Genomic DNA, 184,970 nt, shown 5'->3' with positions numbered 1-184,970 from the left:
CCTTCCCGAACTCAGAAGTGAAACCTCTTAGCGCTGATGGTAGTGTGGGGTTACCCATGTGAGAGTAAGTCATCGCCAGCTCATTATTCGAAACACCCCCTGATATGTCAGGGGGTGTTTTTTTATGTGTGGAGAAAAGGGGAAAAGAAGATAAGCAGAAGCATAAAACAGGGAGATGATAAAAATATTGATAGATTGTGGCTTGAATTATTTAAACATGGATGATTATTAGACAATAAACGCATTTAAAAATCATCAATTGAAGGAATTCTCAGCTTAAAAATGTCGGAAAACCTGAATGTAAGTCAGCTAAAACAACAGTTTAAATGCCTAATTATCGACTTAAGTGATGGCTGATGCCTTATGATTTAGAAATCTACGACCTAGATCGTAGAGTCTGGTTTTTTTCTATAAAATTTGAGTTTTATTCTGACAATTTTCATATCAAATAATCTATCGTCTGATTGTGATTTAGCTTCTAGTAACACATTGAAAATTAATCATTATAAAAACTAGACCCACAGTCCATCGACTTTTTTATGTATAAATATTTCAAAAATATCCGAGTTTTTATGACATTTTATTCCCAAACAACATGGATATATCTGAAAGGTATGGGTCTATACCTTTGTAATTTTGGACAATTTACAGTCAAAAACGGCATTGTAGCGAAAAATAAAACTCACAATTGGAGGTGAGGTTCAATGTCTACAAGCACAATGAATGTGAATAGCGTTGTCGATAACGCTAAGTTCACAAAATCGCATTTCAGCATCATGATGTGGTGTCTAATTCTTATTTTATTTGATGGTTACGACTTAGCGATCAATGGTGTTGCGCTGCCTTTATTGATGAAAGATTGGGGATTAACAGCTGTTCAGGCAGGTATGCTAGCGAGTACAGCACTTGCAGGGATGATGTTTGGTGCCATGATGTTTGGTACTTTGGCTGATAGGATTGGCCGTAAAAAAGTTATCATGATTTGTGTATTTTTATTCAGTACATTCACATTTTTAGGCGGTTTTGCATCAAATCCAACGGAATTTGGCGCGTTACGTTTTATTGCTGGACTTGGCATTGGTGGGGTATTACCGAACCTTGTGGCATTGACATCTGAATATGCACCTAAGCATCTACGCAGTACTTTAGTGACCACCATGTTCAGTGGTTATGCAATGGGTGGCATCATGGCGGCTCTCTTTGGTTCATGGTTTACTGCGGATTATGGTTGGCAAATCATGTTCTTCATTGCGGGTATTCCACTGTTACTGTTGCCATTTGCTTGGAAATTTTTACCTGAATCGCTCACATTTTTGGTGAAGGTGAATCGTCATGATGAAGCACGTCGTATGATTCAAACCATTGCACCTGAACAAACCGTGACTGCAAATACTCAACTGGAACTGACTGAAGTTGCGGTTCCGGGTGGAACGTCTGTTAAAGCGTTGTATAAGCAAGGTCGTGGCGTAAGTACGATGTTGTTTTGGCTGTGTTTCTTTATGTGTCTATTAACCCTTTATGCATTAGGCAGTTGGTTACCAAAACTAATGATGGCCGCAGGTTATTCATTAGGTAGCAGTTTGACGTTCCTATTGGCGATGAATATTGGTGCGGTGATTGGTACGATTGGCGGCGGTATTTTAGCTGACAAATTCCATTTAAAACCGGTGATCATTACATTATGTCTCGCAGGTGCTGTGGCACTATCGTTACTCGGCTTTAATTCACCACAGCCTGTGATCTATCTTTTGGTTGCAGTCGCAGGTGCATCGGCAATTGGTTCGCAAATCTTGCTGTATAGCTATGTTGCACAGTACTATCCGTTGTCTGTACGTTCGACAGGTATTGGTTGGGCTTCTGCAGTTGGTCGTACAGGTGCGATTGTTGGCCCTATTCTGATCGGCTATTTATTATCACAAGAATTGCCACATCAAATTAACTTTATGGCCGTAGGAATTCCAGTAGTCATCGCAGCGATTGCAGTGTTCTTTATTCGCAAAGCTCAAACGGATGAAGAAGTTGCTGCTTTAGAAAATGTGAATAAGGCTTCAGTGAAAACACAACGTTCATATAGCTAAATCATAGATTTAAAAAGCCCGTCATTTGATGGGCTTTTTTCATGTTGTATTCACATTTTTTATTATTAATTTAGTTTGGAAGAATTTATTAATATTATGATAAATAATGAGATTTTTTATTTTAAATAACTTTTCTAATTTAATGTCATTGTTATATAGAGACTCGATCATCATTTTTTCAGTGCAAGCATAGATCTGAAAATAGGGATGGTATTCAGGGCAATTAGGTAGCTGAGTTTGAGGCTTGTGGTTCATTTTGTTACTTAAATATAGTGAACTCTGTGTTCAGTCAGCGCATGATAGAGGGCATAGATTTATTCACATTTATCAATAATGTCTCAAGATCATGGAAATATCGTCATGTCCAAAGCCGTACAAGATATAAAAGACTATCCGCTCTATGTTGCAGGTAAAGCAGCGACTACCGATCAGTGGTTAGAAGTGGATCAAAAATATACCCAAGACGTATATGCACGCGTTGCACTCGCAGATGCTGCAACCATTGAAAAAGCCATTGATTCAGCGGTTAAATCTAGCGCTGCAATGGCGGCATTGGAACCTTTTCAAAAACAAAAAATCTTACTGCACTGTGTTAAACGTTTTAATGAAATGCGTGCAGAATTGACTGAAATTTTAATTGCGGAAGGTGGAAAACCGCGTAAAGCCGCAGCTGCTGAAGTTGAACGTTTAATTAATACCTTTCAAATTGCTGCCGATGCTGTCACACAGATGGATGATGGTCGCATGATCCCATTGGCGGTTACCGCAGCGGCATCTGGCTATCAAGGCATGGTCAAACATGTGCCAATTGGTCCTGTATCGTTGATCAGCCCGTTTAATTTTCCGATCAATCTGACTGCGCATAAAATTGCACCTGCCATTGCTGCAGGCTGTCCATTTGTTTTGAAGCCTGCAAGTTTGACGCCTATTTCAGCTTTAAAAATTGCGGAAGTTTTAGCAGAAACAGATTTACCTAAAGGTGCCTTTTCGGTTTTACCTTGTCCACGTGAACATGCAGATGTCTTGGTCACTGACGACCGATTTAAACTGCTCAGCTTTACCGGTTCCGATGTTGTCGGCTGGGATATGAAAGCGCGTGCGGGGCGTAAAAAAGTGACTTTGGAACTCGGTGGCAACGCTGCTGTATTGGTTGAGCCTGATACTGAAATTTCAGCGGCATTTATTGAACGCTTAGTCGGTGGGGCGTATAACCATGCAGGGCAGGTGTGTATCAGCGTACAACGCATCTTGGTGCATGCTGATATCTATGCCGATGTAAAGAAAAAACTCGTGGCCAGAATGAAGCAGCTTAAAGCGGCTGATCCACAGTTGGAAAGCACCATGGTCGGTCCCATGATTAAGGAAGCGGAAGCAACACGCGTGCATAAATGGGTCGATAAAGCAGTCAAAAAAGGAGCTAAAGCTTTGGTTCGTGGTGAACATCAGGGTGCTTTGCTCGATCCAATTTTATTGGAAAGTGTCGATGAATCACTGGAAGTGTATAAAGATGAAATCTTTGGTCCTGTAGCGATTTTAGAGAAATACAAAAATTTTGAAAAAGGCATCGCCAAAATTAATAGCAGCCGTTTTGGCTTACAGGCGGGCGTCTATACGCAAAATTTGAATAAAATGCTGTATGCGTGGAATCACTTAGAGGTCGGTGGAGTGATTATTAATGACATTCCATCTTTCCGTGTCGATAACATGCCATATGGTGGCGTAAAAGATTCTGGCTTAGGCCGTGAAGGGATTCAGTCTGCCATTCGAGATATGCAAGAAGAACGCGTATTGGCGATAAAATTGTAGCCATTTAAACATGGGCTTGGTTCAGCATGGATCTGTTCGAAGCCCAGTTTTTGAATCATTTCAAAAAATCTAAAGTGAATAAGAAAAATGAAACGAATTTTATTATTGGTCAGTTTGATGACCGTGATTATGGCTGTCTTTGCCTTTAACGCCACTCAAATGGTGACGGATGCACGCAGTCAAATTGGGAAAACCTTATATTATGATCCTGCGTATACTGCACTGCGTTATCCAATGGGAGATGTCCCTTTAATCAAGGGTGTTTGTACCGACGTGGTAATTCGTGCATTACGACAGCAAGGGATTGATTTACAACAAGCCATTCATGAAGATATGAAAGCCAATTTTAAGCAGTATCCACAAAAATGGGGCTTAAAAGGAACCGATAAAAATATTGATCATCGACGTGTTCCCAATATTCAAACTTGGATGCAACGTCAGGGCTATGTTGTCAAAGATAAGCAGTATTTGGCAGGAGATATTGTCACTTGGGACTTAGGGCGTGGTTTAGTGCATATTGGCGTGGTTTCAGATCGTAAAGTGAAAGCTAGCGATGTTCCGCTCATCATCCATAATATTGGAGAGGGCACACAGGAAGAAGATCTTTTGCATGCCTATAAAGTTACCGGACATTATCGAGTGAAATAACTTTAAAAATTTAATAGGAAATAAAACATTCCTAAAAGTTATATTATTGATAACTTAAATTGTATGAAAAATAAGCTGATTAAATGAACATTTAAACTTAAACATATTATAAAAATGGAATATTTGCCGTAGAAATTACAGAAAAACTTAAAAAAAGTGAGTATTGTTAATTCATACAAAGGGAAAGTTATTTGTGGTGTTTTTAACCAAAATGCGCATGTGATTTTTCTGTTTGCAATTTGGTATAGACGCTCATAAGGTATCTCACCAGATCAAACACCCAGAATTTTTATTTTTATGGTTCTTTTTTTGCTCGCGATATAATCATAACAAGCAGCAGTTAAAGATGCCTGAGGTTTAGGTGTTCTATGTCAGATAATCGTGAAAGCTGGTCTGCGCGATCAGGCTTTATTTTAGCGGCGATTGGATCAGCCGTGGGTTTGGGGAATATTTGGCGTTTCCCTTATGTTGCTTATGAAAATGGTGGTGGTGCATTTTTAGTACCGTATTTGATTGCAATTTTTGCAGCGGGTTTGCCTTTATTATTCTTAGATTATGCAGTGGGGCATAAATTCCGAAAAGCACCGCCTACTGCATATAAAAAACTTATGAACAGTGAGGCATTAGGCTGGTGGCAAGTGATGGTGACACTCATCATCGGGATCTACTATGCCAGCGTATTGTCATGGGCCGGTAGTTACATGTATTACGCCATTGGACAACAATGGGGCTCAGATACGGAAAGCTTTTTCTTTAAAACCTATCTACAAAATGGTGATGGCTTAACATTTGGTTTTGTTCCGACTTTATTTGTTGGTTTAGTCATTGTTTGGGCTGTGGTGATGTTCATTCTCTATGGCGGTGTACGTCGTGGTGTAGAACTTGCCAATAAAATTTTTATGCCGTTATTGATCGTGTTATTTAGCATTTTAGTCATTCAAGCATTGCGTCTACCGGGTGCGGCAGAAGGCTTAAATGCATTCTTTACGCCAAACTGGGAAGCGATGACCGACTATAAAGTATGGTTAGCAGCCTTTGGTCATATCTTCTTCTCGTTATCGATTGGTTTCGGGATCATGTTGACCTATGCGTCTTACTTAAAAGCAAAAACCAACTTAACCGGTTCAGGTGTAGTCGTTGCATTAGCCAACTCATCATTTGAAATCTTAGCGGGTATTGGCGTCTTTGCAGCACTTGGTTTCATGGCACAAAGTTCAGGTGTACCTGTAAAAGAAGTAGTATCTGGTGGTATTGGTTTAGCCTTTATTGCCTTCCCGAAAATCATTTCGAGTATGGGGGCAGGCGGTGATTTGTTTGGCTTCTTGTTCTTTGCTTCGTTGGTGGTTGCAGGGATTACCTCTATGGTGAGTATCTTGCAAGTGCCAATTGCAGCGTTTCAAGACAAATTGGGTTGGTCAAAAAATAAAGCTGTGAGCATTATTGGTGGCGGTTCAGCAATCGTATCTACACTTTTATTCTCTACACAAAGTGCCATTACTTTTGTTGATATCATTGACTACTTTGCCAATAACATTGGGATCGTGGGTGGTGGTTTACTCTCTATTATTTTGGTGTCGTGGTTCCATCGTCCATTGATGAAACAATTACAAGAGCATGCAAATCAATACTCAAGTATCAAGTTGGGTCAAGGTTGGAATTTCTTATTGACCGTGATCACCCCAATTTCATTATTGGTTGCACTTGTATTGACGATTAAGGCTGTCGCAACTGAAGGTTATGGCGGTTATCCTGCAACGACACTTTGGTTGGTGGGTGGTTCGGTATTGGCCTTCTTTGTATTGGGTTCTGTTCTATTAAGCTTGTGTAAAGACAAAGGTCCAGAGGAGAATTAATATGAATACATCTGCAATGATCATGATGATTTTATCAATTGTTTTGCTATGGGGTGGTTTACTTTTAGCGACGATTCATTTGGTGAAAAATCCTGACGAAGCTGAAGATTAAATTTAGAATGACGAAAAAAATGCCCGATGAAATCATCGGGCATTTTTTATGATTGTTTACATCTAAAAAGGTGTTTATTGATTTAGGCCGTTTTTACTATACGGCAATAATAGAAGCCATCGCCATAACCCACTTTCGGGAAAAGTTGACGACCATGGATTTGTTCAACACCCCAATCCGCTTCAATTTTAATTTCTTGGGCATCGGCATGATTGGCAAAGAACTCAACCATTTGCTGTTCATTTTCAGCTTTTAAAATCGAGCATGTGATATAAAGCAGCGTGCCGCCGACTTTAAGCTGCTTCCACATGTTTTCCAAAATTTGTTTTTGTAACACTACAGTTTTTGCAATGTCGCCCGATTGACGTAGTAAACGTATATCAGGATGACGACGCATTACACCGACAGCAGTACATGGGGCATCGAGCACGATACAATCAGCAAGTTCAGGAGCAGTATAGGTGATGGCATCGGCAGTCTGAATTTCAACATGTTTACCATCGAGATCCAAACGATCAAGGTTTTCAACCACACGTTTTAGACGCTTTTCATCTTGATCCAGTGCAATGAGTTTCTTCGGTTGGAAAGTCTCTAAAATATGTGCGGTTTTACCACCCGGCGCAGCACAAGCATCAATCACAAATTTACCATCGAGATTTGGTAATAGTGTTGCACACAGTTGAGCATGTTCATCTTGTACCGAAAAACCACCTGCTTCAAAGCCCGGTAAACTTGGAATATGTAGGCTTTCGTCCATCACAATACCGACATTAGAGAGTTCACAGCGATGTGCATCGATGCCTTCATCTTCCAAAATATCAAGGTATTCGTCACGGCTGACTTGGCGTGTATTAACACGTAAAGTCAGTGGTGCAATTTGCTTAAGCTCATAGCTGAGCTCGTCAAATTGTTCGCCCCAGTCTTTTTTCAGGCGTTTGGTTAACCAACTTGGTAGATTTGTGGCTTGTTCAAGCACGTCGTAGAACTGTTCTGTTTCACGTGTTGCACGGCGCAAAATTGCGTTGATTAAGCCACTTAGACTTCCCATACCCAATTGTTTTGCAGCTTCCACCGTTTCAGAAATTGCAGCGTGAGCCGCGACACGGGTACACAATAATTGGTACAAACCAAGGTATAAACAGGTTTCAACCACTTGGTTATCTACTGGTTTAGACAGTAATGGTAAAGTCAGTTGTTTCAATGCGTACCATTGACGTAAACAACCGAGCACCAATTCGTGGAATAACGCACGGTCTTTATCAGACACAATATTCATTTGCTGCGCGAGGACAGATTGCAGCGATTGACCATTTTGGACAGCCAATAACGTCTTCACTACCTGAGCACGTAAATTAAGGTCTCGGGTCGAGGCGTTGGGAGATTGCTTCATTATAAAATTTGTCCAATAGTCAATTTTTGGGTTTGTAAAATTTGTACAGGGTTGAGTGGTTTAGCACCTGGCCATTGTAAAGAGGTCAAAATAATCACGCTGCCATTGGCACAGGCAACGTGTATGCCTTTTTTATCGATAGCGATGATTTCACCTGCTTGAGCATTCGGTGCTGAATCAGCAGAAAGTTCAGAATGCCAAACGCGTAAATTATTTTGCTCATCCAACTGAATGAATGCTACCGGCCACGGATTAAAGGCGCGAATGTTACGATCGATTTGTACAGCATCGATGGACCAATCAATTTTTGCTTCAGCTTTTGAAAGCTTATGTGCATAAACTGTTAATGCTTCGTCTTGGACTTCACGGCTGTCTAAATATTGCTGCAATGTTTGTTCAGTGTCTAAAACGGCAGCAATTGCAGTTGCACCTTGCTCTGCAAGTTTGTCATGCAAAGTTGCAGAGGTATCCGTTGCTTCAATCGGGCAGATGGTTTTATACATCATGTCGCCTGTATCGAGTCCGGCTGCCATTTTCATAATGGTGACACCTGTTTCAATATCACCTGTTGCGATGGCACGTTGAATCGGTGCTGCACCACGCCAACGTGGCAGCAATGAGCCATGAATATTCAGGCAGCCATATTTCGGGGTATCTAGCACCACTTGCGGCAAGATCAAACCATAGGCTGCAACCACCATAACATCGGCATTTAAGGCCTTTAATTCCGCTTGTGCGGCTAAACCTTCTTCAGTCGATGATTTGAAATGAAGGGGTTGGTAAACAGGAATATGGTGCTCTAAAGCCAATTGCTTTACGGCAGAAGCTGTGAGTTTTTGTCCACGTCCAGCTTTGCGGTCAGGTTGAGTGTATACCGCAACAATTTCATGTTGTGTGTTGAGCAAAGCAGCTAGTGCTGTTGCGGCAAATTCTGGCGTACCGGCAAAGATGATTTTCAAAATGAATGAACCGAATCTGTGTTGAATATGTGGATTATAGCAAATGATTAATGCGTAATTTAGAACATTAGAAATTGATTTTTGCAACTTTGAAGCTGTCCAAGCTCAATGATTTCATAACCCAAAATCGCAAATTTGCAATTTTTAAATAAATTATATTTATATAAAATTTAAAAATTATTCATGAAATTTTTGTATTGTGCAGCCTTTGATGGCGGTATAGTAGATTTCAGTTAAAAGATTTTTGTCGTCAAATCACTCGGTTTTATTTATAGACCCATCTGCCCAAATCTCAGCTTAAAAAGCCATCTTTAAAAACAATGGCTTGGTGTATGATAGGTTTAAAATTCGACTGATTTTACATCATTGTCAGTATGATTTAGCCAGAGTGAATCTGCAGGGTTCATTTCAAGCTCAAACTTTGTTGGAAATATAAAATGCCTGACTATCGTTCAAAAACATCGACACACGGAAGAAATATGGCGGGTGCGCGCGGCTTATGGCGTGCAACTGGTATGAAAGATGAAGACTTTGGTAAACCAATTATTGCCGTCGTGAACTCATTTACTCAATTTGTACCGGGTCACGTTCATCTTAAAGACCTTGGTCAACTCGTGGCGCGTCAAATTGAGCAAGCAGGCGGTGTAGCCAAAGAGTTCAATACCATTGCGGTTGATGACGGTATTGCGATGGGTCATGACGGTATGCTGTATTCATTGCCTTCACGTGACTTGATTGCAGACTCTGTTGAATACATGGTGAGCGCACACTGTGCCGATGCCATGGTATGTATTTCCAACTGTGACAAAATTACTCCAGGGATGTTGATGGCGGCAATGCGTTTGAACATTCCAGTGGTATTTGTCTCTGGTGGTCCAATGGAAGCGGGTAAAGTTAAAATCCGTGGTAACGACAAAGCCATCGACTTAATTGATGCCATGATTGTGGCTGCAGATGACAACTATACCGATGAAGAAGTAGCAGAATACGAACGCTCTGCATGCCCAACTTGTGGTTCATGCTCAGGTATGTTCACCGCAAACTCAATGAACTGCTTAACAGAAGCATTGGGCCTGTCTTTACCGGGTAATGGTTCTACGCTTGCAACCCATGCCAACCGTAAAAAATTATTTGAAAAAGCTGGTCAATTGATCGTAGAAATTACCAAACGTCACTACGAACAAGATGATTACAGCGTATTGCCACGTGAAATGGTGACCAAAGCCTCGTATGAAAATGCAATGACTTTAGACATCGCGATGGGTGGTTCAACCAATACCGTTCTACACTTGTTGGCTGCAGCCAATGAAGCTGGCGTTGATTTCACGATGGACGACATTGACCGTTTATCTCGTAAAGTGCCTGTACTCTGTAAAGTTGCACCTGCGAAAAACGACGTACATATGGAAGATGTACACCGTGCTGGCGGTATCATGTCCATTCTCGGTGAATTAGACCGTGCAGGCTTGCTCGATACTTCGGTTGGTACCGTTCATGAAGCTTCACTAAAAGATGCTTTAGATAAATGGGACATTATCCGTACTGAAAATGAAGACGTTTACCAATTCTTCCGTTCAGCGCCGGGCGGTGTACCAACGCAAACTGCATTCTCACAAGATCGATATTACCAACGACTAGATGGTGACCGTGAAAATGGCGTGATCCGTAATGCTGAACATGCGTTCTCGAAAGACGGTGGCTTAGCTGTGCTTTACGGCAACATTGCGCTCGATGGTTGTATCGTAAAAACTGCGGGTGTAGATGATTCAATCTTGAAATTCAACGGTACTGCACGTGTGTTTGAAAGCCAAGATTCAGCAGTAGAGGCGATCTTGGGTAATGAAATCAAAGCCGGTGATGTGGTTGTGATTCGCTATGAAGGCCCACGTGGTGGTCCGGGTATGCAAGAAATGTTGTACCCAACCAGCTACTTAAAATCGAAAGGTCTAGGCAAAGAATGTGCGTTATTGACTGACGGTCGTTTCTCTGGCGGTTCATCAGGCCTTTCTATTGGTCACGTGTCTCCAGAAGCAGCAGAAGGCGGTGCAATTGGTTTGGTGGAAGATGGCGATTTAATCGAAATTGATATTCCAAACCGTACCATCAACCTTGCTGTTGATGAAGCAACCATGGCCGCTCGCCGTGCAGCGCAAGAAGCCAAAGGTTGGCATCCAGTTGAAGAGCGTCCACGCAAAATTTCGAAAGCATTGAAAGCGTATGCAATGCATACCACGAGTGCGGCGAAAGGCGCAGTACGTGAAATCTAAGCTTTAGATGTTTAATTAAAAAGCACTCCACATGGGGTGCTTTTTTAATTTACATCTACATAACTTGCATTGGATACGAGGAAATGTCATCCGCAACTGTCTGAGGCAAACGGTAATTTAAAAGTGAATGTTTCTGCGATCATTTTTTTAGTTGCAAACAGTTGCCGAGTTTTGCGGATGACAAATGGTTTTGGTTACTTTTGCCGAAACAAAAGTAACATACGAGCTCCGAAAATTTGCTTTGATAGAGATAAGACTCCGTTATAACCAGCTTTTTAATGAAATAATGAGCAATTATTATTTATTTTAAAACTCTTGATCTGATTGAAAATAGAACCAAAGATCACAGCCTTGGATAGTAGCTGTAAAATATATGGCTTTTTGTAGGCATTCCCTTACTTTTTAAAGGAGAGGGCTAGGGAGAGGATTCAAGTGAAAATCCTCCCTTTATTCAAATCTTCTCATACGCTTTATATAGCTTTGCCATGTGATTGAAAAGTGTTGAATACACTAAAAACTTTTTTTGAGATCTAATTTCTTTTACATGCTGAGCGCTTTCTATACAATAAATTTAAAAGAATCCGCCAAGGCTGAAGCCAAAATCAGCCATCGCCAAGGAAGAACAATGAGTAAAAATAATATTCGCGAACATTCCGCTCCTGTTTATGAAGGTATCGAAAATGCGCCTGCACGTTCCATGATGCGTGCAACAGGTTTCCAAGATGCAGACTTTAAGCGCCCATTTATAGGTATTGCCTCGACTTGGGCCAATGTCACGCCGTGTAATATGCATATTGATGGATTGGCGCGTGAAGCTGAAAACGGGGTCAATGCTGCAGGTGGAAAAGGTATTATTTTCAATACCATTACTATTTCTGACGGCATTTCCAACGGTACAGAAGGCATGAAATATTCTCTGCTGTCGCGGGAAATCATTGCCGACTCTATAGAAGCTGTGGTGGGCTGTCAGGCCTATGATGGGGTGATTGCTATAGGCGGCTGCGACAAGAACATGCCGGGCTGCATTATGGGCTTGGCACGTTTAAATCGTCCGGGCCTATTTATTTATGGCGGCACCATTAAACCCGGAGCAGGTCATACCGACATGATCTCGGTATTTGAGGCGGTAGGCCAGCATGCCAAAGGCGAGATTAATGAAATTCAAGTGAAGCAGATTGAAGAAGTCGCGCTGCCGGGGCCGGGTTCGTGCGGCGGTATGTATACGGCCAATTCGATGGCTTCAGCGATTGAAGCCTTAGGCATGAGCTTGCCAGGTTCATCGGCGCAGGAAGCAGTTTCAGCAGATAAAATTGAAGATTGCCAACGCGCAGGTGAAGCCGTGATGAACCTGCTGCGTCTCGATATTAAGCCGCGCGACATTATGACCAAAGCCGCTTTTGAAAACTCGATTAAAGTGCTGATTGCTTTAGGCGGGTCAACCAATGGCGTACTGCATTTGATTGCTATGGCGCATACCGCAGGCGTGGAACTGTCTTTGGATGATTTTGTGCGTATTGGCAAAGATATTCCTGTGGTGGCCGATGTGCGCCCATCGGGTCAATATTTAATGTCGGAACTGATTGCCATTGGCGGCATTCAGCCGCTCATGAAACGCATGCTGGATGCCGGCATGCTCGACGGTTCTTGCCTCACCGTTACGGGCAAAACTTTGGCGGAAAACTTAGCCGATGTAGAGGATTATCCTGAAGGACAGCAAATTATTTTGCCGTTTGATGCGCCAATTAAAAAGGATTCACATTTGGTGGTACTCAAAGGAAATTTGTCGCCGACGGGTGCAGTGGCTAAAATTACCGGTAAAGAAGGGCTGTATTTTGAGGGGCCTGCGCGGGTATTTGAGGGTGAGCAGGGTGCCATGCGCGGTATTTTAGATGGCGAAGTACAAGAAGGTGAAGTGGTGGTGATCCGCGGTGTTGGGCCGAAAGGCGGGCCGGGTATGCCGGAAATGTTAAAACCGACTTCAGCGATTATTGGTAAAGGTCTAGGCCAATCTGTTGCACTGTTGACTGATGGGCGTTTCTCGGGCGGCAGCCATGGTTTTGTGATTGGGCATGTGACACCAGAAGCCTATGAAGGAGGTCCAATTGGCTTGGTTAAAAACGGCGATAAAATTTCAATTAACGCTGAAACCCGTGAAATGACTTGGCATGTGGCTGAGGATGAAATTGCTGCACGTCGCGCGGCCTGGGTCAAACCGAAACCAAACTATACCCACGGCGCTTTGGCTAAATTTGCCAAGTTGACCTCTGGTGCGGAAAAAGGTGCGGTGACTGACCTAAATCTAGACGTCTAATCCATTGTTAAACATTGAACATTCAGCCCTGACTTGATATAAGTTTTGCACAAGGCTTATATCTCATTTAAAACAGCTTCATAATAGAAGTTGAATTTTAAGCATGTGCTGGCAGGTTCGGTACAATTCATCATTTTGAGGCAAAAAACGCATGTCACTGTTACGCCGTTGGTTCGATCCAATCCGATCGAGTTGGTTTTATCAGAAACCGACCCGACAAGCGGTGTTACCCACGGAACAAGGTCTGAGTGTTTATCTTCGACTGGATGATGTTTATAGCTATTTGGCTGCGCAGCAACTGCCTCAATTAGAAGAAATTCTCAGTGATGAAATTAAACCACTGAAAGTGATTATTTGTCGTCAGAGTGCTGAACCTCCTAATCAAATGTCATCGATAGAATGGCAACAATATTGTCTGAATGATGCCCAAATTTTAGCGCGGCAGCATCGTTTTAGTTTTCATGAAACACCTGAACAACCGACCGCCGAAGCTTTAGAACAAGCCGAAATTATTCTAAAAAATACGCCATTACGCGGCCAAGATTTTCTTTATTTACTTGAAGATGTGTTCCACATGCTGTGGCAAAAGCAGTATGGCAAGCTGAGAACACTGTATGCGATGGCCAGCCGTCATCATAAAGCTCAAGATTTTCCTGAACGTATCTTTACCGATACCCCGATTTTATCGGGCTATTTTGAGTTTGGTGAACGTAAGTACCATGCTGTAGATGATTTACTGCGTTTAACGCGCCGTTTAAAACAACAAAAACTCCTGACAGATAACCCGATCTTTATGATCAATCATATTGAATGGCGTGAGCACCTGATCAGTGATGCAGAAGAGTTGAATGAAATTCAGGGACTCGATCCTGAGCTTGATCTCTACATCGCGATGGAAGATCCGATATCATGGTTATTGCTAGCCTATATTCGTGAGGAATTGGCGGACTATTACAATATCCAGTTGAATGTGTATCCATTGTCGTATCACGGTCGAGATTTGTTTGACTGGAGTTTGGCAACACGTCTGTCTAAACGTACAGAAGTTAAGTTCACGCCATTTTGCCGACCTACAGAAGCTGCGACTTTAGCTATGTCACAGCTGTACTACAGTGCGCCTGAAGAGCAGCGTATTGATGTGATGTATCGCATTTTGGAAGCAGTATGGACCAAAGGGCGTGATTTATCCTTCAAAGCACATTTTCAGGCTTTACAGTATGAGTTAGAGATTTCTGAACTGAGCACTGAGGATATTGCTGAAAAATTAAAAGAAAATGATATGCACTGTGAGATGAAGTCACAGCCCGATTTTCCTGTTTTAGAATTACGTATTGCAGGTCAAAGCTATGTATTTAATAGTTTATATCGCGTTTGGATGATTGAAAGTATTTTCAGTAATGTGTTAGAAGAGAAGTATAAAAGTGAAAACACCGCTGAAAGTGAAGCCAGAGAAGATGAAGAAAGAAAAAGTTGAGTCATTAGAGCAAGCCCGCGCACAGATTGATGTGATTGATCAGGGAATTATTGAGCTCATTGCTGCACGTCAGTTTTATGTCGATCAAGCGGTGCGTTTTAAGCGTTCAGTACAGGATGTTCAATCACCAGAACGTGTCGAAGCGGTGATTAGTAAAATTCGTCTACAAGCCACAGAGCACGGTGTAAATGCAGATATTGTGGAACGTTTATACCGCGATATGATTCAGCATTTTATTCAACGTGAGTTGAAAGAGATTCGACCGTAATTTTTAGTTTTTGAGATTAGATCAAATTTATTAATGTTCTTTTTTAATATCACCAACTGAAAAATAATGATTTGATTTACATTTTGAAATTTTATTAATTTTTTTATTTGTTATTCTTTATCCAATTAGGCTTTGTTGCACAAAGATTTCATAACTATATGATTTTAAAGGTTTTGATTATTTTTTGATCCAAAATTAAATTTATTTAAATCAGATGCTTACATATTTATGCAACAAAGCCAGTTACCTCTAAAAAACAAATTAGGATATATTGGCGTAAATGGTATTCTTTCAGATCCTGATACTAAATTAGATGCGAATGGAAAATTCTTTATTCCTGCTAAAACTGAAAAATACTATTTAAAGAAACCTCCAGTAGATTATGCTAATAGTACAGGAGATTTATTTTTTTCATTCCCTAATTATCAAACAAAAAGAATTGAATATGCTGACCTCTATGTAGATCAAGTTGCCGAAGATAGGGCAGGCTTTGACCATCTTAATAAAATTGATGTGGGAATTATCTACTTAGATCCTGAATAAATAGATAGTCGTTTGATCCTAGACAAAATAATGGGCACATTTTCCCTCTAAAGATAAAGTAAGGTTAACTTTAGAGATATAAAAATAGCTAAACGCTGTAGTCTAAAAATATAAACAAGCTAATTATTATGCGCTTTCAAACTCACACGAGTCTGTAGTTTCAATCGCCCATAAATTAGGTGTAGGGTATCAACCTTAGATAACTGGATTTGCTAAGCTAATCCAGTTGGTTCAAGCAAACGTCAACTTCCAGCAAGACAACAGTGTATTCTAGACTTAGAAAAAGACGTCAAGCAGCTCAGGGAAGCTAATGCTTTCGTGTTTGAATATATTGAAATTTACTACAATTGAATCAGAAGGCATTCTGCAATTGGCAAGTTAAGTCCTGAAGCCTTTGAACAGAAATATTTTAAGAATTTAGAGGGATCTGTTGTCCACGATACTGTCTAGGATCATTTCTTAGCTTTAAAACTCATGTCTTAACCTTAAACTCTGTATCGAGAAAAGTTTGATGAAGCATTTTTTTATTTTCTTAACCATTTTGATATTCGGTAGTACTGCTTGTTCGTCTGAGAAAATTAGTTTGAATCAGAATGAAGTTAAAGAAGCTCAAAAAAAAGAATCAATTTCAACGCTGTCTAAAGAAGATACAGCTATAATAAATGATTATAAAAATACTATTAATAAACTTAATCTGAGAGATAAAGAAAACGCAGATAAAGTAATGAAAGATAGTTTGTCTGAAATAAAAAAGATCACGAATGATCAAGAACGACAAAAGATTGAAATGCAAATCTACTTAGCAACAGGCATGTATGAAGAGGCTTATAATCTTAATCATAAAATGTTAAATGACTCTTTCAGTCAGGAACTTTTAGTGACTCAGTGTGAGTTAAGCTATTATGCTAAAAGATCGAAAGATGAATATGAAAAATGTTATTCCGATTTAGCATTGATTTTAAAAGAAGAATTAAGGAAAGTATCAAAAAATGACCCTCAGTATATTTATGGTGAGTGGGGCTATTTGCTATCAATGTATAAATCTGGGAACGTTGAATATAAAAATAAAATAAAAAAATTTATTGATTCAATTCAAGATGAAACGGTGAAATATCAATTCGAAAGTTCTTATGAATTAGCTGAAGAGCAAAAGAGTAGTTATTACAGTAATTAAAATAAATAAGTTGTAATTCCTTTTTTATTGAATCCAACTACCTTGTCTATAGCTGATTTCAAGCACAGCCTCAATTTTTCATTGAGGCTCTATTCCAAAAACACTGATTTTTCAAAGCGCCTGAATTGCATAGCATAGAACCAATTCTTCAGCGAGTTTCGCCATGATTTGGTTTGTCATCACAGTTTTTGCAATCGCAGGTCTAATTAAAGGCACGATTGGGTTAGGCCTGCCTGCGGTATCGATGGGCTTACTCACCATGGTGATCAGTCCATTTCAGGCAGCCACGTTATTAATCATTCCATCTATGGTCACCAACTTTTGGCAACTATTTGCTGAAGGGCAGGTGCTGCGACTAATTCAACGCTTTTGGCCCTTGTTACTTGGGATTATCGTCGGTTCAATTTGGAGTATTTTTCCAACTTTAGGACATGGTGAATTTAAAAGTGAAGCTTTACTGGGGGGCATGTTGGCACTATACGGACTGTATGGGCTTTGTGCGAAAAGCTTGCCGAACTTTGCACCACATGAAAAATGGCTATCTCCAATGATCGGTTATCTCGGTGGAGCGCTGACTGTAGCCACAGGTGTGGTGGTGATCCCGGTAGTACCATATTTGCAAGGTTTGCAGCTCAAACGCGATGATCTTGTACAGTCACTCGGTTTGGCCTTTACCACATCAACCATTTGTTTGGCAGTGTTCTTACAGCAAAATCCTGTGGAAGATCTTCCGATTGATTATGCCATGTCAGCCATGGCACTGATTCCTGCGCTCATTGGTATGTGGGCAGGGAAAAAAATCCGTTACCGCATTCCAGAACAAAAATTCCGTAAGGTGTTTTTTATCGGGTTGATTGCCCTCGGTGGCTATATGATGCTGCACCAGTTTGGCGTGATTTAAAGCCTAGACTTGGCCATCTAAAGTAGATTTTTGTGACACTAGAAACCGACTAAAATGCTGATAATTTAAGGGTAAATCATCAAAATTACGTGCGGTAAGGAGCAGTTTTCGATTGGCCCAGTCACCGCTGAGCTCAACTTGTGCAAAGGCATACAAACTGATTAATCGTTGGGCCGCACGTTTTGGCATGATGGCAACGCCCACACCATTCGCTATCACTTGCGCGATCGCGGCAAAATTCGGCAAACGCAGCCGATACTGAATTTCACAGCCGAATAATTTGGCTTGTGCCTCAATCGATTGTTGCAAGGAATGATATTGCATCAAACCGACAAAGGGATAATTTAAAATCTCTGCGGGTTTGACGCTAGATATCGAGGCCAATTCATGAGTTATAGGACAAATCAGCACCAACGGATCATCTGCAAACTCAAGTGTTTGTAACTTTTCGGATTTAAAGAAACCCGAAATTAGACCTAGTTGTGCATTGCCTTGTTCAATCGCTGCAATGATGTCTTTAGACTCGGCTTCATGCAGCTCAATTTGTGTATTGGGATTTTCCAGCAAATAGCGTGGCAGCAAAACCGGCAAATATTCACTTTGTGCAGATGAATTACACCATAAGGTCATATTGGAACTCAGCCCATGGGCAAAGGACAGCATTGCGTGTTCTAATTGTTGCCCCTCATGCAAGATGCGCTGCGCATGTTCAACCAAGGTTTGACCGGCAAGGGTTAGTTTGACCCCTTTGGCATGGCGAGTGAACAGGGTCGTGCGGTAATGCTGTTCGAGTTTTTTAATTCGTTCACTGGCTGCTTGTAGCGAGATGGCAGAACGAGCAGCGCCTTTGGTCAGACTACCGCTGTCAACAATGTGCAGTACCAATTGAAGGTCGAACAAATCCAGTCGCATACGGTGTATTCCTTGGCTAATGCCTTATCTTACCGAAAGAGTAGCTATAAAAAAAAGCGACCTTTCGGCCGCTTTTCAAATGAATGTTGTATTCTTTTTTAAATGTCTTGGGGCTTATTCTGATTTGTCGCCCAAGCTAAAGAACCAGTTCAAAATCAACGCTGCAAATGTAGCAGTACCAATACCACCTAAGTTGAAGTTACCAAATTGAAGTGCAAAGTCACCTGTACCTAAAATAATCGTGACTGCTGCCACCATCAGGTTTTTATTTTTTGAGAAATCGACTTTGTTTTCAATCCAGATTTTCGCACCTGCAATGGTAATTAGACCAAATACAACAATCGATGCACCTGTCAAAATGGCTTGCGGAATAGTATGAATAATCGCACCAAACTTTGGAGAAAGACCAAGGAAGATGGCGAATACACCCGCAAATACAAATACGATGGTCGAGTAAACACGTGTTACCGCCATCACACCAATATTTTCGCCATAGGTTGTCATACCCGGACCGCCGACACCGCCTGAAAGTGTGGTTGCAACACCATCTGCAACGAAGGCTTTACCAATGTGCGGATCGAGATTTTCACCTGTCATCGCGCCCACAGCTTTAATGTGACCTAAGTTTTCAGCCACCAAAATCAAAGCAATCGGTGCAATGATCAGCATGGCATTGAAATCAAAAACAGGCGAATGGAATTGAGGAACACCAAACCAAGCTGCATCTTGTACTGGAACGAAGTTGATTGGTGTGCCATGACCCATGACATTGGAAATGATGTAATACACCAAGTAAGCGAGTAGAAGGCCAACTAAGAGTAATAGACGTTGTAATAAACCTTTGGTGAACACAGCAATTGAACCCATACATAGTACGGTTACTAAAGCCATCCACATATTAAAGTTATTACCGGCAACCCCTTTAATGGTCACTGGGGCAAGGTTGAGACCAATGATCATCACCACTGCACCTGTCACTACAGGTGGCATGAGTTTTTCAATCCAACGGGTACCCGTTGCCATCACGATAAAACCAAAAATGGCATATAAAATACCGCAGGCCATAATCCCGCCAGCAGCCATCGCGATATTGGCATTTGGCGCGCCAGTACCTGACGCTGCATAACCTGTTGCGGCAATGACCACACCAATAAAGGCAAAGCTTGAGCCCAGATAACTTGGTACACGACCACCAGTCATAAAGAAGAACAAGATGGTACAGATGCCCGACATTAAAATTGCAAGATTGGCATCAAAACCCATCAAGAATGGTGCAAGAACCGTTGCACCAAACATTGCAAAGGCATGCTGTATCCCCAATACAACACTTTGCACAGGCGGAAGATACTCATTGGTACCGACAGGACGTGCATCAATATTGCCTTCGTATGGGCGCCATTTGGGAAACCAATTGGACATAAAATGAGCACTCAAAAGATAAATTGTGCACATCATACTCTTGTTTTTTAGAAGATTTAATTACTTTTAAAAATATTTTGTTCAAATTAATTACCTGACTTTACATGTATTTTTACCAAGTGGTAAAAGTTTTTTATATGTAAAATTAATGTTAAATCATGTAATTAATCATTGTTGGTTTTTTATCTTAGTTCATAAATTTTTCTTATTTTATATATTCCTAAACAATTTAAAGCTAAAGTGATTGCTTAAAAAAAAGCACATCCATGGATGTGCTTCGTTTGGGGTTGGAAGTTTTAGCCAGTGTTACGCAAACCTGCCGCAATACCCGCGATACTGACCATCAACGCATGGTCGACTGGGGTATTTTCAGCCTGACGCTCGGCAAGGTAAGCACGGCGGCGTTTCATTAGCTCGGCTTGCAGTAAATGAAGCGGCAATAAATAAGGCTTACGCACTTTCATGGATTGGTCGAGCACATCGTTACTGCTGAGTAATTTCGATTCACCTTTGAGTGCTAATAGCGTTTGTACCGCATCACGTAAACGCTGACGTAACTCTTCGCCCAACTGTTTGAGGTCTGCATCATTCGTCAGATGAGACTCATAATACAGCGCCACATGACCATCAGCCTTAGACAAGACCATTTCCAACATATCAATCAGGGTTTGGAAATAAGGCCATTGCTCTAACATTTCTTCGAGTGTCTGCTTTTGACCTTGATCAATCACTTGATTAATCGCAGCACCAGTACCTAGCCAAGCAGGAAGCATCAAACGGATTTGCGTCCATGCGAACACCCAAGGAATCGCACGTAAAGACTCAATCCCACCGCTAACTTTACGTTTGGCTGGGCGTGAGCCGAGCGGTAACATTTGTAGTTCCAGTTCTGGCGTTACAGTCCGTAGGTATTTTACAAAATGCGGATTTTCACGCACGGTTTGACGATATACCTGTACCGACAGATCCGTCATGCTGTGCATGAGCTGACGCCATTCCTGTTTCGGTTCAGGCGGTGGTAATAAGGTCGCTTCTAAGGTCGCTGCGGTGTAAATTTCTAAGTTTTGTAAGGCAATGCCTTCTAATCCAAACTTGAAGCGAATCATTTCCCCTTGTTCTGTGACACGGATCGCCCCTGAAATGGAGCCTGGTGGCTGTGAAAATAGGGCTTGCTGTGTCGGCGCTCCACCACGGCTGATTGAACCGCCACGGCCATGGAATAATGTCAGTTGTACATCATGTTTTTTCGCAACCGCAGTTAATTCTTCCTGTGCACGATACTGCGCCCAGTTTGCCGACATAAAGCCCGCATCTTTGGCTGAGTCTGAATAGCCAATCATCACCTCGTGTTTACCCTGAATATGCTGCTTATACCAATGCATATTAAATAGGGTATTCATGGTACGGGCTGCACCATCCAAATCTTTTAGAGTTTCAAACAGTGGCACGACACGTAGCGCTTGTTTGATGCCGGCTTCTTTTTGCAATAACAATACGGCCAAGACATCGCTCGGATGTTCTGCCATGGAAATAATATAAGCCCCTAAACTTTCGGGTGGCTGTTCTGCCAAAGTGCGCATGGTTGCAAAGACTTCTTGTACATCTGGATGTTCAATCAGGCTTTGTTTCGGTTCATTTAAAAACTTCGGTAGCAGTGGTCGTTTGCTTTGCAGTTCCTGAATCAAGAAGTTTTGACGGGCTTGCTCCGTCCATGTTTCAAAATTGCCTAAACCTAAATATTCAGTAATGGCAGAAATCGCTTGGCGATGACGAGTCGACTCCTGACGAATATCGAGTTTGAGTAATTCGATACCGAAGCAATTCACTCGATGAATAAAGTCGAGTAACTGACCATTGGCAATTTCAGGTAAACCGCTGTCAATCAGTGAACGGTAGCAAACCAATAGTGGATCGAGCAGCTCATGGCGGCTTTTAATGACTTGGCTATCGTCAGCATCTTCACCACGGAGTTTCAGTGCCAACCAGTGACGAGTGGCTTTGAGGCGTTCACGCGCATCACGTAGATATTCACGATACGGTTCAGGGTGGAAATGACCCAAGGCATCACTAAGCTCTTTGCTGCATTCTTGAATCGAAAGTTCCCAACGCAGGTCTTCGATATCGCGTAAATACAGGTCGGCAGCTTTCCAACGTGAAAGCCACAGCACCTCTTGAGTAATATTATGGGTGACGTTTGGGTTACCATCACGGTCACCGCCCATCCATGACGCAAAGCGCACAGGGGCAACATTTAAAGGCAAGGTCTTGCCACAATGATCTTGAACCATGCCATCCAATTCACGCATGAATTTGGGTACAGCATTCCACAGGGTCTGTTCAATGGTCGTGAAGCCCCATTTAGCTTCGTCGACAGGCGTCGGGCGATGTTGACGAATTTCATCCGTTTGCCATGCCGAGCAAATCAGTTGTTTTAAATCATCCAGTACGGCTTTGCGTTCGCGTGGCGTAAGTTTTTGTTGATCCATTTTAAACAGGCAATCATTAATACCATCATATTTTTGGATCAAGGTACGGCGGCTGACTTCGGTTGGATGTGCAGTCAGGACCAATTCAATTTTTAATTCACAAATTTGTTGGAACAGTTGGTCCGAACTGATGTTATTGCTTTTAAATTTTTCAAATAAATGATCGAGTGGATTCGGTGAAGGTGCTTGCTCATCAAACTCACTTTGGCGACGGCTGCGCACCACATTGTACTGTTCGGCAATATTGGCAAAGTTGAGAAAGTGCGTAAATGCACGGGTCAGTGGCAGAATTTCTTCATCTTTTAAATTTAAAAATAATTGTTCTAACTGTTTTTCAGCTTTAACTTGTCCATCGCGCGCGCCTTTAGACAAAGCACGAATTTGCTCTACCTGATTAAACAAATCTTGTCCTGCATGCTGCTTTAGGGTTTCACCTAATAAATTGCCCAGTAAGCGCACGTCTTCACGTAATGGAGCATCAATTTGTTGAATCATTTGTTATTTCTCCGCGTATTCCTGTCTCGACTATACCCCGAAAGTGCTGTGGCAAAAGGGGGGTACAGACAAAAGTCGGATGACTTTTCTAGGTAAATGAGCAGTAGCTATGCCATTTGTTTCAGTTTAGCCTTGAAATATTTCAGAAAATGCTTAGCTCTGTGTGCCGAGTTGATATTTCAGCATAAAGATGTCGATGGCAGAGTGAATAATGGCCTGTCGCTCTGCTGTTTCAGGTACTGGGCGCATGCCCAATAAGACTTCTTGATGGCGTAGTCCCATCAGTAGCGACACAATCAGTTCAGTTTGTCGGGCAGGGTGATCCTGCTGAATGAAATTTAAAGCTGCTGCATCTTGAAAAAAGTTTTCCCAGACTTGGCGCATTTTTAAATGTGAGGCACGGAAAAACTGTTCCACCAAAGGACTGTGTTCGGCAGCCAACTCCAAAAGTAATAAATCCAGTTTAATGGCTTCAGGCAAATTCATGATGTTCAGCCCCAACTCACAAATTTCAACGAAAGCCTGCATAAAATGACTTTCGCTGTGCAGATGTCGCGGGCGGGTATTCAAAATATATTCACAGGTATCTTCAATTGCACTGGTAAATAAGGTGGCTTTGTCCTGAAAATGGTTATAGATGGTCAGTTTGGTGACTGCTGCATGTTGGGCAATCTGATTCATGCTGCAACCGTGATAGCCCATTTCTAAAAATAATTGTTTTGCAGACTCTAAAATCCGTTGTCGTTTTTCTAAGTCTTTCGGGCGGCCGACATTCATTTGCTGAAAAAATTCCAAAAAAGGCGAAAAGGTCATTGATTTAGGATAATTAATCTAATTAATGTACCGCATGGTTTATTAATTAAAAAATAACCAAATTAATTGAATAATATTCTGCCCTAAAAAAGACTTTTTATTAAGAGCGAACTTCATGAGTACGATTAAGACCACAGTTGTCAGCATGATTATCGTTTGCAGTGTGACCTTATGGGGATGCAGCAAGGATAAAGCCCAAACGGAACAGGAAGTGCCATTTGTGATGGTGACTCAGCCGGGCGCCACACATTTTGAACAAAAAAGTTATGCGGGCGATGTACAAGCACGCCAGCAAACAGCTTTAGCTTTTCGGGTTGGCGGCCAAATCACTGAGCGCTATGTCGATGTTGGAGACCAAGTCCGAGTCGGGCAAGTCTTGGCAAAATTAGACATCAAAGATGCACAGTTGCAACTGAATGCAGCACAAGCACAGCTTGAAAGTGCGCGTTCCGCTGCACAGATTGCTGAAGATGAACTAAAACGCTTTAAGCAATTATTGCCAGTCAATGCTGTGAGTCGTTCGCAGTACGATGCGGTGGAAAACCAATATAAAGCGGCACAGTCGAACTTAAAGCAAGCCCAATCAAATTATGATGTGAGTCGTAATCAGACCGGTTATAACCAATTAATTGCCAATAAAAATGGGGTCATTACTGAGCGTAATATTGAGATTGGTCAAGTGATTGCAGCAGGACAACCGGCATTTCAATTGGCGATTGCAGGTGAACGTGAAGTGGTCATTGGTGTGCCTGAACAAGCGGTTGCTGAAATTAAAACGGGGCAGGATGCATGGGTCACCTTGTGGTCGAAACCACAGGAAAAATTTGCAGGCTATGTACGTGAAATTAGTCCTGCTGCCGATCAGTCTCGTACTTATAGTGTCAAAGTGGCATTACGTGAAGGCAATAGTGCCATTCAACTGGGGCAAAGTGCACGGGTATTTTTAACCAAAGCACAGCAGAATGTTTTGCATGTGCCGTTATCGAGTGTGTCTGCGAGTGGTCAGCAGGCGTATGTGATGGTGGTCAATGCAGATAATACGGTACGTAAAGTTCCAGTAACTTTAGGCGAATACGGACGTGACAGCGTGCCCGTACTTAGTGGTCTGCAAGCAGGGGATTTTGTGGTGGTTGGCGGCGTGCATTTGCTCCGCGAAAAACAAAAAATACAACCTGTTGATCGTGAAAATCGAGCGGTACACATTCAGGCAGGAGTTAAATAATGAATTTTAACTTGTCTGAGTGGGCACTAAAAAATAAAGGCTTAATCCTTTATTTTATGATTCTACTGGGCATCGTTGGGATATTTTCTTATTCCAAATTGTCGCAGAGTGAAGACCCGCCATTTACCTTTAAAGTCATGGTGATTCAAACCTATTGGCCTGGTGCAACAGCCAAAGAAGTATCAATGCAGGTCACCGATCGAATTGAAAAAGAACTGATGACCACGGGGCAGTATGAACGCATCATGGCGTATTCACGTCCGGGTGAATCCATGGTGACCTTTGTGGCCAAGGACAGTTTACGTTCGCAGCAAGTCCCCGATGTTTGGTACACCGTGCGTAAAAAGGTCAATGATATTCGCCATCAATTGCCATCTGGGGTGCAAGGTCCTTTCTTTAATGATGAGTTTGGTGACACCTTTGGTAATATCTATGTGCTGACCGGCAAAGACTTTGACTATGCCATCATGAAGGAATATGCCGACCGTTTACAGCTCCAGTTACAACGGGTCAAAGACGTTGCGAAAGTGGATTTAATTGGTCTACAAGATCAAAAAGTTTGGATTGAAATTTCCAACACCAAAGCCACACAAATGGGCATACCCGTGACGGCGATTCAACAAGCCTTGCAGCAGCAAAACACAGTTGCCAGTGCCGGCTTTTTTGAAACCAATTCAGACCGGATTCAAGTGCGTGTCAGCGGCAATTTACAAAACATTGATGAACTGCGTCAGATGCCCTTATTGGTGAATGGTCGAACGATTCAATTGGGTGATGTGGCTGATGTACATCGTGGCTTTAGTGATCCACCACAGCCGCGTATGCGTTTTATGGGCGAAAATGGTTTAGGCATTGCCGTGTCGATGCGTAAAGGTGGCGACATTCTGGCTTTGGGTAAAAACCTAGAAACAGAATTTGCCCGCTTGCAAAAAACTTTGCCCTTGGGTATGGAACTGAAAAAAGTTTCTGATCAGCCTGTAGCCGTGAAGCGCAGCGTCAATGAGTTTATGAAAGTCCTCGCTGAGGCGGTGATTATCGTCCTATTGGTGAGCTTCTTCTCCTTGGGTTTCCGTACGGGATTGGTTGTGGCATTTTCCATTCCATTGGTCTTGGCCATGACTTTTGCTGGCATGCAGATGTTTGATGTTGGGTTGCACAAGATTTCTTTGGGGGCATTGATTCTCGCACTCGGTTTATTGGTGGATGATGCGATTATTGCCGTCGAAATGATGGCGATCAAAATGGAACAGGGCTATAGCCGGTTACAAGCCGCCGGACATGCATGGCGGACCACTGCATTTCCAATGCTGACAGGCACACTGATTACTGCGGCTGGCTTTTTGCCGATTGCCACAGCCGCATCGAGCACAGGCGAATATACCCGCTCGATTTTCCAAGTGGTCACCATTGCATTGGTGGTGTCATGGTTTGCAGCAGTACTGTTTGTTCCCTATCTAGGGGATAAATTACTACCCGATTTCAACAAAGACTTAGTACAAAAATCCCCGTGGTATCAGCGCCTGTGGGCACGTTTACGTAAGCAGCCCGAACCTCAGCCGATGGTACATCATGCCGGCGAACATCATGATCCTTATCCGTCTCCGTTTTATCAACGTTTCCGTGGTTGGGTCGACACTTGTGTGACCTATCGCAAGACGGTGATTGCCGCGACGGTTGGCATTTTTGTGTTATCGATTTTAATGTTTAAAACCGTACCACAGCAGTTCTTCCCACCGTCAAACCGTGCTGAAATTTTAGTGGATTTAAAGCTTGAGGAAGGCGCCTCACTGAAGGCCACAGAAGCGGCCGTAAAAAAAGTCGAAGCGTTCTTGTCGAAAAAACAAGGCATTGATAATTTTGTGGCTTATGTGGGGACAGGTTCGCCGCGGTTTTATTTACCTCTAGATCAACAGCTACCTCAAGCCAGTTTTGCTCAGTTTGTGGTATTGGCTTCATCTTTAGATGATCGCAATGAGATCCGCCAGTCATTAGCAGAAGAAATTCGTAAGCTTTTACCTGAAGTACGTACTCGGGTTTCACTTTTAGAAAATGGTCCACCCGTGGGTTATCCATTGCAGTTTCGCGTGTCGGGTGAAGATCTAAGCTTGGTGCGTGAGTGGGCACAACGGGTGTCTGCAAAAGTCAGTGAAAACCCGAACACCACCAATGTGCATTTGGATTGGGGTGAGCCAAGCAAAGTCATTAAACTGGACATCGACCAAGATCGCGCACGTCAAATGGGGGTTTCCAGTCTAGATCTGTCCAATTTCCTGAATAGTTCAATCAGTGGTGCAGTGATTAATCAGTATCGTGAGAAACGAGAGCTGATTGAAATTCGGATGCGTGGTGATCAAGCCGAGCGATTGGATGTCGGTTCGCTCAGCAGTTTGGCAGTACCGACCAGCAATGGTGGTTCAGTGCCATTGGCGCAGATTGCGAAAATTGAGTATAGCTTTGAAGAAGGTTTGATTTGGCATCGTAACCGTTTACCGACCATTACTGTGCGCGCGGATATTCGCAGTAAATTGCAACCTGCAACGGTGGTGGGTGAGTTAAAAGATTCATTTGATCAGTTACGTGCAGAGATGCCGAATGGATATCTACTCGAAGTAGGCGGCACTGTGGAAGAGTCAGCACGAGGCCAAACTTCTGTAAATGCAGGCATGCCATTATTTCTCGCAGTTGTCATGACTTTGTTGATGATTCAATTACGCAGCATGTCACGGGCGATGATCGTATTTTTAACAGCACCTTTGGGTATTATTGGCGTGGTGTTATTCCTGTTATTGTTCAATAAACCCTTTGGTTTTGTGGCAATGCTCGGCACGATTGCACTGTCAGGAATGATTATGCGCAATTCACTGATTTTGATTGATCAGATTGAACAAGATATTCAGTCCGGGGAGTCGGCTTGGGATGCGATTATCAATGCGACGGTACGTCGTTGCCGTCCCATTGTGTTGACTGCATTGGCCGCTGTATTGGCGATGATTCCACTTTCTCGCAGTATTTTCTTCGGTCCAATGGCCGTGGCGATTATGGGTGGATTGATCGTGGCGACCCTGCTGACCTTGTTCTTTTTACCTGCGCTATATGCACAGTGGTTTAAAGTGAAAAAAACTCAGCAGAATCCTTAAAAGTGTCATAATATTGGGTGCGAAATATTGAATTTTTCTCTATAGTAGCACCTGATCTACAAAGACATTTTTAAAAAGTAAAACTACCACAAGTGCAGCGCGGCATATTGTGGTGTACGGGGTTGAATCACAGATGACAGCAGAGAGTTTAGCTAAGTATCGCCGTTATATTGCGATTTCTTATGTCTTCATGTTTTTCGCTTTATTTACCCTGATTAGTGGTGTATTTGCCTACGGTTTTGCACGCAAAGTGACTCAAATCGATTCTACAGAAGTTTGGCTACAAGCCCAAGCGCTTTGGGTCATGCGCACCGTCGTGATTTATTCCATGATGGCCATTTTTGCCGCACTGTGGTTTATTCCTTTATTTTTCTATTATTGGGACACCTATCTTTGGGTGACTGCATGCACGGTAATTGGTGTGATCTTTTCTTCGATTGCCTTTTTGTATCTATTAAATGCATGGATCCAAGGTCTATCCAAATTCGTTAAAAATAAGGCTGTTTTCTAAGTCGATTTATTTTTTTCCTGCCTACCCCTTGAAAAAATGGTTTGATTCCCCAATTTCAGACCACAGTTAAGTATTAAATTAAATTCCGTGAGGAGCATCGCCAGACATGGCTAAACGTGATTATTATGAGGTTTTAGGTGTATCTAAAACCGCAAGTGATGATGAAATTAAAAAAGCCTACCGTAAGTTGGCGATGAAGTATCACCCTGACCGTAATCCAGATAACCCAGAAGCTGAAGAAAAATTCAAAGAAGCTGCAGAAGCATATGAAGTTTTATCGGACAGCGAAAAACGTAGTATGTATGACCGTATGGGACATCAAGCTTTTGAAGGCGGCATGGGCGGCGGCGGTGGCTTCGGTGGCGGTTTTAGCGCAGAAGATATCTTTAGTCAGTTTGGCGACATATTCGGTGGCGCATTTGGCGGTGGTGGCCGTGGTGGTCAGCAACGTGCACGCCGTGGTTCAGACTTACGCTATGTTATGGAGCTTACCCTTGAGGAAGCTGTGAAGGGCGTGAAAAAAACCATTACCTTTACTGCGCCAGCGCCATGTGATGCCTGTGATGGTAAAGGATCTAAAAATCCGAATGACGTTGAAACCTGTAAAACCTGTCATGGTGCCGGTCAAGTGCGTATGCAACAGGGCTTCTTCTCTGTGCAGCAAACCTGTAGCACCTGTCGTGGTCAAGGTAAAATCATTAAGAACCCATGTAATAAATGTCATGGTTCAGGGGTTTCTGACCGTCAGCAAACTTTAGAGGTGACCATTCCTGCAGGTGTGGACAATGGCGACCGCGTACGTTTAAGTGGCAAAGGCGAGGCGATCCGTGATGGCCAAGCAGGCGACTTATATGTAGAAGTGGTGGTACGTGAACACGAAATCTTCCAACGTGATGGCGCTGACCTATATATGGATGTGCCTGTAAGCATTGCAGATGCTGCATTGGGTAAAGAAATTCAAATTCCGACACTCGATGGTCGTGTGAGCTTGAAAGTACCTGAAGGGACTCAAACTGGTAAATTGTTCCGCTTACGTGGTAAAGGTGTGAAGCCTGTACGTACCAGCATGACCGGTGACTTACTCTGCCGTATCGTGGTGGAAACGCCTGTGAACTTAACGGCTCGTCAACGTGAATTGTTGAAAGAGTTACAAGACACGATGGATGGCGATGACAATAAATCATCTCCGAAGAAAAAATCATTCTTCGACCGTTTGTTTGATTAATTGAAATGATTTGCTTGAGTTCGCTGTGATGTGAACTCAGGTATAAAAAAGCCTGCATAATTGCAGGCTTTTTTATTGAGCGTTTTAAGGTTTCGGCTGTGCTGTAGGCGGTAATAAACTCTCATAGCTCATGTCGAGCCTATAGATATTTTTAAGACGCTGTAGCTGATGACGTGCTTCAGCCTCACGACCATTAAATGCCAATAAACGTGCATATTTAATGATGTGGTATTTCGCTGGATAGCTGCGAACCAATTTTTCAGTATCCTGAATGGTTTGTTCAGAAACGATGGAATATGGATTTAAACGAATAATCGCTACCCGATGTCTAAATTCCGTGAGTAAATAGATCGGCGCATGGTTGGTGATTTTCTCCGGTGTTTTTTCATATTTTGATGCCTGACCCAGCTGAATCGCTGCATTGGCATAATCACGATAAATCACCGTAATCAGCACAGCGCCAATCACGAAAACAATGCGGATAAACCACGGAGACAGACTCAATGTAGCCGTCTGTGATTTCGCAGCTTGAAGAATCCCGATAATAAAACCCACAGGCAGTAAGAAATATGCGTAGTTTTGCGGAAACTCCAACATGGCATGAATAACGAAGACACCGACCATCAATAGGCCAATCACAGATAATGCAGACTTGGCTAACTTCTGTAATTGGATGCCCCAATAGGCGAAATAGGCCAAGAACGGCACACCAATAATGGTGCCATTCCACAATAAGAAATCCAAAATAAAATTGTGTGAGCTACGAATCCATACAGGTCCTTGCACCGTGTCAGAGATCGAGACAAAAGCACTACTGGTTTGATGCCAACCATAGCCAAACCAAGGCTGTGCAGCCACGGCATGTGCCATTTGTTGCCAAATGGCTAACCGAGACATATCTCCACCAGCACGTTTGACTACGTCACGACTTTCTTGAATATTCATGTCGGACATTTGGCTCATGATTTGACTTAATTTTGGCATCAATACAATCAGTGCCACAAAGCCGATAAACCATGCCAAGCTGTAAAACCAGCGAAGACGGATATAATCTTTGTACTGTGCATAAGCCAAATAGATTAGGACGCAAATACTTGCTACCCAAGAGGTGCGAGATTGGCTGAGCGCGACCCCAATTAAAATAGGAATTGCACAAGCGACCAAATAGCGCGTTTTAACTTTTTGTTGTTCATAAACATATAAGCAGGCTAACAAGGACATGAGCAGAAACGTGGCCATGTTATTCGGCTGAGCAAAGTTTGCAAATGGGCGTGTAGTTCCACTAATTTTCATCATAAAAGGAAGAAACGAGTCGAAATCTAACCACTGACATATTGCGATGAGTCCAGTCATTACCCCAGAAGCAACAAAGGTATAGCTTAGGTATAGGAAGGTTTTTTCGCGTTTTTCTGTACCTTGCGAGAGACTAAAACCTAGATTGATACACAGCCAGAAGCTGAACACAAACAGCATACAGAGTAAGGCAATACTAAAATAATACACCTGCCCAAAAGCCAGTTGGATGAAGGGAATCAGCGCTAAGAGCAACAGGGGCAGGGAAATTTTTGCCACCATGAGCTTTTCTTTAAAGAACGTTGCCGCTAAGGCAAACAGGGCAAAGAAGGTATAAAGCTCACCGGTATACGTGGCCCAAGGTCGGTAATGAATCGGAATCAGCCATGCCAGTGCAATACAGACTGCCGCACAAAGATACAATAGGGTTTTCATGAATATTCAAGATCAATAGAACGCGCCTATCATACCGTGAAAATGCCTAGACTTGGTGAGGGAATAGTCAGCGTCTGTCGAAGAGCTTGATTTGCAAAAGTCCTTCGGAAAATGCAGGATTTTTTTGTTTGTAACTTAGCCTGCGCATGGAGTTTTGATATAGTAAGACCAATTTCGAATCAACATTAGGAAAATGTTATGTCAGCAGCTCCACGTATTGGTATCTTGGGCGCAGGCGGTCGTATGGGACGCATCTTAATTCAGGCGGTTCAGCAAGCTGGTTATCAATTGGCTGCTGCGGTAGAACGTCCTGAAAGTAGCTTAGTCGGTGCGGATGCCGGTGAACTTGCAGGGATTGGCGCGGTTGGCGTAAAGGTTGTCGGTAACCTAGCTGAAGTTTTAAAAGATTGTGATGTCGTGATCGACTTTACTGCACCTGCAGCAACGGCACAGCATCTTAAACTTTGCCGTGAAGCAGGCGTTGCGATTGTCATTGGTACCACAGGTATGAATGATGAGCAAAAAGCTTATCTCGATGAAACAGCAACAGAAACCCCAGTGGTCTATGCAGCGAACTATTCTGTCGGTGTAAACGTTTCAATCAAACTTCTTGAATTGGCATCAAAAGTATTTGGCGATACTGTAGATATTGAAGTGATTGAAGCCCATCATCGTCATAAAGTTGATGCACCATCAGGTACAGCGCTAATGTGGGGCGAAGCCATTGCCGGTGCTTTAGGACGTGACTTAAAACAAGATGCTGTGTATTGCCGTGAAGGGCATACGGGTCCACGTGAACGTCAAACCATTGGCTTCCAAACGATTCGTGGTGGTGACATTGTTGGTGAACATACTGCGATGTTTATTGCGGATGGCGAACGTGTTGAAATTACCCATAAAGCGACTAACCGTATGAACTTTGCCTCTGGTGCAGTACGTGCAGCTGCATGGGTAGTTGGTCGTGAAGCACGTAAGTACGATATGAAAGATGTACTGGGTTTTAACGATATTGACGTATAAAAGCGCGTTAAAATCCGTTATAACAACAGCATAAAATTAAAATAAGACGATCAATGGAATGAAAAAAGTCATCTTTATGGCCTGTGCTGTCGCATTCACTGCGGCAGTACAAGCGAAAACTATGGATAATGCCAAACTCACGATTAATAAAAATAATATTAAAGTTTGGACCTACCAAAATGCTCAAAATCCTGTCTTTCAATACAAAGCTGAAACCAGTTTTGATGTGCCCATCGAAAAAGCGGTTACCCTGATTTTAGATGTGGAAAATGCAGTGAATTGGGTCCCTTATATGGGCAGTGTCAAAGTCTTATCCCGCGATGACCAGAAAGGTGAATTCAGTTTATATATGGTGTTGGATTTTCCTTTTCCCTTAAAAGACCGTGATTTGGTGGTACAAGGCAAAATGCGTAAAGATGCACAGGGCATCATTAGCATCCAAAATAAAGCGGTGAAAAAAGGTTATCCGATCAATCCCAATTATGTACGCCTCACCGACTATGAGGGAGATTGGACCTTCCAGCGTTTAGGCAATCAAAAGGTCAAAGTTTCGACCTATGGCTACGCCAATCCGGAAGGTTCCATTCCGCTCAGTTTCGTGAATATGTTTGTGCAGCAACAGCCTTATCAAATGCTACAAAAAATGAAAGTGCAGTTGGGTAAAAGCAAAACTATTGCGACCTTTCCCGAAATTTTAAAATAAGCACCAGTAATGATTCAGTTCAATATGAACGATCAATGACTTTGCATCTCAGGCAGGCGAAAAGCAGTCAACTGCTGCATGTGCTGTGCTTCTGGAAGTTCGATACTGAGTAAGGTCTGTTCTGGAAATGGATGCGGATGTAACTTGATTTGAAATTGCCGCGCGGTCATTTGTTCACAGGCAAAGTGAAGTTTGGCTTGCTGCGGCATGATATTCATGCCGTTTTCAAACTTGGCTTTATAGATATATAGCTGCTGATGTAACCCACCATTAGTAATCGGTTGGATCTGCTCAAGTTCATATTGCGTCAGTTTTTGGGCACTTAAAAAGCCTTGAATTAAAGATTTACAGATAAAATTTTGCTGGCTTTGAGCTTGAGTGTGCTGTTCGGGTTGGCACGCCATAAGCGTGAGTGTGCTGAAGATGATTAGACCCGCTCGAAACTGCGTAAGGAATGCATAAATACAAACACCGTCTAATTTTGATGAGTGTATAAAGGGCAGAAGAAAGCCTGTATGCAGCAGGCTTTTGTTGTTTAAATTTTTACCGTTAAAAATCAGCTTTCAGCACAATTCGATAACGCACGTTTCCTGAATGCAAACGTTCAATCGCTTCATTCACCTGAGACATGGGATACATTTCAATTTGTGGTGCAATATTTTGACGTGCGGCGAATCGAAGTAATTCACGCAGTGCCGCAGGAGAACCTGTTGATGAGCCAGTGACGGATTTAGCACCACTGATCAGCATTCCTGCGGGGATTTGCATCGGCTCAAGCGCTAGGCCGAGCATGTGAACGCTTCCATTCGGTGCCAAAGTCGAAAGATAGGCTTGCCAATCCAACGTGACATTGACCGTGCTTAGAATCAAATTGAATTTACCACGCTGTGCTTTAATTGCGGCAAGATCACGACTATTCGCCACATGGTCAGCCCCCATGGCTTTAAGTTCATCAGTTTTATCTAAGTTTGAACTGAACGCGGTAATTTCACAGCCCCAAGCTTTGAGCAGTTTAATCGCCATATGACCTAATCCACCAATGCCGATTACGGCAACATGGTGAATGGCCTGAATTTGGTGCTGTAAAATGGGATCAAATACCGTAATCCCGCCGCAGAGCAGAGGGCCAGCACTGGTTGGGTCGAGATCATCTGGAAGCGGAATAACCCATTGCCAGCCTGCACGAACTTTGTCGGCAAAGCCACCTGCATGACCGACGATTGTCGCTGTCTTGGTTCCGGTACATTGCACTTGGCGACCATCGATACACGGGTCACAGTGTTGACAACTTTCTGCTGTCCAGCCAATGCCTACACGTTGTCCGACTTTGAGTCCTTTGGCTTCGCTGCCGAGTTGGATAATGGTTCCAATCACTTCATGCCCTGGGACCACAGGATAAACCGAAGATTTCCAATCATTTTGGATAATAGAAATATCTGAGTGACAAAGACCGCAATACTCGACTTTGACTTCGACCTGATGGGCTTGTAATTCACCTGCATCAAATTGGTAGGGAACAAGGGCTTCACCACTGTTCATTGCTGCATAGGCGTGGATTGTATTGTCACTCATTATTCTATCCTTTCTGTTTTTGAGGTCATTCTGCGTGCGTGTATTTAAAGGCACAGTGATTTTCATGATCATTGACCATGCCGATAGCTTGCATCAGAGCATAGCAAGTCGTCGGGCCGACAAATTTAAAACCAAGCTTTTTTAATGCTTTGGACATTGCCTGACTTTGAGCGGTTTGTGCAGGGGCGCTACGATATTCAACTACATCATTATTGGCAATTTGACCTTCGACAAAATTCCAAAGAAATTCCACCGGATGAATCCCTTGGGCTTTTAACTGTTGCCATGCTTTTGCATTATCTCGAATGGCAGTGAGTTTGCCGATATGACGAATCAAACCTGAATCTTGTAATTTTTCTTGTAATTGTAGGTCACTCAACGCTGCAATTTCGGCAATGGGATATTGAAAAAAATGCTGCTGATAGTAGGACCGCTTTTTCAGCATAGTGATCCAAGACAGCCCCGCTTGTTGTCCTTCCAGACAGAGTATTTCAAACAGATGCTGCTCATCAAAACTGGGTTTAGCCCATTCAGTGTCATGGTAGGCAATATATAAAGGATCTTCGGAGCACCAAGCACAGCGTTGTATCGTCATGTTGAATGCTCCTTTTTGACTTAAATTTTAAAAGCTGTCCATTGATCGTTTTTATTGTCCCAATACAACAGTTCCGCTTGATCGAGATCGGCAAATTGAATCCATACATCTTTACCTGATTTGTCTGCGTAGCCGGTGCTGATAAGTAATGCTTCTTCAGTGATCTCCATGATCCAGCCCTGATAAGACTGTCCATTGAGGCTGATTTTTTGTTGATTACCAGATTCTGCAAATTCCACCAGACGATTGATCAACGCTTCTGACATGTATGTTTCCTAAAATTAACGTAAATACGGATAGGGGTTAACGGCATTGCGACCTTTACCACCCAAGTAAATGCCATAATGCAAATGTGGTGCAGTATGTCGAGCATTGCCAGTATTACCTACATAGCCAATGACATCACCTTTTTTGACATAGTCGCCGACATTTAAGCCACGTTTATGACCATCAAGATGCGCATAATAATGCCAAGAACCTGCGGGCCCCATAATCCATATCACTTTACCACCCAAATTGTTATTACGTAAGTCAGCAACTAAACCTTCTGTAGCACTGAGAACTTTTGTTCCACGTGGAACAATAATATCAATGCCTTCATGGCTCCGTCCTTGGCTACGCGCTGCACCCCAGGTATCCTTGAGCGCACTTCGTTTGACTTGATGAACAGGAACAGGCAATTGATTGGGTAAACGCATGTTTTGTAATTTTTTCACTTCATGAGCAGGCAATGTACTGCCTGATGGTTTGGGTGGAGTCGACGTACAGGCGCTGAGTAAAAGCAAAATAAAACCAATACCGCCGAACAACCCTCTACGAAGCTGAAAAAATCCTTGAGTCACATTTGTCCCTATTCAATTGATGAGCAGTTCAAAACTATGGCATAGAATGGCTTTCGAGTTCTAGCGTAGAAATGAGTTTTTTCATGGCGGTTGGAATACCGAGTGCAGTGGCTTGTATCGGGGTATACCACTGTGCGTTGCATTCAATGGCTAAATGCTCTTTTTGATCGGCAGCAACGGTAAATACAGTAGCTTCTAAAAGCCAAGTGAAGTGGGTAAAGCTATGTGATATCTGTACTTGAGTGGTGGTAGGTTTCAGTCCAAGTTGCTGAGTGTGGGATTGAAACTCATGGGGTTGATCAAAAATAGGTAAACACCACAGACCGCCCCATAGACCGCTATTCGGACGTTGTATCCACAGCCATTCTCCTGCAGATTGAATCAGCATGACTTGAGCCTCTCTCACTGGAACAGGCTTTTTAGGCTTTTTATAAGGTAATTCAGTTTCTAAACCCTGAGCATGTGCTTTGCAGTGCTGTTGCATGGGACAATATAAACAGAGTGGTTTTTTCGGCGTGCATACCGTTGCACCAAGATCCATAATCGCTTGGGTATAATCGTGGTTGCGTTCAGTGGGGCAGAGCTCTGTCGCCAGTTGCCACATGGCCCGTTCATGTACAGGTTTCGATAAATCATCTTCTATAGCAAAGAAACGAGACAATACTCGCTTGACGTTGCCGTCCATAATCACGCCATATTGTCTTAAACCTAAAGACATCAGCGCACCTGCGGTAGACGGGCCGATGCCCGGTAGTTCCATCCACTGCTCAAGATTGCTTGGAAAATGTCCCTGACGTGCAACAATACCCGCGGCTTTGTGTAAGTTCCGAGCCCGTGCATAGTAGCCTAAGCCAGCCCAATAGGGCGCCACATCATCCCAAGAGGCATGGCCTAAATCTTCAACAGTCGGAAATCGTTGAATAAATCGATCAAAATATTGTAAGACAGTTTTGACTTGGGTTTGTTGCAGCATAATTTCTGAAACCCACACTTTGTAAGGGTCATCCTTCACTTGCCACGGTAAGTCATGACGACCATGGACATCAAACCAGTCGAGAAGGGCATCAGAAAAGTTAAACATGCAATACAGTCAAAATTGAAAAAAACTGGCCTAGTATACATCTTTCAATAGGCATTCTTTTTGTTCAAAACGAAATCTGTATATCAGGGGGAATGCAAAAATATTGGCTATCAAAAAAGGAGCCGAAGCTCCTTAGTGAGTGTGAATTTAAAGTTTAGCTTTTAAAGCCCCAGCGGGTATCGAGCGCCAATGTTTGGTTTTCATAACGTGGAATAATGTGAATATGCACATGTTCAGTGGCTTCGCCAAAAACTTGTCCATCATTAAACCCAATATGAAAGCCTGTAGGTTGATAGCGTAAATTTAATTCATTACGCGCTTGTTCAAGTAAGGACATTAAACTTTTACGTTCTTTATCAGTAATTTCAAAAAATGAACCAACGTGACGTAGTGGGACAATGACAGCATGTCCTTTAGACAGGGTATGTGGTTCAGGAAGTACAACACCAAAATCATTTTTTGCAATCACGTCATATTCGTCAAAATTGCAATATGGACAATTGAGTTCTGTCATTGTGCTCTCCTCATTTTTATAAATTAAATATTGGTAGTGGTTCTTATGGCTTTAAGAACTAAGCTGGCGTGCTAACAAGGCATACATGGCTGCTAAGCTTTGCTGTTCTGCAGCAGCGTTATAAGCTAAATCTACGCCGTTGGCTTTAGCACGTTCATCCGCCATTGGGTTGCTAAAGCCATGTTTTGCACCTTCAAAAATATTGATTTGATACTTCACTTGGGCAGCATCCATTTCATTTCTAAAGGTTGCAACATCTTCTAAGCTCACCATCGAGTCGAGCTCACCATGTTGCACTAAAATCTCTGCTTGGACTTGTCCTGCTTGTGCAGGAGTCGCTGTAGAAAGTGTTGCATGGAAGGTCACCACAGCTTTTAATGCAGCACCTGAACGAGCTAAATCCAGCACGACTTTTCCGCCATAGCAAAAGCCTATAGCTGCGAGTTTATCTGCATTTACTTCTTTTTGCTGTGCCAAAGTGTTTAATGCAGCAGACGCACGGGTCACGATGGTGTCAGCATGATCAAAAGTCTGCATCATCCATTCATAAGCTTGCTTGGCATCTGTGGTGACTTTTTTATCACCATACATATCCAAAGCGAAAGCAGCATAGCCTTGTTCTGCCAATTCACGCGCACGTTGTTCGGTATATTCATTGCGTCCCCACCATTCCGGGGCAACTAAAACACCTGCGACCGCAGTGTCTGACTCTGGTGCGGCAAAATAGCCAAAAAGTTGAGTTCCATCAGCTGCTGTATATTGAATTTCGCGAGTCTTAATTTTAACGGTCATGGTCAAATCCTTATGTGCGGCTACGCAGTTGATGAAGATTTAAAATAAAGGGAAATTGGTTTTTGTGAAATAAATATAAGATATCAATGTGAATTTTAAGTCAAATCAATCAAAAAAATTGTAAAAGAAAATAATGGAACGATGAAATATTGAGGAGCATCGAGATTTGTCGATGCTCCTGAAGGGAGTAGTTATTTCGGGAGAACTTCAATGAGCTCTACATCAAAAATCAGCGTGCTGTTTGGCTCAATGACGTCTGCTGAACCAATTTGACCATAGCCTAAATTTGCAGGAATGAAGAAGCGATATTTTGCACCTTCTTTCATCAACTGTAGACCTTCTGTCCAACCCTGAATGACTTGACTCACTTGGAACATCGCAGGTTGGTTACGTGCAATTGAACTATCAAAAACAGTGCCATCAATTAAGCGACCTTCATAGTGAACTTTCACTGTTGAATTGGCTTTAGGTGATTTACCTTTGCCGGCTTGAATGACTTGATACTGCAGGCCAGATTTCGTGACCAGAATGCTCGGTTTTTTGGCATTTTCAGCAAGGAAAGCTGAACCAATGGTGGCATTCGCATCCGCTTTTTGCTTCAGTTCAATCAGTTGTTTCGCTTCGGTTTGCTTTTTATATTGAGTTAAGGCACGGGTCATTTCTTCATCTGTTAGTGACGAAGCTTGACCTTTAGATGCTGCCTTTAAACCTGCAACAAATGCATCAATATCTAAGTCTTTAATGGATTCAGCATTACTGCGTCCCATTAAATAACCAAAACTATAACCGACTTGTTCTGCAGCACTACTTTTATTACTGACATCTTTGGCAAATACAATGCTTGAGCAGAGTGCCAAACACAACATACTGATCTGTAATTTCATGACCGAGTCTCAAAATAAAGCAGGAGAGCGAAAAGCTCTCCTGTACCGGTTTTATTATTTAACTTCAATGAGTTCTACATCAAAAATTAAAGTACTGTTCGGTGGAATCGTTCCTGGAACACCTTGAGCACCATAACCGAGGTTTGAAGGAATATACAAAGTGGCTTTGCCGCCTTCTTTCATTAACTGTAGACCTTCAGTCCAACCTGGAATCACTTGATTCAATGGGAATTCAATTGGCTCGCCGCGCTGTACTGAACTATCAAATACAGTGCCATCCACTAACTTACCTGTGTAGTGAACTTTAACAACTGATGTGGCTTGCGGTTGTTTACCTGTACCTTCTTTCGTTGTTAGGTACTGTAAACCAGAAGCAGTGGTTTTAACCCCAGCTTTACTTTTGTTTTCTGTTAAGAAATTATCGCTGCTACTTTGTGCTTGCTTATTGCTTTCGAGCTGCTTGTTTTGCATTTCTTGCTGGAACTCAGCATATGCTTTTTGTAATTCTTCTTCAGTATATGCAGGTTTTGCACGAGCATGACCCGCACGAACGCCAGTGACAAAGCTATCAATATCTAATTCTGGAGGCGTTTGATGGGCAACTTCATAACCAAGTGCATAACTGATTTTAGCGACAGCAGAAGCATTTGCAGCTGGTTGAGTTGATGTTGCTGATTGCGTAGCAGGTGTTTTAGTTGCATAGTAAACAGGAACAAGTGCGGCACCGCCGAGTAATACAGCGACAGCGATAGGTAGGGCCTTACTCATATATTTTCCCACAATTATTTTATATGTAAAAAGTTGCTGAAATTCTAGCAGACTTTTCCTGTTCAGCGCTTACCTATCTCTATGATCAGGTAAGGTGCAGGAAAGATCATCATAGTCATGTTCTTATTTTTATACTATAACGGTATGAATATATAAAACATTTTTTATACAGAATGATGCATGCAACATAAATTTCGAAAATAAAAAAAGCCACCGTATTCGGTGGCTTTTTTGAATAGGCTTGAATTAGTCTTGGTCTTTTGAAGCTTTATAACCATAAGAATAGTTATAGCCATAACCATAACCATAACCAGCTGAGCTACGTTGAATGTCGTTTAGAATAATACCATTGACCTTCACACCCACTTGTTCAAAGCGGTTCACGGTTAACTCTAGTTCTTTCAACTGAGTTTTCGCATAACGAGCAATCACCAAATTTACACCAGCATATTGCGAAATAATGATACCGTCTGTCACCGCAAGTACAGGAGGGGTATCAATGATCACATGATCAAACATTGGTGAAATCAAATCTAAGAATTCTTTGAATTTACCAGAACTTAAAAGCTCAGATGGATTAGAAGGGCTTTTACCACGAGTAATCACACTCAAATTTGGAATTTCAGTGGTTTTAATGATGCTGTCTAGATCACGCTGGCCATTTAAATACTCAGAAAGACCTGGTTGGTTGTCATGATTGAAGTATTTGTTCAAATAACCACGACGTAAATCGGCATCAATAATTAAAACACGTTTATCGCTCTGCGCAAGAATCGTAGCTAAATTGGTTGAAATAAACGATTTACCAACTTCTGGTGCTGGCCCCGAAATCATGATCAGGTTATTTTTTGCAGATGTCAGTGCAAAGTGAATGGCAGTACGCATACTGCGCAGGCTTTCAATTGCAATATCATCGCTATTTTTAACCGCAAGTACAGGAATGGTCTTTTTCTTCTTCAGTAACTTGATGCGACTTTCTTGAACAGGGGAACGTGGCACAGTGGCATAAACCGGAAGATCCAGATTATTTTCAATTTCTGAAGAATCTTTAATTCCTGAGCGAAGCATATTGCGAACAAGAGCAATTAATACACCAATAAAGCCACCGACAAATAGCGAGAGTATAAGGACAATTAACTTTTTAGGTTTAATAGGTTCAATTGGCTCTACTGCAGTATCAACGATGCGGACATTACCAATTTCCCCTGCTTTTGCAATACGGAGTTGTTGGTAAGAGTTGAGTAGAGCGGTATAGAGTTGCTGTTTCACTTCAACTTCACGATAGAGCTGTAAATAACGACGTTGTAAATCTGGAAGTTTTTTTAATGTGGCATTTAGTTCAGCAATTTTGCTATTAATTGCCCCCAATTGTGCATTCATTTGCTGCATCACTGGGTGTTCGCTGGTGTATTTTGCAGACGCCTCAGCTACTTTTTGTTCAAGCTGTGCTTTTTGGGTTTCGAGTGTAATACTTTGAGTTAAATACAACTCAGACTCTTTAGTGACATCTACCGTATTAAACTCTTGACGGAATTTGTTAAATTCGCGTTCCGCAACATCCAGTTGTTGTTTTAGTTCAGGTAGTTGCTCATCCAAAAACTTTAAGGTCTGCGCGCTTTCAGCTGAACGGCGTTCAATATTTTGATGACTGTAAGCTGCTAAAATGGCATTTAGAACCTGTGTAATATGTTCTTTATCTTGGCCTTGATAGTTAAGGCCAAGCACGCCCGTCATTTTACCTTTTTCAGCAACAGAATAATTTGCCAAAATACTATCAACTGCGGCAGGTAGAGACTGCTTTTGAATTAAATAGTGATCTTTGAATTGATCTTTACTATAAATTGAGATTTCCCAAAGGCCTTCTGCAGTACGTAAAGAATTTTTTTGGTTCAATGGTGCTGTTAAAATTGTTTGCTCAGTCTGAAGATCAATTAAAGAAAATTTATTTTCTTGAAACTGTACACTAAGGTTTTTGTCACGATATTGCGCAGGGATATCAAATTGGCGGATTTCAAAACTTTTTTCATTATCTTTAAAAGTTACTGATTTATTTTTATATTCTGTGACATATTCATGCGGGGAAAATAAGCGATCAGTGAAAGAATTTTCTGTACCGGAAATTTTTAGGTCGAGATGTAAACTCTGAATGACATTACCAAGAACTAAACGTGATTTAAGAATCTCAATTTCTGCTTGGGCAGGTTGTTTTTGATCAATCATGCTTGATAGATCACCCAAGAGTGCTGCTGAAGTTCCTTTACTTTCCTCAACCTGTACCAGTGCATTTACTGCGTAGGTATCAGGCGTGGTTCTTAAATAAAGCAGGGCACAAACGAGACTTAAAATTACACATAAAGCAATTAACTTCCATTGTGCAATCAGAGAGAAAAATAATTCTTTTAAATCAATTGTATCTTCTGTATTGGTATTTTGGCTCATAATCGTACATCAAAAGTTAAATATGTTTAGTCCAATCCGCAACGCAAGACTGGATCAATTGTGAAGTTTGGTCAAAAAAGGCCTGATCATGCTGGTATGGATCGGGAACATTTTTACCTTGCCAATGTCCTAAACGAAAGGTCTTTCCCTTTGCAAATGGCCATGTCTGTTCAATATGCTTTTGTTGATTTGAACTCATGACCAAAATTAAATCTGATTTTTTGATCAGTTCAGCATTTAATTTTTGGGCAATATGTCCACTCATATCGATGCCAATTTTTTGCATACAGTGTTGAGCTTTTTCATCTGCTGGATGTCCAACCATGCCTGAGATTCCAGCTGAATAAATATTCAGATCGGGATGATCTTTTTTTAGGACATACTCCGCCATAGGACTTCGGCAAATATTACCTACACAGACCACCAAAATATTTTTAAATAACATTATTGACCCAATCTGTCCAAGTTATAGATGATATTTGAGAAAGGAATCACTTGATTGATTACACGCTGCCAGCGAGCTAAACCAGATGCATCAACATACACAATATCATTGCTGCGCATTTTGAACTGGTTAGCGAGCCCAAAATCACCGATACTGGTTAAATCTAAATGGTAAATTTCAGTCATCGGGCTATTTACATCGCTACGCACTACGTAGATTTTACCTCGACTTGCTGAAAGTGAGTTAATACCTAGACTTTCACCTAGGACATCACTGAGGCTCATGCCTTGTTCACGCATGGGTAAAGATTGGTTTTTGCCAGACTCTCCCATCACATAAATTTTTTGGTTTTCACGTGAGTTGACATAAATTGTGTCATTCGGTTTGATAAGTAAGTTGTGTAAAGAATATCCAGCTTTTTCAAGTTCAATACTATTGAGTACATAACTTTGACCATTTCTAACTAAGGTTAAAGATGCATTGTCACCAAATTGACTATTTACTCCGCCCGCCATACCTAATGCAGTATAAATACTAGTTGGTTGGTCGGTTAGATTAAACTGACCACCTTTCATCACGTTACCTTGAACAGAAAAACGTTGGCCTTGGTAGGAAAGTACCCGAACAATCACATCTGGGGTTTTTAAGTAACGAGCAAGTTGACTGCGTAATTCCTGATTGACTTGTGTCAGCGATTTTCCTGCAGCTTTATATCGGCCAATAATAGGGAATTGGATATAGCCACTTTGATCAATTTGGTAACCATTTGATTTAATCGCTTCTGCATTGCTTATTGTATTTGTGGGTGGTGTAATTTCAGGATATGCCCATAAATAAATAGATAAAATATCACCCGGATTTAAACGATAACTTTTTTGTTGTTGATTGAATAGATGGGCAAAATTTTGCTGATTTACTTGGGCGGGTTGAACAGCAACTAAATTTTCTTGAGTTAGTTTAATAACATTGACTGTCGAGCCTAAATCAGTCTGAAATGTGCCTTCTTTAGGAAGGTCATAGGTTTGTAAGCCTGAAGTAATGGCACAACCCGTCATACTTAGACTCAAAGCTAACATACAGCTATAACGATAGTAACTCACTCGAATACAAATCCTATTTATAAAATATTTGAATCATTGAAATACGGGTTTAAGTACCCAAATTACTCATTTTAGAATGTTAAGTTTATACTATTCACCTTGTAGAATATAGCTTTACATTTGTTTTAAATCGTAAGTTTAATCAACACTTGTATGGATAAATATCTTTTTAAAGATCTTGTTGTTAGTTAAATTTTTTTAAATATACAAAGTTGGTTTTATAGGGGGAGTTGTTTAATCCAATAAATATTGTTGATTAAAATTACAGTCCTCATAGAACATCATTACACAATCGAAATTTGATTTTCTGATATAATTTAACGCTATTTACAACATAACGATGATTGATGATTCATCGATGACATAGGCTTCAGTATGTTACAACTCTCCGAATTAAAAATTGCCATAATCGGATTAGGTTATGTCGGTTTACCGCTAGCTGTTGAGTTTGGAAAAAAAGTTCCCGTGGTGGGCTTTGATATTCATCAGAAGCGTATTGATGAATTACGTAGCGGACGTGATCATACCTTAGAAGTTTCTCCTGAAGAATTAGCACAATCAGCTCAATTAAGTTACAGCGCAAATTTAGAAGACTTAAAAGACTGTAATTTCTTTATTGTTACTGTTCCAACTCCAATTGATGAATATAAACAGCCAGATCTAACGCCATTAGTGAAAGCCTCAGAAAGCATTGCAAAAGTGTTGAAAAAAGGCGATGTGGTTGTTTATGAATCGACCGTTTATCCGGGTGCAACAGAAGAAGTTTGTATTCCTGTTTTAGAGAAAAATTCAGGCTTAGTATTTAATCAGGATTTTTATGCAGGCTATAGCCCTGAGCGTATTAACCCGGGTGATAAACTGCACCGTGTCACCAATATTTTAAAAATCACCTCAGGTTCTACGCCTGAAGTCGCTGATTATGTTGATGTAGTTTATAACTTGATTATTGAGGCAGGTACACATAAAGCAGCAAGTATTAAAGTTGCAGAAGCAGCGAAGGTGATTGAAAACACACAGCGTGATGTGAATATAGCTTTAATTAATGAATTGGCGCTTATTTTTAATAAAATGGGCATTGATACGGAAGCGGTATTACAAGCGGCTGGTACTAAATGGAATTTCCTTCCATTCCGTCCAGGTTTGGTTGGTGGTCACTGTATCGGTGTTGACCCGTACTACTTGACTCATAAAGCGCAAGCGATTGGCTACAACCCAGAAATTATTTTAGCGGGCCGCCGTCTCAATGACGGTATGGGGGCTTATGTGGTAACGCAGTTGGTGAAAGCTATGCTGAAAAAACGCATTCAAGTAGAAGATGCCAAAGTCCTCATTTTAGGCTTAAGCTTTAAAGAAAATTGCCCAGATATCCGCAATACACGAATTATTGATATTGTGAATGAGCTGAAAGAATACCATATTGATGCTGATGTCTATGATCCTTGGGTCGATGGAGCTGAGGCGGAACATGAGTACGGTATTAGCCCTGTGCAGGCGCTGGAAAATGGCAAATATGATGCAGTAATTTTAGCGGTTGCACATCACCAGTTTAAAGACATGGGCGTAGATGCGATCCGTGCTTTGGGTAAAGCTGATCATGTGCTGTATGACTTGAAATACGTGTTATCTCAAGCCGAATCTGACCTTCGTCTATAAGAGGACATACCATAATGAATCAATATCAACAGGTATGTGACAACCTTAAAACAGCGCCTAAAACATGGTTAGTCACAGGTGTTGCGGGCTTTATTGGCTCGAATCTTCTCGAAACATTGCTCAAGCTCAACCAAACTGTGGTGGGTTTAGATAACTTTGCCACAGGGCATCAGCATAATTTGGATGAAGTAAAGGGCTTAGTCACTGCTGAGCAATGGGCAAAATTCAGTTTTATTGAAGGTGATATTCGCCAATTTTCCGACTGCCAAAAAGCCTGTGCAGGTGTGGATTATGTTTTGCATGAAGCTGCTTTAGGTTCTGTACCGCGTTCGATTGCCGATCCGATCACCACCAATGACACCAATATCAGCGGTTTCTTAAATATGCTTACTGCTGCGCGTGATGCAGGTGTTGCCAGCTTCACATACGCAGCCAGCAGTTCAACTTATGGTGATCATCCTGCATTGCCAAAAGTTGAAGAAAATATTGGCAATCCGCTTTCACCGTATGCTGTGACCAAGTACGTTAATGAGCTATATGCCGATGTCTTTGCACGTAGCTACGGTTTTAAAGCGATTGGCCTGCGTTACTTTAACGTGTTTGGTCAACGCCAAGATCCAAACGGTGCTTATGCGGCAGTGATCCCGAAATGGACGGCATCGATGATTGATGGTGAAGATGTCTTCATCAACGGTGACGGTGAAACCAGTCGTGACTTCTGTTTTATTGATAACACGGTTCAAGCCAATATTTTGGCGGCAACTGCATCTGATGACGCCAAAAACCAAGTGTATAACGTGGCTGTGGGTGACCGTACTACGTTGAATGAGTTATATCGTTCCATTCAGGTGGCACTTGCTGAAAATGCGGTGAACTTTGAGCGTGATCCTGTGTACCGTGAATTCCGTGCAGGCGATGTACGTCATTCACAAGCCAGCATTGCCAAAATTGAGCAAGGTTTGGGTTATGCACCGCAGTTTAAAATTGCCGAAGGCATTCAATTGGCCATGCGTTGGTACGTCAATAACTTAAAATGATCTTGAACCAATGATTGCGAAACTCTTCGCAAAATATCAGTCTATTGGACTGATTACACTCAGTTTACTGGCAGGTGCGATAATGACATTTATCGCACTTCCTGTTTTAACACGTCTATATTCTGTGGCAGACTTTGGTGCTTACGGTATCGCCTTAGCCATCGTCAGTGTACTTTCCACAGTAGCCAATTTGCGTTTGGATCAAGCGCTATTAGTTGCCGAAGAACAAGATAAAAAAAGCCTGATTTTTGAAGGGGCTGTATTCTCAACAGCAATCGCTGTGATGAGTGGCATTGTCATCAGCTTGATTTTAAATGTTGAAATGGCAGGTGCAGTTGCTACAGGTGTGCTCGCTAATACCCTCATTCAAAGCTTATACAATTACAAATTTTCAGCGCACAAAGAATATTTTTGTGCAGGTCTAAATGTTTTTAGAAGTGCGATTGTGGTTGTAGTGCAACTGAGTTTGCCACTGTTTATACAGATCAGTTTGGTGAATAGCTACAATGTCAGTTCGATCCTGATGATCGTGGCGGTGCTGATTTATTTACTAAAGAATCAACTGTATCAAGTGAGTTGGCAAGCATTTAAACATTACAAAGATTTTATTTATGCCAATACACCTCATGCCTTGCTGAATAGTTTTTCGCATAATTTGCCTTACTATGTGGTGTCGCATTTTGTCGGTGTGCAGGCGATGGGTTTTTATGCCATTGTCGAGCGGACTTTACGTGTCCCAATCAATTTGATTTCGCAGACTTTACGCCAGTTTTTTATCCGTAAGTTTAAAAGCACGGATTCAAATAAAAATGCGTTAAAGGCAAGTGTGCTTTTAAGTTTGATGTCACTGCCTCTTTTTGCAATTTTCTTTATCTTGCCTGAATCGGTATATCTTTGGATTTTCGGTTCTGAATGGGTTGGCATCTCAACTTATTTCCAAATTTTAGCGTTGGGCTATTGGGCGATTTTCTGTAATCCGCCAAGCTCGGCTTATTTAATTGCCAAGCGCAATAGCCAAGTATTATTTAAACTGCAAATCGTAGAGCTCATGATTAAGTTTGCTTTATTTGCAGGCTTATATGTTTTATGTGCCGATAAAATTTATATGCTCTTGGCGGTGCCTGTGGCGCTGATCATTTATAACTTTGCCATTTTATATGTGGTGTGGAGAAACAAAAGCTGATGTTTTTTAAACTGTTAAAACTGATGAATTGGTTCACTGCACAATGCCGTCAGCAATTTTATAACCTGGCTTTTGGCACCAAATTTCGTTATTTCGGCAAAGCCTGTACGGTCGAAATTAGTGGACAAGTGAAGATTGGTCAGAATGTTTATATTGGCGATCATGTCAGTTTAATTGTCGAGCAAGGTGCAAGCTTAGAAATCGCAGATAACAGTTTTATAGGTGAAAGTTGTTACATCAAATGCTTTGGTGGCAAGGTTTCGATTGGCAAAGACGTCAGCATTAACTCGAAGTCATTTATCAATGGTTGTGGCGGTGTGAGCATTGGCGATAACACCCGTATTGGCACGCAAAGCATCATCATTGCCAGTAATCATAAGTTTGGTGAGCCTGATCTTTTGGTGAAAGATGCGATTACCAAACTCGGTGTAAGCCTTGGTGAAAATATTTGGCTCGGTGCACGAGTGACGGTTTTGGATGGTGTCACCATTCCAAGCAATAGCGTGATTGGTGCGTGTAGCTTGGTGTCTAAACCGCTTGATGATGCGGGGGTCTATATTGGGAGTCCTGTGAAAAAAATTAAAGACCTATAAAATCAGGTCATCATGCTGACTTTGGCATTCATATCCTAAAGCGAATTTTCAGCGTAAAATATTCAGCGATTTTTCCTCCTTTTTAGAACCTGACATAGGTCATGTATATGGCATTTATTGTTTCTGCTTTTCGACAGCTGTTTGATTTGGCTTATTTTATGGCCAAAGGCAGTGTGGCATATGCACGTAAAAAAGGGGTCAAAGTGGGTGAAAACTGCCGAATTTATATTAAAAATTGGGGCTCAGAACCGTTTTTAGTCTCCATCGGTGATCATGTCACGGTCACTTCAGGCGTGAAGTTTATTACCCATGATGGCAGTACATGTTTGGTACATGATGAGCAAGGCAAGCGTTACCAACGCTTTGCCCCGATTCAGGTCGGCTCACACGTGTTTATTGGTGTAAATAGCATTATTATGCCGGGCGTGAGCATTGGCTCCAACGTGGTGATCGGCGCAGGTTCGGTGGTGACCAAAGATATTCCCGATAACGCCGTAGTAATTGGTGTGCCTGCCAAAGTAGTCTCAAACTTTGCCGATTATCAAGCCAAAATTCAAAATACCTGTGCCAGTGATAGCGACTTGATTGGCATCACCGATTACCGTGCCCGTGTGGAACGTGCCATGGTGATTCAAGCCTCAAAAACTCCGCATTAATATTCTCCCATTTTAAATTTTAGGTCTGATTATGTTGAATAAAGTCATGTTCTTTTTGCCAAGCTTAGGTGGTGGCGGTGCAGAGCGTACAGTCATTCAACTCGCCAATAGTTTTGCTGAACAAGGCCTGAAGATCCATTTGGGCGTGTGTGATCTAAATGGTGAAAAAGCCAAATTGTTGCCAGAAGTCAGTCCTAAAATTGAGTTGGTGAATTTCAATTGTGGTCGGGTGATGAATAGCATCACTCCCTTAAAAATTAAAATGAAAACCGAACGATATGATTGCTTAGTCGCCACCCAAACCCATACCAATATTGTGGCAGGCATTGCCAAAAAACTAGCAGGTGTTAACACGCGTTTGATCTTCCGTGAAGTGTCGACGCCGTCGAAAAATATCAAGTTGCAGGGCGTCGCCAAATTTGTATTGAAAACCTTGGTGAATTGGACGTATCCGATGGCACAGCAAGTGGTCTGTGTCTCTAAAGGTGTCGAAGCCGATTTTCGTGAATATTACGGCTATAAGAATAAAAATTTGAGCACCATTTATAATCCCGTACTCGATGATGCCTATTTCGAAAAGCTCAAAGCACCTGTGACACATCATTTTTTTAATGACAGCAACAAGGTGATTTTAGCCGTCGGGCGTTTGACTGAAGCCAAGAACTTTGGCTTTCTGATTCGTTCATTTAAAGCCTTACACGATCAGTATGCAGATACACGTCTGATTATTTTAGGTGAAGGCGAGTTACGTGCTGAGTTTGAAGCCTTGGTGGCTGAATTGGGTTTAAACGATGTGGTGGATTTACCTGGTTTTGATGCCAATCCCTATGCCTATTTTAAATATGCATCTTTGTTTGTTTTAAGTTCCAATTGGGAAGGTTTGCCAGGGGTGCTGATTCAGGCATTGGCATCGAAAGTCAAAGTGGTCAGTACCGATTGCCCAAGTGGTCCACGTGAAATTTTAGACCACGCCAAATTTGGCTTATTGGTCGAATGTAATGATCAAGCAGGTTTGACTCAAGCGATGCAAAAAGCAATTTTTGCGGATTATGTACACTATTCAGATCGTGACTTTAACGCGCATATTCAGCAGTTCCATAAACAAACCGTATTGAAGCAGTATTTGCGCATGATGGAGTCAGCATCATGAATAAACCGTTAATGGTGCATGTGATTACCAACTTTGCAGGCGTGGGTGGTGCCGAAATGATGTTGGCACGCTTAATTCAGCAAACTGAACATGACTATCAGCACGTGATCATTGCACTGATGAAAACTTCCAAGGTATATCAAAGTACTTTAGAGCGTTGTCAGTCGCATTATGCGCTCGGTTGGAATGGTTTAAATACGCTGAGTACGGTGAGTCAGCTGCGCGCATTACTCAAAAAGCTACAGCCCGCAACGGTGCAATGCTGGATGTACCATGCCAATGCATTGACCAGTCTCAGTGTTATTAGTTTAGCGAAAAAACCAAAGGTCGTATGGGGTATTCATCATTCTCTTGCTTCTCCTAAAGATGAATCAATCAGCACCAAGATTGCCTTGGGCATAAGCAAAATACTGTCACAGCAACCTAGTGCTATTATTTACTGTGCGCATTCATCGAAACAGCAACATACTGGTTTTGGTTTTAAAAATGCTCAACAGCATGTGATTGCAAATGGCGTATTTCTTGATAAATTTCAGCCGAATTTACAGCTCAATCAGCCAACGGTGATTGGGTTTGCTGGTAATTATCGACATGCCAAAGGTTATCCGTACTTGTTTGAAACTATGGGCTTGCTGAAAGATGAAAACATCATCTTTAAAATTGCGGGTGGTGGCGCAAGATTAGACAATCCAGACGTTAAAGCCTTATTTGAACAATATCAGTTAGATGCTAAAAAGGTTCATCTGCTTGATCAAATCTCCGATATGCCTGCCTTTTATCAATCGATTGATGCATTCTTGATGACCTCAATTACTGAAGGTTTCCCAAATGTCTTGGTCGAAGCGATGGCATCAGGTTTGCCGTGTATCAGTACCGATGTCGGTGATGCCAAATACATTGTGCAGGATTTAGGCAGTATTGTTCCGCCACGCAATGCCCAAGCGTTGGCAGATGCGATTTTACAATATGCACAAAAAACTGAAGCAGAAAAACAAGCCTTAAAACAAGCAACGCGTGAACGGGTCGAGCAGAATTTCAGTATTGCAACCGTCAGCCGTCAATATATGCAGGTGTGGAGCCAACAGGCATGAAATTTTTAATGATCAGTAGTTTTTTGCCGTCGGTACTGAATTTTCGTGGCAAATTATTAGAAGCTATTGCTGCCCACGGCTATGAAATTCACATCATGGCACCTGAGTTTGCAGACTTTCCTGAAGAACAGCAAAAACTGCAAGCACTCGGCTATCACTTGCATGAAATTCCGATGCAACGCACGGGTACCAATCCATTGGCGGACTTAAAACTGCTTAAAAACCTGTATCAGCAGATTCGTCATATTCAGCCCGATTATGTGCTGTCCTATACCATTAAACCGGTGATTTACGGCACACTCGCATCATGGCTTGCCAAAGTGCCACATCGTTTTGCTTTAATTACCGGTCTAGGTTATGCCTTTCAAAATGTGGAGTCGGGCAAGCACAGTCTGTTCCAAAAAATGGTACATGGTTTATATGCCCAAGCCTTAAAACATAGTGACAAAGTCTTTTTCCAAAATCCGGATGATTTAAAACTGTTCCAAGATATGCATTTACTTGAAGCTGATAAACCGGCTGTGGTGGTGAATGGTTCAGGCGTGAATGTACAAGATTTTGATGTCATGCCCTTGCCGAAAAATCAGCAGGGGCAGGTTAAAGCATCATTCTTGCTGATTGCACGATTGCTCGGTGATAAAGGTGTACGTGAATATGCGGAATCGGCACGCATTATCAAAGCCCAATATCCTGAAGCAGAATTTCATTTGGTCGGTTGGATTGACGATAACCCTTCTGCGATAGCACAAGCTGAACTCGATAGTTGGATTGCTGATGGTCGCCTCAAATATTGGGGTAAACTCAGTGATGTCCGTCCTGCAATTGCACAAAGTTCGGTCTATGTGTTGCCCTCTTATCGTGAAGGTACACCTCGCACGGTGTTAGAAGCCATGGCAATGGGACGTGCGATCATTACCACTGATGCACCGGGCTGTCGTGAAACCGTATCGCATGGTGTAAATGGCTATTTGGTCGAGGTAAAATCAGTCGATGATTTGGCACAGAGCATGCAATATTTTATTGAAGATCCAAAACTCATTGAGTTTATGGGACAACGTTCACGTGAAATTGCTCTCAATAAATATGATGTGCATCAGGTGAATAAACATATGCTTGCTGAAATGGGAATCATCGATATCAATTTAGAGTCTGGCGCATGTTGATTAAATACATCAAAAGCGATTTATATCGTTATACGGGAAAAGTCAGTTTTAAATTGTTTATTAAAAACTACCTATTTAATCGCGGCTTTAATTTTTCATTTTGGTTACGTATTGCCAGTTCAAAAACGTTTTTAGCAAAACTTGCTTATCCCATTTATTATTATAAAAGAAAGCAATATGGGATCGATATTCATACCACGACTAAAATTGGCTATGGCTTATATATTGGACATGGTGGACCTTTAGTCATTAATCCCACAGCAGAGCTTGGGCATAACGTCAATTTATCTCAATTCACAACGATTGGCGCCAATGGTGGTCGTCGTGCAGCCAAAATAGGTAATAATGTTTATATTGGACCTCATGTCTGTATCGTGGAATCAATTACGATTGGTGATAATTCAACGATTGGCGCGGGTAGTGTGGTGACGAAAGATATTCCTGAAAATGCCACGGCTGTAGGAAATTATGCCAAAGTCATTCACATGAATAATGCAGGTCAATCTGTAAATAGACGTTGGACAGATCTTGACTAAGGGGCAGAGGAATTCAATGTTAAAACGTATTATTGATATCACCATTGCTTCCACGGCTTTAATTTTGCTGTCACCTGTGTATTTGATCGTGGCACATAAGGTGAAAAAGAATTTAGGTTCGCCGGTGCTATTTCGTCAGGTGCGTCCGGGTTTACATGGTAAACCGTTTGAAATGATCAAGTTCCGTACCATGAAAGATACGCTGGATGCTGAGGGCAACCCATTACCCGACAGCGAACGCCTCACCCCATTTGGCAAAATGCTTCGTGCCACAAGTTTGGATGAAATGCCTGAATTGTGGAACGTGATTAAAGGTGACATGAGTATTGTGGGTCCACGACCACTGCTGATGGAATATTTACCTTTATATAATCAGGAACAAGCCAAACGCCATAACGTGCGTCCGGGCATCACGGGTTATGCACAAGTGAATGGTCGCAATGCCATTTCATGGGAAAAGAAATTCGAACTCGATACATGGTATGTGGAAAACCAATCACTGTGGCTCGACTTTAAAATCATGCTGAAAACAATAAAAAAAGTGCTTGCCAAAGACGATATCAGCGCCGAAGGCGAGGCAACCATGAGTAAATTTACCGGCACACCGGAAAAAAAATGACAACACTTTATGCAATTTATGGGGCATCAGGTTGTGGGCGTAGTTTGATGCCCGTCGCACGTCAGCAATTGGCGCGTGAACAAGATCAATCTGAAATTGTCTTTATTGATGATGCTTTAATAGAAATCGGTTCGGTGAATGGTCATCGTGCTATGAATTATTCAGCCTTTTTAAATGAATCAGCATCGACAAAATACGTGCAAATTGCGATTGCCAATAGTCGTGTACGAGAAAAGATTGCCAACCGTTTAGAAGCGGACGGTATTCAGCTTTGGTCAATCTGTGCTGACAACGTCATTTTCATGGATGAAGTACAAATTGCAGAAGGTTCAGCACTCAGTCCATTTGTCACCATTACCTCCAATATTAAAATCGGAAAATGCTTCCACGCCAATTTATATAGCTATGTCGAGCATGATTGTGTGATTGGGGATTTCGTTACTTTCGCGCCAGGCGTAAAATGCAACGGCAATATTCATATACATGCGCATGCCTATATTGGCGCGGGTGCGATGATTAAGCAGGGCACACCTGATCAGCCTTTAGTGATTGGTGCGGGTGCGATTGTGGGTATGGGTGCTGTCGTGACCAAAAGTGTACCCGCAGGCGTCACCGTGGTGGGTAATCCTGCCCGAATTGTGACTACAAAATAGATTTTTAAACTCGATTTTTAGACTGGGAAAATTCCATGTTAAACAGTGCATTTGAGCCTTGGCCAAGCTTTACCCAAGCAGAAGCCGATGCGGTGTCAAAAGTCCTATTATCCAATAAAGTGAATTATTGGACAGGTCAGGAATGCCGTGAATTCGAAAAGGAATTTGCACAGTTTGCAGGAACCAAGCATGCGGTTGCCGTTGCCAATGGTACTGTGGCACTTGATTTAGCCCTCAAAGCTTTGGGTATTGGTGCAGGTGATGACGTGATTGTCACCTCACGGACTTTCTTAGCTTCAGCAAGCTCAATTGTGACTGCGGGTGCCAATCCGATTTTTGCTGACGTTGAACTGGATTCACAAAATATCTCACGCCGTACTATTGAAGCGGTGATTACACCGAATACCAAAGCCATTATTTGTGTGCATTTGGCGGGTTGGATGTGTGATATGGATCCGATCATGCGGTTGGCTGAGGAAAAAGGCTTTTTTGTGATTGAGGATTGTGCCCAAGCGCATGGTGCAATGTACAAAGGAAAATCAGCTGGTTCCATCGGTCATATAGGCGCATGGTCTTTCTGCCAAGACAAAATCATGACCACGGGCGGTGAAGGTGGCATGGTCACTACCAATGACGAAAGTCTGTGGAAAAAAATGTGGTCATATAAAGATCACGGTAAAAACTTTGATAGCGTGTATAACAAGCAACATCCACCGGGCTTCCGCTGGCTGCATGACTCATTTGGCACCAACTGGCGCATGATGGAAATGCAGGCGGTGATTGGCCGTTTACAGCTCAAACAAATGCCAGAATGGACTGCAAAACGTAATGCCAATATGGTGCGTATCCAAGCGGCGTTTGATAATAGTCCGTATTTTACTGTAGCAAAACCATCTGTTGAATATGTGCATGCAGCCTATAAATGCTATGTTCACGTCAATGTCGATGCATTACCCAACGGCTGGTCGCGTGATCGAATCATGGCAGAAATCAATGCATTGAATGTGCCTTGTTTTAGCGGCTCGTGTTCAGAAGTGTATTTAGAAAAAGCATTTGATGGTACGCCTTGGCGTCCTGCGCAGTCTTTACCGCAAGCTAAACAGCTCGGTACAACAAGTTTAATGTTCCTTGTACACCCAACATTGTCTGAGCATAGCCTGCAAAAAACCGTGGATGCGATTCAAGCAGTGATCGCAAAAATCTTAACCTGAAAAGCGCGTATAATATTCGTTCTCATCCGCTTTATTGACCCCATTTGAGCATCTTGTGAAAGACATTATCCGTTCTATAGCATCATTACCGCGTCGCCAAAAACAAATCGTTTTGGTGCTGATGGATATCTGTGTTTTACCGTTAATGATGTGGCTGGCATATGCCATACGTTTGGCACGTCCTAATGTTCAGGTCATGCAAGGACTGGATGCTTGGTATATTTATGTCGGTGTAGTTGGCATTCTGATTTTTGCATTGCTCGGTATTTACCGTGCAATTGTGCGTTCATTTAATGAAGATTATTTGCTGCGAATTTTAGTTGGAACATTTATTCAAATCGTGGCGCTGTACACGATTAAAAAACTCAATGTCGCATTTATTCCCATGAGTATTCCGCTCATGTATGGCTTTATGCTGTTTTCATACATGTGGTGGAGCCGTGCAGTCATTCGCTACGCTACTCTTAAAACTTTTGCCAAAAAGCAAAGCCGTAAACGTGTGGCAATTTATGGCGCAGGGCTGGCAGGACAACAAATTGCAGCAGCTTTAAACCGCTCAGATGATTATTTGCCCGTGTGTTTTATTGACGATAAGCGCTCCTTACAAGGTCAGTCACTGAGTGGTTTAAAAATTTATTCACCCAAAAAAGCGCAAGCAAAACTTGGAAAATTTGGCATTGAAGAAGTTTTACTTGCCATGCCTTCCGTTGGTCGTGCACGGAAAAAAGAGATTATTGAGTCTTTTGATACGGCAGATGTCAAAATTATGGAACTGCCAGGGGTAACCCAACTGGTCGATGGTCAAGTCCAAGTTTCAGATATCCGTGAAGTGGATATTATTGACCTATTGGGGCGTGATCCTGTACCGCCGAAACCTGAACTGTTAGAAAAAAATATTAAAAATAAAGTGGTCATGGTGACAGGGGCGGGCGGTTCGATTGGTTCTGAGCTTTGTCGTCAGATTGTGAAGCATCAGCCGAAAATGCTAGTGCTGTTTGAAATGTCTGAATTTGCTTTGTATTCAATGGACCGTGAATTGCAGGCTTCTGATATACAAATTATTCCAGTGCTGGGTTCTGTCACCAATCAGCAAAAATTAGAACGTATTATTCAAGAGTACAAAGTGCAAACAGTTTATCATGCCGCAGCTTATAAACATGTACCACTTGTTGAAGCAAACCCATTTGAAGGTATTTATAATACCTCCATTGGTACACAGCGTAGTGTAGATGCAGCGGTAAACCAAAATGTTGAAACTTTTGTTTTAATTTCAACAGATAAAGCGGTACGTCCAACCAATGTGATGGGCGCGTCTAAACGCATGGCAGAATTGTATTGTCAGGGCCTAGCGTCGACGAATCCAAAAACGCAAATTAGTATTGTGCGCTTTGGTAATGTACTCGGTTCGTCAGGTTCTGTCGTCCCTTTGTTTAAAAAGCAGATTGCTCAAGGCGGGCCTGTTACAGTAACGCACCCAGAAGTCACGCGTTATTTTATGACCATTCCTGAAGCAGCTCAGCTCGTGATTCAGGCAGGTGCGATGGGGACAGGTGGTGATGTATTTCTGCTTGATATGGGCGAGCCAGTTAAAATAATAGACTTAGCTAAACAAATGATTCGTTTGAGTGGTTTTCGAGCTATAGATGAAAATGGTATAGGTGATATTGAAATACAATTTACAGGTTTACGTCCAGGTGAAAAGTTATATGAAGAGTTGTTAATTGATGCTGAAAATGTTGAAAAAACAGAGCATGAGCGGATATTAAAGTCTTATGAAAAATATTATGGATATTTAGAGGTTTCTGAAATATTTATACAGCTTAAAAATTACAAGCATCGTGATGATTTAAATGAATTATTTACGATACTAAAAAAATATGTGGATGGTTATTGTTCAGTATCTATAGATAAGTAATTTTAATATTTTAATAGTAGTATTAAAGTTAAATTTAATTTAACTGGATGATATAATTAAGGATAACAATATTAAAGCTATACCTTAATACAGTGAATTTTAAAATTTAGGATATTTATGAAAATTTTAGTTACAGGCGGCGCTGGTTTTATTGGTTCAGCCGTGATTCGCCATATTATTAATCATACTAATAATGAAGTTTTAAATGTTGATAAGTTGACCTATGCTGGCAATTTAGAGTCTTTAGAACTTATTTCTGACAGTGAACGTTATCAGTTTTCACAAACTGATATTTGCGATCGTATTGCATTAGATCAAATCTTTGAAAGTTTTCAACCAGATGCTGTGATGCATTTGGCAGCAGAGTCCCATGTAGATCGCTCAATTACAGGTTCGGCTGCGTTTATTGAAACCAATATTATTGGTACATATCAATTGTTGGAAGCTACCCGTCATTATTGGAACGGTTTAAATCAAAATAGAAAACAAGCATTTCGTTTTCACCATATTTCAACAGATGAGGTTTATGGTGACTTAGAAGGTACAGATGACTTGTTCCTAGAGACAACACCCTATGCTCCGAGTTCTCCATATTCGGCAAGTAAGGCCAGTTCAGATCATTTAGTTCGAGCTTGGCATCGAACTTATGGACTACCAACAATGATTACCAATTGTTCAAATAATTATGGTCCTTATCATTTCCCTGAAAAATTGATTCCATTAGTGATTTTGAATGCTTTAGAGGGTAAGGCTCTTCCAATTTATGGTAAAGGTGATCAAATTCGCGATTGGTTATATGTAGAAGACCACGCTAGAGCATTATATAAAGTGGTGACTGAAGGCATTGTGGGAGAGACGTATAACATTGGTGGACACAATGAAAAACAAAATATCGAAGTCGTGAAAACAATTTGTAAGATTTTAGATGAGTTGAGACCTCAAACGAATGCAGAGCCTTATGAAAGTTTAATTACTTTTGTGAAAGATCGTCCAGGGCATGATTTACGTTATGCGATTGATGCAACTAAAATCGGCAATGAGCTAGGTTGGAAGCCTGAAGAAACGTTTGATACAGGTATTCGAAAAACAGTTGAATGGTATTTGAATAATTTAGAGTGGTGTCGTCGTGTTCAAGATGGCAGTTACCAACGTGAAAGATTAGGTGTGAATGCATAATGAATACAAAAGGTATTATTCTTGCAGGTGGATCGGGTACACGTTTATACCCAATTACAAAGGGTGTATCCAAACAACTACTCCCAATTTACGACAAGCCAATGATTTACTATCCAATTTCTGTACTTATGTTGGCAGGAATTCAGGATATTCTGATTATTACGACACCTGAGGATAAAGAGAGCTTTGAACGCCTGCTTGGTGATGGTTCTCAGTTTGGTGTTCGTTTGCAGTATGCTATTCAGCCAAGTCCTGATGGTTTAGCACAGGCGTTTATTATCGGCGAAGAGTTTATTGGTGATAGTAATGTGTGCTTGGTACTTGGCGATAATATTTTCTATGGTCAGGGCTTTACACCAATGCTTAAGCAGGCCGTAGCTCGCCAAAAAGGCGCTACAGTTTTTGGCTATCAAGTAAAAGACCCTGAGCGTTTTGGTGTGGTTGAGTTTGATGAGCATAAACGCGCAATTTCATTAGAAGAAAAACCTAAGCAACCAAAATCAAATTTTGCAGTGACAGGTTTGTATTTTTATGACAATGATGTGATTCAAATTGCAAAAGAAGTTAAACCTTCTGACCGTGGCGAATTAGAAATCACGACAGTGAACCAAATGTATTTGGAGCGTGGTGATTTAAATGTTGAGCTATTGGGCCGAGGCTTTGCATGGCTCGATACAGGTACACATGCAAGTTTACTTGAAGCAGCACAATTTGTAGAAACCTTAGAAAAGCGTCAAGGCTATAAAGTAGCATGTCTGGAAGAAATTGCTTTTAATCAAGGTTGGTTGAGTAAAGAGCAAGTGTTAAAAATTGGGCAAAGCATGAGTAAGAATGACTATGGTCAATATTTGATTTCTTTGGTAACTGAATAAAATGGGTCTTGTAAAATTAATTGACTTGCCGAGTTTTGCTGATGACCGTGGTGGGTTAGTGGCTATTGAGTCCAATCAGTCCATTCCCTTTGATGTTAAGCGTTTATATTATATTTTTAATACAGTAGATAAGCCTCGTGGTTTTCACGCACATCTTAATTTAAAACAAGTGGCTATTTGTTTGAAAGGGAGTTGTCGCTTTATTTTAGATGATGGTCATGAAAAGGAAGAAATTGTATTAGATTCGCCTGCTCAGGGCTTACTTATTGAAGGTTTGATTTGGCGGGAAATGCATGATTTTTCGGAAGACTGTGTTCTACTTGTTTTGGCAAGTGAGCATTTTACTGAATCTGATTATATTCGTGATTATCAAGAATTTTTAAAAGAAGTACATAAGCCGTTTATTCATCCTTTGGCAGATGTGAAATCCCAAAAAATTGGTCAGAAAACCAAAATTTGGCAATTTAGTGTCGTTTTACAGAATGCAATGATTGGTGAGAATTGTAATATTTGTGCGCATACCCTCATTGAAAATGATGTCATCATTGGCAATAATGTCACCATAAAATCAGGTGTCTATGTATGGGATGGAATCACCTTAGAAGATAATGTCTTTATTGGGCCATGTGTGGCTTTTACCAATGACAAAAAGCCCCGCTCAAAACAGTATCCAGAAGAATTTCCTCAAACGATTGTTGAAATGGGAGCAAGTATTGGGGCCAATGCCACCATTTTGCCTGGAATTCGTATTGGTCAAAATGCACTGATTGGTGCTGGTGCAGTGGTGACTAAAGATGTGCCAGAAAATGCAATAGTCATTGGTAATCCAGCATTTATAAAAGGTTATATAGAATGATCCCTTTTCTTGATTTAAAAAGTATTAATCAGCAATATCGTGCTGAACTTGTAGAGGCTTGTAATCGTGTTATTGATTCAGGTTGGTATATTGGTGGTAAAGAGCTAGAGAGTTTTGAAAAAAACTTTGCTGAATATTGTGGTACACAGTTCGCTATTGGTGTTGCAAACGGCTTAGATGCATTGATTCTGACACTACGTGCATGGAAAGAGTTAGGCAAACTTAAAGATGGAGATGAAGTAATTGTTCCATCGAATACGTATATTGCTAGCATTCTTGCCATTACAGCAAATAACTTGACGCCAGTTTTAGTTGAGCCAAACATTTCTACCTACAATATTGATCTTATAAAAATAAAAGAAGCAATAACGGCTAAAACCAAAGTGATTTTACCTGTCCATTTATATGGTCAATTGGCTGCAATGCCAGAAATTATGCAAATTGCTAAACAACACAATTTATTGGTTTTAGAAGACTCTGCACAAAGCCACGGGGCACAAATACAAGGAAAAAAAGCAGGAAACTGGGGCGATGCTTCAGGTTTTAGTTTTTATCCTGGAAAAAATTTAGGTGCATTGGGTGATGCGGGTGCAGTTACAACTAATGATGCAGAATTAGCGACCATGTTAAAAGCATTACGTAACTATGGCTCGCATGAAAAGTATAAAAATTTAGTTCCGGGTGTGAATAGTCGATTAGATGAAATTCAAGCGGCGATGTTAGATGTTAAGCTCAAATACTTGGATCAAGAAACTCAGCATAGACGTCATATTGCGAGTTTATATTTGAATGGAATCAAAAATCCTTTAATTCAACTCCCATGGAATGGAATTAATGCTGAATCCTATGAGCAGCATGTTTGGCATTTATTTGTAATTCGCACCAATCAGCGTGAAGCACTACAAAAACATTTAAACAAGCAGGGTATACAAACGCTCATTCATTACCCGATACCACCGCATAAGCAGCAAGCATATAAGGAATGGAATGATCAAAGCTATCCATTGGCTGAAGTCATGCATCAAGAGGTGCTAAGTTTGCCTATTAGTCCTGTAATGCAGACTGAACAAGTCAAATTGGTGGTAGCAGCTATTAATTCTTTTGAGGGGTAAGCATGCTAGATTTTTTAAAGAAGCTATTGCCTACAACGTTTAAAGATTGGTTACGTCCGTTTAAGATGACGTTAGTGGATAATCCAAAAAAGAGAAAGTTGTTCTTGCATATGCAGAGAAAGCATCAAGAGCTTTTGCACCAAATAAAAGGTAAAGAGAAAATAAAAGTAGTTTTTCTAGCTATTCATAAGAGCGTTTGGAAAGTCGATCCAGTGTTTCAGAAAATGCTGAACGATCCTTTCTTTGAACCTGTAATACTTGTATGTCCTTATACAGTTTATGGGGAAGAACGTATGAAGCAGGATATGCAAGAATGTTATGAATATTTTAAAGAAAAAGGTTACCCGCTGCTTTCTTCTTATCATGCAGAAGAACAACGTTGGATCACACTTGAAGAAATACAGCCTGATATAGTGTTCTTTACCAATCCACATAATTTAACACGCAAAGAATATTATGAAGATGCGTATTTGAATTATTTGAGTTGTTATGCTGGTTATGGGATGCCTATTTCAAAATATGAAAATTATCAGGCCCAATTTAATCAGGTATTTCATAATGCGATTTGGAAAATTTTTGTCCAAACTGTTGAAATGGTCGAAAATTATAAAAATATTTCCCAGAGAGGTCGTGTTGGCATAGAGTTAGTAGGGGATTGTTTAGTTGAGCAATTAAGAGGAACAAGATTTGATCAATCAACTTGGAAGAATGCGAAGCAAAAAATAAAAATAATATATGCTCCACATCATACAATAGAGGATAATAAAATATTCTCTATTAGTACTTTTTTAGAAAATGCTTTTTTTATAAAAGAAATTGCACTTAAATATAAAGACGATATCTATTGGTCTTTTAAACCACATCCATTATTAAAAGAAAAGTTATTAATACATCCTGATTGGGGAAAGCAAAGAACTGAAGATTATTATGGTTTCTGGATAGAGTTTGAAAGTAGTCAAGTTGATGAAGGTGAGTACATAGATCTATTCAAAAATTCAGATGCTATGATTCTAGACTCTTCTTCATTCTTAGGTGAATATCTTTTTGTGGATAAGCCTATTCTATATTTATTGAAAAAAGATAGTTTAAATTACTTTAGTAGTTTTGGGCATAAGTGCTTAAGTGTAAGTAGTCAGGCATTAGGCAATAAGGAAATTGAAAACTTTATAGTTCAAATGCTAAATGATACAGATGTAAATCAGCATAAAAGATGTGTCCTGATTGATGATTATGATAGAAGTTTAGGTTATAAAATAGATACTTCTACTCGAATTTTGAAAATATTGAAGCAATAGGTAAATATAATGCAAGCTATTATTTTGGCAGCAGGTAAAGGCTCTAGACTTGGTAATTACACGAAAGAAAATACAAAGTGTATGCTAGAAGTCAATGGAGAAAAGCTTATTGATTTAAGTTTAAAAAACCTTGCGGCTATAGGTATCACAAAAGTTGTACTGGTTGTAGGATACCAAAAAGATAATTTAATAGCTTATCTTGGTAATAAAAAATTTGGTATCTCTATTACATATATAGATAATCCGATTTATGAAACTACTAATAATATTTATTCTTTATATTTAGCAAGAGAATATTTAAAGGCTGATGATACTTTATTACTTGAGAGTGATTTAATCTATGATGTCGCTATTCTTGAAGGGCTTACAGCCGATAAAAGACCATCTCTTGCAGTAGTAGATAAGTACCAAGCATGGATGGATGGTACTGTAGTTAAGTTAGACAAAAACTGTAAAATTACTAGTTTTGTTCCTAAAGCGTTTTTCGATTTTTCAGAAGTTAATCGATATTATAAAACAGTCAATATTTACAAGTTTTCAAAAGAATTTTCTGAACATACTTATGTACCATTTTTAGAAGCTTATAGCACTGCTTTAGGTAATAATGAGTATTATGAACAAGTACTTCGAGTTGTACTAGAGTTAGAAAATCAGGAGCTTGAAGCCTATCCATTAAGTACAGAGCGCTGGTATGAGATTGATGATGTACAAGACAAAGATAATGCAGAGGTGGTCTTTGCTAAAACACCAGAGTTGAAACTTGATCTTGTACAACGTCGTTACGGTGGCTATTGGAGATATCCACAGCTTGTAGATTTTTGTTATTTAGTAAATCCCTATTTCCCTGATGAAGTTTTTATAAATGAGTGTAAAGCTTACTTTCAACCTCTCATAAGTCAGTATCCTTCTGGCTCTGCAGTACAAAGTTTGTTAGCAAGTAAACTCTTTAATATTGAACCTAGTCAAATAGTAGTGACAAACGGTGCTGCAGAAACGATTAAAGTTTTAAGTACGGTATTTAAAGGTAAATTTGGTATTTTAGAGCCAACTTTTTATGAGTATATCGATGCTATTGGTCATGATCGAGTGATTAGAAAGTTAGTTAACTCAACTGATTTTAGCTATGGAATTGATCCCTTATTTGAGCTGGCAAAAGAAGTTGAAAATATAATCCTGATAAATCCTGATAATCCTAGTGGAAATTTTATCGCTAAAGCCGACGTAATCAGCCTGTTGGATTATCTTAAGGAAGAGGGTAAAAATTTAATACTCGATGAGTCGTTTATAGATTTTGCAGAGGATGGTTTTAAAGAATCCTTATTTACTCCAGATCTCATTAATAATTACAATAATTTATTTTTAATTAAATCGATTAGTAAGAGTTACGGTGTGCCAGGTGCAAGGCTTGGTGTTACAGCAAGTAGTAACACAGAAGTGATCCGTAAGATTGATAGGGAAACTAGTATTTGGAATATTAATTCATTTGGTGAGTTCTTCTTACAAATTATTGGCAAGTATACTTCAAAGTATAAAAAATCCTGTCAGAGGATCGTTGTTGAGCGTTCACGTTTTATGTCTGAAATAAAAAATATTAGTTTCCTTAAGGTATATCCATCACAGGCGAATTATTTTTTGTGTGAAGTAGTAGATAAATATACAGCTACTGAGTTGGCACAAAAATTACTTTTTGAGAGTGAGTTATTTGTTAAGGATTTAAGTGGGAAGAGAGGTTTTGAGGACAGACAGTTTTTAAGAATAGCTGTACGTGATGAGATAGATAATGATAAGCTACTTAGCGCTTTGAAGGTAATGCAATGAAAGTGATTGCAAGAAATGATATAGAAAGTTTAAATATTAATGATTTTGAAATTCTGACATGGGTAAAAGAGGCATTTGGGGTAAAAGAAGAAAGCATGTTACCTCATAAAATTAGTCAGACTTTTAATCAGGGAAGAAATTTTTATAATACTATGCCAGCAATTATTCCTAGTATTGATGCGGCAGGAGTAAAGATTGTTTCTAGGTATTCTGAACGTACACCATCCATTATGGGGGAGCTTTTATTATATAGGTATTCTAATGGTGAGCCTCTAGCTTTATTGGATGGTACTTGGATAACAGCAAAGAGAACAGGAGCAGTTGCTGCTTTGGCCGTTGAGACTTTGGCGAAAAAAAACTTTGAGACAGTCGCTATTTTGGGTTTGGGACAAACGGGGATGAGTTTTTTGGAAATGTTTTTAACTAATCCTTTAAATATTACTAAAAAAATCAAGCTTAGAAATTATAAAGATCATGCTCAGAGAGCAAAAGAAATACTACTAAGTAGAGGTGTAAAAAATATAGAAATATGTAATACCAATGAAGCCTTGATTAGGGACTCAGATGTAATAGTTTCTGCAATTACTGTTGCAGAAGAACAATTGGGAAGAGATGAATGGTTTAAAGAAGGTTGCTTAGTTGTGCCTATACATACACGTGGCTTTCAAAATTGTGATTTATTTTTTGATAAAGTTTTTGCGGATGATAAAGCACATGTTGAAGGCTTCAAGTACTTTAACAATTTCAAAAGTTTTGATGAGATAAGTTCAGTTTTGTTAGGTCTTGCAAGTGGACGAACCAACAATCATGAAAGAATTCTATCTTATAACATTGGTATTGCATTACATGACATTTATTGTGCTAAAAAGATTTACGATAGATTGTTATAAGTTATGTTACTGAAACAAAAAGCGATTAGGGGTTTTGCTTGGAGCCTTGCTGATAAGATGATTAATCAGCTTGGCTATTTAGCTGTAACTATATATCTAGCACGGCTGATTGGTCCAGAAAGTTTTGGACTTATTGGTATGCTTACAATTTTTATGCTGTTAGCGGAAAGTGTTATTAGCAATGGATTTTCTGCTGCTCTCGTACAGCGTAGTAATCAGGTGACACCAGAAGACGAAAGCACAGTGTTTTATATAAACATGGCGTGGGGTGTGGCCATGTATATTTTACTTTATTTTAGTGCCCCATTCATAGCAGATTTTTATAAGGCACCTCAACTAATCGATATATCACGGCTCCTCTTTGTGGTGATAATTATCAATTCTTTAGTTGTAGTAGTACGTGCGAAATTAACAATAAATATAGATTTTAAGAGTCAAACTATTGCTAGTACGATAGCGACTCTGCTTTCAGCAGTAGTGGGTGTTTACTTAGCACAGCGAGGCTATGACTACTGGGCATTTGTATGGATGTTGGTTATTAAATCAGCATTGAATGCGTTGTTAATTTGGTTGTTTTGTCGTTGGTTGCCGCAATTTATATTTAGTGTTGAGTCATTTAAGCGTTTATTTAAATTTGGTTCAAATTTAATGATAGCAGGATTTGTAGCGACCTTTGTGAACAATCTTTATATTGCATTGATAGGGCGTTATTTTAATGCTACGCAAGTGGGTTATTTCACTCAAGCAAATAATCTAAGTAATAACCTATACTTGATGCTTTCCTCTACTTTGCAAGGGGTTACTTATCCGATATTAACCTCTATAAAAGATGAAAGAGAGCGGCTAGTTAGTATATATAAACAGTTAATATCTATTACCCTATTGGTATCTCTTCCATTATTGGTAGGTTTGGCGGCGGTATCTGATGAGGTTGTGTTGCTGTTTTTGGGCGAGGAGTGGCTTTCAGTAGCTCCTGTGCTAAGCATACTTTGTTTTGCGCGTGCAATTACCCCTATCAGTGCGATTAATATGAATATATTGAATGCGATAGGTCGGTCAGACTTATTTTTAAAGGTGGATTTATCTAAACTCCCTATGACTCTCGCTGCCTTATTGATATCTGTCCCTTATGGTATAGAAGCAGTGGCTTGGGCTATGGTTAGTACTACAGTTATTGCCTTTTTTATTAATGCCTATTTCCCGGGAAAGCTATTTGGTTTCGGTGGTTGGTCACAACTTAAAGCTGCTGTTAAGTACATTGTTGCTGCTGCAATTATGTATGTTGCGGTGAGTTGGCTAGAGTTGGAGGTTGTACTTTGGTTAGAATTAATTGCCAAGATTTTGCTAGGATTGCTTCTTTACCCTTTGTTGCTTGTTATAATGCGTGATCAGTTTGTGATGCAATATGTAAATTTACTTATTAGCAAAGTAAGGGTTTAACGGTTAAAAATATCATTATGAATGTCAATCCATTAGTATCTATAGTTATCCCTTGCTATAACCATGAAAGTTTTGTGCAAGATAGCATTCAAAGTGTGATAGATCAAACTTATGAAAATATTGAGCTCATTATTATTGATGATGGTTCAAAAGATAGTTCAGTAGAAAAAATACAAGAAATGATTCCTGCTTGCAAACAGAGATTTGTTAGATTTGAGTTTCGATACAGACCTAATAAAGGGTTAAGTGCAACTTTGAATGAAGCTATCGAGTGGTGTCGGGGTAAGTATTACTCTGCAATTGCTTCAGATGATATGATGTGTGTAAAAAAAACACATGTGCAAGTTCAGTATCTTGAAAATAATAAAAATTGCATTGCAGTGTTTGGTGGTGTAGAACTCATCGATGAAAATAGCCAAACACTTGGAGAGCGTGTTGAAGAATCAGAATGCTATACATTTGAAGAAATCATTTTAAATAAACATGATCTTCCCGCATCAACACAATTAGCACGACTAAATATGATTAAAGAAATAGGTGGATATAATGAAAATATAAAAATTGAAGATTGGTACATGTTGCTTAAAATGACAGAAAAAAATGATGTTGAGGTCTGCTATTTGAAAGAAATATTATGTAAATATAGATTTCATGATGAAAATTTCTCAAAAAATATGAAAATTATGACAGATCAAATGGAATTAATACTAGAAGACTACCGTGAGCATGAGTTATATAAGGCTGCTTTAATTAGATTATATCGCTTAAATTTTTCTCACTATAAAATTAAAAAACAATATTTTAATTCTTTTCTTGTTTTATTGAAATTAATTAAGATTAAACTATTAGGGAAGTAGTATATTGTGAAAATTATACTAGTTGTACCTGATTTAGTGGTAGGTGGTGTGACAACTGTTGTTTTAAACATTATTAATGGATTAAAAAAACGAAACATTCAAGTGAAATTGGTTTCATTATTTGATCATTGTGAAGTGGATATTGAAAATATTGATTATCAAACGTTGGGATTACAATCTGTATTTGATATTCCTAAGTCAATAATAAAAATGAGGAAAATAATAGATTCTTTTAAGCCTGATTTAGTACATTCTCATACTTTATATAGCCATCTACTAATCTTCTTTTGTAGTTATATTAAAAAAAATTATAAACTAATTGCGAGTGATCATGGGACGTATACAGCTAAATTAAAATTTTATAAGAGAATGTATTTATTTAAATTAATGAATCCTATTGCAGACTTATTGACGAATGTTAGTAATGCTAGCTGTGAAAGCTATATTAATCAAAATATTGTCTCTCCAGATAAAATAAGAACAATATACAATGGTGTTGATATTAAGAAATATAAATACTCTGCTCAAGATAGAATAAATATACGTAGCGAATTAAAAATTAACGATCATACTAAAGTTATTGGTTTTGTTGGTAGAATATCAATAGAAAAAAATTTACCGAATTTAATTAATGCTGTTGAGTTACTGAATTTAGATTATAAATTGGTGATTATAGGTGATGGTCCGGAGTTAGTAAGTATCAGGAAATTGGTTGATAAAAAAAAACTAGGTGATTTTATCATTTTCTTAGGAGAGATTAAAAACCCAAGCTCATATTATTCAGTCTTCGATGTTTTAGTTTTAAGTAGTAATACCGAGGGTTTGCCGACTGTGATTCTTGAGGCTATTGCATCTAAATGTCTGGTTGTGGCGACCGATTGCGGTGGTGTTAAAGAAATTTTTCCAGCTAATTATAATTATATTGTACCAATATTAGATTATTTTATTTTAAGTGAAAAAATTAATGATGTTTTAAATTTAGAGAAAAATGAATTTGAAAAGGTAATTGATTGTAATTTTAAAATGCTATTATCTAATTTTTCGTTAGAAAGTAATATTTGTCAATGGTTGAATCTATATAAAGAGCTCTTCTATGGGAAGTAACAATTTAAAATTAACGAGCAAATCTTCGTTTTTTTTATTTTTATTTTGTAGTGTTTTTAGTATCAATAGTTTGCCAATTAATCCTGTTTATTTGGTAGGTTTTCCGTTGTTATTTTTGTCACTTTTTTATATTAATTTTTCAAAGATAAATCAGTACCAGCTTCTAATGTTTTTTTATTTCATAGTAAGTATGATTGGTTTTTCAATAGGTATAATAAGTTTTTCTGAAATAGATAAAAACTTGATCCTGTTATCATCAATTTTATATTGTTACTGTATTTTATTGGGTGCTCAAACTGTAAGATTGGGATTAATTACAAAAAAAATAGATAGATTGAAGGTTTATAGTTTTTTTTATAACTTTCTTATATTTTTTATGTTTTTAGATTTAATTGTTCGGATTTTAATGTCAGGAGGTTCTGGGACGTTCTATGATTTTAAATGGGGTTTATTCTATTTAGATTCTAATTTCTCAGCCTTAATAATTTTATTATTTATTATGTTTTCCGTCTTTTTAAAGGTTAACAAGATTTATGATATTGGCTTAATTAGATTTTTAATTTTGATTTTTTTGCTTATAACTACGTTTTCAAGAGCTGCAATTTTTGCTTTTTTTCTTTCATATATATTATTGAGATATACCAAAAAAATAATTTTATATTTGGCAATAGTTTTTGGGTTGGCCTTTATTTATTTATTTTATAAAATGGTTTCAATTTATCTTTCTGGAGAAAGTTTTGTTGAAATAGATGGTAGTTTTAATTCTAAATTTTATTTAATATCTGTTGCAATTGATAATTATGCAGAATTACCATTAATAAATAAGTTTTTTGGTATTGGCATGGCAAACTTCCCTTATTTTTCAGATGGTATTTTTGCACACAATATGTTGATTACTTTATTTTATGAATTTGGGTATTTTGGAATGTTATTCTTTATAATTTATATTTGTTTAAGCTATAAGATGATAGGCAAAGATATATTGTATATATTAATTCCATTCTTCATTGCTGGATTTTCACTCTTCTCAGCGTTCATGCCATTCTTTTTTATATTATTGGCTTGTATGTATGTTGAAAAAAATCACCATATGGATTAAGAAATGAGTAAATATCTAATATCTGTTATTATACCTGTTTATAATGTTGAAAAGTATATTGCTGCAGCATTGAATTCAATTTGTAATCAAACTTATAGAAACCTACAAATTATAGTTATTGATGACTGTTCAACAGATAATACCTATCAAATTGCTAAAAAAATTGCTGAATCTGATTCTAGGATCTTATTGCTAAAGAATGAAAAAAATTCAAAAATTGTTAAAACTTTAAACTATGGCCTTAAATTTGCTACTGGAGATTTTATTGCAAGAATGGATGGAGATGATATTAGTTCTCCTGAGAGATTGGAAAAGCAACTAAAATTTCTCTTAGAAAATCCAGAATATAGTTTAGTTGGCAGTCATGTAAATACTATCGATGAAAATGACGTATCAATAGGAAAGTTAGAAATGCCTATTGATCAGTCAAGTATTTCAAAAAATCTTAAATATTCATCTCCTGTATTACATATTTGGTTAGCTAAATCAGAAGTATATAAAAAATTGGAAGGTTATAGGGAAATTCCAGGCGCAGAAGATTATGATTTCTTACTAAGGATGTATACAGAAAATTTTAAATTTACTAACTTAAATAGCTTTGAATACTCTGTTCGTATAAGAGATGGAAATACTACATCTACTATTGGTTTTAATCAAAGACTGATGTCTAATTATGTGGTTAAGCTATTTATGGAGAGAAAAAAAAATGGATTTGATAGTTTTAGTTGCGAAAATGTCAATAAATTTTTGCATAAATTTTCAAGATACCAAAAAGATTTTGAAAAATCTAATGAATATTTGAGAGTTGCTTTCTCCGCTAAGTCGCAGAAAAAAACTATTAAAATGCTATTTTATGTCAGTTTGTCAGTAGTTACCTCGCGATTTCAATTTCAGTATTTATTGAAACGTTTTCTTTTTAAGCTTAACTCATTAAGGTAATTATGAAGATACTATTTATTATAAGTTCTTTAAAAAAGAGTTCTGGAAGTGAAAGAGTTGCATGTATTCTGGCTAATAAACTAGTTGAGAAATTAAACTATGATGTGACTATACTAAATAGAGATGCAAATTTTGATGAAGTAGCTTATCCTCTAGATAGTAGAGTTAAAGTCAGAAAAATATTAGGATCGCAGTTAAGCTTTTATAATTCACTTGTTCAAGAAGTGAAGAATAATAATCCTGATACTGTAGTTGTACATAATATGGGTAAGTTGTCTTTACTCTGTTCTCTAATTCCAAAAATAAATAAATTGGTTATTTTGGAGCACGTATCATTTATTAGTCGCCCAAAATTGGTTCAATTTTTAAGCAAAATCTTATATAAAAACATTCATCAAGTCGTGACTCTGACACAACGAGACAAGTTAACTTTTGATGATTTTCATTTAAACGTGACAGTTATACCAAACTTTTCCCCATTTCCCATAAAAATAAATAAAGAATTTGGCCATAAGCAAATTGTTTCAATTGGTCGACTGACCGATCAAAAAAATTATTTACACTTATTGAAAGCATGGGAAAAAATATTTCACCAATTACCCGAATGGAAATTATGCATATATGGTGAAGGTGAACATAAAGTCTTATTGGCCGATTATATTAAAGTCAATAAACTTCCAAATGTTTTTCTTAAAGGAGTAACTTCGAATGTTCAGGATGTTTATGATTCATCCGACTTTTTTGTAATGTCATCAAAATATGAAGGTTTACCTATGGTTTTAATTGAAGCTCAAAGTTTCGGTTTGCCTATTGTTTCTTACGATTGTCCTAATGGACCAAGTGATATTATTAAAGATAAAGTGAATGGTTATTTGGTTGAGGATCAAAATATTGATCAACTAGCAGATCGTATTCTTTTGCTTGCTAGTTCTCCATTGGATTTGGTTAAATTTTCACAGAATTCTTTAAAGAATGCAGAAAATTATCAACCTGAAAAAATCTTACATCTTTGGTCTGAACAAATTTTTAAAGGTTAATTGTATGTTCTCGGTTTTAATATCTATTTACTATAAAGAAAAGCCTGAACATTTTAATGCTTGTATGAAAAGTATATGGGATCAGCAAACTTTAAAACCAACAGAAATTGTTTTGGTGGAAGATGGCCCTCTAACAACTGAGCTATATGAGTCAATTGCGCTATGGTCGGCGCGTTTACAACAAACTTTACGAATAATTAAGCTTCAAGATAATGTAGGTACTGGGAAAGCAAAAAATATCGGTCTTCAAAATTGCCAATACGAAATTGTATCTATAGTTGATACTGATGATATAAGTGTATCTGATCGTTTTGAGAAACAGATTAAATGTTTTGAAGCAGACAGTGAGTTAGTCATTTTAGGGGGGCAAATTACCGAATTTGTCGATGATATAACATCCCCATCAGGTATGCGGGTTGTGCCATTAGATAACCCGGCTTTGAGACAATATGCAAAAAAGCAAAGCCCCTTTAATAACATGACTATATCTTATAGAAAGTCTAAAATTATGGAAGTGGGTGGTTATCAACATCACTTATGGATGGAAGATTACAATTTATTCCTTAGAGTCATTGCTAAAGGCTATAAAATACAGAATTTGGAGGATGTTCTTGTATATGCGCGTATTGATAATGGTATGCATGCACGCCGTAAAGGTTACGAATATATTAAAAGTGAAAAACAATTACTAAATTTAAAAAAAGAACTCAAAATTCAAAACCCAATACATGCTAATATTCTCTTCCTAATAAGGTCTGCTTTTAGGCTGATACCTAGTTCATTGCTAGGTAAAATTTATAATACTTTTCTACGAAAAAAAGTTCATAAATAAGAGTGGTAATTTTAATTATGAAACGTTTAGTTGATGTTGTCATCGCACTAATAGCACTCATCCTTTTATCACCAATTTTTTGCTTGGTTGCTTTTAAGGTCCGTAAAAACTTAGGTTCTCCAATCTTTTTTCTGCAAGAACGTCCGGGTAAAGACGGCAAACTTTTTAAAATGATTAAGTTCCGGTCGATGAAAGATGCATTTGATAAAGAAGGAAATCCTTTACCAGATGAACAGCGTATAACACCTTTTGGACAAAAACTTCGTTCTACAAGTTTAGATGAAATGCCTCAACTCATAAACGTCTTAAAAGGGGATATGAGTATTGTTGGACCACGTCCTATGCTGAAAGACTTTGTAGCATTATATTCACCAGAACAAGCACGTCGCTTGGAAGTTAAACCCGGTATGACTGGCCTAGCACAGGTAAGTGGACGAAATGAACTTGATTATGAAGAACGCTTTAAATGCGACGTTTGGTATGTAGATAACCATAATACTTTGGTTGACTTTAAAATCATGTTCAAAACAGTCGGTGTGATGACCAAACGAGAAGGTATTAATGCACCGGGTCATGTTGGTCCTTCTTTATTTCAAGGAAATGATCCTGAAAAAATTAAAGATGAAATCAAGTCATAAATTTTTATTAGTGAACTATTTGTAATGATCAAAAAAGCCATTCTCCCAGTCGCAGGCCTTGGTACACGGTTTCTACCTGCGAGTAAATCTATTCCCAAAGAAATGGTCACAGTGGTTGACCGACCAGCGATTGAATATGTAGTCAAAGAAGCAATTGCTGCTGGTATTGAACAGATTATTCTGGTTACCCATTCCTCAAAAGCATCCATTGAAAACTATTTTGATCGTAACTTTGAGCTGGAAACCACTCTAGAACATAAAAAGAAATTTGATTTACTCAAAGAAATCACTGAAATTTTACCACCACATGTCAGTGTGATTAGCGTACGTCAACCACAGCCACTTGGTTTAGGTCATGCTGTACTGTGTGCCAAAGCTGTAGTAGGTGATGATGATTTTGCTGTGCTATTACCAGATGTTCTTGTAAAAGATTCATCAGAAACCAATGATTTGAGTTTAATGATCCAACGTTTTGATGAAACCCATGCATCACAAATTATGGTTGAAGCTGTACCTGATCATCTAGTGGATCAATACGGCATTGTCGATGTTGCATCGACACCTGCAGAAGGGCATAGCATCCAAATGCAAGGGATTGTAGAAAAGCCAGCAGTCGGTTCAGCACCGTCAAATTTATCGGTAGTGGGTCGCTATATTTTACCAGCCAAAATTATGCAACTTTTAGAGCAAACGCCTAAAGGGGCAGGTAATGAGATTCAGTTGACCGATGCAATTGCAGCTTTGCAAGCGACAGATACAGTGGAAGCCTATCGCATGAAAGGTCAAACTTTTGATTGCGGCAGTAAATTGGGCTATCTCAAAGCGGTTTTACATTATGGCGTAGACCATCCAAAGTTAGGTGAGGAATTTAAAGCGCTGATCAAAGAACTAAAACTATAAAAAGAGATTAATATGAAGGTTGCAGTATTTGGACAAACACTTTTTTCAGGTGTATTTGCTGCTTTGCTAGCAGAATGCGGTCATCACGTTTTTTGGTATGAACCACTGAAAACGTATGAAAGCGAACATGTGTATATACAAGATGAAGCTGTAAAAAATCTACTCAATAAACAACAAAGTAGTTTTTTAAAATACTGCGACTTTAATGATATTCCATTAGATGCAGATGCCTATTTCTTCAGTTTTAACCCTGCCGAAGAAAAGCAATGTATTGAAATTCTTCAAAACATCAAACAACGTCCTATTATTCACCCTAAACTGATGATCAATGCGTCTACTTTAGGACTGCATGGTACAGAAAAATTTGCAAAAATTTTGCATGAAGATGAGTGGGTCTATTTACCCGACATGATTCAGGAAGGAAACGCTTTACAAAGCTTTGCCCAAGCCAAGCAGTTGATTGTTGGAACTGCATCGGATATTGCTCAAATTAAAATTAAGGAACTCTTACGCCCTTTATTCCCACGTCAGCAGCAATATTTATTTATGCCCATTTTAGATGCTGAATTTACCAAGTTGAGTATCTCTGGCATGTTGGCGACACGAATTAGTTATATCAATGACTTGGCAATGGTTGCTGAGAAATTAGGCATTGATATTGAGTCAGTTCGTCAGGGGATGGCTGCGGATAATCGTATTGGAGGATCTTATCTCTATCCGGGGGCCGGCTTTGGTGGAGAAAACTTTTCACATGATATTCAGACCTTGACGCATACGGTGTCTGGTGTGGGCGCAAATAGCCAGCTCCTTGCTCAAGTTTGGGATATTAATGAGCAGCAAAAAGAAGTTTTATTCCGTAAATTGTGGAATTATTATCATGGTGATTTAAAAGGGAAAACTGTTGCAATTTGGGGTGCTGCATTTAAGGAAAAAACCTCCAGTACGCGACAATCTCCTATTCATGCCATGTTGGCAGCACTATGGGCTCAAGGTGTAAAAGTTAAATTACACGACCCTCAAGCCTTGGATGAAATTAAAAAAATATATGGTGAGCGACCTGATCTTATATATTGCACAGAGCAATATGAGGCAGTGCAAGATGCACATGCTTTGTGTTTATTGACTGCATGGAAACAATATTGGAGTCCAAATTATACCGAATTGCTTAAAACCATGCAGCATCCGCTTATTTTGGATGGGCGCAATATTTATGATCCAGCATATGTGAAGTCTCAAGGTTTTGTATATATGGGGGTAGGACGTTAATGGCTATGAAAACTCAACCCTATATGGTCGAACATTTAGATTCAGTTTTAGGCAGTCTTCATAGTTTGAAAACTGAATTTGAAAATAAGCATTTAACAGAACTCTTTGCTGAAGACCCTCAGCGATTCGAAAAATTCTCTGTGCCTTTAGAGCCGGTGGTTTTTGATTTTAGTAAACATAGAGTCAATCAGCCCGTTGTCAAAAATCTAGTCCAGTGGGCACAGACACAAGATTTAACCTCGTGGATAAAGCGTTTATTTTCTACTGAAGAAATTAACTATACCGAACAGCGTGCAGCCATGCATTGGGCGCTACGGTTACCTAAAGATGATCAGTCTCATCCTGAATTAGCAGAACAAGTGCATACACAACTTGAGCGTATGTATGCTTTGGTAGAAAAAATTCATGCCGGCCAATGCCGCGGTGCAACGGGTGAAGTCATTCAAGACGTGGTCAATATTGGTGTCGGAGGGTCAGACTTAGGACCACTGATGGTGAGTCATGCCTTATCTGATTTCAAAAAATCCACACATAAGCCACTCGATGTACATTTTGTTTCGACCATTGATGGTAGTCAGCTTTCAGATTTATTGCATCAACTTCGCCCCGAAACCACGCTATTTATTATTTCTTCAAAATCGTTCGGGACCATTGATACCTTATCCAATGCGCAAACGGTGCGTTTATGGCTTGAAAAAGCACTTGGACAAGAATCACAAATTTTAAAACATCATTTTATTGGCGTATCAACCAAAGCAGATAAAATGACCGAATGGGGCATTGCCGCTGAAAATCAATTTTTGCTTTGGGATTGGGTCGGTGGTCGTTATTCACTCTGGTCATGCATCGGCTTACCGATTGCACTGACGATCGGGGTTCAAGGTTTTAAACAGCTATTGGCAGGTGCTCATGCCATAGACCAGCATTTTCAGATGGCACCTTTCGAACACAATATTCCTGTATTAATGGGCTTATTGGGTGCGTGGAATAATAATTTCCTTGATATTCAGACTCATGCAGTACTGCCTTATGATGGGCGTTTGAAATATTTCGCCTCTTATTTGCAGCAGTTAGAAATGGAATCGAATGGTAAATCGATTCAACGCGATGGGAAAAAAGTAGATCTAGACACTTGTCCGATTATATGGGGGGAAGTGGGACCAAATGCGCAGCATGCTTTTTATCAATTGCTGCATCAAGGTAGTCAAGCAGTGAGTTGTGATTTTATTGCGCCAGTGCAGCGCTATCAGGCACAACAATTTACCTATGTCGATAATGCAGAGGCGCTGGTGGAACAGCATCATTTGGCCTTATCCAATTGTTTGGCTCAATCGCGCTTACTGGCATTTGGTAATCAAGCTTTAAATCAACAAGAAGTACAAGATTTGCCGGAATATAAACAATATGAAGGTAATCAACCAAGTTCAACCATTTTATTGCAAGAGCTAAATCCATATAGTTTGGGCATGTTGATCGCAATGTATGAACATAAAGTTTTTGTACAGTCGGTGCTTTGGAGCATTAACCCGTTTGATCAATGGGGTGTAGAAAAAGGCAAAGAAATTGCCAATCAGCTACTTCCAATATTAAATGGTGATCGAAAGGATATTGCGGATTTAGATGGTTCAACGCAAGGCTTACTACAAATATTATTAGGAAAAACCAATGGCTAAAATTTTAGTAACAGGTGGTGCAGGTTATATTGGTTCACATACTTGTATTCAACTTTTGAGCGCAGGGCATGACGTTGTTGTACTGGACAATTTATCCAACAGTTCTGTCGAATCTTTAGCACGTGTTCAGGCACTGGTAGCTAAAAAATTAGATTTTGTTGAAGGCGATATCCTCGATCAGCAGATTTTAGATCAAATCTTTCAAGAGCATCAGATTGATGCGGTGATTCATTTTGCAGGTTTAAAAGCTGTGGGTGAAAGCCAAAAAGAGCCACTAAAATATTTTGAAAATAATATCTCGGGTTCGATTAGTTTGGTCAAAGCCATGGAACGTGCTCAAGTGTTTAAGCTGGTGTTTAGTTCATCTGCGACGGTTTATGATGAAGCCAATGTATCGCCATTAAATGAAGACATGCCTACAGGTATGCCAAGCAACAACTATGGCTACACCAAATTGATTGTTGAGCAGTTGTTGGAAAAACTCTCGGTTGCAGATGAGCGCTGGTCGATTGCATTGCTGCGTTATTTTAACCCGGTGGGTGCACATAAAAGCGGTCAAATTGGTGAAGACCCACAAGGGATTCCGAATAACTTAATGCCTTATGTCACTCAAGTGGCAGTCGGCCGTCGTGATAAGTTGTCAATTTTTGGCAATGATTATGACACGGTAGATGGTACAGGTGTGCGTGATTATATCCATGTGGTCGATTTGGCGAATGCACATTTATGCGCATTGAATCATCGTTTAAAAACGCAAGGATGCCGTGCTTGGAATATTGGTACAGGCAATGGGATTTCAGTAAAACAAATTCGGGATACTTTTGAGAAGGTAAATGGTGTTGAGATACCATTTGAATATGTACCTCGTCGAGAAGGTGATGTTGCAACCTCATTTGCTGATAATGCGCGTGCAATTGCGGAGTTAGATTGGCAGCCTCAATATGGTTTAGAAGATATGTTGAAGGATAGCTGGAACTGGCAAAAGCAAAATCCAAATGGATACAACTAAGATTTAAATTTAGTGTGTAAATTCATTAAAGACAGTATGGCAAATTTTGTATTTGCCATACTTCTAACTATTTAACTTAAGTATTGAATCATGTATGGATTGTGCAAAAATGATGATAGATCTTATCTTTTATTTGAAAAAAATCGTTATCATATGTGAAAGATAAATTGATTGAAATAATATATGAAATATCAAACCCTTAGAGTTCTATCACTTGCGATTTTTTCTTCTCTAGCTCTGCCGGTTTACGCTCAAGGGATCATTTTGAATAATAATGATCTACGTACAGATCTAAATTGGCTAAACCAACAAGGTGTGATCCAAATCAGTACCTCGACTTGGCCATTGAGTGGTGAAGAAATTCAGCGTGCATTATCTACTGCGAAAATTGAAAATAATGCTCAGCAGAAAGTTGTCAATTCGGTTATGGCAAATTTAGAAGCAGAAAATACCTCTATTAAGCTCGATTTATTTGCTGAAACAGATCCACAAAACATCCCGCAAAAATTTGCAGATGAGCAAAAATCGCAATATCAAGCGGCCCTTGAATTGAATGCAGGTGGAACGCAGTGGGATGCAAGACTGCGAGTCAATGCTGAAAAAGATCCAATCATTGACCATGGACATGATGTCAATTTAGAAGGTTCTTATATTGCAGGAAAATTGTGGAATCAATGGTTGATTGCGGGACAAATCCCAACCTATTGGGGACCTGGACATGAAGGAAGCCTAATCCGTGGTGATGCGAGTCGCCCTGTTTATGGTTTTACTATGCAAAGAGCAGAACAACAGGCCTTTGAAACAAAGTTGCTGTCATGGATTGGACCTTGGCAATATCAAGCTTTTGCAGGTCAATTAGATGATTACGATGCAATTCCCGATGCCAAATTATTAGGATTTCGTTTAACTGCACAGCCATTGCCGTACTTGGAGCTTGGTGCTTCTCGAATTCTTCAATGGGGAGGTGAGGGGCGCTCAGAAAGTTTTGACTCATTATGGAATGCAATTAAAGGTAATGACAACTTTTATGATGGCGATCTAGATAAGTCTAATCAAATTGCAGGTTTTGATGCACGCCTTAATTTAAACCACTGGAGTGGTGTCCCGATTAGCCTTTATGGGCAATATGTAGGTGAAGATGAAGCTGGGCTTCTTCCTTCAAAAAAAATGTATTTAGCAGGGGTAGATTATTCTTCACAATTGAATAATTTACCTTTGCAGGTGTATGCGGAATGGGCTGATACTCGAACCAATGGCGACGTACAAGGTATTTCCTATAATCACTATATTTATAAAGATGGTTATTACCAACACGGCTTCCCGTTAGGGCATGCCATGGGTGGGGATGGTCAAATGCTAAGTCTTGGTGGAGATATTCGCTTTGATGTTATGAATCGCTTAAATGGTCGAGTAATGATGGCCAAAGTGAATCAGTCAAATTCAATAAATAATCATGCATTTGCGCAAAAAGATGAAATTAAAGCTTTAGATCTTACTTGGACACATTACTTAAAACCAAATGCGCCATTGAAGCTGAATGGATGGGTGAGTGATTCTGATGTCTATGGTCAAGATGCGGGAGTGTCTATCGGAGTCGAAATTCCATTGGATCGTTCATTATTTTAATCAGTTGTCAGCTTAAATAGAATTTCTTTCTAGTTGAGCTAAGAAAAAAACCATTCAACTTAATGAATAAGTTGAATGGTTTTTTTTATTGGAATGCAGAACAATACTAACCTTGAATCAGCTGTGTTAATTCATCCACATAGTCTTGCATCGGTTTCGGATTTTGATCTTTTCGGCTTTCAATATTTAAACGTAAAAGTGGTTCAGTATTCGATGCTCGAACATTGAGACGCCATGCACCAAAATTCAGACTGACACCATCCGTTTCATCAATTGCAGGATTTTGATTGGCAAAGTGATCAAAAATCTTTTGAATGGTGGCTTGAGTATCCGCAACTTTAAAATTGATTTCACCCGAACAAGGGAACTTTTCAATCATACCTTCAACCAGTGAAGACAATGTTTGCTGGGTTTCTGAGAGTACAGAAATTGCCAATAACCAAGGAATCATACCACTGTCACAGTAAGCAAAATCACGGAAGTAATGATGTGCTGACATTTCACCGCCATACACTGCATTGTGCTCACGCATTTTTTCTTTAATGTATGAATGCCCTGATTTAGACTGAATCGCTTCACCTTGGTATTGTTCAATGACATCAAAGGTATTCCATACAAGACGTGGGTCATGCACAATTTTTTCACCAGCTTGTTTCAGTAAGAACGCTTGTGCCAATAGACCGACAATATAATAGCCTTCAATGAATTGACCTTTTTCATCAAATAAGAAGCAGCGGTCAAAGTCACCATCCCACGCGATACCCATATCTGCATGATGGTCAATCACCGCATTACGGGTGCTGTCACGGTTTTCAACTAAAATCGGGTTGGGAATACCATTCGGGAAAGTACCATCAGCATCATTGTGAATTTTCACAAATTCAACAGGAATGTTAAGTTGTTTGAACTTTACTTCAATGGCATCGACCACATGGCCCGCAGCACCATTACCAGCATTCATGACTAATTTGAGTGGGCGAATTTTGGCAGGATCAATATAAGACATTAAATGATCAATATATTCAGGAAGAATATTGTATTTTTCAGTTTTGCCTTTAGTGATAACTTCATTAAAGTTGCCTGATTCAGCCAATAAGCGAATTTCTTTTAACCCTGAATCGGCTCCAATCGGACGTGCATTTTCGCGGACCAATTTCATGCCGTTATAGTCCATCGGGTTGTGGCTTGCCGTGATTTCGATCCCACCTTGAACATCTAGATGAAAGGCACCGAAATAGACTTCTTCAGTCCCCGTCATACCTAAATCTAATACATCAACACCCGCATCATTCAGACCTTTGATGGTGGCTTGTTTTAAATCTTCACTGCTGAGACGGATGTCGCAGCCCACAACCACTGTTTTAGGTTGATAAATTTGCCCATAGGCACGGCCAATTTTATAAGCAATCTCTTCATTGAGTTCTGTACCAAGTTTGCCTCGAATATCGTAGGCTTTAAAACAAGTGAGTTGTGTCATCTGAATTCTCGAAATAATTCCTGAGTAGTGAGGGAAATGTGATTATAGAAGGAAAATAGCTTCTATATGCCATGTTACTGTTTAACTTTTATATCGATTTTGCTTTTGCTAAGATCCGTTGAGCCCAGTCAACATAATAATTTACATCGTCTAGTTGTTCCTTTTTTGAAGGATGATTAATTGTAGTAAAGGCGGTAATACCTCTTACTTCAGATATAAACTTTTTAGGCCAACTGAGTGATTGAGAAAGTATTGAATTGTTTAATTTTTCGAAATCTATCTCAATTAATAATTGAGTTTTTTCTTCATATCGGAGTAATAGTGTAGAGATGTTCTTTTTTCCATCTGATGTATCAATTTCACATAGATAGAATTGTTCATCATTTTTTGTGTTTATAATTCTATAGACATAAAAGTATCGTAGTTGATTGGCGTTAGAAAACTTGTGGCCTCGGAAACGTTTATATTTTTTAAACGGTGAATTCTTAATTTCTTTGATTTCATATCCTTTTTGTTCAATTTTGTCCAATACCTTAATCAAGTCTTTATGAGTGACTCGCTCTAGTTGAATATCTGATTCTGTTGTAACTCCAGGCAGAGTACCCTCTATATCTCCTTCTCCGCCAGCAAATCCTTCTTCTTGATTTTGGTCTTTATCCATCTGCTTTCGTCTTTGCCGTATGGTAGTTTCGGAAGGGGGCGTCTCTAAAGAAATTTTTAATTCTTCTATCGTATAAATTTTTCCTGGGAGGTTTCTTAGTTTGGCTATTAGTTTATCGATATCTGCATCAGCTTTTTGATTTAATTTTTCTCTAGGTGGACATGTTGGTGTTGACTGCTTGGGATTTTGTCCTTGAGCATTTTTTATTTGTTGTATAATCTTTTTTGAAGTGAAATGAAATTGAATAGGGCGGTTGATAGCTGTATCAAGATTTTTGAAAGACGTGATGCGCTCAATTCTGTAAATACCTGTTTTTTTATTAAAAATACCCTCTACTGTTAGGTTAATATTTTTGATATTAGGAGCTTCCATATCAAAATTAAAGCTTTTAACACCTTTTTGATCAACAATTGTTTTTTGATAAATACTAAGGAAGGCCTTATTTAAGTCCGGCTGTAATAAAATTAAAGCTAGCTTCTTTAAAAAATGAGGATCAGAGATATCAGCTCTCATAATTTTTTTGTTTTGCGCAATATTAATATGTATAGCATTTTCATCATTCATATCCACTAAAATATCTGTTGAATAATTTTCTGCAAAAAGTGCTGCACGTAAAAGATAGGGGTGTGAAAAAAATAGATCCCGAGCAAGAATAAGCTTAGGTAAAAGAATTGTCATATTTTTCTTTAATATGGGTGAATCATAATTAAACTCAAAGTATAACTGACCGTTATGCGTTTTTTGATAATTGTTCTTGGATAAATCTAAAACGTTGAGCGCTGAAAAATCCACTGATTTCAGGGTGTGGTTAAATAATTTCTGTGGATCAGGATTGGCAATTGGAGTTTTATGGTAATAAAGAAGAATACTTTCAATTGGCAATTTAAGATGAATATACCGTTTAATAAGAGGGTTAAATAAACAAGTATCAATATCAAACCGAGTTTGACCATGTCGACTAATTTTTTTCGCAGTATAATAAATCATATCTTTCGGTAAATATTCGATCAGACAATCACTCATTTTTAATTTCACCCCCAAATACTATTAAAAAATCTACGAGCTTCTGGCGTTAATCGTTCAGGGCTTAATCCGGATAGTCGAAGAAAAACACTCGGTGGATAGAACTGATTTTCAGTGTATTGGCGAATAAATGTTCGTGTAAGACGGCGTATTTGATAACAATCTGCAGACTCAGCGTAACGCTCTAGAAAGGCGGTGGTGAGTGGTAAAAACCTCCAGTTTTTTTCAATCATACTTACCGAGCCAAGTTGCTTAATAAAAAACTTTTTTGTCCATTGTGGAGAGTCGAGATCTTCTAATAATTGATCCCGGATTTTGATGAGTTGTTTAATCAATTGTTGATCTCGCTTTTTCCAATCTACACGTGGCTTGGGAATGGCTGAAGGTAATACCACAGCAGATTTATTTGTCAGTAATAGCCAGTTCTTATGATTACGATATAACCGAGCGTAAAGTGCAGGATCACATTGACGTGCCTGCTTAACAGAATTTTTCTGAATTAATTTTGTCCATTGTTTTTGATCTTCAGATAATATCATATCTATTTTATTATTAACCCATACAGGGGGAGCTTCGTGCTGCTGATCTAAGTTTGTTTTTTCTATAGATGCTAAGCTAACATATTGCTTATATGTTTCAATTGGTTTTTGCTCTGGAACCAGCGATTTTAATACAATGCAATGCTCAAGATAAGAAAATGCTTTACGATGTTTCCTGCACATATTTTTGAGCCAGCAGTTCTCAGAAAGAAGATCATCTAAATGATAGTATTTAAGAAAGCTTTCGCCCCAGTAATCTAAGACAAGGTGACGAATTTTTTCGTAGTTGATATTTTTTTGACCTGACAGTAAGCCTCTGTCTTTCAATAGATTGAAGTAGGCATTTGATAAAATCGAAACATCTTGTACTGCAATATGGCTAGATTGAATAAGTAGATCCTCGATTATTTTTGCTAACTCTAGATGACGCTTTAAGTCTTGTGAATTAATAAAAAGTTGTGAGGAGTCAATAAGGACATTTAAATGAGCATTATAAAATCTTCGGTCTAGCCCATTGCAAGGAACAGAGCTGACAAAAAGGGCAGATTCATGCTTTATGCAATATTCATATCCTGTAATCTGCCAGCTGCGTTTCCAGTAAACTTCACCATATTGCTCCATCTGTTCTTGCCAGCAATGAGGGCAGAACCGAAAAAAATTTACAGATTTGATTCGTGACGCATTTTTTCCCAACTTGGTATGTAATGATTGATACTGTTCACCCTGTAATACATGTACAGCATAACGCATCACTGTATCAGGTTGAAATGGTTGATAAATTGGTAATAAGGTGTGGTGGTTGATTAAATAGAGTGCATCATAGCAATCGGGTAAATAACTAGCCAATTTTCCTATATGAGATGGTAAATCGTAAGTTGGCGTCAAATTTCTATTATTGAATAATTCTTCAGTAAGGTATTTGGGACTTAAAATTCCATTGTGAATAGCATAACGTGCAATCACGCTGTAAATTAACTCATCTGGATATGGTATTGGAAAATTTGAAATCATAATACACTTACTCTCTATTTTTTGTTTAATGCAACACAGGAGAGGTGGGATCAAACAAATAGTGAGATGATTTTAATAGCTCATAAACATCTACTTCCTTTTCTTGTGCTTGACTGAAAAAATTCCGTAAGTCATTGGCTTCAGTGCTCTTCCATTCTTCTGCTTTCATGACTTTGCGTGATGTTCTTGGTTTTCTTACCGAAGTTGTGGTCTGAGGCTGGTCCAATTTATCTTTTGCTACAGAGCCGTCTAATACTTCCAGAATATGCTGGAGTAGTACCTGTAAGTTCTCGTTTGGATATTTTTTTAATGCAGAAGTGACATGCAGATCTATTGTAGCAGCGGGGTGACCTAAGGCCGTTAGCATACCTATAAGTGTGGAATAATGTGGTCCTAGATCTTTACGCTGTATTTCCGTTTTTAATGCAGCTTTTAAACGGTGTTGTTCAACATATTCCTCAATTTGAACTTGAGGGATAGTTAAGTCAGAATACCGTGCAATACGTGTGGGGTTGCCTGAGCGGAGTGCATCCAAAATATCGTGGACTGGCTGTAATTGTTCTTCGTAGACTTTTTTAAAAAGTTCAGATGTAATTTTTTCCAGACCAATGGTGATTGCATGAATCTGCACCAAGCAGAACAGTTTAACCACTAAATCTGGAATGCCCTGCGTATAATAATACCAAGTGTTTCTTAATTCATCGGTCAGTTCAGCTGGTTGTTGAACCCATTGATATTGCCACAGCTTGTTGGTGAAAGCATACCATTCAGAAATGATCATTTGATCAGGGGTGCTAGGATCGGGAGTGGGTACTTCATTGCGCATAGGTTCCCAGATTAAAGAGCCTAATCCCGCACTGCGTCTAGCTGATCTTAAGTCTTCTTGCAGAATTTCATTGGCTTTGGGTGTCCCAATCATCACAATTGGAATGGATGCCACATTCACAAGGGTGACAAAGAAATTAAGAATGATTTCAGCCCCGCCAGATTTTTTTGTATTCAAATGCTGGATTTCATCAATGATTAAAAGTCCAATTGAATAATTATTTGCGATAATTTTCATCTGCTGCAGCATGGCATTCACATTTAAGCGACTTCTGGTGAAACGATGCTCGAAGTTCGTATCTCCTAATGCTAAATCTACTGCTCTAAAAAAGTTTGAGCATAAGTTTTTTAAAGAGCTGTCATGCGGACAATCAATTTTAAGGTAAACAATTTGTTTTAATCCCAGCTCTCTATGTTCAATCACTTGCGGGTAATAACGCAAAATTTTGTTCATTGTCGTTGTTTTACCGCTTCCCGAACATCCTATAATTGACATGCTAGTTGCAGTCGACTCTGGAGGTGCATAGCGGTAACAGCTTTCATTTGATGGTTCTAGTTGCTGAAAAGCAGCGTGTAAATGTCGATGTCTATCCCCATTAGTGATGTTTCTACTCACATAACCTTGCCGAATCATAATAGAAATTTTTTGTTCAAGGGATAGATGTTTAGTTAGTGGTTGAAAAAAATCATGAGGCAACTGAGCAATCAGATGGATTCTTTCTGGTTGGGGTAAGAAACGCTGTTCTGGAATAAATTTCAGTTTCCCTCGTAGGTGTTTAATGACCGATTTTGTGTCAAGGATAGGCGGTAATTGAGTAATGAGAGGATTATCCCCATAGATATCTTCTATCGATGTGTTGACCACGAGTTCATTATTATTCATTCTTCATCGTCCTCTTCAAATAATTGTCTCATTAAGTCTGGTTGACTGGTCAAATCCAGATTGCTGCTGTGAGATGGGGGTGTTGGAGTATTGTCTTGGTTGGAATGGATAGTCCGGATAGAATTGACGAACATATTTTGGAGATGTTCCTCACGTTCCACCTGAATTGCTTCTTGTTTGTTCTGACGAATATCCCGAGTACGTTGTGCTTTAGAAAGTTGGTGAACTCCTGCTTGAGCCTGCCGGCTCTGTGCTGTGTGGATGATTTTGTCAGTAAAATCCTGCAATTCACTGATGGCTACGGACTTTAGTTGTGAATGCTGTTTTTCAACAGTTTTGATTGCTTTTTGAATTTGTTCAGCTTCCCACCAGGTCAAATGCTTATATTGACGTGAGGCATCACTTAAGTGAGCTTCCCAGTATTCCAATTTATTTTCATCATAAAAAACATAAATGGTATTTACTGAGTATGGGTCAAAACCAATCCGCAACTTTTTCGGGCGGGATTTGGTCGTGTTACGAATAAACCAGCCTTGTTGATGCATTTCCAAACATTGATAGACTAATCCTTTGACTTTAAGTCCTTTATCACTTAAGGATGCATCGATCCTAGGTAGCAAGCCAACATATAGTGATTTGTTATCCACTTGTCTCAACATCCCAGTACGGTGCTGTAGGCCCCACTGCCAGAGCTTAAGAGGGATAGAAGGCAGGTCAGTTGGCATATCGGCACTGCGATCATATTTTGTCAAAACGTCAAAATTATTGCGTAATAAGACGCAGCTTAATATGATTTTTCTGAACTCTTCTAGAGTCAGACAAGCTTCTAGGCGATAATCATGTCCGCCTTTCTTTTTTTCCTTGAATCCAGAAACAACACCGATATTCTCGTAGGATTTAAAGCGTGACTGAATGATTCCGAAAGCCCTCTCCACAATACCTTTGGCATCGCTTCGATATGGTGGAGCATTTTCAATTCGAACAGAAAAGTTTTTTTCAAGAAGTTCAATTTGATATCCAATTAGTTCACCGCGGTCTGCAAGTATGGCACTAGGTAAACCATAAATAGGCCAGTCTTCCGATTGTATTTGCAAGCCGTAACTCTGACAGAATGTCACTTTATCTTGGATTGCAACGCTGAGGCATTGTATGGCTGTGTTAAATGAACTGTTTTCCATACCGACATAAAGCCCAGTAATCATTCGGCTGAATACATCGATAACAATATATACGGTAGGTCTGCCAATAATCTGTGATGGATCTCGTGATGATACAAGGTAGATATCAGCAATTGTTGAATCTATCTCATAACGCGCACCAGGACCATTTGCTTGCTTGGTTGCTGTTGAAGTCAGAGGTTTGTGATCTTTCAGGGTTTTCTGATTCGTCAGAATTTCCTTGGAATTGTTCTTATTTCTGTATCGCGTATTATAAAAATAATAGAATTGAGCATACGTTGGAATATCTGCAGCTTGCACTTGATGAAAGTGCTTAGAAAATGAATTTTTAAACCGAAGATAAGTTTCGTTAATGGATTGTTTTTTGATAGGAATTAAATACTCTTCGATGGCTTTCTTAAAATACAATTCAACCTGTTCAGTGACATTCTTACCTTCACTTGATTCATAGATTCGTGGTCTGCCAATCTTTTTATTACCTATAACTCTTTTTTGGCCTTTTCCACCTGAGTTTTCATAGTCAGGTACCAAAGCATTTATAGTTTGCCCACGTTGCCAGTAACGTCTTAGTAGTCGTAGAATTTTATTAATTGATACCTCTTTTTCCAGATGTATCATTTTAACTTTTGCTGTTCTTATTTTTGCATTGATAAGAACTTGTTCATCATTAATTAGCTCTTGAATAATTGAAAAGTTTTCCTCTCTTTTTTTGAGTTGAATAGAATCTTCACTCAAGTTTAATCGTTTTAAGTATTCATAAGGATCTTGTGCTGGTATCAGGCTTTGATCATCTGAGAGAGTTTGAAGCTCCTTGGACAAAATGAGTTCAGGGAATGCATTTTTATTATCAATAGAAATCCATACCGTATGCTGCGGTAGGAATTTGAGTATTCGGTATTGTGTTGAATTCAAGATGTAAACTGAATTAATTAGTTGCATGGACTGTATTCTCATTCTGGAGCAAATTACTTGCATGAATATCAGAGAGTTTAAGCTCCAAGTACGAAATTTCTAGATTAAATTGCAGTATTCGCAGTGCAAATAGTTTTCTGAACAATGCGAGCGTCGTTCCGATACCCAGTTTTTGAGTTTGGTCAATATGCTTGCAGAAGGTGATTAAGGAGCTTTGAGGATACTGGCTAATTTCTTCCATAAGATAAACTGCTTGATCAATCATGTGATTCGTTATTTCAAGATCATTTTTTTCTACATACAGCCATTTAATATTCTCTAGTACCGTCGCAGGAATGTCTTTTTCAGTAATCAGCTTGAACGGCGTATTGTGCTCTTCTTCCCAGTAGCGACGTTTAATTTCTAATGACTCAATAATATGAGCTTTATTCAGATCCTTGCTGTAAAGAGTGTCAAGGGCTATAGAAAACTTGCCAAAATCAACTAAAAAATCTGATGATAGGGTAAACGGTATATAATCAACCGATATCTTTTTCATCCGATAACGAGAACAGATAGAGTTAAGATCATAGATATCTAAAGGATAATGTTCGCGAATATCTGTAACTTTCTGATTCCAATCAAGTAGTAAAAAAGTGGATAGTTCTAGATCAGAAAATAAGTGATGAAGACGTTTACTGACACGACCTTGTACTCTGTGAGAGCGACCAATTGAACTGAAGTTTTGAACAGTTTTGCAAGGTTTATAATCGCGTCCATGGCCTTGACCATACCCTTCCGTTACTAATTCTTCATAGTTTTTTATAATTTTTGCCATACAGAAGACCTGTGGGTTTTGGTTGATAATTCATCATATCTGAAGGGAGCTAATTTTGTATTTGGCAAAAATATACAAACTTAAATATATTCATATACAAACAAAATTTTATAATTTTAATTATATTATTCATATAATTTAATAACTTAAGTTTTAATTGAGTATTTTAATACTCAATTAATAGACTTTGGAAACATTATTGATAGGCTAAATCATCCACAACACGTCTTAGTGAGCATAGTTCCTTCCTAATCTAATTATACTTTTATGACCAAATACTATGCCTAATTATGGGAATTTAATTAAGTTTGTCTAATTTTTTATCTTAAGTTATTGATACTTTTCATTCATTGTTTTTTTAATTTTAAAATTAAGTTTGTATTTATATTTTATATATTAAATTATGAGCAAAATTAAGTTTGTTTTCATATTTCCATTATTTGAAAATATAAAACACGATTTTTTGATCGGAAAGGCAAAGATTAGCTGAAATAAGAATGATATTTTCAAGAGAAATTTAAAAAAATTGATACTTGTTGAATGTTAAATAAGAGTTTTATGTAGATGTATACTATTGAATATATTTTATTTTTAATAAAAACTTTGTTTTTGTAGCATGGGTTTTAATTTAGATTGCATTATATTAAAAAACCCTTTAGATTTGGCAGAGAACTACCATACCTAAAGGGTGTTCGATTTGCTGTTTGCTTACTTTATCAATATACAAACTAAAATAATTAAATCTAAACTTAATTATTTGATACAAACTTAATTATACGAACACACCAGCCCTTGATCAAAAATTATTATTCCACCGTCACAGACTTCGCCAAGTTACGTGGCTGATCGACATCTGTTCCACGCAGCACTGCAACATGGTAAGAGAGTAATTGCACGGGTACGCTGTATACGATTGGTGACAAGATTTCATTCACACTTGGCACATACACAACATGTTGACGATCTTTGGCTTTGATGCCGCTGTTTTCATCTGCGAAAACAAATAACTCACCACCACGTGCTTGCACTTCTTCCATGTTCGATTTGAGTTTGTCCAACATGTCATCTTGTGGAGCTAGAATCACCACAGGCATATCATTATCAACCAGTGCCAATGGACCATGTTTTAACTCACCAGCCGCATAGCCTTCTGCATGGATATATGAAATTTCTTTAAGTTTTAAAGCACCTTCAAGAGCGATAGGGAACTCAGTTCCACGACCCAAGAATAGGCAGTGATTTTTTTCAACAAATAATTCTGATAGACGTAGAATCTCAGCATTATTTTGTAAAGTATCTAAAATCACTTTTGGTGTATGCCAAAGCGCTGCAATAATTTCAGAAACACGGTCAGTTGAAATGCTTTGCTTAATTTGACCAATTTTCAATACCAATAGCATCAATGCCGCAAGCTGTGTCGTAAATGCTTTGGTCGAAGCAACACCAATTTCAGGGCCTGCAAGCGTCAACAAACTGTAGTTGGTTTCACGTACCATCGACGAAGTTGCGACGTTACAAATGGTCATGGTGGTGATATTTAAGCTTTTCGCTGCTGCACGTTTTTGCGTATCACGCAGTGCAGCTAAAGTATCGGCTGTTTCACCTGATTGAGAAATACAAACATACAGTGTGTTATTCACAATCACAGGCGAGCGATAACGGAATTCACTGGCAATTTCGACTTGGCAAGGCACGTCAATCAGTTGTTCAAACCAATATTTGGCAATCATGCCGGCATGGTAGCTGGTACCACATGCGATGATTTGCAGTTGTTGAATTTGGCTGAAATCTTGAGCTGCATTGGCAAGGAAATCATCACGAAGCGCATTACCATTTAATGCCTGAGAGATCGTTTGCTTAATCGCTTCAGGTTGCTCATAAATTTCTTTGAGCATATAGTGTTTATATTCACCTTTTGAAGCATTGCTGACAGTCGCATCAAGCTCTTTGACTGGACGATTCACCAATTTACCATCGACGAATACTTCAATAGTATTACGAGTTAAACGTGCAATATCACCTTCTTCAAGGTAGATAAAACGGTTGGTAATTGGTAAAAGTGCCAATTGATCCGAGCTAATAAAGTTCTCGCCAATACCGACACCAATCACGAGAGGTGAACCTTCACGCACCGTGATTAATTCATCAGGATGGTCGGTATGTACGATACCCAGTGCATAAGCACCTTTGAGTTGAGGCACCACACTTTTAACCGCTTCTAAAAGACTCGGGGTGCTTTTTAAAGCGTCATTGATTAAATGTGCGACAACTTCTGTATCTGTTTGTGATGTAAAGACATAACCAAGCGCTTCAAGATCATCTTTAAGCTCTTGATAGTTTTCAATAATACCGTTATGAACAACAGCCACATTGCCTGAAATATGCGGATGGGCATTATTTTCAGTCGGTTTACCATGGGTTGCCCAGCGCGTATGTGCAATACCGACCGAACCTGCGATATCTGCTTCTTCAACGGCTTGTTCAAGATTTGCAACTTTACCTACGCGACGTTCACGTAGAACATGGCCTTTATTAATCAGCGCTAAACCCGCAGAGTCATATCCACGATATTCAAGACGCTTTAAGCCTTCAATTAAAATATTGGTAATACTACGTTCTGCAACGCCACCGACAATACCGCACATAATTTAATCCTCTTATTTCTTCAATTTTTGGGGACGTTGATAGTTTTCTTTGGCAAATTGCTTCGAACGTTCTACCGCAAGGCTATTGTCTGCCACGTCACGTGTAATGGTTGAGCCAGCACCCACTGTTGCACCATGACCAATGGTGACAGGAGCGACTAATGAGCTATTTGAGCCGATAAAGGCTGAGTCACCGATAATGGTTTTAAATTTGTTGGCTCCATCATAGTTGCAGGTAATGGTGCCTGCACCAATGTTTGAACCTGCACCGACTTCTGCATCGCCTAAATAGGTAAAATGGTTGGCTTTAGAGCCGACGCCAATGCTTGAATTTTTGACTTCAACAAAGTTTCCAATATGTACTTCATTGGCCAAGTTTGCGCCTGGGCGTAAACGTGCAAATGGACCGATTTGAGCGTATTCACCAACAATGGCGCTGTCAAAAACGCTATATGGTTCAACTTTAGTGCCTGCTGCAATCTTGGTGTTTTTAATCACACAACCTGCACCAATTTCAACGTTATCACCGAGTTCAACAACACCTTCAATAATCACGTTGATATCGATACGGACATCTTGACCAACAGTCAATGTACCACGTAAGTCGAAACGTGCAGGATCAATCAGGTGAACGCCTTGTTGCATCAGTTGTTTGGCTTGGAAATTTTGAAATTCACGCTCTAATGCCGCTAATTGTACGCGGTCATTGACACCTTCCACTTCAAAAGCACGTTCTGGTTCAACAGATGCCACTTCGAGACCGTCAGCAATTGCCATTGCCACGATATCGGTCAGGTAATATTCACCTTGTGCATTATTATTGCTTAATTTTGGCAGCCATTCATGCAATTTGGCATTGCTCACTGCATAAATACCGGTATTAAATTCTTTGATCTTACGTTGTTCTTCAGAAGCATCTTTATGTTCAACAATGGCTTGAATCTTGCCATTTTCACGTACAATACGACCATAACCTGTCGCATCATTAACCGTTAGGGTTACTAAGCCAATACCTGTTTGAGCAGATGCATCTAATAGTTTTTGTAATGTTGCTTCAGTGATGCAAGGCACATCGCCCGAGAGAATCAAAGAAATCCCAGTTTTTGCTAGGACAGGCAGAGTCACTTTGACTGCATGGCCTGTACCTAATTGTTCTGCTTGTTCAACCCATTTCACATTTTCATGGGCAAATGCTTTTTGTACTTGATCACCGCCATGCCCATAGATGGTAATTATCTCTGCTGCTTGTAGTTTTTTTGCAGTGTTGATGACATGGCCGAGTAAAGGTTGTCCTGCAAGTGGTTGTAATACTTTGGGTAAACGAGAACGCATACGTGTTCCTTTACCAGCAGCAAGAATAATAACGCTCGTAGACATTTTAAATCCTAGGTGTTTCTATTACATAGACGAAATATAAAAATAAATACAGATGCAAAGCGCAGCCCAAAGGCCAGCAATAATATCGTCAAACATGATGCCAAAACCGCCACCGACTTGACGATCAATGACACGAATAGGCCAAGGTTTCCATACATCGAATAAACGGAATAGGGCAAAACCAATCAGTGCCCAAGTCCAGTTCATTTGCCCGAGGTACAAAACGGGAAGGAAAGTTATAGACTGCCCTGCAAACTCGTCCCAGACAATGCGCCCATCATCATGCACGCCCATGACTTTGGCGGTTTGACCGCAAATATAGATCCCAATAATCGACATGATGATCATGACTATAATGGAGTTGAAAAAGCCGATTGCAAGCCAACCTGGAATAAACAACAAAGCAAAAGCAGAGCCAAAGGTGCCCGGTGCTTTGGGTGCAAGACCCGAGCCAAATCCCACGCCACAAAAGGCGATGACTCGGTTAAACCAAGACATGGATTTAAAGTTAATGGCTGGCTTATGCAAAATGCTGGTATCCCTTAAATTTTATGACTTGGTCCACACCGTGGTTGTTATAACGGATTCCCAAATTTGGGGTGATTTGACCGATTTTACTAATGTTTACATCTAATTTTAGTTGCAGAAGTTTTTGATAATTCTGCGGACTTATTGTAAAGCATAACTCATAGTCATCTCCACCCGCGAGGGCGTATTGCCACTGCTTTTCTTGTTGTAATTGTTTTACATCGTGATCGATAGGAAGTTGATCTAATTCAATTTCTGCACCGACGTGTGAAGCAGCGAGGATATGTCCTAAATCTTGTGCGAGCCCATCAGAGACATCAATCATACTGTTGGCTAAGCCTTTGAGCTGTTGGCCCAATAAGCAACGTGGTGTGGGATAATCTAAACGGCGTTGTAAGCGATGACCTAAATGGTTTAAGCCAAATGCAGCATCGCCAACTTGACCGCTGACACAAATGAAATCACCAACTTGAGCGCCTGAGCGGGTTACTGCTTTGCCTATATCGACCCAGCCTAATGCTGTGACTGAAATCGTCAGATGTGGACTTTGAGTGGTATCCCCACCGATTAAACTCACACCAAATTGATCGCAACAATCATATAAACCCTGACTAAAGCCTTTGAGCCATTCATGATCAATTTGGGGTAGGCTTAATGCCAGTAAAATACTATGCGGTTTGGCACCCATTGCAGCAATGTCAGAAAGGTTGACGGCTACAGATTTCCAGCCAATGGCATGTGGGTTGGTGTCGAGAGGAAAATGACGTCCAGCAACGAGAGTATCGGCACAGATGACCAATTGTTGCTGTGGAGGAGGGGTGAGCAAGGCTGAGTCATCACCGACCCCTAAATCGACAGCACTACTGCTGTGACGATTAAAATAGGTATCAATGATAGAGAACTCAGCCATACAACGTACTACTTAATAAATTAATTAGCTTGTTGCTTTTCTGCTGCACGCAATGTAGTCGCTAAACGATCCAATACACCATTGATGTACTTATGGCTGTCTGCACCGCCAAAATGTTTAGCTAACTCGATCGCTTCATCGAGTACGACACGGTAAGGAATCTCAAGGTGTTCTTTGAGTTCATACGAGCCTAAACGAAGGGTTGCAAGTTCAACGCCATCTAAGGCTTCAACTTCGCGATCGAGTACAGGGATTAAAAGCGCATCCAATGCTTCATGATTGGCAACAACCTCGGTCAATAACTCGTGGTAATAGCCGAGATCTACCTTGTGCATGGCATTTTCTACACGCGTACGTGCTTCAATCTCATGCACAGGATTGCGGCTCATTTGCCATTCATAAATTCCTTGTACAGCAAAGCGACGTGCTTTACGTTTTGCTGCATAAGTTGCTTGAAGTGTTTGCGACATAGCGTTAAATAGCCTTTAACAAGTTAACCATTTCAATAGCAGTTAAGGCAGCTTCACTACCTTTATTGCCTGCTTTTGTACCTGAGCGTTCAATCGCTTGTTCAATACTATCCGTAGTCAATACACCATTAATTACTGGTAAGCCAGTGTCTAGACCAACAACGCCTAAACCTTTGGCACATTCGCCAGCAACAAAATCGAAGTGAGGCGTGCTACCACGAATCACTGCGCCAAGCGCGATGATGGCATCGAAACGATCTGAAGCTGCAAGTTTCTTCGCAACCACAGGAAGTTCCCAAGCACCCGGTGCATGAACAATAGTGATATTATCCTCTGATACGCCATGACGTTTCAATGTATCAACGGCACCTTCTAGCAAATGTTCAACAACAAAGCTATTAAAACGACCAACTAAAATCGCATAACGGTCTTCGTTCGCGAGATGTAACATACCTTCAATACGGCGAACTGCCATAGCAACCTCGATTATTTCTCTGATGTTTGATTTGCGGTGATATATTCCACCACTTCTAAGTTAAAACCTGATAATGCATTAAAACGTAATGGCGAGCTAAGAAGCTTCATTTTTTCCACGCCTAAATCACGTAAAATTTGTGCGCCGACACCAATGGTTTGATACTGCTGAGACAGTGCCGCATTGGATTTAACATTTTTCGGTGCAGTTAAATTTTCTAAAGCAGGGCCTAAGTCCTGTAAATGACGCTGACCAATCCACACTAAAACACCACGATCGCTTGAAGCAATTTCTTTCAGTGCTTTATCGAGATTCCACGCGGGAGCGCCATCTTGTTTATTCAGTTTTAGTAAGTCGCGAACTGGATTGAAACCGTGTACGCGTACAGTGGTTACACCTTGTTTTGGTTCGCCTTTCACAAGGGCTAAATGAATGTCTGGATTACCAATTTCACGGTAACGGAACAATTCAAACGTACCATATTCAGTATCTAAAGTTTGTTGATCAATGCGCTCAACGGTTTGCTCATTGGTCATGCGGTAGTGAATTAAGTCCGCAATCGTCCCCATTTTTAAGCCATGCTTTTCAGCAAAGACTTCAAGATCAGGGCGACGTGCCATGGTGCCGTCTTCATTGATGATTTCACAAATCACCGAAGCTGGCTCAAGACCTGCTAAACGCGATAAATCACAACCGGCTTCAGTATGACCTGCACGGTGAAGGACGCCACCAGGCTGTGCCATCAGCGGGAAAATATGGCCTGGCTGTACGATGTCAGCTGGTTTAGCATGTGCAGCTACCGCTGTTTGAATGGTGTGCGCACGTTCAGCAGGTGAGATGCCTGTTGAAATGCCATTTGCTGCTTCAATAGACAAGGTAAAGTTGGTACCGTGCTGCGCACCGTTTGCATCGACCATTAAAGGTAAATTTAACTGTTGGCAACGCTCTTTGCTGAGCGTTAAGCACACAAGACCACGCGCATGCGTAATCATGAAGTTGATATCTTCAGGGCGTACGTGGGTCGCAGCGATAACAAGGTCGCCTTCATTTTCACGATCTTCATCATCCATGAGGATGACCATTTTTCCTGCACGAATATCAGCTACGAGCTCTTCAACAGTATTGAGCGGCATCAATCTTCACCTTTTTTTTGTCTCGAATGACATTTACTTGCATTGATTGTTGCATAGTCTAACGTTTTTTTGCGTTCTTTGCCTATGCTTATCATTTTCCTTTAATGGCTCATTGTTATACACAGTCGTCAGAACCTTGAAAAGAGGACTTTATTTGAATTGTGCCATTTATGCCCAATCTTTAAACACTTGAAAAGCATAAAAATGGGTAAGCTTATACAGATTTTAAATAATTCAAATGAAAGAGATGAACAGTTTGTCGGAAAACTGTCGGTCTTTAACTCCATGAACTGTCACATAAAAATCAATCACGTTGATGCAGCCACATGGCTCTCTAAATATTGCCGAATCATCATCTTATTGGCGTTTAAAATAGTTTTTTGCAAATGTGGATCTGCGGCTGCACGCGCAATTAAAATGGCACCGGCAAGTTGGCAGATGATGGCCCAAGCATGTTCTTCGCTTCCGAGATGCTGACTAAATAAAGCCTGACCGCGCAGTAATTCCTTTTCATAGGCCTGTTTAATCGTGTCATCTGCACGAGCTACTTCGGTCGCAAGTGTCGGCAAAACACAGCCTTGTTCAGGATGTTCAAGGTGGGAAGGGGTTAAGTAACGGTCTAATTCAAAATTAATCCAGTCGGCTGCATTATGATGCGGGTTGCTTTGCCACATGTTAAAGCTTTGCTGCAATTCATATTCAACCAATGCTTTGAGTAAATCCTGTTTTGACGAAAAATGTGAATAGAATGCGCCACTAGTTACACCTGCAGCTTTCATTAAGCCGTCAACACCTGTTGCAGCAAAGCCATTTTTTTTCGCAATTTGTCCGCTGATGGTTAAAAGTTCTTGGCGTTTTTTTTGTTTGTATTCGGGTTTGTAGCGCATCTGCAACACCCTTGAAAATAAGATTGACGATAAATTAATCATAACATAGTATTCGTTATAGTAACGATCGTTATTTAATAATGTGTGGTTTAAAACCGACGCGTAAATAAAATGAGCGTGGAATAAAAATAAAACAGCAATGGAGTGAGACTATGCAACAACTCAATCGGATTTCGTCAAAAGTCGCTTTAGTGATTGGTGCAGGTGATGCAACTGGTGGTGAAATAGCCAAACGTTTTGCCCGGGAGGGTTATATTGCTTGTATGACACGACGAAATGCAGACAAATTAAAGCCTTTAATTGCTGAAATTCAAACACAGGGAGGGACTGCTTTTGGCTTTGGTTCTGATGCTCGAAAAGAAGAGCAAGTGATTGAACTCATCGAGCATATCGAATCAAACATTGGCCCGATTGAGGTCATGGTCTTTAATATTGGTGCCAACGTCCCTTGTAGTATTTTGGAAGAAACCGCACGTAAATATTTCAAAATATGGGAGATGGCATGTTTCTCGGCTTTTTTAACTGGTCGGGAAGTGGCAAAACGCATGGTGACACGTGAACGAGGCACGATTATTTTCACAGGAGCAACAGCTGGGACACGTGGTGCAGCAGGGTTTGCAGCATTTGCTGGCGCAAAACATGCGCTTCGTGCCTTGGCACAAAGCATGGCACGTGAACTTGGACCAAGAAATATTCATGTGGCACATGTAGTGGTTGATGGTGCAATTGATACCGATTTTATCAAAGATACATTCCCTGATCTTTATGCTAAAAAAGAGCAAGATGGTATTTTAAATCCAGTACATATTGCGGAAAATTATTGGCATCTCTCACAGCAACCACGGGATGCATGGACGCATGAATTAGATCTGCGACCATGGATGGAACGCTGGTAAGCACTGATTTAAAAATATTAGGACAAACAAGCAAAAAAAGGACGAAAAAAATGAAAGTCATTGAATTTTATTTTGATGTCGGCAGTCCATATAGCTACATTGGATTTCACCGTATTCAGCACATTGCTGAGCAATATCAGGCAGAAATTATCTGGAAACCGATGTTATTGGGTGGTGTGTTTAAAGCCACAGGCAATAGTAGCCCGATGGCGGTACCTGCGAAGGCACGTTATTCCATGATTGATCTTCAACGTTGGGCAAAGCTATGGCAGATACCTGTACAGATGAATCCTTATTTTCCAATCAATACCTTGCAATTGATGCGCTTACTCACAGCCGTTCAGCTATTTCAGCCTGAAAACTTCGTGCAAGTAGCGACAGGTATTTTTAACGCGATGTTTGGTCAGCCACGCAATTTAAATGATCTCACCACCTTCATGCAACTCATGCAAGAACTGGGGCTAGGTGCAGAACAAGTGAAACAGTGGTTGGATGATGAAAAAGTCAAATCTGAGCTGAAAGTGGTGACCGAAGGAGCTATTGAACGGGGTGTGTTTGGGGCGCCAAGTTGGTTTGTCGATGATGAGTTATATTGGGGTGTTGATCATTTACATTTTGTTGAGCATGCCTTGTCTGCAAAATGAATGACCCAGCGCAGCAAACTGTTCATTCAATTTAAACGTAGCTCTAACAAAAAAGCGAACCTCGATTCGCTTTTTTATGATCTAACTCAAATCAAGACTTAGAAGAAGCCCATCGGCTTGGTGTCATAGCTCACCAACAAGTTTTTGGTTTGTTGATAATGATCAAGCATCATTTTGTGGTTTTCCCGGCCGATCCCTGATTTTTTGTAGCCACCGAATGCTGCGTGTGCAGGGTAGATATGATAACAGTTGGTCCATACACGACCTGCCTGAATAGCACGACCCGCACGATATGAAGTATGCGCTGAACGCGACCAAACCCCTGCACCTAGACCATAAATCGTGTCATTGGCAATTTTAATGGCATCATCAAAGTCTTTAAAGGTGGCTACTGAAAGCACAGGGCCGAAGATTTCCTCTTGGAAAATCTTCATGTCATTGGTGCCTTTAAAAATCGTTGGCTCGATATAGAAACCTGTTCCGACTTCATTTCGTGGGTCACCACCAGTAATGAGCTGTGCACCTTCATTTTTACCTGTAGCGATACAGCCTAAAATTTTGTCTTGCTGCTCTTGCGATGCTTGTGCGCCAATCATGGTGTCAGTATCTAAAGGATGACCGGTCTTAATACGTTTGACACGCTCGACAGCCATTTCCAAGAATCGATCAGCAATGCTTTCCTGTACCAAAGCACGTGAAGGACAGGTACAGATTTCACCTTGGTTTAGCGCAAACATGGCAAAACCTTCGAGCGATTTATCAAGGAACTCATCATCTTTGTCCATGATGTCTTCAAAGAAGATGTTCGGTGATTTTCCACCAAGTTCTAAAGTCACAGGAATGATATTTTCAGTCGCATATTGCATGATCATTTGACCGACAGCGGTTGAACCTGTGAAGGCGATTTTTGAGATGCGTGGATTGGTCGCCAATGGACGACCGACTTCAACACCATAACCATTCACAATATTCAGCACGCCCGGTGGGAGTAAGTCTTGAATGAGTTCAGCCAAGACCAAGATGCTGACAGGCGTTTGCTCCGCAGGTTTCAACACGATGCAGTTTCCCGCAGCCAATGCTGGAGCAAGTTTCCAAGCCGCCATCAAGATTGGGAAATTCCACGGAATAATTTGACCGACCACACCAAGTGGTTCATGGAAATGGTAAGCAATAGTATTTTCATCAATTTCAGAAATGCCGCCTTCTTGGGCACGGATACAGCCGGCAAAATAACGGAAATGATCAATACACAGTGGAATATCAGCGGCTAAGGTTTCACGAATCGGTTTACCGTTGTCCCAGGTTTCTGCGACCGCAAGGAGCTCTAGGTTTTCTTCAAGTCGATCGGCAATTTTTAATAAAACATTTGAGCGTGTGGTTGGGGAAGAGGCGTTCCATTGGGCTTTGGCTTTATGCGCTGCATCCAAAGCCAATTCAATATCTTCAGCAGAAGAACGTGGCACTTTGGTAAAAACTTTACCGTCTACAGGGGAGATATTTTCAAAGTATTCACCTTTCACTGGCGCGACCCATTGGCCACCAATCAGGTTTTCATACTGAGCTTTAAACTGAACTTTTGAACCGGGTTGATTAGGATCGACATAACGCATATGAATTTTCCTTTGCTTGTTTATTATGATCTTGTTGGGCTGCCTATCTGTGGCAATCTACAGCTTTGGTATAAGGTACTTTTGTACATTATTTGATTAGCATAGCCTGTATAAGGTTGGAAAAAGGTTGGAGACAAGAAGGTTTACAATATTTTTTTTCAGTCTTAAAAACAAAAGCCGGGAAACGGATTTTTAGTCATGAATTGTTGTGAGAATAATGAATGATGATACAGAAGGATTTATCTGAAAAACGACAGAATGTCGAACGGTTAAGGCAGGGCATGAGTCTGTCAAAGCAGCAAACTTCGCAATTGAATGAGAGCATTGCGAGTTCTTGGCAGCGATCGGCGCAGGCGGAAATTCCGGAGAACCGGAGTGCTGCGCCTTTGGTGAATTTAAGTCCTCAGAGTCAACAGCAGTCGGCATTGCATCACGCGTTGCAACATTGTGCCGAAGATTTAAAACACATTGCCGAACAGTCGTCGATGGTACTTGCTGTGGGTGATGTGGGTAGCACGATTATTTGGAGTGCGTCGAGTCGGCAAATGCAAAGTGCTGCGGAAAGTGTGCATTTTATTGCAGGTGGGCAATGGCGCGAAGAATTGGTCGGCACCAATGCATTAGCGTTGTCTTTAAAAACCCAACAGTCGAGTTGTGTGTTTTCAAATGAACATTACATGCCATCAGTACATGAATGGGTCTGCTATGCAGCACCGATTATCGATCCACATACGCAGCAAATTTTGGGCGTGGTTGATTTATCCACCGTGTGGAAAAACCACAATAGTTTAGGGCTACTTGCGGCTGAACGCTGCGCTTCGATTATTCAATCGGCTTTACTCGATTTTCAAAAACAGCATTTGTATATTCGGGCCTTTGCTGTGCCGAAAGTGTTATTTAATGGCAAAGTGATGGTGCTGACCCCACGGCAAATTGAAATTTTGACCATCTTGGCGCTATGTCCACAAGGCATGACCTTAGATACTTTGCATCAAGCCTTATATGGTGAACGCAAGGTGAGTGTTGGGACTTTAAAAGCGGAAATGTCGCAGCTACGCGATATTTTGGGCGGCATGTTAGGCTCAAGACCCTATCGCTTATTGGCGCAAGTCGAAGCCGACTTTTTACAAGCCGAGCAAGCTTTAGATGCAGGTTATCTCGATTCTGCATTAAAACTGTGTTCAGGGGTTTTCTTGGCCAAAACCGAAAGTCCTTTTTTAGGGGCATGGCGTGATTGTCTTGAGTCACGATTAAGCCAAGCGATTTTTAATGCCAAAGAAACGGATGTTCTGCTCAAGCATGTCGCGCGTTTTCCTGAAGCCATTGATGCGGTTGAACGCCTGATTGAGCTGATGCCGAGATCGCATCCCGTACATCAGACCTTGTTGAAATTAAAACAGTAAGTTGCAATGTCATACAGGCTATTAAAGACCTTTATTGGCCAGCCATTGAAAGAGCTGGGTATAGACTTGTTCTCGCGCGGTTTTTTCCGAAAGTACTAAATCATGCAAGCCATTGTGAATGCTTTGAATGGTGACATCGCCTTGAATTTTCTTGGCATATTTTTGGATATCTTTTACACCCAAAATCACATCACTGGTCTGCGCTGCTTTACCCCATTTTTTGGGATTTTTAGTTTGATGCGAGTGCATGACTAAGACCGGTACATCTAGGCTGACACCTCGGTGGATCTCCTTTTGAGCCTCATAAATTGTCCGTACAAAACTTAAATACACCATTGGATAGCGGGTCTTTTTCCAGTCTAAATTGAAGTCCCATTCACCCTTGAGTTCACGGTGTAAGCTGGCGGTGTACCATTTATTTAGTTCACTTGGGAATTTTAGATTTGGAAAAGTCTTTGCCAATTTACTCAGCTGTGGAATACCCAGTGCGCGTTTCACTGGATTCATGTTGAAATCATAAAATGGGCTGTTAACCCAAAGGGCTTGAATTAAAGGATGATTTGGATGATGGGCTGCATACAAAGTGGTGGTTAAGCCACCGGTAGAATGACCACAGAGCAGCAAGGCATCATGACCTTCATCAGCAATGATCGTTAGGGCTTGATCTATTTCGGCATCGTATTCAGACAGTGCATGCACATTATAGTATTTTTGATGCGGGCGGATTGAGCGACCATATTTTCTTAAATCTAAGGCATAAAAGTCGAAACCGTGCTGATTGAAGCGTTCCGCCATTTCGGTTTGGAAAAAATAATCGATAAAACCATGGATATAGAGCACCGCTTTGGAGGTAGGAGCCGTGGCTTTTTTGCGAACCAGTGTGGCAACCACTGGGCCTTCATAATCATCCGGGAAGGTCAGCGTGGCTTGTTCATAGCCTGCGCCCAAAATGTCAGGCTGATACTGAATTGGTGAATGGCTCATTATTATACTCTTTAATATTATTGGACATTATGCTTTATCCTTGATGAGTCATGAGCTTTTGTCAAATGAATAATCGATGCTGTTTTACCGACTAAAAAAGAGTGACCTCAGTATGAAAGCGACCAATCTAGAGTCGCTTCCCTGAAATAAAAAGTGAAATGGATTCAGTTGAGCCTACATCACCAGACTCAAAGGGTAATGTAGGCACTTAGGTCACTTAAACATGAAGACCTTTGAGGGCTTAACTTAAACGGCCGCTTTGAAGTCGACCACAGAGGCATTGGCTTTAAGCGCTGCCTTGAAAATATCAACCACTTGAGCATGAGTCGCTTTACGTGGGTTGGTCAGCATGCAGGCATCTTTTTGCGCATTTTCAGACATGATGTTGAGGTCTTGTTCTTTCACACCGAGTTCAGAAAGGCTCGATGGAATGCCAATCGAAGCAGAGAGTTCACGGATTGCTGCAATCGCTGCATAAGCCGCTTCAGTCACCGTTAAACCGTCGGTTGGCACACCCATGAGCTGCGCGATACGTGCATATCGGTCAGGGCAGGCGATCAGGTTAAATTCGCAAACGTGTGGTAGCAGCACGGCATTACATACGCCATGTGGCAAGTTGTAGAAGCCGCCAAGTTGGTGAGCCATCGCGTGGACATAACCTAAAGATGCATTGTTAAATGCCATCCCTGCTAAGTACTGTGCATAGCTCATCGCATCACGTGCTTCTAGGTTTTCGCCATTGGCGACGGCAGGGCTGAGCCATTCACTGATCATTGCAATGGCTTTTTCAGCACAAGCATCGGTAATAGGATTGGCTGCTGTAGAAACATAAGCTTCGACCGCATGTGTTAATGCATCCATACCGGTTGCTGCAGTGAGCGCCGCAGGTTTCGCAATCATCAGTTTCGGGTCATCAATAGCGATAAGTGGGGTACAACGCCAATCGACAATCGCCATTTTAACGTGGGTGTCGGTATTGGTAATAATACAGAAACGGGTCATTTCTGATGCCGTACCTGCGGTGGTATTAATCGCAATGAGTGGAGTCATTGGAACTGTACTTTTATCGATGCCTTCATAGTCACGAATATGACCACCACCGGCAGTGACTAAGCCAATGCCTTTGGCACAGTCATGAGAAGAGCCGCCACCGAGAGAGACAATAAAGTCACAGCCATTGTCATTGTAGGCATCTACACCGCTATGCACGTTGGTGTCAGTTGGGTTGGGTTCTGCGCCCGGAAAGATGTGACTTTCTACGCCAGCTTCAGTTAAATATGCGGCAATCGTATCTGCTACACCAAATTTGTAAAGACCGGCATCGGTCACGATAAGCGCTTTCTTTGCGCCAAGATTTTGCGCCTTTGCACCAATTTCTTTAGCACAGCCGGGGCCAAAAAGTGAAACACAAGGGATGTAAAAACCGTTTGTTTGATCTGCAATATTTTTAAAAGCCATGGTGCGATTCCTTCTACCATTCATTGTCATTTGTTATGGGTGATACTCACCTAAACTGAGTATTGCGAGGGATGTTTTAAATTCACACCTACCAAAGACCTACCAAAATTAAGGCTTTGTTTTGAATTTATTTAATTGATTGAAATTTAATCATTAATTATTTTTGCTATTTTCTAAGATTCGCTAAAAGTCGTATACATTTAAGCCAAAATAGGCGTTGCGATGATTGGATGCATGATCGAGTTATCAGATTATAAAATCTAACTAAAACTACTATTAATTTACTAAATGCCCCAAAGCGCTCGAATCAGGATAGGCTATAACAAATAACGATATAGTCACTTTTGTGCATTTCGCTTTTTGCAGTGCGAAACAAAAGATTAATTAAACGAGTTAAATAATGCCTAGTGAAAATTTGAAAACGAAACGACCTTTATATATTCCTTATGCCGGAAATACACTTTTAGAACTCCCACTTTTAAATAAAGGCTCTGCGTTTAATGAAGATGAACGTAAGAGCTTTAATTTGCACGGTTTAATTCCACACGTCACAGAAAGCATTGAAGAGCAAAGTCAGCGTTCTTATCAGCAATATTGTGCATTTAATAGTGATATCAATAAGCATATTTACCTGCGTAATATTCAAGACACCAACGAGACGCTGTTCTATCACTTAATTGAAAACCACCTCAGTGAGATGATGCCGATCATCTATACACCAACAGTGGGTGAAGCTTGTCAGCGTTTTTCAGATATTTACCGTCGTCATCGTGGGATTTTTATTTCATATCCTGACCGTGATCATATTGACCAAATTATTCATAACGTGAATAAAAAGAACGTGAAAGTGATCGTTATTACGGACGGTGAACGTATTCTTGGCCTAGGTGACCAAGGCATTGGCGGGATGGGGATTCCAATTGGTAAGTTGTCACTGTACACCGCATGTGGTGGCATCAGTCCAGCCTATACTCTGCCGATTACTTTAGATGTCGGAACCAATAACCAACAGCTCTTGAATGACCCGATTTATATGGGATGGAGTCAGCCTCGTATCAGCGGTGAAGAATATTATCAATTTGTCGATGACGTGATTAAAGCCATTCAACAACGTTGGCCAAAAGCATTGATTCAATTTGAAGACTTTGCACAAAAAAATGCGATGCCTTTATTGGAAAAATATCGCGATAAAATTTGCTGCTTCAATGACGATATTCAAGGAACAGCAGCGGTGTCTGTCGGAAGTTTAATTGCGGCATCACGTGCAGCAGGTAAACAGCTCAAAGATCAAATCGTCACATTCTTAGGGGCAGGTTCAGCAGGTTGCGGGATTGCAGAACAGATCATCAAGCAAATGGTGGCGGAAGGTTTAACCGATGCTCAAGCGCGTGCGCGGGTGTTTATGGTCGATCGCTTTGGTTTAATTACTGAAAATCAGCCGAATCTTTTAGATTTCCAACGTAAACTTGCCCAATCTACAGACAATGTTGCACATTGGGCTGATGCCGAATCTATGATTTCACTGTTGGATGTGGTGAAAAATGCCAAACCTACGGTACTGATTGGTGTTTCGGGACAACCAGGGCTGTTTAGCCAAGAGGTCATTGAAACGATGGCTGCGAATTGTGAACAGCCTATTGTGTTGCCACTGTCTAATCCGACATCGCGTGTCGAAGCGGTGCCTGCAGATATTATTGAGTGGACCAAAGGTAAGGCTCTGATTGCGACTGGTAGTCCATTTGCACCAGTGAATTATCATGGAAAGATTCATCATATTTCACAGTGCAATAACTCCTATATTTTCCCGGGGATTGGTCTCGGTGTGATTGCATCTGGGGCGAAACGTGTGACGGAAAATATGCTGATGGCATCGAGTACGGCGTTGGCAGACTGTTCACCAAAATTGGCAGATCCAAATGCCGATTTATTGCCAAGTTTGGATTATTTACAGGATATTTCGAAGAAAATCGCATTGAAAGTGGCATTAGCTGCGATTGCTGATGGTGTTGCGCCAAATGTCAGCATTGAAGTACTAGAACAGGCCATTGAAGAGAATTTCTGGAAACCTGAATATCGTGATTATGTCCGTGTGACTTATTAATTTGGTCTAAAGATGCTGATTGAACAGAATCGATTTTGCATCTAATCGAAAAATACCCTAATCCAGATTAGGGTATTTTTTATGTATAGAGGCATATTTTTTTAAGAAATACGAAAAATTATCGAGCGGGGCGCTTTAAATCTTTAAATTTTGCATTTATCGAGCTGGTTGGAAATGTGATCTCCGCAAGCTTGAACCAGCATTACGATCGCGACCAAGACCACAATCACTGCTAGCATGATTTGCATATCAAAGCGTTGATAACCGTAACGGTAAGCAATATCCCCCAAACCACCTGCACCGATCGCCCCTGCAATGGCAGAAGAATTAATCATGGTCACCAAGGTCACAGTAAAGCCCGCGACGATGCCAGGAAGCGCTTCAGGGAGCAGCACATGCCAAATGATTTGTTTGCGATTACAGCCGATGGCTTGAGCGGCCTCAATCAGACCTTGATCGACTTCACGTAAACTCACTTCTGCAATGCGTGCAAAAAAAGGCGTGGCCGCAAGGGTTAAAGGCACGACGGCAGCCCAAACGCCATAACTGGTGCCCACAATAAAGCGCGTGAGCGGAATGAGCGCCACCATTAAAATAAGAAAAGGCACCGAACGGGTAATATTGACCAACCAACCTAGGGTATGGTTTAGGCTTTTTGAAGGATAAATCCCGTGTTCAGCACTACACACCAATACGACCGCTAAAGGCAGGCCGATCAGAAAGGCCACAAAAGCTGAAACGCCGACCATCAGTAAAGTATCAATGGTTCCACTAATCAGTAAATCAATGAGTTGATCGTGCATAGCCAAGTACCTCAATCTGTGCGATATGGTGTTTAAGTTGTTCAGATAAGGCCTTGATATCTAAATGGCTGTGGTCCACAGCAACAATCAACGAGCCAATTAAATGCCCTTGAATACTATCGATATGACTTTGATACAGATGTACTGGCGCCTGAAATTGATCAAAAATAAACTTTAAGTCCGGCGACTGTTGTAGTGTCGATTCATAGCGTAATTTTAAAATGATTTGATCATTTGAATCTGACGGTTGTGGCTGAATGTCGCTTGGTAAATCAAGTTGTTCAAGGTTGAGTAACTCTTGTGTGATCTGCTGCTGAGGCGTAGAAAACACTTTCCAAACCTGTCCTGCTTCTACAATTTCGCCTTGATCGATCACCACAACTTGATCGCAAATCTCGCGAATGACCTGCATTTCATGGGTAATCAACACAATGGTGATACCAAGCTTTTGATTAATTTCTTTAAGCAAAGACAGCACAACAGAAGTACTTTCAGGATCGAGTGCAGAAGTCGCTTCATCACAGAGTAAAATTTCCGGATGATGAACTAACGCTCGTGCAATCCCAACACGTTGTTTTTGCCCGCCCGAAAGTTGAGAAGGGTAGTGCGCTGCTTTATTTTCAAGACCGACCAACTTCAGCACTTCATTCACTCGCTGAGCGATATCGGCTTGACTGAAATTGGCGATTTTAAGGGGCAGCGCGATATTGTCATACACGGTTTTGGCAGACATCAAATTAAAATGCTGAAAAATCATCCCAATACGCTGACGCAGGGCTATCAACTCTGCATGATTTAAGCGAGATAATTCCTGTTGATGGATGTGAATACTGCCATCACTGATTTGTTCTAAGCCATTCAGCGTTCGAATCAGCGAAGATTTACCCGCGCCGCTTTTCCCAATAATGCCGAATATTTTGCCTTGTGGAATATTCAGATTGATATCTTTTAAGGCATGAACCTGCTGTCCTTGCACATCATAAAATTTATTTAAATTTTTGATTTGGATATGGGGGACGGCAAATTCAACCGATGAACCGAAACTCACCATGAGTGACTCCTTATTTCCAACCAGGGAACCACAGTTTTGCACCAAAATCTGCGTCCAATGCTTGTTTAACTTTAGGTGAGTTTTGATAAATATCGACAAATTTACGCAGTTTATCATCATGATCTACATAGTCATCACGTACGGCAAATAAGATGGCAAAACGCTTGTCAGTATTGGAGTCAAATAACAATGCATTTTCAGGATCGGCAGTTTTTGCTAGACGTAAATAATGTGGATAGCCAAAAGCCAGATCGACATCATCAATCGCACGTGCCGTTTGAGGGCCTTCCACCTCAATAAATTGAAGCTGTTTAGGATTAGCTGCAATGTCATTTAAAGTCGATAAAAAGTTATCTGGCTGTTTCAGTTCAATGAGCTTGGCTTGCTGTAACAGTTGTAAGGCACGGCCCTGATTGACCGGATCATTCGGAATCACCACTTTGGCTTTATGGGGTAAATCAGCAAAGTTTTTATACTTTTTTGAATACAGTCCGACATGGGTTGCAGCACCGACATCAAAGGCTTTGATTTTAAAATCCGTTTCTTTTTTTGCATTGTCTAGAAACGGCTGATGTTGGAAAAAGTTCGCATCAATATCGCCGTGGTTTAGGGTGATATTCGGGGTATTCCAGTCCGAAAATTCCACCAACTTCACGTTCAGCCCTTGCTGCTTGGCTTCATCTGCAGCGACTTGTAAGGGTTTAGCAAAAGATGGGCTAATCCCAATCACCAATTCACTTTGATGACTTTTCTTTTGTTGATTCCAAATGACTAAGCCAATCACCAAGATGGCCACGATCACACCAATCAGTGTGAATTTAGATTTTGCTGTTTGTGCCATGGCACACCTCTATATTTCGAAATAATTAAATTTTTTGTCTAAAATATTGTGTTTTAAATGCAGCTTATGCTGTCTCAACGTTTTTAAGCGCTGCCTGAGATGACGTGTCTGAAGTGGGACATCGGTAGCGATGAGCAGGATGTGTCGTGGCTAAATGGTCACCTTGTTGAAACAGTTTTTGCCGCAAACTACCGGTGTCATACGCAGTTTTATAGCGACCACGTTGCTGTAATTCAGGAATCACCAAACGGATAAAATCTTGATGTGACTCAGGTGCAACGGTGCGAGTCAGATTAAATCCATCGATGCCAGTTTCATCCAAATAATCAATCAACTGCTTTGCAACGTTGGCGCCACTCCCGACAAAGAGCGGATAACGCCCACCTAGAACGTGCTGAGCACGCAAATCTTGGCGAGTGATTTTTTGCTCTTTAAATTTTTGATTGACCGATGCGATGCTATTGGTCTGCTGATATGGAATGGCTTCATCTTCTGCAAAGTTGGCGAGGTTCATCCCAATCGAGCTGGAAAAGTGTGCTAGTCCCGCTTCAGGGTTGGCATAGCGAATGTATTCAGCCAATTTCTCTTGGGCGAGTTCATCGGTCTCTGCAGTCACTACCGTAATGCCTACAAAGAGTTTCACAGCTTGTGGGTCACGACCTTGCGCTGCAGTTTGGCTGCGAATTTTTTGTACTTGATTTTTAACTTTTTCTGCGCTGTCTGCACCGATAAACATGCCTTCTGCATGTTGCGTAGCAAAAGCTAAACCACGTGGTGAAGCACCGGCCTGATACAACACAGGGGTGCGCTGAATCGATGGAGAAACTTGAAATACCCCTTGGCTTTGATAGAACTTCCCTTGGTGTTGAATGGCATGTACTTTTTTTGGGTCGCTAAAGATGCGATTTGCTTTATCTTTTTGAACCGCATCATTTTCCCAAGAGCCTTCCCAGAACTTATAGCAAAGCTGCAAAAACTCTTCAGCTTGTTCATAGCGTAGATCATGATCTTTCAGGCCTTTTTGCCCAATCAAGCGTTCTGCACTGTCTAGATATCCAGTCACGATATTCCAACCGATTCGACCTTGGGTCAGGTGGTCTAGGCTGGCAAATCGACGTGCAAATTGATAAGGCGTTTCATAGCTCAAATTGACTGTTACGCCAAAACCTAAGTTTTCAGTGACCGCAGCCATTGCAGAAATTAGAGTGCTGGGGTCATGGCTCGGCAGTTGGATCGACTCTTTAAGTGTGAGGTCAATATTGCCTTCATAAACATCATAGACCCCGGTGATATCTGCAATAAATAGCCCGTCAAACAGCCCTTGCTCCAAGGTTTTGGCAAGATCGGTCCAATAGCTTAGTTCATTAAAGCGGTGTGACTCATCGCGTGGATGGGTCCATAAGCCATGATTGATATGGCCGACACAGTTCATGTCGAAGGCATTCAGTAAAATTTTCTTGGCTGTATGTGATCGGGTATCTGCTGTGGTGATTTGGCTCATTACAAGGTCCCTCGACGTGGGGGCAATACGCCATTCAGGAGGTAATTGGCAATGAAGAAATATTTCCAACGCCCTGCATCATGCAAGGTATGGACACGTGCATTACGCCAAAAACGATCTAGGCCATCATCACGTTGACTGCCACGGCTGCCTGCAAGCTCAATCAATTTTGAAGCCGCTTTCAGTGCAGTTTCAGTACTATGCGCACGCACTTTCGCTACATCTAATGAGGCTTTTGCGATGTTTTCGGCATTGGGCTGTGGGCGAGCAGCATCGATGGAGCGAGCAGCTTGTTTCAGCAAGACCTCACTGGCGCGAACATCTGCGGCAATGCGACCGAGTTCGTATTTGGTTAAAGGATCTTCGCTTGCAAGATCAAGACCTGAATCAATCCATGGTCGAGCTTGGTGTACGCGGCTCAAACTTTCTTCAAAGGCTGCGCGGGATATACCAACTTCAATCGCAGCATGCATAATTTGCGCAAATGGCCCAACCAATGTCGGCTCCGTAAATGCCCGATCAAAGGGAATGACATCTATGGCAGGAACTGCAACTTGGTGAAATTTTACAGAGCCGCTACCCGTGGTGCGCTGTCCAAACCCTGTCCAATCATCGATCAGCTCTAAACCTGTACTTTCACGTGCAATAAAGGCTAAATATTCACGACCATCTTGGTCTTTGACCAATGTGGGAATACGATGTGCAAATAAACTGCCGGTACAATAAAACTTCTCACCATTCACCACAAAACCATTGTCATGAGAGCGAATCGACGTTTGTTTTTGCGCAGCGGTTTTGGTTTTAAACTCGGCTAAGGCATTGCCAAAACGAGCGCCAGCAAGCACTTCGGCATAAAGCTTTTGCTTTTGTTCAGTTGTGCCGGTGTTTCGTAATACTTCCAATGCATAAAAATGGTTTTGTGGAATTTGCCCAATTGAGCCATCTACACCACTCATAAGCGCAATCACTTGCGCCACGGTATAACTTGAAACTTCGGCACCGCCAAATGCCTTGGGAACCGTGATTGCCCAGAGACCAGATTGACTATAGGCCTCGATTTCATCAAACGGCAGTATGCGTTCGGCATCACGTTGCACGGCATTTTTTCTAAATTGTTCGGCTAATTGTTTTGCAATTTCAAGTGCTTCTGCATCGGACTGAATAATATGCGCAGGTGTTGTTGATATGGCCTGTAGCGAATTAATATTTGGAAATGAGGTCATCAGAATTCTCCTTAAATCCACGCATGGCGTGCAGGTAATTTATGATTTAAGTAATAGTCGCCTAAGGTATGCAGCTTCCAGCGCACAGGATCATGTAAGGTGTGTACTCGGGCATTGCGCCAGTGTTGATCAAGGTTATGGGCACTCAAACTTGCACGGCTGCCGCCTAATTCAAGGAGTTTTTCAGAGATCTGTAAGGCTGCATCATTGGCATAGATTTTAGCTTCAGCGACACGAATCGAAGCTAGAGCGGCTTGTTGTTCACTCACCTGATCAAGCTGATCTAATTCATCGAGGTAATCTGCGGCTTCATCTAAAAGTAAAATCGCAGCATCCAGTAAAACTGCAGATTTCCCCACTTCTTGTAGGGTGTAGGGCTCAAAACTGGCTTTCTCAACTTGTGCATCCACAATCGGACGGGCTTTTTGTACCGCAGAAAGGGTGTCTGCAAAGGCAGCTTCTGCAATCCCGACATCAATCGCGACTTGCATCAATTGTGAAAAGGCGCCGCGATACGTTGGCCTTGCAGAAAGCTTACGTTCATCAAAAATTAATAGGGGGTCTACTGCCACATGGTTTAGTTTGACGGTGCCACTAGACGTTGTACGCTGACCAAAACCATTCCAGTTATCAATCACTTCTACGCCTGTAGCGTGTCGATCAATGATGGTCAGGACAACATGACCTTCAGGGTGAACGGCTTTAATCGCCAACCAATCTGCAAAACTACTGCCGGTTGAATAGAACTTTTCACCATTAACAACATACTTTCCATTTTCAATGCGCAGCGTTGTGTTTAAGGTTTTAGTGTCTTTGGTGTTGCGCTCTGGGCCACCATTGGCTAAACGTTTTCCCTGTAAAATTTCATTAAAAATAAAGGCTTTTTGCTCATCCGTTCCCATGAGGTCAATCATATACAGCAAGGCAATTTGGTTTTGTGGAATTTGGCCCACGCTAGAATCTGCTTTATTGATAATGCGAAAAACCTGCGCCAGTGTCTTGTTGGACACGTAGGCACCGCCAAATTTTTTGGGAATACGAATGCCACCTAAACCTTTTTGACTGAATAAGTCGATTTCTGCAAATGGGAGTAGGCGGTTCTGATCACGTTCATTTCGACCTTCCAAAGCAAAATCGGCAACGTGATAAGCTGCATGAATCGCTTCTAAGTCATTTTCAATAACATGAATATTTTCAGAGATTAAATGAGACATAATGACACCTTTAATAGATATCAAAACGCTACTCGTAAATGCGGAATTTTTTAAATGATGGATTATTCTTAACTTAGCAAAATGTCTGTTTAGCATTTAATCTGCATAAAAAATATGCAAATTTGATAAAATAAGTGTTTGATTTAAAACAATAGATGTAGGAAAAACAACAAGAGGATTGATGATGAAAATCTGGTGTTAGCAACTTTGTAGATATTCAACTTTAAAAATAATATATCTAAGACAGGGGCTTAGCTGTTTTTTTTAATACTTTTTATTAATGGTGATCAATCAGCTTGAACTCCAATAGATGCTCAATATCATAGAGCTATGCAAAGATTAAAAAAGGGCTATAAATTGATTCAAATGTTTTTCAATCTGCAATAAAAAAGCCCCCATCTTTCGATGAGGGCTTTTTGAATTTGGAGCGGGAAAGGAGACTCGAACTCCCGACCCCAACCTTGGCAAGGTTATGCTCTACCAACTGAGCTATTCCCGCGGAGTCTATCCTGTTTTTTTACTAAAAAACTGAATCGAAAAAAATTTGGAGCGGGAAAGGAGACTCGAACTCCCGACCCCAACCTTGGCAAGGTTATGCTCTACCAACTGAGCTATTCCCGCGGAGTCTATCCAATTTTTTAAATAAAAAACCGAATGAAAAAATTTTGAGCGGGAAAGGAGACTCGAACTCCCGACCCCAACCTTGGCAAGGTTATGCTCTACCAACTGAGCTATTCCCGCATAGCCACGTATAATACATTAAGGATTTTTCAGGTCAATAACTTTATGAAAATCTGTGCATCGTTTGCATAAAATAAAAACAATTTGTTTGAAAATTGGAAGATTTTTGCAGGTCGAAGGCTTCCATTTTGGTGAAATCATGCAATTCAGATGGTTTCAGCAACTTTGCGACACAAGAACTTGAACAAATACAGGCTATACTAAGACCAGTTGAACCTTTTTTGAATTTGGGAGAGCCGTTTTGAGTTTAGAACAGCAATTAATTGAGCGTCTACAGACATTAGCGCCTACACATCTTGAAGTGGTGAATGAGTCCGCAGGTCATGGTGGTTATTTCCCAGGTAAAGAGTCGCATTTTAAAGCGGTGATCGTGAGTGAGGCTTTTACAGGCTTGCGTTTGGTGCAACGTCATCAAAAAGTCTATGCCGCAGCCGGTGATTTACTTAGTCCGGGGCAAATTCATGCCTTGGCTATTCATGCGTTTTTACCCGAAGAATGGAAAGGTCAAGATACCACTAGCCCTGAATGTGCGCATGCACCTAAGTCATCTTAAGGTGAGCCATGGAAACGCAATTAATCATTAAAATCATTCATATGTGTGGCGTGGCTTTAGGCTGTGCTGCCATTTTCATTCGTGCTTTTACGCTGTTTAAAGGGACGCAGGGCAATTTACCCAATCCGGCAGGACGGAAATTTTTTGTTGCTTTGCAACATGGCTCAATGATGCTAATTGCCGTAACAGGAATTATCTTATTGTTTATGAAGAACTTTGACGTGCAGCCATGGTTCTATGCCAAAGTTATACTGTTTTTGGCCTTGCTGTCTTCTTTATCTAAAGCGTATAAAAAAGATGACAGTGTTTTATTGGTTCAGCGCCGTGCGGGCTTATTTATTGCAGCTGTTGCACTTATTTTCATCATTACATTGGTTATAATCAAACCAGTTTTTGGATAAATGGCTTATCCACATGGCCGATTTCAAGGCTTGAGTAGAAAAACAAAGATTAGAGGGTTTTGAATGCGTACGCGTGTGGTATTTAACCAAAAAGGTGGTGTGGGGAAATCGAGTATTACGGTCAATTTAGCTGCGATAAGCGCGCACCAAGGTTTAAAAACTTTGGTGATTGACCTCGACCCTCAAGCCAATTCAAGTCAATATTTGTTGGGGGATGATGCGACCTACTCAGCAGATAAGCCCGCACTTGAACCCAATATTGAAAATTATTTTGAAGAAGTCTTGGGGACGCAACAAAGTAAAGGTTTGTTGGGAAATGCCATTGGTTCGATTTTAAAAAATCGTACTAAAGGTCTAGAAAGCTATGTACATCAATCACCGTTTAAAAATTTAGATGTAATTCCTGCAAGCCCAAATTTGGGTGCGTTGGCACATGCCTTAGAATCTAAGCATAAAATTTACAAACTGCGTGATGCTTTGCAGCAGATGAGCGGTCAATATGATCGAGTGTTTATTGATACACCGCCGGCCTTTAACTTTTTTACTTTATCTGCGTTGATTGCGGCAGATCGCGTGCTGATTCCATTTGACTGTGACGTGTTTTCAAAACGAGCTTTACAGACCCTGATCGAAAATGTGTTGGAAACGCAGGATGATCATAATGATCGTTTGGAAATTGAAGGCATTGTGGTCAATCAATTTCAAGCACAGGCGAAGTTACCGCGTGAAGTTGTACAACAACTCAAAGATGAAGGTCTTCCTGTATTGGACAGCATGTTACCGCCTTCAGTGCTGATGAAAGAATCTCATCATAAAAATCAACCTTTAATCCATTTGGCTGCAGATCATAAATTGACGCAAGCCTATCAATCATTGTTCAATGAAATTGAGCAAAAGTAGTATCGAGAAAAGTATGAATGCACTTAAATGTGGTCTAGTTGCTTTCACTGCTGTTGTATTGGGTGCATGTGCAAGTACGCCTAAACCAAGCTATGTTTCACCTACACAGTATCAGTCTTTGAGTTGCCAACAATTGCAAAGTAAATACAACCGAATCCACGACTATATTCAAAATGGTGTAGAAACACCGAAGCGCACAGGCGTTGGTGTGGGTGTTGGCCTCGGTGGTGGCTGGGGCAGCCGTGGAGGTTGGGGAATTGGTCCGAGTATTTCGGTCAATATGGGACAATCTTCAAATACCAAACGTACCGAACTTTCACGCGTTCTAGGTGAGCAAGAAGCGATTGTACAGGCAGCAAAATTTAAGGGTTGTCCGATTATCGTTCGCACAAATTCGGCTACTGCAGCAAAATCATAAACGGATCATGAGCAGAGGCTTAGGCCTGTGCTATGAGAAAAGTGTAATAAAATTTGTCAGTAGGCGAGGCGTCTACTGGCATTTTTTTTGAGTCAAATAAACTGCACTATTTAGAGCCAATAAAATATTTAAATCTATGAAAAAATTAAATTAAATATTATTCGTAAATTTTAATACCTCCTACTGGTCTTGAACATTCAGCGTGAGTGCATTGACTTGTACAAGGATAAAACTGACCTAGCGCGTACTTGTTTTTTTAAATTCATTTCGGCTAAGGTGTGCGCTTTGAAACATTGTCTGGGTATTTATGATTGAGAGTTGGCTTTTTGTATTTGCAATGATTGCGGTGATGATGACGCCGGGACCTAGCAATGCACTAATGGCAAGCTCTGCACATCAACAAGGTATTGCAAAGACGTGCATGCTGATTCCTGCAGAATTATTGGGCTATTTCTATGCCATTAATTTGTGGGCGTTGATTATTCATTTAAGCGCTCCAGTGTGGCCGAATTTAATTCACTTACTGCATTTTCTCAGTATTGCCTATGTTTTATGGTTGGCTTTTCATTTGTGGAAATCGACGCATTTACATCAGTACAATCAAAAACATCCTTCAATTCAACCACGTGAATTATTCATTTCCTCGTTAAAAAATCCGAAAGCCTTGCTTTTTGCTGCAGGTATTTTCCCAATTGAAACTTGGGCAAGCCCATTAAATTTTATTTTGGTTTTCGCTGTATTTAGCGTGGTTTTGCTGCCTGTTGCGTTGTTTTGGATGTCATTTGGACGAACGATTTTGGCGGGTAAGACCCAAAAAATTAAGGCCGATCTTCTGTATAAAGGATCGGCCCTGATGCTGATTTTATGTATGTTTCCTGTGGTTTTACGCTTTTTTGCTTAAAGGCGTTCACCACATCGGTTTATTTCTTTAATTTTGCTCGAATAAAACCAATTACACCCGGTAAAACACTAATAATAATGATGCCGAAGATCAGATGGGTGAAGTTATCTTTCACGATGGGCATATTGCCAAATAAATAACCCAAAGTGATAAATGAGCCAACCCAGCAAATCGCACCAATCATGTTAAAAGTCAGGAAGTACTTGTAGTTCATGCTGCCTGCACCTGCGACAAAAGGCGCGAAGGTTCGTGCAAAAGGAATAAAGCGGGCAAAAATAATGGTTTTACCACCATGTTTTTCAAAGAATTTCTGCGTATTCACCAAATGTTGACGGTTAATGAAGCGTGATTCAATTTCAAAGACACGTGGGCCAATATATTTACCAATATGGTAGTTCAGCGTGTCGCCCAAGACTGCCGCGATAAACAGCAAAATCACCAAAACCCATGGATCCATGGCACCTGTCGACGCAGCGAGCGCGCCTGCTGCAAACAGAAGACTGTCACCCGGTAAAAAGGGCATGACGACTAAACCGGTTTCAACAAAAATAATCAGGAACAGAATTGCATAAATCCATACGCCATAATTGGTAATGAACTCGAGTAAATGGTCATCAACATGTAGTATAAAATCAATCAGTTCCATGGGGCTTATATGCGTAAAATAGTGGTCTGATGCTATCAGTCTGGGGCAGTAAAGTCAGTATTAAAACGTAATTAATTATCAGTAAAATCGTTCTATATATGGAATGATGAGTATTATAAAAGCATATTTAAAGAGAATAAGAAACGACCTAATCTAAGCACATCTTTTGAACAGTATTAAGAATAGGTTTCAGTATGCTTAACCCAAATTTGATGGTGAAAAATCTGAGTCAACAGCCTCAAATCAATTCAGTGCTCAGTCTCGTTGCACGTATATTAATGGCTTATATTTTTATTGTGGCAGGTTGGGGCAAAATTACGGCTTACACTGCAACCGCAGGTTATATGGAGTCAATGGGTGTACCGGCAGGGCTACTTCCGATCACCATTTTAGTTGAGTTGGGTGGTGGCTTAGCTTTATTGTTTGGTTTTCAAGCACGTTTTGCGGCATTGGGTCTAACCGTATTTAGTTTAATCACTGCATTTTTATTCCATGGTGGTGCTGAAGATGGCATTAACTTTATGAAAAACTTGGCGATGTCTGGCGGCTTATTATTTCTCATGCTGCATGGTGCTGGTCAATTCAGTTTTGATCATTGGATTGAAAAATCAAAATAAAGTTGTCATGAGTCCGAGCATCCATCAAAGCGGCGTTCTGCCGCTTTTTTCATGTCTACCGCTGATTGAAAGCGGATGGGTAAAGTCCTGAAATGTGTTGTAAAAAACACCGTTTGGCTTGGGATTTTTGCCCCTGTCCGAATAGTGTGCGAAAGTCCAAGAAAAATGTTAGAATACGGCGCTTATATTCGTTGCCTGCATAGTTGTTTGCCATGACTACCAATACCCAAATTACTGAAGACCGTATCCTGATTTTGGATTTCGGTTCTCAATATAGTCAGCTTATTGCACGTCGTGTACGTGAAGCTGGTGTTTATTCAGAAATGTACGCATTTGATATGTCTGAAGAAGACATTCGTGCATTTAACCCAAACGGGATCATTCTTTCAGGTGGTCCAGAAAGTGTTCATGAAGAAGGTAGTCCGCGCGCACCACAAGTTGTATTTGAACTTGGTGTACCTGTTTTAGGTATTTGCTATGGTCTACAAACCATGTCAGAACAGCTTGGCGGTAAAGTTGAGCCAGGTACTGTGCATGAATTTGGTTATGCAGAAGTTGATATTAAAGTCCGTGATGCTTTAATTGGTGATCTTGAAGATACCAAAGACCAATTAAAAGTATGGATGAGTCATGGCGATAAAGTGACTCAAATTCCTGAAGGTTTCCAAGTCACTGCAAGCACACCAAGCTGCCCAGTGGCGATGGTTTCTGATGAAAAACGTCGTTTCTACGGTATCCAATTCCACCCAGAAGTAACTCATACTGCGAAAGGTGCTGAGTTATTGTCTAACTTCGTACATGGCGTATGTGGTTGCCGTAACTTGTGGAACTCAGAAAACATCATCGATCTTCGCGTAGAACAACTTCGTGAGCAAATTGGTGATCAAAAAGTTCTATTGGGTCTTTCAGGCGGCGTCGATTCATCTGTTGTAGCTGCACTTTTACACCGTGCGATTGGCGACCAATTGACTTGCGTATTTGTAGATAACGGTTTACTTCGTTTGAACGAAGGCGAACAAGTGATGGACATGTTTGCGAAAAACATGGGTATCCGCGTGATTCGTGCCGACGCTGAAAATCGCTTCTTAACAGCACTTGCTGGTGAAGTTGATCCAGAGAAAAAACGTAAAATTATCGGTCGTGAATTCATTGAAGTGTTTGCTGAAGAAGCACGTAAGCTTGACGGTGTGAACTTCCTTGCTCAAGGTACCATTTACCCAGACGTAATTGAATCTGCGGCAAGCAAACAAGGTAAAGCGCACGTGATTAAATCACACCACAACGTGGGTGGTTTACCAGAAGATTTAGCATTCGAATTGGTTGAGCCAATCCGTGATTTGTTCAAAGATGAAGTTCGCCGTTTAGGTACAACACTTGGTCTTCCATTTGAAATGCTTTACCGTCATCCATTCCCAGGCCCGGGTCTAGGTGTACGTATTCTTGGTGAAGTGAAAAAAGAATATGCTGACATCCTTCGTCTAGCAGATGACATCTTCATGCAAGAACTTCGCGCAAGCGGCTGGTATGACAAAACTTCACAAGCATTTGCCGTATTCCAACCTGTGAAATCTGTGGGTGTCGTAGGTGATGGCCGTCGTTATGCATGGGTAATCGCGCTTCGTGCTGTAGAAACTGTGGACTTTATGACTGCACGTTTTGCACACCTTCCTTATGATCTTGTAGACAAGATTTCTACACGTATCATGAACGAAATTGCAGAAGTTTCTCGTGTTGTTTATGACGTATCGTCTAAACCACCTGCTACGATTGAATGGGAGTAATTTAGGGATTTCAAGAAGCGAAGCTTCTTGCCTAAATTACGCCAAGAGCTATGCTCGCGGCAGTTTTGGATTTCAAGAAACAACGTTTCTTGCCTAAATTACGCCGAAAGCTATGCTTGAGGCTATTTAGGGAAACCTAGATAATTCTAATAAAAAGGACGCCTCGGCGTCCTTTTTTATATCTCAACATTCTATTTATAAACAATTGACCAACTACTATCGCTTTCATTATTCGGTTCAGCTTTAGGCTTTACTTTATGGGTAAAGCTTTGCCAAGACTTCGTCGATTTACGTTCGGGTTTCATGCTTGAATCATATCGCTCTACACGGTTACGGCCATTTTCTTTTGCCTGATATAGTGCAATATCAGCTTGCTTAATCAGTTCAGTTAAATTTTGTTTATGTGATTTAAGCTGTGAAACACCAATGGAGACGGTAAATTGGATCGGGTGATTTGCGACATTCAGCAATGATTGATTTTGAAGCGTTAAACGAATACGTTCTGCGATTAACATTGCATCCTGTATTTGCGTTTCCGACAGCAGCACAATAAATTCTTCACCACCAAAGCGAGCCAAGACATCTTTTTGGCGCATTTCTTTGCGGGTGGTTTCAGCGATACATTGCAGTACTTGGTCACCAACATCATGCCCGTAATTATCATTAATATGTTTAAAATGATCGACATCAAACATCAATAAGCAAGTACTTGCAGGCGTTGGCCATTCATGGATGCGATGCTCAGCCAACTGAACAAACTGACGACGGTTGTATAACTGGGTGAGCTCATCTGTGTGGGCTAGATTTTTCAGCGTATGCATATTCCAGTCATCAAGCAGGGTACGTAAAAAATGACGACGTGCATTGAGTGTATTGTTCCAACTCATATGCAGGCTGATCATCCAAACAGGAATAGACACCACCACAAAAATCAGTGCTTCTTGCCATGATAAAAGCTGACTCACCGCAAAAAATACCAATAGCGAAATGAGACCCGAACAATACAAGGCTGGCTTAAATTGTGTTTGTACGCAGACATTGGCAATTAATATAAAGATCGCTGCACCATAGATATAGGACGAGACCATTGGGCTATCTGAAGCCAATAATAAGCCAATCCAAATCGCGGTGCTACAGACCGTCCCAATCGGTAAGATCATGTCGAGCACACGAATATCTTTTTTGTATTTAAACAGATAGAAGCTAACTAATAGGGCAGCAATAATCATGGCCACTCGAGAAAGACCTGACCAAAAGAACATGTCAGGGATAATAAAAATGTCAGCAAAGAAATAAAGAAGAAATGTAATCTGCGCCATGTAATTCACTTGACGTAAATAAGGTAACTGATGGGCATACTGATGTTGTAGAAAATAGTTTCTAAACTGCGTAGGAATACGTGCAAAAGGATCTGCAATGGCTTGTTCAATCTCGGCACGATTGGCAAGATCACACTCAGAAAGTTTCAAAGTATGATTATGATTTTTACGAACTTCCTGAGCAGACGAATTAGTCCGAGAACTCATTCGTACATCAACAGACATGTCCCTTCTCCATAAATGGCTTAGGAAAATTATGAATAAAAAACATACAAAAATATCTACCTGAAACTTGGGATTTTCCGAATGAATGATAAAAAATCGTCTGTTGAATGTTACAAAATATATTATTAACTTGCTGTTTTATAAGTTGAAATTTGATTGCGTCCTGCAGATTTTGCTTGGTAAAGTGCCTGATCGGCCATGCGAATTACACTTTGTAAATCTCGGTTTTTTTGACCAAATTCGGCAACACCAATAGAAACGGTAAATTTAAGTTTTTGTAGTGTATCAAGTTCTAAATAATCATCGGCTATTGCCCGTCGCAGACGTTCGGCAATATCTTGAGCCTTACGCAGGTGTGTCTGCGGTAAAAGGATAATAAATTCTTCACCACCGAAGCGGGCAATGATGTCTTGGCTACGTAAAGTATGTCGGCACGTTTCGGCAATTTGTTGTAAAACATGATCACCAATATAGTGCCCAAACTGATCATTAATATTTTTAAATTTGTCGACATCAAAAATCAGTAATGAAAGTGGCTGTAACGGTTTGGACTGATGATGAATATGATAATTGGCAAGTTGAATAAATTGACGGCGATTGTTTAAGCCGGTCAGCACGTCGGTATGCGCCATAATATTGAGTGCTTCACGGTTCAACTGATCGAGTTTGCTATGTAAAAATACAATTCTGGATTTTTGCGTTGAATTCCAACTGATATACAAACTAAATAACAATACGGGAGAATAGATCAAGATAAACAGTTGCAGTTGATGGATATTGCCAGAAACGGCGAAATACACCCCAATCAGCAAGATTAGACTGATACATAGAGAAATGAGCACAGCAGCCTTAAAGCGGATTTGCACACATAAATTGGCTAACACAATAAAAACCAAAGATGCATATAAATAGATCGGCACATCGGGGCTATTGGATAAATTGAGTAGGCTAAACCACAGCGCAGAAGCACCAACGATCGATAGGGGAAGCATCAAGTCAAAGAGTAAAATGCTCTTACTATATGTATAAATGCCCCATGTGATGCCCATCATCAGTAAGGTATAGGCCGTTTTTAAGCCTATCGCGAGCAAACTCACATCGGGCAACATAAACCAATCCGCTATGGCATAAGAGAGATAGGCCAATTGTGCAACGATGTTGACTTGCAAAAAGAATTTAAAAAGTTGACGACGATGGTAGTGGAAAAATTCTTGACGAAATTGAGCAGGAACGTGAACAATGGTTCCTTTCAAGGCTTTTTGAATCAGTGCACGTGATTCTTTCTTATACTCATTGATCATGCAAGATTACCGACGGGTGAGCATGGCTTGTATGTAATTTTATGTAACTCAAATAATCTATACCATTTTTATTAAAAATTAAACACGTTATTTCAAGGATTTGTGAATTATTTGGTATTGTTTGGTCAAAAATGAGTGTTAATTTGTGTTACTTAAATTTACATTTCACGTGATATGAACAAGTAATTTTGAATTGGGTGTTGTCTAAATAAGCATCAATAACTGTTATGCTGTATGTCATATTAGGCAACAAAAAAACGATTGTCCTATCTCTGTGATTCAGCGTATTAATGACAGCTGAAGAAGATTGAGTTAATGCAGATATAATGGAAAAAATGCATAGCTCTAGCCGATAGTCCTTGCATCGGCTTAGCCAAATTTAGGGTAAGAATATGACCAATACCAATTACACAGAAATATCTCATTCCGACGATTGTGAAAAATACGTCAATCAGTTCATTCAAGAATTTCCACTGCGCCGTGCTGAAATTGGTCAAGGCACAGTGATTAAACGAGCTTTACCAAGTCGTCATAAACGAATGATTGGGGCATGGTGTTTCCTTGACCATGCCGGTCCAGTGCATTTTCCGCAAGGTGATGGCTTAGATGTTGGGCCGCATCCACATATTGGTTTGCAAACGTTCACCTGGATGATTGATGGTACCATGATGCATACCGACAGTTTGGGCACACATCAGTTAATTCAACCCAAACAAGTCAATCTCATGACGGCGGGTTATGGTATTTCGCATACTGAGGTTGCTCCAGAATCTGAAACGCAAATGCATGCTGCGCAACTTTGGATTGCATTGCCAGATGACAAAATCAATATGGCGCCCCAGTTTGACCATTACCCAGAGTTGCCTGTGGTGACACAAGACGGGATTGAATTGACGGTATTGGTGGGTGAATTTTTACAGACTAAATCGCCGGTAAAAGTACATAGTGAATTATTGGGTGTCGATCTGCGTAGTTCGGAAAGTCAAAGTACCGTCCTGCCGCTCAATCCAAAATTTGAATATGGCTTTATGGCCCTCGAAGGGACTGCCAGTATCAATGGTCACGAGCTCAATGAAGACAATATGGTGGTACTTGAGCCGGGCTTAACCCAAGTCAAAATTGACCTACATGCAGGTGGCCGTGTTTTATTATTAGGAGGTGAACCTTTTGAATCACCGATTTTGCTGTGGTGGAATTTTGTGGGGCGCACACAAGAAGAATTGAATATTGCCCGTGAGCAGTGGATTAATCAGGACGAACGCTTTGGCTCTATTCCAGACTATGATGGTCCACGACTAGAAGCACCGGCTTTCCCTGATAAAATGCGTCCATCACGTTAACTTAAAAATAAAAATGAACAGCCGTACCTGTGGTGAAAATGGTGCGGCATAACCATGAGGGAGTCATTATGGGTATCGTCGCAACGGCAACAGTAAACACCTTAGAAGCACCGTGGTCAGGTGAAATTCAGAGTGGAAAACATCAACTTATTACCGATAAGCCCGAATCATTTGGCGGCGGGGATTTAGGTTTAGCACCGTATGATTTACTGTGCGCATCTTTAATCTCATGCACAATGATTACCTTGCGCATGTATGCAGCACATAAACAAATCCAATTGGGTGAGTTTCGTGTCGAGGCAGACTTTTGTGCGAACCGTGAAGGAGTTGAATGGGTTGAGCGACGCCTGCATTTTCAAACGCCCTTGGATGCGGAATTAGAGCAAAAAATCTTGTCCATTTGTGAAAAAACCCCTGTGACAAAAACTTTATTGCGCAGTATAGACATTAAAACCACTCTAGTTTAATTTAAATGCAGGTCGCTGCTGTACTGTACAAAATTTAGTTTTGATATAGCCCTAAGCAGTGATCTGACACTTTTTATGATTTAACTACTTCAAAATAATAATGGCTTACCAGAAATAAGAAAATTTTAGACTTCATATAGGAGATGAACCCATGCGGGTGCTACATCATCTAGAAAAATCTCGTTCATTTCGTATTTTATGGGCAATGCAGGAATTAGGACTGGATTATCAGGTTCAGTTTTATCTGCGCCAGCCAAATTTGTCTGCTCCTCCTGAGCTTAAAGCCATCCATCCTTTAGGGAAGTCGCCCATATTGCAGGATGATGGACTGGTCTTGGTAGAATCTGCAGCGATCTTGGAGTATTTACAAGAGAAGTATGATCGGCATGATTTTTTTGCAGCCAAGGCGGAACATTCAAAACAACAATATCGCTTTTGGATGCATTATGCCGAAGGTTCTCTAATGCCGTTGTTGGTGATGCAGTTGGTCATGAGCAATGTGCCACGCCATGTACCTTGGGTCATCAAACCCGTAGCTAATCGCATTTGTGATGGGGTCAAAAAAGGTTTTGTACGACCTCGCTTAAAAGAACATATCGAGTTTTTAGAAAACCATTTAGCGGAAAATGAATATTTTGCGGGACCGTTTAGCTTTGCGGATATTCAGATGACGTTTCCATTAGAAGCCGTCATGACCAGAACTCAAGGGCGATATCCACAAATTCAGGCTTTCTTACAACGGATGCAACAGCGTCCTGCATATCGCCGTGCCAAACAACAAGAACAACAGTTGGAAGCACAGCAAGACCGGCAGGATGATTCTGCTTAGCTCACATGATACAAGCGTTCTTTAGGGAAGACGACTTTAAACAGCGAACCACGGTTTTCTTTGGACTCAATTTCAAGGTGTGCCTGATGTTGCATCAAAACGTGTTTCACGATGGCAAGACCTAAACCTGTTCCTCCCGTTTGGCGACTACGTGCGCTGTCCACACGGTAAAACCGTTCCGTTAAACGGGGTAAGTGTTTCGGGTCAATCCCGATACCCGTATCTTCAACGGTAAAATAACCATGCGTACCATCATCATGCCAACCAATGGTCACAGTACCGCCTTTGGGGGTGTATTTAATTGCATTGGTGATGAGGTTACTAAAGGCACTCGCCAATTCCATATCTGATCCGATCAGGTCACAGTGACTATCAATCTCGAGATTCAGTGTATGTCCATAATCCACATTGTAAGCATGTGCATCGTCATATAGTTGGTTCATTAGGCTGGGCATTTCAATGATTTGATTTTTAGCAACTTTTTTATCATTTTCCAGACGAGATAATAATAACAAGTCATTAACCAAAGCATTCATACGGCGGGTTTGAGACTGCATTTGATCGAATGCACGTTTCCAGCGTGGATTTAAATCTTCCTGATCGGTAAAGGTTTCGATATAACCACTTAAAACCGTGAGCGGTGTGCGTAACTCATGTGAAATATTATCGACAAAGTCTTTACGCATTTGCTCAAGGTTATGCATGCGCGTGACGTCATAAGCCACCAATAAACGACTTTCGCGACCAAAACGGGTTAATTTGACTTGCACATAATGGTCTTCAAGTACCGATGATTTCATTTTTAAACCATCGGGGGCTAAATCGATATTGGTAAAGTATTCGATAAAACTAGGCTGTCTTAAAATACTTAAAATATTGCGCCCTTGATCGAGCTGTTGAATCCCCAAAAGCTTTTCTGCGGCAGGGTTCCACCATTCGATTTGGTGTAATTCATCAATCAATACCACAGCTTCAGCAAGCGCCACCAAGGAAGATTGAGCGCGGTCGATCAGACCAACCATTTCAGCTTGTACAATGCGTTCTTGACGCTGCGCACGGTATACATTAAAGAGTAAAGCCCCCCAAATACCGTCTAAATTTGGCGGGACATCATAGGGACGATTTGAAATCCATTCGTTGACTAAGTACAGCGAACGCATTTGCAATGCAAAGAACACTGCAAAGGCGATTAAGATGCAGATCCATAAGTACCCGATACCAAAGCCGATGAGTGCAGCAATGAGCAGGAAAAATGCCAGAAGTCTTAAATCCTGCTTGGCAAAAGTCCATAAACTGCTGTAACGGAATTTTTTATGTTCACTGGCAAGTTCAGGGACGGGATACGGTTCGTACATAGAAAATTAAAGACCTAAAATGACTAACCCATCACAGCGTCTGCACGGGTAGAGAAACGGTAACCTGTACCACGAACAGTTTGCACATAACGATCGGCTTGGAAAGGTTCAAGAACTTTACGCAAACGACGAATATGTACGTCAATGGTACGGTCCTCAATATACACGTTTCCACCCCAAACCTGATCTAATAATTGAGCACGGGTATAGGCACGTTCAGGATGAGTCATGAAGAAGGCCAGTAGACGATATTCAGTCGGTCCCATATCTAAAATGGTGTTACCAAAGCTGACACGTTGGCTGACTGGATCGAGGATTAAGCCATTGGCATCAATGGTTTTTTCACCACCCAATGCATTTGAGCGACGCAGCACAGCTTTAATGCGTGACACTAACTCACGGGTGGAAAAGGGTTTGGTCATGTAGTCATCTGCACCCGCGTCCAGACCTTGGACTTTATGGTCTTCTTCGCCGCGCGCAGTGAGCATGATGACTGGAATCTCTGACAAATTTTCATCGCGTTTTAAACGACGACATAGGTCTACACCACTCACGCCGCCAGGCATCATCCAATCTAATAAAATCAGTGCAGGACGCTGATCCACAATCATTTGGTGCGCTTGTTTGGCATCTTCAGCTTGCTGACATTGAAAACCAGCCATATCCAGTGAAGTATGGATCATTTCCCGAATCGGGAGTTCGTCGTCGACGATTAAAATATAGTCATCTTTCACAGCGCAATACCCTATTTTATGTAAACGGTAGACCGTTTTATATTTATGACAGGCTTATTACAAAGATTAATTATGACAGTATCATTGCAAAAATGATCTTTCATTGGGGTTTAGAAAGAAATTGTGACAATTTAAATCCTGAAATATTCAACAACATGGGCTTTGCATCATGCTGTTGTCACAAAAAAATTATTCAAAAAATTGTAAAGATCAGTGTTGAGGCCAAAATTTATTTACTGGGTTTTTCAGAAAAAGCATCCAACAAGGCCAAAAAGACCACGCTACATGACGATAAAACCTCATCAATCGGCTGTTTATAACCACTCATGACCCAACGAATCGCGATTTGAGTGACATAACCATTGAGACCAGTTGCGACCATCGAAATTTCACGTTCTGAACGATCAATATTCGGCATCATGAGCATGACAAAGGCATGAATCATACGGTCAAAGCGCATCATGGTTTCATGAATCGTGGCTTGGTTATGTAGCTCTTGTACCAACATAGCATCGATGTAAATGATGCGCGCCATACGGGGATTATTTTTTAAAGTTAACAGTAGGGCGGTTAAGCCCGCTTCAATCATTTTTTTAGAATCGGTAGATGCTTGCATGATGGCTTGCATCACATTTTGTTGCAGTTCATCGATTAATTTTAAAAAGATGGTCTGGAACAGTTGCTCACTTTTCTTAAATGATTCGTAAAAATAGCGTTCGGTCAGCTTGGCTTCCAAACAAATATCTTTCACGGTCACGGAAAAAAAGCCATGTGTACCATAGGCTTCTATACCGGCTTCAATCAGTTTTTCACGTCGCGCTTGCTTACGTTCACTGAGAGAAAGCCCTTTAAATTGACGTTCCTTCACATTTTTTGCCTGTTGTTGTTCTGTGTGATTTGTTGCATCTGTCATGAAAATATACGCTGAATTAAAGCAGAATTTTGTCTTATTTTAGCAATAATTTCAGTTTAAACCTATGTTTAAGCATTGGCGATTTCAACAGCTTAGCACGTCCTAAGATGACATTGACAATATGTATTGTCAAACCTATATTAAGTCGACGAACTGCACACATTGGCAAATGAGATCACGCTGTGATAAAGCCAAGCGGCAGCATAAAGGAATAAGGAATCACAATGAAAAACTTCAAAAATAAAGTGGCTGCCATTACAGGTGCAGGTTCAGGTATTGGTCAGCAATTGGCTGTGCTTTTGGCGAAACAAGGCTGCCATCTGTCTTTAAGCGATGTGAATGAACAGGGTCTAGCGGCAACCGTTGAATTGGTTAAAGCCAGCAATGTACGTGTAACCACGCAAAAACTCGATGTGTCAGACCTTGCGGCAATGAAAGCATGGGCAGCACAGACCGTTAAAGATCATGGTTCGGTGAATATGATTTTTAACAATGCGGGTGTGGCATTGGGCACGACCGTTGAAGGCGCAAGCTATGAAGAGCTGGAGTGGATTGTCAATATTAACTTTTGGGGCGTGGTTTATGGCACCAAAGAATTTTTACCGTATATCAAGCAAAGTGGTGAAGGTCATATCATCAATATTTCCAGCTTGTTTGGCTTAACAGCACAGCCGACACAGTCGGCATATAATGCCACTAAATTTGCAGTACGTGGCTTTACCGAGTCTTTACGCCAAGAATTGGATATTGAAAATTGTGGCGTGAGTGCGCTATGTGTACATCCGGGCGGTATTCGTACCAATATTGCCAATGCCGCAAAAATGAATGACAGCTTGAAAAGTTTAGGTATGAACCCGCAAAAATCGGCACAGTCCTTTAATAAATTCTTGCGTTGTCCACCTGAAGAAGCGGCTCGTCAAATCATTGAAGCAGTACAAAAAGATAAGCGCCGTTTATTGATTGGTAATGATGCAAAAGCGATTGATTTAATTCAACGTTTGCTACCGACGGGTTATCAAAAATTAACTGCAATGGCGACTAAATTTGGTCAATAAGCGGTAATTAAAATCAATTGAAAAGAGCCCACGTCAGTGGGTTTTTTTATGCTCTAGTAATATCAGAAGCGCAATTTGATCCAAATAAAAGAACGATACGCGGTAGTGTCATCCGCAATTGTTTGAGACAAGACGACTTTTAATCAAAAATGTTTTTGCGATCCTTTGAATCATTTGATGGTATTGAACGAGTTTTGTCGGTGAGGTGTATTGCACCGCAAGATGGTTTCCTTGCGAAGCACGCTTCTCATTTTGTCGAATGAGAAACAACGTTTCGTAAGAGTACCTCCAGCCGAAGGCTAATCCCGTTATTCAATCCCTAGATGTAAGACTCCATCGAATAGATTTAAAAATCATTTTAAAAATCCGAAATTACTTTTACAGGCGTAACATCAGTTATTAAAAGCCCAAAGCGTATTTCTTATTTCATAAAATGAGATATAAAAATGGAAATAACTGATGATTTGAAATAAGCAACTGTTGAATAACCAACAGTTTTTTGGCGTTTAAACCAACAGAATTTATCAGATTTAAATAATAAAACTTTAAAAAATAATTACTTAAAATGTTGGCACAGTTGTTGCCATATTAGAGTGAACAAAACTCACCACTGTATGGAACATTTATGAGTACTTTTACGCATCGATATCTTTCTGCTTTTCGTGTCCTACAACAGGCATGTTGTTGTGCTATGACACTCGCGATGATGCGCGCTTAAATTCTAAAAGCTGTCTTCGAGTTTCGGTCGTGCATAAGTTGAATAAAACCTACGACCACTCAGATTAATTTTTAAAAAACCCACGCAGTACATTCACTTCATGCACCTTGCATGGGGTTGGGGGATTTTGCGCTTTGGGAAAAATGTTAGTGAAACCAAATCATGAAAAAAACCACATTAACCGTTGCGGTCGGACTGATTTTATCCGCAACCAGTCAGCTGAGTTTTGCATCCGATGAAGCACTTCAGCAAGAACTGAGCAGCTTAAAACAACAAATTGAGAGTTTGCAAAAACGCTTAAATGCCGTGGAATCTGGTGCGACGAAAAGCCAAGTCGTCGAAACGGCCGCTGTGACGACAGACGATACGAGCAACGCCGCTGATGTTGAAGGTGAAACGCAAGTTGCAGAAGTGACCACAGCAACATCCGAAGATATCGACGGCTTACGTGCAGATATTGAAAACTATAAGTACGATCAGTCACGTCAATATGAACGTCAAACTACAAAATCGACTCGTGATACAACCCTGTATGGCACAGTTCAACTACGTGCCAGTGCACTCGATGAAACGGGTGTGTTGGGTGCAACCAAATCAACATTTGATATTGGGACTGCGCTGATCGGTGTACGCGGGAATTTATTCCGGGATTATAACGAAGGCAAAAACCTCGATTATCAATTGTCCTTTGGTTATGGCAAACGCAATGATGGCACCAATAACAGTAACTTTAACTTACTGGATGCCTTTGTTCGCTATAACGCTTTTGCCACCAATGCGGGCCCTGAAACTGCCAAACTGAACTTTACGCTCGGTCAGCAGTTATTGCCCTTTGGTCTAGATGTGCAGTCTCCTGAAGATTTGCGTCCGACCATTAGTACCGCTGCAGCTTCGACCTTTTTAGGACTGTTTAATCGTCAAAATGGATTTATCGTCCGTGGAGATGCCAAACCTTTTGTCGACTTTGCATCGAACTACCGTGCGCCGCTATTTGAGTATGCCTTAGGGGTAACCAATGGGAATGCCAGCAATAAGGCAGATGACAACAATGGCAAAGATTATATCGGTCGTGTGGCTTGTACCTTGCCAGTGGACTACGCCAGCATTTTCCGTGAGTTGAAGTTCGGTGCCTCTTATATCAAAGGCGAATCGAAAATTTCAGCCGGCGGAATCAGTGATGATGCTGCAAAACGTGATCGTTTGGGTTTCGATATTTATTATAACCACGCTCCATTTGGTGTGACCTATGAATATCTGCAAGGCAAGACCGATTATGTCGACACTGTAGCCCAAGACATCAAAGAAGCCAAAGCGGAAGGGCATACTTTTACCGCTTTTTACACCTTGGGCGATCAGTTCTACAACAGTATTAAATCCAATGCCAAATTTGATGATTTCTGGCCAAAGTCAGTCCAAGGCTATTACCGTTTTGACCGCTATAACCCGAATAAAAACAACGCAAGCTATCTCGACACCGCGAGCGGTCGTATTGGTGAATATGACATTCACTCTTTGGGCTTAAACCTATTTTTTGCGCAAACCACAAAATTCCAATTACAGCTGAATCACTACCTGTTTGATGTCGAAACGGCAAATCAAAAAGACACCAATGAGCTGCAAGCTCAGGTTCAGTACACCTTTTAATTCAAATATTTAAACCATTAAGGACATTCGATATGAATAACTTTTCTAAAAAAATCGCAGCCACTTTCTTGGTACTTTCAACACTTGGTTTAAGTGTTCAATTGCATGCTGCCAATCCCAAAGAAATTCGTATTTCTGTATCAGGCGCGGGTGAGGGGGGTAAACCCAAAGTGGGCGGTAGTTTTGTAGCTACAGCACATTTACGAGGTGTGCTTGAACAAGAATTTAAAAAAGATGGCATTAAGGTGAATTGGCTGTTCTTCCCCGGGGCTGGACCTGCAACTAACGAAGCTTTAGCTAATGGCAAAGTTGACTTTGCATTGCATGGCGATTTGCCCTCATTGGTTGGACGTTCAACAGGATTAAAAACCAAAGTGTTGTTCTCGACAGGGCGTTTTGGCCCAACTTATGTGGTGATGCCTGCCGGCTCTAATGCCAAATCCTTTGCAGATCTTAAAGGCAAAAAATTCTCCGTTTTCAAAGGCACCAATGGTCAGATCGTCTTTAACCGTGTGTTAGCGAAATACAATTTAACAGAGCGTGATTTACGAGTGATTTCGCAAGATGCTTATTCGGCACGTACGGCGTTAGCGACGGGAGATATTGATGCCACGATTACTTCGCCATTTAGTTTGCAAGCACGTGGTGTGGCGAAAACATTATTGGAAATTAAAGATCCGAAAGTATCACCGATTGCGCACTTTTGGGTGACCGAAAGCTTTGAAAAACAATATCCAGAGGTGGTGCAACGTGTCGTGACGACACTGATTAAACAAGCGCAGTGGAGTTCTCAAGAAGCTAATCGTAGTGCGCAATATAAACTTTGGGCACAAAGTGGCATTCCGTTGGTGGATTATCAAAAAACATGGGATGGTTGGAATTTAAAAGACCGCACTACACCGCTACTAGACGAGTTTCATCGTTCACAAATTGATAGTGCTTTAAAAATTGCCAAAGACGCTCGCTTAATCCGTCGTGATGTGGATACCAAAACGTGGTATGAGCCGAAGTATCTAAATAATGCCTTGAAAGAGCTGAAGTTAGAGGGTTACTGGCGCCAATTTAATGCTCAAGGTCAACCGAAGTAAGTCATAGCCATGAGTCGTCCGATTGAACGCAATGTAATTGCCAGTCCATTAACCACTAAATTTATGAGCAGTTTTGTGCTGCTCACGATTTTGGCTGGACTAGGGGTAGGCATAGCACGGGTATTAATTTCCTTGTATGCCGTGCATTTAGAAGCCACCGAATTGCAATTGGGGTTAATTTCAGCAGCGCAAAATTTTGGCATTTTGATCATGGCATTGCCGATTGGCGTGTTGGTACAGCGCTTTGGGTCTTTGAAAATATTTTGCATCGGCAGTGTGTTGGGCGCTGTGGTCTATAGCTTAACGCCACTCAAAGCTGGTGCATGGTACCTCTTTGCGGTGACAGCCTTGGTGAGTTTTGTCTTACCTATGCGTTTTGTTTCGATCAATACCGTTTTTCTGAGCAATTTAAAGCGTTTAGGTCCAGCCCGTGCGGGTTGGTTTCGCGGTTCGCACATGATGGGATATTTCCTGATTGCACCTGCATTGAGCGTGTTGTTGATCGAGCATTTCGGCTATGGCGGAAGTTTTTATGTGGTGTCTTTGCTTTTTTTAGGCACCTTGCTGTTGGCTCCGTGGTGCTTTCAACGTAGTACTCCGCAAGCGACGAATCGCCCGCATTTTCAATGGCGGGATATTGTGGCGCCTTTGGCACTCATCAAAACCCATGCCTCATTACGGATTGTTTGCATATTGGAATTTTTGAGCAGCGTGGCAAATAACTACTTTGGCTTTTTCATTGTGGTGATTGCTATCCAAAGTTTTGCACTTTCGGAGCCAATGGCAGTGATGCTGCTGACCGTACAAGGCATCGTCTTTGTGGGATCGCTATTTAGCATGGGCGGTTTGGCTGAGCTGATGGGATATCAAAAATTTTATTTGATTGGCCTAAGCCTGATGGCAACGGCATTACTGATTTTAGCCTTAACCAAAATCACGCTGTTGATGTGGCCTGCTTCGGTCATGTTTGGACTTGGACTCGGTATGTTGCATATCGCCAATTTTATGTCTTTCGCCCGAGTCGGTGAGCAAACCGCGATGGCTAAGATTTCTCCAATTTTAGCCCTCGTCGGACCTTCGGGTGGACTGTTGGGTGGCTTGATAGGCGCCGTATTTGGCGCACAGGTTGGACTACAAAATTTATTTTTACCGATCGGGCTGGTGTTTATTGGTCTGATTATTTTGATCAGCAAAGATCAGGAATTTATTCAATTTTTAAAACCTGATGTCTCAGAACAGAGCGTAAAAGGACAAGAATTATGAGCCTTACGGATGTATCTGCACATTCGGTTCCCTTGCAAAGTGACCGAAGTGCGTTGGATTTTTTTAAGACCTATTTAAAACTAACTTTGCAAGTGGCGTGTGGACTCCTGATGCCAGTTTTGTTGTTCGGTCTATGGTATGTGGCAACACTTAAACAGTGGTTGCCTGAGCAGATTTTACCTGCACCGAGTCTGGTGTGGCAAAGCACAGTCGAATTATGGCAAAGCGGTGAATTGAGTTTTCATTTTGCCATCAGTGCCAAACGTATTTTATGGAGTGTCTTGCTTGGTGCCAGTATCGGGATTTTGCTTGGTACTGTGTTGGGATTAGCAAAGCGTAGTCGGGACTTTATTTTTCCGACGGTGAATCTTGTTGCGCAATTTCCGATTGTTGGCTGGATTCCATTATTGATGATTTTCTTAGGCATCGATGAGGCTTTGAAGATTGCCGCTATTTCATTGGCTGTGTTACCACCGCTGTTGATTGCAACCTATAAGGGCATTACTCATGTGCCGAATAGTTTGATGGAAGTGGCAGAGGTTTACCAATACAGTAATTGGCAGAAACTCAAAGAAGTAATTTTCCCAGCTGCACTACCCAGTGTGATCAGTGGTTTACGTCAAGGCATTATGCAGGCGTGGTTGGCATTAGTTTTTGTCGAGTTATTAGCAAGTAGTGAAGGAATTGGTTATCTCATGGTGTGGGGACGTCAGCTAATGCAGATGGACTTGATCTTCATGGCGATCATTCTGATTGGTATTACGGGCTATGTCTTAGATACCTTTCTGGCTTGGTTAGAAAAAACTGCGCGCTTTCACGCAACCCGAGTAGGAGGGAACTTATGAGCATTCTTTCATTACACGGGGCAGCGCGCCAAGTCTTAGTTAAAGCAGCAAAAGCACTCGTTCTACCTGTGGCATTTATCGCACTGTGGGCAGTGACCTCACAGCAAAATTGGGTCGATCCGAAGTTGATTCCTAGTCCATGGCTCGTGCTGCAAAAAGCTGTGACCGTGCTCCAACAACCGAGCTTTTTGACAGGCTTTGGCGAAAGTTTGGCACGAAATTTTATCGGCTATGGCATAGGTGCGATAGCGGGTGTGCTGTTTGGCATCTTGATCGCGAGTTCACGCCTTTCGAATTGGTTATTTGCACCGAGCTTTCATGTATTGCGTCAAATTTCGCTGTTCGCATGGTTGCCACTAATTTCGACTTTTTTAGGTGAGGGGCATGGCGCCAAAGTGCTGTTTATTACCTTGTCGGTTTTTTATCCCGTGGCGTTACACACCTTTGAAGGCGTGAGCAGTATTTCGCATAAATATCGTGAAGTGGCCGAAGTCTACCAATTTCCAAAGGCTTATGCGTTTCGTAAATTGATTTTGCCCGGCGCTTCGGCTCAGATTTTTGTCGGTTTACAACTTGGGCTGATTTTCGCATGGCTTGCCACCATTGGCTCTGAATTTTTATTGGCGAACTATGGCAATGGTCTGGGCAATATCGTGATTCAAGGGCGTCAGGCTTTTGATGTCGAACTGATTATTTTTGGCATGTTGCTGATAGGCATTGTGGGCGTGTTGCTCAATACGGTACTGACTTGGGTTGAGCGTAAAGTTTTAGCTTGGCAGCAGGTTGGATAGGAGAACATAACAATGAAAAAAATGACAATCCATAACATTCCTCCACTCTGGCGCAATATGTTCCTTGCAGCATTGGTCGGTGGCACAGCCTTGGTGGGTTGCAGCACACAGCGAGTGGATGAACCTCAGCAAGTGGCTTTAAAAGAACTACGCTATCAAAGCTATCCAGGACTGGTGTCATTACCTGAATTGGCACAAGACTTGGGCTATTTAGGCGACGTTAAACTCAGTTATGTCGGCACGGTACAAGGTGGGCCACAAGATTTACTCACTTTGGTGGCCGGTGATGTTGATTTTGCTGGCGCCTTTAATGGTGCTGTGGTGAAGGTCATCGCTGCGGGTCTAGATGTGGTCCCCGTAGTGGCTTCTTATGGCAGTGATGCTGAACAAAATGTGGGTTTTTATGTGCTAGAAAATAGTCCTATTCGTAGCCCACGAGACTTTATTGGCAAGAAAGTCGCAGTGAATGCCTACGGGGCGCATTATGACTTTGTGGTGAAAGATTATTTGGCTCGCCATGGATTAACCGATGATGAAATCCGTCAAGTTGAGCTGATTATGTTGCCACCGGTGAGCTCAGAACAAGCCTTAAGGAATGGGCAAATTGATATTGCAGTGTTCTCTGGCATTTTGGAAAAACGGGCCTTAAAAAATGGTGGTGTACGCAGCATCTTTAAAGATACTGATTTATACGGCCCCTTTACCGCAGGGAGTTTTTCGATGCGAGGAGAGTTTATTCAAGAACATCCCGAGTTGGCTCGTACTTTTGTCAGTGGCGTAGCTAAAGCACAGGAATGGTTACACAACACGCCGAAAGAGCAAATCATTGCTCGTATGGAAAGTATTATCGAAAAACGCCAACGCAATGAAAATACAGCACTGATTCCATATTACACAGGTACAGGTGTTCACGAAGTCGGTGGCGTGCAAAAAGATCAGGATTTTGCCCCATGGGTGAGTGCCTTAGAAAAAGAACACAAATTAAAACCGAATCAAATTGAGGTCAGTCGCATCTATAGCAATGAATTTAATCCCTATGCGAAAGACCAAAAATCAAAAGGAACATAACAATGACCAGTGCATTACATTTAGATCACGTGCGTAAGGTATTTCCTGCACAGAACCATGTCGGCAGTAAAAACTATAAGCCTGAGTTTGTTGCTGTAGAAAATGTCACTTTGGATATTCAACCGGGTGAATTTGTTTCAATCGTGGGGCCAAGTGGCTGTGGAAAATCTACATTATTAGACTTAATTGCGGGTTTAACCAAACCGTCGGCAGGGCAGATTTTACTGAGTGGCAAGCAGATTACTCAACCGGGTTTAGACCGTGGCATTGTGTTCCAGCAATATGCGCTCTATCCATGGTTAACCGCACTGGAAAATATCGAATTTGGTCTAGAAGCCAAAGGCGTAGCAAAAAAAGAACGCCGTGAAAAAGCCGAATACTATATGCAGCTTGTGGGCCTCAGTGGCTTTGAAAAGCATTATCCGAATGAGCTTTCCGGCGGGATGAAACAGCGGGTTGCAATTGCCCGAAGTTTGGCTTATGGACCAGAAATTTTATTAATGGATGAGCCCTTTGCTGCCCTAGATGCGCAAACCCGAGAAACCTTACAAGCTGAGCTGATCAATATCTGGAAAAGCTCGAAAAAAACCATTGTTTTTATTACTCACAGTATTGATGAAGCAATTTATCTGAGTCAGCGTGTGGCGATTATGACATCAAGACCGGGGCGGATTAAGGAAGTGATTGAAATTCCGCAAAGCCTGCGCAGTTCTAGTGAAGATGTCCGTTCATTGCCTGAATATGGCCGAATTCGCCACAAAATTTGGTCATTGCTCAGTGAAGAAGTGATTAAAGCGCAAGCCCTCGAAAAACATAAACAGCTTGCACATAACTAAAATATTCAGAGGATTTATTTATGTCATCGACTAAACAAGCCATCAGTTATACGCAATCGTATAACGACATTAAACCCAGACTACAATTCACTTGGTTAAACACGGTCTTTAAACGCACCATTGCCATTGTAGCTTTTTTCTTGCTGTGGGAGATTCTGCCGCGGAGTGGTGTGGTCAATCCGGCTTTTTTACCGCCGTTATCTGTAGTATTGGAAACCACATGGCAGCTATATCAAAGCGGTCAATTAGGCATCCATTTCTTGGCCAGTATAAAGCGTTCAATTATTGGTTTCATTTTGGCCCTAGCGATCGCTATTCCTTTGGGTCTCATCATCGGTTGGTACAAGCTCGTGGCTGAAACCTTAAATCCATTGTTAGAACTGTTTCGAAATACCACAGCACTAGCATTAATGCCGCTGTTCATCTTATTTTTAGGCATTGGTGAAACCTCAAAAATCAGTCTGTTAGTGTATGCATGCACATGGCCGATTTTATTGAACACCATTACAGGCGTACAAACAGTCGATCCTTTACTGATTAAATCGGCACGAACCATGGGCCTAAAACCCTATCAATTGTTCCGAAAAGTGATTCTGCCTGCGTCGGTTCCGACGATTTTTGTCGGTATCCGTCTGGCAGGGGCAATTTCTATTTTGGCCTTAGTGGCAGTAGAAATGTTTGGTGCCAAAGCAGGTCTGGGATATCTGATTATTTATTCGCAATTTAGCTTTGAAATTCCACAAATGTTTGTAGGCATATTAGTCATTACCCTCGTAGGCTTATCCTTTAACTATTTCTTGATTGGACTAGAAAAATACTTTACAGCGTGGAAACGAAACCCGGTGGAATAATCTATACGAAATGGAAAAATAAATAAAAAACCTCGGGATATGCCGAGGTTTTTTATTACTGATTTTTTATATTTAAAATAATGCAATGAATAAAGAATAATGTAGATGAATATTTATGTATCAGTTTTTGGGATTATTATTTTAATGTGGAATAAATAAAAATATGACTTATTTATAATAAGCCATATTTAATTAGGCGAGTGCGAATCACGTTCCTTGTCACTCCAAGCAAACGAGCCGTATGCACTTGATTGTATTGACAGTGCTGATACGCACTTCGGATAAATTTTTCTTCAATCAGCTCATTAATATTGTCATGCTTAAGTTGATTTGCGGCTTGAAAAATTTGTAAAAAGGTCTGCTCAAGTAACTGTCCAGCATCTTGAATATCTTTGATGTTGGCTACAGCAGAGGTGGCATTTTGTAAGTTAAAAGGTTCTGCACGCGAAAACGACGATGCACTTTGAATACTCGAAAAACTAATATCTTCTGGTTCAATCACACCTTTTTCACTGACTAAAATCGCATGTTGAATGGTATTTTCTAATTCGCGAATATTTCCCGGCCAGCTATGTAAATGGAGTTTCTTGAGCGCCAATGGGCTGAGGCGTAATGGTGTGTCATGTGGGTTGGTTTGATAGACCTGAATGAAGTGTTTAACCAAAGGCAAAATGTCACCACGACGCTCTGAGAGACGTGGAATGCGTAGCAACGCCACATGTAAGCGGTAGAATAAATCTTCCCTGAAACGCCCGTCCTGTACGGCATGCTCTAAATCGACATTGGTTGCGGCTATGATTCGGACATTAATTGGAATGGATTTGAGTGAGCCGACTCGAACGATCTCTCTTTCTTGTAAAACACGGAGTAATTTGACTTGCATAGGCAAGGACAGGTCACCAATTTCATCTAAAAATAAGGTGCCATTATGGGCTGCTTCAAACCAACCGACACGGCTATTAATTGCCCCTGTAAAGGCTCCTTTTTCATGTCCAAATAATTCGCTTTCGACTAACGATTCGGTAAAGGCACCACAGTTCACTGCGATAAATGGACCTTTGGCACGATGGCTTAATTGGTGGATTTGGCGTGCAACTAACTCTTTTCCTGTGCCTGTATCACCAATGATGAGTGCATTGGCCTCACTTGGTGCAATTTGTTCAATTCGAGACAACAACGCTTGCGATAACGGATCTGCAAAGACCGTTGCTGTTGCCCGTTTATGTTTCAGTGCAGAGGGCACTGCAGGGTGGGTCAAAATAGACATATCTTTTCTTATAGTTGTTGAAAATGCAGATCATGATGAAAGATTTAAAAATAAAAGATAAATAATAATTCGATATTTAAATATCAGTTTCACCGATAAATTCATGCGTGGATTATTTATCTGATTTTAAGATAAATAAAATCGGGATAACTAAAGGATAAATCAAGATATAGCAAGTGATTGAACTGTTTTATAGTAAAGCTCTCTTAATAACAAAAGGCATAATTAAAATGGCGATTACTTCAGTAAATGTGCGAAACCAATTCAAAGGCGTGATTAATGAAATCGTAGAGGGTCCTGTGGTTTCAGAAATTGATGTGGAAACCAAAGCGGGCTTTTTTACGTCCGTGATCACGACGCGTTCGGTGAAGGATTTAGACTTAAAAGTAGGTTCAGAGGTAGTGGTGTTAATTAAATCGACGGAAGTGTCACTGGCTAAACTCTAAGGTTTAGTCCAGCAAAGTTTGTCAGCACAAATAGAGAATAATGATATGAGCGTAGAACAAGCTGGTTCGGTTTCTATTCAGCAGCTAACGAAACATTATCCCACACAAAAGCAAGAAGACTTAACCGTACTTGAGGACATTAACCTGAATATTCAGCCGGGTGAGTTCATCAGTATTGTGGGAAGTAGTGGCTGCGGAAAATCCACATTATTACGGTTGTTGGTTGGTCTAGAGCGTCAGTTTCAGGGCCAGATTTTGGTTGATGGTCAGCCTATACAGGGCACGAGTTTGGAACGTGGTATCGTGTTTCAAGATCATCGCCTGTTTCCATGGTTGACGGTAAGAGAAAATGTACGGATTGCCTTGCATAAAAGTCAGTTTAGCCGTGCAGAAGAAGATGTATTGATTGATGAGCATCTGGAGTTGGTCAAATTAACCCAATTTAAAGATGCTTATCCTTCGCAGTTGTCTGGTGGGATGAATCAACGTGTGGCGATTGCCCGGAGTTTGGTGAATCGACCACAGATTTTATTACTCGATGAACCCTTTGGCGCACTCGATGCATTGACGCGGCAAAATTTACAGGATGAATTACAGCGAATCTGGCAAAGTGAAAAAATCACCATGATTATTGTCACCCATGATGTCGAAGAAGCGGTATTTTTGGGTGATCGGGTAGTGGTCATGCAGCCACATCCGGGACGAATTAAACGTATTGTAGATATTCATTTAGCCCATCCGCGTAAACGCGAAGATGTCCGTCTGATCAATATTAAAAATGACATTTTGACTGACTTTAGTGATCCAGTAAAAGATCAGTTGCTTGAACCTTTATCTCACCGATTTGCCGATTATAAATTTGCATGGTAAGTCTGAATTGACCATCACCTAAACTTTTAAAAGCCCTGAATTCAGGGCTTTTTTAGGCTTATCAAATATAGGTCAGTATGATCATCGCTTAAGTTGGATTAATATCAGTCCATAAAAATGCCCCAGTTGGGGCATTTGTTTTTCAGTTTTATTAAACGTTGGTTTATGAGGCTTGGGAGGTATGTCTTTTTTCTAAAACATATTGGTTTTCAGGTCGTTTTAAACCTAAGTTTTCTCGTAAGGTCTTGCCTTCATAAGCCGTTCGGAATAGACCGCGACGTTGCAGTTCAGGAACGATGAGATCGACAAAATCATTTAACCCCGCAGGTGTTGTTGGCGGTAGGACATTAAAACCATCGGCAGCGTCATTCTCAAACCATTCTTGCAGTTGATCTACGACTTGTTCAGGCGTACCAATCAAGGTCCAATGTCCACGGGCTGAAGCGATATATTGATAGAGCTGACGAATACTAAAATTGTGCTTACGGGCAATATCAATCATCATTTGCTGACGACTTGAGAAATTAATGTCTGCATCTTCGATTTTCGGGAAAGGGGCATCTAGATCAAATTTGGCCAGATTAATGCCACCTGCCAAAGCAGACAATAAACTTAAACCCAATTCTGGGTGAATTAAACTATTTAAAAAGTCATATTTTTCTTGGGCTTCTTGCTCTGTCTTGGCAACAAAAATCGAAACGCCCGGCATAATTTTCAGGTCATCCGCATGGCGACCATACTTCACTAGGCGGTTTTTGACATCACGATAAAAGGCTTGCGCATCTGCTAAATTCTGCTGTGCTGTAAAAATCACTTCGGCATATTTACCGGCTAGTTCACGACCATCTTCAGACTGTCCCGCTTGAACAATCACTGGATAGCCTTGCGGTGGGCGAGAGACGTTGAGAGCCCCCAGTACCTGATAATATTGACCTTGATGATTGGGCTGATGTTGTTTGCGGGCATCAAAAAATTGCCCGGTTTCTTTGTTGTAATGGAAGGTATCATCCTCCCATGAGTCCCACAGTTTTTGAGTCACCTCAATAAATTCATCGGCACGTTCATAACGCTCTTTGGGTTCAGGGTGCTGCTGAATGTTAAAGTTTTTTGCGGCATCGGCAGAGGCTGTCGTTACCACATTCCATGCAGCACGACCTTTAGAAATATGATCTAAAGAAGCAAATTTACGCGCCAAAATATAAGGGTCTTCATAAGTCGTGGACGCCGTGGCAATAAAGCCAATATTTTGCGTCACTGCCGAAAGGGCTGCAAACAATGTGACGGGTTCAAAGCCGACGCCTTTATCGCCCAAACCTTTTTCACCTTCGACAGCAGAACTCCAACGGACAGACAGACCATCGGCAAGAAAGTAGGCATCGAATAGACCACGCTCTGCGGTTTTTGCCAGTTCAATTGCATAATCAATATTGAGATGATCTTGTGGGCGAGATTCAGGATGACGCCAACCTGCGACATGCTGTGAGGTGGTTGGAATAAAAGCCCCAAGCTTTATTTGACGTTTAGACATAAAAAATTTCTCATCCCAATTATTCTTAAAAGATAAAAGGGATAAGAACAAAATCTATGCCAAACCGTAATTGTTTGAAAATATGCAATTTTTAATTTTAATTGGTTCTAGGTGTAGATAAATCAACAGGATATAAAACCAAATGTTGAAAAATAAACAGCAGTTTAACGGCAAACTTTATGCATGGATCCGTACAAGATTTTCCATATTGAGATGCAAAGCTGCGGATTGGCATTGAACGCTATTAGCGAACCTTATAGCAATACTTTGATGGCTTTTCGTCTCCATACCAGTTGGTAATATAGCCCTTGTAAAATACATAAGCTGACAAAAGCCAAAGCATAGGCATACCAAATGCCTTTTAAGCCCCACCATTCACTGAATAGGTAGGCACACGGCACTTCAATGCAAATAATCGCCATAATATTAATAATCATCGGCACGGTCACCGTTCCACTGGCCCGCATAATGGAAGCAAAAATCGCACTGGCACCAAAAAATAAAATCGACCAAAGCACAATGAACAGCAATTCTTGACCGAGAACCACAACTTCAGGGTCTGTAATAAATAGCGCCATTAAATATTTAGAGAATAAATAGCCCAATGCCACCAAGATGCCAGTAATAATGAAATTCATCCCGATGGCCGTACGTTTCACGCGATTAATTAGTTCAGATTGACCCGAACCGATGGCTTGCGCGGCAAAAATAGAAGCTGCAATCGCGATGGACAAGGCCGGGAATTGGATATAGTTCAAAACCTGATTGACCGCGCCATATGCAGCAGTGGCATCAGCACCATGGCGGTTAACTAAACCGACAATCACGAGACCGGCCACAGAGGTCGTGACCATCTGAATACCTGTAGGAATGCCTAGTTTTAAGATAATTTTGCTGAGATCATGTTGATGGCGAATATGACGAATCAACTCGAAGTCGAGTTTGAGCGGATGATCTTTCTTTTTTAAGTAGAAATATAAAAACACCAAGGCAATTAAAAAGCCGATATGACTGGCAATGGCAGGGGCAATAATACCTAAACTTGGAAATCCAAATTTTCCTGCAATCAGCACGGGTGTAATAATCAGCCCTGAACCAATGGTCATACCCGATGCAATCAGCGGTGTTGTACTGTCACCGACCCCACGCAAAATCGAGGTGTAAATAATATAAATAAAGAGTAGTGGACTACCGGCAAGCATCCATTGCACATATGGCAAAGATAAATGCATCACGTCTGGGGCTGTGCCTAAAGCCAATAAAATGGGCTTGGCAAATATCACCCCTAAAAAGGCAATGATGCTGCCACCAATCAAGGTCATAAACAGGGTGGAGCCCACGACGGTACGAACTTTTTCAAGGTTTTGCGCGCCCCAAGCTTGCCCCACCAACACGGTTGCACCTGCCGAGAGCCCGATCACAAAAGCCATTAAACAGAACAAGATCGGGAAAAATACCGCAACGGCTGCAATGGCATGCACCCCAAGCATCTGACCGACAAAAACGGTGTTAATGGTCCCAGATAAATTCTGCAAAATATTGGTGGCGATCAAAGGCACCAGAAAAACTAAAAACGTTTTCCATAAATTTTGCTGAGTAACGAGGGACTGTTGTTTTGACATGCTCAGGTCCTAGACGCGGCTTTTTATGATTTTAAGTTACTGATAACACTATCATGTTGGCATTCAAAAAAGCCTTAGTTTTTGAGTAACCAAGGCTTCATTATTTCTACATGTCTGTTTTAAAAAAACGTTTGGGCAGATACGGCTTTAAACCGCGGAGAGAATCTCTGCAGCTCGATCTAAGGTGGCATCTTGTTTGGCAAAACAGAAACGTAATAATCGTAAATTTTCCGGCGGTTTTTGATAGAACACTGAGACAGGAATCGCCACGATTTTATGTTGCTCTGCCAACAACTGACACATTTCCACATCGCTTAAATCTGGGCGTATGGCACTGTAATCAAGGTTTTGGAAATAGGTACCTGCCGATGGAATCAACTCAAATCTAGAGTGGCTTAAGCCGGCATTGAAACGGTCACGTTTGGCTTGGTAAAAATCGGCCAATTCAGCAATGTGCTCAGGATGTTCTGCCATAAAGTTAGCCAGTGCCATTTGTACGGGCGTAACACCGCAGAAATTGGCAAATTGATAGATTTGGCGAAACACTTGCATCAAGGCTGGCGCTGCAATGCAATAACCCGTTTTCCAACCTGTGACGTGAAAGGTTTTACCAAATGAACCCACGACAAAACTGCGTTCACGCAGCTCAGGAAATGACAAAGCAGATAGATGCTGACGACCATCAAAAATTAAATGCTCATAGACCTCATCCGACAGCACAATAATATTTTTATCTCGAATCAGTTCAATCAAGTTGAGCCAGTCCTCACGCCCCCAAACAGCACCTGTTGGATTATGCGGTGTATTGACAATAATCATCCGGGTTTTATCGTTAATCGCAGCGGCAACACGATTCCAATCCACAGTAAAATGGGGCGTCTCTAAGGCAATGTGAATGGGATGAGCCCCAACCAATTTTACACTGGGCGCATAACTATCATAGCTCGGATCAAAAATAATCACTTCATCATCCGCATGAACCACGGCTTGAATGGCACTAAAAATACCAATGGTTGCACCCGGGGTAATGGTCACTTCGGTGTGAGGGTCAATATTTAATTGGTCTCGATGGGCAAACAGTTGGACCAATTGTTCACGCAAATGTATCAGTCCATCGCCGGGTGCATATTGGTTACAACCTTGTTGCGTCGCATCACTTAGCGCATTTAACAGTGCAGGAGGTGCAGGGAAATCAGGAAAACCTTGAGATAAATTCAGTGCATTTAGACGCTGCGCCATTGCGCTCATGACGCTAAAAATAGTCACACCTTGTGCAGGTAGTTTGGATTCAATTGTGATCATGGAGCTTAAAATTTTTAATAGGTTGCATTTTGAGTGTAGCAGCATCTCAGCGGCTGCGAAAAGTTAGATCAGCAAAATTGATCCAGTATTGACGTTCCTATTCTCTTGAATCCTAAAGTGATGCAAAAGCCAAAAAGAAGAATTCAACAATTTACTTACAAAACAAGGTGGACGAAAAAATAATCATTTTCTAAAATGCGAAGTTTATAAAAAATATTTTCCTTATAACAATGCTTAAAAATATTCACGCCATGGTGGAAAACTTTGGCTTTAGCGTACAGAAACGTGCGCTACATATTCATTTTTCAAATGAACCATTAAACACCGAAGTTTTTATTCAGCGGATTGAGGGTCAGCACCGAATCAATCAAGGCATTCGCGCGGAAATTATTTGTCTATCCACCAATGCACATTTGGCTTTAAAGCAGTTTATAGGCGGCCGAGTGGCTGTCGATCAAGTGACAGATTTGGGACAACTCAGTCGCCTGACTGGGGTGATTACCGGGGCAAGCCAAGGTCAAAGTGATGGTGCATTGACCGTTTATAAGCTGGTGATTGAGGATGCCACAGCACTCTGGCATAAGCGTCGTAACAGCCGTGTCTTTATGAATAAATCGGTTGGGGAGATGACCGAGATTATTTTTAGTGAATGGCAGAAAAAAAGTGCGTTGTTTGCTGCCAGTTTAAGTCTGAACTTAGAGGGGTTGGCACGTACTTATGATGTGCGTCCATTCACCATGCAGGCGAATGAAAGTGATTATGCATTTTTAACTCGCCTTTGGCGCAGTGAAGGGATCAATTGGTTAATTGATGAAGCGGAGTTATTTGTCGCATTTTCGGCTGCACCGATGCAAGCACAGCAGCTGCGTTTAATTGATACCAATCAGGCTTATAGTGCTTTAGAGCGGAAAAAAATTCGCTTTCATCGGAGTCATGCCACGGAACGTTTAGACACGATCACCAGTTTTGTGGCAGAACGCTTTTTACAATCGACCACCATTCAAACGCAGCGTTGGCAAGCTCAACATTTGGCACAAGACCAAAGTAATCCGCTCTTAAGCGCCCATGCACAGAGTGAGCAACAGCACAATGAAACCTTAAGTTTAGAGCAGGCTTGGACCGTAAGTTCGGCTTGGACAACTGACCTTAAAGGTGCAGATCAGGCGACCACTTCAAATACACAGCAATTGGATCAGTTGAATCGGCAACTCAATCAATATCAGGAATTACAAGCCAAATATTTTACCGCCAGCAGTAGCGTAAGGGATGCACAAGTTGGGTATTGGTTTGAATTAGAAAATCATCCTGAAATCGATCAACATCAAACGACAGATCGTGAATTTCTCATATTGGGCAAAGCATTTTATAACCAAAATAATTTACCCAAAGATATTTTGGTTCAATTAGAAAAGTTACTTGCCGCGAGCCGTTGGCTATCTTTAGGGGATGAACGGCAGGCCAATGAGCTCTATGTGGTCCGTCGGCAAATTTCTGTGGTGCCTGAATATGATCCTTTATTACACCGGCCACCTGCGTTTCCACAGCGGGCTAAAGTGGTCGGTCCAGAAGGTGAAAGTATTTATGTCGATGCTTGGGGGCGTATCAAAGTTAGGTTTACGTTCACCCGCAGCGATGACCATAGTCATGATGGTGGAGCAGGGAGTAATGATAATGACAGTGACTCGGCTTGGGTCGATGTACTGACTCCATGGGCGGGTGAAGGTTATGGGGCACGTTTCCATCCTCGTATTGGCGAAATTGTGGTGATCGACTTTTTTGAGGGAGATGTGGATCGTCCCTTTGTAGTAGGACGTATACATGAGGCTGAGCGATCTCAGACCATGTTTGACCTCAAAGGTCAGCTTCCTGAAACCAAAAAACTCAGTGGTATCCGCTCGCAAGAAGTTGCAGGAGCAGGCTTTAACCAACTGCGCTTTGATGACACGACGGGGCAGATCAGTACCCAATTACAAAGTAGTCATGCGGCGACACAGCTGAATTTAGGTAATCTCAGCCATCCTAAAGAACAAGACAGTAGCCATGGCCGTGGTGAGGGGTTTGAGCTGCGCACGGATGCCTTTGGCGCTGTTCGAGCGGGTCGTGGCATGTTGATTAGTACTTATGCGCAGGAAAATGCCATTGCGGACCACTTGGAAGCGGCCAAAGCGCAGGCGTTGCTGAGTCAAGGTCAGGAAAGCATGAAAATGCTCAGCAGTATTGCCGTGAAGCAACAAACAGATGCGTTGAATGTTATAGGTCGTTTGCCAAAACTGATTCAGTCCTTAGAACTTAAAAGTACTTCAGAAGCCTTAATCACAACAGTCGGTTTATTTAAAAATGACTTGGCAGAAGATCCGCTGAATGCTTTAAAAAATTGCAAAGGTTTTATTCAAGATATCGGCGCGATTACTAAAGATGTGAAAGGCACGGTGAAGCAGTTCAAAGCCTATTTTGAAGATGCTGAGGAAGCTTTTGATAACTTGAAGGGCGTGATTGAAAAGCTTGAAGAACATGGTGCCGATCAGCTGAAGGATCGGGTCGCGCAAATTAAAAAACAGCTCAAAGATGATCCACTGAAATCGTTGAAAGAAATTGGCAAAATTGTTGAAGACATTAAGATCAATCCAGATGAAATGATCATTGGCGGTGGCTTTGGCAAGCCAGAAATTTTTACGCCAACAAAGGCCTTAGCGCATGTGAAAGGCTTTATGGAGAGCTATAGCCAAAATTTAGAAAGTTCTTCAGACCCAAAACAGCAGGAACAGGGCAAGCTGTTTAGGCAAGCTTTAATGTTATTGGCTTCACCCAACGGCATTGCAATGACCACACCTGAAGATATTGTCATGCAGGCATCGCAGGATATTGCTGAGAGTGCACAAGGTTCAGTGAATGTGAGTGCACAAAAAAATATTGTGCATCATGCGCAAGATAAAATAAGCCTATTTGCGGCGCAAAAAGGCCTAAGTGCTTATGCGGCTAAGGGCAAAGTAGAGTTGCAGGCACAGGATGATGCGATTGAGGCGATAGCCCGTAAAGTGATTAAGCTTATTTCCACTGAAGATAAAATTGAATTGACCAGTCCGAAAGAGATTGTGCTAACGGCAGGCGGTTCACAGTTAAAAATTAATGGCGATGGCATATTTTCTACAACAGGCGGTAAATTTGAGAGTAAGGCTGGGCAGCATTGTTTTGTGGGGGGAAGTAAAGTCAGTTATGAAGTGCCTCAGCTGCCGAATGCTTCGATTTATAGTAATAGATTAGATGTGTATGACTTATTTTGGCAGAGTGATTTTAGCCAGCTTAGTTTCAAAGCTTTTATACCTGAGACGAACGCAGTGATCAGCGGTGGGATTGATGAGCATGGTCGAACTGGAAAGATTTCAACGGCTGATCCTTCAAAGCTTCAAATCTTAGTAGGTATGGATGATGAATGGGGGTTAAGTATTGATGGTTATGATGTAGATGAACTCATTGATCAAAATAATAATTAAGGTATAAAAATATGTCTAATAAAGCTTTAGTAACAGTACAAATTCTAGATGCTCTTGGTAACCCAATACCTAAGATTCACTATCAAGTTAGAAATCAGAAAACAGATCAGCATGTTGTAAAAGGTATCACTAATTCAAAGGGCTGTTTTTATGAAATTCAGCGGGACAAAGGAACGGTTTTAGATGTATATGTGAAAAATCTATTTGATGATGGTATGAAAAAAGTCAAATCTTTTACTCTGTCAAAAGATCGAATGTTAGTTAAGGTAATTAGTCCAAAATTGCTTATAGATTTAAAAACTTTAGAAAATAATGGTAAACAAGGTGGTTATAAGCGCAAGACGCATATAGTTCAGAAAGGAGACACCTTAACTTCGATTGCACAAAAGTATCAGACTACAGTTAGGGCATTAGACGTTCTAAATAACCTTGAAAATAAAAATAAAATTAGCATAGGCCAAATTATTAAATTGCCAGTTAATACGCCAGCAACAGGCAATAAAAGCAGTCAGGATAAGAAACCGCAGCCGATTAAAAAGCAGCCAGAGAAGACCAAGTCTCAAAAATCAGCACCACCTAAACATGATGAAAAGAAAGCTAATCAATCATCAGAATCTAAGTTAGATGATTATAAAAATAAGGCATTGGAAAAGCTTAATGAATGGTATGAGGATGGGAAAAAAGCTTTAACTGAAGTTATTAAAATTGAAATGAAAGAGGACCGAAGTCAGGATGGAGGTACTCCCAAATCTGATACATCAAATTTATGCAAGTCATCGCCTCAATGTATTTCAAGTGGGCAAAGTGAATTAATACGAGAAATTAATATCCGTTTAGCTGGCTTTGGCGGTGCTTTACCTACTGATAAATTTACTCCTTTAACTGAAGCTTGTATCAAACAGTTTCAGAGGGATTATATGGGGGTTCCTGAAACGGGGAAAATTTGTGGAAGCTTATTATTGGCTTTAGATAAGTTCTATACAGAATATCCAGTTGCAGGATTTATGGCAAAAGCTTCATGTAAATGTGGGAAATGTTCTGGTTATGGTAATAATCGTAAAGGAGTTACTTCTGGTAGTAATGTTGCTAATGAATATCCAGGAATACATAGATCTCTAATTTGGATATTAAAATCTTTAAACTTTTATTTAAAAAATGAATTTAAATCAAGTGGATTAGAAGTGGCATACATCGAATCAGGATATAGATGTATTGAAAATAATAAGCAGCATAAAAGAACGAGTGTCAACCATATGGGGCTAGCACTAGATATACATATAAAGAAGGACGGAGTAAGAACCAAAGAATTATTAGATATGGAATTCATTAGAAAAAATATAATGGAAATTAAGATGGGAGCTTCAGAGCAAAGACAAACTGATAAAATATATCTTGAACCTAAAGTTTTTAATAACGGCGGTTCTGGAGCAACAACTTGGGTGCACTATGATGTTACGAGGTTCTCTCAGCCATATTTTAATGACCTTTTTTTCAAAAAGAGTGTCGCAGAATTGAATGGTGGTCCATTAGTTGAATTAGTAAAAAAAATAAATTTAGTATCGATTTTAAGTTGTTCAGGTGTATTAACTGCGACAAGTAATAATTTAAAAACTTCTGATAAAACAATTGATGAATTGGTTGTGGAGTTGGGAAATGCAATTGCTAGTGGTGAAGGAAGTTATGAGGCTTGGAATGCAGGAGCACCTGAAGGGAAAAGAGTCAAATATGGGAAAATGAATGATTTACCAGGCACAATTACAGGAAAAACAATTAATCAATTGTTACTAGCTTCAAAAAACTATAGTTGGCAAGACAATAGGCGAAGATTTGCAACCGGAAAATATCAAACAATTCCATCAACATTAGACGCTGCAAGAAAGAGAATGAATCTCACTGGTGATGAACTTTACGATGCGAATATGCAGGAAAGAGTTTTTAAGGAACATTTATTAAGAGGACGAACTGAAATTTACAATCTTATACACAGTGGTAGCTCAACAGTTGAAAAAGCTATGATAGATGCCTCTAGAGAATGGGCTTCAATAGCTTTACCTAAAGGTAGTAAGAATAAATTTGGCGTTATTTCTGATGGTTCGGTAGGCTATCACCAATCTGGTACAAATAGAGCTAATTCACATTCAACAGCTAAGGTAAAAGAAATTTTTGAAAAAATTAAAGCATATCATTCATCAAAATAGGTTTTAAAAATGAAATTAACCAAATTGTTCCTTTTCTTAATTTTTGGATTATTAAATTCTAGTTGTTCTTATTCGAGAGAGGAATCATCATTTATTAAAGATAGTCTAAAATCTGAGAATGTTAGTTCATGTAATGTAGAAAAAATTAAAGTAAATTTTTGTACTAATGAAAAAATAAAAATTTATAATCAAAAATTAGCTAGCACAGCTAATTTTTCAAATGACAAAATACTTATAATATTAAATGAAGATAGATATACCGGTAAAGGTGACAGTAGAAATGTAAAAGCAATTGTTGTCATAGATTCATCAAAAGGAAAAATATACCCTTTGCAACAAATAGTTGGTAATTTTGTGGATTCTAGGTTGGAAGTTTTAAGTAATGAAAATCCTGAAATTAAGTTCTCTAAATCCTCAAATGAAATTTGTATTTCTGGAACTACTTATGCTAGTGATGATAATAATATAAATGTTGAAAATGAATGTTATATATTTGAAAATGATAGTTTTAAAAAAATAAAAAAAGATCCTGAAATTATAGGTAGTGAAAAAAATATAGTATCAAAAAAATATGATTCTGATGTGCATTTGAAATGTATTTCAAAAAAGACAAAAGAGTGCTCTGGTCTAAATTTAATAGAAACAAAAGAACTGTTTAAAAAGTATGACTTCGTAAACCTATCGGATGGACCAAGTATGGTTCTAGATAGAGGTCGATTTCAATTAATAATTTCACCTTTTGAAGATGAAAGTGGACCAAATTTAAGAGTTATGCAAGTTAAAAATAATAAGTTAGTTGATGAAAAATTTATATATTTAAACAATAGAGTAGAAATAGATAATAATTCAATAATGACGTATTATCAAAATTCTAAAAAAATCATATATCAGTTTAAGTAGTTATTATATAAAAGCCGACTTTCGTCGGCTTCATTTAATCACCCTTCCAGCACTTCTTCCAATAACCCCTCACTCGGCGCAAAGTAATACGCGCCATCCATAGGCGTGACAAAGTGAAGTAAACGGTCGTGAATACCATCGCCGCTGGTGCCAAACATACGTCTTAACATACAGCTGATAATTTTTAAAATCATTTGTCAGTTAGTGATGTAGATACAAGTAATCTAGTAGATGTTGGAGAGGTTATTGGAAAGTCGGGTGCTACAGGTAATGCTAATAAGATGACAACTATAGCAAATGGCGCCCATTTACATTTTGAAGCAAGGAGTGCTCCTTTATTAGGTATTGGTTTAACCGGGAGAATTGATCCAATACCTTTTATTAATGCAAATTTACCTTATTAGTTCGACTAACCCCTAAAAGGCATAATATGAAATATATAAAAACAATTTCCTTATTTTTAATTATTAATTCTTTTTTTGGATGTGGATATGCAAAAATAAATAATAGTTGGAATGATCCAACTCAAGAAGCTATACAAATAAAATCACCTATCGATTTTATAGATAAATATGGAACATATAGTATAGTTTCTACTAATAAAAAAATAAGATTAACTGATTTTGGTGATGTTTATAAAAATAAAAATGGGAGAAAGTACACATTGAAAAAATTTGGAGTACAAATTTTTAATCAAAATAAAGTCTTCGATGTTTATAAGTCAACAGTTCCATTAAAATCTAATGTTGATATAAATATCTTATATCGTGATAAAAATATTGTGGCATTTCGTGTTCGAGAGGATTTTAATATTGATTATGTAAAAACGCCTTTTAGAAGCTTTATTGTTAATACTTTCGTTTATAATTTTAATAGCAACAATTTCTTAACAGTTCCTGTTTTAGCTTCAGAAGATAACAATGCTAATGGTAAAGGGGTGGATTTGTTGCAAGGAGATCAATTTACGTTCAATTCTAAAAAAGGAATTTTTACATATTTAGCAAATATAAAATATGCACAAGGTGGTAAATCGAGTGTCTTTAAAGTTGATTTAAGTAATACGTTAAAATGTGTTTCAGCTACGCAGGGGTGTGAAAATATTGGTCTTTCCACTGCAGAATTAAGTACTATGAATAAATAAATTTTGTTGCAAAGAGTAGGAAAATCTACTCTTTGCATTTTCAAAATTTACCCTTCTAAAATTTCTTCCAGCAACTCTTCACTCGGCGCAAAGTAATACGCTCCGTCCATTGGCGTTACAAAATGTAGTAAGCGGTCGTGAATACCGTCACCGCTCGTACCGAACATGCGAACCAGCATGCTGTCGATAATGCTTAAATCATTGGTATATGCCACAAAGAACAAGCCTTGATCGCCACGGCCATCGCCATAAGGCAATGAATGACGCAAAATTGCGAGTTCTTCACCTTCATCATCTTCAACAACTGTACGTGATACATGTGAGTTTTCAGGTTGTTCGTTTTCATCTAACTCAATCGATTCAAGTTTGGTGCGCCCAATGACATGTTCCTGAGCATCTACCTTTAACTTTTTCCATTTATCTAAGTTATGTGCATAACGCTGTGCAAAGACAAAAGAACCATCAGCAAAAATACCCGCATCTTCTGCTAATAATGCTGTTTCAGCACGGTCATCTGGAAATTGAGGGTTTTCAGTACCATCAATAAAGCCAGTTAAGTCACGGCCATCGAAATTACGGAAGCAAACACGCTCATCTAAAACCTCAACTTTATCTTGAATGCCATCAAAGAAAGCTTGGCTTAAAGCAAAGCAAATATCTGTACGCTGTGCCGCAATGTGAATCAGCACATCTGCTGGCACTACAGGCATGTTAAATGAACCTTGAATTGGATCAAGTTGTTTAAAGCCTGCCGGAGCTTGACTGTAAAGTTGCGCCCAAAGTTCTGGTCCAAAAGCCACAGCCGTTTTAATCTGTGCATTAGGATGTTGGGTAATCAGACGATCACGAGTATTAAATAAGTCTTCAAGTTGTTCTTTTAATTCGCTAATCGTTAACTCTTTTAAACGTAAAACAATAAAACGAGCATGATCTGAGGGTAATGGCAAAATTACAGATTGAGCAGACATTCATGGCTCCTAAAAATTATAATTTCTGAGTGGCTGTGTATATTGTGCCTTAAGCAGCGCTGAGAGTGTAGCCTTCATTTGGCCTTTTAGCGTGCATTATTGTCATGAAAATAGAGTAAATGTCATATAATACAGACCCATTTCAAACTTGAGCTAATGATGTCCTATCAAATCTGGATTGCATACATGTTGGCATGTTGGGTAATTAGTGTTTCCCCAGGTGCAGGTGCAATTGCGTCTATGTCGAGTGGTTTGAATTATGGGTTTAAGCATGGGTATTGGAATGCAATCGGCCTGCAATTGGCACTTTTGGTTCAGATCGCCATTGTTGCAGCTGGGGCAGGGGTCTTATTTGCGACGACACCATGGGCTTTTCTGATCGTGAAATGGTTTGGTGTGGGCTATTTATTATATTTGGCTTATTTACAGTGGACAGCGCCAATAGAGTCTATTGAAATTCAACAAGATTTGCCCAATAAATCACCGTCAAAATTAGTTTTACATGGCTTTTTGGTCAATATGAGCAACCCTAAAGCGATTGTATTTTTGTTGGCAGTTTTGCCGCAGTTTTTAGATTTATCTAAACCCCAATGGATTCAATATGTCATCATGGCTGCAACGATGATTAGCATCGATCTGATTGTCATGGCGGGGTATACCGGTCTCGCTGCAAAAGTGCTGCGGTTATTAAAATCACCCAAACAACAAAAATATTTGAATCGAACCTTTGCGGTATTATTTGCTTGTGCTGCGAGTTTATTGAGTTTGGTGCATCAATAAATCCAGTTAGATGATTCTGAGCATCGTATTTGACGTGCAAAAAAAAGCCATGCAACTGCATGGCTTTTTTATTTTGATATGTCGCGAATTGAGCAAAGAACGTTGGTGCTTAAGCGACTTTCTTAAATTTTTGCATAATAAAAATCAGGGCAAAGAGCAGCGCCATGGTTAATACAATAGTCAGTCCTGTAGAGGTGTTTAAACCAGCACTTGACCATAACCCCACGGTCACACCGACTTGTGCAATGATGAAAGACCACAGCACCATTTGTTTCGGGGAATTTGCCAATAAACGAGCGGTTAATGCAGGAATCACTAACAATGCACCCATCAGCAATGAGCCGACAGCACGTAAAGCCAATACGGTAAATAATGCCAGTAATAACATAAAAATCAGACGTTGCCATTTAGCGCTGACACCTTCACTGACCGCAATATCGGGGTCAATGGCAATCTGAATCTGCGATTGCCAACTTTTATACAGCACGGTCAGTGCCACAATGATCACCATTGCAAAGACAGGCAAATCTGACCAAGAAATGGTGAGTAAATCACCAAATAAATAGCTGAGTAACTCAGGTCTTAAGCTTGGCAAATGTTGTATGAAGAGTAAGCCTGAGCACAGGAGTGTTGCAGAACATAGCGCAAGCAAAGCGTCATTGGGTAAGCGAGGGTCGTGTAACACCCATAAGATTGCAACCAATAAGAGCGCAATCAATGTAACGCCTGTCCAAAGCGGTAGACTCATTGCACCGGCAATGGCGACACCGAGTAAAGTGCCATGTGCCATGGTGTCCGCAAAAAATGACATGCGACGCCATAGCATTAAACAGCCGAGGGGTGCAGTCAGGAACACCAGCAAAGTGCCCATGATCCATGCTGGCAAAAGGAGTTGTAGCCATTCCATCATGGATTATGCTTCCGGTTCAGGGTGAATATGAGGACGAGAGTCATGCTGGCAAGGCGTTGCACTATCGCCATGTGCACAGTGATCATGATGGTGTTGATAGAACACACGATTTGTTCCAAAGATCGCTTGATATTCAGGATGTTGCTGGACATTTTCAGGCAAGCCACTACAACAAATATGCTTGTTCAGGCAAACCACACGGTGCGTGCCTTGCATGACCCATTGTAAATCATGAGAAACCATCAAAACTGCACAGCCATATTTTTCTGGCAAGCTACGCACGTAGTCATACAGTTCCGCTTCAGACTGGATATCCAGACCTTGCATAGGTTCATCCAGAACCAATACATTCGGTTGACGCAATAATGCCCGTGCAATCAATACACGTTGACGTTCGCCGCCCGATAGTTGCTGAACTTTAGATTGTTGTAACTTGGCAATGCCTGTATCACGAATAATTTCTTGCTTAATGCTGGCATCACATTTTTCTAATGCCAATAAATCACACACACGTAGCGGTAAGCTGTGTGATGGATTAAATTTTTGTGGCACATATGAGAATTTTAATTTTTGTATGCTGATCACTTTACCAGATACAGGTTTTACAATACCCAATAACACTTTGATGAGCGTGGATTTGCCTGCACCGTTAGGACCAATCAAGGTGACAATTTCTTTTTCGTGTAAGGCGAAATCTACATTTTTTAAAATGTCACGTTCATCGATTCGGACATGAACATGCTCTAAAGCCACAATGGGCTTCATATTTAGTGTTTGCTGCGGCACTGCTGACAGATCCCTGAAATTTCAATAATACTGTGATGTGCAGTAAAGCCATCGGATGCAGACAATTCATCGAGTTGCGCCATCAAGCCTTGAGCAGATGCTTCTTTGACTATTTTACAATCGGTGCAAATCAGAAATGCTGCTTGATGTCCTTCGCGCGGATGGCAACATGGGATGTACGCATTAATCGAAGTCAGACGGTGAATCAAACCTTTTTCAAGCAGAAAATCCAACGTACGGTACACCGTCGGCGGCGCTGCAGGTCGGTCAGACTCACTTTTGATTTTAGCCAAAAGGTCATAAGCGCCCATTGGCCCCGTTGCATTTAAGATCAGTTCCAATACTTCTTTACGCAAGGGCGTAAGTCGAGCACCCGTCGCACTACAGAGACTCTCAGCTTCAGCCAGGCGCTGTTCGACATTATGATGATCGTGTACACCATGCAAAGCATTATGATGTTCGTGTGAACATGCGCTCATAGCCAACCTCGAGTACGAAACTGTATAAAGAAAAAGACTTTAAATCTTAACATGAAGCGTAAGGACTTACGAACAGACGTAGGTTTTTTTACGATTTTGTTATATTATAACACTATTCATTTTATGGTGCTCTCTCCCCATGTCCCGTGTAATTCTTTTTTGTAGTTTGGCTTTATTCAGTGTGATGAGCTGGGCGCAAGGTCTCGTTGTTTCTACACAACCGATTTATCTAATCGCAAAGGATGTACTCAAGGGTGTAGAGCAACCGAAATTACTGCTTGACCATCAATCTGGACATGATGTGAGCTTGACGCCTGCACACCGTAAAACCGTGCAAGATGCCAATCTCGTTTTATGGTTAGGTCACGCGCACGAAGCACCATTGGCAAAAATGTTGGGTGAAAGTGGCAAAAGTATCGCTATTTTAGACTCAGGCATTATCAGTGCGTTGCCTTTGCGGGATGTTCGTGGCAATGCATTAAAAGGCACAATCGATACCCATGTCTGGCTTGAACCAAACAATGCGGTTCGAATCGGCTTTTTTATTGCTGCTTTACGTTCACAACAGTTTCCAGAACATCGTGAAAAATATTGGGCCAATGCACGTGCATTTGCGCAGAAACTCTTGGTTACTGCACAAAAAACCGATGTGTCGAGCCGTGCTCAACCTTACTGGTCTTACCACGATGCCTATCAATATCTTGAGCGCTCACTGAATTTGAAATTTACCGGTGCGTTGACAGATGATCCACATGTCGCACCGACATTGGCACAAATCAAGTACCTGAAAGACCATCGCGCGCAGCCCAAAGTATGCTTACTTGCAGAAGCACATGCCAGTCAAAATCAGTATCAAAAGCTCGGTGGTATCGTCTTTCAGCCAGTTGACGAAACGATGAGTGGGGCAGGGGATTTTGTAACAGCATGGAAGATGTTGGCTGATGAAACCCTGAAATGCACACTAAATGCACGAAAGTAAAGTAAAAAATAAACAACTATTGATTAGTTTGAAAGCAGTTTGCCAATTTAAAAAAACACGACTAAGGTCGGGAAAAGATTGCAAGTTAAGGGGTGTAACTCTATAATGCCTGCGATTAAAAATAATCATCAGTTAAACTTGTCAAGCAGAATTGCTGTGAGTGAACAAAAATGAGTCGAACTAGTCGCATGATTGATCGACGATTAGCGAAAGCTTTAGTCATCTTACAAGCAGTAATGATTCCTGTTTCAGCCCTGATTGGTTGGGTCCTTAAAGACACAATCACAGCATATAGTGCAGCTTTGGGTGCGTTGGTATGTTGGCTAGCAAGTAGCTACTTTTCATGGCAGTCGTTTCGTGCGGCTGGTGCCCGTGCCTCTAAACAGGTGCTGTCAAACATGTATCGTGGCTTAATGGGCAAGTTTGCAATCGTGATTGTTGGATTCATTTTGATTTTGATCAATGTCAAGCCGTTGTCAGCGGTGGCATTGTTTTGTGGTTTTATGCTCGTACAAAGTATGTCGTGGGTCGCTCCTTTTTGGGCAACACGCTTAAAAAAACGAGTGTAAACACAACAAAAAATTGAAAAGTTTTTTGGAGAGTAACGAGATATCAGGCAGCACGCGATATTCGTTTTCTCTATTAGTTTTGACATTGACCAGGTGTGATTTATGGCTGCTGAAGAACATGCCCTTACTTCGACCGAGTACATTCAGCATCACTTGACTAACTTGACCTATGGCAAAATGCCAGATGGTACTTGGAAGTTAGCTGAGACTGCTAAAGAAGCTCAAGAGATGGGGTTCACTGCTATTCACTTGGATTCAATGGGTTGGTCTATTGGCCTTGGTATTGTTTTCTGTTTGTTGTTCTGGGTTGTAGCGAAAGCTGCAAACTCTGGTGTTCCGACCAAGTTCCAGTCTGCAATCGAAATGATTATCGAGTTCGTTGACTCAAGTGTCCGTGACACTTTCCATGGCAAATCGCGCTTAATCGCGCCGTTAGCGTTGACCATCTTCGTGTGGATTTTCCTCATGAACTTGATGGACTTGATCCCTGTTGACTGGATTCCTTATACAGCTCAATTGATCGGTGCTAACGTGTTTGGTATGGATCCTCACCACGTTTACTTCAAAATCGTTCCATCTACTGATCCTAACATTACCTTGGGTATGGCATTGTCAGTATTTGCGTTAACTATTTTCTATAGTATCCGTGAGAAAGGTCTTGTCGGATTCGGTGCAGAATTTGCACTTAACCCATTTAACCCAAGTAACCCAGTTTTAAAAGCATTACTTATTCCAGTAAACATTATTCTTGAATTAGTAACTTTTATTGCACGTCCAATCTCATTGGCTCTTCGACTGTTCGGTAACATGTATGCGGGTGAGTTGATCTTCATCTTGATCGCATTACTACCGTTCTGGATCCAGTGGGCGTTGTCTGTGCCTTGGGCGATCTTCCATATTCTTGTTATTACGTTACAAGCATTCATTTTCATGATGTTGACTATCGTATATATGAGTATGGCTAGCGAAAAGCATTAATGGTATTGCTCAACTGTCAAAGGGTGGTTGGGCACACAATTTTTTAACTTAATTTGGTATAAACCTAACCTCTGAGGAATTATCATGGAACTCACTTTAGGTCTAGTTGCAATTGCATCTGCTATCTTGATCGCTTTTGGTGCTTTAGGTACTGCGATTGGTTTTGGTCTTCTAGGCGGCCGTTTCTTAGAAGCTGTTGCTCGTCAACCAGAATTGGCTCCACAACTTCAAACTCGTATGTTCTTAATCGCAGGTCTTCTTGATGCTGTGCCTATGATCGGTGTTGGTATTGGCTTGTTCTTCATCTTCGCTAATCCATTTGTAGGTTAATCAGCTTAATTCCTAAATTAAACTATTGAGGAATAGCAATGAATATCAACCTCACATTGATTGGCCAAGCGATTGCATTTGCGATTTTTGTCGCATTCTGCATGAAGTTTGTATGGCCACCACTAATCAATGCGATTAGTGAGCGTCAGCGTAAAATCGCTGATGGCTTAAACGCTGCTGAAAAAGCAAAAGCTGACCTTGCGGATGCGCAAGCACAAGTGAAAGCTGAATTAGACGCGGCTAAAGCACAAGCGGCTCAATTGATCGAACAAGCGAACCGTCGTGGTGCGCAATTGGTAGAAGAAGCGCGTACTCAAGCTGCGGCTGAAGGTGAGCGTATTCGTCAACAAGCTAAAGAAGCTGTTGATACTGAAATCAATGCTGCTCGCGAAGAATTACGTCAACAAGTTGCTGCTCTTGCAGTTACTGGCGCAGAAAAAATTCTGAACCAGCAAGTTGACGCAGAAGCTCACAATGCCATGCTGACTCAGCTGGCTGCTAAACTTTAAGAGAGGCGGATTATGGCTGAACTCTTGACGTTGGCACGCCCATACGCTAAAGCAGCATTTGCTTACGCTTCTGAGCAAAATGCAACTGACGCTTGGTCAAATGCATTGAATTTGCTCAGTGCTGCGGTGCAAGACGAAGCATTTTCAGCTTATCTAAATCGCCCTGAGCTTACTCCTGCTGAGCAGGTAAGTGTTTTCGCAAAAGTTTTAGGTGAAGACCAGACTGCAGCAGTGTCAAACTTTTTGACATTGCTTGCCGATAATGACCGTCTGGCACTTCTTCCTGAAATTTCAGAAGAATACGAACAGCTCAAATCACAGAATAACAATACTGTGGATGTAGTGATTGAATCTGCATTCCCATTGACTTCTGTACAAGAACAATTACTTGCGCATGCATTAGAGAAAAAATTCGAAGCTGCCGTAAATGTTTCTGTAGAAGTTAACCCAGCGTTAATCGCGGGTGTAGTTATTCGTGCAGGCGACCAAGTGATAGATGATTCTGCGCTTAACAAGCTTGAAAAAATGCGGACTCGTCTTCTTGCTTAACAGCTCGAAGACTGAACTTTAAAAAGATTGAGGTATAGCGCAATGCAACAACTGAATCCATCCGAGATCAGTGCGCTCATTAAACAGCGTATCGGCGATCTGGACACCAGCGCGACCGCTAAGAACGAAGGGACCATTGTTATGGTTTCCGACGGTATTGTGCGCATTCACGGCCTTGCTGATGCAATGTACGGTGAAATGATCGAATTCGACGGCGGCTTATTTGGTATGGCACTGAACCTAGAACAGGATTCAGTGGGTGCCGTTGTCTTAGGTAACTACTTAAGCCTTCAAGAAGGTCAAAAAGCTCGTTGCACAGGTCGTGTATTAGAAGTTCCGGTTGGTCCAGAACTTTTAGGCCGTGTAGTAGATGCTCTTGGTAACCCAATTGATGGTAAAGGCCCTATTGACGCAAAACTTACTGATGCTGTTGAAAAAGTAGCACCAGGCGTAATTTGGCGTCAATCAGTGGATCAACCTGTACAAACTGGTTATAAATCAGTAGATACAATGATCCCTGTTGGTCGTGGTCAACGTGAGTTGATCATCGGTGACCGTCAAACTGGTAAAACAGCTATGGCGATCGATGCGATCATCGCTCAGAAAAACTCTGGCATTAAATGTGTATACGTAGCAATTGGTCAAAAACAATCGACTATCGCTAACGTTGTGCGCAAGCTAGAAGAAACTGGCGCTATGGCGTACACAACTGTTGTAGCAGCTGCTGCAGCTGATCCTGCAGCGATGCAGTATCTTGCTCCGTATGCTGGTTGTACAATGGGTGAGTACTTCCGTGACCGCGGTGAAGACGCGCTTATCATTTATGATGACTTGTCTAAACAAGCTGTTGCTTACCGTCAAATTTCATTGCTTCTACGTCGTCCACCAGGTCGTGAAGCATATCCTGGTGACGTATTCTATCTACACTCACGTTTACTTGAACGTGCTTCACGTGTATCTGCTGACTACGTTGAGAAATTCACTAACGGTGAAGTTAAAGGCCAAACTGGTTCATTAACTGCATTACCGATTATTGAAACTCAAGCCGGTGACGTATCTGCATTCGTACCTACTAACGTAATTTCGATTACTGACGGTCAGATCTTCTTAGAAACATCATTATTCAACGCAGGTATTCGTCCTGCTGTGAACGCGGGTATCTCTGTATCACGTGTTGGTGGTTCTGCTCAAACTAAGATCATCAAAAAATTGTCAGGTGGTATCCGTACCGCTCTTGCGCAATACCGTGAATTAGCTGCGTTTGCTCAGTTCGCTTCTGACCTTGACGAAGCAACTCGTAAACAGCTTGAACATGGTCAACGTGTAACTGAGCTTATGAAGCAAAAACAATATGCTCCATACTCAATTGCTGACCAAGCTGTTTCAATTTATGCATCTAACGAAGGCTACATGGCTGACGTAGAAGTGAAGAAAATCGTTGCATTTGATGCTGCGTTGATCTCTTACTTCCGTTCAGAAAATGCTGCGTTAATGCAAAAAATTGACGAGACTGGTGCTTACGATAAAGAAATCGAAGCAGCAATCAAAGCAGGTATTGAAAGCTTTAAAGCGACTCAAACTTACTAAGATTCAACTGTGTTGAATCTGGTTTTGGTTTGGTTCACGGATCAACCTTCGGAAGCTCGAAAGGGCTTTCGAATACTAGGTTAAGCGTATGGCAAATTTAAAAGAAATTCGCGCCAAAGTAGCTAGTATCAAAAGCACGCAGAAAATTACTCGCGCGATGCAGATGGTAGCAGCTTCTAAGATGCGTCGTGCGCAAGAGCGCATGGCTCAAGGCCGTCCGTATGCCGAAAATATGCACCGTGTAATTGCTCATTTGGTACAAGCGAACCCTGAATACAAACACCGTTATATGGTTGAACGTCCTGTAAAGCGCGTTGGCTATATCATTGTTTCTTCAGATCGTGGCCTTGCTGGTGGTTTGAACATTAACTTGTTCAAAAAAGTGGTAAAACACGTACAACAGCAACAAGAGCAGTCAATTGAAGTTCAATTTGCTTTAATTGGTCAAAAAGCGGTTTCGTTTTTTAAAAACTACGGCGGTAAAGTTCTTGGTGCAACTACAAACGTAGGTGATGCTCCGAGTCTTGAACAGTTAACTGGTTCTGTACAGGTGATGTTAGACGCGTTTGATAAAGGCGAGTTAGATCGTATTTATCTAGTGTCAAACGGCTTTGTCAACGCCATGACTCAAAACCAAAAAATCGAACAGCTTGTTCCTTTAGCAGCTGCTGAGGAAAGCGAAGGTCTAAACCGTCAATACGGTTGGGACTATATCTATGAACCAGAAGCTGAAGAGCTTTTAAATGGTTTATTGGTTCGTTACATTGAGTCTATGGTTTATCAAGGTGTGATTGAAAACATCGCATGTGAACAGTCTGCTCGTATGGTTGCAATGAAAGCTGCAACTGATAACGCGGGTGAATTGATCAAGAGCCTACAACTTATTTATAACAAGCTGCGTCAAGCCGCGATTACTCAGGAAATCTCTGAGATCGTTGGTGGTGCCGCTGCCGTTTAACATTATTAGTTTGAATTGAGGAGACAGCAATGAGTAGCGGTCGTATCATTCAGATCATCGGCGCGGTTATCGACGTCGAGTTTGAACGTAACAGCGTTCCTAAGATCTATGACGCTCTCCATGTTGATGGTACTGAAACTACATTAGAAGTTCAGCAGCAACTTGGTGATGGCGTAGTTCGTACTATTGCAATGGGTTCTACTGAAGGCCTTAAGCGTGGTCTTACTGTAACTAACACTGGCGCGCCTATCTCTGTACCTGTAGGTACTGCATGTTTAGGTCGTATCATGGACGTTCTTGGTCGCCCTATCGACGAAGCTGGTCCTGTTGGTACTGAAGCTCGTTTACCAATTCACCGTCAAGCGCCTTCTTATGCAGAACAAGCGGCTTCTACTGACCTTTTAGAAACTGGTATTAAAGTCATTGACTTACTTTGCCCGTTCGCCAAAGGTGGTAAAGTTGGTCTGTTCGGTGGTGCCGGTGTTGGTAAAACTGTAAACATGATGGAGTTGATCAACAACATCGCAAAAGCTCACTCAGGTTTATCTGTGTTTGCTGGTGTTGGTGAACGTACTCGTGAAGGTAACGACTTCTATCACGAAATGAAAGACTCTAACGTTCTAGACAAAGTAGCAATGGTCTACGGTCAGATGAACGAGCCACCAGGTAACCGTTTACGCGTAGCGTTGACTGGTTTGACTATGGCTGAGTACTTCCGTGACGAAAAAGACGAAAACGGTAAAGGCCGTGACGTTCTATTGTTCGTCGACAACATCTATCGTTATACACTAGCGGGTACTGAAGTATCAGCACTTCTAGGTCGTATGCCATCTGCAGTAGGTTACCAACCGACTCTTGCAGAAGAGATGGGTGTTCTTCAAGAACGTATTACGTCTACTAAGTCTGGTTCTATTACGTCAATTCAAGCGGTATACGTACCTGCCGATGACTTAACAGATCCATCGCCTGCTACTACCTTCGCTCACTTGGACGCGACTGTTGTATTGAGCCGTGACATCGCATCTTCTGGTATTTACCCAGCGATCGATCCACTTGACTCTACTTCACGTCAGTTAGATCCACTTGTGGTGGGTACTGAGCATTACGAAATCGCTCGTTCAGTTCAAAACGTTCTTCAACGTTACAAAGAATTGAAAGACATTATCGCAATTCTTGGTATGGACGAATTGGCAGAAGAAGACAAACTTACTGTATACCGTGCACGTAAGATCCAACGTTTCTTCTCTCAACCGTTCCACGTAGCTGAAGTGTTTACTGGTGCTCCTGGTAAACTTGTACCGCTTAAAGAAACAATTCGTGGCTTTAAAGGTCTTCTAGCTGGTGAATACGACCACATTCCAGAACAAGCGTTCTACATGGTTGGTGGTATTGACGAAGTTATTGCTAAAGCTGAGAAACTTTAATTAGTTACCTAATTTAGGAGATTCTCATGTCAACTATGCAATGTGACGTTGTAAGTGTTAAAGAGTCTTTGTACTCTGGCACTGTAACTATGCTAATTGCTAAAGGTGCTGGTGGTGAGTTGGGTATTATGCCTGGCCATGCACCACTAGTAACTTTGCTCAAGCCGGGCGCAATCCGCGTTCTGCTTGAAAATGGTACAGAAGAATTAATCTATGTATCAGGTGGTGTACTAGAAGTTCAACCGCACGTTGTTACTGTACTTGCAGATACTGCAGTACGTGCTGACAACCTTGATGAAGCAGCAATTATTGAAGCTCGTAAACAAGCTGAACAATTGTTAGCAAATCAAAAGAGCGACTTGGACTCAGCTGCTGCATTGGCTGCTCTTGCAGAAACTGCTGCTCAGTTGGAAACCATCCGCAAAATCAAAAACCGCGCTCAATAAGACGCAGTTTGAGATTGAAAGAGCCACCCGAAAGGGTGGTTTTTTTACCCTAAATTATTTGAAATTGATCAATCTAAAGTTGAATATATTTTATTCAATACAAACTTTATAGTGATTAAATTCAATCAGCTAGCATTGCACCATGAACCTTATTGCCTATGAGCCGCATTTTTGGGAGCTTTATCAAGACTTTGATCAATATTACTTGAGCATTGCAGTTGATCTTAGTTCTGTCGTGTCATGTTGGGATGTTGAACTCACCCATGAAGAAGTCCAGCAATATGAACACCGTGGGCGCGTGAGTATTCAAGAACTGGCAAAATCGATGGTCGCTGCTGCCTATAAAGGTGATTTTGCTTCATTAGAAAGTCGTTTGGTGAAACCATATGAGCGTCAGGCCATGCAATCGGCTTTTAAAAAATGGCAAGATAGCCAAAAAGCAGGTTAATGCTCGTTATTCATGCATGGGTAAAATTGAAAACTCACCGTGACTGATAATTTTAATTTTAAAAATTTGATCAAAGCCTTCATCCTGTGACGGAACTTGAAGCTTTCGATAGGTTGCACGCACGCCAACTTCTGGAATATGGGCTTTACCTTCACGAAAACTGTTGCGCTTTAAGGTGCTGTCCAAATCGGTTTCAAAATAATAAGCAATAACTTCAAACCCAGCATCAACTGCACGTTGGATATAGCGAGCACGAGCTTCCCGATTTGGGTTGGTATTATCAATCACCATTTTTGTTTTGGATGCCAAACCTGCTTCAAAGATCATATTTTCCCGATGTCGGGTTTTCAACATATCCAAATTAATACGTAAATGGCTATGATATAAATTCAACATGTAAAAGGTTGATTTGCCAGAGGCTTGAACGCCTGTAAAAATAATCAGCTGCATGGTGTCTGCAATGAAAGCATGGAATGAATAATAGGGTATTAAATCAGCAACGCAGTTTTGCTACAATCGCTGCAAAATAAATAAGAACAAGTTACAAAGGTCTGTATGCTCAAATTTTTTACCAGTTTATCGCTGTGTCTTTGTTGTGGTTTGCTCCTTGCATGCCAAAGCCAATACGTGACGACACCCAATCTTCCGACTGAAGCTGCACTTGTCGCTGAATCGGTTGATAATGGCATCAGTACGGAGCTTGAGATCCCATATTTGACTGCCTTTCGAAATCTGCGACAAGCCTATAATCACTGTATTGCGTTTACTGCGAACAATCGCTACGTCTATACCGACAATCGTTTAGAAGAGCATTTGGAGCAGGGGACTTTAATGGCACGGACTGAACATGGGGCGTATTTGCATAAAATGTTGGTCGAAAGTTTAGATCCACAGACGACACGTATTACCTTATTTTTGCCGAAGCAATATACCTTTGCCCAAGCACGTTTTAAACAAGATGTTCAGCGCGCACTTGGACAAGATAAAAACTGTAATACCTATGAATTTGCTCAATCCAACTAATTGAACTTTAAGACGCTTGTGAGTTTTCCTGCTCTGGGTGCTCTACACGTTTACCGTCCTCATAACTGGCAAATCGAGCTTGATCACGTTTGAAGACCGGTGCTAGTGTCGGCCAAGGCCAATCGCCAAAATGGGTCTCACGATAGCGTTTAAACGCGGCATCGAGTTCTTCAGTGGTATTCAGCACAAATGGACCGCGCATTGCCACGGGTTCATTAATCGGTTCACCTTCTAACCACAGAATCCGGGCTTCTAATCCACCTGCTTTGAGATGGACGTCGGCATCTGATTGGAGTTCAACCAAATGCTTCATCTGAATGGTTTGACCTTCTATTTCTAATGTATTGCCTTGATAAAAATAAGCAAAACGGTTGGAGCTACTTGTTGTTGCGGGAATCACCAACTCCGCACCTGCTTGCAGGGTGATTAAATAAATGTTGACTTTATTTTCTGCGGCAGCCGCCCATGAGTGTGGCGGTCGGGAAATAGCATCAGTGGATTTGAACTGCCCTGAAATTACACGTATATCCGATTTTTTTCCTTCACTATCGGTTTCAAAGACGTGAGGAATGTCTTCACGCCAAAACATTTTATAGTCGGCATCATGGGTTTTCTGTTCAGCCGATGAATTAAACCAAATTTGGAAAAGTTCAAATGGATTGGCTTTGTCTTCATGCAGTAGGGGGAACATTTCACAGTGTTCAACGCCATTGCCTGTAGACAGCCATTGCACATCACCAGCAGCATAGCGTCCGCCATTGCCTAATGAATCGAAATGATCGACATAGCCTTGTTCAACCAAGGTAATGGTTTCAAAGCCAGTGTGTGGATGTTCTGGAAAACCTGGAACCACATCGCCATAGTACATATTGAATTCATCTTTCTCGGCGGCTGTTTTTGGCCCCATGTCTGCATTCGCAGCAGGAAAATGATCAACATGATGAGCAGTAAATAAGAAAGGATCTTTTAAATCTAAACGAAAGGTAATGGGTGTAATGTTATAAATCACAGCGTTTGACATAACTGTTCTATCATTGGCTTTGTTATTAAGCATTAATCTAAAAGGAAAAACACTCGTGTTCTATAGCGGAACTGTAAGAAAAAAAGCGTTAGCTCAAGGTCTAACGCTTTTTTGATTTAAAACAGGTGGAATGCAATGGAAATGCTAGATTTCGCTATTTATTCAGTTTCAGTGGGTGCAGTAGATGAGCTTTTTCCAGCTTGATCTTGGATCAACATACCTGCCAATTTAAGCATTTCAGCTTGAATATTGCCCATTTGATTTTGAATTTTCTGAAAATCAACTTTGCTTAAATCGACTTGTCCATTGAGAAAAGGTGAGGCCAATACTTGCTGATTCGCTGCCTGTAAATTGCTGCGAATATCATTAATTTCAGTGCTTTTTAGATTTAAATCATTCAAAGCTTGATTGAAACCTTTGAGCTGCTGTTGCAGCTGGGTTGCCGCTTTTTGCAATTGGAGATGATCTTGGTTGCTGACTGCGGCTTCTAAATCGACCTGCGTTTGTTTGAGTTGTTCAACATAATTGCCGGCTTTAAGTTGCATATCCGCCACATCGCGAACGATATAAAACATATTGCCGCTTTTTAATTGGCTTTGATCGGTCGCCTGACTTTGTGTCGCAGATTGATCTTCGTTTGTTGATGTTGTTGCAGGGCGATCATTTTCTGCTGCGATTTCTTGTTCTTGTTCTTGTTCTTGTTCTTGTTCTTGTTCTTGTTCCTGTTGCGGTGCTGTGGCAGGTTCACAGCCAATCAGCACCAAAACACCACTAAAAATGGCAAAAGGGAGAAGGGCATTCTGCACTAGCTTTTTCATTCAATCATCACTATGTGTTAAGTCTATGCTTTGAATATAGGGGCAGAATGTGGATTAAAAATAGATTGTTGCAAAGCAATAACAAAATAATCGCTCGAACAAAAAAGAGGGCATTTGCCCTCTTTTGATGTTTTGGTGGGTTTAACCCGCAATGATTTTGATAATGGCGTGGCTGACGGCATTCATTAAAATGTAGTCGCCATTCACTTTAATCCATTGTTGGTTTTTGCCTGGTTTAGATAATTTTTTGTATTTAATGTGGTCTACTTTGTAGCTATGACCACGGTATTCAGAAGGTACTTTTTGTCCAGAACGCCAATCATGTGAAGGATTTACAGCTTTTTTCTTGTTCTGACTTTGGTTTTTTACCGGTGTGTTTTTGTTTAGTGTGTTATTGAGCTATCGTATTTTGGTTATGCGCAGGTGCATGTTGTTGGCTATTTTGCGGTGCAGCCATTGCTGGAGCAGCAACAAGTGCTGTCGAAATAGATAAAACGATAGCTTTCATTAATGTATTCATAAGTTCACCTGTTTACTGCTGGATGTGATTTGATAAGACTCATCATAATGAGTATTTACAGGGAAACTTTGAACAATGTATATGTGAAATATTAAAATAATGGATAAACTATGTAAATTATCAATATATGATAATTTAAAATGATCAATCTCAGTTAAAATCATAATAATCTTAACTGAGATATTGAGATATTGTCGAATTATTTGGCTAACTCAGCGTTGATGGCATCGACAATACGTGCATCATCTGCCTTGATATCAGGCGCAAATCGAGCCACAACTTCGCCTTGTTTATTCACGAGGAATTTTTCAAAGTTCCAGAGCACTTCAGGCTTTGGATTTGGTGTTAATCCGTATTCGACTAAATCATCCCACCATGGGCCTTCACCAATGCGTTCAGGAATGGCTTGGGTTAAGGTTTGATAAAGTGGGTGTTTATCCGCGCCTGCAACAGATATTTTTGCAAAAAGTGGGAAATCGACCTTGTAGTTGATCGAGCAAAATTCTTGAATTTCAGCTTCAGAACCAGGTTCTTGTTCTAAAAAGTTATTGGCAGGAAAACCTAAGACTTCAAAACCTTGTGATTTCTTCTCTGTATAGAGTTTCTCTAGGCCTTCGTATTGTGGTGTTAGCCCACATTTAGAGGCTACATTGACCAATAATAAAACCTTGCCTTGGTATTGATTGAGTGTGGTGTCATCACCTTGGATGGTTTTTACCGGGATATCGTAAACTGAAGCTGACATATTCGTTCCTAATTGAAGTTGTGCCTTTCATCCTTGTTTTAAAGGGAAATCTGGTGAACAGCAAGCTTTTATCGATAGGCTTTTCGCATAATTTTTGTAGTAGTTTGCAGAATTCGAGCTGAGGCTTGCTTGAGTGCTTATCGTTTAAGTAGTGGCACGGTGTTGGTTTGGGGTTTTTCCTGTATAGCGTTTAAAAAACTCAATAAAGCTTGAGCTGTGTTGATAACCCAATTCATAGCTGAGAGCTTTAATAGACTGACCAGCGCGGAGTTGTTGAATGGCATAAATAATTTTGGCACGGTTTCGCCATTCAGAAAGGCTCATTTGCAGTTCGTTCTGACTCAGTCGCAATAACTGACGCTCACTCAAAGCAACATTGGATAAGCATCGCTGTAGGCTCAAGCTAAAATGATCTACATCTGCGAGCTGCGCCAAGATCGGCTTTAAAACCGCATCATGGCTTTGCGGTAAATAATGTTGATGTTTGGGCGCTGTTTTTAATTGGTCGAATAAGACCTGTAGCAGGTGTCGATAGGGTGGTGTGGTATGTTGCTCTGTAGGAAAGGCCAAAATTTCTTGCACCAACAAACGAAAGAACGGTTGGATGCTAAATACTTCCGTCTGCTTGGGAAAATCTATGCAGAGATCTGGTGCCAGTCGGATTGCCACATAATGAATGGGTTGTTCATCAATCGCTACCGAGCAATGTTCTGTATGTGGTGGAATCCACACCCCATAACTGGCAGGTGAGAGATGATGTTGCCCTTGTATTTCATATTCGAAAATACCATCGAGACAAAAATTAAAATCACCCCAAAGACAACTGTGCGGATAGACCGTATCTAATGTGGTGTAGTGCGCTTCAAAAAGCTCGATTTGTTGTTCAATCGGTGCTGATGTCATATATGCCTAGGTGTCGATGTCTGAACTACAATATAAATGTCTGAAATTATGTATTTCAATTAAAACAGACATCACTCAAAATACCTAGACCAATCTTTGCACAATATATTGAGGAGTCAGACATGTTGCTTCAAACGCGTTGGGCGAAATTTGCAATTTGTTTGCCTCTGATCGCGGTATTTATATGGTCGTTGAATATTACCGTCACCCGCTATGTGACTGATTATATTTCACCAGTCAGTATCAGTTTTTATCGATGGTTTATTGCATTTTTGATCTTAACCCCCTTTATGCTGAAAACCGTTTGGCAGCAAAGACAGTTGATCAAGCAGCATTGGCAGCAATTGGCTGTGCTGAGTGCTTTTGGCATGGTGTTATATCAAGGTTTGGGCTATACCGCTGCGCATTATACGACGGCGACCAATATGGGCATCATTAATGCCTTTATCCCTGTTTTTACGATTGCCGTTGCATTTTTCATACTTAAAGATGTACCCAATCGCTATGCCATCTTGGGCTGTGCGATCTCATTTACAGGGCTATTGTTTGTCATTGCGCAAGGCGATTTCAGTCAATTACTGAATATGGGCGGACATTTCGGCGATATCCTCATGATCTTCGCAGTGTTCTTTTATGCCTTTTATGGGGTGTTTTTAAAAAAATGGCAATTGAAACTTCCACTACTGTTGAGCTTATATGTACAAATTTTCTTTGCCGTTTTATATCACTTGCCGTTCGTGTTGTATTTAGGCATTGACGCGATTAATCCTGCGAATGCGCCAAGTGTATTTTATGCGGCAATTTTTCCATCATTGATTGCACCGTTGGTATGGATGTTGGCTGTGCAACATCTCGGGCCGAATCGCACCAGTATTTTTATGAATTTGATGCCGGTATTTACCGCGATTATTGCCTATTTCTGGTTGGCTGAGCAGTGGATGTTTTATCATACCGTCGGCACAGTGATGGCGATTACTGGGGTGATCTTGGCGCAGCGTAAGTAAATCTAGTAAAAAGATGAAAATTTACGAGAAGTGTTGATTAGAAAACAATCAAACAAACTTATTTTTTATAGAGCAAATCTTTTGAAAATGGATTTTTGAGTGTGAAACTGAATTAAAAAAACAAAATCTCGTCTTAAAAATCAATCAAAAATAGATACATATTTTGACTAAGTAGTTATAAAATCAGAAATAAAGTACTTATCAGTAGTTTTATTTATATAAAAAATATATTTGTTAAATTTAAAAAAATATTACATAATACTTTTATTGTAAATGATGAAGTAGTTCTTAATAATTACTTGATATTTACCCAGAGATTGCAAGACCCTCTGGATGTGATTTTATACACATCCTTTTTTATGCTCAGCCATCCCTATATGGCTGAGCTTTTTTTTTGTCTGTATTTCCCCGAAAGGCAGGTGTAGACAGGCATCCGAGCTTATGCGCGGATGATTTCACCTGTTTCAGCATCAATAATTTTGCTTGGTTCTTGGCTTAGGCCGAGATCACCATTTAAGTAATTTAGTTCATTGGCAAAATACTGATTGGCTTCTTGTAAGGAACGTGCAGGGGTTAATCCTGCAGGATTGGCACTGGTAGACACAATAAAGCCATTAAAAGCTTGGCATAAAGCCACACATAAAGAGTGGGTAGTCACACGGACTGCGACTTTTGGATGATTGCCTTTAATCCATGTTGGAATATGGTCGCCAGCCGGTAATAACCATGTGGTTGCACGTTCATTGGGTTTACGGTTGGTCCAGGTCGCAATGACTTGCTGACGCATATCTTCTGTTAAGCCTTGAAGCAGGTGTTTAACTTGAGCGACATTGGCAGCCAATAAAATCACGCCTTTTTCAATGGGACGTTGTTTTAAGCGCAAAATTTCGAGAAAGGCTTGCTCATTGTAGGGATCACAGCCCAATCCCCAAACAGCCTCTGTAGGATATGCGAGAACCTGACCTTTTTTAAGACAGGAAGCTGCTTCTGCAACAGAGGTGGTAATCATTTCTATAGACCTTATCTGATTCGACAAAGGGCTATTGTGAACCTAATTTACCCATTCGACAACGTAAGTAGTGTCCTGCTTGTTGTGTGGCATAGCCCATTAACTCTAATTCCATCAGTTGACTAGTCAATGTCGCGGTATCAATTTTGAGTTGAATGGACAATTGATCAAGGCTTTGGCCGACCCAATCGAGTTGCCGATACAGCGCAATTAAATGTTCTGGGATAGGTTCGGGTGGCGGGGTGTCCGGTATTGCTGTTTCGGGTGTCGCTATTTCGGTGGTTGTTAAGGTTTCGGCAGCCTGTGATTGCCACTGTGTGGCTAGTGCCAAGTCTTCAATGACTTGTTGTGGATGATCAATCAAAATTGCACCTTCTCGTATGAGTTGATGGCAACCTTGATGCGACTCACTATAAATATGCCCTGGAATGGCAAAAATAGATTTGCCTTGTTCGGCAGCGCGTTGAGCTGTGATCAGTGAGCCACTTTTTAATGCCGCTTCCGCCACGATGACACCAAGACTAAGCCCACTGACGATACGATTTCGATGTGGAAAATGGTGTTGCAATGGGGGTGTGTGCGGTAGAAACTCACTGATTACGGTTCCCCCATGTTGGATGATCTCTTGTCTTAAACTCTGATGTGCGGTCGGATAAGTTTGATCTAAACCTGTGCCCATCACGGCAATGGTTCTGTGGTGTTGTATGGCAGCGCGATGTGCCGCTTCATCAATTCCTTGTGCTAAACCGCTATTGATATAGAACCCTTGCTCACTCAGATAATAAGCAAAATCATAAGCAATTTGCCGACCTTGGGGACTGGGTTTGCGGCTACCCACAATCGCAATTTGGGGTTGCATCAAGGCTTGAGCATTACCTTGCCCAAATAGAATGGGCGGCTTGTCGCTATAAGGTAACAGCTGTTGTGGATAGTTTATATCTTCAGGAATCAGTACAAAGTCACTGTATTGTTGAATATCCTTGAGACATTTTTCAAAGCTAAGCTGTCCACTTTGATTATGAAATTCTTCAAAGCGCTGTAAATGATTTTTATGCAGTCCTAATTTTTGCCATGTGGTGATTTGATCAGGCTTAAGGGCGTGGTGTAGGGCAGGATAGTGCTGCTGAATTTTATAGAAACTACGAAGTGAGTGTTGCACCACAAACCACAGGCGAATGTAATCTAAATGCAAGTCAGTTAATGAATTGAGCATAATGAGACCTTTGAATATGTCTTCTTTTTATGGTTTAAAATTATCAGTGATATCGTTGTTGGATAATAAAAATGAGGCTGAAATACAGCCTCATTTTTATGGATTTGGTCTTAGTCATCCATCAGTGGCGGCTGAATCGTTGCACCCACTTTGATTGGTAATTCGCTTTCAAGTACATAAGCATAGCTTAAGTTATCGAACGCTTTGAATACCATGATGTTGCCAATACGTTGTCCTGGAAGTTGAACACGTTCTTTGGTTTTCGGATCAGTCACGATTTCACCTTTTTGGTTCACGCTAAAGACTTGACCAGATTGAACACCTTGCAAGCTACCACGGTCGATCGTCACCACACTGTGAACCGCTGCAGTACCAATCGAGCCCATGACACGAACAATACTACCGCCAGCAGTGACATTTTCAGCATTGGTTGGATAGAACAGCGTTGGCAGCATTGGGTCATATTCAGGAAGAACACGATCGCCACGACGAACTTCGGCATTATAAGTGTCGGTCAGTTCTAAAGTGGTAATGTCATTTTCACCACGAACGGCAACACCTGAAGCGACTTGAGTCAGTTCTAAACCTGCGTTGTATTTTTTGCCGTTTGCATCGGTAAAGATGTACGGTTCGCCTTCACGGTAAACAGCATATCGTTGACCGACTTGCATGCCTTGGCCGCGTGCATAAACTGTTTGGCCTTTGGCAGCTAATACACGTTGATCAGCTGTACCTAAAATGTAAGGTGTGCCTTCCACAGAATCAGCTGCAACAATCATGCTGCGCTCAAGCCATTGCTTAATATATTCCAATGGAATAACCGGAATCGCACTGTTGAGGGATTCAACACGAACTTGTGGTTGAAGTTTAGTGCCACCTGTATAGCGACGAATGATACCTTCACAGCCATCACCTTCATCTTTACCGATGATTGGGCGGCCATTGTAGGTACACATTAATAGGCGGTCACCTGGGAAAATCCAATGCGGATTTTTCACGTGTTTATTGCTCGCCCAGATTTCAGGCCAGCGCACAGGATTTTTTAAGAAACGCTTGGAAATATCCCACAACGTATCGCCTTTTTTCACCACATAAACTTGAGGCGCACCTGCCTTCAATGACGGTGGATTGACGTTACGAGCAGGGGCAGCTTCTGCAACACTGACCATTCCCATCCCCACACTTACACAGACTGTAAGTGCCAATAATTGTTTTTTAAACCCCAAGGCACTAAAAGTTGGCATGCCCTTCAAAACCTTTTTCATTATCATAATTCCTAAAATTATGTATGCAACTGCGTTATAATAACGATATTACACACAATTTTTTGATGAAGCATTCCTTCATTTTGTTTTTTGATCAATGGCATAAGTGAGGACGTCGTATGGCCTTATTACCTATTTTAAGTTTCCCCGATCCCCGTCTTCGTACCATTGCAAAACCAGTCGAAGAAGTTACTGATGAAATTCGTCAGTTAGCAGCCGACATGTTTGAAACTATGTATGAAGCACCGGGAATTGGCCTGGCAGCAACACAGGTAGATCACCATATTCAGCTGATAGTCATGGATTTATCTGAAGAAAAAGATCAACCCATGGTGTTTATTAACCCCAAAATTACGCCATTGACGCAAGAGACGCAGCCCTATGAAGAAGGCTGTTTATCAGTGCCTCAAATATACGATAAAGTTGAGCGCCCGTCACGTGTAAAAATTCAGGCAATTAACCTTGAAGGTCAATCATTTGAAGTGGAAGCGGACGGACTTCTCGCAGTTTGTATCCAACATGAAATGGATCACTTAAATGGTAAGTTGTTCGTCGACTATCTATCGCCTTTGAAACGTCAACGTGCACGTGACAAAGTGGAAAAATTGGTTCGCCAGCGTCAAAAAGATAAAGTCGCAGTTAAACGTTAATTGATCGCGGTTAAAAAATACCTGAGACAAGCCCAATTTCGATTGGGCTTTGTTATACTTGGGGCAGACAAATGTTAGGGTTTACCTGTATTGTTTCGTAGTGGAGTGCTGCTGTCCTTTGCAGCCGTTTTTTTGCAGATTGCTGTTTTTTTACAGCCATTATTGCCCAAGCAATATCAAGTTGCTCCGGTCTGCGAAACCATTACGCGTGCACTTTTACTTCCCAATGTTCATGCTGAACATACCGCACATTCACACCATTCATCTTCCGCTCATGTAGAGCAAGTTCAAGTCGATCATACAGCCCATGAACATGATGCCAGTCATCAATGTCAGTATTGTACGGTCTACGGCAATTTGGTTTTGCCCCCTGAACTTGATGTAAAAGAAGTGCTTGATCGAATTCAAGTTCGTTTAATTGCTTTTCAAAAAGCTTTCAAGCATGTCTGGTTTGTTCTTCAACAACTCTTTTTACTTCCGCAAGGTCGAGCCCCGCCACTCGCTGCATAAATCCGACGTTTTTTAAACTTGGGTCTTTGAGGACTCAGGTACGCCTTTATTTATGTATTTTGTGAGATAAACATGGCTCAGCCTAAATTTTTTCTACAGCCTCTTGCGGCTGCAATTTGTGTTGCCTGCTATTCAACTACAGTGATGGCTGACGAGATGTCCGTAGAGATGACGGGAACCAATGCGGTACAGACTTTGGCACCGATTGTGGTGACATCACATCAGGGTAATGATGCCAATGGCCTGATTGTTCGTGCCAACCCCAAACAGCCGATTCAACCGATACCTGCCAGTGATGGGGCCGATTATTTAAAAAGCATTGTGGGTTTTAGTGCTATTAAAAATGGGGGAACCAATGCAGATCCAGCCTTCCGTGGCATGTTTGGTTCACGCATTAAAATTTTGACCGATGGCACAGAAAATCTAGGGGCGTGTCCGAGTCGTATGGATGCACCGACGTCTTATATTTCCCCTGAAAGTTATGACCGAATTTCAGTGATTAAAGGGCCTCAAACGGTTCAATATGCCAATACAGGTTCTGCTGCAACAGTCTTGTTTGAACGCAAACCTGAACAGTTGGATGCTGATAAAAACTACCGTGGTCAAGCCAGTGTGATGATCGGCTCTTATGGTCGCTTAGATCATAATGTCGAGGCGGCTGTGGGCGATGAACATAAATATGTCCGTCTAAATGCCAGCCGTTCTGTTGCAGACAGTTACCAAGATGGAGATGGCAATACTGTGCCGTCAGACTGGGAGCGTTGGAATACAGATTTGGCACTCGGTTGGAGGCCAAACGAAGATACATGGGTAGAACTTACTGGAGGTAAAGCCGATGGTGAGGCGGTGTACGCGGGCCGTTCAATGGATGGTTCGCAATTTGCCCGTGAAAGCTTAGGCCTTCGTGTCGAGAAAAAGAATGTCACAGAGGTGATTAAAAAAATCGAAGCACAGGTCAACTATAGTTATAACGACCATATCATGGACAACTTTAGTTTGCGTGAGCCACCTTTAGCTGAAATGACCCATCATGGTATGACTATGCTAATGCCGAATCCAATGGCGATGCAGGTTACACGTCGTACATTAAATGCACGTATGGCGGTAATGCATGAATGGGATAAGCTGCAGTTCATTACTGGACTGGATACGCAGAATAATAAACATGCCGGCAGCATGACGTCGAAAATGATGCCTTCGATGAATAAGCCCTTAACGCAAGATATGGCATTTCAGTCATATGGTGGTTTTGGAGAAGTCAGTTATCAATTGAGTGACAACAATAAGTTGGTTTCAGGACTTCGTCTCGATCAAGTGCAAGTGAAAGATGAGCGTGCAGCTTCGAAAGCGAGTGGCTATAACAAGGAGCTGAATGAAACTTTGCCAAGTGCTTTTATTCGTTTTGAAAATAAGCACCCTGAACATGACAATGGTAAAACCTATATCGGTCTAGGCTATGTGGAACGCATGCCAGATTATTGGGAATTATTTAGCCCTAAACATGGCAATGCAGGCACAACAAACACCTTTAATGGCGTCGAAACTGAAAAAACCTTGCAGTTAGATGTGGGCTATCAACATGAACATCGGGCATTCAGTTCATGGGCGTCTGCCTATGCGGGACTGATTCAGGACTTTATTTTGATGAGTTACCACGATCATCCAAATACTGGTGGGCATGATCATGGTTCAACCTTTAGCGCGGGTGCGAAAAATGTCGATGCCACCATTACGGGAGCTGAAGCAGGGATTGGCTATCAATTTAGCGATTATATTCAAGCCGATGTCAGCGCAATGTATGCGTGGGGTAAAAACACCACAGATGGCAAGCCATTACCGCAAATCTCACCTTTAGAAGCGCGTATTAACTTACGATATATCCAAGATAATTATACTTTGGGAGCATTTTGGCGTGTGGTTGATGGGCAAAATCGTATCAGTGCGTACCAAGGCAATATCGTGGGTTATGACCTGAAAGAAAGTGCAGGTTTTGGCACACTGTCTTTAAATGGTACTTATCATATTGATGAGGGTGTAGATGTATCTGTGGGTGTAGATAATCTCCTGAATAAAACCTATACCGAACATCTAAATAAACTGGGTGATGCAGGGACAGGTTTAGCGACCGATCAACAGTTTAATAATATTGGTCGCAATTATTGGGCACGTATTTCGATGAAGTTCTAAGTCCGGACATTTGTCATCCAAAAAGCAGAGCGATCGCTCTGCTTTTTTTATTGGTGCATACTTGCCAGTTGTTTGGCCTTACTTTGATACAGTGCTAAACCGAGTTTTTGAATCGCACGGCCTTTTTGCTGTAATTTTTGATTTAAACTCGGGACATGCTTAGCTTAGCACCTGAATACAGGACGAGATTTCTAGCTAATAAATAATAGGCAAACCATGCGGCGGACTGGGGTTTGAGCCCTAATTTATGCATGCGTTTTTTGCCAATAAAAAATTGTGTCAGCTCCAGATGTTGTCGATAAGCCAGTTTTTGCTGAAGCGGTCGGAGGTATTTGTACTGTCTTTCAAAAGGTTCTTTAGAAAGACTGGCATCGAGAGCCATGCTGCTTGCATCGGATTGGGGGTGTACAAATTGCATCCAATACAGCAGTTTCCAACCGTCAGATTCTTTTGAAATTAACCATTTTTCATCAATACCCATCAACCAGCCGACATAGCGCCAAAAATGCAAAAAGCTTTCAGTTTCTTGTTTTGACGGAAAAATTCCTAAAGCGCGAATGCCCAAAAGTACCACACTGCTAAAGGCAAGATTGGTCATCGCCAAGTCAAATTGATTCATCGGTACCCCCCACGTTGCAAAATCCCAGTCTTTGCCTTTTTGGAGTTGATGCCGTACCAAAGCATGAATAAAACGCACATAAATCGTCGATGTAAATCCTGCATGCAAACGTTCGAGTCCGCGTTCTTCAGTGATATCTACCCACCATTTAGTGGTTTCAGCTAGACGTGTACCGGCTTGTTTATTTAAAGCACCGGTCAGCATGAGTGGCTGATTGAAACCGGGGAAGAGATAACCGACCATGAGTGAAAGGTCTCGCAAAATAAAGCCATTGTTAATCCCGAGTCGATGGGTGAACTCAAGGGCTTGCTGTATTTTTTCTGGCTCTACCCACGGCGGTGTTTGTTCAACATGCTTAAAAAAATGCTCGAGTTCAGGAATAGAAAAGGGAAGCTGCTCGACACCTTTAAATAGAGCGATTTCAAAATATTCACGATGCTGTTTAGGGTTCTGCATCATCCACGTGAGCACTTTTTCCATCTGTGGGTCACCACATTGCAAGGCTTTATTGAGGTCAAGATATTGAGGGTAATTCGGCTGTGCAGCTTGACCCGTCAAATGAGACAGCAGAAAACTCAGCAGATTAGATTGCTGCGTGGCCTGAAATGAAGACAGCCGGGTATTGAAGTGAGTGGTCATGTTTTGATCTTCAATGTTATTGTTTCATACCACACTAATATGAATATTTATTCGCATTCAATTCGCATAACACTATCGCATTGGAGAGCAATAGAATGAGAAAAAGACCACAACAACAACGCGCGAAAATGATCGTGGGAAACATTTTGCAAGCTGCGCAGTTGTGTATTGCAGAACAAGGTTTACTGGAGCTGACGACGCCCAAAATTGCGGAAAAATCTGGCGTGAGCGTTGGGTCAATTTATCAATATTTTGAAAATAAAGAACAAATCGTAGAAGAGTTACTGCTCAGAAAATCAGAACAATTGGGGTTAGCACTAAAAAATATAGTCGTGGAGCAAGAGCTGCACAGTATTTATGAGGTGATCCCACTTTGTATTCAGTTTGGCTTTGATATGTTGAAAGCTGATCGCGGCTTCTTCATTGAAATCTTGAAACATTGGCATCAATACAGTCATTCAGATGCCTCTCAGGTTTTGGAAAAGCATTTTTTTGAAGTTGGGATGTATTTATTTAATCGTTATTAGGGTCTGTTGACATTTGTTGATTAAAAAAATAGCGAGATAGTAAAATTAAATCGCCAAACCCAATTTTACACTCGCTATGCCTCGAACAATGCTAAATGATCAACACTGGTCCAAGTTACTTGCTATTTTCCGTCACTTTAATATTTATCTCAAATTAAATTTACGGAATTTTATTGAAGCGATTTTATTTCGAATTAGAACAGGCTGTCCTTGGCGTGATTTACCTCAAGAGTTTGGTAAATCAAATTCTATTTTTAAGAAATATAATCGATGGTCTAAAAATAGTAAGTTTATGAATATTTTTAAATTATTCAGCCAGCATGCTGATAAAGAGTGGATTTTTATCGATGGGAGCCATGTACGAGCGCATCAACATTCAGCTGGTATTAAGAATCAAAGTATTTCCAAAAGTATTGGTGGTAATAGTTCAAAAATACATTTAGCAATCGATTCAAATGGTAATCCTATTGAATTTATTATTTCAGATGGAACTTCACATGATATTAAGGTTGCACCTGATCTTGTATCAAAATTAGATTTAACAGAGTCAGAAATGCTATGTGCAGATAAAGGCTATGATTCAGAAAGTTTCAGAAAGAAAATTAGAGAAAGTAATACGAAAGCAAACATTCCTCGAAGATCAAATGCCAAATCTAGCAATGATGATATGGACTGGTATATGTATAAAATCAGACATTTAGTTGAAAATGCATTTTGTAGATTAAAACAATTTAGAGGAATTGCCACAAGATACGATAAGCTAAAACGTAACTATCAAAGCGCTGTTGCTTTAGCTTGTATATTTATATGGTTGCCTCTTTAGCTCAATTTATCGGCTGTAAATGTCAACACACCCTATTCACATTGGAACTTTGAAACGCTGAAACATCGCTCTTTTGTGATCATTAACAGTACTTTATTTACCATGATGCGCTATGTGAGCAATAATAGTTTTTTAATTACAGAACAGCAGCTTAAAGTAGAATTATCGAAGATGATTTTGGCGTATTTAGATAGTGAATGACACTTAAAAAATTAAATTTGTCGATTAAAGATGGTATTTAATTCTGATCCAAGATATGTGAAGATAGATTAAAAATAAATCAATAACTTAAGATAATAAATCAGGAACATCATGATGGTTTCTTTGAGTTTGCAGCAACTGTCCAAATCTTTTGCGGGAAAACGTATATTTTCAAATTTAAATTTAGAGTTAAGCGAATTCGGAATAGTCGCTGTTGTTGCTGAGAATGGAGTAGGGAAGTCCACCTTACTTGCGATGATTGCGGGGATGTTGGATTTCGATACAGGCAATATTTTGATTAATGATCAGCAATATGCCCCTCACAACAATGAATACAAGAAACTTGTGGCCTATGTGCCAGATAAAAGCCCTATTTATGATTTTTTACAAGGGCAAGAGTTTCTGAATTTAATGTGTGATATTCGAGGGATAGCACATGAGCAGTATCAAATCTTCATTGAAAAATTTAATTTAGAAAACTATTTAGCCACGCCGTTTGCTGAAATGTCTTTTGGTACAACCAAAAAGTTTTTATTGGTCGCAGCCTTAATGACTTCGGCACCTTTACTGATTTTAGATGAACCGAGCAATGGCTTAGATCAAAATTCCTTGGCTGAATTAACAAGTATACTTTTACAGCAGAGCCAATCGAAATTGATTCTATTGTCTTGTCATGATCCTGTATTTAGAGACAGTCTCGCAGCAAAAATCATTGAGCTAGATCGGCTAAAGTCCAATGAGCAGGTGGCATGAATAGACAAAGACACGTTGGGCAGCGAACAATTATAAAAACGCTTTTGAAATACCGATGGATATACTATGTCAAGACCACAGCAGACGCAGTTGCACGGCAAAAGCATTTACTTATTTTAGTCACATTAATTCTCGGGCTAATGCTATTCGGACTACTTTTATCTTTAGTGCAGCCCATGATTGATTTGGTCTATTGCAAATCATTAATCACGAATCTGTTTCTTTGGACAGGCTTTCTTGCCTTAAATGTATTTTGGTGTGCGATACAGCGTAAAGCTTTGAGCGGTGGGGAAGGGTATCGCTATCTAGCGCTATTGCCCATCACGCTCAAAAGTCGCTTTGCAGTGGAAATCAAATTTTTAGGCAGTTTAAGCTTTTTGCTGTTATTGCCATTTGTTTTAGCGCTTCTATATGTTTGGGTTGAGTATGAGTTTTTGGCTTCCATTGGTATTAGTGTATTGATGCTTCTTTGGATCTTTAATTTATTAATCATACAAATGCTGTTTTTACAACAGAATCAATATTTCAGTTTAGTCTGTCTTTTGACATATTTACCCATTTTGAGCCTAGCGATATTGGACGCTCAACTCGTTGCGGTGTTGTTATCTACTTGCATATGTATAGCTGCGATAAAATTTTGGCTGCTCGGTAGGAAATCAAAACCAATAAAGCTACAGGTACCTAGCGTATTTGTGATACAGAAATATAGCCCACTCTGGCTCAATCAAAATAAACTCATTATTCGTCAGGCATTTCATAAAAGATTTCTAACCCATCGTATTGTTAGTATTGGTATTTCGGTTACAGCGGTCGTGATTTTGTATTGGTTCGCCACGCAGGCGGATACTTGGAACATCATGAGCCTTGATTTCACTGCTTCACAATTATTCCAATTGATGTGTGCCATCTATATTGCACTGAGTTTATTCAATCTAGGCGTGATAAAAATGGACTTAAAATCAAATTTTGAATATGCAGAGCGATTCTGGATCATTCAAGGGTTCACACGATGGCAGCTCAGAAAATACGAATACTGCGTTTTATTGATAATGGGTTTAATGATGAGTGTGCCAGTTTTGCTGTGGCTACTGCTGAAAGGTGGATTTGTAGATGTACTATTCATGGCAGCGCTATTGTGTATCGCCATTCCATTTATTCAGTGGTTGTATAGAAAACCTGAAGAAGTGCACGGTGTTATGCCAGTTTTAATGTTTATCTTATGGGTGCCTGTGGCATATTGCATGCTTTCTGTACGCTAAAAACACTTTTTTTAAGTAAAAAACACTGATTTAGTAGAATAAATAAACAAACGTAATGAAAAACTAAAAATAAATGAAAAAGGGTGTTGCAACGAATATGAAATGCTGTAGAATGCACATCCATCGGCGGTGATGAAGATTAAAACTTCTGATAAAACAATGACTTGGTTGAATTGATTAAGTTAGGTTTTATTTGATAAGTTTAAAATAATTTGAATTACCGGTTGACTCTTTAGAAATAAAGAGTAATATAGCCGACCTAGCTTGCTGGTGACGAACCAACAAGAAGATCATTAAGAGATTATGAAGAACAACTTGTGTGGATTTTTACTGATTGATCGATCGAAATT

The 184,970-nt window shown here is 40.6% G+C and carries 165 protein-coding genes, 3 tRNA genes and 7 pseudogenes; 104 read left to right on the top strand and 71 right to left on the bottom strand.

The window, feature by feature from the left end; all coding sequences use genetic code 11:
• Window positions 1-704 precede the first annotated feature (704 nt).
• The 5 genes from FTU34_RS07055 (at window position 705) to FTU34_RS07035 (ending at window position 6,497) form a co-directional block, all read left to right on the top strand.
• Entirely contained in the window at window positions 705-2,078 is a 1,374-nt protein-coding gene (locus tag FTU34_RS07055; RefSeq protein ID WP_180035039.1) for an MFS transporter, read from the top strand.
• A gap of 360 nt (window positions 2,079-2,438) precedes the next feature.
• The gene (locus FTU34_RS07050) at window positions 2,439-3,884 is read left to right on the top strand and encodes an aldehyde dehydrogenase family protein (protein WP_180035040.1); all 1,446 of its coding nucleotides are present in this window, start codon (window positions 2,439-2,441) and stop codon (window positions 3,882-3,884) included.
• A gap of 117 nt (window positions 3,885-4,001) precedes the next feature.
• Window positions 4,002-4,532, top strand: a complete 531-nt coding sequence (locus FTU34_RS07045) for a DUF1287 domain-containing protein (protein ID WP_373686484.1) — start codon at window positions 4,002-4,004, stop codon at window positions 4,530-4,532.
• A gap of 368 nt (window positions 4,533-4,900) precedes the next feature.
• Window positions 4,901-6,385, top strand: a complete 1,485-nt coding sequence (locus FTU34_RS07040; protein WP_180035042.1) for a sodium-dependent transporter — start codon at window positions 4,901-4,903, stop codon at window positions 6,383-6,385.
• A 1-nt stretch (window position 6,386) separates the two neighbouring features.
• Window positions 6,387-6,497, top strand: coding sequence for a methionine/alanine import family NSS transporter small subunit (locus FTU34_RS07035; protein WP_180005359.1), 111 nt, complete (start codon window positions 6,387-6,389; stop codon window positions 6,495-6,497).
• 82 nt (window positions 6,498-6,579) lie between these two features.
• Here the strand turns inward: FTU34_RS07035 and rsmB are convergent, their stop codons facing one another.
• Complete coding sequence (gene rsmB / locus FTU34_RS07030) at window positions 6,580-7,887, bottom strand: 16S rRNA (cytosine(967)-C(5))-methyltransferase RsmB (RefSeq protein ID WP_180035043.1); 1,308 nt, start codon at window positions 7,885-7,887, stop codon at window positions 6,580-6,582.
• A complete protein-coding gene (gene fmt / locus FTU34_RS07025) occupies window positions 7,887-8,846 on the bottom strand; it encodes a methionyl-tRNA formyltransferase (RefSeq protein ID WP_180035044.1) in 960 nt (319 codons plus the stop codon). Before fmt ends, rsmB begins: the two co-directional genes overlap by 1 nt.
• Before the next feature lie 437 nt (window positions 8,847-9,283).
• On the opposite strand from fmt, the gene ilvD (FTU34_RS07020) reads away from it, so the two are divergent.
• From ilvD (FTU34_RS07020) to FTU34_RS06985, 8 genes and pseudogenes are all read left to right on the top strand, one after another.
• Complete coding sequence (gene ilvD, locus FTU34_RS07020; protein ID WP_180009588.1) at window positions 9,284-11,113, top strand: dihydroxy-acid dehydratase; 1,830 nt, start codon at window positions 9,284-9,286, stop codon at window positions 11,111-11,113.
• A 625-nt stretch (window positions 11,114-11,738) separates the two neighbouring features.
• On the top strand, window positions 11,739-13,424 hold the full coding sequence (gene ilvD, locus FTU34_RS07015; protein ID WP_180035045.1) for a dihydroxy-acid dehydratase: 1,686 nt from the start codon (window positions 11,739-11,741) through the stop codon (window positions 13,422-13,424).
• A 151-nt stretch (window positions 13,425-13,575) separates the two neighbouring features.
• On the top strand, window positions 13,576-14,898 hold the full coding sequence (locus FTU34_RS07010) for a hypothetical protein (RefSeq protein ID WP_180035046.1): 1,323 nt from the start codon (window positions 13,576-13,578) through the stop codon (window positions 14,896-14,898).
• Window positions 14,879-15,166, top strand: coding sequence for a chorismate mutase (locus FTU34_RS07005; RefSeq protein WP_078191648.1), 288 nt, complete (start codon window positions 14,879-14,881; stop codon window positions 15,164-15,166). Before FTU34_RS07010 ends, FTU34_RS07005 begins: the two co-directional genes overlap by 20 nt.
• Window positions 15,167-15,394: 228 nt before the next feature.
• On the top strand, window positions 15,395-15,709 hold the full coding sequence (locus FTU34_RS07000; RefSeq protein ID WP_180035047.1) for a hypothetical protein: 315 nt from the start codon (window positions 15,395-15,397) through the stop codon (window positions 15,707-15,709).
• Window positions 15,710-16,009: 300 nt separating this feature from the next.
• Window positions 16,010-16,159, top strand: a pseudogene (locus FTU34_RS18045) (IS3 family transposase); the annotation flags it as partial.
• 61 nt (window positions 16,160-16,220) lie between these two features.
• Window positions 16,221-16,883, top strand: a complete 663-nt coding sequence (locus FTU34_RS06990; RefSeq protein ID WP_180026220.1) for a hypothetical protein — start codon at window positions 16,221-16,223, stop codon at window positions 16,881-16,883.
• A 163-nt stretch (window positions 16,884-17,046) separates the two neighbouring features.
• Complete coding sequence (locus FTU34_RS06985; RefSeq protein WP_180035048.1) at window positions 17,047-17,784, top strand: sulfite exporter TauE/SafE family protein; 738 nt, start codon at window positions 17,047-17,049, stop codon at window positions 17,782-17,784.
• A gap of 3 nt (window positions 17,785-17,787) precedes the next feature.
• Here FTU34_RS06985 and FTU34_RS06980 read toward each other — a convergent pair whose 3' ends face one another.
• The 4 genes from FTU34_RS06980 to FTU34_RS06965 form a co-directional block, all read right to left on the bottom strand.
• Entirely contained in the window at window positions 17,788-18,696 is a 909-nt protein-coding gene (locus FTU34_RS06980) for a LysR family transcriptional regulator (protein ID WP_180035049.1), read from the bottom strand.
• Window positions 18,697-18,810: 114 nt separating this feature from the next.
• Complete coding sequence (locus FTU34_RS06975; protein ID WP_180011052.1) at window positions 18,811-20,115, bottom strand: solute carrier family 23 protein; 1,305 nt, start codon at window positions 20,113-20,115, stop codon at window positions 18,811-18,813.
• Between the two features lie 296 nt (window positions 20,116-20,411).
• Window positions 20,412-23,096 (bottom strand): phosphoenolpyruvate carboxylase, encoded by a 2,685-nt coding sequence (gene ppc, locus FTU34_RS06970; RefSeq protein WP_180035050.1) that lies wholly within the window; start codon window positions 23,094-23,096, stop codon window positions 20,412-20,414.
• Between the two features lie 153 nt (window positions 23,097-23,249).
• Window positions 23,250-23,873 (bottom strand): TetR/AcrR family transcriptional regulator, encoded by a 624-nt coding sequence (locus FTU34_RS06965; protein ID WP_180035051.1) that lies wholly within the window; start codon window positions 23,871-23,873, stop codon window positions 23,250-23,252.
• Between the two features lie 151 nt (window positions 23,874-24,024).
• Between FTU34_RS06965 and FTU34_RS06960 the strand changes: the two genes are divergently transcribed.
• The 4 genes from FTU34_RS06960 to dnaJ all read left to right on the top strand — a co-directional run bounded on the left by FTU34_RS06960 (window position 24,025) and on the right by dnaJ (window position 30,004).
• Window positions 24,025-25,131, top strand: a complete 1,107-nt coding sequence (locus FTU34_RS06960; protein ID WP_180035052.1) for an efflux RND transporter periplasmic adaptor subunit — start codon at window positions 24,025-24,027, stop codon at window positions 25,129-25,131.
• Window positions 25,131-28,268, top strand: coding sequence for an efflux RND transporter permease subunit (locus tag FTU34_RS06955; RefSeq protein ID WP_180035053.1), 3,138 nt, complete (start codon window positions 25,131-25,133; stop codon window positions 28,266-28,268). The genes FTU34_RS06960 and FTU34_RS06955 overlap by 1 nt, the downstream gene beginning before the upstream one ends.
• Before the next feature lie 133 nt (window positions 28,269-28,401).
• Window positions 28,402-28,779 carry a hypothetical protein gene (locus FTU34_RS06950; RefSeq protein ID WP_180003650.1) on the top strand — a complete coding sequence of 126 codons (378 nt, stop codon included), beginning with the start codon at window positions 28,402-28,404 and terminating at the stop codon, window positions 28,777-28,779.
• A 106-nt stretch (window positions 28,780-28,885) separates the two neighbouring features.
• Entirely contained in the window at window positions 28,886-30,004 is a 1,119-nt protein-coding gene (gene dnaJ, locus FTU34_RS06945) for a molecular chaperone DnaJ (protein WP_111885156.1), read from the top strand.
• An 84-nt stretch (window positions 30,005-30,088) separates the two neighbouring features.
• Here the strand turns inward: dnaJ and FTU34_RS06940 are convergent, their stop codons facing one another.
• Window positions 30,089-31,732: a PglL family O-oligosaccharyltransferase gene (locus tag FTU34_RS06940; protein WP_180035054.1), complete on the bottom strand. Its 1,644-nt coding sequence runs from the start codon at window positions 31,730-31,732 to the stop codon at window positions 30,089-30,091.
• A gap of 198 nt (window positions 31,733-31,930) precedes the next feature.
• On the opposite strand from FTU34_RS06940, the gene dapB reads away from it, so the two are divergent.
• Window positions 31,931-32,752, top strand: coding sequence for a 4-hydroxy-tetrahydrodipicolinate reductase (gene dapB / locus FTU34_RS06935; RefSeq protein WP_078194102.1), 822 nt, complete (start codon window positions 31,931-31,933; stop codon window positions 32,750-32,752).
• 58 nt (window positions 32,753-32,810) lie between these two features.
• Entirely contained in the window at window positions 32,811-33,455 is a 645-nt protein-coding gene (locus tag FTU34_RS06930; protein ID WP_180035055.1) for an START domain-containing protein, read from the top strand.
• 32 nt (window positions 33,456-33,487) lie between these two features.
• On the opposite strand, the gene FTU34_RS06925 is transcribed toward FTU34_RS06930, so the two are convergent.
• The 13 genes from FTU34_RS06925 to FTU34_RS06865 form a co-directional block, all read right to left on the bottom strand.
• Window positions 33,488-33,859, bottom strand: a complete 372-nt coding sequence (locus tag FTU34_RS06925) for a hypothetical protein (protein WP_180035056.1) — start codon at window positions 33,857-33,859, stop codon at window positions 33,488-33,490.
• A gap of 145 nt (window positions 33,860-34,004) precedes the next feature.
• A complete protein-coding gene (locus tag FTU34_RS06920) occupies window positions 34,005-35,027 on the bottom strand; it encodes an NAD(P)-dependent alcohol dehydrogenase (protein WP_180035057.1) in 1,023 nt (340 codons plus the stop codon).
• A gap of 25 nt (window positions 35,028-35,052) precedes the next feature.
• Window positions 35,053-35,622, bottom strand: a complete 570-nt coding sequence (locus FTU34_RS06915; protein ID WP_180035058.1) for a DNA-3-methyladenine glycosylase I — start codon at window positions 35,620-35,622, stop codon at window positions 35,053-35,055.
• 20 nt (window positions 35,623-35,642) lie between these two features.
• Entirely contained in the window at window positions 35,643-35,888 is a 246-nt protein-coding gene (locus tag FTU34_RS06910; protein WP_180003637.1) for a hypothetical protein, read from the bottom strand.
• A 15-nt stretch (window positions 35,889-35,903) separates the two neighbouring features.
• A complete protein-coding gene (locus FTU34_RS06905; protein WP_180035149.1) occupies window positions 35,904-36,431 on the bottom strand; it encodes a M23 family metallopeptidase in 528 nt (175 codons plus the stop codon).
• A 67-nt stretch (window positions 36,432-36,498) separates the two neighbouring features.
• Window positions 36,499-37,545, bottom strand: a complete 1,047-nt coding sequence (gene mutY, locus FTU34_RS06900; protein WP_180011066.1) for an A/G-specific adenine glycosylase — start codon at window positions 37,543-37,545, stop codon at window positions 36,499-36,501.
• Window positions 37,546-37,699: 154 nt separating this feature from the next.
• Window positions 37,700-38,059, bottom strand: a complete 360-nt coding sequence (locus FTU34_RS06895; RefSeq protein WP_078191628.1) for an HIT family protein — start codon at window positions 38,057-38,059, stop codon at window positions 37,700-37,702.
• A gap of 51 nt (window positions 38,060-38,110) precedes the next feature.
• Window positions 38,111-38,851, bottom strand: coding sequence for a dienelactone hydrolase family protein (locus FTU34_RS06890; RefSeq protein WP_180035059.1), 741 nt, complete (start codon window positions 38,849-38,851; stop codon window positions 38,111-38,113).
• A gap of 191 nt (window positions 38,852-39,042) precedes the next feature.
• Window positions 39,043-39,735, bottom strand: a complete 693-nt coding sequence (locus FTU34_RS06885; protein WP_180035060.1) for an FKBP-type peptidyl-prolyl cis-trans isomerase — start codon at window positions 39,733-39,735, stop codon at window positions 39,043-39,045.
• 54 nt (window positions 39,736-39,789) lie between these two features.
• Entirely contained in the window at window positions 39,790-40,503 is a 714-nt protein-coding gene (locus tag FTU34_RS06880) for an FKBP-type peptidyl-prolyl cis-trans isomerase (protein ID WP_078191625.1), read from the bottom strand.
• A gap of 246 nt (window positions 40,504-40,749) precedes the next feature.
• Window positions 40,750-42,942 carry a polysaccharide biosynthesis tyrosine autokinase gene (locus tag FTU34_RS06875; protein ID WP_180035061.1) on the bottom strand — a complete coding sequence of 731 codons (2,193 nt, stop codon included), beginning with the start codon at window positions 42,940-42,942 and terminating at the stop codon, window positions 40,750-40,752.
• Between the two features lie 16 nt (window positions 42,943-42,958).
• Window positions 42,959-43,387 carry a low molecular weight protein-tyrosine-phosphatase gene (locus FTU34_RS06870; protein ID WP_180035062.1) on the bottom strand — a complete coding sequence of 143 codons (429 nt, stop codon included), beginning with the start codon at window positions 43,385-43,387 and terminating at the stop codon, window positions 42,959-42,961.
• Window positions 43,387-44,463 carry a polysaccharide biosynthesis/export family protein gene (locus FTU34_RS06865; protein ID WP_180110097.1) on the bottom strand — a complete coding sequence of 359 codons (1,077 nt, stop codon included), beginning with the start codon at window positions 44,461-44,463 and terminating at the stop codon, window positions 43,387-43,389. The genes FTU34_RS06870 and FTU34_RS06865 overlap by 1 nt, the downstream gene beginning before the upstream one ends.
• A 399-nt stretch (window positions 44,464-44,862) precedes the next feature.
• Here FTU34_RS06865 and tviB point away from each other — a divergent pair, with 399 nt between their 5' ends.
• From tviB to FTU34_RS06700, 33 genes are all read left to right on the top strand, one after another.
• The gene (gene tviB / locus FTU34_RS06860) at window positions 44,863-46,140 is read left to right on the top strand and encodes a Vi polysaccharide biosynthesis UDP-N-acetylglucosamine C-6 dehydrogenase TviB (protein WP_180035063.1); all 1,278 of its coding nucleotides are present in this window, start codon (window positions 44,863-44,865) and stop codon (window positions 46,138-46,140) included.
• Window positions 46,141-46,154: 14 nt separating this feature from the next.
• Window positions 46,155-47,177 carry an NAD-dependent epimerase/dehydratase family protein gene (locus FTU34_RS06855; RefSeq protein WP_180035064.1) on the top strand — a complete coding sequence of 341 codons (1,023 nt, stop codon included), beginning with the start codon at window positions 46,155-46,157 and terminating at the stop codon, window positions 47,175-47,177.
• A gap of 10 nt (window positions 47,178-47,187) precedes the next feature.
• Window positions 47,188-48,360 carry an oligosaccharide flippase family protein gene (locus tag FTU34_RS06850; RefSeq protein ID WP_180035065.1) on the top strand — a complete coding sequence of 391 codons (1,173 nt, stop codon included), beginning with the start codon at window positions 47,188-47,190 and terminating at the stop codon, window positions 48,358-48,360.
• Window positions 48,360-48,953, top strand: a complete 594-nt coding sequence (locus tag FTU34_RS06845) for a DapH/DapD/GlmU-related protein (protein WP_180035066.1) — start codon at window positions 48,360-48,362, stop codon at window positions 48,951-48,953. Before FTU34_RS06850 ends, FTU34_RS06845 begins: the two co-directional genes overlap by 1 nt.
• Before the next feature lie 107 nt (window positions 48,954-49,060).
• Window positions 49,061-49,609 carry a DapH/DapD/GlmU-related protein gene (locus FTU34_RS06840; protein ID WP_180035067.1) on the top strand — a complete coding sequence of 183 codons (549 nt, stop codon included), beginning with the start codon at window positions 49,061-49,063 and terminating at the stop codon, window positions 49,607-49,609.
• A 31-nt stretch (window positions 49,610-49,640) separates the two neighbouring features.
• On the top strand, window positions 49,641-50,759 hold the full coding sequence (locus tag FTU34_RS06835; RefSeq protein WP_180035068.1) for a glycosyltransferase: 1,119 nt from the start codon (window positions 49,641-49,643) through the stop codon (window positions 50,757-50,759).
• Entirely contained in the window at window positions 50,756-51,850 is a 1,095-nt protein-coding gene (locus tag FTU34_RS06830; RefSeq protein WP_180035069.1) for a glycosyltransferase, read from the top strand. The genes FTU34_RS06835 and FTU34_RS06830 overlap by 4 nt, the downstream gene beginning before the upstream one ends.
• A complete protein-coding gene (locus FTU34_RS06825; protein ID WP_180035070.1) occupies window positions 51,847-53,013 on the top strand; it encodes a glycosyltransferase family 4 protein in 1,167 nt (388 codons plus the stop codon). The genes FTU34_RS06830 and FTU34_RS06825 overlap by 4 nt, the downstream gene beginning before the upstream one ends.
• Window positions 53,007-53,549 (top strand): serine O-acetyltransferase, encoded by a 543-nt coding sequence (locus tag FTU34_RS06820; RefSeq protein ID WP_104498391.1) that lies wholly within the window; start codon window positions 53,007-53,009, stop codon window positions 53,547-53,549. The genes FTU34_RS06825 and FTU34_RS06820 overlap by 7 nt, the downstream gene beginning before the upstream one ends.
• A gap of 16 nt (window positions 53,550-53,565) precedes the next feature.
• Window positions 53,566-54,168, top strand: a complete 603-nt coding sequence (locus FTU34_RS06815; protein WP_180035071.1) for a sugar transferase — start codon at window positions 53,566-53,568, stop codon at window positions 54,166-54,168.
• Entirely contained in the window at window positions 54,165-54,821 is a 657-nt protein-coding gene (locus FTU34_RS06810; protein WP_180035072.1) for an acetyltransferase, read from the top strand. The genes FTU34_RS06815 and FTU34_RS06810 overlap by 4 nt, the downstream gene beginning before the upstream one ends.
• Before the next feature lie 35 nt (window positions 54,822-54,856).
• Window positions 54,857-56,032 (top strand): DegT/DnrJ/EryC1/StrS aminotransferase family protein, encoded by a 1,176-nt coding sequence (locus FTU34_RS06805; protein ID WP_180035073.1) that lies wholly within the window; start codon window positions 54,857-54,859, stop codon window positions 56,030-56,032.
• Window positions 56,033-56,087: 55 nt separating this feature from the next.
• Window positions 56,088-57,947, top strand: coding sequence for a nucleoside-diphosphate sugar epimerase/dehydratase (locus tag FTU34_RS06800; protein ID WP_180035074.1), 1,860 nt, complete (start codon window positions 56,088-56,090; stop codon window positions 57,945-57,947).
• 117 nt (window positions 57,948-58,064) lie between these two features.
• Window positions 58,065-59,123: a dTDP-glucose 4,6-dehydratase gene (gene rfbB / locus FTU34_RS06795; RefSeq protein WP_180035075.1), complete on the top strand. Its 1,059-nt coding sequence runs from the start codon at window positions 58,065-58,067 to the stop codon at window positions 59,121-59,123.
• A complete protein-coding gene (gene rfbA / locus FTU34_RS06790; protein WP_180035076.1) occupies window positions 59,123-59,995 on the top strand; it encodes a glucose-1-phosphate thymidylyltransferase RfbA in 873 nt (290 codons plus the stop codon). Before rfbB ends, rfbA begins: the two co-directional genes overlap by 1 nt.
• A 1-nt stretch (window position 59,996) precedes the next feature.
• Entirely contained in the window at window positions 59,997-60,851 is an 855-nt protein-coding gene (locus FTU34_RS06785) for a WxcM-like domain-containing protein (RefSeq protein WP_180035077.1), read from the top strand.
• Window positions 60,848-61,963 carry a DegT/DnrJ/EryC1/StrS aminotransferase family protein gene (locus FTU34_RS06780; RefSeq protein ID WP_180035078.1) on the top strand — a complete coding sequence of 372 codons (1,116 nt, stop codon included), beginning with the start codon at window positions 60,848-60,850 and terminating at the stop codon, window positions 61,961-61,963. Before FTU34_RS06785 ends, FTU34_RS06780 begins: the two co-directional genes overlap by 4 nt.
• Window positions 61,964-61,965: 2 nt before the next feature.
• On the top strand, window positions 61,966-63,258 hold the full coding sequence (locus tag FTU34_RS06775; protein ID WP_180035079.1) for a CDP-glycerol glycerophosphotransferase family protein: 1,293 nt from the start codon (window positions 61,966-61,968) through the stop codon (window positions 63,256-63,258).
• A 9-nt stretch (window positions 63,259-63,267) separates the two neighbouring features.
• Window positions 63,268-65,076 (top strand): aminotransferase class I/II-fold pyridoxal phosphate-dependent enzyme, encoded by a 1,809-nt coding sequence (locus tag FTU34_RS06770; RefSeq protein WP_180035080.1) that lies wholly within the window; start codon window positions 63,268-63,270, stop codon window positions 65,074-65,076.
• Complete coding sequence (locus FTU34_RS06765; protein WP_180035081.1) at window positions 65,073-65,966, top strand: ornithine cyclodeaminase family protein; 894 nt, start codon at window positions 65,073-65,075, stop codon at window positions 65,964-65,966. The genes FTU34_RS06770 and FTU34_RS06765 overlap by 4 nt, the downstream gene beginning before the upstream one ends.
• Before the next feature lie 3 nt (window positions 65,967-65,969).
• Window positions 65,970-67,406 carry a lipopolysaccharide biosynthesis protein gene (locus FTU34_RS06760; protein ID WP_180035082.1) on the top strand — a complete coding sequence of 479 codons (1,437 nt, stop codon included), beginning with the start codon at window positions 65,970-65,972 and terminating at the stop codon, window positions 67,404-67,406.
• Between the two features lie 17 nt (window positions 67,407-67,423).
• Window positions 67,424-68,263, top strand: a complete 840-nt coding sequence (locus tag FTU34_RS06755; protein WP_180035083.1) for a glycosyltransferase — start codon at window positions 67,424-67,426, stop codon at window positions 68,261-68,263.
• Between the two features lie 6 nt (window positions 68,264-68,269).
• Entirely contained in the window at window positions 68,270-69,367 is a 1,098-nt protein-coding gene (locus FTU34_RS06750; protein WP_180035084.1) for a glycosyltransferase, read from the top strand.
• Window positions 69,357-70,466, top strand: coding sequence for an O-antigen polymerase (locus FTU34_RS06745; RefSeq protein WP_180035085.1), 1,110 nt, complete (start codon window positions 69,357-69,359; stop codon window positions 70,464-70,466). Before FTU34_RS06750 ends, FTU34_RS06745 begins: the two co-directional genes overlap by 11 nt.
• A 3-nt stretch (window positions 70,467-70,469) precedes the next feature.
• Window positions 70,470-71,405 (top strand): glycosyltransferase family 2 protein, encoded by a 936-nt coding sequence (locus FTU34_RS06740; RefSeq protein WP_180035086.1) that lies wholly within the window; start codon window positions 70,470-70,472, stop codon window positions 71,403-71,405.
• A 2-nt stretch (window positions 71,406-71,407) separates the two neighbouring features.
• Window positions 71,408-72,442 carry a glycosyltransferase family 4 protein gene (locus tag FTU34_RS06735; protein WP_180035087.1) on the top strand — a complete coding sequence of 345 codons (1,035 nt, stop codon included), beginning with the start codon at window positions 71,408-71,410 and terminating at the stop codon, window positions 72,440-72,442.
• Between the two features lie 4 nt (window positions 72,443-72,446).
• Window positions 72,447-73,274 carry a glycosyltransferase gene (locus FTU34_RS06730; protein ID WP_180035088.1) on the top strand — a complete coding sequence of 276 codons (828 nt, stop codon included), beginning with the start codon at window positions 72,447-72,449 and terminating at the stop codon, window positions 73,272-73,274.
• 17 nt (window positions 73,275-73,291) lie between these two features.
• Complete coding sequence (locus FTU34_RS06725; RefSeq protein ID WP_180035089.1) at window positions 73,292-73,912, top strand: sugar transferase; 621 nt, start codon at window positions 73,292-73,294, stop codon at window positions 73,910-73,912.
• A gap of 24 nt (window positions 73,913-73,936) precedes the next feature.
• A complete protein-coding gene (gene galU / locus FTU34_RS06720) occupies window positions 73,937-74,812 on the top strand; it encodes a UTP--glucose-1-phosphate uridylyltransferase GalU (protein WP_180035090.1) in 876 nt (291 codons plus the stop codon).
• 12 nt (window positions 74,813-74,824) lie between these two features.
• Window positions 74,825-76,078, top strand: a complete 1,254-nt coding sequence (locus FTU34_RS06715) for a nucleotide sugar dehydrogenase (RefSeq protein ID WP_180035091.1) — start codon at window positions 74,825-74,827, stop codon at window positions 76,076-76,078.
• Between the two features lie 5 nt (window positions 76,079-76,083).
• Entirely contained in the window at window positions 76,084-77,751 is a 1,668-nt protein-coding gene (pgi, locus tag FTU34_RS06710) for a glucose-6-phosphate isomerase (RefSeq protein ID WP_373686482.1), read from the top strand.
• Window positions 77,744-78,760 carry a UDP-glucose 4-epimerase GalE gene (gene galE / locus FTU34_RS06705; protein ID WP_180035093.1) on the top strand — a complete coding sequence of 339 codons (1,017 nt, stop codon included), beginning with the start codon at window positions 77,744-77,746 and terminating at the stop codon, window positions 78,758-78,760. Before pgi ends, galE begins: the two co-directional genes overlap by 8 nt.
• A 183-nt stretch (window positions 78,761-78,943) precedes the next feature.
• Window positions 78,944-80,386 carry a capsule assembly Wzi family protein gene (locus FTU34_RS06700; protein WP_180035094.1) on the top strand — a complete coding sequence of 481 codons (1,443 nt, stop codon included), beginning with the start codon at window positions 78,944-78,946 and terminating at the stop codon, window positions 80,384-80,386.
• Window positions 80,387-80,492: 106 nt separating this feature from the next.
• On the opposite strand, the gene FTU34_RS06695 is transcribed toward FTU34_RS06700, so the two are convergent.
• The 14 genes from FTU34_RS06695 to FTU34_RS06630 all read right to left on the bottom strand — a co-directional run bounded on the left by FTU34_RS06695 (window position 80,493) and on the right by FTU34_RS06630 (window position 98,137).
• Window positions 80,493-81,863, bottom strand: coding sequence for a phosphomannomutase CpsG (locus tag FTU34_RS06695; RefSeq protein ID WP_180035095.1), 1,371 nt, complete (start codon window positions 81,861-81,863; stop codon window positions 80,493-80,495).
• A gap of 88 nt (window positions 81,864-81,951) precedes the next feature.
• A complete protein-coding gene (locus FTU34_RS06690; RefSeq protein ID WP_026056512.1) occupies window positions 81,952-83,547 on the bottom strand; it encodes a Tn7-like element transposition protein TnsE in 1,596 nt (531 codons plus the stop codon).
• Between the two features lie 8 nt (window positions 83,548-83,555).
• Window positions 83,556-85,097: a TnsD family Tn7-like transposition protein gene (locus FTU34_RS06685; RefSeq protein WP_180035096.1), complete on the bottom strand. Its 1,542-nt coding sequence runs from the start codon at window positions 85,095-85,097 to the stop codon at window positions 83,556-83,558.
• Window positions 85,098-85,122: 25 nt separating this feature from the next.
• Window positions 85,123-86,805, bottom strand: coding sequence for an AAA family ATPase (locus tag FTU34_RS06680; RefSeq protein WP_180035097.1), 1,683 nt, complete (start codon window positions 86,803-86,805; stop codon window positions 85,123-85,125).
• On the bottom strand, window positions 86,802-88,922 hold the full coding sequence (locus tag FTU34_RS06675) for a Mu transposase C-terminal domain-containing protein (RefSeq protein WP_180035098.1): 2,121 nt from the start codon (window positions 88,920-88,922) through the stop codon (window positions 86,802-86,804). Before FTU34_RS06675 ends, FTU34_RS06680 begins: the two co-directional genes overlap by 4 nt.
• Window positions 88,909-89,712, bottom strand: a complete 804-nt coding sequence (locus FTU34_RS06670) for a TnsA endonuclease C-terminal domain-containing protein (protein ID WP_180035099.1) — start codon at window positions 89,710-89,712, stop codon at window positions 88,909-88,911. The genes FTU34_RS06675 and FTU34_RS06670 overlap by 14 nt, the downstream gene beginning before the upstream one ends.
• A gap of 806 nt (window positions 89,713-90,518) precedes the next feature.
• Window positions 90,519-92,357 carry a glutamine--fructose-6-phosphate transaminase (isomerizing) gene (gene glmS, locus FTU34_RS06665; protein WP_180035100.1) on the bottom strand — a complete coding sequence of 613 codons (1,839 nt, stop codon included), beginning with the start codon at window positions 92,355-92,357 and terminating at the stop codon, window positions 90,519-90,521.
• A 12-nt stretch (window positions 92,358-92,369) separates the two neighbouring features.
• Window positions 92,370-93,734: a bifunctional UDP-N-acetylglucosamine diphosphorylase/glucosamine-1-phosphate N-acetyltransferase GlmU gene (gene glmU, locus FTU34_RS06660; RefSeq protein ID WP_180035101.1), complete on the bottom strand. Its 1,365-nt coding sequence runs from the start codon at window positions 93,732-93,734 to the stop codon at window positions 92,370-92,372.
• A 21-nt stretch (window positions 93,735-93,755) separates the two neighbouring features.
• Entirely contained in the window at window positions 93,756-94,232 is a 477-nt protein-coding gene (locus FTU34_RS06655; protein ID WP_180035150.1) for a phosphatidylglycerophosphatase A, read from the bottom strand.
• 22 nt (window positions 94,233-94,254) lie between these two features.
• Window positions 94,255-95,172, bottom strand: coding sequence for a thiamine-phosphate kinase (thiL, locus tag FTU34_RS06650; protein WP_180035102.1), 918 nt, complete (start codon window positions 95,170-95,172; stop codon window positions 94,255-94,257).
• Between the two features lie 20 nt (window positions 95,173-95,192).
• Window positions 95,193-95,642, bottom strand: a complete 450-nt coding sequence (gene nusB, locus FTU34_RS06645) for a transcription antitermination factor NusB (protein ID WP_180024787.1) — start codon at window positions 95,640-95,642, stop codon at window positions 95,193-95,195.
• Window positions 95,643-95,646: 4 nt separating this feature from the next.
• Window positions 95,647-96,117 (bottom strand): 6,7-dimethyl-8-ribityllumazine synthase, encoded by a 471-nt coding sequence (gene ribE / locus FTU34_RS06640; RefSeq protein ID WP_111885509.1) that lies wholly within the window; start codon window positions 96,115-96,117, stop codon window positions 95,647-95,649.
• A gap of 11 nt (window positions 96,118-96,128) precedes the next feature.
• Window positions 96,129-97,250 carry a bifunctional 3,4-dihydroxy-2-butanone-4-phosphate synthase/GTP cyclohydrolase II gene (gene ribBA, locus FTU34_RS06635; RefSeq protein ID WP_111885508.1) on the bottom strand — a complete coding sequence of 374 codons (1,122 nt, stop codon included), beginning with the start codon at window positions 97,248-97,250 and terminating at the stop codon, window positions 96,129-96,131.
• Window positions 97,251-97,558: 308 nt separating this feature from the next.
• Entirely contained in the window at window positions 97,559-98,137 is a 579-nt protein-coding gene (locus FTU34_RS06630) for a TetR/AcrR family transcriptional regulator (protein WP_180035103.1), read from the bottom strand.
• Between the two features lie 152 nt (window positions 98,138-98,289).
• Between FTU34_RS06630 and FTU34_RS06625 the strand changes: the two genes are divergently transcribed.
• A complete protein-coding gene (locus tag FTU34_RS06625; RefSeq protein ID WP_180035104.1) occupies window positions 98,290-99,033 on the top strand; it encodes an SDR family oxidoreductase in 744 nt (247 codons plus the stop codon).
• Between the two features lie 50 nt (window positions 99,034-99,083).
• Window positions 99,084-99,677, top strand: coding sequence for a 2-hydroxychromene-2-carboxylate isomerase (locus tag FTU34_RS06620; RefSeq protein ID WP_180035105.1), 594 nt, complete (start codon window positions 99,084-99,086; stop codon window positions 99,675-99,677).
• A 98-nt stretch (window positions 99,678-99,775) separates the two neighbouring features.
• Here FTU34_RS06620 and FTU34_RS06615 read toward each other — a convergent pair whose 3' ends face one another.
• Entirely contained in the window at window positions 99,776-101,287 is a 1,512-nt protein-coding gene (locus FTU34_RS06615; protein WP_180035106.1) for an aldehyde dehydrogenase family protein, read from the bottom strand.
• Window positions 101,288-101,508: 221 nt separating this feature from the next.
• On the opposite strand from FTU34_RS06615, the gene FTU34_RS06610 reads away from it, so the two are divergent.
• On the top strand, window positions 101,509-102,690 hold the full coding sequence (locus tag FTU34_RS06610) for a transcriptional regulator (RefSeq protein ID WP_180035107.1): 1,182 nt from the start codon (window positions 101,509-101,511) through the stop codon (window positions 102,688-102,690).
• 21 nt (window positions 102,691-102,711) lie between these two features.
• Here FTU34_RS06610 and FTU34_RS06605 read toward each other — a convergent pair whose 3' ends face one another.
• Window positions 102,712-103,674: an alpha/beta hydrolase gene (locus FTU34_RS06605; protein WP_180035108.1), complete on the bottom strand. Its 963-nt coding sequence runs from the start codon at window positions 103,672-103,674 to the stop codon at window positions 102,712-102,714.
• 246 nt (window positions 103,675-103,920) lie between these two features.
• Window positions 103,921-105,132: an iron-containing alcohol dehydrogenase gene (locus tag FTU34_RS06600; RefSeq protein WP_180035109.1), complete on the bottom strand. Its 1,212-nt coding sequence runs from the start codon at window positions 105,130-105,132 to the stop codon at window positions 103,921-103,923.
• A gap of 400 nt (window positions 105,133-105,532) precedes the next feature.
• Here FTU34_RS06600 and FTU34_RS06595 point away from each other — a divergent pair, with 400 nt between their 5' ends.
• Window positions 105,533-107,233, top strand: a complete 1,701-nt coding sequence (locus FTU34_RS06595; protein ID WP_180035110.1) for an NAD-dependent malic enzyme — start codon at window positions 105,533-105,535, stop codon at window positions 107,231-107,233.
• A gap of 143 nt (window positions 107,234-107,376) precedes the next feature.
• Here the strand turns inward: FTU34_RS06595 and FTU34_RS06590 are convergent, their stop codons facing one another.
• From FTU34_RS06590 to FTU34_RS06550, 9 genes are all read right to left on the bottom strand, one after another.
• Window positions 107,377-108,036: a methionine ABC transporter permease gene (locus tag FTU34_RS06590; protein WP_180035111.1), complete on the bottom strand. Its 660-nt coding sequence runs from the start codon at window positions 108,034-108,036 to the stop codon at window positions 107,377-107,379.
• Window positions 108,017-109,087 carry a methionine ABC transporter ATP-binding protein gene (locus FTU34_RS06585; RefSeq protein WP_180035112.1) on the bottom strand — a complete coding sequence of 357 codons (1,071 nt, stop codon included), beginning with the start codon at window positions 109,085-109,087 and terminating at the stop codon, window positions 108,017-108,019. The genes FTU34_RS06590 and FTU34_RS06585 overlap by 20 nt, the downstream gene beginning before the upstream one ends.
• A gap of 10 nt (window positions 109,088-109,097) precedes the next feature.
• Window positions 109,098-109,928 carry a MetQ/NlpA family ABC transporter substrate-binding protein gene (locus FTU34_RS06580; protein WP_078194065.1) on the bottom strand — a complete coding sequence of 277 codons (831 nt, stop codon included), beginning with the start codon at window positions 109,926-109,928 and terminating at the stop codon, window positions 109,098-109,100.
• Between the two features lie 64 nt (window positions 109,929-109,992).
• Window positions 109,993-111,429: an LLM class flavin-dependent oxidoreductase gene (locus FTU34_RS06575; protein WP_180035113.1), complete on the bottom strand. Its 1,437-nt coding sequence runs from the start codon at window positions 111,427-111,429 to the stop codon at window positions 109,993-109,995.
• Window positions 111,429-112,652 (bottom strand): SfnB family sulfur acquisition oxidoreductase, encoded by a 1,224-nt coding sequence (locus FTU34_RS06570; RefSeq protein ID WP_180035114.1) that lies wholly within the window; start codon window positions 112,650-112,652, stop codon window positions 111,429-111,431. Before FTU34_RS06570 ends, FTU34_RS06575 begins: the two co-directional genes overlap by 1 nt.
• An 11-nt stretch (window positions 112,653-112,663) precedes the next feature.
• Complete coding sequence (locus FTU34_RS06565) at window positions 112,664-113,890, bottom strand: SfnB family sulfur acquisition oxidoreductase (RefSeq protein ID WP_180035115.1); 1,227 nt, start codon at window positions 113,888-113,890, stop codon at window positions 112,664-112,666.
• A 399-nt stretch (window positions 113,891-114,289) separates the two neighbouring features.
• A tRNA-Gly gene (locus tag FTU34_RS06560) sits at window positions 114,290-114,365 on the bottom strand.
• Window positions 114,366-114,411: 46 nt separating this feature from the next.
• Window positions 114,412-114,487, bottom strand: a tRNA-Gly gene (locus FTU34_RS06555).
• A 47-nt stretch (window positions 114,488-114,534) separates the two neighbouring features.
• Window positions 114,535-114,607 (bottom strand) — tRNA-Gly (locus FTU34_RS06550).
• A gap of 241 nt (window positions 114,608-114,848) precedes the next feature.
• Between FTU34_RS06550 and FTU34_RS06545 the strand changes: the two genes are divergently transcribed.
• The 5 genes from FTU34_RS06545 (at window position 114,849) to FTU34_RS06525 (ending at window position 117,780) form a co-directional block, all read left to right on the top strand.
• Window positions 114,849-115,160: a BolA family transcriptional regulator gene (locus FTU34_RS06545; protein WP_078194061.1), complete on the top strand. Its 312-nt coding sequence runs from the start codon at window positions 114,849-114,851 to the stop codon at window positions 115,158-115,160.
• Between the two features lie 8 nt (window positions 115,161-115,168).
• The gene (locus FTU34_RS06540) at window positions 115,169-115,561 is read left to right on the top strand and encodes a SirB2 family protein (protein WP_180035116.1); all 393 of its coding nucleotides are present in this window, start codon (window positions 115,169-115,171) and stop codon (window positions 115,559-115,561) included.
• A gap of 63 nt (window positions 115,562-115,624) precedes the next feature.
• Entirely contained in the window at window positions 115,625-116,461 is an 837-nt protein-coding gene (locus tag FTU34_RS06535; protein ID WP_180024726.1) for a ParA family protein, read from the top strand.
• A 13-nt stretch (window positions 116,462-116,474) separates the two neighbouring features.
• Window positions 116,475-116,879: a hypothetical protein gene (locus tag FTU34_RS06530; protein ID WP_180035117.1), complete on the top strand. Its 405-nt coding sequence runs from the start codon at window positions 116,475-116,477 to the stop codon at window positions 116,877-116,879.
• A gap of 307 nt (window positions 116,880-117,186) precedes the next feature.
• Window positions 117,187-117,780 carry a LysE family translocator gene (locus FTU34_RS06525; RefSeq protein WP_180035118.1) on the top strand — a complete coding sequence of 198 codons (594 nt, stop codon included), beginning with the start codon at window positions 117,187-117,189 and terminating at the stop codon, window positions 117,778-117,780.
• 19 nt (window positions 117,781-117,799) lie between these two features.
• Here the strand turns inward: FTU34_RS06525 and FTU34_RS06520 are convergent, their stop codons facing one another.
• Entirely contained in the window at window positions 117,800-118,426 is a 627-nt protein-coding gene (locus tag FTU34_RS06520) for a DedA family protein (RefSeq protein WP_078191514.1), read from the bottom strand.
• A gap of 194 nt (window positions 118,427-118,620) precedes the next feature.
• Between FTU34_RS06520 and FTU34_RS06515 the strand changes: the two genes are divergently transcribed.
• A complete protein-coding gene (locus tag FTU34_RS06515) occupies window positions 118,621-119,043 on the top strand; it encodes a DoxX family protein (RefSeq protein ID WP_180035119.1) in 423 nt (140 codons plus the stop codon).
• Between the two features lie 212 nt (window positions 119,044-119,255).
• Window positions 119,256-120,824, top strand: coding sequence for a glutamine-hydrolyzing GMP synthase (gene guaA, locus FTU34_RS06510; RefSeq protein WP_180035120.1), 1,569 nt, complete (start codon window positions 119,256-119,258; stop codon window positions 120,822-120,824).
• Window positions 120,825-121,015: 191 nt separating this feature from the next.
• Here the strand turns inward: guaA and FTU34_RS06505 are convergent, their stop codons facing one another.
• On the bottom strand, window positions 121,016-122,350 hold the full coding sequence (locus FTU34_RS06505) for a GGDEF domain-containing protein (protein ID WP_257226238.1): 1,335 nt from the start codon (window positions 122,348-122,350) through the stop codon (window positions 121,016-121,018).
• A gap of 143 nt (window positions 122,351-122,493) precedes the next feature.
• A complete protein-coding gene (locus tag FTU34_RS06500; RefSeq protein ID WP_180035122.1) occupies window positions 122,494-123,669 on the bottom strand; it encodes a GGDEF domain-containing protein in 1,176 nt (391 codons plus the stop codon).
• 392 nt (window positions 123,670-124,061) lie between these two features.
• Here FTU34_RS06500 and FTU34_RS06495 point away from each other — a divergent pair, with 392 nt between their 5' ends.
• From FTU34_RS06495 to FTU34_RS06485, 3 genes are all read left to right on the top strand, one after another.
• Window positions 124,062-125,009 (top strand): pirin family protein, encoded by a 948-nt coding sequence (locus tag FTU34_RS06495; protein ID WP_078194052.1) that lies wholly within the window; start codon window positions 124,062-124,064, stop codon window positions 125,007-125,009.
• A gap of 68 nt (window positions 125,010-125,077) precedes the next feature.
• A complete protein-coding gene (locus FTU34_RS06490; RefSeq protein ID WP_180035123.1) occupies window positions 125,078-125,476 on the top strand; it encodes an OsmC family protein in 399 nt (132 codons plus the stop codon).
• Between the two features lie 151 nt (window positions 125,477-125,627).
• A complete protein-coding gene (locus FTU34_RS06485; protein ID WP_180035124.1) occupies window positions 125,628-126,305 on the top strand; it encodes a glutathione S-transferase family protein in 678 nt (225 codons plus the stop codon).
• Here the strand turns inward: FTU34_RS06485 and phoR are convergent.
• The 3 genes from phoR to FTU34_RS06470 all read right to left on the bottom strand — a co-directional run bounded on the left by phoR (window position 126,302) and on the right by FTU34_RS06470 (window position 129,307).
• The gene (gene phoR / locus FTU34_RS06480; RefSeq protein WP_078191505.1) at window positions 126,302-127,660 is read right to left on the bottom strand and encodes a phosphate regulon sensor histidine kinase PhoR; all 1,359 of its coding nucleotides are present in this window, start codon (window positions 127,658-127,660) and stop codon (window positions 126,302-126,304) included. The genes FTU34_RS06485 and phoR overlap by 4 nt on opposite strands.
• A 23-nt stretch (window positions 127,661-127,683) precedes the next feature.
• Window positions 127,684-128,394 (bottom strand): phosphate regulon transcriptional regulator PhoB, encoded by a 711-nt coding sequence (gene phoB, locus FTU34_RS06475; protein ID WP_078194048.1) that lies wholly within the window; start codon window positions 128,392-128,394, stop codon window positions 127,684-127,686.
• 229 nt (window positions 128,395-128,623) lie between these two features.
• Window positions 128,624-129,307 carry a TetR/AcrR family transcriptional regulator gene (locus FTU34_RS06470; RefSeq protein ID WP_078191503.1) on the bottom strand — a complete coding sequence of 228 codons (684 nt, stop codon included), beginning with the start codon at window positions 129,305-129,307 and terminating at the stop codon, window positions 128,624-128,626.
• Window positions 129,308-129,531: 224 nt separating this feature from the next.
• On the opposite strand from FTU34_RS06470, the gene FTU34_RS06465 reads away from it, so the two are divergent.
• The 9 genes from FTU34_RS06465 (at window position 129,532) to FTU34_RS06425 (ending at window position 139,466) form a co-directional block, all read left to right on the top strand.
• Window positions 129,532-130,362 (top strand): SDR family oxidoreductase, encoded by an 831-nt coding sequence (locus FTU34_RS06465; protein WP_078194047.1) that lies wholly within the window; start codon window positions 129,532-129,534, stop codon window positions 130,360-130,362.
• An 880-nt stretch (window positions 130,363-131,242) separates the two neighbouring features.
• Window positions 131,243-132,724, top strand: coding sequence for a carbohydrate porin (locus FTU34_RS06460; RefSeq protein ID WP_180035125.1), 1,482 nt, complete (start codon window positions 131,243-131,245; stop codon window positions 132,722-132,724).
• A gap of 32 nt (window positions 132,725-132,756) precedes the next feature.
• Window positions 132,757-133,812, top strand: a complete 1,056-nt coding sequence (locus FTU34_RS06455; protein WP_180035126.1) for an ABC transporter substrate-binding protein — start codon at window positions 132,757-132,759, stop codon at window positions 133,810-133,812.
• A gap of 9 nt (window positions 133,813-133,821) precedes the next feature.
• Window positions 133,822-135,075, top strand: coding sequence for an MFS transporter (locus tag FTU34_RS06450; protein WP_180035127.1), 1,254 nt, complete (start codon window positions 133,822-133,824; stop codon window positions 135,073-135,075).
• On the top strand, window positions 135,072-135,920 hold the full coding sequence (locus tag FTU34_RS06445) for an ABC transporter permease (protein WP_180035128.1): 849 nt from the start codon (window positions 135,072-135,074) through the stop codon (window positions 135,918-135,920). The genes FTU34_RS06450 and FTU34_RS06445 overlap by 4 nt, the downstream gene beginning before the upstream one ends.
• Window positions 135,917-136,711 (top strand): ABC transporter permease, encoded by a 795-nt coding sequence (locus FTU34_RS06440; protein WP_180035129.1) that lies wholly within the window; start codon window positions 135,917-135,919, stop codon window positions 136,709-136,711. The genes FTU34_RS06445 and FTU34_RS06440 overlap by 4 nt, the downstream gene beginning before the upstream one ends.
• A 12-nt stretch (window positions 136,712-136,723) precedes the next feature.
• Window positions 136,724-137,779, top strand: coding sequence for an ABC transporter substrate-binding protein (locus tag FTU34_RS06435; protein ID WP_257226236.1), 1,056 nt, complete (start codon window positions 136,724-136,726; stop codon window positions 137,777-137,779).
• 2 nt (window positions 137,780-137,781) lie between these two features.
• Window positions 137,782-138,615 (top strand): ABC transporter ATP-binding protein, encoded by an 834-nt coding sequence (locus FTU34_RS06430; RefSeq protein ID WP_180035130.1) that lies wholly within the window; start codon window positions 137,782-137,784, stop codon window positions 138,613-138,615.
• Window positions 138,616-138,635: 20 nt separating this feature from the next.
• Entirely contained in the window at window positions 138,636-139,466 is an 831-nt protein-coding gene (locus FTU34_RS06425; RefSeq protein WP_078194039.1) for an ABC transporter permease, read from the top strand.
• Between the two features lie 172 nt (window positions 139,467-139,638).
• Here FTU34_RS06425 and FTU34_RS06420 read toward each other — a convergent pair whose 3' ends face one another.
• On the bottom strand, window positions 139,639-140,733 hold the full coding sequence (locus FTU34_RS06420) for a sigma-54-dependent Fis family transcriptional regulator (RefSeq protein ID WP_078194038.1): 1,095 nt from the start codon (window positions 140,731-140,733) through the stop codon (window positions 139,639-139,641).
• A gap of 230 nt (window positions 140,734-140,963) precedes the next feature.
• Here FTU34_RS06420 and FTU34_RS06415 point away from each other — a divergent pair, with 230 nt between their 5' ends.
• Window positions 140,964-141,179 (top strand): molybdopterin-binding protein, encoded by a 216-nt coding sequence (locus tag FTU34_RS06415; protein ID WP_067765474.1) that lies wholly within the window; start codon window positions 140,964-140,966, stop codon window positions 141,177-141,179.
• A gap of 45 nt (window positions 141,180-141,224) precedes the next feature.
• Window positions 141,225-142,049, top strand: a complete 825-nt coding sequence (locus tag FTU34_RS06410; RefSeq protein ID WP_180035131.1) for an ABC transporter ATP-binding protein — start codon at window positions 141,225-141,227, stop codon at window positions 142,047-142,049.
• A 163-nt stretch (window positions 142,050-142,212) separates the two neighbouring features.
• Here FTU34_RS06410 and FTU34_RS06405 read toward each other — a convergent pair whose 3' ends face one another.
• The 3 genes from FTU34_RS06405 to FTU34_RS06395 form a co-directional block, all read right to left on the bottom strand.
• Window positions 142,213-143,577 (bottom strand): LLM class flavin-dependent oxidoreductase, encoded by a 1,365-nt coding sequence (locus tag FTU34_RS06405; protein ID WP_180035132.1) that lies wholly within the window; start codon window positions 143,575-143,577, stop codon window positions 142,213-142,215.
• A 254-nt stretch (window positions 143,578-143,831) separates the two neighbouring features.
• Window positions 143,832-145,199, bottom strand: coding sequence for an MATE family efflux transporter (locus tag FTU34_RS06400; RefSeq protein WP_180035133.1), 1,368 nt, complete (start codon window positions 145,197-145,199; stop codon window positions 143,832-143,834).
• A gap of 147 nt (window positions 145,200-145,346) precedes the next feature.
• On the bottom strand, window positions 145,347-146,501 hold the full coding sequence (locus tag FTU34_RS06395; RefSeq protein WP_180035134.1) for a methionine aminotransferase: 1,155 nt from the start codon (window positions 146,499-146,501) through the stop codon (window positions 145,347-145,349).
• Between the two features lie 230 nt (window positions 146,502-146,731).
• Between FTU34_RS06395 and FTU34_RS06390 the strand changes: the two genes are divergently transcribed.
• The 3 genes from FTU34_RS06390 to FTU34_RS06380 are packed head-to-tail and all read left to right on the top strand — an operon-like array spanning window position 146,732 to window position 153,090.
• The gene (locus FTU34_RS06390; protein WP_180035135.1) at window positions 146,732-149,992 is read left to right on the top strand and encodes a type VI secretion system Vgr family protein; all 3,261 of its coding nucleotides are present in this window, start codon (window positions 146,732-146,734) and stop codon (window positions 149,990-149,992) included.
• Between the two features lie 11 nt (window positions 149,993-150,003).
• On the top strand, window positions 150,004-152,190 hold the full coding sequence (locus FTU34_RS06385; RefSeq protein WP_120364777.1) for a LysM peptidoglycan-binding domain-containing protein: 2,187 nt from the start codon (window positions 150,004-150,006) through the stop codon (window positions 152,188-152,190).
• A 9-nt stretch (window positions 152,191-152,199) separates the two neighbouring features.
• Complete coding sequence (locus tag FTU34_RS06380; RefSeq protein ID WP_180022175.1) at window positions 152,200-153,090, top strand: hypothetical protein; 891 nt, start codon at window positions 152,200-152,202, stop codon at window positions 153,088-153,090.
• A gap of 38 nt (window positions 153,091-153,128) precedes the next feature.
• Here the strand turns inward: FTU34_RS06380 and FTU34_RS06375 are convergent.
• Window positions 153,129-153,278: pseudogene (locus FTU34_RS06375) on the bottom strand (peroxidase); the annotation flags it as partial.
• Window positions 153,279-153,281: 3 nt separating this feature from the next.
• On the opposite strand from FTU34_RS06375, the pseudogene FTU34_RS17865 reads away from it, so the two are divergent.
• Window positions 153,282-153,494: pseudogene (locus FTU34_RS17865) on the top strand (transglycosylase); the annotation flags it as partial.
• A gap of 26 nt (window positions 153,495-153,520) precedes the next feature.
• Entirely contained in the window at window positions 153,521-154,231 is a 711-nt protein-coding gene (locus FTU34_RS06370; protein WP_180035136.1) for a hypothetical protein, read from the top strand.
• A gap of 47 nt (window positions 154,232-154,278) precedes the next feature.
• Here FTU34_RS06370 and FTU34_RS06365 read toward each other — a convergent pair whose 3' ends face one another.
• On the bottom strand, window positions 154,279-155,199 hold the full coding sequence (locus tag FTU34_RS06365; protein ID WP_180022173.1) for a Dyp-type peroxidase: 921 nt from the start codon (window positions 155,197-155,199) through the stop codon (window positions 154,279-154,281).
• A gap of 159 nt (window positions 155,200-155,358) precedes the next feature.
• Here FTU34_RS06365 and FTU34_RS06360 point away from each other — a divergent pair, with 159 nt between their 5' ends.
• Window positions 155,359-155,979, top strand: a complete 621-nt coding sequence (locus FTU34_RS06360; RefSeq protein WP_180035137.1) for a LysE family transporter — start codon at window positions 155,359-155,361, stop codon at window positions 155,977-155,979.
• A 109-nt stretch (window positions 155,980-156,088) separates the two neighbouring features.
• On the opposite strand, the gene znuB is transcribed toward FTU34_RS06360, so the two are convergent.
• From znuB to FTU34_RS06345, 3 genes are read right to left on the bottom strand one after another with little or no spacing between them, the layout of a single operon-like run.
• Window positions 156,089-156,889, bottom strand: coding sequence for a zinc ABC transporter permease subunit ZnuB (gene znuB / locus FTU34_RS06355; RefSeq protein WP_180009577.1), 801 nt, complete (start codon window positions 156,887-156,889; stop codon window positions 156,089-156,091).
• A gap of 3 nt (window positions 156,890-156,892) precedes the next feature.
• On the bottom strand, window positions 156,893-157,654 hold the full coding sequence (gene znuC / locus FTU34_RS06350; RefSeq protein ID WP_373683469.1) for a zinc ABC transporter ATP-binding protein ZnuC: 762 nt from the start codon (window positions 157,652-157,654) through the stop codon (window positions 156,893-156,895).
• Between the two features lie 2 nt (window positions 157,655-157,656).
• Entirely contained in the window at window positions 157,657-158,154 is a 498-nt protein-coding gene (locus FTU34_RS06345) for a transcriptional repressor (protein WP_078191481.1), read from the bottom strand.
• A gap of 139 nt (window positions 158,155-158,293) precedes the next feature.
• Here FTU34_RS06345 and FTU34_RS06340 point away from each other — a divergent pair, with 139 nt between their 5' ends.
• The 11 genes from FTU34_RS06340 to FTU34_RS06290 all read left to right on the top strand — a co-directional run bounded on the left by FTU34_RS06340 (window position 158,294) and on the right by FTU34_RS06290 (window position 166,931).
• The gene (locus tag FTU34_RS06340; RefSeq protein WP_180035138.1) at window positions 158,294-159,133 is read left to right on the top strand and encodes a metal ABC transporter solute-binding protein, Zn/Mn family; all 840 of its coding nucleotides are present in this window, start codon (window positions 158,294-158,296) and stop codon (window positions 159,131-159,133) included.
• 170 nt (window positions 159,134-159,303) lie between these two features.
• On the top strand, window positions 159,304-159,702 hold the full coding sequence (locus FTU34_RS06335; RefSeq protein WP_078194025.1) for an ATP synthase subunit I: 399 nt from the start codon (window positions 159,304-159,306) through the stop codon (window positions 159,700-159,702).
• Between the two features lie 102 nt (window positions 159,703-159,804).
• Window positions 159,805-160,680, top strand: coding sequence for a F0F1 ATP synthase subunit A (gene atpB / locus FTU34_RS06330; RefSeq protein WP_078191478.1), 876 nt, complete (start codon window positions 159,805-159,807; stop codon window positions 160,678-160,680).
• A gap of 84 nt (window positions 160,681-160,764) precedes the next feature.
• Window positions 160,765-161,010, top strand: coding sequence for a F0F1 ATP synthase subunit C (atpE, locus tag FTU34_RS06325; protein WP_000424060.1), 246 nt, complete (start codon window positions 160,765-160,767; stop codon window positions 161,008-161,010).
• A 38-nt stretch (window positions 161,011-161,048) separates the two neighbouring features.
• On the top strand, window positions 161,049-161,519 hold the full coding sequence (locus FTU34_RS06320) for a F0F1 ATP synthase subunit B (protein ID WP_078191477.1): 471 nt from the start codon (window positions 161,049-161,051) through the stop codon (window positions 161,517-161,519).
• 12 nt (window positions 161,520-161,531) lie between these two features.
• Window positions 161,532-162,068 (top strand): F0F1 ATP synthase subunit delta, encoded by a 537-nt coding sequence (locus FTU34_RS06315; protein ID WP_078191476.1) that lies wholly within the window; start codon window positions 161,532-161,534, stop codon window positions 162,066-162,068.
• Between the two features lie 42 nt (window positions 162,069-162,110).
• The gene (atpA, locus tag FTU34_RS06310; protein ID WP_078191475.1) at window positions 162,111-163,655 is read left to right on the top strand and encodes a F0F1 ATP synthase subunit alpha; all 1,545 of its coding nucleotides are present in this window, start codon (window positions 162,111-162,113) and stop codon (window positions 163,653-163,655) included.
• 88 nt (window positions 163,656-163,743) lie between these two features.
• On the top strand, window positions 163,744-164,613 hold the full coding sequence (gene atpG / locus FTU34_RS06305) for a F0F1 ATP synthase subunit gamma (RefSeq protein ID WP_078191474.1): 870 nt from the start codon (window positions 163,744-163,746) through the stop codon (window positions 164,611-164,613).
• 29 nt (window positions 164,614-164,642) lie between these two features.
• Window positions 164,643-166,037 carry a F0F1 ATP synthase subunit beta gene (gene atpD / locus FTU34_RS06300; protein WP_078191473.1) on the top strand — a complete coding sequence of 465 codons (1,395 nt, stop codon included), beginning with the start codon at window positions 164,643-164,645 and terminating at the stop codon, window positions 166,035-166,037.
• A 26-nt stretch (window positions 166,038-166,063) separates the two neighbouring features.
• On the top strand, window positions 166,064-166,483 hold the full coding sequence (locus FTU34_RS06295; RefSeq protein ID WP_078191472.1) for a F0F1 ATP synthase subunit epsilon: 420 nt from the start codon (window positions 166,064-166,066) through the stop codon (window positions 166,481-166,483).
• Window positions 166,484-166,625: 142 nt separating this feature from the next.
• On the top strand, window positions 166,626-166,931 hold the full coding sequence (locus FTU34_RS06290) for a hypothetical protein (RefSeq protein WP_168378803.1): 306 nt from the start codon (window positions 166,626-166,628) through the stop codon (window positions 166,929-166,931).
• 6 nt (window positions 166,932-166,937) lie between these two features.
• Here the strand turns inward: FTU34_RS06290 and FTU34_RS06285 are convergent, their stop codons facing one another.
• Window positions 166,938-167,381, bottom strand: coding sequence for an AAA family ATPase (locus FTU34_RS06285; protein WP_180035139.1), 444 nt, complete (start codon window positions 167,379-167,381; stop codon window positions 166,938-166,940).
• 105 nt (window positions 167,382-167,486) lie between these two features.
• On the opposite strand from FTU34_RS06285, the gene FTU34_RS06280 reads away from it, so the two are divergent.
• The gene (locus FTU34_RS06280; protein WP_180035140.1) at window positions 167,487-167,954 is read left to right on the top strand and encodes a hypothetical protein; all 468 of its coding nucleotides are present in this window, start codon (window positions 167,487-167,489) and stop codon (window positions 167,952-167,954) included.
• Window positions 167,955-167,961: 7 nt separating this feature from the next.
• Here the strand turns inward: FTU34_RS06280 and FTU34_RS06275 are convergent, their stop codons facing one another.
• The 5 genes and pseudogenes from FTU34_RS06275 to FTU34_RS06255 all read right to left on the bottom strand — a co-directional run bounded on the left by FTU34_RS06275 (window position 167,962) and on the right by FTU34_RS06255 (window position 171,961).
• Complete coding sequence (locus FTU34_RS06275) at window positions 167,962-168,975, bottom strand: pirin family protein (protein ID WP_180035141.1); 1,014 nt, start codon at window positions 168,973-168,975, stop codon at window positions 167,962-167,964.
• Window positions 168,976-169,133: 158 nt separating this feature from the next.
• A complete protein-coding gene (locus FTU34_RS06270) occupies window positions 169,134-169,793 on the bottom strand; it encodes a hypothetical protein (RefSeq protein ID WP_180035142.1) in 660 nt (219 codons plus the stop codon).
• A 141-nt stretch (window positions 169,794-169,934) separates the two neighbouring features.
• A pseudogene (locus FTU34_RS18110) lies at window positions 169,935-170,313 on the bottom strand (RcnB family protein).
• Between the two features lie 199 nt (window positions 170,314-170,512).
• Complete coding sequence (locus tag FTU34_RS06260) at window positions 170,513-171,058, bottom strand: glutathione peroxidase (RefSeq protein WP_111885877.1); 546 nt, start codon at window positions 171,056-171,058, stop codon at window positions 170,513-170,515.
• Between the two features lie 144 nt (window positions 171,059-171,202).
• Window positions 171,203-171,961: a helix-turn-helix transcriptional regulator gene (locus FTU34_RS06255; RefSeq protein WP_180005335.1), complete on the bottom strand. Its 759-nt coding sequence runs from the start codon at window positions 171,959-171,961 to the stop codon at window positions 171,203-171,205.
• Between the two features lie 122 nt (window positions 171,962-172,083).
• Here FTU34_RS06255 and FTU34_RS06250 point away from each other — a divergent pair, with 122 nt between their 5' ends.
• Window positions 172,084-172,965, top strand: a complete 882-nt coding sequence (locus FTU34_RS06250) for a DMT family transporter (RefSeq protein WP_180005334.1) — start codon at window positions 172,084-172,086, stop codon at window positions 172,963-172,965.
• Window positions 172,966-173,404: 439 nt separating this feature from the next.
• On the opposite strand, the gene FTU34_RS06245 is transcribed toward FTU34_RS06250, so the two are convergent.
• The 3 genes from FTU34_RS06245 to FTU34_RS06235 all read right to left on the bottom strand — a co-directional run bounded on the left by FTU34_RS06245 (window position 173,405) and on the right by FTU34_RS06235 (window position 176,452).
• A complete protein-coding gene (locus tag FTU34_RS06245) occupies window positions 173,405-173,974 on the bottom strand; it encodes an L-threonylcarbamoyladenylate synthase (protein WP_180005333.1) in 570 nt (189 codons plus the stop codon).
• Between the two features lie 31 nt (window positions 173,975-174,005).
• The gene (gene dprA / locus FTU34_RS06240; RefSeq protein ID WP_180005332.1) at window positions 174,006-175,187 is read right to left on the bottom strand and encodes a DNA-processing protein DprA; all 1,182 of its coding nucleotides are present in this window, start codon (window positions 175,185-175,187) and stop codon (window positions 174,006-174,008) included.
• 110 nt (window positions 175,188-175,297) lie between these two features.
• The gene (locus FTU34_RS06235) at window positions 175,298-176,452 is read right to left on the bottom strand and encodes a LysM peptidoglycan-binding domain-containing protein (RefSeq protein ID WP_180035143.1); all 1,155 of its coding nucleotides are present in this window, start codon (window positions 176,450-176,452) and stop codon (window positions 175,298-175,300) included.
• A gap of 119 nt (window positions 176,453-176,571) precedes the next feature.
• Between FTU34_RS06235 and def the strand changes: the two genes are divergently transcribed.
• The 3 genes from def to FTU34_RS06220 all read left to right on the top strand — a co-directional run bounded on the left by def (window position 176,572) and on the right by FTU34_RS06220 (window position 179,799).
• Window positions 176,572-177,102 carry a peptide deformylase gene (def, locus tag FTU34_RS06230; protein ID WP_078191459.1) on the top strand — a complete coding sequence of 177 codons (531 nt, stop codon included), beginning with the start codon at window positions 176,572-176,574 and terminating at the stop codon, window positions 177,100-177,102.
• Window positions 177,103-177,192: 90 nt separating this feature from the next.
• Entirely contained in the window at window positions 177,193-177,612 is a 420-nt protein-coding gene (locus tag FTU34_RS06225) for a DUF2946 family protein (RefSeq protein ID WP_180035144.1), read from the top strand.
• A gap of 144 nt (window positions 177,613-177,756) precedes the next feature.
• Window positions 177,757-179,799 (top strand): TonB-dependent copper receptor, encoded by a 2,043-nt coding sequence (locus tag FTU34_RS06220; protein ID WP_373686483.1) that lies wholly within the window; start codon window positions 177,757-177,759, stop codon window positions 179,797-179,799.
• A 47-nt stretch (window positions 179,800-179,846) separates the two neighbouring features.
• Here FTU34_RS06220 and FTU34_RS06215 read toward each other — a convergent pair.
• Window positions 179,847-181,057, bottom strand: a pseudogene (locus FTU34_RS06215) (oxygenase MpaB family protein).
• A 95-nt stretch (window positions 181,058-181,152) separates the two neighbouring features.
• Between FTU34_RS06215 and FTU34_RS06210 the strand changes: the two are divergent.
• The 5 genes and pseudogenes from FTU34_RS06210 to FTU34_RS06190 all read left to right on the top strand — a co-directional run.
• Window positions 181,153-181,581 (top strand): annotated as a pseudogene (locus FTU34_RS06210) (TetR/AcrR family transcriptional regulator); the annotation flags it as partial.
• Window positions 181,582-181,660: 79 nt separating this feature from the next.
• Window positions 181,661-182,407: an IS5 family transposase gene (locus tag FTU34_RS06205; RefSeq protein WP_026056797.1), complete on the top strand. Its 747-nt coding sequence runs from the start codon at window positions 181,661-181,663 to the stop codon at window positions 182,405-182,407.
• A gap of 33 nt (window positions 182,408-182,440) precedes the next feature.
• Window positions 182,441-182,608 (top strand): annotated as a pseudogene (locus tag FTU34_RS06200) (TetR/AcrR family transcriptional regulator); the annotation flags it as partial.
• A gap of 111 nt (window positions 182,609-182,719) precedes the next feature.
• On the top strand, window positions 182,720-183,361 hold the full coding sequence (locus tag FTU34_RS06195; protein WP_180035147.1) for an ABC transporter ATP-binding protein: 642 nt from the start codon (window positions 182,720-182,722) through the stop codon (window positions 183,359-183,361).
• A 176-nt stretch (window positions 183,362-183,537) separates the two neighbouring features.
• Complete coding sequence (locus FTU34_RS06190; RefSeq protein ID WP_180035148.1) at window positions 183,538-184,620, top strand: hypothetical protein; 1,083 nt, start codon at window positions 183,538-183,540, stop codon at window positions 184,618-184,620.
• Window positions 184,621-184,970: the final 350 nt, after the last annotated feature.

Source organism: Acinetobacter sp. YH12094 (assembly GCF_013419295.1).
In the GTDB taxonomy this organism is placed as follows: domain Bacteria; phylum Pseudomonadota; class Gammaproteobacteria; order Pseudomonadales; family Moraxellaceae; genus Acinetobacter; species Acinetobacter amyesii.
The sequence above is the reverse complement of the archived record's forward strand: the minus strand, read 5'-3'. Positions and strand labels throughout refer to the sequence as shown.

Excerpts from the sequence above, each read along its gene's own strand:
- glmU (WP_180035101.1), bottom strand. The coding sequence starts at position 93,734 with ATGTCTACGAGCGTTATTATTCTTGCTGCTGGTAAAGGAACACGTATG.
- FTU34_RS06280 (WP_180035140.1), top strand. The coding sequence starts at position 167,487 with ATGCTCAAATTTTTTACCAGTTTATCGCTGTGTCTTTGTTGTGGTTTG.
- FTU34_RS06470 (WP_078191503.1), bottom strand. The coding sequence starts at position 129,307 with ATGACAGATGCAACAAATCACACAGAACAACAACAGGCAAAAAATGTG.
- FTU34_RS06600 (WP_180035109.1), bottom strand. The coding sequence starts at position 105,132 with ATGGCTTTTAAAAATATTGCAGATCAAACAAACGGTTTTTACATCCCT.
- galU (WP_180035090.1), top strand. The coding sequence starts at position 73,937 with ATGATCAAAAAAGCCATTCTCCCAGTCGCAGGCCTTGGTACACGGTTT.
- ilvD (WP_180009588.1), top strand. The coding sequence starts at position 9,284 with ATGCCTGACTATCGTTCAAAAACATCGACACACGGAAGAAATATGGCG.
- FTU34_RS06655 (WP_180035150.1), bottom strand. The coding sequence starts at position 94,232 with ATGTCTTGGTTTAACCGAGTCATCGCCTTTTGTGGCGTGGGATTTGGC.
- FTU34_RS06400 (WP_180035133.1), bottom strand. The coding sequence starts at position 145,199 with ATGTCAAAACAACAGTCCCTCGTTACTCAGCAAAATTTATGGAAAACG.
- FTU34_RS06605 (WP_180035108.1), bottom strand. The coding sequence starts at position 103,674 with ATGAGCCATTCACCAATTCAGTATCAGCCTGACATTTTGGGCGCAGGC.
- FTU34_RS06405 (WP_180035132.1), bottom strand. The coding sequence starts at position 143,577 with ATGTCTAAACGTCAAATAAAGCTTGGGGCTTTTATTCCAACCACCTCA.
- FTU34_RS06190 (WP_180035148.1), top strand. The coding sequence starts at position 183,538 with ATGATTGATTTGGTCTATTGCAAATCATTAATCACGAATCTGTTTCTT.
- FTU34_RS06985 (WP_180035048.1), top strand. The coding sequence starts at position 17,047 with ATGATTTGGTTTGTCATCACAGTTTTTGCAATCGCAGGTCTAATTAAA.
- FTU34_RS06420 (WP_078194038.1), bottom strand. The coding sequence starts at position 140,733 with ATGTCTATTTTGACCCACCCTGCAGTGCCCTCTGCACTGAAACATAAA.
- FTU34_RS06440 (WP_180035129.1), top strand. The coding sequence starts at position 135,917 with ATGAGCATTCTTTCATTACACGGGGCAGCGCGCCAAGTCTTAGTTAAA.
- FTU34_RS06250 (WP_180005334.1), top strand. The coding sequence starts at position 172,084 with ATGTTGCTTCAAACGCGTTGGGCGAAATTTGCAATTTGTTTGCCTCTG.
- FTU34_RS06760 (WP_180035082.1), top strand. The coding sequence starts at position 65,970 with ATGTTACTGAAACAAAAAGCGATTAGGGGTTTTGCTTGGAGCCTTGCT.
- FTU34_RS06685 (WP_180035096.1), bottom strand. The coding sequence starts at position 85,097 with ATGATTTCAAATTTTCCAATACCATATCCAGATGAGTTAATTTACAGC.
- FTU34_RS06680 (WP_180035097.1), bottom strand. The coding sequence starts at position 86,805 with ATGAATAATAATGAACTCGTGGTCAACACATCGATAGAAGATATCTAT.
- FTU34_RS06990 (WP_180026220.1), top strand. The coding sequence starts at position 16,221 with ATGAAGCATTTTTTTATTTTCTTAACCATTTTGATATTCGGTAGTACT.
- glmS (WP_180035100.1), bottom strand. The coding sequence starts at position 92,357 with ATGTGCGGTATTGTCGGTGGCGTTGCAGAACGTAGTATTACCAATATT.
- atpB (WP_078191478.1), top strand. The coding sequence starts at position 159,805 with ATGGCTGCTGAAGAACATGCCCTTACTTCGACCGAGTACATTCAGCAT.
- FTU34_RS06220 (WP_373686483.1), top strand. The coding sequence starts at position 177,757 with ATGGCTGACGAGATGTCCGTAGAGATGACGGGAACCAATGCGGTACAG.
- FTU34_RS06615 (WP_180035106.1), bottom strand. The coding sequence starts at position 101,287 with ATGCGTTATGTCGATCCTAATCAACCCGGTTCAAAAGTTCAGTTTAAA.
- FTU34_RS06380 (WP_180022175.1), top strand. The coding sequence starts at position 152,200 with ATGAAATTAACCAAATTGTTCCTTTTCTTAATTTTTGGATTATTAAAT.
- FTU34_RS06805 (WP_180035073.1), top strand. The coding sequence starts at position 54,857 with ATGTTAAACAGTGCATTTGAGCCTTGGCCAAGCTTTACCCAAGCAGAA.
- FTU34_RS06845 (WP_180035066.1), top strand. The coding sequence starts at position 48,360 with ATGTTTTTTAAACTGTTAAAACTGATGAATTGGTTCACTGCACAATGC.
- FTU34_RS06530 (WP_180035117.1), top strand. The coding sequence starts at position 116,475 with ATGAATGCACTTAAATGTGGTCTAGTTGCTTTCACTGCTGTTGTATTG.
- FTU34_RS06755 (WP_180035083.1), top strand. The coding sequence starts at position 67,424 with ATGAATGTCAATCCATTAGTATCTATAGTTATCCCTTGCTATAACCAT.
- FTU34_RS06455 (WP_180035126.1), top strand. The coding sequence starts at position 132,757 with ATGAATAACTTTTCTAAAAAAATCGCAGCCACTTTCTTGGTACTTTCA.
- FTU34_RS06885 (WP_180035060.1), bottom strand. The coding sequence starts at position 39,735 with ATGAAATTACAGATCAGTATGTTGTGTTTGGCACTCTGCTCAAGCATT.
- FTU34_RS06770 (WP_180035080.1), top strand. The coding sequence starts at position 63,268 with ATGCAAGCTATTATTTTGGCAGCAGGTAAAGGCTCTAGACTTGGTAAT.
- FTU34_RS07050 (WP_180035040.1), top strand. The coding sequence starts at position 2,439 with ATGTCCAAAGCCGTACAAGATATAAAAGACTATCCGCTCTATGTTGCA.
- FTU34_RS06435 (WP_257226236.1), top strand. The coding sequence starts at position 136,724 with ATGAAAAAAATGACAATCCATAACATTCCTCCACTCTGGCGCAATATG.
- FTU34_RS06410 (WP_180035131.1), top strand. The coding sequence starts at position 141,225 with ATGAGCGTAGAACAAGCTGGTTCGGTTTCTATTCAGCAGCTAACGAAA.
- FTU34_RS06235 (WP_180035143.1), bottom strand. The coding sequence starts at position 176,452 with ATGAAAAAGGTTTTGAAGGGCATGCCAACTTTTAGTGCCTTGGGGTTT.
- FTU34_RS06445 (WP_180035128.1), top strand. The coding sequence starts at position 135,072 with ATGAGCCTTACGGATGTATCTGCACATTCGGTTCCCTTGCAAAGTGAC.
- pgi (WP_373686482.1), top strand. The coding sequence starts at position 76,084 with ATGAAAACTCAACCCTATATGGTCGAACATTTAGATTCAGTTTTAGGC.
- FTU34_RS06430 (WP_180035130.1), top strand. The coding sequence starts at position 137,782 with ATGACCAGTGCATTACATTTAGATCACGTGCGTAAGGTATTTCCTGCA.
- FTU34_RS06620 (WP_180035105.1), top strand. The coding sequence starts at position 99,084 with ATGAAAGTCATTGAATTTTATTTTGATGTCGGCAGTCCATATAGCTAC.
- FTU34_RS06690 (WP_026056512.1), bottom strand. The coding sequence starts at position 83,547 with ATGAGTGATTGTCTGATCGAATATTTACCGAAAGATATGATTTATTAT.
- FTU34_RS06485 (WP_180035124.1), top strand. The coding sequence starts at position 125,628 with ATGCGGGTGCTACATCATCTAGAAAAATCTCGTTCATTTCGTATTTTA.
- atpA (WP_078191475.1), top strand. The coding sequence starts at position 162,111 with ATGCAACAACTGAATCCATCCGAGATCAGTGCGCTCATTAAACAGCGT.
- FTU34_RS06385 (WP_120364777.1), top strand. The coding sequence starts at position 150,004 with ATGTCTAATAAAGCTTTAGTAACAGTACAAATTCTAGATGCTCTTGGT.
- dnaJ (WP_111885156.1), top strand. The coding sequence starts at position 28,886 with ATGGCTAAACGTGATTATTATGAGGTTTTAGGTGTATCTAAAACCGCA.
- FTU34_RS06955 (WP_180035053.1), top strand. The coding sequence starts at position 25,131 with ATGAATTTTAACTTGTCTGAGTGGGCACTAAAAAATAAAGGCTTAATC.
- ribBA (WP_111885508.1), bottom strand. The coding sequence starts at position 97,250 with ATGCCGCTCAATACTGTTGAAGAGCTCGTAGCTGATATTCGTGCAGGA.
- mutY (WP_180011066.1), bottom strand. The coding sequence starts at position 37,545 with ATGTTTAACTTTTCTGATGCCCTTCTCGACTGGTTTGATGTCCATGGT.
- FTU34_RS06495 (WP_078194052.1), top strand. The coding sequence starts at position 124,062 with ATGACCAATACCAATTACACAGAAATATCTCATTCCGACGATTGTGAA.
- FTU34_RS06245 (WP_180005333.1), bottom strand. The coding sequence starts at position 173,974 with ATGATTACCACCTCTGTTGCAGAAGCAGCTTCCTGTCTTAAAAAAGGT.
- FTU34_RS06255 (WP_180005335.1), bottom strand. The coding sequence starts at position 171,961 with ATGACATCAGCACCGATTGAACAACAAATCGAGCTTTTTGAAGCGCAC.
- FTU34_RS06345 (WP_078191481.1), bottom strand. The coding sequence starts at position 158,154 with ATGAGCGCATGTTCACACGAACATCATAATGCTTTGCATGGTGTACAC.
- FTU34_RS06580 (WP_078194065.1), bottom strand. The coding sequence starts at position 109,928 with ATGGCACAAACAGCAAAATCTAAATTCACACTGATTGGTGTGATCGTG.
- FTU34_RS06340 (WP_180035138.1), top strand. The coding sequence starts at position 158,294 with ATGTCCCGTGTAATTCTTTTTTGTAGTTTGGCTTTATTCAGTGTGATG.
- FTU34_RS06460 (WP_180035125.1), top strand. The coding sequence starts at position 131,243 with ATGAAAAAAACCACATTAACCGTTGCGGTCGGACTGATTTTATCCGCA.
- FTU34_RS06675 (WP_180035098.1), bottom strand. The coding sequence starts at position 88,922 with ATGCAACTAATTAATTCAGTTTACATCTTGAATTCAACACAATACCGA.
- FTU34_RS06195 (WP_180035147.1), top strand. The coding sequence starts at position 182,720 with ATGATGGTTTCTTTGAGTTTGCAGCAACTGTCCAAATCTTTTGCGGGA.
- FTU34_RS06520 (WP_078191514.1), bottom strand. The coding sequence starts at position 118,426 with ATGGAACTGATTGATTTTATACTACATGTTGATGACCATTTACTCGAG.
- FTU34_RS06730 (WP_180035088.1), top strand. The coding sequence starts at position 72,447 with ATGTTCTCGGTTTTAATATCTATTTACTATAAAGAAAAGCCTGAACAT.
- FTU34_RS07045 (WP_373686484.1), top strand. The coding sequence starts at position 4,002 with ATGACCGTGATTATGGCTGTCTTTGCCTTTAACGCCACTCAAATGGTG.
- FTU34_RS06625 (WP_180035104.1), top strand. The coding sequence starts at position 98,290 with ATGCAACAACTCAATCGGATTTCGTCAAAAGTCGCTTTAGTGATTGGT.
- FTU34_RS06830 (WP_180035069.1), top strand. The coding sequence starts at position 50,756 with ATGAATAAACCGTTAATGGTGCATGTGATTACCAACTTTGCAGGCGTG.
- rfbA (WP_180035076.1), top strand. The coding sequence starts at position 59,123 with ATGAATACAAAAGGTATTATTCTTGCAGGTGGATCGGGTACACGTTTA.
- FTU34_RS06535 (WP_180024726.1), top strand. The coding sequence starts at position 115,625 with ATGCGTACGCGTGTGGTATTTAACCAAAAAGGTGGTGTGGGGAAATCG.
- FTU34_RS07010 (WP_180035046.1), top strand. The coding sequence starts at position 13,576 with ATGTCACTGTTACGCCGTTGGTTCGATCCAATCCGATCGAGTTGGTTT.
- FTU34_RS06595 (WP_180035110.1), top strand. The coding sequence starts at position 105,533 with ATGCCTAGTGAAAATTTGAAAACGAAACGACCTTTATATATTCCTTAT.
- FTU34_RS06975 (WP_180011052.1), bottom strand. The coding sequence starts at position 20,115 with ATGTCCAATTGGTTTCCCAAATGGCGCCCATACGAAGGCAATATTGAT.
- FTU34_RS06780 (WP_180035078.1), top strand. The coding sequence starts at position 60,848 with ATGATCCCTTTTCTTGATTTAAAAAGTATTAATCAGCAATATCGTGCT.
- FTU34_RS06670 (WP_180035099.1), bottom strand. The coding sequence starts at position 89,712 with ATGGCAAAAATTATAAAAAACTATGAAGAATTAGTAACGGAAGGGTAT.
- FTU34_RS06505 (WP_257226238.1), bottom strand. The coding sequence starts at position 122,350 with ATGAGTTCTCGGACTAATTCGTCTGCTCAGGAAGTTCGTAAAAATCAT.
- FTU34_RS06765 (WP_180035081.1), top strand. The coding sequence starts at position 65,073 with ATGAAAGTGATTGCAAGAAATGATATAGAAAGTTTAAATATTAATGAT.
- FTU34_RS07055 (WP_180035039.1), top strand. The coding sequence starts at position 705 with ATGTCTACAAGCACAATGAATGTGAATAGCGTTGTCGATAACGCTAAG.
- FTU34_RS07000 (WP_180035047.1), top strand. The coding sequence starts at position 15,395 with ATGCAACAAAGCCAGTTACCTCTAAAAAACAAATTAGGATATATTGGC.
- FTU34_RS06610 (WP_180035107.1), top strand. The coding sequence starts at position 101,509 with ATGATGATACAGAAGGATTTATCTGAAAAACGACAGAATGTCGAACGG.
- FTU34_RS06865 (WP_180110097.1), bottom strand. The coding sequence starts at position 44,463 with ATGTTAGCTTTGAGTCTAAGTATGACGGGTTGTGCCATTACTTCAGGC.
- FTU34_RS06270 (WP_180035142.1), bottom strand. The coding sequence starts at position 169,793 with ATGAAAAAGCTAGTGCAGAATGCCCTTCTCCCTTTTGCCATTTTTAGT.
- FTU34_RS06825 (WP_180035070.1), top strand. The coding sequence starts at position 51,847 with ATGAAATTTTTAATGATCAGTAGTTTTTTGCCGTCGGTACTGAATTTT.
- FTU34_RS06315 (WP_078191476.1), top strand. The coding sequence starts at position 161,532 with ATGGCTGAACTCTTGACGTTGGCACGCCCATACGCTAAAGCAGCATTT.
- def (WP_078191459.1), top strand. The coding sequence starts at position 176,572 with ATGGCCTTATTACCTATTTTAAGTTTCCCCGATCCCCGTCTTCGTACC.
- FTU34_RS06820 (WP_104498391.1), top strand. The coding sequence starts at position 53,007 with ATGTTGATTAAATACATCAAAAGCGATTTATATCGTTATACGGGAAAA.
- FTU34_RS06630 (WP_180035103.1), bottom strand. The coding sequence starts at position 98,137 with ATGCGCTACAAACCCGAATACAAACAAAAAAAACGCCAAGAACTTTTA.
- FTU34_RS07005 (WP_078191648.1), top strand. The coding sequence starts at position 14,879 with ATGAAGAAAGAAAAAGTTGAGTCATTAGAGCAAGCCCGCGCACAGATT.
- FTU34_RS06415 (WP_067765474.1), top strand. The coding sequence starts at position 140,964 with ATGGCGATTACTTCAGTAAATGTGCGAAACCAATTCAAAGGCGTGATT.
- FTU34_RS06575 (WP_180035113.1), bottom strand. The coding sequence starts at position 111,429 with ATGAGCCAAATCACCACAGCAGATACCCGATCACATACAGCCAAGAAA.
- FTU34_RS06390 (WP_180035135.1), top strand. The coding sequence starts at position 146,732 with ATGCTTAAAAATATTCACGCCATGGTGGAAAACTTTGGCTTTAGCGTA.
- FTU34_RS06570 (WP_180035114.1), bottom strand. The coding sequence starts at position 112,652 with ATGACCTCATTTCCAAATATTAATTCGCTACAGGCCATATCAACAACA.
- FTU34_RS06540 (WP_180035116.1), top strand. The coding sequence starts at position 115,169 with ATGGAAACGCAATTAATCATTAAAATCATTCATATGTGTGGCGTGGCT.
- ribE (WP_111885509.1), bottom strand. The coding sequence starts at position 96,117 with ATGGCAGTTCGCCGTATTGAAGGTATGTTACATCTCGCGAACGAAGAC.
- FTU34_RS06810 (WP_180035072.1), top strand. The coding sequence starts at position 54,165 with ATGACAACACTTTATGCAATTTATGGGGCATCAGGTTGTGGGCGTAGT.
- FTU34_RS06285 (WP_180035139.1), bottom strand. The coding sequence starts at position 167,381 with ATGCAGCTGATTATTTTTACAGGCGTTCAAGCCTCTGGCAAATCAACC.
- guaA (WP_180035120.1), top strand. The coding sequence starts at position 119,256 with ATGACTACCAATACCCAAATTACTGAAGACCGTATCCTGATTTTGGAT.
- FTU34_RS06525 (WP_180035118.1), top strand. The coding sequence starts at position 117,187 with ATGATTGAGAGTTGGCTTTTTGTATTTGCAATGATTGCGGTGATGATG.
- FTU34_RS06585 (WP_180035112.1), bottom strand. The coding sequence starts at position 109,087 with ATGGTGAGTTTCGGTTCATCGGTTGAATTTGCCGTCCCCCATATCCAA.
- FTU34_RS06365 (WP_180022173.1), bottom strand. The coding sequence starts at position 155,199 with ATGTCTGCTCAATCTGTAATTTTGCCATTACCCTCAGATCATGCTCGT.
- FTU34_RS06715 (WP_180035091.1), top strand. The coding sequence starts at position 74,825 with ATGAAGGTTGCAGTATTTGGACAAACACTTTTTTCAGGTGTATTTGCT.
- FTU34_RS06370 (WP_180035136.1), top strand. The coding sequence starts at position 153,521 with ATGAAATATATAAAAACAATTTCCTTATTTTTAATTATTAATTCTTTT.
- znuC (WP_373683469.1), bottom strand. The coding sequence starts at position 157,654 with ATGAAGCCCATTGTGGCTTTAGAGCATGTTCATGTCCGAATCGATGAA.
- FTU34_RS06320 (WP_078191477.1), top strand. The coding sequence starts at position 161,049 with ATGAATATCAACCTCACATTGATTGGCCAAGCGATTGCATTTGCGATT.
- znuB (WP_180009577.1), bottom strand. The coding sequence starts at position 156,889 with ATGATGGAATGGCTACAACTCCTTTTGCCAGCATGGATCATGGGCACT.
- FTU34_RS06840 (WP_180035067.1), top strand. The coding sequence starts at position 49,061 with ATGGCATTTATTGTTTCTGCTTTTCGACAGCTGTTTGATTTGGCTTAT.
- FTU34_RS06950 (WP_180003650.1), top strand. The coding sequence starts at position 28,402 with ATGACAGCAGAGAGTTTAGCTAAGTATCGCCGTTATATTGCGATTTCT.
- FTU34_RS06590 (WP_180035111.1), bottom strand. The coding sequence starts at position 108,036 with ATGCACGATCAACTCATTGATTTACTGATTAGTGGAACCATTGATACT.
- FTU34_RS06725 (WP_180035089.1), top strand. The coding sequence starts at position 73,292 with ATGAAACGTTTAGTTGATGTTGTCATCGCACTAATAGCACTCATCCTT.
- FTU34_RS06890 (WP_180035059.1), bottom strand. The coding sequence starts at position 38,851 with ATGACCGTTAAAATTAAGACTCGCGAAATTCAATATACAGCAGCTGAT.
- FTU34_RS06695 (WP_180035095.1), bottom strand. The coding sequence starts at position 81,863 with ATGACACAACTCACTTGTTTTAAAGCCTACGATATTCGAGGCAAACTT.
- FTU34_RS06395 (WP_180035134.1), bottom strand. The coding sequence starts at position 146,501 with ATGATCACAATTGAATCCAAACTACCTGCACAAGGTGTGACTATTTTT.
- FTU34_RS06275 (WP_180035141.1), bottom strand. The coding sequence starts at position 168,975 with ATGTCAAACGCTGTGATTTATAACATTACACCCATTACCTTTCGTTTA.
- FTU34_RS06500 (WP_180035122.1), bottom strand. The coding sequence starts at position 123,669 with ATGATCAATGAGTATAAGAAAGAATCACGTGCACTGATTCAAAAAGCC.
- FTU34_RS06295 (WP_078191472.1), top strand. The coding sequence starts at position 166,064 with ATGTCAACTATGCAATGTGACGTTGTAAGTGTTAAAGAGTCTTTGTAC.
- dapB (WP_078194102.1), top strand. The coding sequence starts at position 31,931 with ATGTCAGCAGCTCCACGTATTGGTATCTTGGGCGCAGGCGGTCGTATG.
- FTU34_RS06425 (WP_078194039.1), top strand. The coding sequence starts at position 138,636 with ATGTCATCGACTAAACAAGCCATCAGTTATACGCAATCGTATAACGAC.
- FTU34_RS06915 (WP_180035058.1), bottom strand. The coding sequence starts at position 35,622 with ATGACGATACAACGCTGTGCTTGGTGCTCCGAAGATCCTTTATATATT.
- FTU34_RS06740 (WP_180035086.1), top strand. The coding sequence starts at position 70,470 with ATGAGTAAATATCTAATATCTGTTATTATACCTGTTTATAATGTTGAA.
- FTU34_RS06785 (WP_180035077.1), top strand. The coding sequence starts at position 59,997 with ATGGGTCTTGTAAAATTAATTGACTTGCCGAGTTTTGCTGATGACCGT.
- FTU34_RS06850 (WP_180035065.1), top strand. The coding sequence starts at position 47,188 with ATGATTGCGAAACTCTTCGCAAAATATCAGTCTATTGGACTGATTACA.
- dprA (WP_180005332.1), bottom strand. The coding sequence starts at position 175,187 with ATGCTCAATTCATTAACTGACTTGCATTTAGATTACATTCGCCTGTGG.
- atpD (WP_078191473.1), top strand. The coding sequence starts at position 164,643 with ATGAGTAGCGGTCGTATCATTCAGATCATCGGCGCGGTTATCGACGTC.
- atpG (WP_078191474.1), top strand. The coding sequence starts at position 163,744 with ATGGCAAATTTAAAAGAAATTCGCGCCAAAGTAGCTAGTATCAAAAGC.
- FTU34_RS06910 (WP_180003637.1), bottom strand. The coding sequence starts at position 35,888 with ATGTCAGAAGCGTTGATCAATCGTCTGGTGGAATTTGCAGAATCTGGT.
- tviB (WP_180035063.1), top strand. The coding sequence starts at position 44,863 with ATGTTACAACTCTCCGAATTAAAAATTGCCATAATCGGATTAGGTTAT.
- FTU34_RS06835 (WP_180035068.1), top strand. The coding sequence starts at position 49,641 with ATGTTGAATAAAGTCATGTTCTTTTTGCCAAGCTTAGGTGGTGGCGGT.
- atpE (WP_000424060.1), top strand. The coding sequence starts at position 160,765 with ATGGAACTCACTTTAGGTCTAGTTGCAATTGCATCTGCTATCTTGATC.
- thiL (WP_180035102.1), bottom strand. The coding sequence starts at position 95,172 with ATGGCTGAGTTCTCTATCATTGATACCTATTTTAATCGTCACAGCAGT.
- FTU34_RS06735 (WP_180035087.1), top strand. The coding sequence starts at position 71,408 with ATGAAGATACTATTTATTATAAGTTCTTTAAAAAAGAGTTCTGGAAGT.
- rfbB (WP_180035075.1), top strand. The coding sequence starts at position 58,065 with ATGAAAATTTTAGTTACAGGCGGCGCTGGTTTTATTGGTTCAGCCGTG.
- FTU34_RS06360 (WP_180035137.1), top strand. The coding sequence starts at position 155,359 with ATGTCCTATCAAATCTGGATTGCATACATGTTGGCATGTTGGGTAATT.
- FTU34_RS06855 (WP_180035064.1), top strand. The coding sequence starts at position 46,155 with ATGAATCAATATCAACAGGTATGTGACAACCTTAAAACAGCGCCTAAA.
- FTU34_RS07035 (WP_180005359.1), top strand. The coding sequence starts at position 6,387 with ATGAATACATCTGCAATGATCATGATGATTTTATCAATTGTTTTGCTA.
- FTU34_RS06925 (WP_180035056.1), bottom strand. The coding sequence starts at position 33,859 with ATGGCGTGCCAACCCGAACAGCACACTCAAGCTCAAAGCCAGCAAAAT.
- nusB (WP_180024787.1), bottom strand. The coding sequence starts at position 95,642 with ATGTCGCAAACACTTCAAGCAACTTATGCAGCAAAACGTAAAGCACGT.
- FTU34_RS06875 (WP_180035061.1), bottom strand. The coding sequence starts at position 42,942 with ATGAGCCAAAATACCAATACAGAAGATACAATTGATTTAAAAGAATTA.
- FTU34_RS06965 (WP_180035051.1), bottom strand. The coding sequence starts at position 23,873 with ATGAATGTCGGCCGCCCGAAAGACTTAGAAAAACGACAACGGATTTTA.
- FTU34_RS06980 (WP_180035049.1), bottom strand. The coding sequence starts at position 18,696 with ATGCGACTGGATTTGTTCGACCTTCAATTGGTACTGCACATTGTTGAC.
- ppc (WP_180035050.1), bottom strand. The coding sequence starts at position 23,096 with ATGATTCAACAAATTGATGCTCCATTACGTGAAGACGTGCGCTTACTG.
- galE (WP_180035093.1), top strand. The coding sequence starts at position 77,744 with ATGGCTAAAATTTTAGTAACAGGTGGTGCAGGTTATATTGGTTCACAT.
- FTU34_RS06205 (WP_026056797.1), top strand. The coding sequence starts at position 181,661 with ATGCCTCGAACAATGCTAAATGATCAACACTGGTCCAAGTTACTTGCT.
- FTU34_RS06940 (WP_180035054.1), bottom strand. The coding sequence starts at position 31,732 with ATGAAAACCCTATTGTATCTTTGTGCGGCAGTCTGTATTGCACTGGCA.
- phoR (WP_078191505.1), bottom strand. The coding sequence starts at position 127,660 with ATGTACGAACCGTATCCCGTCCCTGAACTTGCCAGTGAACATAAAAAA.
- FTU34_RS06490 (WP_180035123.1), top strand. The coding sequence starts at position 125,078 with ATGGGTATCGTCGCAACGGCAACAGTAAACACCTTAGAAGCACCGTGG.
- FTU34_RS06960 (WP_180035052.1), top strand. The coding sequence starts at position 24,025 with ATGAGTACGATTAAGACCACAGTTGTCAGCATGATTATCGTTTGCAGT.
- FTU34_RS06775 (WP_180035079.1), top strand. The coding sequence starts at position 61,966 with ATGCTAGATTTTTTAAAGAAGCTATTGCCTACAACGTTTAAAGATTGG.
- FTU34_RS06515 (WP_180035119.1), top strand. The coding sequence starts at position 118,621 with ATGCTTAACCCAAATTTGATGGTGAAAAATCTGAGTCAACAGCCTCAA.
- FTU34_RS06335 (WP_078194025.1), top strand. The coding sequence starts at position 159,304 with ATGAGTCGAACTAGTCGCATGATTGATCGACGATTAGCGAAAGCTTTA.
- FTU34_RS06920 (WP_180035057.1), bottom strand. The coding sequence starts at position 35,027 with ATGAGTGACAATACAATCCACGCCTATGCAGCAATGAACAGTGGTGAA.
- FTU34_RS06290 (WP_168378803.1), top strand. The coding sequence starts at position 166,626 with ATGAACCTTATTGCCTATGAGCCGCATTTTTGGGAGCTTTATCAAGAC.
- rsmB (WP_180035043.1), bottom strand. The coding sequence starts at position 7,887 with ATGAAGCAATCTCCCAACGCCTCGACCCGAGACCTTAATTTACGTGCT.
- FTU34_RS06815 (WP_180035071.1), top strand. The coding sequence starts at position 53,566 with ATGTTAAAACGTATTATTGATATCACCATTGCTTCCACGGCTTTAATT.
- FTU34_RS06745 (WP_180035085.1), top strand. The coding sequence starts at position 69,357 with ATGGGAAGTAACAATTTAAAATTAACGAGCAAATCTTCGTTTTTTTTA.
- FTU34_RS06260 (WP_111885877.1), bottom strand. The coding sequence starts at position 171,058 with ATGTCAGCTTCAGTTTACGATATCCCGGTAAAAACCATCCAAGGTGAT.
- FTU34_RS06450 (WP_180035127.1), top strand. The coding sequence starts at position 133,822 with ATGAGTCGTCCGATTGAACGCAATGTAATTGCCAGTCCATTAACCACT.
- FTU34_RS06465 (WP_078194047.1), top strand. The coding sequence starts at position 129,532 with ATGAAAAACTTCAAAAATAAAGTGGCTGCCATTACAGGTGCAGGTTCA.
- FTU34_RS06895 (WP_078191628.1), bottom strand. The coding sequence starts at position 38,059 with ATGACAGAACTCAATTGTCCATATTGCAATTTTGACGAATATGACGTG.
- FTU34_RS07040 (WP_180035042.1), top strand. The coding sequence starts at position 4,901 with ATGTCAGATAATCGTGAAAGCTGGTCTGCGCGATCAGGCTTTATTTTA.
- FTU34_RS06930 (WP_180035055.1), top strand. The coding sequence starts at position 32,811 with ATGAAAAAAGTCATCTTTATGGCCTGTGCTGTCGCATTCACTGCGGCA.
- FTU34_RS06880 (WP_078191625.1), bottom strand. The coding sequence starts at position 40,503 with ATGAGTAAGGCCCTACCTATCGCTGTCGCTGTATTACTCGGCGGTGCC.
- FTU34_RS06700 (WP_180035094.1), top strand. The coding sequence starts at position 78,944 with ATGAAATATCAAACCCTTAGAGTTCTATCACTTGCGATTTTTTCTTCT.
- ilvD (WP_180035045.1), top strand. The coding sequence starts at position 11,739 with ATGAGTAAAAATAATATTCGCGAACATTCCGCTCCTGTTTATGAAGGT.
- FTU34_RS06870 (WP_180035062.1), bottom strand. The coding sequence starts at position 43,387 with ATGTTATTTAAAAATATTTTGGTGGTCTGTGTAGGTAATATTTGCCGA.